We start from the raw sequence: 226,043 nt of genomic DNA, 5'->3' as shown, positions 1-226,043 counted from the left end.
TTCGCAATCGGGGTTGTCGATCGAGCAGAACTTGGCATCGGTCGCCGGCTCCGCCATGGCGGTGACCGCCGGGCTGATGCCGCCTGCAACCGGTACGGCATTGAGTTCGCCGCCGCGCCCGGTGGATTTCTCGCCGGACGACGCTGCCAGGGTGCGCAGGTAGTAGGTGGTCTTCAGACCGCGTACCCAGGCCAGGCGGTAGAGCTCATCCAGCTTCTTGCCGGAGGCGCCGGCCATGTACAGGTTGAGCGACTGCGCCTGGTCGATCCATTTCTGCCGGCGTGCCGCCGCCTCGACCAGCCACTTCGGGTCGATCTCGAACGCCGTGGCGTACAGTTCGCGCAGGGCGGCCGGCACACGATCGATGCGCCCCAGGCTGCCATCGAAGTACTTGAGGTCGGAGACCATGACCTCGTCCCACAGACCATGGGCCTTGAGGTCACGTACCAGGTACTCGTTGGTGACGGTGAACTCGCCCGACAGATTGGATTTGACGAACAGGTTCTGGTAGGTCGGTTCGATCGAGGCCGAAACACCGATGATGTTGGCGATGGTGGCCGTCGGCGCGATGGCCAGGCAGTTGGAATTGCGCATGCCGAACTGCCGGATGCGGCTGCGCAGCGGCGACCAGTCGAGGGTTTCGCGCTGGTCCATCTCCAGATAGCCGCCACGCTGCTCCGCCAGCAGGCGGATGCTGTCCTGCGGCAGGATGCCGCGATCCCACAGGCTGCCGGTATAGCTCGGGTAGCGGCCGCGCTCTTCGGCCAGTTCGGTGGATGCCCAGTAGGCGTGATAGGCCACCAGCTCCATGGTGCGATCGGCGAACTCGACGGCCTCCTGGGAGGCGTAGGGGACACGCTTGATATGCAGGCAGTCCTGGAAGCCCATGATGCCCAGCCCGACCGGGCGATGCTTCAGGTTGGAGTTGGCTGCCTTCTGCACCGGGTAGAAGTTGATGTCGATCACGTTGTCCAGCATGCGCATGGCGATCGACACGGTGCGCTTGATCTTGTCGGCGTCCAGCTCGCCATCCTTCATGTGGCGTGCCAGGTTGACCGAGCCCAGGTTGCAGACGGCGATTTCCTCGTCATTGGTGTTGAGGGTGATCTCGGTGCACAGGTTGGAGCTGTGAACCACGCCCATGTGCTGCTGCGGACTGCGGATGTTGCACGGGTCCTTGAAGGTGATCCACGGATGGCCGGTTTCGAACAGCATGGTCAGCATCTTGCGCCACAGGCTCAGGGCCGGTACGCGCTTGAAGACCCTGATCAGCCCCTGATCGGCCAGTGCCTCGTACTCGCGGTAGCGTTTCTCGAAGGCCGTGCCCACCAGATCGTGCAGGTCGCTGCACTCGGACGGCGAGAACAGCGTCCAGTCGCCACCCTCGTGCACCCGCTTCATGAACAGGTCCGGGATCCAGTTGGCGGTATTCATGTCGTGGGTGCGGCGTCGGTCGTCACCGGTGTTCTTGCGCAGCTCGAGGAATTCCTCGATATCGGCGTGCCAGGTCTCCAGATAGGCGCAGACGGCGCCCTTGCGCTTGCCGCCCTGGTTGACGGCCACGGCGGTGTCGTTGACCACTTTGAGGAAGGGTACGACCCCCTGCGATTTGCCGTTGGTGCCCTTGATGTGCGAGCCCATGGCGCGCACCGGTGTCCAGTCATTGCCCAGGCCGCCGGCAAACTTCGACAGCAGGGCGTTTTCCTTGATGCCTTCGTAGATGCCGTCCAGATCGTCTGCCACCGTGGTCAGATAGCAGCTGGAGAGCTGGCTGCGGCGGGTGCCGGCGTTGAACAGCGTCGGGGTCGAGGACATGAAGTCGAAGCTGGACAGCACCTGGTAGAAGTCGATGGCACGAGCCTCGCGGTCCTGCTCGTTGAGCGCCAGGCCCATGGCGACGCGCATGAAGAAGGCCTGCGGCATTTCGATGCGGCGACCGTCGATGTGCAGGAAGTAGCGGTCGAACAGGGTTTGCAGACCGAGGTAGCCGAATTGCAGGTCGCGCTCGGCGTCCAGGGCGGCACCCAGTTTCTTCAGGTCGTATTCGGCCAGGCGTGCATCCAGCAGTTCCGCCTGGATGCCCTGGACGATGAAGCGGGCGAAGTAGTCGGGGTACAGGGCGGCCATGTCCTCCTGGGCCACGGTCTCGCCGATGATTTCCTCGCGGATGGTGCCCAGCAGCAGACGGGCGGTCACCAGGTCGTAGCAGGGATCGCGCTCGATCAGCGAGCGGGCGGCCAGGATGGTCGACTTGGCCACCTCGTCCTCGCCGACGCCGTCATACAGGTTTTTCAGGGCTTCGCTCAGGATGGCCTCGGCATCGGCCTGCGGCTGTCCCTTGCAGGCGGCGCCGATGGTGGCGCGCAGGGCGGTCAGGTTGAGCGGCTGGCGCTGGCCGTGGCGGCCCACAACGCGAATTTCATGATGGTGCTCTTCGGGGCGGGCGGCGCGCTCGCGGGCGCGTTCCTCGCGGTACAGCACATAGGCGCGGGCCACGTCATGCTCGCCGGCGCGCATCAGCGACAGCTCGACCTGGTCCTGGATTTCCTCGATATGGATGGCGCCACCATCCGGCTTGCGGCGCATCAGCGCGCTGACCACGGCGTCGGTGTGCGCCGTGACCCGTTCGCGCAGGCTGGCGGAGCCGGCGGCATGTTGCCCGAGCACAGCCAGGAAGGCCTTGCTCATGGCCACGGAGATCTTGACGGGTTCGAACGGTACCACGGCGCCATTGCGGCGGATGGTTTGCCAGGCACTGTAGTCCTGGGGCGGGGCGGTCGGTGCGTGCGCCTCGGCGCCGGTGCCTTCATAGGGGGTCGATGACATGGTGTCCTCGTCGATTCAGATGGTTTCTGCTGTTGCGCTGATCCGAAGCGGCTTCGGGTCAGTGGCGCGGCTTGTTTGCAACACAAGATGTATTGTTATGTGCCTTGTGTGACGCAAATTCTAGTGGTCAGAAATGGCTGATTCAAGTCTTGACAGGCAGTATTTTTGAAAACTTTTCCCACAAGTCCTTGTGGCAAGGGTTTGCAGGGTGCCCAGATATGGTGGGGGTGAGGCGGGGTGTCGCAGGAATGAGACGAAAAGCGATACGGCCCCGCCGAGGCGGGGCCGCGTGAGGCATTACTTGCCGATGCGGGACTCGAAACTGTCGAGAATGTCGCCGACGCGGCTAGAGGCCTGTTCCATGGCGGCCAGGCCGCTGCGCACGGCCGGGAAGTCCTGGCGGGCAAAGGCCTCCACCACCGCGCGGCCATATTCATGCACCTGGGCGTGTGGTTGTTCCAGATCCTTGTAGCGCGGGTGGTTGCGGTATTCGCTGGCGCCGCGCCCCTGGGTGTACCACTGGCCGAGACGGCACTGAGTGTGATCGCCAACCTGATCGGCGGTCAGGTTGTGCAGGCCGAGCAGGGCCTTGTAGATGCCGAGCTTGAACACCAGGTGGTCGAATTTGACGGTTTCGATGAAGCTGCTGTGGGCGCTGTTGCCAATGGTGTTGGCCATTTCCTCGGCGTTGTCCGCCAGCTGGCGGATTTCCTGCGAGGTCTTCTGGGCCTCTGTCAGGAAGTGGGCGGCGTTTTCTGCCGAGGCGTTCACCTGATCCTTGGTGCTCTTGGAGGCGTTTTCAATGCCCTCGACCAGGGTGGCGATCTCGCCGGTAGCCTGGGCGGTGCGTTCGGCCAGCTTGCGCACTTCATCGGCCACGACGGCAAAGCCGCGGCCCTGTTCACCGGCGCGCGCGGCTTCAATGGCGGCGTTCAGCGCCAGCAGATTGGTCTGGTCGGCAATTTCGCGAATCAGTTTGACGAAGCCGACGATCTCGCCGCTCTTCTGTGCCAGCACATCCATGGAGCCGGCGGTGGTCTGCTGGTGCTGGGTCACCTGGCTGAAGGCCGAGAGCATGGCCTCAATGGCCTGGCGGACATGGCTCAGCTGCGTCAGGGACTCGCTGGCGATGTGATATTCGTTGTCGAGGGTGTTGGCCAGGTTGGCCACTGAATTGCGCAGCACCTCGGTGGCATGCAGCGACTGGTCGAAGGCGCCGACATAGCTGTCTCGGCGTGCGCTGAAGAAATTCAGGTCTTTTTGCAGGGCGGCGATCTCGGCGCTCTTGTCGCTGGCTGCCAGTTGTTGCTGCAGGGTGTGTTTCTCGTCTTCCAGTTCGCGGATACGCGCTTGCAATGCTTCGATTTGCCGTCCCTTGCCAAACATGCCGAATTCCTTTTTATGTTGTTGTCCGACGATATCGCGGGTCTCGCGGGGGCTTCATTATCTTGAAACACCCTGTCGATTGAAAGGACATTTTTAACAGCAAATCAATTTGAATATGCCTGTGTGTTAACATATTTTTTTGCCAGTGAGACGAACATGCAACAAATCATTGATTTCATTCTCGAGCTGGACAAACTCAAGGGGGTGACGCGCAAAACTCGCCCGCTGGGTCTGGCCCGCTATGAAAACTCTGCCGAACACAGCTGGCAGATCGCCCTGCTGGCCTGGTCGCTGGCCGATTACGCCCCGCAGCCAGTGAACATGGATCATGTGATCAAGCTGTTGCTGGTGCACGATATCGGCGAGATCGATACCGGCGACACCATTGTTTATGCCGAAGGGGGCTGGGAGGAGCGCAAGGCAGAGGAACTGAAGGCGGTGCGCCGCATTTTCGGCCTGCTGCCTGCCGGGCGCGGCGCGGAAATGCTGGCGCTGTGGCAGGAGTTCGAGGCGGCGCAAACCGCCGAGGCGCGTTTCGCCAATGCGGCCGACCGCGCCATGCCCTGTCTGCTCAATCTGGCCAACCATGGCCAGAGCTGGCGTGAAAACGGCATTCGCTACCAGCAAGTCATCGCGCGTTTGCAGCCGCCGATCAGTGAAGGTTGCCCGGCCCTGTGGCAGTACATGCAGCAGAAGCTCGAGGCTGCGCGCGAGCAGGGCTGGTTTGCGGATAGTCGCCAAGCGCTTTAGAAAACTTGCGGGGCGCTCATGTTGAGCTTGGCCTGATACATCGCACTGTCGGCGTCCTGCAGCAACTTTTCGGCTGACTCGGACTGGCTGTCAAACAGCCGGATGCCGATGCTGGCCGAGGCCCGATACTCAATTTCTCCCAGGCGGTAATCGCGATGGATCGTCTGGTGGATCACCCTGGCCATGTCGCGTGCGACGGCCAGCGCCTCGGCGGCGTCCTGCCCCAGGTCTTCCAGCATCACCACGAACTCATCTCCGCCCAGGCGGGCGACCGTGTCGCTCTTGCGTACCGTCTGGCTCAGGCTTTCCGCCAGCGCAATCAGCAGGCGGTCGCCTGCACCATGGCCGTGACGGTCATTTAATTGCTTGAATTTGTCCAGATCAATGAACAGCAGTGCGGCATGGTTGCCATTGCGTTCGCTGTTGCGTTGCGCCTGCTGGATACGGTCCATCAGCAGCCGGCGATTGGGCAGCATGGTCAGGGGGTCATGGAAGGCCATCTGGCGCAGCTGGTCTTCCAGTCGCTTGCGTTCGGTCAGATCGTTGAACTGTAGCAACAGGTGGTGGACACCCCGGATGCTCGAGGGGTGGATGCGGCAGTCAATCCAGATGTCGTGGCCGGAGGCGGTGACGCTGTGGACTTCGCAGCGGCTGCTTTCCCGATGGGTGAGGGCCTGGTTGCAGGCAGCAAACAGGCCGGACTCGCGCCAGCGGTGCAGGTGACGGAAGTTTTGCTGCAGCAGGGTTTCCCGCGGGGTTTCCAGCAACTGGCAGTAGGCATCGTTCACCAGGACGCACTGACCATCGGCGCGGTATACCGCCGTGGCCAGCGGGGAGTTGGCCAGGATTTCCCGATTGAAACCCAGGGTTTCGACCACCCGGTCATGCATGCGGGAGGTGATCACCAGAATGATGGTCAGCGACATCCAGATATTGAACAGCAGGGCATAAAAGCCCGGTGCGGCAATCGCCAGGCTGGAGGTGTGGGCATAGTCGGGCGAAACGTTGGCTGAGGGGGCACTCCAGGCGCGGATCAGGAACATGATGGCGCCGATCAGTTGCAACACGATGGTCAGGCGCAACCACCCCGACAGCTGATGGTCGTGATGCCGGCTGATGGTCCAGGCAAAGCTGACATACCAGATGGCCATTAACAGCGAGACCAGAACCAGCCGGATGGTGAGAGAGGGATCGACATTGGTATACCACCAGCAGGGCGCGGCAATCAGTGCCGCGGCCAGGGCCGGGAGCCAGGACTCCAGGGGGCGGCGCGGCCGGCCGATGAGGCGGCGCAGGGCCAGCAATATCCAGGCATAGCCTGCGGCGAATAGCCCATTGCCCAGTGGAATTGACCAGGGCGAAGTCGCTGGCGTCCGCATGGCCAGCTCGATGGCACCCAGACCGAGAAAGAGCACGGCCAGTCCCCAGTCACGCAAGCTGGGCTCTTCCGGGATTTGTCGCCAGGCGCCAAAGGCGCAGGCAGCAAAGGCGAAATGGGTAACAACGCCGATGACGGCGAGGGTGGGGATATCGAGAGCCAGCAAGGGTTGTCCGTCTGTGTTGAGCTAATGCCTGATGAATATTCTAGCTTCAAAGCATGACATAAGCTTTTCGATTATGTAATCACTGGGGCGGAATATCGTCATGATAAATGCACTTGTCAAATTTATACGTGTGTATAAAATGAAGGCATGAAAGTCAATCCACGTACCCAAACGACCCGGCAGCTGCTGCTGTCGACCGGAATGCAACTGGTGTGTGAAGGCGGGCTGCGTTCGCTGACCGTGCGTGGTCTGGCGCAGCGTGCCGGCGTCAATCCCGGTAGCTTTGTCTATCACTTCGGCAGCCGCGAAGCCTTTCTGTCCGAGTTGATCGAGTCCTGGTATCAGCCCTTGTTCGCCGGTTTGCAACTGCGCCAGGCCGAGGCGGCGTCCGCCCTGGTGCGATTGCGCAGCATGGTTTTGCAATTGCTGGATTTCCTGATCGCCCAGCGGGTGTTTGTCACGCATCTGCTGCAGGACGTGGCAGCCGGGGAGCCGGCCGCGGTGGCCTTTGTGCGTTCCATGGGGCAGCGTCATCCCTTGCTGTTGCTGGCCGCGGTGCGCGAGGCACAGGCGGACGGGGAGCTGGTGTCGGCTGATCCCTGGCAGCAGATGCTGTTCATCATGGCCTCGCTGGCCGCGCCGGTGATGCTGGCGCAGATGGTAAGCGGGCTGGCGGCACTGCCGGCCGACTGGGTCAGCATGGAACAACAGTTGGCGCTGGATCGCCAGGCGATTGTCCAGCGTCTGGATTGGGCGCTGAAAGGTTTGCGTCCGGAGGGGGAGCGATGAGCGTGATCAACAAGCGGGTCCTGGTGCTGGCGGGGGCGCTGCTGCTGGTGGGGCTGGGGTGGGCATGGTGGGCGGCCAGCCGTGCCCCGGCGCCGCTGGTGCTGTATGGCAATGTCGATATCCGCCAGGTCAGCCTGGGGTTCAGAGTGGGCGGGCGCTTGCAGTCGCTGGCCTTTGATGAGGGAGACCGGGTGCCGCCGGGGGCGGTGCTGGCCTATCTCGATCCGGAGCCCTATCAGCATGCCCTGAACCAGGCCGAGGCGGCGGTGGCGGCCCAGCAGGCGCGAGTGGATCAGATGAAGGCCGGGTATCGTCCGGAAGAGGTCGCGCAGGCCCAGGCGCAGGTGGTGCAGCGGCAGGCTGCACTGCAGGATGCGGAGGCGGCCCTGGTCCGCCAGAACGCGCTGCGCGGTACCGGGGCCACGGCGGCACACAGCTATGACGATGCGCTGGCCGCCCGCGATCAGGCGCGGGCCTTGCTGGCGGCGGCCGAGGCACAGGCGCAGCAGTATCGTCGCGGCTATCGCAAGGAGGATCGTGAGGCGGCGCTGGCCCAGCTGCAGCAGGCGCAGGCGGCGCTGGCCAGTGCCCGTCTGCAACTGAACGATACCCGGCTCAAGGCGCCTCAGGGTGGTGTGGTGCTCACCCGGGCGGCCGAGCCGGGTACGATCCTGGCGCCCGGGGCGATTTTGTTCACCCTGTCCTTGAACAGCCCGGTCTGGGTGCGTGCCTATGTGGCAGAACCGGATCTCGGTCGGGTGGCGCCCGGTACGGCGGTCTATGTCTATACCGATGGCCGGCCAGACAAGCCCTATCAGGGGGTGGTGGGGTCGGTGTCGCCCAGCGCCGAGTTTACGCCGAAGAATGTCGAAACCCCGGATTTGCGTACCGGTCTGGTGTATCGCCTGCGGGTGGTGGTGAGTGATGCCGATAGTGGCCTGCGCCAGGGCATGCCGGTCACGGTCCGTCTGGCCAGGGCGCCCTGAGATGACGGCCCTGATTGTCGCGGAGGGGCTGGAAAAGCGCTTTGCCGGGCAGGCAGAGCCGGCGGTGCAGGCGCTGACCACCCGGGTCCGTGCGGGCGTGATCACCGGGCTGGTGGGGCCGGATGGTGCCGGCAAGACGACGCTGATGCGCCTGTTTGCCGGCCTGCTGGCGGCCACGGCAGGTACCCTGCGGGTGGCGGGGCTGGACCCGCTGCATCAGGCGGCGGATTTACATCGCCTTGTGGGTTATATGCCGCAGAAATTCGGCCTGTATGAAGACCTGACGGTGCTGGAAAACCTGACCCTGTATGCCGATTTGCGCGATGTCACCGGGGTGGTGCGGGCGCAGACCTTCGAGCGTCTGCTGGCCTTTACCGATCTGGCGCGCTTTACCGATCGGCCTGCCGGCAAGTTGTCCGGCGGCATGAAGCAGAAACTGGGGCTGGCCTGTGCCTTGCTGGGGCAGCCGAAGATCCTGCTGCTGGATGAGCCCAGTGTCGGTGTTGACCCGATTTCGCGGCGGGAACTGTGGCGCATGGTCAATGCGCTGGCCGACGATGGCATGGCCGTGGTGTGGAGTACCTCCTATCTGGATGAGGCCGAGCTGTGTCATGAGGTGCGGCTGATGAACCGGGGTCGGGTCGCTTATGACGGTACGCCGGGTGAGCTGGCGCAGCGCATGGCCGGGCGCAGTCTGCAGGTGCGCGATATCACCGGCAACCGGCGGCAGGTGCTGGCGCGGGCCTTGCGTGACCCGGCGGTCATTGACGGGGTGATTCAGGGGCAGCAGGTGCGGCTGGTTCTGCGCACGGCCGGGGTGTTGCCGGACCTGGCGGTCATGCAGGCCGGGCCGGCGGCGCGGCTGGTCGAGGTGGCGCCGCGGCTGGAGGATGCCTTTATCGATTTGCTCGGCGGCGGGCCGGGCGGTGAGTCGGTGCTGGCGCGGGTGATGCCGGCATGTCGTCTGCCGTCCGGCGTGGCCGAAGACGCGGTGATCGAGGCGTGTGCGCTGACGCGACGCTTCGGTGATTTTATCGCGACCGACCAGGTCAGTTTCAAAGTGGCTCGGGGTGAGATTTTCGGTTTGCTTGGCCCCAATGGCGCCGGCAAGTCGACCACGTTCAAGATGATGTGTGGCCTGCTGACGCCCTCGGACGGCCTGGCTCGGGTCATGGGCATGGATTTGCAGCGCAGTGCCAGTCAGGCGCGGCAGCGTCTGGGCTATATGGCGCAGAAGTTTTCGCTCTACGGCAAATTGTCGGTAGCGGCCAATTTGCGTTTCTTCTCCGGTGTCTACGGTCTGCGCGGGGCGGAGCAGCGGCGCAAGATCGACGACATGGTGCAGGTATTCGCCCTGGGACCCTATCTGGACAGTGTGCCGAATGACCTGCCTCTGGGGTTTCGCCAGCGTCTGGCGCTGGCCTGTGCCCTGATGCATGAGCCGGCCATCCTGTTTCTCGACGAACCCACCTCCGGGGTCGATCCGGTGACGCGGCGCGAGTTCTGGACGCATATCAATGGCCTGGTGGACAAGGGGGTGACGGTGATGGTGACCACGCACTTCATGGATGAGGCCGAATACTGTGATCGCATCGGTCTGGTGTATCGCGGGCGGATGATTGCCGCCGGCTCGCCGGACGAACTGAAGGCGCAGGTGGTATCGCCGGCCATGCCGGAGCCGACCATGGAGGATGCCTTCATTCAGCTGGTGGCCGACAGCGATGCGGCGCGTGAGGCGGCGCCATGAGTGCTTTCTCCTGGCGTCGGCTGGCCGCCCTGTGCCGCAAGGAAAGCTTTCAGATCGTGCGCGATCCCAGCAGCGTGCTGATCGCCTTTATCCTGCCGGTTTTGTTGCTGTTCATCTTTGGCTTCGGGGTCAGTCTCGATGCCAGCCGGATGCGGATCGGGATTGTCAGCGAATCGCCCAGTGCCGAGGCGCAGGCTTTTGCCGATGCCCTGTACGGCTCGCCGTTCATTGAAGCGGTGCACGGGCATTCGCGTGTCGAGATGATCGAGTGGCTGCGGGCCGGCCGGGTACGTGGTGTGGTGGTGCTGGCGCCGGACTTTGCGCGTCGGCTGGTGGCTGGGCGCACGGCGCCGGTCGAGTTGCTGACCGACGGCGCCGAGCCGAATACCGCGCATTTCGTTGCCAGCTACGTACAGGGGGTGTGGCAGGTCTGGCAGCAGCAGCGGGCCGAAGCCCGCGGACAGCATGCCGCGCCGATGATCGAGCTGGTGCCACGCTACTGGTTCAATCCGTCTACCGTCAGCCGCAACTATCTGGTGCCGGGCTCGATTGCGGTGATCATGACCATCATCGGTGCCTTGCTGACCTCGCTGGTGGTGGCGCGCGAGTGGGAGCGCGGCACCATGGAAGCGCTGTTGTCCACGCCGGTCAGCAAGACCGAACTGCTGTTGTCGAAAATCCTGCCTTATTTCCTGCTCGGGCTGCTGTCCATGCTGATCTGTCTGGCCGTGACGGTCTGGGTGCTGGCAGTGCCGTTCAATGGTTCGCTGTGGGTGCTGCTGCTGGTGACCAGCCTGTTCCTCGGCAGTGCGCTGGGGTTGGGGCTGCTGATCTCGACCCTGACGCGCAATCAGTTCAATGCAGCGCAGGCAGCCCTGAATGCCGCGTTCCTGCCGGCGACCATGTTGTCCGGTTTTGCCTTCGAAATTGCCAGCATGCCGGCACCGGTGCGGGCGGTGACCTATCTGATTCCGGCTCGCTATTTTGTCAGCGCCTTGCAGACGCTGTTTCAGGCCGGTCAGGTCTGGCCGGTGCTGTGGCGCCAGATGGCTTTCCTGCTGGTGTCCGCCCTGTTCTGGCTCGGGCTGACCGCGTGGAAAACCGCGCGGCGGCTGGATTAGGAGCAATAATGGGCTATCGTCTGTGGACCTTGATTCTGAAAGAGTTGCAAAGCTTGTTGCGAGACCGGCAGGGCCGGTTGCTGCTGATTATGCCGGTGCTGGTGCAGGTGCTGGTGTTTCCGTTTTCTTCCACGCTGGAGGTCAGGAACAGCACGCTGGCGGTGTTCAATCAGGATTCTGGCGCGGCTTCGGTGGAGCTGTTGCAGCGTCTGGCCAGCACCGAGGCGTTCCCCCGTGTGCTGATGGTGCATGGTGAGGCAGAGTTGCAGCGGGCCATTGATGAGCAGCAGGCCTTGCTGGCGATTCGTTTCCCGCAAGATTTCTCGCGCCGGCTGGCACGAGGCCAGCCCGCCTCGCTGCAGGCCATCATCGACGGGCGGCGTTCCAATGCGGCGCAGATTGCCTTCGGTTATGCCCAGACGGTGGTGAATGGTTATGTGGCCGATCGCCTGGCCGAGCAGGGGCAGGAGGCGCCTTCGGCCGTGATGGTGCAGAACCTGTACAACCCCAATCTTGAGTACCGCTGGTTTGTGCTGCCCAGTCTGGTGGCGATCATCACCACCATCGGCGCGCTGATTGTCACGGCCTTGTCGCTGGCGCGCGAGCGCGAAGAGGGGACCTTCGAGCAATTGCTGGTTTCGCCGCTCACCCCGGGGCTGATCATGGTCGGCAAGGCGGTGCCGGCACTGATTGTCTCGACCTTGCAGGGCAGTATCATTGCCGCTGCGGCCGTGTGGGCCTATGGGGTGCCGTTTACCGGCGCGCTGTGGCTGTTTTTCTTTGCCATTGTCTGTTACGGCCTGTCCCTGGTGGGGTTCGGCCTGCTGATTTCTTCGGTGTGTGCCACACAGCAGCAAGCTTTCCTCGGGGTGTTCAGCTTCACCGTGCCTGCCGTGGTGTTGTCCGGCTATCTGGCACCGGTCGAAAACATGCCCTGGCCGCTGCGCTATCTCAGTTTCATTGATCCGTTGCGGCATTTCATCGTGATCGTCAAAGGTCTGTTCCTGAAGCAGTTCGAGTGGGCGCAGGTATGGCCGAGTCTTTGGCCATTGTGGTTGATTGCCGTGCTGACGCTGAGTGCCGCTTATGCGGTGTTCCGGCGCCGGGTGGCCTGACAGGGGGGCAAGCATGAGGTCGGGATGGCTGTGTGGGGTGGTCTGTCTGCTGGCAGGCTGTGCGGTCGGGCCGGATTATCAGGTACCGCGCAGCGAGGTGCCGGCGCACTTTGCCGTGGCGGGCACGGTGTTGAACGAGCATCTGCCTCAGGCGGACTGGTGGTTGGCCTTTGCGGATCCGGCACTGAATGCGCTGGTCGGGCAGGCCTTGCAGCAAAACCTGGATCTGCAGGCGGCCTGGGCGCGGGTGCGGCAGGCCGAGGCATTGCGCGGGGTGGCTGGCGGCGCTGCGTGGCCTCAGGTGAATGCCCAGGCGCAGCAGACGCGTGATCACCTCAGTACCCGCGGCGAGCAGTTTGCCAATATCCCTTTCCCCAATCCGCAAAATCAGTTTACGGATACGCGTGTCGGCCTGTCGGCCTCGTGGGAGCTGGACTTGTTCGGTTATCGCGCGCGTTCGCTGGAAGCCGCGACGGCGCGGGCCGGCAGCGCTGTCGAGGTGGCACGTGCCACGGCACTGGCAACGGCGGCCAGTGTCACGCGCAGTTATCTGGATTTGCGCGCTTTGCAGCAGCGGGTGCAGGTGGCGCAGCGCCGTCTCTGGCTGGCCGAGGAGAGTCTGCGTCTGGTGCGGCTGCAGCAGCAGGCCGGGCTGGTCGGCTTGCAGGAGGTCAATCAGGCTGAGGCGGCGGCGCGTCAGGCGGCGGCGGCCTTGCCGCCGTTACAGACCGGTGTGCGTACGGATCTGGATGCGCTGGCCGTGCTGTGCGGGCAGACGCCGCGTGCGCTGGACGAGCTGCTGGCGGACGCGGCACCGCTGCCGGCGCAGCCGGCGGTGGTGGGGGTTGGTCTGCCGTCGGACTTGCTGCAGCGCCGGCCGGATGTGCGGCGGGCCGAGCGTGATCTGGCGGCGGCCAGTGCCGAGGTCGGGGTGGCGACGGCCGCGCAGTATCCGCGTTTTTCGCTGGTGGGGTCGCTGGGCGTGGATGCCATCCATCAGGGGCAGTTGACGGATCAGGCCGCGCGTTATTGGAGCGTGGGACCGAGTCTTGCGCTGCCCTTGTTTGCCGGTGGGGCGCTGAGTCAGCAGCTCAGGGCGCAGCAGGCGGCCTATGAGGCCGCGCTGGCGAATTACCGGCAGGTGGTCCTGCAGGCGCTCGCGGATACGGAGAGTGCGCTGATGCGCTATGACCGCGAACTGGCGCGGTCGCAGCAACTCGATGCTGCGCGCCGGGCGGCGGCCGGCACGCTGGCGCTGACGCAGCGACGGGTGGCGGTGGGCGAGGCGGCCGAGCTGGAGGCGCTGCAGGCCGAGAGTGCCTGGCAGCAGGCCAGCGATGCCTGGTTGCAATCGCAGTCGGCCAGCCTGCAGGCACTGGTGGGCTTGTATCAATCGCTTGGCGGTGATGTGCGCTGAGGTGGCTGGCCGGCATGCTGGAGGGCTGCTGTCAGCGCACGCTGGCGGCTTGTCAGGATGCGGATTATGTCGGAGCGCTGGCCGGGCTACAGTGCCTGTGTCTGTTTTGCCCTGACAAGCCGAAGGTGTTGATGGTGCAGGGCCGTGTGTTGCAATCGTTGTCGGCGCCGGTGCCGCCGGGGCGGGAGCCTCAGGGGCCGACCAGTGGCAGTTGATCCCAGCGTGTGGTGTAGCAGGGCGAACGCTGGTTCTGGCGCATGTGCCAGTCGGTGCTCAGGCCTTCCGCTGCCAGCCGCAGGGTGCCGTGGCCGTGGCGGCGGTTGATCTGGTCGATGGTTTGCATCAGTTGTTGTCGGCGCGGGTCGGGGCTGGCGGCAAACAGATCGTATTGCAGCCGGGTGGCCGGGCGGATTTCCAGCAGCATGACGCCGGCTTTCTGGTAGGCATAGCCGGGCAGATAGATGGTTTGCAGTGCCTGCCGGGCGACGCTGGCCAGCAGCAGGGTGTCATCGCTGGCTTGCGGCAGGGGCAGGCAGCAATAGTTGTGGTATTGCGGCAGATCCTGGCGGTGCGGGTTGGTGCGCAGACTGACGCCGATCAGGGCGGCCACACTGCGCTGGGCTCGCAGTTTCTCGCTGGCGCGGCTGACATGGTGGGCAATACTGGCGCGCAGTGTGTCCAGGTCGCTGGTCAGTTGGGCAAAGGAGCGGCTGGAGAGGATCTGTTGCTTGTCGCTGATCTGTTCCAGTTCGAGCGAGGGGATGCCGGCCAGCTCCAGTGCGATGCGCTCGACGATGACGCCGAAGCGTTGTCGCAGCCAGTGTGGGTCGCGCTCGCGCAGGGCCTGCGGGTGAGGGATGCCGTGGCGGATGAGTTGCTCGGCCAGGCGGCGGCCGATGCCCCAGATATCCGACAGGGCCGTCTGGCTGAGCAGCCGGGCGGCGCCGCCCTCATCCAGCCAGCCCCAGTCGAAGACGCCACGGTAGCTGCGCTGTTGTTTGGCCAGGTGGTTGGCCAGCTTGGCCAGGGTCTTGCTCGGGCCGATACCGACGGCGCAGGGAATGCCGACGCGGCGCCAGACGGCCTGGCGGATGGCCTGGCCGTGTTGCTGGCTGTCGAGCTGGCCGGCAAAGCGCAGAAAGCACTCATCGATGCTGTAGATTTCCTGTTCGTCGCCGAATTCGCCAATGACCTGCATCATGCGGCGGCTCATGTCGCCATACAGGGCGTAGTTGGAGCTGAAAACCGCCACGCCATGGCGGCGCAGCAAGGGACGCAGCTGGTGGTAGGGGGCCGCCATCGGCAGGGCCAGCGCCTTGGCTTCGCGCGAGCGGGCGACGATGCAGCCATCGTTGTTCGACAGAACCACGATGGGCCGTCCGCGCAGGTCTGGACGGAATACCCGTTCGCAGCTGCAGTAGAAACTGTTGCCGTCAACCAGGGCAAAGCGCGGGCGCAGGGCAGGGTTCAGAATTTCTTCACGCATGCGGTGACAACGCCCCAGATGGTCAGGTCCTGGCCATCACGCAGGGTGATCGGCGCGTAGGCCGGGTTCTCCGGCAACAGGGCCACTTGTTCGTCGCGCCGGTGCAGGCGTTTGACCGTGAATTCGCCATCGATGACGGCCAGCACGATTTGGTCGTGCTGCGCGTGGCGCCCCTTTTCCACCACCAGGATGTCGCCTTCGGCAATGCCGGCGCCGATCATGGAGTCGCCCTTGACGCGCACCATGAAGGTCGCCGGCGCGTCCTGGATCAGGTATTGGTTGAGGTCGAGCGTGCTTTCCAGGTAGTCGTCAGCCGGGGAAGGGAAGCCGGCAGGGACGCGGCTGCCGTAGAGCGGCAGGGGGACGATTTCGGTTTGTGGCGCCGGGCGCCAGCTCTGGATGTGGCGCAGGGCGCGGCGCGTGGCCAGCAGGTCGAGCACGGCTTGTTTGTCGGCGCGTGGGATGCGCAGCTGGGTCTGTGCCTCGCCGGCGTCGCAGCGGCCGCTGCCGCGTGGCCGGCCAGCGCCGCGACGAGCGCCGCCGTGTGAGGGGTCGGCTGATTTCATCGGGGTGAATGCTTGCAAAATTGATATTTTGATTATTGCAGCAAAATTCAAGAATGGCCAATTTTTATGGGTAAAAATAGCCATCTGGTTATGGAGAATGCGTGTTCGGGTTGCAGGCTGCTTTCCTGCCGTCAGCCATGGTATACTGCGCGTTTTCGTGGTAGCTGCCGCAATCGCTTGTGGCTGGCGAGATTTGAGCGCAATGCCCGGCCCGGGGACGTGTCGATGCCGTCCGCGCCCGTGCGGGCTTGTGTCTCGGTTGACTAAACTCGTACACAGTTAGGATTTGACATGCAAGTACAGTTGGAAACGTTGGGCAGCCTCGAGCGCCGTATGAATATCGCGCTGCCGATGGATGCCATCGACGCGCAAGTGACCGAGCGCCTGAAGCGTGCGGCACGCAACGCCAAGATCCAGGGCTTCCGTCCGGGCAAGGCACCGATGAAGATCGTGGAAATGAACTACGGTCCGCAAATTCGTGAAGAAGTGCTGGGCGAACAGGTTCAGCAAGGCTTCTACCGCGCCGTGACCGAGCAGAAGCTGCGTGTTGCCGGCTATCCGCGTTTCGAGCCGCAGCTGGATCAGTCCGAAGCCGGCAGCTTCAAGTTTGCCGCTACCTTCGAAATCTATCCGGAAGTGACGCTGGGTGATCTGGCCGGCAAGGAAATCGAAAAGCCGGTCACCGAAGTGACCGAAGCCGAAATCGACAAGACCATCGACATTCTGCGCAAGCAGCGTACCCGCTACGTGCGTGTCGAGCGCGCCGCCCAGGATGGTGACCGCGTGATCATCGACTTCAAGGGTTCGATCGACGGCGTCCTGTTCGATGGCGGCTCGTCGGAAAACTTCCCGTTCGTGCTGGGTCAGGGCCAGATGCTGGCTGACTTCGAAAACGGCGTGCGCGGCATGAAGGAAGGCGAAGTCAAGACCGTTGAAGTGGTCTTCCCTGAGGACTATCACGGCAAGGATGTGGCCGGCAAGACCGCCTCGTTCGAACTGACCCTGAAGAATGTGGCTGCGGCCGAACTGCCGGAAGTGGATGGCGAGTTCGCCAAGCTGCTGGGTGTGGCAGACGGTGATGTGGCCAAAATGCGCGACGAGATCAAGAAGAACGTCGAACGCGAAGTGAAGCGCCGCCTGACCGCCCGCACCAAGGAAAACGTCATGCAGGCTCTGCTGGACGTGACCCCGGTCGAGCTGCCGAAGTCGCTGGTAGCCCTGGAAGTCGGCCGTCTGCAGGACAAGGCCCGCCAGGATCTGGAAGCCCGCGGCATGAAGGTCAAGGATCTGCCGTTCCCGGCCGAAATGTTCGAAGACCAGGCCAAGCGCCGTGTCTCGCTGGGTCTGATCATTTCCGAACTGGTGGAAGCCAACAAGCTGGAAGCCAAGCCGGAACAGGTCAAGGCGCTGGTGGCCGAATTTGCCGAGAGCTACGAAGATCCGGAAGAAGTGATCAACTGGTATTTCGCCAGCCCGGAACGTCTGGATGGCCCCACTTCGATGGTGATTGAAGACAATGTGGTTGAATTTGCCCTCGGTCGTGCCAATGTTGTGGAGAAGGCGCTGGCGTTCGATGAGCTGATGGGCAGCCAAGCCTGATAAACCAATAACCGGAGATGGCCGAATGATGTCGATGATGGAACCGAAGGGGTTGGGCCTGGTGCCCATGGTTGTTGAGCAGAGTGGTCGTGGCGAGCGTGCCTACGATATCTACTCGCGCCTGCTGAAGGAACGCATTGTGTTCCTGGTGGGTCCGGTTACCGACGAGTCGGCCAATCTGGTTGTGGCACAGATGCTGTTCCTCGAATCGGAAAACCCGGACAAGGACATCTTCCTGTATATCAACTCGCCGGGCGGCTCGATTACCGCCGGCATGTCGATTTACGACACGATGAATTTCATCAAGCCGGATGTTTCGACCCTGTGTATCGGCCAGGCGGCCAGCATGGGGGCGTTCCTGCTGGCGGCAGGGGCCAAGGACAAGCGCTTTGCCCTGCCCAACAGCCGGGTGATGATTCACCAGCCGCTGATCGGCGGCCTGAGCGGTCAGGCCACGGATATCGAGATCCATGCGCGCGAACTCATGAAAGTGAAGGCGCGGATGAACGAGCTGCTGGCCAAGCATTCCGGCCAGACAGTCGACAAGGTGCAACACGATACCGAGCGGGACAACTTCATGTCGGCCGATGAGGCCCAGGCCTATGGTCTGATCGACAAGGTGTTGTCGTCGCGTCGTGAGGCCAAGGTTTAACCGTACGGACACGCTTAGATGGCTGACAAGAATAGCAACGAAAAACTGCTGTATTGCTCTTTCTGCGGAAAGAGTCAGCATGAGGTCCAGCGGCTGATCGCCGGGCCGCAGGTTTTTATCTGCAATGAGTGCGTCGAGCTGTGCAACGACATCATCCGCGAAGAGCTGACCCAGGGCACCCATGAGGGTGCCGTGGCCGGCGAAGAGCGCAAGCTGCCGGTGCCACAGGAAATCCGCGAAAGCCTGGATCAGTACATCATCGGGCAGGACCTGGCCAAGAAGACGTTGTCGGTGGCGGTGTACAACCACTACAAGCGGCTCTACACCCAGACGGCCAACAGCGAGGATGTCGAGCTGTCCAAGAGCAATATCCTGCTGATCGGGCCGACCGGCTCGGGCAAGACCTTGCTGGCACAGTCGCTGGCACGCCTGCTGGATGTGCCGTTCGTGATTGCCGATGCGACCACGCTGACCGAAGCCGGTTATGTGGGCGAGGATGTCGAGCACATCATCCAGAAGTTGCTGCAGAAGTGCGACTATGATGTGGAGAAGGCGCAGCGCGGCATTGTCTACATCGACGAGATCGACAAGATTTCCCGCAAGTCGGAAAACCCGTCGATTACCCGTGATGTGTCCGGTGAGGGTGTGCAGCAGGCCCTGCTCAAGCTGATCGAGGGCACCGTGGCCTCGATTCCGCCGCAGGGTGGCCGCAAGCATCCGAACCAGGAGTTCATCCAGGTCGATACCACCAACATTCTGTTCATTTGCGGTGGCGCGTTCGATGGTCTGGAAAAGATCATCCGCCGTCGTTCGGAAAAGGGCGGGATTGGTTTTGGTGCCGAGCTGAAGTCGACCGACGACGAGCGCAATGTGTCGACCCTGTTCAAGGAAGTCGAGCCGGAAGACCTGATCAAGTTCGGTCTGATTCCCGAACTGATTGGTCGCCTGCCGGTGGCGGCCACGCTGGAAGAGCTGGATGAGGAAGCGCTGGTCACGATTCTGACCATGCCCAAGAACGCTCTGGTCAAGCAGTACCAGAAGCTGTTCTCGATGGAAGGTGTGGAGCTGGAGGTGCGTCCGTCGGCGTTGCGGGTGACCGCCAAGCAGGCGCTGGCGCGCAAGACCGGTGCCCGTGGTCTGCGCTCGATTCTGGAGCGCGCATTGCTCGATACCATGTATGACCTGCCTTCGATGACGGATGTCGAAAAGGTGGTGGTGGACGAGAAAGTCATCGAGAAGGGCGAGAAGCCGTTGTTCATCTATCGCGAAGCGGGTGATGACAAGGCGCAGTCGGCCTGATCGACCTGACCTCCGTAAAAACCGCCCCTCGGGCGGTTTTTTTATTTGAAGCGTCGGAAAACTGTTTTAGTATGGGGTGGTTGATATTTGGTTGCACTGCCCCATCTTTCCTGCAAGATAGTCAGAACAAGGTCTGGTGATATGTCACAAGCCACAGAATTACTGGAAGACACCGTATTGCCCCTGTTGCCATTGCGCGATGTGGTGGTCTCTCCGCATATGGTCATCCCCTTGTTTGTAGGTCGCAGCAAGTCGATCTGCGCCCTGGAAACCGCCATGGACGAAGGCAAGCAGATCCTGCTGGTCGCGCAGCGTTCTGCTTCCAAGGATGAGCCTTCGCCGGAAGATCTCTACAGCGTCGGCACGATTGCCACCGTGCTGCAGATGCTCAAGCTGCCGGATGGTACCGTCAAGGTGCTGGTCGAGGGGCGGCAGCGCGCCCGCATCAAGGATGTGCGCGAAGAGGGCGGCTGCTTCGTCTGCATGGTGATGCCGCTGCCGCTGGAGGATGACGACGGCACCGAAACCGAGGCCATGCGCCGTGCGCTGCTGGCCCAGTTCGAACAGTACGTCAAACTGAACAAAAAGATTCCGCCGGAGATTCTGTCTTCGCTGGCCGGTATCGAAAAGGCCGGTCGTCTGGCCGATACCATCGTGGCCCACCTGCCGCTCAAGCTGGAGCAGAAGCAGGAAGTGCTGGAGATGTTCGATGTCAAGGCGCGGCTCGAGCACCTGCTCGCCCAGCTGGAGAGCGAGATCGACATTCTGCAGGTCGAACGCCGCATCCGTGGCCGCGTCAAGCGCCAGATGGAGAAGAGCCAGCGTGAGTATTATCTGAATGAGCAGGTCAAGGCCATCCAGAAAGAGCTTGGCGAGATGGACGAGGCCGGCGACTTCGAGGAGCTGGAAAAGAAGATCCGTACCGCCGGCATGACCAAGGAAGCGCGCGAAAAGGCGATGTCCGAGCTGAAGAAGCTCAGCATGATGTCGCCGATGTCGGCCGAGGCGACCGTGGTGCGCAACTATATCGACACCCTGCTGGATCTGCCCTGGAAGAAAAAGAGCAAGATCAACAAGGATGTGGCCAATGCCGAGGCGGTGCTGGAAGAGGATCACTTCGGCCTGGACAAGGTCAAGGAGCGCATCCTGGAGTATCTGTCGGTGCAGCAGCGTGTCGACAAGCTCAAGGCGCCGATTCTGTGTCTGGTCGGACCGCCCGGGGTGGGCAAGACCTCGCTGGGGCAGTCGCTGGCGCGTGCGACCGGCCGCAAATTCGTGCGCATGGCGCTGGGCGGTGTGCATGACGAGTCGGAAATCCGCGGTCACCGCCGTACCTATATCGGCTCGATGCCGGGCAAGGTGCTGCAGAACATGACCAAGGTCGGCGTCAAAAACCCGTTGTTCCTGCTGGACGAAGTGGACAAGCTGGGTGCCGACTTCCGTGGTGATCCGGCCTCGGCGCTGCTCGAAGTGCTGGATCCGGAACAGAATCACTCGTTTGTCGACCACTACGCCGAGGTTGAGTACGACCTGTCCGATGTGATGTTCGTGGCGACGGCCAACTCGCTGAATATTCCGCCGGCGCTGCTGGACCGGATGGAAATCATTCGTCTGGCCGGCTACACCGAAGACGAGAAGGTCAATATTGCCCAGCGCTATCTGGTACCCAAGCAGGTGAAGGCCAATGGTGTGCAGGAAGGCGAGCTGGTGCTGCAGGAGTCGGCGCTGCGAGATATTGTGCGCTATTACACCCGCGAGGCGGGGGTGCGCAGCCTGGACCGCGAGGTGGCCCGCATTTGCCGCAAGGTGGTGACGGGGCATCTGCTGAAGAAGGGCGGCTCGGGCAAGGTGACGGTCAATGCCAAGAACCTCGAGAAGTATCTGGGGGTGCGGCGTTTCGACTTCGGTGTGGCCGAAGAGGAAAATCGCGTCGGTCAGGTCACCGGCCTGGCCTGGACCGAGGTGGGTGGCGAACTGTTGACCATCGAGGCGGTGGCCTTGCCGGGCAAGGGTAATATCATCCGCACCGGGCAGCTGGGCGAAGTGATGCAGGAGTCGATTACCGCCGCCATGAGCGTGGTGCGCAGCCGTGCCGCCAGCCTGGGCATCAAGCGTGACTTCTACGAAAAGCTGGACATGCACATTCACGTGCCCGAGGGGGCAACCCCCAAGGACGGTCCGAGTGCCGGCGGGGCCATGACCACCGCCATCGTCTCGGTGCTGACCGGTATTCCGGTCCGTTCGGATGTGGCCATGACCGGCGAGATCACCCTGCGTGGCGAAGTGTTGCCGATTGGTGGTCTGAAGGAGAAGCTGCTGGCTGCATTGCGGGGGGGGATCAAGCATGTGCTGATCCCGCAGGGAAACGTCAAGGACTTGGCCGAAATCCCTGCTAACATCAAAAGTAAGCTCGAAATCCATCCGGTCAAATGGATTGATGAAGTGCTGACGCTGGCGCTCGAACGGCAACCCGAGCCGCTGACGGAGGAGGAAAAGGCCGAAGAAGTGCTTTCTACGGGCGATTCCGGTAAAAGTGTGTCGGTTATGACGCATTAAAAAACAGGTGTTTAGCAAATCCTTGTGAAAGCATGTAGAAAAGGGCTTCCTTCGCGTTGTGCTAAATGGCAGAATGCTCCGAAAGCCGCTTGACACAAGGATTTGCGCCTTGTTATAAAGCAAACGGTTTTTATCCAACTACCTACGTAGACCGAGAATGACGAAAGGGGACTTACGTGAACAAGTCTGAATTGATTGATGCTATCGCCGCTCAAGCTGACATTTCGAAAGCTGCGGCTGCCAAGGCGCTCGACGGCATGATTGCTTCCGTGACCGACGCCCTGAAGAAGGGTGACACCGTAACGCTGGTTGGTTTCGGTACTTTCTATGTTGGCGAACGCGCTGCTCGCAGCGGTCGCAACCCGAAGACCGGCGAAACCATCAAGATCGCTGCTGCTCGCTCCCCGAAGTTCCGTGCTGGCAAGGCACTGAAAGACGCGCTATAATCTGACCCCTTACACAAGGGCGTTGTCTCGCCTTGACTGGCGAGACCGTTCGGGCGTTTAGCTCAGTTGGTAGAGCGTCTGCCTTACAAGCAGAATGTCGGCGGTTCGACTCCGTCAACGCCCACCAGGGTTTGGAGCGGTAGTTCAGTTGGTTAGAATACCGGCCTGTCACGCCGGGGGTCGCGGGTTCGAGTCCCGTCCGCTCCGCCAGAAGACACAAAAGGTGAACGCGCTCTAACGTTCACCTTTTTCTTTTTTACTACGAGTTAGGTCGCCATGTTCAAGTTCGTCGAGAACAACAAAATCGTCATCCAGGTCATTCTTGGCCTGGTGGCCCTGACGTTTGTCGGGTTCGGTGTCAGCAGCTATAGCTCTGTGGCCGAGGACCCGTATCTGGTCAAAGTCGGCAGTACCAAGATTGCCTTGCGCGACATCGATCGCGAACTGGATGGTCAGCCGATCAATGCCGATGCGCGCCAGCGTGCGCTCGAAGGGCTGATCCAGCGCAACCTGATTCTCAATGAGGCCGCCTCGACGCGTCTGCTGGTTGGCGACGCGCAGCTGCAGCAGGCCATTGCCTCGATTCCGGCTTTCCAGGACAACGGCAAGTTCAGCCTGGACAAGTACAAGGATTTTCTGGCCAAGCGCCAGATGACCGGCCCGCAATTCGAAGAGCGCATCAGCCGCGACCTGCTGATGCAGAACCAGATGTCGGCCTTTACCTCCGGCCAGATCACCTCGCAGGCACTGGCCGGCCGCATCGGCCAGATTCTGGGCGAGACCCGCACGGTCAGTGCCATGGTGCTGACCCCGCCGGCCTTTGCCTCGCAGGTCAAGCTGGATGATGCCACCATTGCCGCCTACTACAAGGCCAATACCGCCAAGTTCAAAGCACCGGAAGCCGTCAAGCTGAGCTATGTCGTGCTGTCGCAGGCGCAGCTGGCGCAATCCCTCAATGTCACGGATGAAGAACTGCACAAGTTCTATCAGCAGCATCTGGACCAGTTCGGCCAGGAGCAGCGCCGTGCCTCGCACATCCTGCTGACCGTTCCGCAGGGGGCGGCGCCGCAGGATGTCGCCAAGATCAAGGCTGAAGCGGATGCCATCCTCAAGCAGGTGCGGGCCAATCCGGCCAGCTTTGCCCAGGTGGCACGAGCCCGCTCGCAAGATCCGGGGTCGGCGGAAAAGGGCGGTGATCTGGGGTTCTTCCCGCGTGGCGCCATGGTCAAGGCCTTTGACAATGTGGTGTTCCAGATGAAGCCGGGCCAGATCAGCGAAGTGGTGCGCAGCGAGTATGGTTTCCACATCATTCGCCTGGATGCCATCCAGCAGCCGGATTTTAATGCTGTCAAGGAACAGGTGGCGCAGCAGCTCAAGCTGCAGAAGGCGGCTGCCGTCTTCCGCAGTCAGAGCGACACCCTGACCGAAGTGGCCTATCAACAGGGCGATTCGCTCAAGGGCGTGCAGGATGCGCTCAAACTTGTGCCGCAGCAAAGTGGCTGGATCACGCGTGACCCGTCCGGTCAGGATCCGCTGCAATCCAATCCCAAGGTGCTGGCAGCGGCATTCAGCAATGACGTGCTGGTCAAGAAGCACAACAGCGAACCGATCGACATGGGCAACAACACCCTGGTGGTGCTGCGTGTGACGGATCATCAGCCGGCGCACCAGCTGAAGCTGGATGAGGTTCGTGACGCCATCAAGATGCAGCTGATCGCCACCGAAGGTGCCAAGCTGGCAACTGCCAAGGGCCAGGCCGATCTGGCTGACCTGAAGGCCGGCAAGCCGGTGACGGCGCAGTGGACGCCGACCCATGACCTGTCGCGCCAGCAGGCACCGCAACTGCCGGTTGCCGATCTGCGTGCCATCTTTGGTGCCGATGTCAGCAAGTTGCCAGCCTATGTCGGGCTGAAGCACGATACCGGTGAATATGTGATCTACCGTATCTCTGCCCTCAAGCCGGCGCCGGCGCTGACTCCGGATCAGCTCACGCAGCTGACAGGCCTGGTGGGAACGATGAACACCAACGCCCAGGTGGCGGGCTATCTGAAGGCCCTGCGTACCAAGTACCCGGTGCTGGCAGGCAAGCAGAAGCTCAACAGCCAGTCGCAGGACGAATAAGTCTCACGGTCTGGTCGGCAAAAAGCCCCGCAAGGGGCTTTTTGCTTGTGGGCGACATGAAAAAAAGACCCCGAGTGAACTGACCCCAATAAGTTGGACAGTTTGCTACTAGCCTTGCCAGGCCTGAGTTCTGTACATCACAGGACTCAGGCCTTTTAGTTTGAGCTTGATACGCTCATGGTTGTCATAGTGGATGTACTTCCGAATGCCCGCCTGTAAAGCGTCGATACTCTCGAAGCGGTTCAGGTGGAAGAATTCCGCTTTCAGTGTGCCAAAGAAGCGCTCCATCGCGGCATTATCCAGGCAGTTTCCCTTGCGCGACATACTCTGGGTGAGACCATGAGACGCGAGTTGGCGCCGGTAGGCAGGCATCTTGTATTGCCATCCTTGATCAGAGTGCAGTACTGGCGCATCAGGGTTCGTCAGTTTGGCTAATGCCTTGCGGAGCATGTTGCCCACCAAGGGAAAGTGCGGTCGCGCTTGCATCTCGCAGGCGATGATCTCCCCATTGTAGAGATTCATCACCGGCGAAAGGTAAAGCTTGTCGCCTCGCACGTTGAACTCGGTCACATCGGTCACCCACTTTTGGTTTGGCCGGTCTGCCTGAAACTGCCGACTCAGTACGTTCGGCACTTCAACAGGGTAATCGCCCCGGTAGGAAAAGTGCTGCGCGACAACTGAGCCACCTTCAGCAAGGTGGGCAGCGCATGTTCCTGCCTTAGCTCGATCACGGCTTGCGCTTTTTGGGCGCAGCTTGCTGAGCGGCTCGAGCCAAGGCGTCCCATTTTTTTAGATACGCCACCTCCGCGCGCAGAAGCTCATTCGCTTCTTGAAGGGCATTCAACGCACGTGCTTCGTCAGACTTGGTGATCTGGGAATTGGGAGACTTGCTATGTTTCGTCATGAAAACACCCCAAAGTTTGGACGGGTGTCCAACCTTTGGGGTGCAGTTCAGAGGGGGCCTTTTTGCCGTGTCGGCAGAGAGATCAGCCGGCGAAGTTCTTGGCGGCGAAGTCCCAGTTGACCAGCTTCCAGAACGCGTCGAGGTAGTTCGGACGGCTGTTGCGATAGTCGATGTAGTAAGCGTGTTCCCAAACGTCACAGGTCAGGACCGGCTTCTTGTCGCTGGTCAGCGGGGTAGCGGCATTGCTGGTGGAAACCAGGTCCAGCGAGCCATCCGGGTTCTTGACCAGCCAGGCCCAGCCGGAGCCGAAAGTGCCGATGGCGGTCTGGGTAAAGGCCTTCTTGAACTCTTCGAAGGAGCCCCACTTGGCCTTGATGGCATCGGCCAGGGCGCCGGTCGGTTCACCGCCGCCGTTCGGCGACAGGCCGAACCAGTAGAAGGTGTGGTTCCAGACTTGGGCGGCGTTGTTGAAGATCCCGCCCGAAGACTTCTTGACGATGTCTTCCAGGGACGCCTGTTCGAACTCGGTGCCCTTGATCAGGTTGTTCAGATTGGTGATGTAGGTCTGATGATGCTTGCCATAATGGAATTCCAGGGTTTCCTTGGAAATGGCAGGGGCCAGGGCATCCAGCGCGTACGGCAGTTCCGGCAGTTTGTGTTCCATCTTGCTCTCCTATCTGTTGGGATTGGCCAACCTTTTTGCTTGTGCCACAAGTTTACTGTAAGCGGCGATGACATGCCAATAGTTGACTAATATCCTTGGGATTTGTTTCTTCTATGGATATTCCGTGCTAATGCCGGAGGGCGCTGCGGCAGGCAGGATAAAACTGGTAGAATTGTCGTTTAGTCCGAAAATGTCTCAAGCACAGATGAGTGATCAGAACGAAAACTATGAAGACGCGACGCTGAGTCTGCGTACGCCGCCGCACTCGATGGAGGCCGAGCAATCGGTACTGGGTGGCCTGCTGCTGGATAATGCCGCCTGGGACAAGATTGCCGACGTCCTGTCGGATGCGGACTTCTATCGCCACAATCACCGCCTGATTTACCAGCACATTGCCAAGCTGGTCGAACACTCCCGTCCGGCCGACGTGGTCACGGTATCCGAGAGCCTGGACAAGAGCGGCGAACTGGCCGAGATCGGTGGCCTGGCCTACATTGCCTCGCTGGCACAGAACACCCCGTCGGCGGCCAACATCCGGCGCTATGCCGAGATCGTGCGCGAGCGTTCCATCATGCGCCAGCTGGCTGCGGTCGGTGCCGAGATCGCCGAATCGGCCTATAACCCACAGGGCCGCGATGCGGCGCAGCTGCTGGACGAGGCCGAGGGCAAGGTATTCAAGATTGCCGAAAGCACGGCCAAATCCAAGCAGGGCTTCCTGGAGATGCCCAATCTGCTGAAGGAAGTGGTCGAGCGCATCGACATGCTCTACAGCCGAGAGAATCCGGACGAGGTGACCGGCATCCCGACCGGCTTCATCGATCTGGATGCCCGCACTTCCGGCCTGCAGCCGGGGGACCTGGTGATCGTCGCCGGTCGTCCCTCCATGGGCAAGACCGCCTTCTCGATGAATATTGCCGAGCACGTGGCGGTCGAGGAGCGCAAGCCGGTGGCGGTGTTCTCCATGGAAATGGGCGGCACCCAGCTGGTGATGCGTATGCTGGGTTCGGTCGGCCGGCTGGATCAGCACGTGCTGCGTACCGGTCGCCTGGGCGACGAGGACTGGCAGAAGCTGACCTTTGCCATCGGCAAGCTGTCCGAGGCCCCGATGTATATTGACGAAACCCCGGCGCTGACGGCACTGGAGGTGCGTGCGCGGGCTCGCCGGCTGGCGCGCCAGCATGGCGGGGAACTCGGCCTGATCGTGATCGACTACCTGCAGCTGATGAGTGGTTCCGGCCGCGGTGGCGAGAACCGTGCCGCCGAGCTGGGCGAAATTTCCCGCGGCATGAAGGGGCTGGCCAAGGAGCTGAAAGTGCCGCTGATCGCGTTGTCGCAGCTGTCGCGTAGTGTCGAGCAGCGACCCAACAAGCGTCCGATGATGTCCGACTTGCGTGAATCCGGTGCCATCGAGCAGGACGCCGACATCATCATCTTCATGTATCGTGACGAGTACTACAATCCGGATTCGCCGGACAAGGGGCTGGCCGAGGCCATTATCGGCAAGCACCGTAACGGCCCGACGGGTACCGTGCGACTGGCCTTCGTCGGTCAGTATGCCAAATTTGAAAATGCCGCCCTGCACGGCGCAACCGGCTGGGCGGACAGCGACGGTTAACAGGCGAACACCATGAGCTACTTCCAACATCACGTATTCATCTGCTGCAATCAGCGCGAAGGCGGCGAGACCTGCTGCAACAACCATGGCGCCAGCGACCTGCTGGCCTATATGAAAGATCAGGTCAAGGCGCGGGGCCTGAACGGCGAGGGCAAGGTTCGTATCAACAAGGCCAGTTGTCTCGGGCGTTGCGACCATGGCCCGGTCATGGTGGTCTACCCGCAGGAGACCTGGTACACCTTCGTCGATCAGCAGGATATCGACGAGGTCATCGAATCGCATCTGCTGGCCGGCAAGCCGGTGGAAAGGCTGAAGATCTGATGGCGCGCACCACGCAGGCGCTGACCGTAGACGGTCCGGTCGGCGACCTGGAAACCCTGTTTCTGGCGCCGGAAGGCGAGTGCACCGGGGTGGCGGTGATCTGCCATCCCAACCCGCTGCAGGGGGGGGCCAATACCAACAAGGTGGTGCAGACCGCAGCCAAGGCCCTGTCGCAACGAGGATATGCCTGCTATTGCCCGAATCTGCGCGGAGTCGGTGCCAGCCACGGTACCCACGATCACGGCGCGGGTGAGGTGGAAGATGTCCTGGCGGTCATCGGGCGGGCACAGGCGGATCACCCCGGTCTGCCACTGGCCCTGGCCGGCTTCTCCTTTGGCGGTTTTGTGGCGGCCAGGGTGCGTGAGCGCATCGAGGCCGACAAACTGCTGCTCATCGGCGTGGCGGTTGGCAAGTACGTTCTGCCGACGCCGGCGGTACCTGCCGGCACGCTGGTGATTCATGGCGAAGAGGATGAGGTGATTCCGCTGGCCGATGTGCTCAGCTGGGCACGGCCACAAAGTCTGCCTGTAACGGTCTTCCCCGGTGTGGGGCATTTTTTCCATGGCAAGCTGGTGGAGCTGGCGGCCTTCATTCGTCAGCGCTTTTGACGCAGAGCCTTCTCTACCCGAAAGAAAACGCCCGGTCGAAGCCGGGCGTTTTTTATGCATCACGCAGGCGTTCAGCGCAGCAAGGTGAGGGCGGCACTTTGCGAGATATTGGCTTGCGACAGGGTCGCGGCGTTGGCCTGCGACAGAATCCGGTTTTGTGCCAGAGAGGCGCTGGCGGCCGCAAAATCGGCATCGCTGATGCGGCTGCGCGCTTCCTGGGCGTTCAGATTGCTGTTGGACAGATTGTTGATGGTGGTGCTGAAGCGATTTTGCGCCGCGCCAACATTCGCCTGGCTGTTGCTCAGCGTGTTCAGATCCTGGCTTAACTGACCGGTCGCATTCAGGGCATTGGCCTGAGTGGTGATGTCGATGGTTTTGGTGGCCGACAGATTACTGTTATAGGTATTCAGCCCCCCGCTGGCCGGTGCATTGTCCAGACCGCTGGCATTGAGGGTGATCTGGTTGCTGCTGGTCCCGTTGGCACCCACCTGGAAGGTGGTGGCGTTATTGCCTGACAACAGGGGCTGGCCATTGAACTGGGTAGTCTGCACGATCCGTGAGTTTTCCTGCGTCAGCTGGTCCACCTGCTGCTGCAGTGCCTGGCGATCGGAACTGGACAGAATGCCATTGCTGGACTGTAGCGCCAGTTGTTGAATCTTCTGCGTGTTTTGTGCCAGCTGGCTCAGGGCGCCACTGGCGGTTTGCGTCAGTGAAATCCCGTCATTGGCATTGGTCAGCGCCTGCTGATCGCCATTGATCTGCGAGGTAAAACCTTGCGAGATGGCCAGTCCGGCGGGGTTGTCCGCGGCGCTGTTGATGCTTGAGCCCGATGACAGCTGGGCCAGCACCTGATTGACAGCCTGCTGGTTGCGCGTGTAGGTGCGTTGTGCATTCAGCGAGTTGGTATTGGTGTTGATGGTCAGGGCCATGGTGCCTCTCCCCTGGTTTCAGAAGGCAATTCGACAGTTCAGTCTAGATCCCGTCTGCTTGGCCAGCAAGTGTCATATTGTTATCAAGTGTCTGATCGGAAAAGAAAACATGGGCAAATCACCGCGGCAGGGTGATCGCCACGGCCAGCCCGCCGTCGTCGGGGAGGAAGGCGCGGATTTGCCCGCCATGGCCCTCAATGGCGCGGCGGGCAATCGCCAGCCCGAGACCATAGCCGTCACCATGCCCCTGAGTGCCGCGATAAAAGGGCGAGAAAATGGCCTCCAGTTCGGAGGGGGCCACGCCAGGGCCGTGATCGCGGACCAGAATCTGCAATCCTGTCGCGTCTTGTTCGGCACGCAGTTCAATCGTGCTGCCTGCCGGCGCAAAGCGCACGGCATTGCGCACCACATTTTCCAGGCTGCGGTGCAGCAGGGCCGCCTGAGCGGAACGGACAAAGCTGCCGGACGCCTGCAGCGAGACCCGGCAGTCGCGTGCCTGGCCCTCGAAGGCGGCATCTGCCGCGATCTCGCTCAGCAGATCCATCACATCCACCGTGGTTTCGCTGGTCGCCACGCCACTTTCCAGTCTCGCCAGCGTCAGCACTTCATCCACCAGGTTGTCCAGCCGCTCAATTTCACGCTCGATGCGCCTCAGCGCGCTATCCAGCTGTTGCGGGTGCTGCTGCAGCAGGCCGAGTACCGCCTGCAACCGTGCCAGCGGTGAACGCAACTCATGGGAGACATCATGCAGCAGGCGCTGCTGGGCCCCGATTTGTTGTTGCAGCTGCCAGGCCATCTGATCAAAGTCCTGCGCCAGTGCCGCCAGCTCGTCACGCCGATGCCCCATGCGTTCACTGATTCGCGTCTCCAGTTGGCCCGAGGCAATGTCACGCAAAGCCTGCCGCAGCAGACGGACAGGGCGCAACATGGTCCAGGCCAGACCGGCACTGAACCCCAGGCTGACCAGCATGGCGATGACAATCAGCAACCAGGGGGGTGGCGGCGGGCCGTGCGGTGGCGAGCTGCTTGGGGTCGCGGCCAGCCATTGCAGGGTATAGCGCTGGCCAGAGGGTGTGCTCACCTGCCACTGGCCTTCCACCACCTCGCCGCTGGCGCTGCCGGGCATGGCCTGGCCATCGGCACTCAGGATGCGCAGTGCCGGGTGATGTTGTCCCGACTGGTTTTGCAGCAGCAATCTCACGCTGTCGAGCTGGCCGGCTTGCAGCAGGGTGGCGAAGGTGTTGAGCGGTGGCGGTGGCGCGTGGTTGCCGGGAGGCGCCGACCAGGCCAGCCATTGCGGGTGATAGTGGCGAATCAGGCCGGCTGTGGCGCCGGCAGTCAGGGCAATGGCGATAAAGGCCAGCCAGAAGGCCAGAATGAATCGGCTGAACAGGCGCAGCATCTTAATCCACGACCAGCTGATAGCCCATGCCGCGGATGGTGCGAATGCTCGACTGGCCATCCTGCTGTAGCGGCAACTTGTGGCGAATGCTGCTGATATGGACATCGATGCTGCGATCGAATGGCTCCAGCGATCGCCCCAGTGCCCACTCGGACAAATTCTGCCGGCTGACGATTCGGCCGGCATGACGAACCAGCACTTCCAGCAGGTTATATTCGATACCGGTCAGTCTCAGTGGCTGATCGGCATACGAAGCCAGACGCTGAGCGGGCGTCAGACGGAGTGCGCCGACCGCCAGGATGGCTGTCGCGGTCTCGATCGCGGACTGACTGCGCCGCAGGATGGCTTTCAGTCTGGCCGACAGCTCGCGGGGTGAGCAGGGCTTGGTGACATAGTCATCGGCCCCCAGCTCCAGCCCTAAAATGCGGTCGATATCGTCGCCGCGAGCGGTGAGCATCAGCACAGGCAGGGTGACGCCCTCGGTGCGCAACTGGCGCAAGAGCTGGATGCCATTACTGTCAGGCAACATGACATCCAGCACCAGAATATCATGGCGGCCATAGCGGGCCTGCAGGAGGCCGGATTCACCATCGTGGCGACACGAGACCCGAAAGCCGTCCTGCTGCAGGTATTCGGCCAGCAGACTGGTCAGTTCGGTATCGTCATCAATCAGCAAGACGTGGGGTAGTGGGGGTGTCGCGATCTGCATGCAGACATTATCGGCGTGAATGAAGTGAATGGGAAATGCCTAATAGGGCGGGCTGTCGCCGACAGCCCGCCAGGGGGTCAGCTGGTCGTACCGACCAGGCTGCCGAGTGAGGATGTGGTATGACTGGCCAGATTGGATTGCAGGTTCTTCAGGAAGTTGACCAGGGTCTGGCTGCTGTTGTCACTGCTGCTGGTGCTGCTGCCTCCCTGGGACTGAATGGCACTGAGCAGATTGCTGAAATCCGTATTCAGTTGCGAACTGCTGCTTGAGCTGCCGCTGTCCAGCTGGCTGATCAGCGACTGCAAGTCGCTGGAAAAATCACCGTAAGACGAACTGCTGGCGCTGCTGCTGGTATTTGATGCCTGGCGAGTGGCATCGAACAGATCGTGCATCAGCTGCCCCAGCGCCTGCGGGACGCTGTTGCTCGACGAGCTGTCGCTGCTGCTCGTGTTGCCATCGTCACTTGGGGGCGGCGGCATGTCGCCCTGGCCGCCGGGTGCGGGCAGGTTGATGCCCATCTGGCTGAGTGCCTGGGCAACGCTTTGCATCAGGCCGCCATCATTGCCGCCTTGTTGCTGATCGGCTACCTGCTGGCCGCTGCGGTGGCTATGGTGGCTGCGGGTGCTGCTGATGCTCTGTGTGGTGCTACTGCTGGTAATACTGGTAATGGATGACATGACAACACTCCCTGATGATGAAAGAAGCAGAGCGTGGCCCAGATGCCAGCTCCGTCAGGCCATGGCTAGCAATTTATCGGCCAGTGACGGCGGTCGAGAAGGGTGTGAAGGGTAAAGAAAAGTAAAGATCCGTCAACAAGCATCAAGAAATGAGGTGTAACAGGCGCACCGGGCGGGGGAAGACCGGGGAAACGGGGCAAAAAAGGCAAAAAAAACGGGACGAAAGAGGCTGGCGGCAGTTTTTGCCGGGGCGGCAAGCGGAGTTGCCGCCCTGTGGCTGGCGCAGGGCGGCGGCAGGATTTACTTGAAAACCGGTTTCGGCGGGGCGCCGTCTGACAGGGTCAGCACTTCATAGCCGGTGTCAGTCACCAGTACCGTGTGCTCCCACTGTGCCGACAGGCTGCGGTCCTTGGTGACCACCGTCCAGCCATCGGCCAGCACGCGCAGATGGCGCTTGCCCTGATTAATCATCGGCTCGATGGTGAAAATCATGCCGGGGGCCAGTTCCAGCCCGGTTCCGGGGCGACCGTAGTGCAGAACCTGGGGTTCTTCGTGGAAATTCTTGCCGATGCCGTGGCCGCAGAACTCCTGAACCACGCTGTAACCACTGGCTTCGGCGTGGCGCTGGATGGCGTAGCCGATATCACCCAGACGGGCACCCGGACGAACCTTCTCGATGCCCAGCCACATGCATTCGTAGGTGATCTTCGCCAGGCGTCGTGCCTGCGGGCTGACCTCGCCGACATAGAACATGCGGCTGGTGTCGCCGTGATACCCATCCTTGATGACGGTAATGTCAATATTCATCACATCGCCGTTCTTCAGCGGCTTGTCATTGGGAATGCCGTGACAGATCACATGATTGATCGACGTGCAGATCGACTTGGGATAGGGCGTCATGCCTTCCGGGGTATAGTGCAGCGGTGCCGGGATGCAGCCCTGAGTGTTGACCATGTAGTCATGGCACAGGCGGTCGAGTTCTTCGGTGGTGACGCCGGGCTTGACGTGAGGCGCGATGAAATCGAGCACTTCGGCCGCCAGGCGGCAGGCGATGCGCATTTTTTCAATGTCTTCGGCGGTCTTGATGGTGACGGGCATGCTGAAATCTTTGTCGGTCTAAACCGCTATTCTAGCAAAGCTAAAGAAAACGGGCATCCCGTCGGGATGCCCGCAAATGTCTGACTTCTTGCGGCAGAGGCTTAGAAGCTGTACTTCATGCCCAGGCCGATGGCCTTCAGGGTGTTGCCGGCTGCCAGTGCGGCGGTGCTGCTGCCGACGCCGCTGGTGTAGATCGCGTTGTTGGCAAAGTTGACGTTCTGGTTGGCTTCGTTCTTCAGGCGGGTGGCATAAGCCAGAATCTGGGTTTGCTTGGACAGGTTGTAAGTGCCGCCCAGTACCCACTGATTGGCGCCCCAGTCACCCGAGTTGGTGCTGCTGACATTGCTCAGACCGCCCAGCTTGGTGTAGGACAGGGCAACGGTGGCATTGCCGAAGGTTTGCGAAACGGCCAGGGTCCAGTCCTTCTGGCTCAGGTTGGAGCTGCCGGCGCCGGCGATGTTGCCGTAGGAAGCCGACTCGTAGTTGGCTGCGACCATGGTGCCAAAGTCAAACTTGTAGCTGGAAGCCAGGCGCCAGAAGGTGGTGTTCACCCCTGCGGTACGGGTCGAGGCCGAGAAGCCGCTGGTGCTGGTCAGTGCCTTGGTCGAGGTGTCGGACTGGCGATCGTAAGCCGCGCCAACCTTCAGGCCGCCGTTGGTGTAGCTGGCGCCCAGGCTCCAGCGACCGGTGTTGGTGCTCGGGTTCTGGGTGGTGCTTTCATCGAAGCCGTAGGACAGACCAGCCTGGAAGCCGCTCCATACCGGGGTTTCGTAGTGGATGGAGTTCTTCAGGCGCGCTTCGCCGCGGCCAGCGATGCTGCTCGAGCCCATGATGTCGGCAGTGGTGTCGGCCATGATGTTGGCGCCGACGTTGGTGAAGCGCTTGTAGGCGGAGTCATAGTAACCCAGGCGAACCGTCCCCAGCGTGCTGTCGCTCAGGCCGACAAAGGTGTTGCGGGTCGCGAAGGTGGCTTGCTCGCCCTTGTCGTTGGTGCCGCCCTGGTCGAAGTTCTTCAGGCTGGATTCAACTTGCCAGATGGTCTTCAGGCCATTGCCCAGATCTTCCGTGCCCTTGAAACCGATGCGCGAGTTTTGATCCTGGACGCGGGCGCGACCCGGGTAGGTGGCGTTCGAATTGCTGTTGCTGGCAGATGCGCCTTCAACGGCAGCGCTGATGAAGCCATAAATCGTCACGTCGGCCATGGCCAGCGGGGTGATGAAGGCACCGGCAAGGGCGAGGGCAATGATTTTCTTCTGCATGAAAAGCTCCCGATTCACTAAGTCAGGTGGTAGGTAACTGTCTTGGGCTGTCAGCCCGGAATAGGCGAGAGTATTGTTAATGAATGTTACATGGGCATTACTGATTGATGACGTATGCAAAAAGATACACAAAGGGGGCTTCGGACGCGAAGTGTGTGGTGTGTCTGCGACGAAACGATGGGGTTGTTGCGTAACCGAGACGAGTTGGGGCGGGTACACGCCCGGGCTGTCGATCAGCGCGGGCGGTGGCGGTCAGGCGAGGAAGCGGTTAGGGTAGATTTCGTCGATCAGCGTGCGGCAATCGACGACGCGCAGATCGTTGTCACGGGCGAAGTCGGTCAGATACTGGAACACCTGCGGCTGAATTTTTTCCAGTTTCTTGTCGACCGCTACGCAGCGTACCCCCTCCAGCAGCATCGGGCGCACGTAGGCATGGTAGGAAAGTTTTTTGTCGTCAAACGAAGAGAGAATGCCGCACAGCCGTTCGGCCCAGTCGCTCGGGCGGAAGGTTCGGCCGTCGTGGGTCAGGCCCTGGATGACGATTTCATAGGGGTTGCAGATCATGGTTGCGTGTTCGCTTTGCGCAGCATTGTTATTGGTCTTGCATGATTTCGGGGGCCAACCCCCATTTGATTTTAACACAAACTATATGCGCTTGAAGGGTGGTAATGAGGCCAGCATTTTTTTGCCATAGCTTTGCCGCACCAGTCGATTATCCAGAATGGTGACGCGGCCGTAATCGCGTTCGCTCCGAATCAGTCGCCCGACCGCCTGTACCAGCTTGATCGAGGCTTCCGGTACGGTCAGTTCGGTAAACGGATTGCCGCCGCGCTTTTCAATCCAGCGCGACAGGGTGCGGCCTACCGGGTCGTCCGGCATGGCAAACGGCAATTTGGCAATAATGACATGCACGCAGCGTTCGCCGGGCAGGTCGAGCCCTTCGGAAAACGAATCCAGCCCGAAGATCACGCTGGCCTTGCCGGCCTCCAGGCGCTGCTGATGCTCGGCCAGCAGCACACTCTTGGGCAGCTCGCCCTGAACCAGCAGCAAGTCCCGCAGGGCAGTCGGCACCAGCGCGGCCACCTCCTGCATTTGCTTGCGCGAGGAGAACAGCACCAGTGAGCCGACCGGTTCGCCGGTCGCAATCAGTTTGGGCAGCCACTCGGCAATTTCCCGGGTATGCGCATTGGCATCCTTGGGGCTGGCCAACAGTGGCGGCAGGTACAGCTCCCCCTGTTCGCTGAAGTTGAACGGGGAGTCCAGGGCAATGCAGCTGACTTGTGGCAGCCATTTCAGACCGGTCTGCGCCAGCAGCAGGTCAAAGGCGCCCAGCGAACGCAGGGTGGCCGAGGTCAGCAGGGCCCCGGCGGCGCGACGCCACAGCGTGGCCGCCAGGCTGGCCGCAGCACTGACCGGCGAGGCACAGAACAGATAGTCGCCCTTGCCCTCGCTCTTGCGGGCGATCCACTTGGCGATCGGCGGCTCATTCTCGCCGGTCTGCTTCTCGAACAGATCCCACAGCGCCATCAGCTGCTCGGCCCGCGCCAGCAGAAAACCGAGCTCACTGCTGCTCTTGTCGATGGCCGCGGTGTCGCTGCCCTTGTCCTTGCGGGTTTCGCTCAGCGCATCGTTCAGCTGCGACAGATGTTTGAATACCATGCGTCCCGACATGGCCATATTCGCGGCCGGCGCCTGCAGATGTTCGGGCAGGATGCCGTCCTCGATCAGCCAGACCGGTTCCAGATTGTCGCTGTCCAGTGCCAGCGCTTTCTCGCCTTCCAGCAGCCACAGCCATTCGTTCAGTGTTTCGCTGCAGGCGGCAGCGGCTTCGCTGGCCTGGGCCGCCAGTTCGCCCTTGTTGGTCAGGGCGCCGACGCGGGCGGCGGTGAGGTCGACCTTGTCCAGCCAGGCCAGTGCCACCCCCAGCGAGTGCTCGGCGGCAAACTGATTGACGGCTTTCTTCGCCAGGTGGTGCGCCTCGTCGATGCAGTAAAAACTTTGCTCCGGCGGGGGCAGGATCACACCGCCGCCCATGCCGATATCGGCCAGCAGCAGGTCATGATTGGTGACCACCACATCGACGGTTTCCAGGGTTTCCCGCGCCAGGAAGAACGGACATTCCGGACGGTTGGGGCAGGCCGCCTTGAGGCAGCCGTGGCGGTCGGTGGTCACCCGCGACCACAGGGCATCTTCAATGACCTCCGGCCACTGGTCGCGGTCGCCGTTCCATTTGCGCGACTCGAAGGCATCGGCCAGTTCGCGCAGCTGCGTGATTTCGGCCTGCTCCGGCTTGCGGTCCCACAGGAAAGAAGGGTCGGGGGCCAGCAGCTCGCCCTGCGAGTAGTCGCCGGTCAGCTGGTAGACGCGGTAGGGGCAGAGGTAGCGGCTGCGGCCTTTGGCGATGGCATAGGTCAGCGGCAGGTCGCTGTTGGTGACCACGAACGGCAGGTCGCGATTGACCAGCTGTTCCTGCAGGGCCACGGTCGCACTGGAGATGACCAGCTTGCGATTGCGTGAGCGCGCCATGACGCCGCCGGCCAGCAGATAGGCCAGACTTTTGCCGACGCCCGTGGGGCCTTCGATCACGGCGATGCTTTCGCCTTCACGCTGCGGATTGTTTTCGCCGTCCATCTCCAGGGAGCGCGAGAAGGCGTTGGCAATTTCCGCCAGCATCTGACGCTGAGCCGGCCGCGGGCGGAAACCGGGCAGATTCTGCGTCATGGTGCGGTAGTGGTGGCGAATCGCCTCTTTTTCGACATCGGTGAGCATGCGGCGAATTTTACCTGAAGGTGCGTCCGACTGCTTGTCTGCGTATATCAGTTCCTATTGCTAATGTTGCGCTGCGAAATATTTTTGCCAGAGCGCTTGTCAGACGGTAAAAATTCCGATACATATAAAGACGTGTCGCAAATCTGTACGTTTCTGGCCTTGTCGGGAACCTTGCGACATGAATGACTTGAGACCAGCGTGTACTTGTGAGCCGTTGCGCGTATTACCCGATGCGCGTAATGGCATCTTTTTAGAGAGTAACCATGACGGAAACCATCAAATATCCATCGCACAGCAGCCAGCCCCATGAAGAGATCCGTGGTCTCTTCGTGCGACGACTGGTCCGCGAGCGACGATATGGCCGGCTTCTGTCCAATGTGGCGCGGCTGGGCCAGGTTCTCTCCAACGTCCAGTCCAATCTCGCCACCGGCGCTCTTGCCCAGACTTTGCGACGAAGCCGCTAACCAACCCTGCCCCTGATGCGCCCATGTGGCGCCAAGTGATGGATTGACTCACGGTGTTTCCGTGATGGTTGCGTACGACTTTTGCAAATGTGGGGAATGAATCATGTCGGATATCAATAAAGTAGTTCTGGCTTATTCTGGCGGTCTGGATACCTCGGTTATCCTCAAATGGCTGCAGGACACCTATCAATGCGAGGTGGTGACTTTTACCGCCGACATCGGCCAGGGCGAAGAAGTCGAACCGGCCCGGCGCAAGGCCATTTCGCTCGGCATCAAGCCGGAAAACATCTATATCGATGATCTGCGCGAAGAGTTCGTGCGCGACTTCGTGTTCCCGATGTTCCGCGCCAATGCCATCTACGAAGGTGAATACCTGCTCGGCACCTCCATCGCCCGGCCGCTGATCGCCAAGCGCCAGATCGAAATCGCCAACCGGGTCGGCGCCGATGCCGTCTCCCATGGTTGCACCGGCAAGGGTAACGATCAGGTGCGCTTCGAGCTGGGCTATTACGCCCTCAAGCCCGACGTCAAGGTGATTGCGCCGTGGCGTGAATGGGACCTGCTGTCGCGGGAGAAGCTGCTCAACTATGCCGAGGCCAATGGCATCGACATTTCCAATAAACGCAATGGCGGCAGCCCGTATTCGATGGATGCCAACCTGCTGCACATCTCTTATGAGGGCGCGATCCTGGAAGATCCGTCCAAAGAGCCGGAAGAGTCGATGTGGCTGTGGACCACCAGTCCGGAAAATGCACCCAACGAGGCAGAGTACGTCGAGCTGGAGTTCGCCGGCGGCGACATCGTGGCCATCAATGGCCACGCCATGAGCCCGGCCGCCGTGCTGACCGAGCTGAACCGGCTGGGCAACAAGCACGGTATCGGCCGGCTGGATCTGGTGGAAAACCGCTATGTCGGCATGAAGTCGCGCGGCTGCTATGAAACCCCGGGCGGCACCATCATGCTCAAGGCGCACCGGGCCATCGAGTCGATCACCCTGGATCGGGAAGTGGCGCACCTCAAGGACGAGCTGATGCCGAAGTACGCCAACCTCATCTACACCGGCTACTGGTGGTCGCCCGAGCGCAAGATGATGCAGCAGATGATCGATGCCTCGCAGGCCTCGGTGAATGGCTGGGTACGTCTCAAACTCTATAAGGGCGCTGTCTATGTCGTCGGCCGCGACTCCTCCGACTCGCTGTTCGATGCGCGCATTGCCACCTTCGATGAGGATGGCGGCGCCTACAATCATGCTGATGCTGCCGGCTTCATTCGTCTCAATGCCCTGCGCATGCGGATTGCCGCCCACCACCGGCACCTGAACAAGTAAGCAGGCCAGGAGCCACCGCAAGGTGGCTCTTTCTTTTTGGCAAGTCTTTGATTAATATTGCATTGCGTTTTTTAAATCACCCGGAGCAAGCATGTCGGAACAGGAATTCACCAATCTCAGCATGTATGGCTGCCTCACCGTTCTGATGGTCTTCATGGGCTTCATCATCTGGGATCTTGGCAAGAAGTCCGGTGCGGGCCGCTTCGGCACAGCCATGCTGTTTTTGGTGCTGGGTGTCGGTGTGTTCGGTTTTCTGATCAAGGATGTGATGATCGAAATCCTGGCGCGCTGAATCCTTTTTTTCCCACGGGGGCTCACTGAAACTGTAATTGGCTGCCCGTGCTGATGTCGCTCTGACCCGGCAGCCAGTGGCGTCCCCAGCCGCTGCAGTGACAGGCCCCCACCCGCGCCGCCCCCAGTTGGCGGAAATACCCCCGCACCTGCCACAAATCCCCGGGTCCGCTGCTGCGCAGATGAAAACCGCCCAGTACCGCCTGCACCGGCTGAGACACGCCGCCCACCTGGCGCGCCTGCTCGGTCAGGTTGCAGATGCCGGCATGCGCGCAGCCGCTCAACACCACCAGCCCGTCATCACCCTGCCAGACCAGCCCGGAATCGTCGGCGACCTCGTCGCGACGCCAGCCTTGCGCAGTCAGTTTGGCGCCGAGCGACTTGCCGCCGGGGATGCCGGTTCGGCGTGGTACCTGTCCCAGAAAGCACAGGCGACCGGGCAAGGGGAGCGGGGTATCGCTCAGGGTGAGGGTAAAGTGTTTGGCCAGCGCCGTCTGATCCATCGGGGACCCGAGTTGGCGCCAGGGCTGAGCACGGCGCCTCAGGGGCAGCAGGATGCCACGTGACAGGAAGGCGGCGGGATGTGCCACCAGTTGCGGGCGCAGGCTGCGCCGGGCAAACCAGGCAGCCAGCGCCGGCAGACCGCCACTATGGTCGTAATGGCCGTGTGACAGCACGATGGTACTGACCCGGCTCAGGTCGATGCCCAGTCGCTCGGCATTGGTAATCAGCCGTTCATCCGGACCCGTGTCGAACAGCACGCTGTGTTCGTCTGCCTGCAGGTGCAGCGAGAGACCGCGTCCGGCCAGCAGGTCGTCACGCAGTGACCGGTTTTCGACCAGCACCGTCACGGTCAGGGGCATGACTCAGTCCTTGCTCAGCATGATCCGGAGGATCTGCTGATCGGTTTCCACCATGCCCTGATTGACCAGCGATGCCAGATTGCGAATCGTCTGGTCGACATCTTCCGATACGATGCCGTCGCTGCCGCCGACACGGATGCCGTCCAGCGCCAGCAAGACCGCCTTGACCGCGGCGCCGACCGAAGAGGACACCTTCATGGCACAGCCATTGTTGGCACCATCGCAGATCATGCCGGCCACGTCACCAATCATGTTGCAAATGGCCCGGCCGACCGTTTCGACATCTCCGCCCAGCAGCCAGGCCATGCCGGCCGCCGAGCCCATGGCCGCGGTGGTGACCGCGCACAGGGCAGACAGCTTGTGCTGGTAGCTCTTGATATAGATGGCCATCAGGTTGGACAGCATCAGGGCGCGGATGCGCTGCTCCTCGCTGACCTCCAGGTGGTCGGCCACCACCACCACCGGCATGGAGGCGGCAATGCCCTGATTACCCGAGCCGGAGTTGCTCATCGCCGGCGCCATGGCACCGCCCATGCGGGCATCCGATGCGGCCGTGGTGCGCTTGAGTACCCTGGTCAGCAGATCGTCGGCCAGAATGCCGCGCTCGATATTGCGCTGCAGGGAGGCGCCGATGGCCAGGCCGTACTCACCCTTCAGTCCCTCATCTGACAGGGCGGTGTTCAGCTCGCCGGCCTGGGCGATGAAGCGGATGTCCTCCAGCGGGGCGAGGGTGGCAAACTCGAACACCGCACGCGCACTGGCCCCGGCGAGCGAGTAGCTGTCGCTCTTGCTGTTGGCCGGTGTCGGCGGCAGGGTGAACAGCGTCTGGCCATCCTTTTCAATCAGTACGACCCGGGTGTGCGCATCGGCGATCGCCACCCGCACCCAGTGATCGTCGGCCTGCAGGCGCGCCTCTGAATACAGCACATTGTCGACCGGTGCCACGCTGATGCGCACCAGCCCCTGATCCAGCATGGCGCGCGCTTGGGCGACATCCTGTGGCTGCAGGTTCTTCAGCACTTCCAGCCCGGCGTGCGGGTCTCCTGCCAGGGCGCCCACGGCCGCGGCAATCGGCATGCCGACCATGCCGGTGCCGGGGACAGTGACCCCCATGCCGTTCTTCATCAGGTTGGGTGAGACGGCCGCATCAATGCGTTGCGGGGGCGCGCCCAGATGCTCGCGCGCGATGGCTGCCGCCAGGGCCAGCGAGATGGGTTCAGTGCAGCCCAGTGCCGGAACCACTTCTTTGCGGACGGCCTTGATGAATTCTGGCCAGAGTTGAGTGTCTATTTGCATGGTCTAATGGGCCATAATGGAAAACGCTACGGGTTTGTCATGCTATAGAATGGTTGGTTCAATGCAAAGATCAATTCGTAATATTCACTGCGTCGGACGCCGGGTCCGGGTCGGCGCTTCAATGGATGTCATTTTGGGGTAGGCATGGTTCGTCATCGTTTCTTCTTGCTCGCATTCCTGATATTCCCTGCGCTGGCCATGGCCGCCGTGCCGCTGGCTCCGGCCGTCACCGAGGGCTATACGCCTTCGTATACGGTACTCAAGTCGGTCGCGGTATACGACGTCAAGGCTGACGGCAGCTACCGTGAAGACGTGACGGAGGAGTTGCGCGTCAATACCCAGGCGGGTGTGGATGTGCTCGGGCAGTACCCGATTCAGTTTAGTTCTTCCCTGCAATCGGTCCAGGTGATCAATGCCTATACCCTGACGCCTGAGGGTAAAAAAATCCGTGTCGGCAAGGAGGGCATCCTGCTGCAGCAGAGCAGCGAGAGTGCCGGTGCGCCGATGTTTGACGACTCCAAGGTGATGAATGTCGTTTTTCCCGCCTTGTCGCCCGGCGCCAGGGTACATGTCCAGTTCCGCCGCCTGGTGCGTCAGCCGCTGTTTCCCGGGGTATTTGCGCTGCAGGAGTATTACTCGCTCAACGAAGACCGCGAGTCCTCGGATCTGTATGTACACCTGCCGGCGAGCATGAAGCTGCAGGTGGAGGCCATTGGCGTGCAGGGAGGCGAGGTGGCGCCGATCCGTGCCGGCTACCGCAGCTGGCACTGGCAGGCCGGCCGCAACGCGGCACAGGCGCCGGAGAGTGATGCCATCAGTGAGGTCGATTACAGCCCGCGCGTCGCCCTGTCGACGCTTTCGGGCTACGAGGCGCTGGCGCGCGCCTATGCGCAGCGCGCCGACCCCAAGGCGGCCGTCACGCCCTATATCCGTCAACTGGCCGCAGACATTACGCGCGGCATCAGCGATCCGCGCGCCCAGGCCGAAGCGCTGTATCGCTGGGTCAGCAACAATATCCGCTATGTGGCGATCTATTTTGGCGCCGGCGGCGTGGTGCCGCACGATGCCGAAACGGTGGCGCGCGCACTCTACGGCGACTGCAAGGACCATGTCACCCTGTATCAGGCGCTGCTGACGGCTCGCGGCATCAAGAGCAGTGCCGTGCTGATCAATGCCGATCAAAGCTGGTGGTTGTCACGTGTGGCTGTGCCCACCGGGGCATTCAATCACGCCATCAACTACCTGCCGCAATGGGACCTGTTTGTCGATACCACGGCGCAACTGGCACCGTTCGGCACCTTGCCGGATACCGAGGCCGGCAAGACAGCGCTGGTCATGGATGACGGCAGCGGCCAGCCGCGGCTGATGACCCTGCCGATCCTGAATCCGGCGCATGACCGGGTGCTGGTCGATACGCAATTTGCCCTGCTGCCGGACGGCAGTCTCAAGGGCGCCAGCAAGATCCGCCACAGCGGGGTGTATGACTTCCTGGCCCGCTCGGCCTTGTCCGGCATCACCCCGGGCATGGAGGCCGAAGCCGCCGGTCACCTGCTGGCCAATCGCGGACTGCAAGGCAGTGGCACGCTGCGGCTCGATCCGCTGTATGCGCTGGACAAGCCGTTTGGCTATCAGTCCGAATTTACCCTGCCGGAGTATGTCGACCTGAGTGGCCCGACCGCCGTGGTTTTGCCCAGCGGGGCCGATAATGTGCTCGGCCTGTCTGCCTTCGTTGATTCCGGCGGTACCCAGCCCAGCCGTCGTACCCCCACCATGCTGGACAATGGCTATTTCCAGGAAACCCTGACGTTGCAATTGCCCCCTGGCGTGGGTGTGCTGGCTTTGCCGCGCCCGGTGCACATGACGTCTCCTCTGGGGGACTATCGTGCCGAGTATCTGCACGTCGGCCAGTCGGTCCAGGTGCGCCGGCTGCTGGTGCTGAAAGACAATCCGCCGGTTCTGGCACCAGAGCGTTATCCGCAGTTGCGCCAGCTGGTCCATGCCGTGGCGCGCGACCTGCGTGCCCAGATCCTGCTGCAGCCGCAGCACTGAGCGGAAAGGGTCAGATCCGCAGTCCGAGTTGTACCAGCTGAGCGGGAATCTGCTCGAACGCCAGTGTCTGGCCGAAGGCCAGGCGCTGGCGCACACCTTGCAAGCGCCGGTCCACACCGAAGCAATCAATGCCCAACACGTCGCTTTCTGCCGGCAGACTGGCCAGCAGTTGTGCTTCTTCTGCGGCCTGCAATGTCGGCATGTCGTCCCACTGTGCCTGTTCCAGCCAGCCCATGCGACCAAAACCAGCCACCAGCCGGGCCCGCTGCGGCTGGAAACGGAAGAAGGTAAAGTCTCCCAGCGTCAGATAATCCGCAGCCGCCGGCAAATAGCGCACATAGCGCGCGCGCCGTGCCGCGGTGTCGTCAACCGGTCTGACCTCGCCGATCAGTGTCAGACGAGCGGCTGTTTCCGGCCCCTCCGCGCTGGGGGTCTGGATCAGCAGGCTGGCGCGCGGGTCGGCCATCAGGTTGCGGGTGTGTTCCGCCAGCCGGCTGATGAGGAACAAGGGACAGTGGTCGACATCCGGCACATACGAGAGCGAGCTGGCATAAGGAAATCCGGGCAGGTTGGCTGCATGGGTGGCCAGCGCGGCAGCCGAGCACTCATGTAAGATTTGGATGACTGAATCTGAGTAGATTTTCATGGCTATTATCAGAATTTCCTATTATTCGATCATGTTTTGTCTGAAATCTTGACGGCATAATTGGACTATTATGCTGAAAAAAACAATCAGAATCAGGTTATCAACGATGGATGATCATCGTTCATCATGGGAAAGAAAATGCTGATAAACACTGTTATTTGTGATGATCATCCCCTGGTGTCGCTGGCGCTCAAAACCGTGCTTCGCAGCGACCCGGAGTTCAATATTCTGGGTGAGCCGGCTTCGGGCCCCGAGTTGATCAAGCTGTTGCGTGAGCAACGCTGCGATCTGGTGATTCTGGATTACTCCATGCCCGGAGAACTCGACGGCATCGGGCTGATTCAGTATTTGGCACGGGTTTTTCCCGAGACCCGTCTGCTGGTGTTCTCGGGTACGGCATCGGCGGCACTGGCCAGCCGCTGCATCGAAGCCGGGGCTCATGGCTTCATGCGCAAGACACAGTCCGGGGACCCTTTGCGTGAAGCGATTCGCAATGTGGCCAAGGGCGGTATCTACATCGATCCGGCATTGCAGGGCGAGGTGCGCCGGGCCTCCGGATTCGAGCAGGCATTTCTCAGCCTGTCGCCGCGCGAAATGGTGGTGGTACGTCTGCTGCTGGCCGGGCAGAGTGTCAGCGAAATATCGGCGCGGCTGAATCGCAGTATCAAGACCGTCAGCACGCAGAAGCAGACAGCGTTCCGCAAGTTGAATATTCAGAGCGACGCCGAGTTGTTCCGCCTGGCCGGTGAGCTGGGCGTCAATGATGCCGCGCCGCTGACTGATCTGCCGTCTCGATGAGCCAATCGGCTGATTTTGACCCCGGTTCGCTGGCACGCGCGGCGCGACTGCTGCGCCGCGGTGGTGCCGTCATGCTCGTGCTTGCTTCGCTGGCCGTGACCCTGGTGGTGTATGCCAGCTTCCAGGCCCGCGTGCAGATGGTGCATGGCGAAGCGCTGGATCGTCTGATGCCGGTTCAGGAAACGCTCGATTACGAGAGTGCCCTGATTGATGTCTATTTGCGGCGCATTGCCAGTCACCCGTTTTCCAATCCCCGCCTGGAGCCCGTGTCACGTTATGCCACCGAGGGCGGTATCGAGGCCATCGGCATGGCGCTGCCCGGGGGCAATCAAAGCGCTCTCGGCGTGGTGTGGCACAAGCCCGGCATGCCGCTGGATTTACCCCATGTCGGCAATGTGCTTTATCAGGCCTACGGCAAGATCAAAGTACTCACCTGGCAAGGATCTCTGACGCTGGTGGACCGTGCCGGGGGCTATGTCGCCACTTATCCCGCAGCGCAGGAGCATCGGTTTCTGCTCAGCATGCAGTCCTGGGTGCGTCAGTTGCCGCCCTTGCCGCCCGGCAAAACCCAGTGGACGGTCTTTCGTCGCGCAGACAACCAGGTCTGCGATTGTGTTGCGGCCTATATCGGCATCCAGGCCGAAGGCCGTTCCGAAGTGCTGGTGCAGACGATCCCGCTGGCCCATCTGGATTTGCTGTTTGCCGGCAAAGGCTGGTTTGCCCTGCAGTCAGGGCAGCAGACCTTGTATGCCTCCGAGGGGAGTGAGCTGGGGCGCTGGCAGGGGTTGACCGCGACCCATCAGTCTGGCCTGACCGAAACCGTGCGGCGGGATGGCAAGCTGTTGCTCAAGCACGCGCTCAGTCAGCTTCCCTGGGTGTTGCTCTATTCCCCGTCGCGCAAGGACGAACCGGGGGTCGAGTGGCGCGAGCTGGTGCCGCATGCGCTGGTCTGGCTGCTGGCCTTGCTGGCCTTGATCTGGTTTTACCTGACCTTGCGCCGGCTGATGCTGCGGCCGACGGAGGAGGCTCTGTCGGCGGTGTTGCACTACCAGCAAGCGCTGCGTGACAGCAATGCCTCGCTGCAGATCGCCAAGGAAGAAGCCGAGCAGGCGAGTCAGGCCCGTTCGCTGTTCCTGGCGGTCATGAGTCACGAGATCCGAACCCCGCTCAATGGGGTGATGGCCATGCTCGAATTGCTCGAGCATGAGCCGCTCAGTCCCTCCCAGCGTGAGTCGCTGTCCCTGATCAAGCGTTCCAGCAGTGTGTTGCTGCATGTGATCAGTGATGTGCTGGTGTTCACCCGCCTGCAGACCGGCAAAGTTGAATTTGTCCATGAACCGGTGTGCATTCGCGAACTGGTGGACGAACTGCTGGAGTCACAGCGGGCGGCCATCCAGGTGGCCGGCAAGCCGGTCCGGTGTCTGCGGCAGGGGCCGTCAGCGCCGGATCTGACGCTTTCACTCGATCCTTACCGCTTGCGGCAAATTCTCGGCAATCTGCTCAGTAATGCGGTCAAGTTCACTGCGGAGGGGGTGGTGAGCGTCCGGATCGATTATCAGCAGGGCTGGCTGCAGCTTGATGTCGAAGACAGCGGCATCGGCATGACCGACGAGCAGATCTCGCGCTTGTTCCAGCCCTTCTCCCAGGCGGATGCCTCGACCGTGCGACATTACGGCGGCAGTGGCCTGGGGCTGGCCATCATCAAACAATTGCTGGATCAGGCGGGAGGCTCGGTCACGGTTGACAGCCGTCCGGGCGAGGGCAGTCGCTTCAGCGTGCGTCTGCCCTGCGAGCAAGCGGCCGCAGCCGAATTTCCCCCGGTGCAGGATGGCGCCCGGGCCGCTGGCATTGAGCACTACCGCACGGGGGAAGTCTGGGTGGTCGAAGACCATCCCATCAATCAGGCCACGCTGCGCGCTCAGTTCCGCACGCTGGGGGTCGAGGCCCGCTTTGCCAGCTCGGGGCCCGAGGCGCTGGCACAACTGCGTCAGGCTGGTGATGTGGCCCTGGTGCTGACCGACATCTCCATGCCCGACATGGATGGTTTCGAACTCACCCGACGCATTCATGCCGAAGAGAAACTGGCCGATGTGCCGGTCATCGCCTTGTCTGCGCATGCCTTCCCCTCTGATTTCGAAGCAGGGCGACAGGCGGGCATGGCCGACTATTTGACCAAGCCAGTCAGCCTCGATACCCTGCGTGCCGCATTGCAACGCTTCGGTCTGGTGCCTGCAGCGACAGCCGATACTGCACCACCGACCGCCGATCCCGCAGAGCAGGCACAGCCGGTCATCGAGGTCGAGCAGTTGCTGAGCCTGTTCGAGGGGAATCTGGCGGATGTGCGCGCGCTGGTGGCGCGCTATCTGGATTGCGATGCGGAGGACATGGCCAGGCTGAAACAAGCCTGGCAGGCAGAAGACTATGAGGCACTCGGGCAGACTGCCCATCGCATGGGCAGTGCCGCCCTTTATCTCAATCCGCCCTATGCTGATCTGCTCTATGAGCTGGAAGAGCTGGCGGCCGCACAGGATGTCGCGGCGATGAGTGCCAGTCTGGCCACCGTCTTCCGGCTGTCCGATGCCCTGGCGGCAGCCTGTCGTGCCTGGCTGGCTCAGAACGCCGACGCCGGCCTGCAATGAGGGACATTCAGGTTGCCGGCTGTTTGAGCAGGCGCAGGGTCAGGGCAGTGACGATGCTGCCAATGGCCACATTCAGGCAAAACAGCCAGGGCTGAGACATCATCTGCCGGAAAGGCAGGATGAAAATGCCGCCGTGCGGCACACATTGCTCGATACCCTGCAGAATGGTCAGCGCCCCGGTGACGGCCGAGCCTATCATCAGCGCCGGAATGACCCGCAGCGGGTCGCGGGCCGCATAGGGAATGGCCCCCTCGGTCATGAATGCCATGCCGAGGATGGCCGTCGCCTTGCCCGCCTGTCTTTCCTGTTCGCTGAAGCGGCTGCCGAACCACCAGGTGGCCAGCGCCACCCCCAGCGGCGGTGTCATGCCGGCCGCCATGACCGCTGCCATCGGGCCGCAGACCTTGGCGCTCAGCAAGGCCGTGGCAAAGCCATAGGCTGCCTTGTTGACCGGTCCTCCCATGTCGAAAGCCATCATCAAACCGATCAGTGCCCCGAACAGCAGGGCGCTCGAGCCATGCAGTCCGCTCAGCCATGCCGACAGCTGTTGCATGATGAAGGCCATGGGCGAACCCACCACCAGTGTCATCAGCAATCCGGTCAGCAGGGTGCCCAGTAGTGGCAGCAGGATGATCGGCACCAGCCCGTTCAGATGGCGCGGCAAGCGCAGATGCCGCGTCAGCCAGGCCGTGCCATAACCGGCAATGAAGCCGGCCGCGATGCCGCCGAGAAAGCCGGCATTCATGTTGACGGCGACCATGCCCCCCACCAGCCCCGGTGCAATGCCGGGCCGATCGGCGATCGAGTAGGCGATATAGCCTGCCAGCACCGGCACCATCAAGGGGAAGGCCGCTTTGGCGCCAATCTGGAACAACGCCCAGGACAGGCTGCCCGGCGGGCTGGTGTCGCCGACGAAGATGCCGCCCAGGGCAAAGGCCAGCGCAATGATCAAGCCCCCCGCGACCACCAGCGGCAACATGAAAGACACCCCGGTCATCAGGTGCTCATAGGGGCCGGCATGACCGAGCCTGCCTCCCGTGACCGGCTGCGCCGAGCCGGTTGGTCCCTCTGGCAGTCGCGTTGCCTCGCGGATGGCCTTCTCGATCACGCTTTTGCCGTCGCGGATGGCCTGGCCGCTGGCGGTGCGGTACACCCGCTTGCCGACAAACCGGTGCAGCATCACCTGGGTGTCTGCAGCGATGATGACCAGATCGGCATCGGCGATCTCCTGTTCGGTCAAGGTGTTGCGCAAACCTACCTGCCCCTGGGTCTCCACCTTGATGCGGTGCCCCATCTGCTCTGCCGCCATCTCCAGCCCCTCGGCCGCCATGAACGTATGCGTCACCCCTCCCGTGCAGGACGTGATGGCCACGATGAACAGCGGCATCTGTGCCGGTGACAGCTTTGCCAGCAAGGTGCGCCAGGCACCATCCGGGTCAGCCTGTGCGGCTTGCAGACTCAACGGGTGGACGGGCGTCGAGGCGTATGGCAACGCAATGGGGTCGCCCACCAGCAGGATGCCGTCGAAATGGGCGTCCGGGAGAGGGGGGCGTGCGTCACCGGCATAGCATGTGGTCAGGCGGCAGGGAAAGGCGGTGGCAGCGCTTTGCAATGCCTTGGCGACCGTGGCGGTCTCAGGCATGGGGTCGGTTTGATGCAGAACGAGCAATAAATGGTACATGGACTCTCCAGAGTGGGTGGGGTGCGCTTCGGCGTGCTGCGCCGAAGTGCGCTTTTGTCCGACAGCGCAGACAATGCGTGGCGGATGGGGACTCAGCGGGTTTGGGCCTGTGCCGGTGTGCGAACGTTTTCACCAGGCCTTGGCCAGCGGCCTGTCAGGACACGATCGGTCATCGTGTCGGCCTGTCAGACGATGCTTTCTTTTTGTCGCTTGTGTCTTGGTATGGCGTGGGTTTGCAGCTGTTTATCCTTGTGTTGTGCATTGGCGGGGTGTCCTTGGTGGTCGGGGTGTACGCATTGAAAACGATTGCATTTAACCGGGGCAACGCCAGGTGGATGGCGTGGCCGTTTGTCATTGAATTTGAAAATTTGCTAGTGCGTAGCGGTGCAGAGAGCAGCAGCAGCGCCAGCGGGAGAGCGGATGAGTGTCAAGATCAAGGATGTGGCCGTCCTGGCCGGTGTCTCGGTCGCCACGGTGTCGCGGGCGCTGGGGAATGGTCCGGTCAGCCAGGCGTTGCGTCAGCGGGTGATGGATGCGGTCAGCGCGCTCGGCTACCACCCCAACCTGAGTGCCCGGCGCTTGCGATCAAGCCAGAGCGGCATCATCGGGCTGATCGTTGCCGACATTCTTAACCCCTTCTTCACCGCCGTGAGTCGAGCGGTAGAGGACGTCGCCTATCGCCATGGCCAGCGAGTCATTCTTTGTAATGCCGATGAGGACAGGGCAAGAGAGGCGATGTATTTGCGACTGATGGCTGAAGAAAGGGTGTCTGGCGTGATCTTTGCGCCAACGGGGGTGACGGCACGCAGCTTTCGGTCACAGCAGCATGATTTCCCGATTGTCATGATTGACCGTGAGGCGCCGGATGGGCTGGCGGATGTCGTGGTTCTGGATAATCACCGTGCAGCCGGTGACCTGACTGAGCATCTGATCGAACGGGGGTATCGCCGCATTCTCGGTCTGTTTGGCAGCCTCAGCGTCACGGGGGCCGAGCGCTGTGCCGGTTATGAGGCCGCCATGCGTCGTCATGGCTTGTCACCGATGGCCCATTTTGTACGTGGCGCGGGGTCGGCGCCTGTTCTGGCCGGCCTGATGCACTGCGAGGAGCGTCCCGAGGCAGTGCTGGCCAGCAATGGCCTGCTGCTGCTCGACACCTTGCGCAGTTTGCGTCAGATGGGGCTTGCCATTCCGGCCGATGTCGCGCTGGCAGGCTTCGATAACGATATCTGGACCGAGCTGGTCGGCGGCGGGCTGACGGTGATCGAACAGCCGGTACGCGAGATCGGCGCGACAGCAGTCGACATGCTGCTGGCGCGAATCGCTCAACCTGATCTGGTCAGACGCAAACTGGTCCTTGCCGGTCAACTGCGGATCCGCGGCTCAACGCCAGGTCCTTCCGGCAGGAGTGCGTAGGCACCTTGTGCAGAGGTTTGGCCGCTGGGGTGTGGGTCGCTGCGCATCAAGTGTGTACGCGGCGACAGGGCCTTTCTCCAAGGTTTTTGTTGATTATTGGTTTTGACTGACCTAACAATTTCTATATGCCTTTAGTATAAATTGTGCAGCGCCAAAAATTGACAGGGGGTGTCATGCGCGTCGGACTCAGTTTCAAAGGCATGATGCTGGTGTTCGCCAGCACCATGGCCTTGCTGTTGTGCGTCTTGCTGCTGGGGTGCCTGTGGTCATTGTCAACGCTGGATCGCGGGATCAGCCAATCCTTGCCCCAGGCCAATACCTTTGCCGATGCCTTGTCGATGGCGCGGTACAACACGGTGCAGATTCAGCAATTCCTCAACGATGCCAGCCTGACGGGTGACAGCGACAGCTTCAAAGAGGCTCAAACCAATCTGGATTTGTTGCAGCAGGCGCTGGACCAGGCCCGGCAAGCCAATCCCTCCTCGGCCGATCAGATTGCCCAGCTCAAGAGCAAGGCGAATGCCTTGCATGACAGCGGTGTGCAGATGGCCAATGCCTACCTCAAGCAGGGCAAGGCGGCTGGCGATGCCATGATGAAACAACCCGGCAGTGGTTTTGACGTTCGCATTGATGCCATGACCAGTCAGCTGGAAGCCTTGAACAAGCAGTCCATCCAGCAATACGCCTCGACACAGGACGAGATGATTCGGGTGGCGAACGAGGTCAAGGCCGGTGTCGTCATCGGCGTTGCCACCGTACTGGCGATCTTCCTTTTGATGATGGTCTGGCTGTATCGAGCCGCCGTGCTGCCGCTGGCGGCCATGCGCAAGACGGTCGTCGAAGTCATTGATCATCTGGACTTCTCGCGTCGCATTCAGCATGGACGTCAGGATGAAATCGGCCAGACCATCCAGGCCTTCAACCGTCTGCTCGAGATGCTGCAGCAGAGCATGAAAGCGCTGAATCACGATATTGGTGAAGTGGCTTGCATGGTGCAGGGGCTGAGCCAGGACTCCGGCAAGGTGTCTACCCGCTGTGCGGCGCAAAATGAAGCGGCTTCGGCCATGGCGACCAATGTCGAGCAGATGGCCAATGCCATCGCCTATGTCGCCGATCAGTCGCAGGAGGCGGCGACTGTGTCGGCCCGAAGCGGCGAGCTGGCGCAGCAGGGGCGGGTGGTGATCGAGAGCACGGTGAGTGACATTCACGAGATTTCGCGTTCGGTGAAAAGTGTCGCCGAATGCATCCATGGTCTGGTGGACAGCAGTCAGCAGATCGGCGGGGTGGCGCAGGTGATTAGTGAAATCGCCGAACAGACCAACCTGCTGGCCTTGAATGCGGCGATTGAGGCGGCGCGTGCCGGGGAGGCCGGGCGGGGGTTTGCCGTGGTGGCCGACGAGGTGCGCAAGCTGGCCGAGCGCACCACCTCCTCGACCAATCAGATTGCCCAGACCATCAAGGCCATGCAGGACAGTGCCAGCGAGGCGGTGACCAGCACCGACGAAGCCGTGACGCTGGTTGATCGCGGTGTCGAACGCGCCTCACAGGTAACCAGCACCATCGGCAATATCCAGCAGGGCAGCGAGGAGGCCGTGCGCATGGCGACCCATATCAGTGCCGCCATACGGGAACAGGGAGAAGTCAGCCTGGCCATCAAGCAACAGATCGAGCGCATCGCCGCCATGACCAGCGATAACAGCGTCGTGGCGCACGATACCCATCAAATGGCCACCACCCTGGACAAGCTGACGCTGCACATGCACGAGACCATCAGGCGCTTCAGGGTTTAGCGCAGCGTACGTCCGGTCAGCTTTTCCAGCATGGCCAGCGGTGCCTGCTGCGGGTCGGCCATGTGCTCCGGCTTGAGGAAGAAGGTCTGCTCCAGCATGAACTGGCCGGACATGACGGCATGCGAGGCATGATCCGAAAAGCAGATCCAGCCAGCCCCGGGCGCAAAGGCGATGGTTTCCTGCGGGCACTCGGCCTGATAGGCCAGGTCGGCCTTCATGGCATCGTGCAGGTTCAGCATGATGTGGTCGTAGCGTGTGCGATAACGCTTGGTAATGCCCAGGCGGTGCTGCAGCCAGGCAGAGCCAGGCCATTGCACGGGCAGGCGCGGCAGGAAGCGCTGCGCCATGGGCGTAAACGCTTCGCCCACACGCCAGACCCGCGGCTCGCCGTGCGGATTGATGTTCATGAAGACGCGCAGGATGCGTTCGCCGTGATTGGGTCTCGAGGGGAAGGCATCGACATGCAGCCGGCTGTCATCCTTGCGCCAGGAGGCGTGGCGGGTCTCGACACGGTGCAGGCGCAGACTGGTCGGTGCGGCAATCAGGTGGGCCGCATAGGCCGGAAACAGCAGATCAATCCACTGACGCGCCGAGCGGGCGTAACGCGCCACCAGGCCGTGCAGGATGTCATGGGCGGCACTGGCCGGGTCGACGCCGATCAGCTGTCCGGCCTGCGGGGGCAGGCTGATGTTCTTGCGGCCTTTGACTGCATGGACCGGATCCAGCATTTGTCGCTCTTCAGGCGTGGTCTCGAAAGGCATGCTGGGTACATGCAATACTTTGCCGGTCTCGAGCGCCGACAGTAAAAGGTCGCTATCCGCGGGTTGGCCTTCGGCCGGGTTGATCCGGGCGGTAACGATCTGGCTGTCTGACGACATGTGGCATCCTCTTTTCAGGGGCTAACGTTGAAATTGAATCCCTTGACCACTTCCAGCACGGCCTGGCGGAAGGCCTCGGTGATCTCGGAGCGCAGGCTGGCGCGCGGGTAGGCCAGTACATAGCCGTAGCTGGGGGCCGGTTCGAAGGGCCGGATGGTCACACCGTGGGCTTTCCAGACGCTATAGGCAAAGGGTTCGACAATCGAAACGCCCATCCCGTTGGCGACCATGGCGTAACGGGTATGAGAATTGTTGGTTTCGATGGTGTAATGCGGCTGCACGCCGGCATTTTCAAAAATCGAACGCTCGGCCCCGAAGGACAGCGAGCCTTTGGGCAGCCAGCCGATCACGTTCTGACCTTCGAGATCCTGCGGCGTAATCCGCGTCTTTTCTGCCAGCGGATGATTTTCCGGCATGGCGCACATCATGCGCGCCTCGAAAATCTGTTCAATCTCGATACCGGCAATCTCGGCAAACTCCAGCGACAGCGCGACATCGGTCTTCATGTCCTGCAGGCGCGCCATGATCTCACCCAGACTGCAGGGATCTACCTTGACCACCACCTCCGGATGGCTTTGCCGGAACAACTGCAGCACCAGTGGCAGCAGGGTGGTCGACAGGACCGGCAGGCAGGTAATGCTCAGGCTCTCCGAGGCCTCGCTGCGGATCGAGTCGGCCACCTGCTTGAGTCGCTCCAGTCCAAGAAAGTTCTCTTCCACTGCCCGATAAAAACGCAGCCCGGCCACCGTCGGCTCCAGCCGTCCCTTTTCGCGGCGGAACAGAGAGAAGCCCAGGTCTTCCTCCAGGTCGGAAATCAATCGGCTGATGGCCGGCTGGGTGATCTGCATGCGCTTGGCTGCAGCCGTTCCAGTGCCGGTGATGATCAGATGGCGAAAAGCTTCAATCTGGCGAAAACGGATCATGATGGTGTCGGGGTAGTCAGCGTTCGGAGGCCGGTCGGTCAGGCACGGCTTTATATGATATATCAATTGTCGTAAATTATTTACTCTTGTTAAAACCGAAAGCCAACATGACTGCCGTTCCCCTGAGCTGGTCAACCCTTTTGCTGATTGCCCTGGCGGGTTTGTATGCCGGAACCCAGAACGTTCTGGCAGGGGGCGGGTCATTCATCACCTTCCCGGCCCTGTTGCTGGCCGGCCTCAATCCCCTGGCCGCCAATATGACCTCCACCATCGCCCTGTTTCCCAGCCAGATCACCTCTGCCGTTGCCGGACGCAAGCTGGTTGAGGGGGTGGGGCCGCTGCGCTTTCGTACCCTGTTCTGGCTCAGCCTGGCCGGCGGGGTGTTTGGCGCCTGCCTGTTGCTGTCTACGCCGGTCAGTGTGTTTACACGTCTGGTGCCCTGGCTGGTGTTGTTTGCCACCGGCGTGTTTTTCTGGGGCAGCTTTCTGCGCAAGCCGGGCCCGGTCGGCGTGGCCCAGATTCCCTATGGGGCCTTGCTGGCCATCCAGGGCGGGATTGCGCTGTATGGCGGCTACTTCGGCGGCGGCATCGGTATTCTGATGCTGGCGGCCCTCACGGTGGCCGGACAGGCGGTCAGGACCGCCACTGCCACCAAGAACGCCCTGGCCATGACCATGAATGCTTCCGCCGTGGTCATTTTCGCCTTTTCCCCCCTGATCAACTGGCAAGCCGCGCTGGCGCTTGGCCTTGGCGGGATCGGCGGTGGCGTGCTGGGCTCCTGGCTGATGCACCGTTTACCGGAAAAGTGGCTGCGCGGCTTTGTCGTGCTGGTGGGGGGCTTGCTGACCCTGTGGTTGTTCCTGCGCTGATTGTTCCGCAATGATTTTCTTGTGTGACCCCATGCAAAATTCGCATGGGGCGGGGCCGCTGTTTGCCGGAAAATAGCGGCTATCCTCCCGAGAAAGAGTCAGCATGCGCGCTACCCACCAGTCCGACGATCGCATCCGCTACGCCGAACCACTCAGTATTGAAACCGATCTGCGGGAATTCGACGTCCTGTCCAACCCGCTGCTGAACAAGGGCACGGCCTTTACCGAGGCCGAACGTGACGAGCTGCATCTGCATGGTTTTCTGCCGCCCTCGATCCAGACGCTGGAAGAGCAGGTGGCCCGTCGCCTGCAGGCCTTGCGTGCGCTGGACAGCGACCTGGACCGCTATGTGATGCTGCGCGATTTGCAGGACAGCAACGAAACGCTGTTTTACGCCTTGCTGACGCAAAACATCGAAGAGATGCTGCCGCTGATCTATACCCCGACCGTCGGCGCCGGCTGCCAGCGCTTCAGTCATCTGTATCGCCGTCCGCGTGGCCTGTTTCTCAGCTATCCGCACAAGCATCTGATTCGCCAGATCCTGTCCCATCCGCATTTCGATGCCGTCGAGGCCATTGTGGTGACCGACGGCGAGCGCATCCTTGGTCTGGGCGATCAGGGGGCGGGCGGCATGGGCATCCCGATTGGCAAGCTGGCACTGTACGTCGCCTGCAGCGGACTGAATCCGCGCACGACCTTGCCGATCATGCTGGATGTCGGTACCGACAATGCGGATTGTCTGGCGGATCCGCTCTATGTCGGCTGGCGCCACCAGCGCGTACGCGGCGCCGAATACGATGCCTTCATCGAGGAGTTCGTCAGTGCCGTGCGCGAGCGCTGGCCCCATGTGCTGCTGCAGTGGGAAGACTTCGCCAAACACAATGCCAACCGTCTGCTCGGGCGCTATCGCGAGCAACTGTGTACCTTCAACGATGATATTCAGGGCACCGCAGCCGTCGCCACCGGCACACTGCTGGCCGCCATCAATGTCACTGGCGTGCCGCTGACCGAACAGCGCATTGCCGTACTGGGGGCCGGTTCCGCCGGCTGCGGCATTGCTGCGCTGATTCACCGTGCCCTGGTCGAGGCCGGCCTGACCCCGGAAGAGGCCGATCGCCGCTTCTGGCTGGTCGACCGCCATGGCCTGCTGGTCGAGGGCTTGCCCTCATCCAGTGGTCTGGAATCCTTCCAGCAGCGTTTCGTCCAGCCTGCGGCTGCCGTCGCTGACTGGGGGCCGGCAGAGCATGGCCAGTACAGCCTGCTCGATGTCATGCGGCATGCCCACCCGACGGTTCTGATCGGCGTTTCCGGGCAGCGCGGTGGTTTCAGCGAAGCCGTCGTCCGCGAGATGGCACGTCATGTCGCGCAGCCGGTGATCTTTCCTTTGTCCAACCCGACTGCCAACAGCGAAGCCCGGCCAGCTGATCTGCTGGCCTGGACAGCCGGTCACGCCATTATTGGCACCGGCAGTCCGTTCGAGCCGGTGGAGCGGGATGGCCGTGCCTTCAAGATCGACCAGACCAATAATTCCTACATCTTCCCCGGCGTCGGCCTGGCGGCCGTGGCGCTGAAAATCCAGACCATCCCCGACAGTCTGTTCATGGCCGCCGCCAAGGCGCTGGCTGCCATCTCGCCGGCACGCGCCAACCCGCGTGCCAACCTGCTGCCGCCGGTCAGCGACCTGCGCCGTGTTTCTTACTGTGTGGCACTGGCCGTCGGCCTGCGCGCCTTCCATGAGGGCCTGCTGGACGGTGACATGACACTGGATCGCATCGAGCCGACGATTCGTGCCCATATCTGGGAGCCGCGCTACCCGATCCTGCGTCATGTCACGCATCGTGATGACGTCATGACCTGGTAGCTGCCTGCAGCAGGGCGGCGACGCGATCTGCCAGCACCTGATGGGTATGTGCCGTCGGGTGCAGCGGGTCCCAGAACAGGTAGCGGTCGGCGTTGCGGCATGCCGGACTCGGGGTGTAATGCCCGAAATAGGGCAGCTTGCTGTCGGGCTGAATCGCCAGGCAGTTGTCACGGACATTCTCGACCTGGTACTGCTGTGGCCGGGCAATCACATCGTCGAACAGCGCATGCGCATCAAACAGATGTAACTGCAGTGAACTGCCGTGACGCTGGCGCAGTGTTTCCAGCAAGGCCGCCAACAAGCGGTTGAAGGTGTCGACCTGGCGTCCCAGTTGCTGACTCTGGTTGCCCGCCCGGGCCAGCGGAGTCTGCGCCAGATCCGGCAGATTCAGGACCAGCAAATGACGTGCGCCCTGGGCAATCAGCTGGCTCAGGGCGCTGTCCAGATCCCCAATCACCTGCTCGGGTGTCCGTCCGTAGTTGATCAGATCGTTGCCGCCAATCCACAAGGTAAACAGGCTGCGTTCCGGCCGGTAGGCCGGATCAGCCCGGGCGTACTCCTGCCAGGAGGCCACCTGCTGGCGCAAGCCGGGCAACACGACCTTGCGATCTCCCGCGGCACCGCCGATAGCCCAGTTGTAATGCGGTAAAGACAAGCGCTCCGCCAGCCGTTCCACCCAGACCCGGTCATTGCTGAACCGCCCGAGAAACCAGGTTTGGTTTTGCGGCAGCCGCCACTGAGACATGGCATACATGTTCTGCGTGTCCGACAGGCTGTCACCAAAGGCTATCAGCCTTTCCAGGCCGGCCGATGGGTCGATGCTGGCCAGCGACCAGATGGTGTGGTTGTAGGAGAGGGCATTATTGGCCGCCGAGACCATGACCGGTTCGCGGCCCCCTGCCTGGTCACGCAGGGTCTGCCGGCAGACTTCGCGCAGACTGGCTTGCGTGGCATCGCTGTAAAACATGCTGCGCCAGGGCAGAATGCCGCCGGCACGCCAGACGCCCTGCAGGCGGAAGTAGTCTCCCGAAGCCGGGTCGCGCGCCCACAGATAGGCACTTTCCGGGTGGTTGGGGTCATTGCTCTGGCGATAATGGCAGCGCAAATAGGTAAACGTGGGTTTGTCGAACGGCAAGGGGGTGATCCGGGGTTGCCGGTGCAATTCGCTTGCCGAGAGTGGGTGCTGAACGGACAGAACGCCGTCCAGACGATCGTCAGGCTGGGGGCTGGCCAGGGCGGCCGTCGTGAAAGCGCACCAACAGAGCGCCAGGAGACGGCAGCGGAATGATTTGCTCATAATGTGGTCGTCGCGGCTATGCCGTCAGAGTGATAACGACCGCATCGTGGCGTCGAACGCCAAAACTGGCGACTGGTCGGGTGATCAGGCCCCGACGGGGGGCCAGCCTCGCCCCATGGCAATCACGTCAATACCCAGCGTCTGGTACGCCTGCATGCGTTGCTGCAGCACCCCCGGCAAATCGGCCAGCGCCAGCCGCTGCAGGCCAATCTGGCCATAAAAACGTTCCAGATGCCGGAACGGCAGCGACAGACAGGGTTCGTCGCCGATCAGCGGCAGCAGATGCCCCAATAGTTGCGAGCCAATACCGAGGCGTCGGTAGTCCGGCAGGACCTGCATGCCGCGCAGACAGCAAAAACCTGCCTCCGGGCACAGCCGTACAATCCCTACCAGCTGATCACCGCGCCTGGCCAGCAGAACCCGGTCATGGGGGGCAATCTCGGTGCCGGCATAGCCGCAGAGATCATAAAACGCCTGGGCTTCCTGGCGCTGGGCTGGCGTCGCCAGCCGGAAAGACATCAGATTCTGGTTCATGGCTGACGTAACACCTGGCAATCGTGATCCTGGACATCGCCCTCCGACGAAGCAAAGTCGCCATGCAGCAGGTCTGCTTTGTCGGTCAGCAGATAAAACCCTTCCGAGCCATCGGCAAAGCGGGCGCCGACAGCCGCCAGCGTCTGCTCGGCCATGCTTTGCTGCGCACCGGGCAGCGACGCAGCCAGCACCTTGAAGGGATTGAGTGTGCTCAGTGTGGCGTCATGCAGTAGGCGGACCTGATAGGCATGACCATTCAGTCCGCCCGGCAGGGGTTGCCATGCCGTACCCAGCGAGGGTGCCAACTCCGCCAGACGATGCTTGAGGGCCAGGCTGACGCAGGAAATATGGATGTGCAGCTGATTCTGGCTGCGTCCCGGCCGGGAATTGACGGTGAGGGCGACGTCCGTGCGGTCGATGGCCTGGCCGCGACGGCGAGCCATGGCGCTGCGCGCCTGCCAGGCTGCGGCAAAGTAATTGGGGGCGCTGTCGTTCAGTAGCCAGGGGGACTCGATGCCGCTGACTCTGGCCGTGGGCAACAGCAGGTATTGCAGCCAGCCATGCCGGTCCTTCAGCAAGGCGGTGCCCTGTGCTTCGCCCCGGCTCAGGTCGACGTTGTCGCAGGGGGCCGGGGGTTGCTGACCCTGCTGCTGACTCGGCACACATTGCTCGTGAACGATGCGCCACAAGGCATCGGGATCGGCGCAGGCGGCCAGTGGCAGGCAGCAGAGAAGGCAAATCAGCAGAGGGCGCAGGCGCAACAAGGTCATGTCTGGCTCCGGCGATGCGATGGGGCTGATTATTCAATCTGCCTTAGCGCTCGTCCAGCAATATTTGATTGGCCTGTGGTGCCGCCGCCCTGTCGCCGCCCAGCCACATGCCTTGTTGCCGGGCAAATTGCAGGACATGGTGTGCCAGCAGTTTGTGTGTGCGCGTCGTGGGGTGCAGCGTATCCCAAAACACATAGCGATCGGCCTCGATACAGTCAGCGCGCAGGGTTTGGCGAATGTTGTAGGGCAGCAGCGGATGCGCCGGCAGGTCGAGGCAGGATTGTGCCGTATTGTCCATCTCGTAATACCAGGGGCGGTCCAGCAAGTCATTGAACATGGCTTCGGTATCGAACAGGGTGATGTCGAGTGCCAGATGCCCCTGACGCAGCGTCTGTACCAGACCGGCCAGCTGGTGATTGAAGTCGCGTACCTGTTGGCGCAGCAGCAGGCGGTCACGATGCGCGGCCGCCGGTGTGCGACTCAGGTCCGGCAGATTCAGCAGCAGGAGATGCCGGGCACCGGCATCCGCCAGCGTCTGCAGTGCCTGTCGAATGGCGGCGATGCTCTCCGAGGGGGTGCGGCCATAGTTGAACAGGTCATTCGCCCCGATCAGCACGCTGAACAAGGATTGCTCCGCGCGATAATCGGGATCGGCCTGCATGTAGCCGCGCCACGAATCTACCTGTTGCACCAGGCCGGGAACCACCAGATGACGCTCTCCGGCGGCCCCGCCGACTGCCCAGTTATACAGCGGTAGTCCCAGCATGCGGGCCAGGTGTTCCACCCACACCGGCCCATTGCTGAAGCGGCCGATGAACCAGCTGTGCCTGTCCGGCATGATCCACTGCGAACCACTGAACAGGTTCTGAGTGTCAGAAAGGCTGTCGCCGAAACTGATCAGACGGTTAAAGCGCTGACCCGCCGCGAGCGGCAGCGCGGCTTCCCGGGTCCAGATGGTGTAGTTGTAAGAGGCCCGCTTGTCCGCTGCGGCCAGCATGACCAGCGGTCCCGGCTTGTGCTGGCGCGACAGCGTTGCCTGGCACGCCGCCTCCAGTGCCCCCGGTGTGCTGTTGCTGTAAAACATGCTGACCCAGCTGGGCTTGCCCTGGCGTACCCAGTGACCGTAGACCCGGTAATCGTTACCCGCGGGGTCCTGTGCCCAGACATAGCCGGTCTCCGGGTTCTGATTGCCGGCGACCTGTTTGTAGTAGCAGCGCAGAAAGGTATGGGTCTCGCCGGCCGGCAGCCGGGCGGACAGCAGCAGGAGGGACAGCCCGCACAGCAGTCGGGTCAGGATGGGCATGGTGGGCCGTCGCATCGGCAAGCCTCCTCAATCACAGGTTCCCTCTGGTTCAAACCGATGGGGCTTAAGCCTTGATGATGAATGGAGATGCCTGAACTGCCTGCCGGAACTTAGTCCAGTTTGCGACTGCCTATGGGTATGTTGTTACCTTTTTTTCATCTTTGATGATAATTGCGTAAGGAGATGTCGATGCAGCGACAAGCATTTCGTACCCTGGTCGAGCAAACCCGCCTGTGCTGGCTGGCCTCGGTCGATGTGCAGGGTCGGCCGATGGTGAGCCCCAAGGCCGTGTTTGCCCCGTACGGGGAGGCCGACCTGGTGATTGCCAATATTGCCTCGGCACAAACGGTCAACAACGTCCGGCACAATCAGCAAGCCAGTGTCAGTCTGCTCGATCAGAGCGGCCTGAGCGGCTTGCGTCTTCAGGGGCGTGCGCAACTGGTCGGTCCGGAGGATGCACGTTTTGCCGATGTCAGACGCCCCTTGCTGGCCAGAACCGCAGGCCAGTGGCCGATCGACAGCGTGATCCTGCTGCAGGTCAGCGAGGTGGCGCCGCTGGTCAGCCAGCCGGAAGGAACGGTGGGCGCGGACGGGCAGACCCATCCGCTCTGGCTGGAGTAAGGCTCAGGGCCCTTTCAGCACCAGCGGCAGACCGGCCAGCAGCATCACCACCTGCTGGCACTGCCGTGCCACCGCCTGATTCAGCCGACCGGCCTCATCGGCAAAGGTGCGTGATACTGCGCCCCAGGGAACGATCCCCATGCCGACTTCATTGCTGACCAGCAAGACCTCGCCCGGCAGTGTCGGCAGGACCTGCAGCAGGGCCTGGCGTTGTTCGCCAAAGCGTGCCGGCAAGGCAATCGGACCGACCTCCGGGTATGGCTGGTCACGGTCGAACAGCAGATTGCTCAGCCACAGCGTCAGGCAATCGACCAGCAGCAGATTGTCCGGCCGACTGTGGCGCTGCAGGGTGTCGGCCAGGGCCAGTGGCTCTTCCACGGTCAGCCAGTGCGCCGGTCGTTGTGCCCGATGCCGGGCAATGCGATCCGCCATCTCGACATCCCCGCTCTGGGATGTGGCGATATAGATCACCTCCTTGCCACTGGCCTGTGCCAGCGACTCGGCATGGGCACTTTTACCGGAGCGCGCCCCGCCCATGATCAAGGTGCAAGACATGGTTTCTCCCGGCCCAGCCAGTCGGATGACAGGGTGAGCATGGTGCCGTAGCCGATCTGGTGCATGCCCTGAGCCGCCGTTTCGGGTGGCAGCCCCTGGCTGAGTGCCAGCAACAGCCGGATCACGCCGGCATGACACACCAGGACGGCATCCCGGATACCGGCGTCCGCCAGGGTCTGGCAAAAGGACTGCAGCCGGCCGGTCATCTGCCAGAGGCTTTCGCCCCCGCCAGGCCGGTAATGCCGCAGATCCTGTGTCCAGGCGTCGACCTCAGCCGGATTGATATCCTGCCAGAGGCGGTTTTCCCAGCAGCCAAAATCCATTTCCATCAGGCGATCATCGTACAGCACCTGCCCGGGGGCCAGGACTTCGGCCAGCCGGGCACAACGCTGCAGCGGACTGCTATACAGGGGCACGCCTGCGGGCAGCGCTGCCCGCAGAGCCTGCCCTGCCTCTGTCAGGGCCTGATCGCTGACCCCGAGGTCACTGCGGCCATAACAGCGGCCGTCCGCCTGCTCGGGGCGAGGATGTCGAATCAACCACAGTGCCATACGCTTACTGGCACTGCTGGCTGACAGCGGCAGACTGGAAGGTCGCCATCTCGCGCATGAAATTCACCGCGGCCTGTACGATAGGCAGGGCCAGTGCCGCACCGGTGCCTTCGCCGAGGCGCAGGTCGAGGTGCAGCAACGGCTTGGCACCCAGTCTGGCCAGCATGCGCGCGTGGCCGTTCTCCTGCGACGCATGGGCGAACACGCAGTAGTCAAGAATGGCTGGTTCCATCTGTGACGCCACCAGCAGGGCGCTGCTGGTGATAAAACCATCGATCAGCAGCAGTTTGCGCATGGCAGCCGATTGCAGCATGGCGCCGGCCATCATGGCGATTTCAAACCCCCCGAAGGTGGCCAGCACGCTTTGCGGGTCGCACAGCTTGCCATGCCTGGCCACGGCAGCCTCGATCACCTTCTGCTTGTGCAGAATGCCCTCGCTGCTCAGTCCGGTGCCGGCACCGACGCAGTCGGCCACCGGTGAACCAGTCAGTACGTGCATCAGTGCCGCGGCTGCCGTGGTATTGCCGATCCCCATCTCACCGAAACCGATGACGTTGCCCGGGATGTCACGGGCCAGCGACATGCCGCGTTCCAGTGCCAGGGCACACTGCTCGGGCGTCATGGCTGCTTGCCGGGCAAAGTTGGCCGTGCCGGGGGCGACCTTGCGGTCGATCAGGCCATCACGCACGCCAAAATCATGGTTCACCCCGGCATCCACCACATGCAGGGCGCAGCCGGTCTGGCGCGCAAACACGTTGATGGCGGCGCCATTGGCCAGGAAGTTTTCCACCATCTGCCAAGTGACGTCCTGAGGATAGGCCGACACGCCTTCGGCCACGACACCGTGGTCGCCGGCAAAGACCAGGATGGCCGGCTGGTTCAGTTCAATTTCCACGCGCTGCTGGATCAGACCGAGCTGGCTGGCCAGTTCTTCCAGACGTCCCAGGCTGCCGATCGGCTTGGTCTTGTTGTCGATGGCTGCTTTGAGTCTTTCAGCCAGTCCCAGATCGTGGGTTGGTTTGATATAGGGGATCTGCATGTCTGCTCCTGAAGTTGTTATAAGGATCAATGAGGTAGTGCGGCCAACAGGCCAAGATAGAGGGCGACTTCGCTGACCTGCTGCACGGCGCCCAGGCAGTCGCCGGTGTAGCCGCCGATGCGGCGCACGAACAGTCGGGCCAGCCAGAGCGTGCTCACGGCGGCCAGCAACACAGCCAGCATCAGGGCCCGTGCCGGCAGACCGAGCCAGTGCGCCAGCCACAAGGCGGGCAACAGGCCGCTGAGCAGGGCCAGGGCAAAATCGCCATGACTCATGTGCTGTGCCACCGCGCGTGCTTTGCTGTCACCGCTGCGGGCATAGTCGAGGCGCCAGATCAGCAGGGTGGCCATGAAGCGGGAAACCGGATGGGCCAGCAGCAGGGCGGCCGGCAGCCCGCCTGCGGGCAGCTGGCTCAGGCTGACAAATTTCAGTCCGCAGATCAGCAGCATGCCGACCAGGCCGAAACTGCCGACGCAGGAGTCCTTCATGATCGCCAGCACCCGTTCGCGCTCCCAGCCCCCGCCAAAGCCGTCACAGACGTCGGCAAAACCATCTTCGTGCATGGCGCGGGTCAGATAGGTGCTGAAGGCCATCGACAGCACAATGGCGACCGGCAGGGGCAGCCAGTGTTGTGCCAGCAACAGGATGGCGCTGGTGAGGGCGCCGACCAGCAGACCGACCAGCGGGAAAAAACCGGCCGCGTGGCTCAGCCAGTTGCTGTCGAATCCTACCCAGCGCGGGATCGGGATGCAGGTAAAGAACTGCAGGGCAATGAAAAATCGGCGCAAAGGGTTCATCACGGCGTGGCCTCGCTCACGGCCGCGGACTGGAAGGTGGCCATCTCGCGCAGAAAATTCACGGCGGCCCGCACATAGGGCAGGGCCAGCGCGCAGCCCGTGGCCTCGCCCAGGCGCAGGTTCAGATGCAGCAGCGGCTCAACGCCGAGGAAAGACAGCATGCGTGCGTGGCCATGCTCATCCGAGCAATGAGAGAACACACAGTAGTCCAGCAGCGCCGGCTGCAGGCGCAGTGCCACCAGCAGGGCACTGGTGGCGATGAAACCATCGATCAGCACCACCTTGCGCAGCGCGGCAGCCTGCAGCATGCCGGCGGCCATCATGGCAATCTCAATGCCACCATAGCAGGCCATGATGTCCAGCGGGTCTGGCGGCCGTCCATGACGCGCCAGGGCACGTTCGATGACCTGCTGCTTGTGCGAGATGCCGGCGGCAGACAGCCCGGTGCCTGCCCCGACGCACTGTGCCAGCGGGATGTCGGTCATCAGGTGCATCAGCGCCGCCGACGGCGTGGTATTGCCAATGCCTTTTTCACCAAAGGCCACCACATTGCCGCAGAGGCCGGCCACCACTGCCATGGCTCGCTGCATGGCCAGCTCGCATTCCGCACGCGTCATGGCCGGCTCATGAACAAAATTGCGGCTGCCATGCCGCACCTTGCAGTCGATCAGGTCGGGGCGCGGCGCAAAATCATGGTCGACGCCGCCGTCAACGATGTGCACTTCGAAGCCATGTTGCCGCGCCAGCACACTGCTGGCGGCACCACCGGCCAGGAAGTTCTCCACCATCTGCCGGGTGACACAGGCGGGGTAGAGCGAAATCTTTTCCGCTGTCACGCCATGATCGGCAGCGTAAATCACCATGGCGGGCCGGGTGATCTGCACGTCGGTGGTCTGCTGGATCAGGCCGATCTGCCGTGCCAGGGTTTCCAGTTTGCCCAGGCTGCCGAGCGGCTTGGTCTTGTTGTCGATGGCGGCCTGAAGCCGGTTCGCCAGCTCAGGGTTGGCAATCGGCTCAATGAATGGAATCTGCATCAGTCAGTCCTGGGGCCGCCAAACAACCGGCTGGCAGCCAATGGGTTGGAGGGGAACCAGGCGTGCAGATAGCTCGCCAGGATCGGGCCATGTGCATAAACGGCCTCGCCCGCTTGCGTGCCACTGGCCCGGCGGGCATGCGTCAGCGGTGTCAGTGCCGTGTGCAGGCTGGAGTAGTGAAAGGTGTGACCGCGCAAAATCTGACCATCCAGCTCGACCTGCTGCAGCCCGAGTGCGGCCAGCCTTTGTCCCATGGTGGCATGACCGGGCAGCAGACCGAGCAGCATGCCGGACTGGCCATGACGGTCAGTGAGCCGGTCCAGCAGGTAGAGCATGCCGCCGCATTCCGCGTACAGGGGTTTGCCGGCCGTGACATGCTGTGCCAGAGCGGCCGCTGTGACGCGGCAGTCCGACAGGCGGGCGAGATGCAGTTCCGGATAACCGCCCGGCAGCCAGACCGCATCGCAGTCCGGCAGCGGTTGATCCGCCAGCGGCGAGAAGAATGACAGTTCGGCCCCCAAGGCCCGCAGACATTGCAGATTGGCTGGATAGAGGAAGGAAAAAGCCGCATCCCGCGCAATGGCGATGCGGCACCCCGTCAGGTGCGGCCGGATGGCCGGTTGTTCGACGGGGGCGAATGTCACGGCCGGCGGCAGCGCGGCCAGGCCGGTGTTCGCCATCTGTGCTGCCGCACGTTGCAGCCGGGCCTCCAGATCGGCGATTTCCTGCGCCTGCACCAGACCGAGATGCCGTTCCGGCAGGCCCATCTCGCTTTGCCGGGCGACATATCCCATGTAAGGGATAAAGGACGGTATGCCCTGTTGCAGCATTTCTGCGTGGCGCGCGCCGGCGACATGGTTGGCCAGCACGCCGTGAAAGCGCAGCGCCGGGCGCAGGCTGCTGAGGCCCAGGGCGATGGCCCCAAAGGTCTGTGCCATGCCGGCCGCGTCAATCACCGCCACCAGCGGCAAGCCGAAACGCTCCGCCAGGTCGGCCGACGAGGGCGTGCCGTCAAACAGCCCCATGCTGCCTTCCACCAGAATCAGATCCGCCTCGGCTGCCGCCTGGTAGAGTCTGGCACGACAATCGGCCTCGCCGGTCATCCACAGATCCAGCGATTCGACCGGGGCACCGGAGGCCTGCTCCAGCACGTAGGGGTCAAGAAAATCCGGGCCGACCTTGAACACCCGCACACGCCGACCCTGATCGCGGTGGTAGCGGGCCAGACCGGCCGTCAGCGTGGTCTTGCCCTGGTGCGAAGCCGGGGCCGTCATCATCAGGGCGGGGCAATGGCGCAGCATGTCAGAACTCCACCCCGGCCTGGGCTTTGATGCCCTGCTCGCGATAGGGGTGCTTGACCAGCCGCATCTCGCTCACCAGATCGGCGGCCTCGATCAGCGCCTCGGGTGCATGGCGGCCGGTGATGACCACATGCAGGCTGGCCGGTCGCGCCGCCAGCGTAGCCAGGACCTCGTCCAGCGGCAGGTACTGGTATTTGAGAATGACGTTCAGTTCATCCAGGATCAGCATGTCGTACTCGCCACTGGCGATCATCTCGCAGGCCTGTTGCCAGCCCTGACGAGCGGTAGCGATATCGGCCTCGCGATTCTGGGTGTTCCAGGTATAGCCCTCGCCCATGGTGTAAAAGTCGCAGTTGTCGAAACTGCCCAGTACATCGCGTTCGGCGGTATACAGCGCCCCCTTGATGAATTGCACGACCCCCAGTCGCATGCCATGCCCCACCGTACGCAGCCCCATGCCGAAGGCAGCGCTGGACTTGCCCTTGCCGGTGCCGGTATGCACGATCAGCAGGCCCTTTTCCTTGGTGGCGGCGGCCTTCTTCTTCTCAAAGCCGGCCTTGCGCCGCTGGGCCATGCGCAGATGATCATTCGGATCGGTCTTCATGCCGTGTTTCTCCTGTTTGCCTTAACGCCACACTGTGCCAGTCAGTTCTCGCAGACGTTCCACAATCGCCGGGCGGCTGGGGTGGTAGCCGATGAACACCAGCTGCGCCTGTCTGGCCGGCGCGGCCTGAGGGGCATGACTCAACTCGATGCGGGTACGCACACCCTGGATCAGCAGGCGACCTTCGCCACTGGCCGGCATGGCAAACCCCTTGATGCGCAGCAGGGGTTGCTCGCGTGCAATGGCGGCCACGGCAGCACGCAGTCGTTCGCCATCCTGGGCCTCCGGGCTCTTGATCATGAAAGACTGCCAGCCCGGGTCCTGCTCATGAAAATGCTTGTGTGTATTCAGTCCGTGGCTGTGTGCCGCCCCCCCGCCATGGCTGTGGCCATCCAGCAGGCGCTGGTCGGCCAGCGGGCGGAAGCCCGGGCCCGGCAGGCTGGCGATCGGGCCGAAGTGGCGCTGGCGGTCGGCACTGGCCTCGTGCAGGTGCAGTCCAAGCGTCAGCCGGGTGTCCAGTTTGGCCTGATAAGCCAGCTCGATGAAGCGGATGGACGGGGCCAGAGCCCGCACCCGGGTCTCGGCGGTCAGCAGGGCGTCATCATCCAGCTGGTCAATCTTGTTCAACACCACGATGTCAGCAAAGGCCAACTGCTGTTCGAACATGGCGCCCACCGCCTGCTGGCTGAACGCATCGGCCAGCAGCAGCGGGGTGTCCACCACCGCCAGCGTGGCATCCAGCACGAAATAGGGCGCGAGCTCCGGGCTTTGCAGCCGTTCCATTACCGCGCTGGGCAGGGCCAGACCGGAGGTCTCGATCAGCACATGATCGATCAGCGCCCGGCGTTGCCACAGCGCCTGCATGGCCGGCAGGAAGTCCTGATCATCGTCATAGGCCACCAGACCATTGGCCAGATCATGAATCTCCACCGCGCTGTCCTGATGATCGCGCAGCAGCGTGCCATCAATGGAAATCTCGCCAAACTCATTGACCAGAATCGCCAGTCGGCGACCGCGCGTGTCACGGATCAGATTGGACAGCAAGGTGGTCTTGCCGGCACCCAGAAAGCCGGTCACGACGGTTACCGGGATGCGCGGCTGACTCATGATGCCACCTCGCTCAGCACGGCTTCGATGCTGTCGAGTCGTTGCGGATAGTCGAGCTGCGGGCGCTCTACCACGATAAACGGAATACCCAGGCGGGCCGCTGCCTCGGCCTTGGCGCGATACCCGCCGGCCTCGCCCGATTCCTTGCTGACCACGCAGTCGATGCCCCAGTCACGCCACAGCGTTTCGTTGGCTTCGCGCGAGAACGGACCCTGCATGGCGCAGAGATGGCCGCGCGGCATCCCCAGGTCCAGGACGCGTTGCAATTGCTGTGGGTCGGGTGCCATGCGCAGGAACCACTGTTTGTCGCTGGCGCCCGGCGCCTGCACAAAACGGCCCAGATCCTTCGACCCGGTGGCAAGGAAAATCCGCGAGCCCAGCTGCATGGCACGTTGAGCCGCCTGATCCATGTCGGCGACGCGTTCGGCCGGGTACTCGTCCGTCAGGCTGGGGCGTTCAAAACGTACATAGCGCAGCGACAGTTGTTGCGACAACTCGATCAGTTGTGTGGACATCTCGCTGGCATAGGGGTGGGTGGCGTCGATGATGGCACGGGCCTGGCTCTGGCTCAGCAACTCGCGACGACGCTCCAGGCCGAGTCGGCCGGCCACCGTGGTGACGTTCGGGCAGTGCAGGGCCGCCTGTTCGGCGCCATATTCGCTGGCACTGGAGACCACCACCTGATGGCCGGCCTCGGCCAGCTGCCGGGCCAGGGCATTGCCATCGCTGGTGCCGGAGAAGACCCACAGCGCGCCGGACGGCAGCTCGGCTGCCTTGATGGTTTCCGGAGAGTCCTGCCAGTTGCCGTAACCACGCGGGGTGAAGATCCAGTCACGCTTGCGCTGGGTGAAGCGGTTGCCGATCACCAGCGAGGTGAACATGTCGAACTGGCGTGTCCGCAGTTCGGCCAGGGTGACGATCTCGTGGCTCTGGTCTTCGCGGTACGCGTTGCGCACGATGCCGCACAGCGTTTCGGGACGCTTGTGTTGCAGCATGATGTCCAGAATGCGGTAGACGCCTTCCTGACGCTGACGGCTCTGCACGTTGTAGAACACGCAGGCCAGATCGGCCTGGGCAATGTGGCTGGCACGGGTTTCGATCCAGCTCCACGGGCAAAGCAGGTCGGACAGGCTCAGGGTGGCGAAGTCATGCGACAGCGGCGACCCCAGGACCGAGGCGCAGGCATTGGCAGCGGAAATGCCTGGCACGACCTGCACGTCGAAAGTGTCGCTTTCCAGCATGTCTTCAAAGGCCAGCGTGGCCATGGCATACACGCCGATATCGCCACTGGACAGCAAGGCTACCGTGCGGCCCGCACGTGCCTGCTCCAGGGCCAGTTGTGCGCGGGCACGCTCCTGGGTCATCGGTGGCGTATGGATCTCCTTGCCTTCCACCCACGGGCGCACCCAGGTCAGGTACAGCTCATAGGACACGATGACCTCGCTGGCCGCCAGGGCCTCGCGCACCATCGGCGGAATCAGTTGTGCCGTGCCCGGACCGACCGAGACCAGATAGAGTTTGCCGCTCATGCGTCAGCTTCCTTGTGAAAATAATCTTCAACGACTGCGACGGTGACACCGTCGCAGGCTGTTTTGGGGACAATGAGTTGCCCGCGCGGGCAGGCAATCAGGGCGCAGGGTTCGCAAACGCCATCGACACCGACGTTCTGCCGCACCCAGTCGGAGGCAATGCCGGTCCAGCCGCGAGCTGCCACATCAGCCCGTGCAATCACCCGCAGGGGCAGCTGGTGCTGCGCACAAAAGGCCAGCAGGCCGGGTTCATCGGCCTTGAGGTCGATGGTCGCGACTTCGCGTACTTCCGTCAGGGATCGCGGACCCAGCGCGTGCCGGACGGCAGCCTCAATCTCGTCCTGGCGTTTGCCGCGTCTGCAGCCGATGCCGAGCGTCAGCGGCTTCAGCGCCTCACTGGCGGTGGTGACCACCGGGGTGGCGCCGCACAGACGCGCCACGCGGTAGGCCAGCGCATTGGCACCGCCTTCATGGCCGCACAGCAGGGCAATGGCGAAGCGTGCCGCCTCGTCCAGCACCACCACGGCCGGATCGCTCAACTTGCTGGCCGGCAGACCGTCCAGATAGCGCACGGCAATGCCACTGGCCATCACCAGAATCCAGCGACGGTGCTGTGACCACGTGGCCTGGAACTGAACCTTGGCGGACAGCTCGCCCGGCGCCAGCCAGGGGCGGTACAACACCCCGTCGAGTGCCTGGGCCAGGTGCCGGCCGAGCGCCTCGCCTTCCGGCCGGACCAGCCAGATGCCCAGTTCGCTCACGCCGGGTTTTCCTCGGTTTTGGCGGCCTTTTTGGCCTTGCGTTCTTCGCTGTCGCGGAAGATATGCGTGTAGCCGGCAGAGTACAGGCAGGATTCGACCCCGCCTTCATTGGAGAGCGCCGGACCGACCAGCAGCAGGGTGGTCAGCAACCAGTCCTTTTGCTTGATCTCGCCCAGCAGTTTGCCCAGCGTACTGCGATGCAGGCGCTGATCGGGCCAGCTGGCCCGATGCACCAGAGCGACCGGGGTGTCGTCCGGGTAGTGCTTCTGCAGGTCGGCAATGGTGTCCTTCAGCCGCTGACCGGAGAGGAAAATGCACATGGTGGCGTGGTGGGCGGCAAAGCGATCGATCGACTCCAGTTCCGGCACCGCCGAGGCACGGCCGGAAACCCGGGTGAGAATGATCGACTGCGACACTTCCGGCTTGGTCAGCTCGCTGCCCAGGGCGGCGGCAGCGGCGGTAAACGAAGACACGCCCGGCACGATTTCATACTCGATGCCCAGCTTTTCCAGCCGGCGCATCTGTTCGGCGGTGGCGCCGTAAATCGCCGGATCACCCGAGTGCAGGCGGACGACGTCCAGATTGGCGTCGCGGGCACGTTCATAGCAGGCTTGCTGCTCGTCGAGCGACAGTTCTGCGGTGTCGAGCAGTTCGGCATCCGGCCGGCAGTGCTGCAGCATATCGCGCGGCACCAGCGAGCCGGCATACAGCACCATGGCAACCTGGCCCAGCAGGCGCGCGCCGCGCAGGGTGATCAGATCGGCAGCGCCGGGACCGGCGCCAATGAAATAGACTTTCATAGATGTCTCTTTTCTCGCGCCGTACGGCGGATCAACAGGGTAGACAGGTAACCGACGGCATCGCTGGCATCCAGCTGATCGACGCGCTCGCACAACACCTCATCGGCCAGACCGATGCGGCGTGCATAGGCGCAGTGCTCGGCAATGCCCATGCGTGTCAGCAAGGCCAGTACATCGTGCAGACGTTTGCCGATCTTCATCAGGATCACGATGTCGTGGCTCTCGATATCGGCCTGCAAGGCAGCCATATCGTCCGGGCAGGGCAGGATCAGCATGCGCTCCTTGCCCTCGCCCAGCGGCCAGGACAGCGCCGAAGCGGTGGCGGCAAAACTGGTAATGCCGGGCCAGGTGCGGTATTCAGCCTGCGGCAGCAGATCACGCACCGCCGCCAGCAGGTAGCCGTAGGTGGAATAGGTCATGGCATCGCCGATGGTCAGATAGGCCACGGTAAGGCCCCGGCGCAGATCTTCGGCGACCGTCTGCGCCAGTTCGCCATAGTGCCGGGCCAGTACGCTGCGGTCCGGATCCATGTTGAACTCGATCTCGCGGAAGCGGCTCGGGTCAATGTCCAGACCGGCCAGGCACTGGCGGGCAATGGAAATGTCGCTCGAGCGGGCGCGCGGCAGAATGATGATGTCGGCCTGTCTCAGGTCGTTGAGCGCGGCCACCGCCATCAGGCCGGGCGTGCCTGGGCCGACGCCGATGCCGATGAATCGTCCGGGTTTCTGGCTCATGCGGCTTCTCCCAGCGGGGTGCCATCCATGCTGAACAGCCGGACCTGCAATTGATCCACGCTGGGGACGCGTGGATGCATCAACCCGGCCAGATGGCCTTCCAGCGCCTGCCAGAAGGCCTGTGCACGCGGGTCGGGCTGCAAAATCTGAATCACATTTTCCACGGTATTGGCTTTCTCGATCTGTAAAACAATCTCGGGTTCGAAGCCGAAGCGGGCGGCGAACTGGGCCACGCCCTGCATGGCCATCGGGCTCTTGCTGGAGTGGGTATCCCAACTGCCGTCGAGCAGCTTGGCCAGCTTGCCGGGGTGGCCCAGCACCCACAGGGTGTCGAGGCGTGCCGACTGCTCTTGCAGGATGGCTTCGGTATGGTCGAGCGAATCGCCCATGAAATTGGCGATCTGCACCACCTGATGTTTGGCGAGCTGCAGGGTCTCGGCGGCAAAGCCGCGACCGATCTTGCCCGGTGTGAGGGCAATGGCCGGCGGGGGGCTGTCTCCCAGTGCCACCCGGATATACACCTCAATGGAGGCGATCCATGCGGCCAGCGACATCGGCTCGACAATGCCGCTGGTGCCGAGAATCGAAATGCCCCCGACAATGCCCAGCAGCGGATTGAAGGTGCGCCGGGCGATGCGTGCCCCGTCGATACAGCCGATGGCCAGATCGAAACCAGGGTCGGGGCGGCCGGCCAGGACTTCATCGACTGCCAGCCGCATCATCTGCCTCGGTACGGGGTTGATGGCTGCCTCGCCGGGCGGGATGCGCAGCCCCGGCGCCGTGACGGTGCCAACCCCCTCGGCGGCCAGATAGCGCAACTGACCGCTGTCGTTGCGTCGCACTTCGGCAAAAATGGTGGCGCCCTGCGTGGTGTCCGGGTCATCCCCGGCGTACTTGATCACTTCGGCGCGCGCCATGCCCCCCTTGACGGGCCAGACCTTGTCCACCGGCACGTCGAGATAGAAATCCGGATCGGGCAGGCTGATTTCGACCGATGACACCAGCCGGCCATCCAGCAATTGCAGCAGGGCCGCCTTGACGGCCGCCGTGGCGCAACTGCCGGTGGTGCGGCCGCGCATCAGCCCGTTGGGGGCCGGTACGCTCAGGTCGAAGGCGCGGCGTGCGGTCATTGCGCCTGCTTCTCCCGGTAGACATGCTCGATGCCGGCAATCATCAGGGCGTTGACCACGGTCGCGGCCCAGGGGGAGCCGCCACGGGTGCCGCTATTGGTAATGCGCGGGACCTGCATCAGCTTCTTCAGGGCGTCCTTGCATTCGCGCGTGCCGACAAAGCCGACCGGCAGACCGACCACCAGCTGCGGGCGCCAGCCCTGTTCGCGTACCAGGCGAACCACTTCCATGATGGCGGTCGGCGCATCACCGATGGCCACCACCACATCGTTGCCGAATTTTTGCCAGGCGCGGCGAATGCCGGCCGCCGAACGGGTCAGGCCATGTGCCTCGGCCAGCAGGCGGGTTTCTTCGTCATGCACACCGCACCAGGTTTCCACGCCCAGCTGCTTGAGTACGGCACGTTTCAGGCCGGTCTCCACCATGGTGACGTCGGTGACGATGCGCTGACAGCGCAGCAGGGCGCGCATGCCGATGTCGGCGGCGCCCGGAGAGAAGAACATCTCGTCGACGCAGCTGAAGTCGCCGGTGGTATGCACCAGACGCTTGAGCGCCAGGTGCTGATCTGGCGGAAATGCTGACCAGTCACGCCCTTCGGTGATGATGCGCATGCTCTCGGCTTCGATCGGGTGCGGCTGGTAGGCCGGCCACTCGCTTGCGGTGAGCACGGCATCAGCACGGACCTTGAGGTGGTGTGCCTGCTGCGGCAGGCCGACTTTGCTCTCGAAACCGACAATGCGGGTGCGGTACTGGCACAGCGAGCAATTCATGTTGGCTTCGCCGCGCAGCCCCTGTTCGGCCCGCTCCAGCAGCACGTCGGCGACCAGTGCATGGGCGCCGAGATAGCCGGCTTTCAATACCTCGATCTCGTCATGGCGTTGCGCCAGATCGTCCGCCGCACTGTAGATGCGCTTGACCAGCACACCGTCAAACAGGAAATAGGGCAGCACGATCAGGCGGCGGCAGCCCAGCCGGGCAGCACTTTGCAGGCCGTCGGCCACCAGCGGGCTGGCGGTGCCGGAGTAGCAGACAAAGGCGGCACCAAAGCCCATGCCTTCCTGCAGCATGCGTGCCAGCTTGTGCACATCCCCATTGGCATCCGGGTCCGAGGTGCCGCGGCCGACCACCACCAGGCAGGTATCAGCCCGTGCCACGGTGGCCGGACTGTCGCCTTCGGCACGAATAATCCGCTCGCGGCAGACCTCCAGCAGCTTAGGGTGCAGATTCATGGTGGCGGCAAACTGGAAGCTGACCTCCGGGTGCGTGTTTTGCAATGCCGCCAGCTCGGCCGGCAGGTCGTTCTTGGCATGCATGGCCGCCAGCAGTACCGCCGGTGTCATGACGATGCGGCGTGCGCCCTGGGCAATCAGGCGTTCGGCAGCCTGGCCGATGGTGGGCTCGGCAAACTCCAGGAAGCCATGGGCCAGGGCCGGATGGCGCTGCTGCATCAGGTGACTGAGCTGGTTGAACTCGTCGATGCCGTCCGGGTCACGGCTGCCGTGCCCGGCCAGCAGCACGGCAAAATCGTCTGCCGGGTTCATGCCACGACCTCCGGCGCCGGTTCGATCTGGCTGGCCATCGGGGTCTTGCAGCGAATCAGCATGATGCTCATGTCGGAGCAGCGGTGTTCGGCACATTCGGCCAGCGTGCCATGCCACTCGGCTTCATTGCGCGTCAGATTTTCCCAGACTTCGGTTTTGAGTGTCGGGTCGATGCCTTGTGCAATCAGATAAGCAGCGATGTGCCAGGGCATGAAGGAGCGCGCCTCGTCCCACGGGCAGGGGATCACGATGGCGTTGCGCTCGTCCTGCAGCACGTGAACCAGATGGCGCTTGAACGGTTCGAGGTCGCCGCGACGGTGCAGGGTGATGAAGCTGGTTTCGTCGAAGCAGACCTTGGCGCGCGAGGCCAGTACCTGGGCCGAGGTGATGCCCGGCATGGTTTCGACCGGGTGCCCGCAGGCGCGCTCGACTCGCTCGAGGTACTGGAAGCCGCTGAAATGGATATCACCCATAAACACCACGACGCAGCGCTTGCCGGCATGGTGCATGGCCGCGACCTTGTCCAGCTGTGCCACCTGATCGCGGTAGCCCATCTGCACCACTTCGGCGCTGGCCGGAATCAGCGGACGCACCACGTCGATGACCGCATTGAAGCCGGCCACGACGTCTGCGTTAGCCAGCAGTTCTGCGGAACGGCGGGGCAGGTAACCAATATCGCCGGGACCGGCGCCGATACAGATAATCATGTCAATTCCTCGAGTTGCTGCAATGACGTTGTGAATTCGCTGTGTGCCAGGCTGACGGTTCGACCAATAATCAGCAGCGCCGGGCTGCCGATGCCGCGCTGTTCGACGGCGCGGGCCAGCTGGCCGAGTGGCGCCAGCGCCTGGCGCTGCTCGGGGCGGGTGCCGTATTGAATGGCGGCGGCCGGCATGTCGGCCGTCATGCCGCCGGCGATCAGGCGCTGGCTGATGTGGGCCAGATTGTTCAATCCCATGTAGACCACCAGCGTCATGCCGCTTTGCGCCAGGACGGCCCAGTCCGGCTCGTCGCCGTCCTTGTGGCTGTGGCCCGAGACAAAGGTCACGCCATGGACAAAATGGCGGTGGGTCAGCGGTATGCCGAGCGTGGCCGGCACGGCGCTGCCCGAGGTGATGCCGCTGATGATCTCGACTTCAATGCCGGCGGCCAGCAGGGTCTGCATTTCTTCGCCGCCGCGCCCGAAGATGAACGGGTCGCCGCCCTTGACCCGGGCGACCTGCCGGCCGGCCTGCGCCGCCTGCAGCAGCAGGGCCTCGATCTCGTGCTGGGCAGCGGAGTGCGCACCACAGCGCTTGCCGACATGAATCACTTCCACATTCGGTGCGGCAAACTGCAAGACCTCCGGATTGGCCAGATCGTCGATCAGGATCAGGTCGGCCTGACCCAGCCGGCGGACCGCCTTGAGCGTCAACAGTTCCACGTCGCCGGGGCCGGCGCCGATCAAAAATACCTTGCCCTTCATCGGCCAAGCCTTTCGCGAATCGTTAATGTCAGGTGCTCGCCGGACAATTCGTCCAGCGCCAGATAGTCGGCCTGCAGGGCCTCGGCCAGTTGCCGGGCTTGTCCCAGCCGCACAAAGCCGCTTTCCGTGTCCAGCACCAGCGTGGCATGACCCTCATCGGCCAGTTGGCGGGCGAAGGTCAGGGCCTCGCGCCACGGATCCTGACCTTCGTTCAGCGCGACATTGGCGCGGCCGTCGGACAGGATGACCAGCAGCGGGGCGATCTGCTCACTGTGTCGGGCCAGAACGTCGCCGGCCAGCGCCAGTGCCTGTGGCAGGGGGGTGCGTCCGCCGGTCGGCAGGTTTTCCAGCGCTGCGTGTGCCTGCTCGACCTGGCGCGTCGGTGCCAGCACCAGTTCGGCCTGGCGACCGCGGAAGGCAATCACCCCGACCTGATCCCGGCGCTGATAGGCATCGGAGAGCAAGCTGAGCACGCAGCTCTTGACCGCGGCCATGCGCTGCTCGGCTGCCATGGAGCCGGAGGCGTCGACCACCAGCAGGATCAGGTTGCCCTGCTGGCCAACCCGTTCCTTGCGGTGCAGATCGGCGCGGGTGACGGAAAAATGCTGCGCGTCGCGCATCAGGGCGTGACGCAAGGTGGCATCCAGTGCCAGTTGGCTCGGCTGGCTGTCCGGCACGGCGCGCACATACTGACCGTGGCGGCTGTGCTCGGCCTGGCTGCGTCGCCCGGCCGCGCTGCTGCGTGTCTGGCTGTCGACCTGCAGGTGGCCGATTTCCCGTGGCGGGGCTGCGGCAATCAGCGTGGTGTCCTGGTCGTCGTTTGGCGATTCGCCGCTCTGGTCTTCTTGCGGTTTTTCGGCGGTCTGCTCGCCCTCGGGAGGTTGTCCCGCTGGTGGGGGTGACTGCTGTTGGCGCGTCAGTTGCTCCAGCTTGTCCTGATCCATGCCGGTCTGCTCAAACGGCTTGTGGCGGCGCCGGTGCGGCAAGACCAGCAAGGCGGCATCTCGCACGTCCTCCGCGCGTACTTCGTCGCGCCCGTCCAGTGCTGCCAGCGCACGGGAGGCCTTGTACAGCACGATATCGGCACGCAGGCTGGCCACTTCAAATTCGCAGCACAGCTGGCTGATAAAGCCGAGCAGGTTGTCAGACAGGCGGGTTTGGGGCAGCCGGTCCCGGGCGACGGCGATGGCCTGCTGCAGTTGCCGGCTTTCGGCCTGCCATTGCTGCTCGAAGGCCAGCGGATCGGCTTCAAAGGCCAGGCGGCGGCGTACCACCTCCGTGCGTTCGGCCGGATCTTTCGCTGCGCTGACATCCACCATCAGGCCGAAGCGATCGAGCAACTGCGGACGCAGATTGCCTTCTTCCGGGTTCATGGTGCCGATCAGGCTGATGCGGGCCGGGTGACTCAGCGACAGGCCTTCGCGCTCGACGGTGTTGCTGCCCATGGCGGCGACATCCAGCAGCACATCCACCAGGTGGTCGGCCAGCAGGTTGACTTCGTCGATATACAGGATGCCGCGGTGTGCCGCTGCCAGCAGCCCCGGCTTGAAGGCCTGACGGCCGTTCTGCAGGGCCGCTTCGAAATCCAGGCTGCCGAGCACCCGGTCTTCGGTGGCGCCCAGCGGCAGGTTGACGAAGGGGGCCGGGCTTTCCTGTGGCACATGGTCGGTGCCCTGGCACACCGGGCAGTGCGCCAGCGGGTGTTGCGGATCACAGTTGTAGCCACAGCCCGGGGTACGGGCGATATGCGGCAACAGGGCGGCCAGGCCGCGCGCAGCGGTACTCTTGGCGCTGCCTTTGTCGCCGCGGATCAGCACGCCACCCAGTGTCGGGTCGACGGCACACAGCAGCAGCGCCTGTTTCAGCTGCTGCTGACCGACGATGGCGGCAAAGGGGTAAATCTGCTTCATGATCGCGATTCTCCGCGTGCTTCCAGCCAGGCTTCGCTCTGCAGGTGCAGGGCGCGCAGGCGGGCCAGGGTGTCGGCATCCGGTTCGGCCCACAGCTGGCGTTCCGCCGCTTCCAGCAGACGCTCGGTGATGGCATTCATCGCCCAGGGATTGTTGTCGGCAAAGAACTGTTGCATGTCGGCGTCCAGCGCATAGCGTTCTGCCAGCGTCTGGTAGACCCAGTCGTCGACCACGTGGGCGGTGGCGTCGTAGCCGAACAGGTAGTCGACGGTCGCGGTCAGCTCCAGACCGCCTTTGTAGCCATGCTTCTGGATGCTGGCGATCCACTTGGGGTTGACCACCCGGCTGCGGAACACCCGCAGGACTTCCTGCTTCAGACCGCGCACCGCCGGGTTATCCGGGTTGTGACTGTCGCCGAACTCCTGCCGGGGCTGACGGCCGCTCAGGCTGCGGATGGTGGCGATCATGCCGCCGTGGTATTGCAGATAGTCGTCGCTATCGAAAATGTCGTGCTCGCGGTTGTCCTGGTTGTGCAGCGCCACTTCAGTGCCGGCCAGACGATGGCGCAAGGCATCGCGGGCATCGCAGCCATTGTGCTGGCGGCTGTAACCATAGCCGCCCCAGTTGATGTAGGCGCTGGCAAAGTCGTGCTCGTCCTGCCAGTTCTGCTGCTGGATCAGTGGCAGAATGCCGGCGCCATAGGTGCCGGGTTTGGAGCCGAAGACCCGCAGCAGGGCCTGGGCCTCGGTCTGCTGGCCGAGAATCTGCTGTGTCAGATCCTGCAGATAGTGCTTGCGCAGGAAATTCTGTTCGACCGGCTCGTCCAGCCTTGCCACGGTTTCCACCGCCTGATCCACCAGATGGATCAGGTGCGGGAAGGCGTCGCGGAAAAAGCCGCTGATACGCACGGTGACGTCGATGCGCGGGCGGCCCAGTTCGGTCAGCGGGATGACCTCAATACCCTGTACGCGACGGCTCTCGGCCTGCCAGACCGGGCGTACGCCGAGCAGGGCCAGGATTTCGGCAATGTCATCGCCGTGGGTGCGCATGGCGCTGGTGCCCCAGACGCTGATGCTGACGGATTCGGGCAGCTTGCCGGTCTCCTGCTGGTGGCGGGCAATGACTTCGCGTGCCAGCTCGGCGCCGATTTTCCATGAGGCCTGCGACGGCAGACTGCGCGGGTCGACCGAATAGAAATTGCGACCGGTCGGCAGGACATGAGCCATGCCGCGTGTTGGCGCGCCGCTGGGTCCGGCCGGCACGTAGCCGCCAGCCAGACCGTGCAGCAGGTTGTCGATTTCCTCGCGGGTGCGTGCCAGGTCCGGTACCAGTTGGCTGCACAGATAGTCCAGTACGCTGAGTAATGCAGGATCCGGTGCCATGCCGGGCAGCGCGGCGGCGATGCAGGCAGGGATGGCTTCGCGGGCAAAGTGATGGCTGGCCAGTCCGGCTACCAGCTGACGCGACAAGGCGGCAATCGCTTCCAGCGCATCGGCATGGGTGACCAGTGGTCGTGGACTCAGACTGGCGAGCCGGGCTGGTACCGTTTCCAGACGACGACCCTTGTCTTGTTCCAGGGCGGCCGGGTCCAGGCCGAGGGCGCGTGTCACGCTGCCGGGCAAGGAAGGAATCTGCAGATTGGCCAGTCGGGTCAGGGCGCACAGCATGTCGATCAGCGCTTCGCCCTGCGGGGCCTGGCCGAGAATGTGCAGACCGTCGCGAATCTGTGCCGCACCCAGTTCGCACAAATAGCCATCAATGTCTTCGATCAGGTGCGCGACATCGACTCCGTCCATGCCGGCCAGGGTCTTCGGGACGCCGTGCTCGTCCGGTGTGTCGTCCCAGTGGTGATCGTGATCATGGTGATGGTGGTCACCATGGTCATGGTCATGATCGTGGGGGTGCGGGTGGCCATGGTGATGGCCGTGAGCAGCGTGCGGTTTGCCCGCCGGACGGTAGTGGGCCGCCCCCTTGACCGGGGTGCGGTAGCCGCTGCTGGCTGCGGTGGCGGGCCTGAGCGGCGGGTGGGCATGGTCATGATCGTGGTCATGACCATGCGCCAGCATGGCGCCCAGGTCAGCATCCAGCTTGGCCTCCTTGATCAGATCCCAGATCTGCTGCTGCAGGATCGGCAGCTTGGATGGGTCCAGCATTTCCACCTGGTAGTACTCGTCGACCAGCTGAGTCAGCTGTGCCAGCGGTCCATAGGTGTCTGCCGTGGTCATCGGTGGCGTCAGATGGTCGATGATGACGGCGTGGGCGCGGCGCTTGGCCTGCGAGCCTTCGCCCGGATCATTCAGGATGAAGGGATAAAACAGCGGCATGTCACCCAGAACGGCATCGGGGAAGCAGTCTTGTGACAGACCTACGCCTTTGCCGGGCAGCCATTCCAGCGTGCCGTGCTTGCCGACATGCACGATGGCATCAGCCTGCCATTCGTCGCGCAGCCAGCAATACAGAGCGTAGTAGTGGTGGGTCGGCGGCAGGTCCGGGGTGTGATAGATGGCATCCGGATCCATGCCGTAGCCGCGCGGCGGTTGCAGGGCGACAAAGGCATTGCCGAACTGCATGCCCGAGAAGTAAAGCTGCTCCTGATGCACATAGGCCGTACCGGGGGCCTCACCCCAGCGCTGGTTCATGCGTTGTTGCAGCGAGGCGGGCAGTTCGGCGAACCATGCTGCGTAGCGTGCCGCCGGCACCCGCGCAATCGCCTGCATCATCTGGGTACTGGTCAGGTAGTCCTGGTCGTAGGCTCCCCGGTCAATCAGCTGGTGCATCAGGCTGGTGCTGTCTGCCGGCAGTCCCTCGACCTGATAGCCATGGGTCTGCATGGCTTGCAGGATGGCCCAGAGCGAGGCGGGGGAGTCCAGGCCGACGGCATTGCCGATCTGTGCCGCCTTGCTATTGGAGTTGGTGAAGATGAAGGCGATGCGTTTCTCGTGCGCCGGGGTGGTGCGCAGCCTGACCTGACGTGCCACGATGCCGGCCAGACGGCGGACCCGGTCGGGCACCGGGGCATAGCTGGTTTCGCTGCTGGCCTGATCGGCATGCGCCTCCTTGAAGGAAACCGGCACGCTGATCAGTCGGCCGTCAAACTCCGGCAGTGCCACGTTCATGGCGGTGTCCAGCGGGTTGAGGCCGCGGTCGGCTGCGAGCCACTGCGCCTCGGTCATATTGCTGGTGATGGCTTGCAATACCGGCACATCCAGTTGCTCAAATGCGCTCACCGACCAGCCTGCCTGGGTCGCACCGTCAGGGTTGACTTCGCCGATGGCAAAGGAGGTGGTGTTGACCAGCGCCTCGATCGGCTCGGCCAGCAGATCATTGAGCGCCGCCGGCAGTCCTTGCTCGCCCGGCGTGCGCAGCGAGGCGGTAAACAGTGGCAGGGTGTTCAGCTGGCGCTCGTGCAGGGCATCGATCAGGGCATCGACAAAGCGGGTATTGCCGGACAGCCAGTGGGCGCGATAGAACACCAGGCCGACGGTCGGCCATTGGGGGTTGCGGATGGCGCGCCAGTCATCCAGCGTTGCCAGGGCGCCCAGTTCCGGATGGTACAGGCCGTGGTCCGGCAACGTGAGCGGCTCGGCATAGCCATGACCGGTCATCAGCAGGCGGTCGGAGAGACAGCGCAGCATGTGAGCCAGATTGTCGCTGCCGCCAGCCTGCAGATAAGCGTTGATTTCCTGTTGCAGCCCGTGGCCGACATTGCACAGGGCGGTCAGGTCCGGGTCGGGCTCGCCGGTGCCGCTGATGATCACCAGATGGTGATGGTGCTGGCGGATATGGGTCAGCAACAGGTCGAAGCCGGCGATGGCTTCGGCGCGGCCCAGGACGCGTACCACGAAGACGCTGGTGTCGCGCAAAGGGCCGTTCAGCAACTGCTGCATGGCCTCAGCACTGTCGATGGCTTGCAGGTTGATGCCGTTGACGGCGACAAAGTCGGCGGGCAGCGGGGCGCGCAGCAGGGCGGACAGATCAGTGCCGGCGTGGCTCAGCAGGGCAATGCCGTGACTCATGCCACACCTTCGGCAGCATGGACGGACAGGAAATGGTAGCGGTGCATCGGCGCCCTCGGATGACGTTGTGTCGTCGAGAGCGAGGGCAGCAGTCTGGGGAGAATGGTCCGGTCTGCATGCTTGTCCACCAGTACACCCCGACTGGTTCTAGCTCACGTCGACAAGTCTGACGGCCGGTCTCCTGGCTCGCGCGTCATCGCCTTGAATCGCCTTCCCGGTCGGATGCCCGGTGGCAGTGGATTCAGACTCTTCGCTTACAGTTGCGGGGGCAGCTGCGGCATTGAACCGCATTCCCGTTTCACCCGTTGCAACACGGGCACCGTCATGTAAAGGGCGAATATTACGTGATGAATGGGTAACTTTGGTAAAAAAATGAACAAAGTTTGACTTAGGTCGGGATAGGAGGGGGGAGTATCCTCCGGCGGCACAGGCAATCGTTTGCCTGTGCCGCCGGCGTTAGCTTTTGACCAGGGTGAAGCTGGCCAGCGCCTGATCCAGTCGCGCCCAGTCACTTTCTTGCGCTGGCAGACCGAAACGCAGGCTTGGCGGCGCGTCGAATAAGCGGGTGAGGATGCCCTGGCTGGCCAATTGCCGATGCAGCATGGCCGCTTGCGGATGGCACACCCACTGGAATAGCGGCGTGGACCCGCCTGGCGCCAGGCCATGCCGGCGCAGCAGCGTGGCCAGCCGGTCACTTTCGGCCGGCAGGCGCTGGCGCATGGCCGCCTGCCAGGCCCGGTCCTGCAAGGCCATTCTGACGGCCTGGCGTGCCGGGCCGGCCAGGGTCCAGGGGCCGAGCTCGTCCTGCAGTGCCTCGATCAGCGCTGGCCAGGCAAAAACAAAGCCGGCGCGCGCGCCGGCCAGGCCAAAGAATTTGCCGATGGAGCGCAGGATGATCAGGCCGGGCTGTCCAGCCAGCGGCAGCAGGCTGCGTTCCGGTGTGACGTCGAGGAAGGTTTCATCCAGCACCAGCCAGCCGTCGCGTTGACGCAGGCGCGCATGCCATTCGCGCAGTTGGGCCGGCTCGGGCAGCCAGCCGGTCGGATTGTTGGGGGTGCACAGCTGCAGCACGTCCACTTGCGGCAGCGCGGCATCAATGTCTTCCGGTGCCAGGCGCAGAACATGGTGTCCCTGCTTTTGCCAGGCGTACGGGTGTTCTGCGTAGGTCAGTGTCAGCATGCCGACCCGGCAGGGCGGGCGCAGGCGCGGCAGGGTCTGGATGGCGGCTTGCGAGCCGGCCACGGCCAGTGGTTGTGGCGCCGCGTAGAAGTCACTGGCGGCTTGCTCCAGACCGTCGTCCAGCTCCGGCAGGCGCTGCCAGCTACTGGCCTCGATGGCCGGAACAGGCCAGCCATGCGGGTTGAGGCCGGTCGAGAGGTCGACCCAGTCTTCCAGGGCGATACCGTATTGTCGCGCGGCGGCGCGCAGTCCCCCTCCGTGCTTAAGCATGCCAGCCTCCCCAGCACAATGCGGCCAGCAGTCCCAGCAGTCCCCAGGCCCACATGCCGCGCCGGACCAGGGCGACGGCGCGGCGGATGTCGGCCATTTCTGGCTCGCGCCCGGCGCCGAGGGCGGGGCGCGCCTTGATCTTGCCGTGGTATACCGCCGCGCCGCCCAGCGAGAGATTCAGGGCGCCGGCGCCGGCGGCCATGACCGGCCCGGCATTCGGGCTGTACCAGGTCGAGGCCTGTGCCATCCAGCAGCGCCAGCCGACACGGGTGTTGCCCAGCAGGACATAGGTCAGCGCGGTCAGTCGCGCCGGAATCAGGTTCAGCAGGTCATCGAAGCGTGCCGCGGCCCAGCCGAAGTACTGGTAGCGCTGATTGCGATAGCCCCACATGGCGTCCAGCGTGTTGGCCAGCCGGTAGAGCACCACGCCGGGAGCGCCGGCCAGCAGAAACCAGAACAGTGCGGAAAACACGGCGTCACCGCCGTTTTCCAGGACGGATTCGACCGTGGCGCGCGCAATCTGGCTTTCTGTCAGCTCGTCGGTCTGGCGGCTGACGATCATGCCGACCCGCTGGCGTGCCAGCGGCAAATCGTGCTGCTCCAGCGCACTGGCCACCGCTTCGGCGTGCTGTGCCAGGCTTTGTGCGCCAATGGCCAGGTACAGCAACAGCACGGCGACGGCGTTGCCCAGCAGCGGCAGACGGGCGAGGGCCCAGGCCAGCAGTGTCAGGGGCAGCAACAGCAGGCTAATGCCGCAGAGCCCGCGCAGGCGCATGCGCCAGGCCGGTTCGGTGTCGGGGTGGCGCGGGTAGAACATGGCTTCTACGCCTTGCGTCAGGCGGCCGAATCCAACCAGCGGATGGTAGCGGCGCGGTTCGGCCAGCAGGCGGTCGAGCAGCAGGGCAAGCAAAAGAAAACTGGCGTTGATCACTTTGTCGGCCTATATAATTCGGCTCTTGCGACCCGAATGGGTCATGGAAAAAGTCGCCATTCTAGGACGAGTGCAAGAAAAATGCGCGTCCGGAGATCAAATCATGTCTGCAAAAACCCTGATGATCCAGGGCACCACCTCGGACGCCGGCAAGAGTACGCTGGCCGCCGGGCTGTGCCGTCTGCTGGCCCGGCGCGGTGTCCGCGTTGCGCCATTCAAGCCGCAAAATATGGCGCTCAATAGTGCCGTGACCGTGGATGGCGGCGAAATCGGACGCTCGCAGGCGGTGCAGGCCCTGGCGTGTGGCATTGAGCCGCATACCGATATGAACCCGGTCTTGCTCAAGCCGAACAGCAATATGGGATCACAGGTCATCATCCAGGGGCGTTCGATCGGCAATATGGATGCCGTGCCCTATCACGCCTACAAGCCCAAGGCCCGTGAGGCGGTGCTGGCGTCGTTTCACCGGCTGGCCGAACAGTATCAGTGCGTGGTGGTGGAAGGGGCCGGCAGCCCGGCAGAGATCAATCTGCGCGAGGGCGATATTGCCAATATGGGCTTTGCCGAGGCGGTCGATTGCCCGGTGTTGCTGGTGGCGGACATTGATCGCGGCGGGGTGTTTGCCCATCTGGTCGGTACGCTCGAATTGCTGTCGCCCAGCGAGCGCCAGCGGGTGGTGGGGTTTGTCATCAATCGCTTTCGCGGTGACATCGCTCTGCTGCAGCCGGGGCTGGACTGGCTGGTGCAGAAGACCGGCAAGCCGGTGCTCGGGGTCTTGCCCTATCTGATGGGCTTGCATATCGAGGCCGAGGACAGCATCAGCCAGAAAGGCTCGGCCGAAGCCGGTACCGGGCGTGCGGTCCTGCGCGTGGTGGCACCGGTCTATCCGCGCATCAGCAATCACACTGATTTTGACCCCTTGCGTCTGCATCCCCAGGTTGAACTGACCCTGGTGGGGCCGGGGCAGCCGGTGCCGCCGGCCGATCTGATGATCCTGCCGGGCAGCAAGAGCGTGCGCGATGATCTGGCCTGGCTGCACCAGCATGGCTGGGCGCCGGCGATCCGGCGTCATCTGCGCTATGGCGGTAAATTGATCGGCATTTGCGGCGGGTATCAGATGCTCGGCGGGCAGATTCATGATCCGCTCGGGCTGGAGGGGGCCCCGGGCAGTTGCCCGGGGCTGGGTTTGCTGGACATGGAAACCACGCTGGCAGCCGAGAAATGTCTGACCCGGGTGGAAGGGGTACTGGCGGGCAGCGGGGCCTCGGTCACCGGTTACGAGATTCACATGGGGGTGACGCAAGGTCCGGCACTGGACCGGCCTGCGGTGCTGCTGGCGGACAAATGCGACGGGGCGATGTCGCAAGACGGGCAGATCATGGCCACGTATTTGCATGGACTGTTCGATCACCCGCAGGCTTTGCAGTCCCTGCTGGATTGGGCGGGCCTGGCGAGGGCTGAAGTCATCGATTACCCGGCTCTGCGCCAGCAGCACATTGACCGGCTGGCAGATTCGCTGGAGGCACATCTCGATCTGGTGCGTCTGAGTGCCGTGCTGCCGGGGCTGGGCGCCTGACGCGTTCCAAGGTCCGGCGCCTTTTTGATGGTGGCTCGCGTATCATGGCGGGATTGTAGAGATTGCACAGACAGGAATGAACATGTCATCGGATATTCGGCTTGACGCCAAGGTTTACCAGGCCATCGAGCAACACTGTACCCAGGGTGATCATTTCACCGAAACGGATGAACTGGCGCTGGCGCTGGACGAGTATGCCAGGGCCTGGGCCTTGTTGCCCGATCCGCAGCGTGCCTGGGAGGCCGCGACCTGGATCAAGATTGCCATGGCCGACGTCCATTTCTTTGCCGGTCGTTTTGCCGAGGCGGAGGCCGAGCTGGACTATGCGCTGACCTGTCCGGGCGGTCTGGGCAATGCCTATATCGATTTGCGCATGGGACAGGTGCTATTCGAGCAGGGGCAACTGGAAGAAGCGCGCGAATGTTTGCGGGATGCCCTGGATGCGGCCGGTGAAGAGATCTTCGACGGCGAAGACGACAAGTATCTGGCGCTGCTGCGCAGCTGAGGCGGGGGTGGCATGCAGGATGTTCAGCTCATGACGCCTTATCAGTTGCTGGGGGGCGAGGGGGTGGTGCGCTGGTTGTGTGACCGCTTCTACGACATCATGGACCAGGAGCCTGCAGTGGCTGCCCTGCGGGCCATGCATCCGGCGGACTTGTCCGGTTCGCGCCAGAAACTGTTCATGTTTCTTTCCGGCTGGCTGGGCGGGCCGCAGCTGTATGTCGAGGCCTTCGGCCACCCGCGGCTGCGCATGCGCCACCTGCCCTTTGCCGTGGATGAAGCCGCGCGCGATCAGTGGATGTTCTGTATGCGCCAGGCAGTCAGTGAACTGATTGTGGAAGAGGCGCTGAAAGAAAAGTTGCTGGCCGCGTTTTATGACACGGCAGATTTCATGCGCAATCGTTGATGGAGAAATGCCATGGAAAAAGTCTGTCCCGTTGATCAGACCGAGTTGCTGCCGGAAGGGCGGCAGTGGCGCTGCCCGAGCTGTGCACAGGCTTTCCGCGTGCAGGGACGGTGCCTGGATTGTGGTGCCGAGCTGGAGCGGCTGCAGGCCTGTGGTGCCAGTAACTGGTTTTGTCCGCAGTGCAATGAGCTGAAGTCGCGTGCTCGTGTCCAGACGCGCCTGCAGGTGGTCGAAGCGGGGTGAGGCGCCTCTGCCGCATCGTGTTTTATCTGGCCGGGTGATTCCCGGCTTTTTATTTGCTCACGTGAGCATTAATTTGTTTTGTCGGTACGCAGCGGGTGCTGGGTGAGGGGTGTGGCAAATATGCGACGTTCATGGCATCAGGGTGATGGGCGCAAGGCCGGGGAATGGTGTTTAGAATTTCAAACATCATATAGTGATATCGACTATCATTTGGTCGAAAATGTAGTGATATAAACTGGCAAATTAAAAAAACGCCATGCAATTTTGCATGGCGTTTTGCGTTTTTGCAGCTAAATCACAGCTTGATCAATGTGCTCTTCAGCTCGGTGTATTTTTCCAGTGCGTGCAGCGACTTGTCGCGGCCGTTGCCGGATTGTTTGAAGCCGCCGAACGGGAAGTTCATGTCCCCGCCTTCGTCGTAGCAGTTGACCCAGACTGTGCCGGCGCGCAGGCGGCGCGACACCTGGTGGGCGGTGCTCAGATCGGCCGTCCACACGGCAGCAGCCAGACCATATTCAGTGTCATTGGCGATGTGGACAGCCTGGTCGATGGTGTCGAAGGTGATCACCGACAGCACTGGTCCGAAAATCTCTTCGCGGCAGATGGTCAGGTCAGGGCGCTCGCAGTCAAAAATGGTCGGCTCGATGAACAGGCCCTGGGGGTGCAGGTTGGCGGCGCGTCCGCCATTGAGCAGTTTGGCGCCCTCGCTCTGGCCCTTGTCGATGTAGGACAGCACTTTGTCGTACTGGATGCGGTCGACGATGGCGCCCATGCGGGTGTCAGGGTCGAGCGGGTCGCCCGGGGTGTAGCGTGCGGCGGCTTTTTTCAGCTCGGCGAGGAAGGTGTCACGGATCTCGCGTTGTACCAGTACCCGTGAGCCGGCGGTACACATTTCACCCATGTTGTAGAAGATGGCGCCGGCCGCGGCCCGGGCGGCGGCGCTGATGTCCTTGCAGTCCTTGAGGATGATGTTCGGACTCTTGCCGCCCAGTTCCAGCCAGACACGCTTGAGGTTGGATTGGGCGGCATAACCGGCAATCAGCTTGCCGACCGCGGTCGAGCCGGTAAAGGCGACGCAGTCAACGTCCAGGTGCAGGGCCAGCAGCTTGCCGACATCGCCCGCCCCCGGCAGTACCTGAAAGATGCCGTCGGGGATGCCGGCTTCCTTGGCCAGCTGGCCAAGACGAATGGCCGTCAACGGTGATTTTTCTGAAGGCTTGAGGATGACGGCGTTGCCGGCAGCCAGCGCCGGGCCGAATTTCCAGCTGGCCATCAGGATCGGGAAGTTCCATGGCACGATGGCTGCCACCACGCCAATCGCTTCACGGCTGACCAGGCCGACCAGGCTGGGGTCGACCGGTGCGAGCTCGCCGCCGACCTTGTCGATGGCCTCGGCAAACCACTCGGTGCAGTAGGCGGCGCCGGGGACGTCGACACTCAGGGTGTCGCCGATCGGCTTGCCGGCATCCAGGGTTTCCAGCAGGGCCAGCTCTTCCAGGTGCTGGCGCATCAGCCCGGCGAAGCGTTTGAGAATGCGCGCGCGCTCGCGTGGCGCCAGATGGGCCCAGTCGCCATGGTCAAAAGCCATGCGCGCTGCGGCAACGGCATTGTCGACCTCGGCCTGGCCGCACCAGGCGATGTCGCCCAGGCTGGCGCCGGTTGCCGGATTGATGGCGGGAAAGCGTTTGCCATCATGGGCGTCCTGATAGGCGCCATTGATGAATGCGCGGCCTTCGATCCGCAGGTTTGCGGCTCGGGCTTGCCAGTCTGCATGGGAAAGACCCATCTCCATCTCCTTTGTCGTTGTGTTGCCATTGCCGCTGGCGGGCCGGACACTGCCGGTCTCAGGGCGGTTTGGTCAGAATGTGGGGGGCGAGCTGGCGCTGACGACCTCGCAGATGCCTTCGCCCACATTGCGGAAGCGATGGGGCAGGCGGCTGTCGAAGTAGTAGGCATCTCCCGGTCCGAGGGTGCGGCTTTCGCCGTTGACCGTCACTTCAATTTGTCCGCTGATGACCACGCCACCCTCCTGGCCTTCGTGCATCAGCATATCCGGGCCGGTATCGGCGCCGGGTTCGTAATGTTCGCGCAGGATGGCGATGTCGCGATGATCATGCGCCGTGCCTACCAGCAGAAAGCGGATCTGATCGTTGCCCAGGTTGGGCAGTTCGTCGGCCTGGTAGAAGACTTTCGGGGTTTGGGGTTCGGCGTCGAAGGTAAAGAAGTCTGCCAGGGTCATCGGCAGTCCCTCCAGCACCTTTTTCAGCGAGCTGATCGAGGGGCTGACCCGGTTTTGCTCGATCAGGGAGATGGTGCCGTTGGTCACGCCTGCGCGTTTTGCCAGCTCCCGCTGCGAGAGTCCGTAGCGGTCTCGTACCATTCTCAGGCGTGCGCCTACATCCATTGTGCTTCCTCGTCTTGTGCCTGCCCGTGCTGGGGTTGTGTGGCTGAAGCCGGGCGGTTTTTCACTGGTGTGTTGATGTTAATAATTTTAGACGTTACCGTGATGTGCTGGTTGATGCAATCGTGGTAGCTTGCTGCAATGCAAAATCGATAGTCCTTTGCAATACGCAGATTTTATAGTCAAAATCAGTATCAGACAGCAAGTGGCATGTAAATTTTATTAAACGGCTGTCCCGTGGCCTGATTCATGCCCGGCAGGCCCTGCGCTCAATACCGAACCCAGACATCAATCACAGGAGAGAAGTATGTTAATCGGCGTTCCGAAGGAGATTAAGAATCACGAGTATCGCGTTGGTCTGACGCCGTCCGGTGCCCGTGAAATGATCGCCCACGGCCACAAGGTACTGGTCGAAACCCAGGCCGGCCTGGCGATCGGCTTTACCGATGAGCAATACATTGCCGCTGGTGCGTCGATTGCGCCGAGCGCCAAGGCTGTCTTCGATCAGGCTGAGATGATCATCAAGGTCAAGGAGCCGCAGCCGGTGGAATGCCGCATGCTGCGTCCGGGCCAGATTCTGTTTACCTACCTGCACCTGGCACCGGATCCCGAGCAGACCCGTCTGCTGATCGAGTCGGGCGCGATTGCCGTGGCCTATGAAACGGTGACCGATGACCGTGGCGGCCTGCCGCTGCTGGCGCCGATGTCCGAAGTGGCTGGTCGCATGGCGATCCAGGCCGGCGCGCATGCGCTGGAAAAGGCTCAGGGCGGCCGTGGTGTGCTGATGGGCGGTGTGCCGGGCGTGGCACCGGCCAAGGTGGTGGTCATCGGTGGTGGTGTCGTGGGCCTCAACGCGGCTCGCATGGCCATGGGCATGGGTGCCGATGTCACGATTCTGGACAAGTCGCTGAATCGTCTGAAAGAAATCGACATGATCTTCGAGGGTCGCATCAAGACCCTGGTATCCAATACCTCGAACATCGAAGAACAATGTGAAGCAGCTGATCTGGTGGTCGGTGCCGTGCTGGTGCCGGGCGCACTGGCGCCGAAGCTGGTGACCCGTCCGATGCTGAAGAAGATGTTGCCGGGTGCCGTGCTGGTGGATGTGGCGATTGACCAGGGTGGTTGCTTCGAGACCAGTCATGCCACGACGCATCAGGAGCCGATCTATGTGGTCGACGGTGTGGTTCACTACTGTGTGGCCAATATGCCGGGCGGTGTGGCGCGTACCTCGACGCTGGCGCTGTCCAATGCCACCTTGCCGTTTGCGCTGGAACTGGCCAACAAGGGCTGGGCGGGTGCCTTGCTCGACAACGTTCATCTGCGCAACGGTCTGAACATCTGCCGTGGCAAGGTGACTTACCAAGCGGTTGCCAAGGATCTGGGTTATCAGTACGTTGATCCGATCGAGGCCATCAAGGCGTCTTCCTGATAAAGAGGTAGGCATGCAGCAAGCGATTATCGGTATTCCTTGTGATAACAAGATGATCGGCCTGCTGCCGTTCCACGCGGTCGGCGATAAATATATCGCCGCCGCGGCGGGCGGTGCGGGGGGGGTCCCCATCCTGATTCCGGCGATGGGGGACCCTGCCCATCGCGAGGCGATTCTGGATCTGGTCGACGGCGTGCTGCTTCCCGGCTCGCCATCCAATATTGAACCCCATCACTACAACGGCGAACCCAGCCGTCCCGGCAATCCCACTGATCCGGCGCGTGACGCTACCACGCTGCCCCTGATTCCCCATCTGATCGAACGCGGCATTCCCGTACTGGGTATCTGCCGTGGCTTCCAGGAAATGAACGTCGCCCTGGGCGGCGAGCTGTTCCAGTATGTGCATGAGCAGCCCGGTTTTCGCGATCATCGCGAACCGGAGGTCGACGACATGGCGGTGAAGTATGCGCCGGCGCATGCCGTCCATTTCCCGCAGGACAGTCTGTTCCGGCAATGGCTGTCGGTGGCGGAGGCCCAGGTGAATTCCCTGCATGGTCAGGGGGTGCGTCGTCTCGGCCCGTCCCTGCGTGCCGAGGCCCTGTCCGATGATGGCCTGGTCGAGGCCTTCAGCGTGCCCGAAGCGCGGGCCTTTGCGATGGCCGTGCAGTGGCACCCCGAGTGGAAGTTTGCCGACAATCCGGTTTCCATGGCGATTTTCAAGGCGTTCGGCGATGCCTGCCGCGCCCGCCGTGCCCAACGCAGCCGCTGAGCGGCGCGTCTTCAGAGCCGTTTTAACGGCCGACAACTGAAATAGAGGGATTCTGTATGAACAACGAGATCATCGAGTGGATGCGCGAGCACCACATCACCGAAGTCGAGTGTATCTTGCCGGACATGACCGGCGTGGCGCGTGGCAAGATCGTGCCGCGTGACAAATTTATCAGCGATCCGGAAATGCGCTTGCCCGAGGCGGTACTGATTCAGACCGTGACGGGTGATTATCCCGATGACAGCTACCTGGATGTGACGGACCCGGACATGGTGCTGTATCCGGACGAGAGTTCGCTGCGCTTTGTGCCCTGGGCCGCCGATCCGACCGCCCAGATGATTTACGAATGCACCCGCTCCGACGGCACGCCGGTGGATGTCTCGCCGCGCAATGTGCTCAAGCGTGTGCTGTCACTCTACGACCAGCACGACTGGGAGCCGGTCGTGGCCCCGGAGATGGAGTTTTATCTGCTGTCGCCCAATCCGGATCCGGACATTCCGCTGGCGCCGCCGGTCGGGCGTACCGGCCGTGCCGAGTTCGGCCGGCGCTCTTACTCGATCGACGCCGTCAACGAGTTTGACCCGCTGTTCGAGGATATCTACGACTTCTGCCACGCACAGGGGCTGGAGGTGGATACGCTGATTCACGAGATCGGCACCGCCCAGATGGAAATCAACTTCCTGCACGGCAATGCCGTGGCGCTGGCCGATCAGGTGTTCCTGTTCAAGCGCACGGTACGCGAGGCGGCCTTCCGCCACAATATGTACGCCACCTTCATGGCCAAGCCGATGGAGAATGAACCCGGCAGTGCGATGCATATCCATCAGAGCATCATCAACCGGTCGACCGGCAAGAACATTTTCACCAATGAAGATGGCTCGCCGTCGGAGCACTTCTTCCACTTCATCGGTGGCCTGCAGACCTATCTGCCGCATGCCATGCCGCTGTTTGCGCCGTTTGTGAATTCCTTCCGCCGCCTGTCGCGCTATACCGCCGCACCGACCAATGTGCAGTGGGGCTATGACAACCGGACGGTAGCCTTCCGTGTGCCGCATTCTTCGCCGCAGGCGCGTCGCGTGGAGAACCGCGTGCCGGGCGTGGATGCCAATCCCTATATTGCCATGGCGGCCACGCTGGCCTGCGGCTATCTCGGCATGATCAACAAGATTCCGGCTTCAGAGCCTTGCCAGAGTGATGCCTACGAGCTGCCGTTCCAGTTCCCGCATGGCTCCGAGGAGGCGCTGGCCAAGCTGCGCGAGTGTCCGGAGCTGGCCGAGGTGCTGGGGCCGCGTTTTGTGCGCATGTACGTCGCCCTGAAAGAAAAGGAATTTTCGGAGTATTTCCGCGTGATCAGTCCGTGGGAGCGCAAGTTCCTGCTGTTGCACGTATAAGGCTGAAACGCAACGCCGTGAGCGCAGCCGGCCCGCGCCGGCTGCAGGGGAATCAACAGGAGAAACCAGATGAAGCAGCACAATACCGAAACCCTGCGTCAACAGGACGCCGCCCACCACCTGCATCCGTTTTCCGACATGCAGTCGCTCAATCAGCAGGGTGCGCGCGTCATCACCCACGCTGACGGTATTTATCTGTGGGATTCGGAAGGCAACAAAATCATGGACGGCATGGCCGGTCTGTGGTGTGTGAACATCGGTTATGGCCGCAAGGATCTGCCGGAAGTCGCCAAGAAGCAGATGGAAGAGCTGGCCTACTACAACACCTTTTTCAAGACCACTCATCCGGCTGTGGTGGAATTGTCCTCGCTGCTGAATGAGGTGACGCCGGCCGGTTACAGTCATGTGTTCTATACCAACTCCGGTTCGGAGTCGGTGGATACCATGATGCGCATGGTGCGTCATTACTGGGACACCCAGGGCAAGCCGCAGAAGAAGACCCTGATCGGTCGCTGGAACGGTTATCACGGCTCGACCATTGGCGGGGCCAGCCTGGGTGGCATGAGCTATATGCACGAGCAGGGCGATCTGCCGATTCCGGGCATTGCGCATGTCGAGCAACCCTGGTGGTACAAGCATGGCAAGGACATGACGCCGGAAGAGTTTGGTCTGCAGGCCGCCCGCTGGGTCGAGGACAAGATTCTGGAGATCGGTGCCGACAAGGTGGCCGCCTTTGTTGGTGAGCCGATTCAGGGGGCGGGCGGGGTGATCATTCCGCCGTCGACCTACTGGCCGGAAGTGGAGCGTATTTGCCGCAAGTACGATGTCCTGCTGGTGGCGGATGAGGTGATCTGTGGTTTTGGCCGTACTGGCGAATGGTTCGGTCACCAGTTGCTGGGTTTCCGTCCGGATATTTTCACCACGGCCAAGGGCTTGTCCTCGGGCTATCTGCCGATTGGTGCGGTGTTTGTCGGTGATCGCGTGGCCGAGGGGCTGCTGGCCGGTGGCGATTTCAATCACGGCTTTACTTACTCCGGTCATCCGGTCGCGGCGGCCGTGGCCCAGGCGAATGTGCGTGCCTTGCGCGACGAAGGCATCATCGAGCGCGTCAAGAATGAAACCGGTCCGTATATGCAGAAGCGCTGGCGCGAGACTTTCGGCAATTTCGAGCATGTTGACGATATCCGCGGTGTCGGGCTGATCCAGGCCTTTACGCTGGTCAAGGATCGCAGCAAGCGTGAACTGTTCCCGGACTGGGGCAACATGGGTATGAAGTGCCGCGACATTTTCTTCCGCAACAACCTGATCATGCGCGCATGCGGTGATCATATTGTGTCGGCGCCGCCACTGGTGATCACCAAGGAAGAAATCGACAAGATGCTGTCTGTGGCCGCGCGTTGCGTCGAGACTTTCGAAAAAGAGGTGCTTTTTTAATTGAATGACTTTGACTAAGGTATAGTTAGTTATATCTGATTTCTGCTTTGCGCCTTCAATAGCGGATTTGGTATAATCAAATCCGCTATTTTAGTTAAAAATAAAAATAGATAGTCATTAAAATGGCTTGACCGTCTACTAAAACTATGGGGCAGTGACGCATGTTTGTCGGTATCGGCTATGTGGTGATCCTTCTTTCCACGCTCGGTGGCTTTGTCATGGCTGGCGGGCATCTTGCGGCACTGATCCAGCCCATTGAACTCATGATGATCGGCGGTGCGGCCGGTGGTGCCTTTGTGGTGGCCAACGGCGGTCCGGCGATGAAGGCCACCCTCAAGGCCTTTCCTCAGGTCTTCAAGGGCTCACCCTACAACAAGGCCTTCTACATGGAGCTGTTTGCCATGCTCTATGAGATTCTTGCCAAGGTGCGCAAGGAAGGCCTGATGTCGATTGAAAACGATGTCGACAACCCCGAAGCCAGCCCGGTTTTCAGTAAATATCCAATCGTCGCAAAAGATCATCATGTCGTTGAATTTATTTGTGATTATCTGCGCCTGATGGTGGGCGGCAATCTGAATGCCTTTGAAATTGAAAACCTGATGGATGTGGAAATCGAAACCCATCACCACGAGGGCGAGATCCCGGTTTCGGCCGTCAAGGCCATTGCCGACGGGATGCCGGCCTTCGGTATTGTGGCCGCGGTGATGGGGGTGGTGCACACCATGGAATCGGTGGGGATTCCGCCGGCCGAGCTGGGTCTGCTGATTGCCCACGCGCTGGTGGGGACCTTCCTCGGGATTTTGCTTTCCTATGGCTTCGTCGGCCCGCTGGGGACGATTCTCGAACATCGTCTCGCCGACGGTACCCGGGTATTCCAGACCATCAAGGTCACCATTCTGGCCAGTCTGAACGGCTATGCGCCGCAGGTGGCGGTGGAGTTCGGTCGCAAGGCGCTGTCTTCGCATGATCGTCCGTCCTTCAAGGAACTGGAAGATCACGTCAAACAGGCCAAGAATCGCTAAAAGAGGTCCGTCATGGCAGATGAATCGCAACGGCCCATTATCGTCAAACGCATCAAGAAGGGTGGCCACGGCCATCACGGGGGTGCCTGGAAGATTGCCTATGCCGACTTTGTGACGGCCATGATGGCGTTCTTCCTGCTGATGTGGTTGTTGGGCTCCGTGTCGCAGGGCACGCTGGACGGGATTGCCGAGTACTTCAAGACCCCGCTCAAGGTGGCCTTGTCCGGCGGGCAGGGAACCGGCGATGCGACGGCGCTGGTCAAGGGTGGCGGTACCGATCTGACGCGCAAGTCCGGTCAGGTGAAGAAAAGCCCCCAGTCGGACCCGGCCAAGGAGAAGGCCCAGCTGACCCAGCTGCAGAAGAAAATCCAGCAAACCATCGAAGCCAGTGTGCAGCTCAAGGCCTACAAGAACCAGCTCAAGCTGGAGATGACGCCTGAGGGGCTGCGCATCCAGATTGTCGATGACCAGAACCGGCCGATGTTCGCCTCCGGCAGCTCAACCATGCTGCCAGCGACCAGTGCCTTGCTGCAGGCCCTGGCCAAGGATTTGAATCAATTGCCCAACCATCTGAGCATTTCCGGTCATACCGACTCGACGCCATATAGCGGTGGCCTCGGTGGCTACAGCAACTGGGAGCTGTCCGCCGACCGGGCCAATGCCGCCCGCCGTGAGCTGGTGGCCGGGGGCCTGGGGTCGGACAAGGTGCTGCGGGTGGTCGGACTGGCTGATGCGGACCCGCTGATTCACGGCAATGTGTTTGCCGCCGAGAACCGGCGTATCACCATCGTGGTACTGAATAAAGACGCCGAGCAGACCATCCTGAATGACGGGGTCAAACCGGCACTCAATAATGAGCCGATCGGTCCGATCGATGCGGCTTCGCAGCCGCAGGGAGAATTGCACTGATTGCTTCCGCCCTGTGGCGGCTGTTGCGCGCCCTGGCGATTCAGTTGCTGGCTGCCTTGCTGGCCTGGTATTTTGTGGCCCCCCTGGCGCATGTCTGGCGCTGGGCGTTGCTGGCCAGTGTGTTTGCCTGCCTGCTGGCGCGCGTTTGTCGCAGTCGGGGTGTGGCGGTGCTGTTGCAGGGCCTGCCGTTGCCGCTGGCGGTGCTGGTCAGTCAGTCTGGCCTGCCGGCCTGGCTGTTCATGCTGGCCTTTTTGTTGACCCTGGCCTTCGGTCGCAATGCCTGGCTGGCCAGGGTGCCGCTGTATCGGTCGAGCGAGGAAGTGGCACAGCAGCTGGCCGCGGTGTTGCCCGAGCAGGGCGTGGTGCTGGAAGCCGGGGCGGGCGATGCCCGGCTGGCCTTGCGTCTGGCCAGTCTGCGACCGGATCTGCAGGTGCATGCCCTGGAGAATGCCTGGGGCAGCTTCTGTCTGGCGAGGTTGCGCTGGCTGCGGGCCGGCCGTCCGGCCAATGTGCGTGTGGCGTTGTCGGATTTCTGGCGGGTCAACTGGCAAGACTACGATTCCGTCTATGTGTTTCTCTCGCCGGCACCGATGAAAAGGGTATGGGACAAATTTCAAATGCAAGCCAGACCGGGGGCCATGTTGATCAGCAATACCTTCGCCGTGCCAGGTGTCGAGCCGGAACAGCGCTTGCCGCTGTCCGGGCGTTTGCAACAGTCCTTGTTGTTGTGGCGGGCCGCGCATGGAACTGAATAGTTGGCTCAATTCGATTGCCGCCCGGCGCTGGCCGATCTTGCCGGGTACGATGGCGGACCTGCGCCAGGCATGTGCGCGCCATAGTGATCTGATCAATTTTTCTGATCTGGCCAACCTGACGCTTTCCGATCCCTTGCTGCTGTTCGACCTGATTCGTGTTGTCGGCGGCTCTCGCGCCCTGCAACGCAATGAAAGCATGCCCTCCATTGAACAGGCGATGATGCTGATCGGCCTGGAGCCGGTGGTCAGTCGTTTTAATTCGCTCACGGTGCTGGAGCCGGTGACCGGACGTCTGCATCCTGGCGTGGTGGAGGACATTGGTCTGTGGCTGGCGCATGGTCGGGTTGCTGCCATCATCGCCAAGGACTGGCTGTCGCTGGCCGGCGAGCACAAGGTGGAAGATTGCTACATCGGTGCGCTGATTTATAACCTGCCTGCCTGCTTCTATCTGCTTTACAGCAATCGCACGGCGGAGCGCCCGCTGTTGCAGGAAGTGTCTGAAGTGTTCGGCATGGATTACCCGAAAGTGCTCGAACAGTTCGTCAAGACCATTCCCTTGCCGATGGGGCTGCTGAATATCATCGCCACCGATGGCGGTGTGTCGCGGCGCAAGCAACTGTTGCGGCTGGCGGTCGCCACGGCCAATGGTCTGGTGCAGGGCGCCTGGCGTTCCCAGTGGTGGGCCGGGGTGGAGGCTGCGGCCCGGCTGATCGGTGTCAGTGCCAATGTGGCCTACAGCGTGGTGCCCTACGCCTGCCTGCATGTGGCCCGCTCGCCGCGAGCGCCGTCTTATAGCTATCCGCTGCGCGAATTCATGATGCTGCCCGGTGAGTTCCATCAGCCGGAAATGCATGCCATTGCGCCGCATGACGAGGAGGGCGAGCTGGATGTCGCCTTGCGCGATACCGTGCGTCATCTGGCGCAGGATCTGCGCTTGCGCCATGTGATGTTCCTGCGTTACGACAACGATGCGCATTGTCTGAAGCTGCGCTATCAGGTCGGCCTGGCGGCGGATCATCCCTTGCGTAACCATGCCGTGACACTGGAGCCGGGCTCGTTTTTTGCCGTGCTGAGCAGTAAGCCGCAGAGCTTTCATGCGCCCGAGGGGGCACGAGCCAAGCTGGCTGCCAGCTATCCGGACGAGTTTTTCCGCATGCATCCCGGCGGCGAGTTTGCCGCCATGACGGTGTTCTCCGGCCATCAGCTGGTCGGGGTGTTCTTCGTTGACTACGGTGACGAGCAGATTCATCTCGACGCCTCGGTCTATCAACGTTTCAAGGAGTTGGTGGCGGCGCTCACAGGCCGCCATGCCTGACATGCAGCCGTCCATCAAAGTCATTTCCTCTGCCCAGAACGATACCCTCAAACAGCTGGTGCGCCTGATTGAGCATGCCCGTGAGCGCCGCAAGCAAGGCTTGCTGGTGGCGGAGGGGATTCATCTGGTGCAGACCGCGCTGGCCGCCGGGGTGGTCTGCACGCAGTTGTTCGTCAATCGCCAGGCTTTGGGCAAGGCTGAGGTGCTGGCCTTGCTGCAGCGCCTGCCTGCCGGTGTTGCCGTTTTCGAGCTGGATGAGGGCTTGTTTGCGCGCGTGACTGCGCTGACCAGTGCGCCCGAGCTGCTGGCTATCTGCCAGCGACCGGTGCCACCCGTCATCACGGGCCGATCCTGCTTGTTGCTGGAAGATATCCAGGATCCGGGCAATATGGGCACCATCCTGCGCTCGGCCGCCGCAGCCGGCGTGACCGAGGTATTTCTCAGTGCCGGTTGTGTTGACGTGTATGCGCCCAAGGTCTTGCGTGCCGGCATGGGGGCGCACTTCTATCTGGCGCTGCATGAACAGGCGGATTTGCTGTCGGTGCTGCAGCAGTTCGACGGGGTGCGCCTGGTGACCAGTCTGGCCGGGGATCGTTCGCTGTATCAGCAGGACCTCTCCGGCAATGTGGCCTTCGTGTTCGGCAATGAAGGTGCAGGGGTGTCGGCGGACTTGCATGATGCGGCGGATGCCCGGGTGCGCATTCCGATGCCTGGGTATGCCGAGTCGCTGAATGTGGCCATGGCGGCCACGCTCTGTCTGTTTGAACGGGTTCGTCAGCTCTCGCCGGCCTGAGTCCGCCAGCACGCGGCATTCAGCCGGTAGAGTACATGGGGTGCCAGCGGGTGGTCTGCCGGTAACTGCGGATGGAGAAAATCGCCCGTGTCGTCCCGTTGCATCCCGATGGCCTGCATGACGGCCCTGGAACGCTGATTGGCCGGTACGGTGAAGGCGACGATCTCGGCGAGCTGCAACTGATCGAAGCCGTAGCGCAAGACCGCGCGGGCGGCTTCTCGTGCATAGCCTTTACCCCAGTGAGCCCGGGCCAGCCGCCAGCCGATCTCGACGCATGGTGTGAAGTGGGCTTGCCAGGCCGGCTGGTTCAGACCACAGAAGCCCAGACATTCGCCATCCCGCTTGCGCTCCAGCGCCCAGAATCCCCACCCCTGCTGAATCATCCGCTGCTGCAGTCTTGCGACGAGGGCATCGCTCTGCCTGGCGCTGAGCGGAGCCGGGAAGTGGGCCATGACGACCGGATCGGCATTCAGCTCGCGCAGGGCGGGCAGATCCTCCGCTTGCCATTCGCGCAGAATCAGTCGGGCGGTGTCGAGGACGCGGGGGATCATGACTCATGCCGGCAGGTGCTGTCGTCGCCATTGCTCGATGAGTTCGATTCGGGCCTCATCAATGCGCTGTGGCAGTTGGCTTTTATCGGTCAGCTGACTGGCCAGGGCACCGGCATTCAGTGACCGGGCGGCATCAAGCATGCCGGCCAGCCAGTCTGCCTGCGGATAGTCGCAAGTGTCGAAACCGGTACGACCGCGGGCGTCGGCCAGGCAGGCATCCAGCATCTGACGGAAGCGCTCGGGGCGGCGCAAGGCGTCACAAGCCTTGAACAGCTTGAGCACGGTGGCGGCGCGCAGTTCGCCGGCTCGGTGGGCGTTGGTGTGCTGCAGGACGGTGATGCGCGCCAGGTCACGGCACTCGGCCGGTATGCGCAGCCGCTCACACAAGTTCAGCAAGGGCTGTTCGCCACGTGACTCGTGGCCAATGTGGCGTGGCAGGATGTCCCGCGGGGTAAGCGCCTTGCCCAGATCATGGCAGAGGACGGCAAAGCGGGTGGCCAGCGGCATGTCGTGACGGGCCGCATAATCCAGCGCCTGCATCACATGAATGCCGGTGTCGACCTCCGGGTGGTGCTGCGGGGGTTGTGGCACGCCAAACAGCGCATCGACCTCCGGCATGATGCGTACCAGGGCGCCACACTGGCGCAGCAGGGCAAAGAAGCGCGAGGGCGTGTCGGTCATCAGTGCGCGAGACATCTCCTGCCAGACGCGTTCGGCCACCAGGGCATCGACTTCGCCATTGGCTGTCATGTCACGCATGAGCTGCAGGGTTTCGCCGGCCGGCTGGAAATTGAAGCGGGCGGCAAAGCGAGCAGCCCGCAATATTCGCACCGGATCTTCGGCGAAGGCCGGGCTGACATGGCGCAGCAGACCGGCGGCCAGGTCAGCCTGACCGTTGAACGGATCGATCAGCTCGCCTTGCGGGCTCATGGCCATGGCGTTAATGGTCAGGTCGCGCCGGGCCAGGTCCTGCTCCAGCGTGACATCGGGGGCGGCATGGAAGGTGAAGCCATGGTAGCCCGGTGCGGTCTTGCGCTCGGTGCGTGCCAAGGCATATTCCTCCTGCGTCTGCGGGTGCAGGAATACCGGGAAATCCTTGCCGACCGGGCGAAAGCCCTGCGAGAGCATCCACGCCGGCGTGGCGCCGACCACCACCCAGTCACGGTCGCCGGCAGGCAGGCCGAGCAGCTGATCGCGCACGGCACCACCGACGACATAGGCCTGAATCGGGGCCGGGAACCTCATGGCGTCAGTTCCGGGGACGGGCTGGCCTGAGCCGGGCTCTGGTCGGCGCTGCCGTTGCCGGACTGGCCGCGGGCCGGGATGGTGCCCATGCGGGTTTTCAGCGTGATGTTTGCATTGTTCATTGCGCTGCCGTAGTAAGCCGCGTTGGCCATGACTTTTTGCACATAGTCACGCGTTTCGCTGAAAGGAATGGTCTCGGCATAGATGGTGCCATCCATCGGCGTGCTGGCCTGCCAGGCGCGGGCGCGGTTCGGGCCGGCGTTATAGCCGGCGGTCGCCAGGACCGGATTGCCGGACAGTGAGGTCAGTACGTATTTCAGGTACCAGGTGCCAAGCTGGATATTGGTTTCAATATCGTTGATGGCCAGCTGGTTGGAAAGGCCCATTTTCTTGGCAACCCAGCGTGCCGTCGCCGGCATCAGCTGCATCAGCCCGGTGGCGCCGGGGCCGGATCGGGCCATGGTGATGAAGCGGCTTTCCTGGCGGATCAGACCGTAGACCCAGGCATCATCGATGCCGATCTGTTTGGCGTAGCGCTGGGTGATCTCCTTGAAGGGGGTCAGATAGCGCAGGGAAAAGTCATGCTGGGTCTGGGTCCGCTCCGCGCTGTAGATGGCCATGTCGTAAAAACCCACTTTGCGGGCAATTTCGGAGGCGGCCAGCAGCTGCATGTCGCTGCGGCCGCGCATGGCCCAGCGCCACTCGTTCTGGGCCTCGCTGCGCAGATCAGGGCGCCGGGCATTTTCGGCGATGTCGTACAGGGCCAGGGCGCGGATGATGGCCGGATCGCGGCGCATCAGGGCACTGTCCTGCTCGCCGGGGGTGCTGCGGTCGGGCAGCGCCTTCAGGCTGTTGCCAAGCTCTTCCTGAGCCAGCAGGCCGTAATAGCCGCGATCGTTGCTGGCACGGGCCAGCAGGGCGTTGGCCTCTCCTTGCTGATTGCGGGTGCGCAGGGCGCGGGCCAGCCAGTATTGCCAGGCTGGTTTGGCGCTCAGCGCGGGCGGCATCGACTGAATGACATTTTGCAGGAGATCCCACTGCCCCTGGCGCAGGGCGGCACGGGCCCACCACTCCCATTGGTCGTTGTTCAGTTGCTGCCTATCTGCGCGGGCATACCAGTTCAGGGCGTCGTCCATCTGCAGCTTGCGGGCTGCCAGCAGCGCCAGTTGGCCCCAGCCATAGCCGGCAGCCGATTTGCCGATGCTGTCCTCAACGGCGCTCAGCGCTCTGGCGGCATCCTGCGGGTTGTTGCGGGCCTTGTTTTCGATCGACAGCAGCATGATCTCCTGCCCCTGTCTGGTCGAGAGGTCAACCTTGCCCGGGCTGTTGATCAGGGTGGCATTGAAGGGCAGATTGTTGTTGTCGGCCAGCTGACGCGCCTGGGTAAGGTAATTGCCGGTCAACAGTCGGCGCAGGCGTTTCCACAGCCAGTCCTGGCTGAGCAGGCCGCGCTGTGCTGCGGCGTTGATCAGGGTCGTGCAGCCTTCCGGGGCGGGGCGGCCATCCAGGAAGCGGTCCAGATTGGCGGGGGCCGTGCCCTGGCGCAGCGTCAGCAAATCGCCATAACACTGGGTTTCCTCGTCACGTCCTTCGGGCGGCAGCTTGCTCCACTGGCTGGCAAACAACGCCCAGTTGCCGCGCTGGCCGAGTTTTTTCAACCACTCGCGGCGGACTTTTTCCGTCAGGATGCCCGGACCATTCTGGTCGAGAAAGCGCTTGATCTGATCGTCGTCGTCTTTGTCCAGTGCCTTGAGGGTGATCCAATAGGCTGGGTAAATGGCCAGAGGGTCGTTCCCCATGCTGGTGGCGTATTGTTGCAGGCGGCTCAGGTCGTTGGCCCGGTAGGCATCCAGCGCGCCGATCAGGTCGCTCTGTGTGGAGGCCTGGCTGAGGGCCGGCATGGTGAGGAGGGCGGCCAGCAAGGCCTGGCGCAAGGTACGAGAGATGACGGTCATGCGAATATCCATATGGGTGGCGCAGTCTGCCGGTTGTCATGTGGCCGGTCGCTCAGGGCAAATATCCCGCAGAAGGGATAAAACCGGATTTTGCCGATGGCGTCCTGAAGGACCGGTTTTTATGGCTAGACAGCCGGGTATCGAGCAAATTCCATAGGATTTTACTTGCTGCAGTGCAGCTTGGCAGCCGGAATGGGGTTGTTATTGAAAATTACTATGGCTTGGCGGGGGCGGACAGCGAGTCATGGCGGTCTTCCGCTGTGCGGTATGCCGCAGGGACATGACCGCACGCGGGAGGGGTCAGACGAATTCGACCGGGACGAAGAAGCTTTTTCCTGTGCGCGAAACCAGTACCTGCGGCTGGCCCGCGACCACGCTGCGGAAGGCGCGCGGCAGGCGACGCCAGTCCATGAATTTGATCTTGATGAGTTGATCGTTGACGTTCATGTTGCGCTCCAGTTCGGGTGAGCCGGGTGGCTCGGTCCGTTGACGATTAATCCACCTGGTGGATGACTCGGGTCACCACGCCCCAGATGAAAAAGCTGGCATCTTCGGGCACTTCAATGGGGGAAAAATCCGGGTTTTCCGGCATCAGGCGGATGCCCTGTGCGGTTTTTTCCAGTCTTTTGACCGTCAGCTCGCCATTGATGACGGCGACGACGATCTTGCCATGGCGCGGCTCGATCGAGCTGTCGACCAGTAGCATGTCACCATCCAGGATGGCGGCGTCACGCATGGACTCTCCCTTGACCGTGACCATGAAGGTCGTGTCCGGGCGCCGGACCAGCAGCGTATTGAGGTCGATGTCGGCCTCGCGCAGATCATCTGCGGGTACGGGGGCGCCGGCTGGCACGCGGCTGGCAAACATCGGCAGGGACAGTGCCGTCAGGCTTTGCCCGAGCGTGCGAAAATCTTCCGCCTGGCTACGTTGCAGCGTCCGCAGTGCGCGATAATCGCTCAGCCACTGGTCCAGCAGGGGCTTGAGGGGCTCAGGCACCCGCATGGCAACCGTCTTGTCCGCGCCAAAGCGGGGTTTGCGTCCTGCTCCCTCGCGTTTTCCGCCTTGTGTCATCTGACTGCTCCTTCAGCGTTTTTTTTGATTATGTACATAATCATCCGGTGAGGCAAGTTTGTTGGGCGGGGAGTGATGTGTTGCTGCAACAGAATGAAAAAACGAAACGATTACAATGGGTTGTCTTGACTGGCGTCAGCCTTTCCGTGTCGAGGCGGTTGACACGGTGCTGGTTCCGCCTAAAATCCGAATCGTTCCCCTTGCTGCTGAAAGCCTTCCATGTCCGACCCGGCTCCCTTGCTGATCTGTCCCAAATGTTGCTCTCTGGACATTGAGGGGCCCGAGTTCCCGCAAGATGAAGATATGATGCTTTGTCGTGGCTGCGGCCATGCGCTCAGCTATGCCGTCATGAGTGCCGAGGTGCGGGAGGCCATGGATGGTGCGGTGCGCCTGATTCACCTGCGCGTGGCGCGCAAGCTGATGGATCTGGAAAAGCCCAAGGCCTGATCCGGCGCACGTCCTCAGCGGCTCTGCGTCAGCGCCAGTTTGATTCCCAGCAGTACGAATACACTACCGGCCAGACGGTCCAGCCATTGGCCCGTCTGCGGCCGTCGCTTGAGCCATTGACCGACTGCGCCGGAAAAATACCCCAGCAAAGCAAACAGCAGCCCGCCCTGCAGCGTGAACAGTAGACCGAGCAGGGTGATCTGCAGGCTGACCTGTCCGTGGCGGGTGACGACGAACTGCGGCAGGAAGGCCAGGAAGAACAGCACAACTTTGGGGTTGATGGCAGAGGCCAGGATGCCGCGCAGCAGGTAGCGGCGCCAGGGCTGTGATGCCGTTGGCTGGCCGCTTTCAAAGCGCGTTCCGCCGCTTCTCAGCGCCTGGATGCCCAGGTAGATCAGGTAGGCGCCGCCGCTCAGGCGCAGCAGGGTGAAAGCTGTCGGGCTGGCGGCAATCAGGGCACTGACGCCCAGTGCGGCCAGGATGGTGTGATTGATGCAGCCCAGTGCGCATCCGAGCCCGAACAGCATGCCGGGCTTGCGACCATTGCTGATCCCGGTGCTCAGTACCATGAGATTGTCAGGGCCGGGAGCCAGCGTGATCAGGATGGCGGCAGCCAGAAACGTGGCGACTTGTTCGGGGGTCAGGGGCATGCGGGTCTCCTTTGTTCACGCAGCAGTGTACGTGTTGCCTCCGGCGTGTCCAGTGCGTGAGGGGGGAGATGCGCGATAAGTAATTGTTTTTTCATGCCATGATAAATGAGAATAATGTCAATACTTGGAAGGAATGAGATTCTTCCTAGCCATTTTTTGTAAAATGTATGGCATAAAATTCCGTAGTTTGATATTTCTATGCAAGCCTCATTGCAGGATGCTGATCCATATTCAAATTTCCACGGTCGCTCAAATCCTGGTTTTACGCCTCGTGAGTGTGTGTCAATCAAGAACATATAGGTGATATCTTGAGCCCTTCCCAACAGAGTCCGTCGCCTGCCGGAACCGCCAGCGGTGGTTCGGTCGCGCTGTTTTTCATCCAGATGTTTGCCACGCTGGGTTTTGCCGTGTTGTATTCGACCCTGGTGCTTTATGCCACCAAGCGGCTGGGTTTCAGCGAGGATAAAGCCAATGCCATGATGGGGGTCTTCGGGGCTTTCAATTACGGCTTGCACATGTTTGGCGGGTATCTTGGCGGTCGCTTTCTCAGTAACCGAAATTTGTTTGTTCTCGGCATGGTGTTGCAGGTCTTTGGCTGCTATCTGATTGCCGAAATGGGGGTGCCCGGCCTGTACTGGGGGCTGGCCATGTTCCTGACCGGCAGTGGTTTGAACGTGACCTGCCTGAACATGATGCTGACCCAGCGTTTTTCTCCCGATGACGAGCGCCGCGAAAGCGCGTTTCTGTGGAATTACGCTGGCATGAATCTGGGGTTTTTCCTTGGTTTTACCGTTGCGGGCTACTACCAGCTGTCGGGTGACTATCACTCGCTGTTCCTGTTTGCCACGATCGGCAATGTGCTGGCGATTGTGATTTCCCTGCTGTGCTGGCGCATCCTGGCGGATATCAGCACACCGCTGAAGCTGGCCAGCGGACGACCTTTCTTCCTGCGCATGGCCGCGGGCCTGGCGGTGCTGGTGCTGCTGGTGCCGGTCATCCGCATTCTGCTGACACATACCGAGCTGACCAACTCTTCGGTGATTGTCCTGGGCCTGGTGGTGCTGGCCTGGCTGTCGATGCTGACCCTGCGTCACCCGCATCGTGGTGAAAAGAAGCGCATGGCGGCCTATCTGATCCTGGCGCTGGGCTCTCTGGTGTTCTGGTCGCTGTATCAGTTGGCGCCCATGGGGTTGATGCTGTTCTCCGAACACAATATCAATCTCAATGTCTGGGGGATTCAGGTTGCACCGCAATGGATCCAGAACATCAATACGCTGGTGATTGTGGTCGGTGGCCCGCTGATGGCCTGGTTGTTCAATCGCATGCGCCAGCGTGGCAGCAAGATCGATATTCCGCTGCAGTTTGCCGCCTCGCTGTTCTGCATGGGGCTGGGTATGCTGGTGCTGCCGATCGGGATTTCGCTGGCCGGCGCAGATGGTCTGGTGGCCTTCAAGTGGATTGCCCTGAGCTATCTGCTGCAAAGCATCGGCGAACTGCTGATTTCGCCGATCGGCTACGCCATGATCGGCAAGCTGGCCCCGTCGCGCTATCAGGGGGTGATGATGGGCTGCTGGATGATGGTGACCGGGGTGGCTTCGGTTCTGGCCAGCTACATTTCCGGCATGATGCCGCAGAATATCGGCTCGACGCCGGTGGCGACCAATCCTGGCTTCAGTTCAGTGTTCAGCCAGCTGGGCTGGGGCTCGGTGGTGACCGGTGTGCTGCTGTTGCTGCTGATTCCTTTCCTGCGTCGTCTGATCAATGAAGCGCAGCCGGTCGCTGCGGCCGACGATGATGCGGCGCTGGCGGAGCAGCGTGCCTGACGTTCTTTGCCCGTATCAAATCCAATGCCCCTTTCTGAAGGGGCATTTTTTTTGTCTGTCATTTTAAGACTACGCCCGAAGAGCGCTCTGGGTGTGGTGCGATACATTCCGGGTTTTATCCGGATGATGTGTAATGCGTAAATGGTGGCTGGTTGCTTGTTTATTAGGTGGGGTGCTGAATCTGCAAGAGGTATGGGCAGCCCAGTGTGGTTCGGAGACGATGCCTGTGGACAGGGGCGCCTTGCGCTGTGCGCTGGATCTGGGCGTGGTGGCGAATGCGGATGAGGATCAGCGTGAAAAGATCATGGCCGCGCTCACCACAGCTGCCAGTCAGCATGAAGGCGTGTATTTCCCGAGCGGGGTATATCGCATTGAAGGCGATTTGGTCCTTGGGTCTTATATGAGCATGGTCGGCTCAGAAGCGGGATTGACCATTTTTCGCAGTGTCAGCACTGAACGCTCTCCCAAGGTAGGGGAGCAAAACTACTCCGTCCCCGTGACGGATCTGACGATCCGCGACATGGTCTTTGATAATGTCGTGGTGGATTTTTATGGTAACCGCAAGGCGCGGATTGCGATCAGCCATGACGCGTTCCTCAATACGGTCGGCGCCGAGCAGTTATCCGTTGCCCATGTGCCCTATCAGGTGATTGGCAACGTCTTTATGCGGGACAGTGCACACCCCGGCAGCGCCCTGAGTACTTATCGCAATGTGTCCACCCTGATCGAGGGTAATTATCTTGGCGATGCCGCCAATCAGGCGAAGGCTGCCGCTTATCTGGACAGCGAGACGGATGCCCTGATCACCCGGATACAGGCGTCGGCCCGAGCCGGCGGGCTGGTCATGCTGCCGGATCAAGGCAACTTCATCAATGGCTGGTATGCCACGGATGGTTTGAGCAATTCCACCTTCCGCCGCAACTTCTTTGCCGGCAATGATTTACCCTTGCTGCTCAATCCGCTTACTGGCAAGTACGAGCTTGGTCGTGACCATAACGTCTATATCAAGCAGTACAACAATGTAGATGTTTATCAGAATTACTTTGCCGGCTGGCCGGATGATGAGTCGGGCGGCTTGAAATTTCGCAATGCTCAGGGCCTGACTTTTGCCGCCAATTACCTCGATCACATTTCAGTGGTGGCGCGCAGTTACGACAATAGTGCCACCATGCTGATGGATGACAGCTATTTCTTTAATAATCAGATCGAGCGCGGTGGCATTGGTTACTGGCAGAATTTTACTGATACGGCAGACAAGCATATCGAGGTGAAGGATTTTCTGGTGTTTGACAACCTGTTTGATGCCATGGATGACCACCGTTGTCGGGTGAGCACCACCAATAGAAATATTGGCGGTGAGTTCTTGGCGAATTTTGCCAGCAACCATTTTGCTGACGGATTGGCGGTGCCGGAATGTGACTTTACCGATATGCCACTGGATCAGTTGGTGGCACGCTTGCCCGAGAGCAAGCGTGTGTACTTGACCATGCAGCCGATTCAGCCTGGTGCGTGAGCCGGGCCGGCAGGCGCCGAGCACTGCACGGCGTCTGCTTATTGCGCTTTATAGAAGCACTTGGCGCAGACAGAGCGGTAACGCGCCTCGCTGCCGATTTCGATTTGCGGCCCATCGACAATGCGTTTGCCCTGGCTGTCGACCCGCAGATGCATGGTGGCCTTGCGGCCGCACAGGCAGATGGTGCGGATTTCCTCCAGGTCCTCAGCGAGGGTCAGCAGGTGGGCCGAGCCGGGGAAGGGTTGGCCCTGAAAGTCCGAGCGCAGGCCGAAGCAGATCACCGGGATATTGCGCAGGTGGGCCAGACGGTGCAGTTGGGTGACTTGCTGCGGGGTCAGAAACTGCGCCTCGTCAATCAGCAGGCAGGCGGTTTGCGTCAGCGGCAGGGCAAAGAAGTCCAGTTGATCGTCGAAGGTCAGGGCGTCGCGCTGAATGTCGAGCCGCGAGGTGATCTTGCCGCTGCCATAGCGGTCATCGATGGCCGCTGTGTACAGGGTGACGCTCATCCCCAGACTTTCGTAATTATTGGCGATTTGCAGTAGCAGGGTGCTTTTGCCGCTGTTCATTGCCGCGTAGCGGAAAAAAAGCTTGGCCATGATGCGTGGGTCCGGGAAGTTCAGCTGGGGCGAGATATTATCAAATGAGATTGGTCTATTCCAATCGATTTTTATTGATGTGTCGGGTGACAGCAGGCCCCTTGGTCTCTAAAATTTGGCGGTTTAGTGCTAACTGACAAGTGAGTATCATGCCGTCATTCGATATCGTTTCTGAAGTCAATCAGGTGGAAGTGCGCAATGCGGTGGACCAGGCCAACAAGGAAGTCTCCACGCGTTATGATTTCAAAGGCAGCGATGCGCGTATCGAGGCCAGTGACAAGGTGCTGACCTTGTTTGCCGATGCCGAGTTTCAGCTGGATCAGGTCAAGGACATCCTGCTTGGCAAGCTGGCCAAGCGCGGGGTGGATGTGCGCTGCCTGGATCATGGCAAGCTGGAAAAGGTCAGTGGTAACAAGGTGAAGCAGGCGATCACGGTTCGCGAAGGGATCGAGACCGAGCTGTCGAAGAAGATCGTCCGCCTGATCAAGGACTCGAAGCTCAAGGTGCAGGCCAGTATCCAGGGTGAGGCCGTACGGGTCAGCGGCGCCAAGCGCGACATTCTGCAGGAATGCATTGCGCTGATGCGCAAGGAAATTACCGACTTCCCGATTCAGTTCAATAATTTCCGCGATTAAATCACCGGTCTGACCCCGGTGGTCATTGTCCAGGCAGGCGCGGCGTGGCGAACGGCAGGCCGTTGCCTTCGCCGCGCAGCTTGGGCAGGGCGTCGTCCAGCGTCTCCGCCAGCGCCTCCAGATGGCGTGCCAGGGTAAGGTTCAGCCAGGCTTGCTGCGGGCTGGGGGGGATGGCTGGCGGCGGAAAGTCGCCAGCCGGAATGTCAAATTGCTGTGCCAGCCGCTGCAGGGCGGCAACCACCCGGTCGTGCCCCGATTCTACCGAGCTGTCGGGCGTGCGCTGCGGGTCGCTGGCCTCGCTGGCGAGGAATTCGATCGTGATGCGCGCATGGTGCAGCTGACTGAGGATGGCTTTCAACGCCTTGTTGCCAAGCCGGGTTTCGCGAGCCACGGCGGCAATCAGCTCGCGCATCTTGGTGTGCCGGCTGGCCAGGCCCTCCGCCAGCGTGCTGTTGTATTCGCCGCTGGCATTCATTTCCCGATACAACCAGCTGATCCCCTCCAGGCTTTCTTCCAGCATGAAGCTCCAGTGGTCTCGTGCGCGCTCCGGGAAGAGCATGCCGAATGCGATGGCCAGCACTACACCGGCATAGACATTGACCATCCGCCACAGGCCGACGTCGAAGCTGCTGTTGGTCGAGACGATGGCCAGGGTGATACAGGTGAGCAGGGCGATGTAGCCACCGCCGCGCACCGCCCAGAAGCCGCCGTAGCCGATGATGGCCAGAATCGCCAGCGAGGCCAGCGGGGGGAAGTTGTGGGTCAGGAAGATCACCAGAAAGCCGCCCAGCGCTCCCAGCGTGGTGCCGATCAGTCTTTGTTTGCCTTTTTCCACGATGCTGCCGGTATGGGGCAGGCTGCCCATGACGACGGCGACCGTCACCGTCATCCAGACCGCGTGGGGCTCATTGAGGAGCTCGCCGATCAGTCTGGCGGTGAGGAAGGCCAGGGCCAGGCGCAGGCCATGAATCACCGCCAGCTGGTGGTAGCGGAAGCGCGGGTGTAGCCAGTGGTTGAGTTGGCGGCGAAGGTCCATGCGCGATCAGTCCGGTTGTGCCTGCTGTTGCCGGATTTCCCGGATGACGTGCTGCAGTAGCGACCAGGCGATGCTGGCGCGAAATGGCAGCGTCGGCAGCTGGTCGACGTCAAACCATTGCGCGTCTTCGATTTCGCCGGCCTGCGGCACGATGTCGCCGTCCAGGTAGTCGGCGACAAAGGCCAGCATCAGCGAGTGCGGGAAGGGCCAGGACTGTGAAGCGACGTAGCGCAGATTGTGAATGCGCACGCCGACCTCTTCGAAGGTCTCGCGGTGTACGCACTGCTCCAGCGTTTCGCCGGGCTCGACGAAGCCTGCCAGCGCACTGTAGACCCCTTCGGCAAAATGCGGGGCGCGCGCCAGCAGGATCTGGCGTCCCCGGGTGATCGCCACCATCATGGCCGGGGCCAGCCGGGGGTAGTAATGGGCATTGCAGGCAGGACAACGCTTGCCGCTGTCGTGGCTGTTTTGCAGCAGGGGGCCGGCGCAGTGGCCGCAGAAGCGGTGTTCGCGCTCGAAGGTCAGCAGCTGGCGCGCGCGCGCCAGCGCCTGACGCATTGGTTCGTCGGCTTCGGCCAGCAGGGGGCGCAGAGCGGTCCAGCGGCTGCCGGCGGGCGGCGGGCCGACCAGTTCGGCGCTGTAGCAGTCGTGGCCGTCTGCTGTGCCGATGTGGCGCCTGCCGGTCAGAGAGAGTCCGAGGTCGCTGTCGGGCAGGCGGTCCTGCAGCAGCAGGACCTGGCCTTCGTGCCAGATGAACCAGCGTGCCGGGTGGTTTTCTGCTTGTTGTTCTCCGTTGCTTGCGCTCACCAGACTATTCCCGATCTGTTTATCAAGCGCTGATTCTAACAAGCCCGGGTTGGCGGATCAAAAGCCGCCATGCTCAGGCGTCATACATCCAGCGCTCGCTTTGATGGCGCACCGTGTCGGACAGTGAGCCGCTGAGGTTGAAGCGGGTGCGCAGCCAGTCGCTGTCGCTCTGGCGCCGGGCGACGCGCTCGCGCAGTTGCAGGCGGCAGTCCTCCAGGCCGAGTGCCTGCGCACTGTCGCTCAGGCGATCGAAGGTGCCGAGCATGTCCTCCAGCAGACTCAGGCGCTGCTGCCCGCCGCCGGGGATGATGTCGCCGTCCAGACCGAAACGGCAGGCCTGGAAGCGGTTGTAGGTGTAAGGCAGGTACAGCGCACTGTCGATCGCATTCCAGTTGGTCTCCAGGCAGTGATGGGCCAGCATGCGGGCATAGCCGGCCAGCAGCGGGGCGAGCCCCAGCGTCAGCGGCGTGTCGCAGATGCGGATTTCCACGGTGCCGAATTCCGGCTTGGGACGAATATCCCAGTAAAAGTCTTTCATGCTGGCGACGATGCCCAGGCCATGCATTTGGCCGAAATAGTGATTGAAGCTGTCCCAGTTCTGTACCGGCGGCATGCAGCCGGACAATGGAAAGGCGTTGACGCTGGACAGGCGCGACGTCTGGAACAGGGTGTCTGCGCCCTGATAGAACGGCGAGGAGGCTGACAGGGCGATGAAGTGCGGGATGTAGCGCGACAAAAAGTGTGTCAGCCGCACGGCGCTGTCGCCATCCGGGCAGCCGACGTGGATGTGCTGGCCAAAGACGGTGAACTGCTTGGCCAGGTAGCCGTAGAGTTCGGATACCAGTTGGTAGCGTTCCTTGGGGTAGATGCGTTGCTCGCCCCAGCGCTGGAAGGGGTGGGCGCCGCCCCCGGCCAGGCCGAGGTTGAGCTTTTCGGCGCTCTGGTTGAGGAGCTCGCGGATGGCGTGCAGCTCTTGGCGCATGCTGCCCAGGTCTTCATGTACGCCGGTGGCGATTTCGATCATGCCCTGGGTGATTTCCGGCTTGATGTCGTAGCCATGGGCCTGGCGGTCCAGCAGTGTCAGCAGGTCGTCCGAGCCGCGCGTCAGATTGTAGTCGCGGCGGTTGACGATCATCAGTTCCAGTTCCACGCCGAGGGTGAGGGGCTGGCTGGGTTTGAATTCGAGCATGGGCGTCTCCTCAGGTTCAGTGGGTTTGGCTGGTTTCGCCGGCGAGGCGCAGGGCCAGCTGTGTCAGGGGCGGGCCGGCCAGTTCGGTGAAGCAGAGCATGGCGACGATGAGGGGCAGGATGGTGCCGACGCCGGGCGGCAGCAGGGTGCTGGCAGACAGCAGGGCCAGGTTGGCGGTGCCGGACATCGGCATCAGCGCCAGGCCCATCAGGGCGCCGCGACGGCGGCTCAGTCCGTTGGCGTGTGCCATCAGGCTGCCGACCGCGACCTGTACGCCGCTGCGCAGGGCGACCAGCAGCAGCGCCAGTGGCCATAGCTCGCTCAGTACGCGCAGATCGAGGCGGGTGCCGGCGATGACGAACAGTGCGGCAAAGAACACCACGCTGTGACGTACGACCCAGGGGCTGCCGACGGCATAGCCATGCGGCAGATTGCGCGTCGAGAGGCCGAAGATCAGCAGGGCCAGTGCCGGCAGCAGCTGCAGGGCGCTCGACAGGCCGACGGTCAGGGCGATGAGTGCAAACAGCAGCACCTCCTGGGCTTCGCGGAACTGGGCGCCGATCCAGCGGTTGAGGTGAATCGCCGCCAGGCCGCTGGCAAGGCCGATGGCGGCCGAGCCGAGTAACAGCCAGCCGGGCTGAAGCAACCATTGTTCGACAGCTTGTCCGCTGACCTGGCGTCCCCAGGCGAGTACCAGACCGTAGCCGGTGAGTGCCAGCAGATTGCCGATGCCGGCGCAGGCCACCAGGCGCTCGCTGACCTGGCCCTCGGCGCGGCTTTCGCGCAGGACTTCCAGCAGGATGGCCGGTGAGCAGGATAGTGCCAGGGCGGCCAGCAGTGCCGCGCCGCTGAGGCTCATGCCAAAGGCGGGGGTGACCAGCAGCAGGGTGGTGAAGCTGATGGCGGCGCTGCCCAGGGCAGTCAGCAGCAGAATGCGTTCGCGGCGCAGCCAGTGCAGGTCGATGCGCCGGCCGAGTTCGAACAGTGCAATGCCGAGGGCCAGCTGGGCGAACAGGTCGGAGGCATCGATCAGGGGCTGGCTGATCAGGCCCAGCCCGTGCGGGCCGATGATCAGTCCGGTGACAATGTAACCGGTGACGGTCGGGATGGTGCTGCTTTTGCGGGCGAGTTGTCCGCCCAGGATGCCGAGCGCCAGGATGATGCCCAGGGCGGTCAGCGGATTGAGCAGGGTGAGCGAGGCGACGTTGATGGTCATGCGTTCCTCTCGTTGTTGTGGCGTAAACTATAGGGACAGATATGCAGTCCGCTAAGTTCATGCAAATGTTTTATAGTTTCAGGCGGACGGGCTTTTTTCGGGGGTGAAATGGTCGTTGTTTTGTTGGCCTGGCTGTATGTGATCGTGATTTTCGCCGTTGCGCAAACCACGATGGTGGCGACGGTGTCGGTGTTGTTTTTTCTGGGGGTGCTGCCGGTGCTGGGCATGGGGTGGGTGTTGCGGCGTCGGCGCAGAATGCGTCTGGCCCGTCTGGAAAAACGGGTAAAAGCTTGAGTTTGTCTTATGCGGGGTGATAAAATCCCGCGTCCCCCATTTTTCGGGGGAAAATAACGCACATCCGCGCCAAAGGGTGCCTGCTGCATGATGCAGGGGTTGTCTGCGCGGATGGAGGCCTAACCCTTTAAGGAGTTTTTGTATGTCCACCAACGTTACCATGCGTCAAATGCTGGAAGCCGGCGTTCACTTCGGCCACCAGACCCGTTTCTGGAACCCGAAGATGTCGCAGTTCATCTTTGGCAGCCGCAACAAGATTCACATCATCAACCTGGAAAAGACCCTTCCGATGTTCGTGGAAGCCCAGGAATATGTGCGTCGTCTGGCCGGCAACAAGGGTACTGTCCTGTTCGTAGGCACCAAGCGTCAGGCGCGTGAGATCGTCCGTGAAGAAGCAACCCGTTGCGGTATGCCGTTCGTCGACCATCGCTGGCTCGGCGGCATGCTGACCAACTACAAGACCGTCAAGCAGTCCATCAAGCGACTGGAAGACAAGCGCGCCGTACTCGAAGGCGCTGGCGAAACCGGTTACAACAAGAAGGAACTGTTGGATCTGGAGCGCGAAGTGGCCAAGCTGGAGCGTTCGCTCGGCGGTATCAAGGACATGAAGGGCCTGCCGGACGCGATCTTCGTGATCGACACCGGTTATCAGAAGGGCGCCATCGTCGAAGCCAAGAAGCTGGGTATCCCGGTCATTGGCGTTGTTGATACCAACAACTCGCCGGAAGGCATCGACTATGTCGTGCCGGGTAACGATGACTCCAGTCGCGCTATCCGCCTGTACGCTCGTGGTATCGCTGACGCCGTGCTGGAAGGCCGTGCCCAGTCGATCCAGGAAATCGTTGCTGCCGAACCGGCAGCGGCCGAGTAAGGTCGAGGCATGAAAGGGGCGCCAGCCCCTTTTTTTGGCCTGAGCTTCACGTAACGGAAAATTTTAAGGAGTTTCTAGCATGGCGGAAATTACCGCAAAGATGGTCGCCGACCTCCGCGCCTCGACCGGCATGGGTATGATGGAATGCAAAAAGGCACTGGTTGAAGCCGAGGGCGACCTGAAGCGCGCCGAAGAAATCCTGCGCATCAAGTCCGGCGGCAAGGCTGCCAAGCTGGCTGGCCGTACTGCTGCCGAAGGTGTGATCTCCACCTTCACCGAAGGCACCGTTGGTGCCATGGTTGAAGTCAACTGCGAAACCGACTTCGTGGCCAAGGATGAAACCTTCCTGGCGTTTGCCAAGGCTGCTGCCGAAGCGGTCGTCAAGGCCAATCCGGCTGACGTCGAAGCGCTGGGCGCCGTGGTTGTCGGTGGCCAGTCGGTTGAAGAAATCCGCAAGGCGGCTATCGCCAAGCTGGGCGAGAACATGTCGGTTCGCCGTTTCGTTCGCTACGAAACCGCCGGCAAGATCGCTACCTACCTGCACGGCAGCAAGATCGGCGTGATCGTTGACTTCGTTGGTGAAGACCAGCTGGGTCGCGACATCGCCATGCATGTTGCTGCCTCCAAGCCGATCTGCGTTTCCAAGGATCAGGTTCCGGCCGAGACCCTGGAAACCGAACGTCGCATCTATACCGAGCAGGCAGCCCAAAGCGGCAAGCCGGCCGATATCGTGGCCAAGATGGTTGAAGGCCGTGTGACCAAGTATCTGGCTGAAGTGACCCTGCTGGGTCAGCCGTTCGTCAAGAACCCGGATCAGACCGTCGAGAAGCTGCTCGCTGAAAAGAGCGCCAGCGTCAAGGCGTTCGCCATGTTCGTGGTCGGCGAAGGCATCGAGAAGAAGGTTGTGGACTACGCTGCCGAAGTGGCCGCCGCTGCCAAGATCTGATTTTCGCATTTCGTAGTTGGCACAACGACGGCACCCTGCTTCAGGGTGCCGTTTTGTCAGGCGAAGCCTGTTTAACAAAAATCACTACCGAGGTCTCCGCAATGAGCCAAGTTCCCGCCTTCAAACGCATTCTGTTGAAATTATCCGGTGAAGCCCTGATGGGCGATGACAGCTATGGCATCAACCGGCCCACGATCGAGCAGATCGTGCAGCAAATCAAGGAGGTGGCCGAGCTGGGCGTGCAGATCGGCATTGTGATCGGTGGCGGCAATATCTTCCGTGGCGTGGCGCCGGCAGCCGCCGGCATGGATCGTGCCACGGCGGATTATATGGGCATGATGGCCACGGTCATGAATGCCCTGGCACTGAAGGATGCCATGACGCGCGTAGGTCTGGTGGCGCGCGTGCAGTCCGCGCTGACCATGCAGCAGATTGCCGAACCGTATGTGCGCGGCAAGGCGATGCAGTATCTGGAAGAGGGCAAGATCGTGATTTTTGCTGCCGGTACCGGTAATCCTTTCTTTACTACCGACACGGCGGCAGCACTGCGCGGCATGGAAATGAATGTCGACATCATGCTGAAGGCCACCAAGGTGGATGGTGTCTATACGGCCGACCCCAAGAAGGATCCGGCGGCGACCCGTTATGCCTCGCTGACCTTCGATGAAGCCATTTCGCGCAATCTGAAGGTCATGGACGCCACGGCGTTTGCGCTGTGCCGTGATCAGCACCTGGATATCAAGGTATTCAGCATCTTTAAGGATGGTGCGCTGAAGCGTGTCGTGCTTGGCGAAGATGAAGGCACGCTGGTACACTGCCAAGCTTGAATAATGATGATCGGGCGGAATCGGCGCTCTGCCGCTTCCGCTTTGTTTTTCCCAGTTTCACTGTTGGAGTCAGCATGATTAACGAAGTCAAGAAATCGGCCGAGCAGAAGATGCAGAAGTCTCTGGAAGCCTTCAAACACGATCTGGCCAAAGTGCGTACCGGCCGTGCGCATACCGGCATTCTTGATCACATCATGGTGGATTATTACGGTAACGACACCCCGATCAACCAGGTTGCCAGCGTCACCCTGATCGATGCCCGCACCATTGGCGTGCAGCCGTGGGAAAAGCCCATGCTGGCCAAGGTGGAGAAGGCCATCCGTGATTCCGATCTGGGCCTGAACCCGGCGGCCATGGGCGAGATCATCCGCGTGCCGATGCCGATGCTGACCGAAGAACGCCGCCGCGATCTGATCAAGGTCGTGCGCGCCGAGGCGGAGAATGCCCGCGTTGCCGTGCGCAACGTGCGTCGCGATGCCAATAACGAATTCAAGACCCTGCTCAAGGACAAGGACATCACCGAAGATGACGAGCGCCGTGGCCAGGATGACATCCAGAAGCTCACTGACAAGTATGTGGCCGAGATCGACAAGGCCCTGTCGGTCAAGGAATCCGAGCTGATGGCGGTATAAAGCGTGGCCCTGTTTGGAAGTTCGACCCAGGTGGTGCCGGATGCCCCGGTGGTGCCGCGTCACATTGCCATCATCATGGATGGCAATGGGCGCTGGGCCAAGAAGCGCCTGCTGCCGCGCGTGGCGGGCCACAAGCGAGGCCTGGATGCCGCACGCAACATCGTCACCGCCTGCCGCAAGCTGGGTGTCGAATACCTGACGCTGTTCGCGTTTTCCACCGAAAACTGGCGCCGGCCGCAAGATGAAGTGTCCTTCCTGATGGAGCTGTTTCTGCGGGCGCTGGAGAGCGAAGTCGAGCGGCTGCAGGACAACAACATACGTCTGCGGGTCGTCGGCAATCGCGAGCGCTTCGCGCCATCGCTGGTTGAACGCATTGCCGCCGCCGAGACGCGCACGGCGGCGAATACCGGGCTGGTGCTGACCATTGCGGCCGATTACGGCGGGCGCTGGGATGTACTGCAGGCAGCCAATGCCCTGGTGGCCGATGGCGTGACCCAGATTGACGAAGCGGCGCTGGCCTCGCGTCTGGCCATGTCTTACGCGCCGGAGCCCGACCTGTTCATCCGTACGGGCGGCGAGCAGCGGATCAGCAATTTCCTGATCTGGCAACTGGCCTATGCCGAACTGTACTTTACTGATGAACTCTGGCCTGACTTCGATGCAGGTGCTCTGGACCGGGCGATTGTGTCCTATCGTGAACGCGAGCGTCGCTTCGGTCAGACCAGTGAACAACTTCCCGAGGCCCGGCGTCGGGGCTGAACATGCTTAAAACCCGTATCCTCACAGCCCTGGTCCTGTTGCCGTTGATGCTCGCCGCGCTGTTTGGCTTTCCGACCCTGCAATGGCAGGGTTTTTCCGCCCTGGTCTGCGGGCTGGCCCTGTGGGAATTTGCCCGCATGGCCGGTTTCAGCCCGCGTGACAATGCCCTCTACCTGATCATTTCCGCCCTGCTGGCGGGGTTGATTGGCTGGCGTCACTGGGAGATGCCGGTCGCCATGCACGGACTGGTGCTGGTCTTCTGGCTGTTGCTGGTGCCGCTGTGGTTGCGCCGTCGCTGGGCCTTGCCCAAGGGACTGGCCGCTGGTGTGCTGGGCTGGCTGCTGATGTTCCCCGCCTGGTTTGCCATGGTGAACTGGCGTGCGGTCGCCGATCTGGCGCATGGCCGCCAGTTGCTGGCGATCATGGCCCTGGTCTGGGTGGCTGACGTGGCAGCCTACTTTGCCGGCAAGGCTTTCGGGCGCCACAAGCTGGCCCCGGCCATCAGTCCCGGCAAGAGCCGGGAAGGGGTGCTGGGTGCCCTGGTCGCTGTGGCGCTGTTTGCCGTCTGGGTCGGTCAGGCCGGCTGGATGTTGTTGCCGCTGTCGTCCCTCGGCCTGCTGCTGCTGGCCCTGCCGCTGACCCTGGTGAGCGTGTGTGGCGACCTGCTCGAGTCCTGGTTCAAGCGCGGGGCGGGGATGAAGGACAGCAGTGCGCTGTTGCCCGGCCACGGCGGGGTGTATGACCGGATTGACAGCCTGGTGGCCGTGCTGGCCGTCAGTAACGCCCTGCGGGTTCTGGCCGGGTGGTAAGGGTCGGCGGCCCTGCCGCCTGATCCGCTTCTTGCCGTACGCGTGGCGTGCGGTACTACGATGATTCCCGAGTTCGATAGATGAAACCTCAAGGTATTGCCGTACTTGGTGCAACGGGCAGTATTGGCGTCAATACGCTGGACGTGCTGGCTCGCCACCCTGAAACCTACCGGGTGGTGGTGCTGACCGGCAACCAGCAGGTTGAGCGTATGCTGCAGCAGTGCCGCCAGTTTCTGCCACGGCTGGCTATCATGGCCGATGAGGCCAGTGCCGTCCGGCTGCGCCAGTTGCTGCAGGAGCAGGGTATTCCGGGCATTGAGGTTGGCCATGGCGCCCAAGCGCTGGTCGATGCGGTTCAGCTGCCTGAGGTCGATGTCGTCATGGCGGCGATTGTCGGGGCAGCAGGGCTGCCCTCGGCGCTGGCTGCCGCACAGGCAGGCAAACGCGTGCTGCTGGCCAACAAGGAAGCCCTGGTGGTGGCCGGTCGCCTTTTCATGCAGGCGGTCACCTCGGGTGGCGCCACATTGCTGCCGGTCGATAGTGAGCACAGCGCCATTTTCCAGTCGTTGCCGGGGCATTGGTGCGGTGATCTGGATGCGGCCGGTGTCAGCAAGATCATTTTGACCGCCTCCGGCGGTCCCTTTCGCACCCGCGACGCGGCCACTTTCTCCGAGATCACCCCGCAGGACGCCTGCCGTCACCCCAACTGGGAGATGGGGCGCAAGATATCAGTGGACTCTGCCTCGCTGATGAACAAGGGGCTTGAGGTGATTGAGGCCCACTGGCTGTTTAATGCCCCGGTGGATCGCATCGAGGTGGTCATTCATCCGCAAAGCGTGATCCACTCGATGGTGCAGTATCGCGATGGCTCGGTGATGGCACAGCTCGGTTCGCCCGACATGCGTACCCCGATCGCCTGTGCCCTGGCCTGGCCTGGCCGGATGGATGCCGGGGTGCCGCCGCTGGATTTTCGTGCGCTCTCGGCGCTGACCTTCGAGCAGCCCGACCTGGCGCGTTTTCCCTGTCTGTCGCTGGCTTTTGCGGCCCTGCGAACCGGCGGTGACGCCCCGGCGGTGCTGAATGCCGCCAATGAGGTGGCCGTGGCCGCCTTCCTCGACGGGCGTGCCCGCTTCGTGGATATTCCGGCGCTGGTCGATGCCGCGCTGAGCCGTCTGGATCTTTCCGCCAGCCATACCCTTGCCGAGCTGCTCGACAAGGATCAGGCGACACGGGCATTTGTTTTGTCACAGATTGGGGTTTGATGATTACATTTATTGCCTTTCTGGTTGCCATCGGCGCCCTGGTGACCTTCCACGAATTTGGCCACTATCTCGTCGCCAAGCTGTTTGGCGTCAAGGTGCTGCGTTTCTCCATCGGTTTTGGCAAACCCCTGCTGTCCTGGCGCATGTTCGACACCGAGTGGACGATCTGCCCGATTCCGCTCGGCGGCTATGTGCGCATGCTGGACGAGCGGGAAATGGCGGTGACCGAGGCGGAGCGTCCGCACAGTTTCAATGCTCAGCATGTCCTGAAGCGAATGGCCATTGTGGTCGCGGGCCCGCTGGCCAACCTGCTGCTGGCTTTCCTGCTGTACTGGGCTGTCATGGTGCATGGCGTGGTACAGCTGCACCCCTGGGTGGGGACGGTGGTGAACGGCTCTCCCGCCGCCAGTGCCGGTTTCGTGCCGGGAGATCGCCTGCTGGCGGTGGGTAATCAGGCCGTCGATGACTGGCAGGGGGCTCGCCTGGCCCTGCTGGATCAACTGGCTGGTCGCAGTGCAGCGCTGGATGTCCGCGTGCAGACCGGGCAGGGCGAGGCGGTACGCCGGGTGGATGTACCCCGTTTTGCGGCACAGTTCGCTGCGGCGTTCGAGTCTGGCGATATCGGTATTCTGCCGGCGCGTTATCTGCCGGTGGTCGGCGCCCTCGTTGAAGGCGATGTGGCGCAGCGCGCCGGTTTCCGTGTCGGGGATGTCCTGCAAACGGTCGATGGTCGCGCGCTCACGGACTGGCAGTCGTGGGTGACGGTCATCCGCGATAATCCGGGCAAGGCACTGAATGTCGGTTTGCTGCGGGATGGCAAACCACTGACTCTGGTGTTGCGCCCTGCCTCTGTCGACAGCGGCGAAGGGTTTGTCGGCCATGCGGGACTGAGTCCGCGTGTCGATGCCGGCTGGGTCAGAAGCTTGCAGTTTACCCGGCATTTTGCCGGGGGGGAGGCTGTCGGCGCCGCACTGGCCAAAACGTTCGATACCAGCTGGATGAGCGTGAAATTCATGGGGCGCATGCTGGCGGGGACGGCTTCCGTGGATAACTTGAGCGGCCCGCTGGTCATCGCGCGTGCTGCCGGCCAGAGCGCCCGCGAAGGGCTGGTGGCCTATCTGGAGTTTCTGGCGCTGATCAGTGTCAGTATCGGGATACTTAATTTGCTTCCGATACCGGTTCTGGATGGCGGGCACTTAATGTATTATACGGCGGAGCTTGTCAGGGGGAGGCCATTGAGCGAGCGGGTGCAACTGCTCGGACAGCGTGTCGGGTTTGCGATGCTGTTTGCTCTGATGGCCTTTGCAATGCTAAACGATATCAGCCGCCTTTTTGGGGGTTAAAAAGATCCTATGAAATTGAAACTCGTCGCGGCGGCCGTGTTGGGCCTGTCCTCTGCTGCCTGGGCTGTCGATCCGTTTGTCATCAAGGATATCAAGGTCGAAGGTCTGCAACGTACTGAAGCCGGCACGGTCTTCAACTATCTGCCGCTGAAGGTGGGAGATACCTTTACGGACCAGAAGGCCAGCGAGGCCATCAAGGCGCTGTTCGCCACCGGCTTCTTCAATGATGTGCGCGTCGAGTCGTCGAACGGCATCGTGATGGTGGAAGTGGCCGAGCGCCCGGTGATTGCTCAGCTCACCATTACCGGCTCCAAGGAGTTCGACAAGGAGCAGCTGAAGAAGGCGCTGAAGGAAAACGGTCTGGCCGAGTCGCGCGTGTTTGATCAGGGGCTGCTGGATGGCGCCGTGCAGGAACTCAAGCGCCAGTACTACAGCCGCGGCAAGTATGCGGTCGAGATCAATCCGCATATCAGCAAGCTGGATCGTAACCGGGTATCGATTTCGCTCGACATCACCGAAGGCATTACCGCCAAGATTCGTGAAATTCGCCTGGTCGGCAACCAGGCATTCGACACCTCGACCCTGATGGATCAGTTCTCCCAGACAACGGGCAGCTGGACCTCCTGGATCAGTCACGACGACCAGTACTCGAAACAGAAACTGACCGGAGACCTGGAAAAGCTGCGTGCTTTCTATCAGAACCAGGGTTACCTCGAATTCAATATCGACTCGACGCAGGTGGCGATTGCCGCTGACAAGGAGTCGGTCTATCTGACGATCAATCTGACCGAAGGCAAGCGCTATACACTGGGTGAGCTTCGGCTGGGCGGCGACCTCAAGGTGCCGGAGGCCGAGCTGCGCTCGCTGCTGCAGGTCAAGACCGGGCAGATTTTCAATCGCGAAAAAGTCAATGAAACCGTCACCGCGCTGACCGACCGTCTGGGGCGCGATGGCTATGCCTTTGCCAACGTCAATGTGGTGCCTGAACTGGATCGCGAGCATGACATTGCCAATCTGACGTTCTTTGTCGATCCGGGTCGTCGCACTTACGTACGCCGTATCAATATTTCCGGCAATACCAAATCTCGTGACGAGGTGATTCGCCGTGAAATGCGTCAGCTGGAAGGTGCTTACTACAACAGCGCCAACATCAAGCGCAGCAAGGAGCGCGTTGATCTGCTCGGCTATTTCGAGGACATCAACATTGAAACCCCGGCGGTCGGTGATGTGCCCGATCAGGTTGATATGAACCTGAGTCTCAAAGAGCGCTCGACTGGCAGCATCAGTGCCGGTATCGGCTTTGTTCAGGGTGAGGGTCTGCAACTGTCGGCCGGGATTTCGCAGAGCAATGTCTTCGGTTCCGGCAAGACAGCGGCATTGAATATCTCGACCGGCAAGGTCAACAAGACGCTGTCGCTGTCGTTTACCGACCCGTACTACACCACTGATGGGGTGAGCCTGGGTTATAACGTGTACCGACGCCAGTACAACCCGGACACCATCAACCTGTCGGAATACAAGACCACCAGTTCGGGGGCCAGTGTGACGGCCGGGGTGCCGGTCACCGAACGCGACCGTGTTAATTTCACGCTGGGTTTTGATGTCACCAATATCACGACCTTCAGCAATAGTCCGCAGCAGTATATTGACTATGTCAACAAGCACGGCAGCAACAGTACTACCCTGTCAGGCGGGGTGAGCTGGGGCCGTGATACGCGGGACAGCGCGCTGTGGCCGACACGTGGTTACACGGCCAATGTGTCGTTCGATGCGGGCTTGCCTGGCGGCAACGTGAACTACTATCGCCTGGGACACAGTGAGTCGTGGTTCTTCCCGCTCAGCAAGACCTATACCCTGATGCTGGGTGGGGAAGTCGGCGCCATTAACGGCTATGGCAAGACCAGCACGGTTCCGTTCTTCGATAACTACTACCTGGGCGGTATCGGATCGGTGCGCGGCTTCGACAGCGGCAGCATGGGGCCGAAAGACAGCAATGGTTACGCCCTCGGTGGTACCCGCAAGATGGTGCTCAATACCGAGCTGCTGTTCCCGTTCCCGGGCATGCGTGACAACAAGTCGGTACGCATGAGCCTGTTCGGCGATGCCGGTACCCTGTGGGATGACAAGAACCCCAGCGTGTCTGCCAGCAGCGGCTTCCGCTACTCTGGCGGTCTGGCCCTGACCTGGCTGTCGCCTGTCGGTCCGATGAAATTCAGCTATGCCGTACCGATGCACAAGCAGCAGGGCGACAAGATCCAGCGCCTGCAATTCCAGCTGGGTACCGTGTTCTAAGCGGAGGAGTGTGTGTGAAACCGATCAAGTGGGTAGGACTCGTTGCAGCCATGATGCTGTCCTGGCAGTGTCAGGCTGATGATTTCAAGTTGGGTTATATCAACATCGATCGCGTTTATCGCGAAGCAGCGCCTGCGCAGGCCATCATGAAGCGTCTGGACCAGGAGTTCGGTTCCCGCCGGGAGGAACTGAAAGCCCTGCAGGCCAAGGGCAAGATGCTGGAGGCCCAGCTGGTCAAGCCGGATCTGCCGGACGCAGAGCGCAAGAATGATCAGCGCGAACTGGATTCGGTCATCCGGGAATACAATGCCAAATCGGCGTCGCTGAGCGAAGACTTCAATCAGCGTCGCGCCGAAGAGTTCGCTGCTTTCCTGCAGCGAGCCAACCAGGTGGTGCGCGATATCGCCGAAAAGGGGCATTACGACCTGATTCTGCAGGATTCGGTCTATGTCAGTCCGAAGTTTGATCTGACCGATACCTTGCTGAAGGCGCTGGATAAATAAACCACTTACCGTCGGGAGAAGCCGGCCCCGGGTCGGCTTTGTTTTTGATGTCCTATACCTTATCGCAAATCGTTGAGCGCCTCGGAGGCGAGCTGCGTGGCCAGGATCTGGCGGTGACGCGCGTTGCACCGCTGGAGGAGGCCGGTCCGGCAGAGCTGAGTTTCATCACGCATGCCAAGTACCGCAAGCAGCTGGAAAGCAGCGCAGCGGGGGCGATCATCATTTCGCCGCGTATTCTTGAAGCCGTGCCGGTCGATCGTCCGGTGATCGTGACGCCCGATCCTTACCTGTTTTTTGCCAAGGTGGCGACGCTGTTTCATCCGCCGAAGGCCGCGATGGCCGGTATCCACCCTTCCGCCGTCATCGGCGAGGCGTGCCGCATCGCCGCCAGCGCGGAAATCCGCGAGCAGGTCAGCATTGGCGCAAGAGTGACCATTGGCGAACGTTGTCGCCTGATGCCGGGCGTGGTCGTCGGGGACGACTGCGTGCTGGGGGATGACGTCGTTCTCTACCCCAATGTCACGGTTTACCACCAGTGCCTGATCGGTAACCGGGTCGCCATTCACTCCGGTACGGTGGTCGGTGGCGATGGCTTCGGCCTTGCCTGGACCGGACAGGACTGGTTCAAGATTCCCCAGACCGGCCGCGTGATCATCGAAGACGACGTTGAAGTCGGCGCCAATACCACCATTGACCGTGGCGCGCTGGCCGATACCGTGATCCGTCGCGGCGCCAAGATCGACAATCTGGTGCAGATCGCCCATAACGTTCAGATCGGCGAATACACGGCCATTGCCGGCTGCGTCGGCATTGCCGGCAGTACCCGTATCGGGGCCTATTGCACCGTCGGTGGTGCCGCCATGTTTGTCGGTCACATCGAGATTGCTGATCGTACCCATATTGGTGGCGGCACGCTGGTCTCCAAATCTATCCGCCAGGCGGACAACTATGCTTCATCGTACCCGTTGTCTACCATGAAAGACTGGCTGTCCAATGCCGTGCATCTGCGTCATCTCGATGAGCTGGTGCAACGGGTCAAGCAGCTGGAAAAAGAAATCAAAACCATCAAGAACAAGGACGTCCCGAATGACTGAACATGCCGTTTCGATCGATGTGCGCGAAATCATGCGCTACCTGCCACATCGCTATCCGTTTCTGCTGATCGATCGCGTGGTCGAGTTCGAGGCTGACAAGCGCATCCTCGGTCTGAAGAATGTCACGATCAACGAGCCGTTCTTTCAGGGGCATTTCGAGCATTATCCGGTGATGCCGGGGGTGCTGATCATCGAGGCCCTGGCGCAGGCGGCCGGGGTGCTGGCCATTCGCAGTGCCGGCCATGAGCGCAAGGAAAACGAACTCTACTTCTTTGTCGGTATCGACAAGGCACGCTTCCGCCGTCAGGTGGTGCCGGGCGATCAGCTGACCCTTGAAGCGGTACAGTTGCACAGCAAGCGCGGCATTGCCAAGTACAGCGCCATTGCGCGCGTCGGGCAGGAAATCGCCTGCGAGGCGGAAATCATGTGTGCCCAGCGGGAGGTGTGACATGAGCGCGTCCGCACGCATTCATCCGACGGCCCTGATTGATCCGGCCGCACGCCTGGCCGATGACGTCGAAGTCGGGGCCTACAGCATCATCGGGCCGAATGTCGAGATCGGCAGCGGCAGTCGCATTGGCCCGCACGTGGTGATCGAAGGGCACACGCGGATTGGCCGCAACAACCATATCTTCCAGTTTTGTTCGCTGGGCGCCCAGCCGCAGGACAAGAAATATGCCGGTGAACCCACCCGTCTGGAGATCGGTGACAACAACACCATTCGCGAATTCTGCACGCTGAATACCGGGACGGCCCAGGATGTCGGGGTGACCCGCATTGGCAACGACAACTGGATCATGGCCTATGTGCACATCGCCCATGACTGCCAGGTCGGCAATCACACCATCCTGGCCAACAATGCCACGCTGGCCGGCCATGTGCATCTGGGTGACTGGGTGATTCTGGGCGGCTTTACTGCGGTGCATCAATTTGTCATTATTGGCGAACACGCCATGACAGCGTTCTGCAGTGCGGTGGCTCAGGATGTGCCGCCGTTCGTCATGGCGCATGGCAATCGTGCCGTTCCCTCCGGCATCAATAGCGAAGGGCTGAAGCGACGCGGCTACTCGCCAGAGGCGATTCGCAGCGTCAAGAACGCCTACAAAACGCTGTACCGGCAGGGGTTGCCGTACGAGACGGCACGTGAGCAGATTCTATCCGAGGCGGCAGCCAGCGCAGAACTGGCACCGTTTACCCGTTTCTTTGCGCTTTCGGAGCGCGGCATTATTCGTTAAGCCATGCCAGAGATCACTCATAACTACGAAAAGACCCTGCGCGTCGCGATGGTTGCCGGCGAGGCATCCGGGGACCAGCTGGGCGCGCAGTTGATGGAGGCCATGATCCGCCGCTATCCGCGGATCGAATTTTTCGGGATTGGCGGTCCGCAGATGGAGGCAAGGGGGATGCGCTCCATGGTGCCGCAGGAAAGGCTGGCGGTGATGGGCTATGCCGATGTGCTCAAGCGGCTGCCCGAGCTGCTGCGCATCCGGCGCGATCTGCGCAATTTCCTGATCAAGTCGCGGCCGGATGTCTTCGTCGGCATTGATGCGCCGGACTTCAATCTGGCGCTGGAGACCAAGCTCAAGCAGGCCGGCATTCCGACCGTGCACTATGTGAGCCCTTCGGTCTGGGCCTGGCGCCCCGAGCGCATCCAGCGTATTGCGCGGGCGGTCAGCAAGGTGTTGTGCCTGTTCCCGATGGAGCCGCCGCTGTATAGCAAGGCTGGTGTGCCGGTCTCCTATGTCGGGCATCCGCTGGCCAGTGAAATTCCGCTGACCACCGACAAGGAAGCGATGCGTGAGCAGCTCGCCCTGCCGAAGAACGCACCGATTTTTGCCCTGTTGCCCGGCAGTCGCCTGAGCGAACTGGACTTCATGGCCCCGATCTACATCGAAACGGCCAGGTTGCTGCTGAAGAAGTTTCCCGAGGCGCAATTTGTCGTGCCGCTGGCCACACGCGCCACGCGGGACCGCTTCGATGCCATCCTGACCCGCATGAAAGCCTGGGAGCTGCCGATCCGCAAGTTGTTCGGTCATGCCCAGATGGCCGTGATTGCCAGCGATGTGGTGCTGGTCACCAGCGGAACCGCCACGCTCGAAGTCGCCTTGTGCAAGCGGCCGATGGTCATCAGCTACAAGCTCTCCACGCTGACCTACTGGATGGTCAAGCATAAATTGCGTCTGCCGTATGTCGGCTTGCCAAACATCCTGTGTGAACGGCTGGTCGTGCCGGAGCTGCTGCAGAAAAATGCCCGGCCGGAGAAGCTGGCGGCCGAGCTGGAACGCATCTATCAGGACAAGGACTATCAGGAAGAGCTGTCCGTGCTGTTCGACGAATTGCAGCTGCGCCTGCGTATGGATACTTCCGGGCAGGCAGCGCAAGACGTGCTGCAACTGGCGCTGTGAGCCTGATTTGTGGTGTGGATGAGGCCGGTCGTGGCCCGCTGGCCGGCGCAGTGTTTGCTGCCGCCGTGATCCTGGATCCGGCCAGACCGATCGACGGCCTGGCCGATTCCAAGGTGCTGAGTGAGGCGCGCCGCGAGGCGCTGGCCTTGCAGATCCGCCAGCAGGCGCTGTGCTGGAGTATTGCCAGCGCCTCGGTCGAAGAAATCGATCGTCTCAATATTCTGCAAGCCACCATGTTGGCGATGAGCAGGGCCGTGGCCGGGCTGACGCAGCAGCCGGACAAGGTGCTGATCGACGGCAACCGGGTGCCCAAGCAACTGACCCTGCCGGCCGAGGCCATCGTCAAGGGGGATGCCCTGGTGGCGGAAATCTCCGCGGCCTCCATCCTGGCCAAAACCGCCCGAGATGCCGAGTTGATCGAGCTGGACGTGCGCTGGCCGGACTACGGCTTTGCCCGCCACAAGGGCTATCCCACCCCCGAGCACCTCGCGGCCATCGCCGCGCATGGTGTACTGCCCGTCCATCGCAAGACATTTGGCCCCGTGCGCAAGATGCTCGGTCTGCAGCAGGGCGAACTGTTCTGAGGAAGACGTGTGGATCGCTGTTTTCCACCCCGGGTCAATGCTGATACGCGCGTGCTGCTGCTGGGGTCGCTGCCCGGCAAGGCCTCTCTGGCTGCCGGGCGCTATTATGCCCACCCGCGCAATCAGTTCTGGCGTCTGTTGGGCGATCTCCTCGAGCTGCCGCTGATCTCCCTGCCTTATGAAGCGCGTATCGACCAGCTGCTGGCTGCCGGCATCGGGTTGTGGGATGTGGTGGGGGCAGCGGTGCGCAAGGGCAGTCTGGATGCCGATCTGCGCCAGGTGCAGTACAACGATCTGACGAGTTTGCTGGATCAACTGCCTGCGCTGGTGGCCGTTGGTTTCAATGGCCAAACCGCGGCGCGGGCGATGCCCGTGCTGGCGGCCAGCGGCCTTGCCTTGCTGGCCTTGCCGTCTTCCAGTCCGGCCTACACGCTTTCCTATGACAAGAAACTTGCCCAATGGTGTGAAATTAGGCGATATTTGTAGTCAGAACTAATAGGGGCATGTGATGAATCGTTACTGCATCTGGTTTGTAACTCCCGACGACAGTGTGATGCGCCGGGCGGAAGTGGCTTTGAACGGGACCATTCACTGTCATCAGGCGCTGGAAGAAATCGAAGCGCAACTGGCGGTTGACTGCGGACTGAGCCAGGTGATGATTGTTGACTGGAAGCGATTCGAGGCTGAAGAGCCGGTGGCGTCGCCGCGAGCTGCCCGCGTCGCCTGATGGCATGCCGCAACTGAGTTTTCGCACCGAATCCGGTGAGATCTTGCTGGATATCTTTGCCCAACCGGGCACGCTGTTACTGGATGTGGCGCGCGCCAACGAAGTGCCGCTGCACTGGCGCTGCGGCCAGGGAACTTGTGGTACCTGCCGGGTGCGTGTCGTGCACGCTCATCAGCCCGGTATGGTGTCGATCACCCCCAAGGAAAGAAATGTACTGGTGCGCCATGGCTGTCTGCCCGCCAGTGCGCTGGCCTCGCTGAATGTGCCTGATCAGGCCGACAGCTGGCGCCTGGCCTGTCATCTGCCTCTGGATGACAGGGACTGGATCGTGATTGTTCCTTCGCCCGCCTGAAGGCGCTGCCACGATTGTTGCCATACCTGCAGGTCAGCCTGCACCGGCATGTCGCAAAACAAGTGAATGTTCCCTTCCTCGTCGATCAATCCCCGTATGCGCTCGTGACGCTGGCAGATCTCAAAGCCAGGATTGCCCCCCTGCTGATGCAGGCTGCGGTTGATGCGCAGGGCATAGCCGCCGAATGCTGTGCGCTGCCAGTCCTGATGGTGCAGTCGAATCTGCCATGTCTGCGGCCTGGTCAGCGAGCGCCACAGCACCAGCGCAATCAGCACCTGTCCGGCGAGCAGCAGCACATCGGCGACAGGCAGGTCAATTTGCCAGTACAGCGGAATCAGCAGCATTTCGGCGCCCATCAGGCACAGCGGACGCAGAATGCCGGGCCAGCAGGGTAGGCGGGACTTGCGGGATGACTTTAGCATTGACATGCGATCTGTTTAATATCGCGGCATTATTTTAAAGGCGCAATTATTCGCTTTAGTCAGCTGTCATGTCAAGAAGGATCAGGCTACCGCAGAGAAGCCGCTGCTGCCTAGCTGGCCAAGATAACCCACCAGCTGTGCCTGTACCGAGAAAGGCTGGCTGAGGGCCAGCACATTGGCGTATTGATTCAGCGCGGCAATCTGCGTGCCGGTCAGGCGTCCGGACTGGATGGAGGTACCCCGGTTCATCTGGTCGATCAGCGTGGCCAGGTTAAAGGTGTTGCCGCTGGCGTAGCCGATCAGGGTGTTGTTGCTGATGACCTGTTTTTGCAGGGCCGTCACACTGGCCGGCAAAATGCCGTGCCCGGCCCCGGCATAATTGCGCGACAGATCGATGAAGCTTTGCGAAGCCAGCGTCAGCAGGTTGGCTGCGCCGGTCTGGTCCAGATTGTAGGCAAAATTCAGGCTATTGCTGTTCACCGTCAACATGCCCACCTGGCCTGCCGATTGGGGCTGCTGAAACTGCAGCCCGATCTGATTCAGGGTGATCAGCGTTGAGCTGTTATTGCTATAGGTATCCAGTGCCGTTGCATTGAGCGAGTTGGCCAATTGTCCGGTGACGGCGTCATATTCCAGCGCACCGCCGGGGATCAGCAGATTGTTGATGTCGGCGCGCAAACTATTGAAAGCCGTAGCCAGGCTTTGCACATTGGTGGACAGGGTGTTCTGATCGACCCCGACCGAAATGGTGGTGGAGCCGGTGGACAGCAGCGAGGCGCTGACACTCGAGGCCAGTGTGATGCCGGTGTTGCTGCTGCTGGTGGCGCTGGTGCCGTTGACACTATAGGCGGCATCCGTGCCCGATTGTGCCAGCACCATGTTCTTGCCGGCGCCGCTGCTGCCGGTTGGGTCGTAGGCCAGTTGGGACAGGCCGGCGTTGTCCGTATTGTTGCCATCGCCATCGCTGCTGACGGTAATGCTGTAGTTGGCCGTGCTGCCGGTTTTGGTGCCGGTAAACAGCAGGCGGTAGCCGCCGCTGTCCTGTACCACGCTGGCATTGATCCCGGCGCCGGCGCTGTTGATGGCACTGGCGATGCTGCTTAGTGTGCCGTTGCTGATGCTGATCGAGGTGGGTGAAGAACCATCGGAGGCAAACGTATTGCTGCCCGAATTGTAGGTGCCGGTCTGGATGGACAGGGTACCGCTGCCAATCACTGTGCCGGCGCTGGCAAATGTCGTGCTCTTGACGGCCTGTGCCTGGGCCAGCGAACTCACGCTGACCTGATAAACCCCTTTTTGTGCGTAGGAATAAGCCGAAGCCGTCGCCACGGCGCTATTGCTGCTGACCGTATTCATGGTGCTGTCGCCATAGGCGAACTGCTGTAGCGCATACATGAAATTCGACAGGCTGGAGAGCAGTTGCCCATAGGAGGAAATGACCGTCTGGTCGTGATTGTTCTGACTGGTGGCATTGCCGATGGCGGTGGTGGTGGCCAGACTACTGCTGGCCGAGCTCAATGCTGAGTAGAGGCCAAGCGGTGAACTGAGCGAGGACAGGCTGTTCAGAGTGCTCATGATGTCATACCGGTAACATGCATCGCAGTTTAATCATAGATAAAATGATTAAAGTTTCTGCAGAGATTGCCGATATGGCGGATAAGGTCAGTTATATTTTTCTGCAACGACATAACGCGATTGCAAGGCGGGCGCTGCTGGCGCCCAGGAAAGTCAGCTGATCAGGCTGGCGGCCACATTGATTGACATGGCCAGAATGCTGGTGTTGAACACAAACGCCAGTATGGATTGGGCCAGCACCAGGCGCCGCGCACGGCGATTGAAAGGTGCGATGTCGGCGGTTTGCGAGGCCACGGCGATGGTGAAGGCAAAGTAGGCAAAATCCCAATAGTCCGGACTGGCCGGCCGATCCGGGAAAACCAGCGGTCGTGCATCCTCCCGTGCGCCGTAGTACAGATGGGCGTAGTGCATGGCAAACATGGTCGGCACCAGCAGCCAGGCGGCGAGCAGGGTACTGGCGGCCAGCACCAGATGGGTGCTGCGCGCCAGTCCGTGCAGGTCCTTGGCATTGGCCAGCTCCAGCACAATCGCCAACAGACTCATCACCACCCCGACACAGACACAGGTCAGCACCATGGCGGCACTTTCATCCTGGATGCGGGCGATATGGCGAATGCGTTCCGGTGTTGCACGCAACATCATGGTCAACAGCGACAGCAGATAAAACCAGCAGCCGCCGTTCCAGGCCAGCAAGACGCGCGTCAGCACCGGTCGGTCCGTTGGCAGCAAGCACATCAGCAGGGCCGCGAGCAGGATGGCCAGCAGTAATCGCGGACGGGCAGTCAGCAAGGATTTCGGGTTCATGGTGAAGGTCAGTTGCGCCGGGCTGCCAGCAGCTCGTGGATGCGCTGCATGTGGCAACGCTGGTTGTCGGGGTGGCCGATGTCGACCCGTGCCAGCAGCCGCTCGGTCTGCTGACGGTAGTGCAAGGCATGCTGATCGTGCTGGCGAATCGCGCTCAGCAGCGCCTGGGCACCGGCGTTCGCATCAAAGTCCGGGTAGTAGTAGCCGAAGTCGCGCAACCAGGGTGAGTTGTGAACCAACGGGTAGCCGCCATACAGCACGTCGTAATACAGGTAATTCAAACCGTTCTCCCATTGATGCGATACCACGACATCCGTATAGCGACCCAGGAACATCGGAATACGGTAACGGGCCTCGAAAGAGGCTACTTTGTCGCGGCAGACGCTCAGGGCGGCGGTCAGGTCACGAAAACTCGGATGCGACGTCAGGCCGCTGGTATTGGTGACGTAGACGGCCGACAGGGCCCCCGGATCCTTGCGATAGGCGGCTTCGCAGATCAGCAGGGGGGTCATGAAGGTTTTGATGACATTCAGGTTGGGCTCGAAGATCGCAACCCGTCTGGCGCCGTTGCCCGGCTGGTAGCCAAAATGGACGTCCGGGTCGGTGCGCGCCAGATTGTCCAGCTCCTGGCGGATAAAACGAGGGCTCCAGATATGCGGCATGATCCGCACCGGGGCGCGAAGCGCCAGCTCCCAAAAGTGCCGGCAAGTCTTTTCGTGCTGAGGCTGGGTCCAGATTTCGTCGAATACCGTGCCGTTGAAAGCCGATCCTGCCGGCAAATCGAAGCAGATCCGTTCGGCATCCATCACATAGTCATTGCCGCAGCGATAGGCCAGGACGATGCCGCCGCGACGGTGGACCTGCTCGGCCTGGGCGGGCTGAACCTGCGCCCCGCCTTCGATCAGAACGTCCAGCTGCTCGGCCACCTCCTCGAAACGGACCAGCGGCAGTGTCGGCTCAGCCAGGCGCAGGGCAGGCGGCAGCGTGTCGGCATCGCCGCCGTTGATCAGCCAGATCTGCCCGGCACCGGCCTGACGTAACAAATGAAACAGCAACAGCACATTCTGCAAGGTGCCGTTCGACCAGATCGAATAGCCTGGCTGATGCGTGGCAAACCAGGTGATACCAATATTGGGTGCGGGGGAGGTCATGTGGCGGCCGGCAGTCAGCGTGATTTGAACCAGTCCGACAGGGTGCGCCAGATGCCGAGCGAGCCGAACAACAGCCGCAGGATGCGCCACCAGCCGCGCCGGCGGCCACCCTGCCGGCCGCCCAGACCGATCAGCTGTGGCAACAATCGGCCCAGTAAACCGGTCAGGGAAAGGGTGTGCTGCAGTTGCTGCAGTTCCAGCCCAAGTTGCATGCGCAGGGCGTCGCCCTTGACCAGCAGCAGGGTCTTGCGCAATTCACGCTCTCGACGATTCATCGGTCAGTCCTGCAGCTTGAATAAGGTCTGGCAATCCTTGCGCACCTCTTGCAGCGTGGTCGCGAAGGCGGGCGGTTGATGCTGCAATGCGTGCATCAGACGCCAGAGCAGCAGCAGGCAGCTCAGTGCCGCCACCAGGGTCACGCCGGCCAGCACCCAGGCGCGCCAGGCCGCAGGGGTGAGCACCACCAGCAGCAGCAAGCCGGCCATCATGGTCAGCAGCAGGGCGCAGAATGCCGCGAAGGCCAGCAGCAATTGCGCCAGCAGCGCTTCTTTCTGCTCGCGCGCCTCAATGCTGAACAACTCGGCGCGGACCAGAAACAAAGAGACCGCCCGGTCCAGCAACGAACGAATCGTACCGGCTCGGGCGGGGCGTGGCGAGGAATCCGTCATGGCTTAGCGGCGGGAGATCAGCATGCCGAGCAGCAGGCCCACGCCTGCGGCGATGCCAATCGATTTCCAGGGATTCTCGTGAACGTACTGGTCGGTGGCCTTGGCTGCGGCCTTGGCTTTGCCGGCGATCAGTTGCTCGGCTTCGATCAGACGGGTTTTGGCCTGTTTCAGGTTGGCGCCGATGCGCTGACGTAATTCGCGCACCTTTTCACCCCCTTCGTCACCGGCACTGTTGAGCAGGTCTTCGGTATTGGACAGCACCTGACGGACATCCTGCAGCAGCTGTTCGTTATCGGCTGTCATGGCTTGGTGTGGCATCAAGAGGCTCCTTGTCGCAAGAAAAACCTTGTTCGGATGGCTGTCTGGCGCCGGTTTCATGACGAATTTCCTGAAACTCCGCGACAAACTATGCCATTTGTATGAGGCTGACTTCAATATAGTACGCTATCTCCGCCGGGGATGTGAGATGGATCAATTCCCCCCTTTGGCAGGGCGTGCCAGGCCGTGCGGCAGGCAGTATATGTGCATTTTGCAGACTATTATGATTTTTTATTCTTTTGAATTATATAAATGAGCGTATAAAGTAGGTTCCCATACGGATCGCCACTCAGGAGAACATGACATGGCCCAATGGTTTGCAGACAACTCCCAATCGATCGGCAATACGCCGCTGGTACGACTCAACCGCATCGCCGACGGCGCCCCCGCGACGATTCTGGCCAAGATCGAAGGCCGTAATCCGGCTTATTCGGTGAAGTGCCGCATTGGCGCCGCCATGATCTGGGATGCGGAAAAGCGCGGTCTGCTCGGCCCGGGCAAAGAGCTGATCGAGCCGACCAGCGGCAATACCGGGATTGCGCTGGCCTTTGTGGCTGCTGCCCGCGGCATTCCGCTGACCCTGACCATGCCGGAAACCATGAGCATCGAACGGCGCAAGCTGCTGCTGTCTTTTGGTGCCAAGCTGATTCTGACCGAAGGTGCCCGCGGAATGAGTGGCGCCGTCGCCAAGGCAGAAGAAATTGCCGCTTCTGATCCGGATCGCTACGTCCTGCTGCAACAGTTCAAGAACCCGGCCAATCCGGCCATTCACGAAGCCACCACCGGTCCGGAGCTGTGGAACGCCACCGATGGTCAGATTGATATCTTCGTGTCGGGTGTCGGGACCGGCGGTACCATCACCGGCGTCACCCGCTACCTGAAGCAAACCCGCGGCAAGGCCGTGCGCTCGGTGGCGGTCGAGCCGGCTGCCAGCCCGATTCTGACCCAGACCCGTGCCGGAGAGCCACTCAAGCCCGGCCCGCACAAAATCCAGGGGATTGGTGCCGGATTTGTCCCGGGGGTGCTGGATCTGTCGCTGATCGACGATATCGAGCAGGTGAGCAATGAAGAAGCGATCGAATTTGCTCGCCGCCTGGCGCGCGAGGAAGGTCTGCTGTCGGGTATCTCCTGCGGTGCCGCCGTGGCAGTGGCCGTGCGTCTGGCCAAGCGGCCGGAAAATGCCGGCAAGACGATCGTGGTGGTCCTGCCGGACTCCGGCGAACGCTACCTGAGCTCGGTCTTGTTCGAAGGTGTCTTCGATGCGGCCGGCCTGCCGGTCGAGACCGCCTGAGCGGCACGGCGCCGATGAGCACTGGTCTGGCTGGCAGTTTGCAGTCTGGCCAGTGCCTGAATCATGAGTACGGTACATTCACTCAGATTGACCTCCATGGCCGGCTGATAGCTGTCCGGCACCCGTTGTTGCTGCAAGATCTGCAGCGCCTGCTCAATATCCTGCCTTTGCCTTGCCGTCAGCCCCTGGGCCAGTTGCTGGCGAGCCAGGGGCGCACCGAGTGTCAGCAGCAAGTGGCCGAGCAATAGCAGATCCTGTGTATCCTGTTCGCCGAGATGTGTTTCCTCCGGTTCCAGCAGCATATTGTCCCGGGTCGTCGCCAACTGCATCAGTGCCGTCAGTGCATCACGCTGGGCTGCACGCCAGGCAATCAGTTGCTCCCCGTTCAGCGTCGCCAGCCCGCCCAGCCAGGCAATCAGTGCCGACATCAACCCTTCGCTGCGACGCCGGATCTGTGCGGACTCCCAGTCCGGACTCAGGTGACAGACCAGCAGGGCAATGACCGCGCCCAGCGCGGTATCCAGCAGCCGGGCCTCAATCACCCGCGCCTCCGGCACCAGCAGGTAGTACATCCACACCAGCATCATCGAGAAAAACGTCGCCGCCAGCAGATAGTCCAGCGCAGCCAGCCCCAGCCCGAGCATCAGGCTGAGGAAGGTCAGCCCGAGCAATAGCCAGGGATCATGACTGAGCGCCAGCACGCCGACGGCCAGGGCACAGCCCAGGACGGTGCCTTTGACGCGCTGGATGCTGCGCTGCCAGCTCTGACCGAAGCCGGGGCGCAGTGCAACCACGACGGTCAGGACGATCCAGTTGTCGTGGGTGCCGTGGCGCCAGGCCGCCAGCCAGAGTGCCAGCAACACGGCCAGGCTGAGTCTGGCTGCATAGGAAGTGGCCGGCCGGGCCAGCCAGTTGGCCGGCTTGCTCAGCAACGGGGCCGGCGCGCGATAGAAATGCATCACCTGGTGGATGTCAAAGCCGCTGGTGTTGCTGGTCGAACGCAGGTCACGCGCCAGTTTGGCGATCAGGCGGCGCATTTCGCGAATCCGTTGCACGCTTTCTTGCAGATTGGCGAGCACCGGTGACGGCAGCGTGGGCGCGACGGACTGCAGGTTTTGTTCCAGCTGCTGCAGTCGCGCCGGCTCCAGGCCAAAGCGGTGCAGTTGCCGGTGTGTCGACAATGCCATGGCGATTTCATCCAGCAAGCCCGCGCCATGATTCAACACATCGCGCAACTGACGCAGTAGCGGGTGGCTGGCCGGGGGCTGGCGCAACGCAGCAAAGTCGGTGTGTGCGGCGACCACCAGGTCAAACAGCGCGACACAATCGGCCATCAGATTGTAAAGCTGCCACTGCGCGGGGGAGAGCGATTCGGGGGGCTGCCGGCTCAGCTCGCCCAGAATCAACTCGCGTGTCAGCAAGTGACGCTGCTGCTGCCGATTCTGCGAAGCCAGCAAAGCCATGCTGCCTTGCCTTGGGGAGATGGCAGGGTCGTAGCACAAGGCGCGGGCGCGGAACTGCTCGGCCGTGGCAAACAACTCATCGGCCAGCGCACGGCGATGCATCTGATGCCGAAACAGCCGGCAGATCGTCAGGGCAAAGGCCACATACCAGAGCGCCCCGATGACGACGCCCTCCAGATAGGCCAGTTCGTAATCCAGTTGCTTGCCACGCAGGCTCAGGGCCACCGCCATCGTCATGACGGCATTCAGACCGATAATCCCGCTTTTGAGGCCAAACTGCATGGCGTAGGCCCCGGCGGCACTGATCAGCAACGCTGCCAGCCACAGCCCCGGCTCGCTGTGCATGGCCAGCGTGATCAGGCTGGCGCTGGCGATGACGGCCAGGGCGCACCACAGCATTTCCCTGCGCTTGCCGGATAACGGACCGGGCAGGTCGATCAGGCCGACATACAGGGCGCTGGTGGCGGCGGCGAGGCCGCTGACCGGTCGGTCCAGCCAGACAAGCAGCAGCAGGCAGGGCAGAAATGTACCAAGGGCGACACGCAGCGACCAGAACAGTGACTGGCCGTAAACAAATTTGCGGCTGGCATGCAGCAGGCGGGTGAAGCGGGGAGGCAACAAGGGGGTATCCGGCTGAGACATGGCTCACCGTGGTGAGCCATGTGACGATGGGCCGTCGGACATCAACGGTCGTTCGAGGTACGGATCAGCAGAGTGGGAATGGACGCGGCGCGCAGCACGCCTTCGGCCACGCTGCCCAGCAGCAGGCGCTTCAGTCCGGTCCAGCCATGGGTGTTCATGACGATCAGGTCGGCGTCCCAGGCCCTGGCATCTTCTGCCAGCACGTGCGGAATCTTGTCGACCCAGTTTTTCAGGACCTTGCACTCCGACGGCACATTGAACGACTGGGCCAGTTGCTTGGCCTGCAGCAGAATTTCACTCTGGCCATCTGCGACTTGTTGCATGTCGGCAGCCGGCACGAAGTCGGTATTGCCCCAGCCCGGTTCGCTCATATTGGCCACATGAACGATGCGCAGGGTGCCGCCGCTGACCTGGGCCAGCTTGCATGCCTCGGTCAGCGCCTGAAAAGAAGCTTCACTGTTGTCTACAGGAACAAAAATGCGTTGATACATTTGTCTCTCCCGAGAAATGAGCCCGCTGCCGCTGCCTCTGTTTGCGCGCACCGTCAGCCGACCATGGCCATAACATATCACTCCCCCGGAGGCGGGACAAATGTCCTGCCGGTCTTACTGCCCGCCGGCCTGACGGATCAGGTTGGCAAACTCGTGCTGCTTGTCCAGCTGGCGCAGCAGGTTGTCACAGACCAGGTCGCACAGGGCGTAGATATTCGGGTCGCTGATACCATAGTAGACACTGGTGCCGCGCCCCTGGCGCGATACCAGGCCATGCTTGGCCAGCAAGGACAGGTGTTTGGAAACGTTGGCCAGCGTGCATTGGCAGACCTGCGCCAGTTCGCCGACGTTGCGCTCGCCGTTGCGCAGTTCGTTGAGGATTTTCAGGCGGGTCGGTTCGGCCAGGGCCTGAAAGTACTGGGCGACCTGAACCAGTGCCTGATCGGGTAATTGCGCCATGCGATGCTCCGGACATGCCAAAGTAAACTTGAGTATTCAAATTATTGGTCAAATAATGAAATAGAGCAATGTCCCCTCGTCAAGGAGCAGCCATGCAAACCAATGTCGGCAGTATTGATCGTCTGTTACGTATCCTTCTGGGGGTGGTGCTGATCGCGCTGGTGCTGGCTGGCGTGATCGGCCCCTGGGGCTGGCTGGGCGTGGTACCGCTCGCGACCGGTCTGATTCGTTTCTGCCCGCTGTATCGCCTGATTGGCTGCCAGACCTGCCAAAAACAACCCTAGGCGTGCCGTTGCCAGCAGGATAGGCTCACTTTTTCTGTAATCTGGCTTAAAAAGAAGGAAGAACCCGCGGCCAGCCACGGGTTCTCGCCTCGTTCTGCGGAACGCTTCCCGCCCCATGGCGGATGATCAGCCAGGAAACGTCCATGCTCTATCCCGTGCGCCTCGCGATGCTGTATTGCGCCCTGACAGCACTGTTTGTGCTGTGCTTCACGCTGGGCTGGAATGAACAGACACGTGAAGGCATGTTGCTGTTTGGCTGGGGCTATGTGGTGTTGTCGTCTCTCGGCTGGTGGTGGCTGCTGCGGCGTGAGCATCGCTACTTCGAAGCTCACCAGGCCAGGCTGATCAACGATGCCATTCATGATGCCCTGACCCAGCTGACCAATCGTCGTGCCTTCCTCAGCAACCTTGAGTCGGCGATTCATCGCTCACGGCGCCATCACACCCGGCTTGGCCTGGCCTTCATTGATCTGGATGGCTTCAAGATGGTGAACGACATCTACGGGCATGGGGCCGGGGATGTGTTGCTGATTGCCGTTGCCCGGCGCCTGACCGAAACCGTGCGCAAGGGCGACCTGGTTGCCCGTGTCGGCGGAGACGAGTTTGTGGTGTTGGTCGAGCCCGACAAGCAGGAAGGTTGTGAAATCCTGGCCAAACGCCTGCTCAAGGCATTTCAGCAGCCCTTCGAACTGGCCGGCCAGCGCTTGAATATCTCGCTCAGTATCGGGGTGGCGTTTTTCCCTGATCATGGTGAAGAGGCGGCCCAATTGCTGACGGCGGCCGATCTGGCCATGTACCGGGTGAAAAAAGGCGGTCGTGATGGCTATGCCGTGGCCAATGAAGCCGAGTCGCGCGGCTTGCCCAGTTCAGACCATGACACCTTGCCCAGTTGAGAAGCATTTGCCTTTGCGTCTGCATACGGCAAAATGGTGGCCTATTCAAACAAGGGCGAGACGATGAAACTGCTGGAAGAATTCAAGGCGTTTGCAGTCAAGGGCAATGTCATCGACCTGGCGGTCGGCGTGGTCATCGGCGGGGCGTTCGGCACGATCGTCAAGTCACTGGTCGACGATGTCATCATGCCGCCCATCGGGCTGCTGATCGGCAACGTCGATTTCAGCAATCTGTTCATTGTTTTGCGCGAGGGTGGCAAGCAGGCCGGTCCCTATGTGTCGCTGGCGGCGGCAAAGAGTGCCGGGGCGGTCACGCTGAATATTGGCCTGTTCGTCAATGCGCTGGTCAGCTTTACCATCGTTGCCTTTGCCATTTTCATGCTGCTCAAGCTGATCAACCGTCTCAAACGGGAAGAGGCCGCCGGACAAGTGGCTGCCCCTGCCGGCAAAACCTGCCCGTTCTGCCGCAGCGAGGTCCATGCCGAAGCCAGTCGCTGCCCGCACTGCACCTCTCAGCTGGACTGAACCGGCGGCATCGGCCCGCTGTACTGCGCCCTTGGCCGGATCGGCTGCCGACTGGTGCGCTGCTCGTCGATATGGGCCAGCCACCCGACGCTGCGGCCGAGGGCAAACAGGCCGAAAGCCGCCCCCTCGGGCAGCGCCAGCGAGCGACACAGTGCGACCAGGGCAAAATCCAGCGAGGGCAGCAAGCCCGTGCTTTCGGCCATATGGCGCTGCAGCTGCTCGCTGACATGATCCAGCGTCAACCCTGACAGGATCTGTCGGGCGCGCGGATCGCCCTGCGGGTAGAGCGGGTGACCAAACCCCGGGATGTCTTCGCCGCGCAACTGGCGTGCCGTCACGGTGTGCGCCACATCGCCTGTCCCGATTTCCTTCAGCAGCGCCATGACGCGGGCGGTGGCACCTCCATGACGCCCGCCGGACAGCGTGGCCAGGGCGGCAATCAGTGCCGAGCGGGTGCTGGCACCGCTGGCAGTTGCACAGCGTGCGGCAAAGCTGGACGGGTTGAGCTCGTGATCGGCGCACAGCACCAGCGCCATGCGGACCCGCTCGGCGTCCCGCTTATCCAGTCCCCAGGCCTGTGCACACCATTGATGCAATGGCAGTCCCGGTAACCAGACATCACATAGCGCCGCTGCCAGCGTGGCCATCAACTGGACATGATTACCCGCCTGCCGGGCAGGCGTTGCCGTGCCGCAGTCTGCCGGCAGATCGGCACTCAGGGTAACAAAACGCGTCAGCAACCATTCCGGGTCGGCCAGTCTGGCTGAGGTACCGGCAGCTTGCCATGCCCGATCTGTCGGCAGTGGCAGGGAGGGGGTCTGCCACAGCAGGGCGGCCAGTTGTTCCAGCGTGACCTGTTGCGCCAGCAGGGCGGCATCGTGGCCACGGAAGAACAAACGTCCCTGATCGATCAGCGTGATGGCCGAGGGCAGTACCGGCAAACCCCAGTCCAGCGCGGTGCGCGCGACATCACGCGATTTGCGCCCGCGCCGACGCTGTTGCTGCAGGGTCTGGACTTCATGCAGCAGATACCGTCTGGCACGGGGCGTATCGCCAGGCAGCGTATGCAGCAAGCCACGGCTGACATAGGCATACAGGGTGGACAAAGTGATGCCGAGGCAGTCGGCGGCTTCGCGGGCCGTCAGGGTTTGCATGGTCATCGCCCTCATAGGTTGATCGAATCAATCAAGATTGACTATATATTGGCAGCCCTTACAGTGGTAGCTCTGACTCGTATGGAGCCTTGCCATGTCTACTCAGTTCTCTAATGCCCGCCACATGCTGCAACAGTTCTGGCTTGCGGCACAGGGCGATCCAGCCTGGTGCGACCAGGTCGATTTTGTCGCCGAAGGCCAGTTGCCTTCTTGTTACCCGGTCACCGATCTGGCTGCCGCCGCCGTCGCTTCGGCGACGCTGGCGCTGGCAGAGTGGCGCCAGCTGAGTCAGGGTCTGAGCGGTCGGGTAGAGGTCGATCGGCGGCTGGCCTCGCTGTGGTTTGCCAGCTCCATCCGGCCTCAGGGCTGGGCCTTGCCGCCCAGCTGGGATGCCTTGGCGGGGGATTATGCGACGCGCGATGGCTGGATCCGCTTGCATACCAATGCGCCACATCATCGTCAGGCTGCCTTGCAGGTACTGGCAGTGACTGCCGATCGTGCCGCCGTGGAGGCGGCGGTGTCCGGCTGGGCCGCCGAGTCGCTCGAGGCGGCAGTGGTCGCGGCCGGTGGCTGCGCCGCCGTAATGCGCAGTCAGCAAGACTGGGAACGCCATCCTCAGGGGCGGGCGCTGGCCCGTGAGCCCCTGTTGGCCATTGAGTCTTTTCACGCAGGCAGTGCGCGCGACTTGCCCGTCGATCCGCAGCGACCACTGGCCGGGGTGCGGGTGCTGGACCTGACCCGGGTGATCGCCGGGCCGGTGGCGACCCGGTTTCTGGCCGCCGCCGGGGCCGAGGTGCTGCGCATCGACCCGCCCGGCTGGCACGAACCCTGGGCGGAGCAGGAGCTGACGCCGGGTAAGCGCACTGCGCGACTGGATCTCAAGTCACGCGACGGGCTTGAGCAGCTCTGCGCCCTGTTGTCGGGGGCCGATATCCTGGTGCATGGCTACCGGGCCGATGCCCTGGCGGCACTGGGGCTGGATGCTGCGCGCCGTCGCGTACTGCAGCCCGGTCTGATCGAGGTGGCACTGGATGCTTATGGCTGGTCCGGACCGTGGGCGTTACGGCGAGGCTTTGACAGTCTGGTGCAGATGAGCTGCGGGATTGCCGAAGCCGGTATGCGTCTGGGGGGCAAGTCGCGCCCGACACCACTGCCGGTACAGGCACTGGACCATGCCACGGGCTATTTACTGGCCTGTGCGGCCCTGAGGGGGCTGAGCCAGCGCCGACTGGACGGGCAGGTATGGCGGGCGAACAGCTCGCTGGCCAGGGTGGCCTGCTGTCTGCAGCAGGCGGGGACCAGTGTGCAGGGAATGGGCGCGGCGGGATGGACAGAAACCGGGGCGGATTGGGCTGATTACACAGAACAAACGGCGTGGGGCGCCGCACGGCGCCTGAGAATGCCGGCGCAGATCGATGGTTTTGCCTGGCCGATCGTCAGCCCGGCTGGCGCGCTGGGCAGTGATACGCCCGTGTGGCACGCCCGGAACGGATGATGCTCAGGCGTGCTGGTGAATCTGCACGCCATCTTCCAGCTTGGCGCGCCACAGGCCCTGATTGAAAGCAGCAAGCAGGGTTCTGGCGCGACCCTCTCCCAGGTCCTCGAAGGCGCCATCGGCATTGAAGAACTCGCGCAGCTCGGGGATGGCGGACAATTCGTCGGCATCCATCATGGCAAAACCCATCGACCAGCGCCCGAAATCGCGCTTGCTGATCGGCTCGCAGATAATCTTCGACACCAGCATATGGCGCTGATCATGGCTGATTTTGTCATACAGGGCTTCGACTTCGCTCTCGTCACCTTCCAGAATCTGGAAGAAGGAGCCCTCGCGATACAACAGCAGGCCGGTGATGTCGTGCTGGCTGTTATTCTCGCGGCAGGTTTTCAGCAGCGACATCAACTCGGCAGGCTGCACCTTGGTCTTGGCCGCGCTGCAATAGATCATGTGCACCAGTTTCATGATGATCTCCCGGGGCATGGGGCCCTTGGTCTGAGTTTAGACTAATTAATCGAAAATGGATTAATTACATATCTCAATCAATGGGATAGCCGATGTCTTTGGCAAATAACCTGTGGTTCTCCAGCACCGTTTTCAGCCACTCGGCCAGCGCGGGCACCCCCGGGTTGACACCCGCATGTCGCGGATAGCTCATCCATACCGGCACGGGCGCCGGGCTCCATGCCGTCAGGACACTGACCAGTTGACCGCGTGCCAGCGGCTCAGCCACCTCGGCCAGCGGTGCCTGGATCAGGCCCATGCCGGCCAGGGCGCAGGCCAGCAGGTGATCGCGCCTGTCGACGCAGAGGCGTGCCGACCGTGGGATCGGCCAGTCTTGCCCCTGTCGTGGCCAGCGCCAAGGCACCGACTGACCGGTGGGGTGCTCGCGGCAGGGTACGAACTGATGTTGCACCAGATCCTGAGGGGTTTGCGGTGTGCCGAAGCGGGCCAGATAGTCCGGGCTGGCGCAATGGATCATGAGCAGTGCGCCCAGTGGTTCGTGCCTCCAGTCGGATGATGTCGTTGGCTCAAGCTCAATGCGGCCATCCAGTGCATCGGCCTGGCTGGCCGATGGCTGCTCGTTGCTGAGCAGGTTCAGGCTCAGGGCCGGATGACGGGCCAGGAAAGTCGGCAGGGCCGGCAGCAGCATGCTGCGGGCAAAGAGAGCGGGAGCCTCGATGCGCAACACACCTTGCAGGGGCGGTGGCTCGGTGTTCAGCTGGCCGGGCAGCGCCGCCAGCTCGGCCAGAATCTGCCGGCAATGGCGCAAGGCCCGGACCCCGTCACGCGACAAGGCGACCCGGCGGGGGGTACGGTGAAACAGACGGGTTGACCACTCTCTTTCCAGCTGCTGAATGGCGGCGGAAATGCTGGTTCGCGGCATGGCCAGTGTGTCGGCGGTGCGCGTAAAGCTGCCTGTTTCGGCCACCTGCACGAAGACCCTCATCGCATCGATACGATCCATGCTCATTCCTCGAATATGCTTTGGTGATAATTTATGTAAATTATTTGAAGCTTTTGGAATGAGTGGCGCGTGGAAGGTTCCCGAGCCAGTGGCCCGTGTGCGGCAATAGGCCTCGCGAGTGCGGCGTGACGGGCTACAGCGCGGCCAGCAGACCCTGTACCGTTGTCGACAAATGCCGTGCACAGCGCTCAATGCTGCCTTCTGCCGTTCCCTGGTCTTCACCGCGTTCATTGATCAGGTTGCTGATGGCGCGCAGCGTGAGCATGGGGGTCTGGCCAAAGCGGTGCAAGGCACGCGCAACGCCGGCACTTTCCATTTCAATGACCCCTGACCCCTCGGCCTGCATGCGCGGGAAGTGGGTCGCTGGTACCGGAAAACTATTGCTGCAGAAAATGGTGCCGGCATGGACTTCCGGCAGCTGGCAGGCCAGACGCAGCAGTACGGGATCGCACGGCCACTCGGTTTCCAGCTGACGCTGCGTGTTGTCATTGTGCAGGCAGTGTTCGAACGGTGTGCCCTGCAGGATGGCGGGCAAGGTCAGCAGATCCATGTTGAGGATGCGGGACCCGGCGACCACGTCCCCGACCCGCCAGCCAGGCCCGACACCGCCGGCGGTGCCGCACATCAGCACGCACTCGGGTTGCCAGGCACGCAGGGCCGCCGTGGTGGAGATGGCGGCTTCCTCGGTGCCGACACCTGTGCAGGCCAGGCAGATTTCATGGTCGAGGCAAGACATGGTGCGCGCCGATGCCAGGCCGGGGATGGCTGCGGTCTGCCATGCCCCTTGCTTCGCCAAATGCTGGTGCAGTGATGCCGCCTCGGCCGCAAAGGCGGCCATGATCAGAATTTTCATGGTCTTCCCCTGGTGTCCTGTCTCTGTATCGGGGGACATTGTAAAAGGAAAACCATGCCGGCGGCTTTCAGGCCAGGGCTTGCTGCCATGACTGCAGGCGAATGTCGCTGCGGGAGGTGAGCGCATTCAGCGCGATGGCATGCAGCATGGGGCTGACCGTCGTGCAGCAATCGGTCAGGATGCTGACCTCGTAGGGGGCGGCCGCCTGGGACAGTGCCGTATGGGTGACGCAGTTCTGCGTCATCATGCCGCAGACCAGTAGTTCCTTGACCTGCCATTGCTGCAGCAGCTCGCCGAGCCCGGTCTGGTGAAAGCTGTCGGCAAAGCGCTTGACCACGATCGCCGCATCCGGTGCTGCCGCCGTGATGCGCGGGTGCAGGGCCACGCCATGGGTATCCTGGTTGAAGAAGGGGGAAAGGCCCTTGGCCGGATCGGCAATATGCTGCACCAGAATGACCGGGATCTGCTGCGACCGCGCACTGGCGGCGGCCTGTTCGATCTGCTGCAGTGTCGCCTCGGCATTGGCCAGCTCGAAAGCACCGCCCGGGAAGTAGTCGTTCTGAATGTCGATGACCAGCAGGGCGCGTTGGCAGGTGGGCATGTTGTTTCCTTTCGATGAGGTGGTGGTGTGCTGATTGTGCCCGGCTTGCAATCGATCAGAGAGTGGCCCGAATGACAATAAACGATATAATCGGGCCAATTCACTGTCTGGTGTCTGGATGACGATGCGTATTGCCGTGCTGGCTTTCCCCGGGATCAGCCCGTTCCACCTTTCTGTGCCCTGCGTGGTGTTCGGTGACATGCGCACCCAGGCGGATGACTGGGTGCTGCAGGTGTGCGCCGAGAGCCCGGGCTTGCTTGATACTTCGGTCGGTCTGGCGCTGGGTGTCGAGCATGACCTGTCGGTGCTGGTGCAGGCCGACATGATCATTGTGCCCAGCTGGGACCCTGAGGTCCTGCCTTCGGCCAGCCTGCTGGCAGCCCTGCGCCAGGCGCACGGGCGTGGTGCACGACTGGTTGGCCTGTGCCTGGGGGCCTTTGTGCTGGCGCATGCCGGCGTGCTGGATGGTCTGCGCGCCAGTACGCACTGGGCCTGCGCCGAGGAGTTTGCCCGGCGATTTCCGCAAGTGGTACTGGATGAGCGGGTGTTGTATGTCGATGAAGGTCAGGTGGTGACCTCCGCCGGCACCGCCGCCGGGCTGGATTGCTGCCTGCATCTGCTGCGGCAAATGATCGGCGCCGAACGAGCCAATAGCGTTGCCCGGCGCCTGGTGTTATCCCCGCAGCGCCAGGGCGGGCAGGCGCAGTTCATCGAACAGCCCTTGCCGCGTGCCGAAGGGGATATGCGGCTCAGCGGGCTGATCGACTGGGTGCGGGCACACCTTGCCGAACCGCATACGCTCGACAGCCTGGCGTCGCGGGTGTTGATGAGCCGCCGTACCTTTACCCGTCATTTCCGTCGCCTGACGGGTACCACGGTCGGGGCGTGGTTGCTGAATGAGCGCCTGGGGCAGGCGCAACGCCTGCTTGAGCGGCGCACCCTCAGTGTTGAGGCCGTGGCCCTGCAGGTCGGCTTTGCCGGCGCGGCCTCACTGCGGCAGCACTTTCGCCAGCGATTTGGTGTGTCGCCACAGCAATGGCGTCAGGCATTCGCTGCTGTGCCGGGACAGAACGCCCCATGATGCATCCGCTGTGGCTAGAATGGATGGATCAAACGGAGGGCTTGTCATGCGTGGCTATCAACTGACGTTCTATACCCAACAAGACCGCTTGCAGCACGGTTTGCCTCTGGCGCAATGGCTGCTGCAGCAGGCGCGCCAGCTTGGGCTGAAAGGCGCCACCCTGCAAACCGCCAGCGAAGGCTTCGGTCGCAGTGGTCATATCCAGGCCAGTCACTTCTTTGAATTGTCCGGTCAGCCGCAGGAAATCACCATGGCGGTGACTCAGGCGGAGGTCGATGCCATGTTCGCCTTGCTGGCCAGCCATCAGGTCAATGTTTTTTATGTATTGACGCCGATCGAATACGGTCTGTCGGCAGACAGGGTGCCGGGCGAGTAATGGCGCTGCCAGCGCAACGCCACCACGCGTCCAGACTCAGGCACAGAGCAGTGCCCCGTGGCGAATGATGCGGGCAGCATGCTGCTGTGCCCAGCGCTGCAGGCTGTTCAGCTGTTGCGCCGCCCAGCGCTGGGGCTGAAGATGCACAAAACCGGCATGCAGATCCTGTGGCAGTTCACTGCCCCAGGTTTCACGCGCCAGACTGATGCCCACATGCAGCCCCTGGCGCTGAAAGCTGGCGGCTGGCTCGCATTGCGGTTCAATCACCACCGCCACATGACGCGCACTCAAGCCGAGCTGCTGCAGGGTGGTGGTGGCTTCCAGGGCCTGCTCGCCAGGCTGCAGAGGCAGGTGCAGCGGACCTTGCCGCTCTGCCAGCAAAAAGTAGTTGCAGGCATGCAGTTGCTGCCACAGCGCCTGAAGCGCGCGTTGTGCCGCGGCATCGTGACGCAGGATAAGGCGCAGCGTCTGTCCGTCCAGCGAGCGGCCATCGGGGGTGCCGATCCAGCTGCGGGCCAGGGTGCCGGCAGCGCGTCCCTGCATATCGCGCAAGGGAATCAGCCGGCTCTCGATGCGGTATTTGAGAAAGCGGGCCACCAGCCGGTCACGCTCCAGCGCCATCGGGTGGCTGCCCCGGCCGCTCTGCAACCAATGCGCCAGCTGTTGCCGGAGGCGTGCCTGCAAATGCGTATCACAAGGTGCCTGCGGTTGATTGGTCCACATGACACACTCCTTTCCTTGTCAGGGCCGGTCGAGTTCGGCTCGACCGGCCGTTTGCGACCTCAGCCACCCATGGCGACTTCAAACACTTTGTAGATCACCATCAGCACGGCCAGCACCAGATAACCGCGCAGCACGGCCATCCACAGCTTGTTGCTTCTGGACAGGCGCATGGCCGGCAATTTGTGCAGCGGCGGCATGCGCCAGTTGCCGGAGTCTTGCCGGCCGGCTGCCGTGAGGCGGCCGGCGCCATGCTCGGCCTCCTTGCGCAGGCGCAGCACCTGTGACGCCACGACGACCAGCAGGGCCATGACCCCGCCGCCAACCAGAATCTCGGTGATGGTTTCGCCGCTGATCGTCGGCCACAGGACCGAGGCTGTCAGGATGATGGACAGAATGACCAGCGCCGCAACGATCAGGGCGGTAAAGAGGTTGGTCCGGTTGCTGTTGACCCACGGGCCGAGTACATCCTTGTCGTTACACAGAATCAGCAGGAATACGGTTGCCGAAGGCAGCAGGACGCCGGCCAGCGTCTGTACCGCATTGGTCAGCAGGCCCAGCGGGACGCCGGGGATCAGTACCAGGGCGGCCGCCGCGGCAATCAGCAGGAAGTACACGGCATAGAAGGCCTTGGCATCACCGGGTTTGCGGTGCAGCGAGTGTTTCATGCTCATCACGTCTGCCAGGGCGTAGGCGGTTGACAGTGACACGGCACTGGCCCCGATCAGGCTGGCGTCAATCAGGGCGATGGCGAACAGGATGCCTGCCAGCGGGCTGTGGTAGTGGGCAAGGCCGGCAGCGACGGCCCCCGTGTCCTGGAAGTTGCCGAACTCCGGCTTGCCGGCAAAGATACCGGCGGTAAAGCTGATAATGGCGATGGCGCCGATGAGGACCAGGATGATGCCGAGCCACAGGTCGGCACGCTCATATTTGATGAAACGCGGGGTGATGCGCTTGTCGATGACGTAGCTTTGCTGGAAAAACAGCTGCCAGGGAGCGATGGTGGTGCCGACGATGGCAATGATCAGCAGCATCACGTCCGACAGCTTGCCGCCGGCGGGCAGGCCGGGAACGAACAGGTCGCGGGCGATCTGGCCCATGGGCGGGTGAATCATGAAGAACAGCGGCACCAGCAACAGGCTGAGCAGCACCAGTACCATGGAGAAACGTTCAAAGCGGCGGAAGTCGCCGGTACTGACCGCCATCATGATCAGCACCGCCGAGGCGATCACCCCCCATTCCTTGGGCAGCCCGAGGAATTGCATGGCCAGCGTGATGCCGATGAATTCAGTGACGATGGTCAGGGCGTTGAGCAGGAACAGGTCAATGGCGCTGAAAGCGCCCCAGAATTTGCCGAACCGCTCCAGAATCAGTCTGGCGTGGCCGACGCCAGTGACGGCTCCCAGACGCAGCACCATTTCCTGATTGACGTACAGGACCGGGATCAGCAGTGCCAGCGTCCACAACAGGCTGGTGCCGTAGTTCTGTCCGGCCTGGGCGTAGGTGCTGAAGCCGCCGGCATCGTTATCGCCGACCATGACGATCAGGCCCGGACCGAGAATGGCCAGCAGGGTGCGCAGGCGATGCCACCAGCCGGTGCGCTTGGCGTGATCGCCCTGCCGGATGGTGCCGAATGCGCCGCGGATGTCACCGAGGTGGGCGCTGTCCAGGACGGCGCTTTGTGTGTTTTTTTCGCTCATTGTCTACTTCTCTTCGATTCGAATGCGTGGGGATACCCGACATGTCGACCGGACAAGGCGTCTTGATGTTTGCTGACCGTCGCGTACTGCGGCGGCAACATCAAGCCGTCCTGAAAGTCTGGACAAACAGTGGGGGGAACTGTGCGCCGGTGGCGCGGGATCGGGTCACGCTGAAGGGGGGGGGGCAGGCGGGGCAGGGTCAGATACTGCACTTGCCTGGCGGTCCGTTGCCGGTCAGCGTGACCGATCGACTACAACTGGGTTCTTCCATGGCTGGCTCCCGGGTTCAGTGACTCGCCAGGCCGGCAAGGCGACGAATCAGTTGTTGAAAGAAATGGGTGAGGCCGACACGCGAGGCTTGCCGGTCGCGGCGAATGTCTGCCGCCAGAAGGGATCCGTAGTTCATGATGCGCTCCAGTAAAATGCCAATGTCAAAGCCATGGCGCCGCAGATGGCGGTGCCATGGTCGTTCACGGCCAGTGCCGATCCGCCACGACAGGGTGAGCGGACGTGCCAGGGGCCGTGATGGGTTGTCTGCCTCGCCAGCGGCGCTGCAGAACGATCATTTCAGTGTGGGATGCGCGAAAAACGAAGGCGCACCGCCTTGCCTGCGACAAGACGGTGGCTGATGAACAGCGGTGGTCTTGCCGGGCTTAGATGTGGTCGATGCAAGATCGACTAGGACTGCTTTCCAAGGCCGGAGCCCCCTATATCATTGAGGAGCGTGAAATATACGCTTCGGGATTTAAAGGTGTCAACAGGGTATGACCAATCAATTTTGCGATGCAGCAACGGCGTGGTGGTGCGCCAGGCGGATCAGCCGCTGGTTGGCGGAACCGCGCCAAGGCAGGGTGGTGGGCTGGGCCTGCAGGTAGCGTCCGTCGATCAGCACGTCGACCCATTGCAGTAAAGGCAGCTCGGCAATTTCTTCATGACGGTAGCCGGTCCACAGCCAGATGTCCTTGTCCGGATAGCGTTGCTTGAAGCGCTGGCACAGATCCTGGATGGCCTCGCGGTTGGCCGGGTGCAGGGGGTCGCCGCCGGACAGGCTGAGGCCGTCATGGCGCGCCGCCAGCTGCAGCAGACGGTCGCGCACCTCGGCGGTGAAGGGGTGGCCGGCCTTGCGATCCCAGGTGCTCTGGTTGTAGCAGCCCGGGCAGGCATGCTGGCAGCCGGTGACGAACAGCGTCAGCCGGATGCCTTCGCCGTTCACCAGGTCGTCAGTGTAAAAACGATCATAGTTCATGGGCTTGTGCACTTCCCAGATGCTTGACGCGCCGCATGACTTCTTTTTGTTTGCCGGCATTGAATGGTCGCGCATTGGGGCTGCCCAGATAGCCGCAGACACGGCGGGTGACGGACAGCGAGGCGCTGTCGCGATTGCCGCACTGCGGGCAGGTGAAGCCCTCTGATGTTGCCAGGGCTTCGCCCATGAAGCCGCAGGCACCGCAGGAGTCGACCGGGGTGTTGGTGCCGAAATAGGGCACATGTTCGACAGCATGGTCCCAGATGCGCTCCAGGGCCTTCAGGTTGTGCTGCATATTGGGCAGTTCGACATAGCTGATGTGTCCGCCGCTGGCCAGCTCGGCATAGCCGCTTTCAAAGGCGATTTTCTCGAACGGACTGACCTTGCGCTGCACGTCGAGGTGGAAGGAATTGGTGTAATAGCCCTTGTCGGTAATGTCCGGCAGGTCGCCAAAGCGCTGCTGGTCGAGTTTGCAGAAGCGATGGCACAGCGACTCGCTGGGGGTGGAGTAGAGCGAGAAGCCAATGCCTGTCTCTTCGCGCCATTGCTTGGTGGCCTGGCTCATGTGTCGCACGATGCCATGCAGGAAATCCTGCGCCGCCGTACTGTCCGCCGGATGAACGCCAAACAGCAGCCGGCCCACTTCGTGCAGGCCGATATAGCCCAGCGAGATCGAGGCACGGCCATCGCGGAACAGCGTCATGATGTCGTCGTCCGGTGCCAGACGCGTACCAAACGCCCCTTCGGTGTAGAGGATGGGCGCGATGTTGGCCTTGACGCCTTCCAGGCGGTGAATGCGTGTCATCAGGGCGCGGCGGCAGATCTCGAGACGCTCGTCGAGCAGGCTGGTGAAGCGGCTGCGGTCTCCTTTGGCCTCCAGGGCGATCCGGGGCAGGTTCAGGCTGACAACCCCCAGGTTGTTGCGGCCATCGAGCACTTCCTTGCCCTCGGCATCGTGCCAGACCGACAGGAAGCTGCGGCAGCCCATCGGCGAGACCGGCACGCTGGAGCCGGTAATCTGCCGGTTGAGTCTGGCCGAGATGATGTCTGGGTACATGCGTTTGGAGGCGCACTCCAGTGCCAGTTGTTTCAGATCGTAATTCGGGTCTTGCGGACGCAGGTTGATGCCTTCATCGAGGAACATGACCAGTTTGGGAAAGACTGGTGTCACGCCTTCCTTGCCGAGTCCGCGGATGCGCACGCGCAGGATGGCTTGCTGAATGGCGCGTGCCTGCCAGCTGGTACCCATGCCGAAAGAGAAGGTGACGAAGGGTTGTTGGCCATTGGAGCTGAACAGTGTGTTGATTTCATACTCGCAGGCCTGAATGCCGTCGTAGGTTTCTTTCTCGGTGCGCTCGCGGGCATACCGCTCCGGCTCGCTGATGCCGTATTCACGGGCAATGAGCAGGTTTTTCTCGTAACTTTTCTCGACGTAGGGGGCCAGTGTCAGGTCGATATTCGGAATGGTGGTGCCACCATACTGGTGGCTGGCGACCTGGGCGATGATCTGCGCCGTGACCGCGCAGGCCACGCCGACCGATTTCGGGCTCTCGATCTTGGCGTTGCCGAGGCGGAAGCCGTTTTTCAGCATGCCCTGCAGGTCCACCAGGCAGCAGTTGGTGAATGGCAGGAAGGGCGAGTAATCCAGGTCGTGATAGTGAATATCGCCCTGCTGGTGTGCCTGCAGGATGTCCTTGGGCAGGAAGGTGCTGGCGAACTGGCGCGAAACGATGCCGGCCATCAGGTCACGCATTACCGGAAAGACGTTGGCATCCTTGTTGGCGTTCTCGGTGGTGGCCTCTTCATCGGTCTTGTGCACCAGCCCCATCAGCTTGGCATGCAGGGCCGAGCCCTGGGCGCGAATGGTGTCGCGCTCATGGCGGTATTCGATGTACACCCGGGCCACATCCGGATAGTGGTGCATCAGGGCGTCTTCGACGCTTTGCTGCAGGGTGGGAATGTCGATCAGATCCTGTGGCTGTGCTCGGCATGCCTGCTCGATTTCATCGGCAATATGACCGGCCAGGGCGCGCGGTGCCGGATAGCCGGCGGCTTGTGCGGCACGCAGGCAGGCATCGGCAATTTTGCTGGCATCGTAGGGCACAATCGCGCCATCGCGTTTTTTGACCTGAAGCATGGGTAATTCTCTCGTCTGTACGGAAGGGGGCTGCTGACAGGCGGTACTCTAGGGGAATTTTCCGGCAGGCGGGAAAGAGAATTTGCAAAATGTAGCGACTGAATTTGAGTTTCATCAAGATATTGTGTTTTGCGCTGCCTGAGCCGGGCTTTTGTCTTTATGTGAAGCAATAAGCTCCGGCGGCCAGCAGTGGATTTGGGTATCATAGCCAACCAGATTATTCGCCCGCCGTGAGTGCGGGTGTTGCGACAGGAGCGGGTATGTTTACCGGGATTGTGCAGGGCATGGGCGAGCTGGTCGCCGTGGAACAAAAACAGGATTTTCGTCGTCATGTCGTCCGTCTGCCGCAGGACATGCTGGCGGGACTGACGCCGGGGGCGTCGGTGGCGCATAACGGCTGTTGCCTGACCGTCAGTGCCATTGACGGCGATCAGGTGGCTTTCGATCTGATGCAGGAAACCTTGCGGGTGACCAATCTGGGGGGCTTGCATCCCGGAGATCGCGTCAATGTCGAGCGCGCTGCGCGTTTTGGCGACGAGATCGGCGGTCATGCCATGTCGGGGCATATCTATTGCCAGGCACGTGTCAGCGAGGTGATTCGCACCCCGGACAACCGTACGCTGTGGTTCGACATGCCCGCCGGTGCCATGAAGTATGTGCTGACCAAAGGCTATATCGGCGTGGATGGGGCCAGTCTGACCATCGGCGCCGTGCAGGAACACCGTTTCTGCGTACACCTGATTCCTGAAACCTTGCAGCGCACCATTCTGGGCGTGCGCGAGGTCGGGGATCTGGTCAATATCGAGATTGATCCCCAGACCCAGGCGATCGTGGATACGGTCGAGCGGGTACTGGCCAAGCAGTGATCAGACAGAACAACGATAAAGGATAGTGAGCATGGCGATTTCTCCGGTGCAGGACATCGTGGCCGATATCAAGGCGGGCAAGATGGTGATTCTGGTCGATGCAGAAGACCGGGAGAACGAGGGTGATCTGGTGATGGCGGCTGAGTTCGTGACGCCGGAAGCCATCAACTTCATGGCCAAATTCGGTCGCGGCCTGATTTGCCTGACCCTGAGCGAGGATCGTTGCCATCAGTTGAACCTGCCGCTGATGGTGAGTCGCAACGGGACTTCGCATGGCACCAATTTCACGGTCTCGATCGAGGCGGCCAGTGGCGTAACCACCGGCATTTCCGCTGCCGATCGCGCCAGAACCATTCTGGCTGCCGTCGCGCCTCAGGCCCGGCCGGAGGATCTGGTTCAGCCGGGGCATATTTTCCCGCTGATGGCCCAGCCGGGCGGTGTACTGGTGCGTGCCGGCCATACGGAAGCCGGCTGTGATCTGGCGCAGCTGGCCGGTCTGACGCCTGCCTCGGTGATCTGTGAAATCATGAACGACGACGGCACCATGGCCCGCCTGCCGGAGTTGCTGAAGTTTGCCGACGAGCACGGCATCCGCATCGGCACGATTGCCGATCTGATTCATTACCGCAGCCGTACCGAAAGCGTGGTGGAGCGCGTCGGCCAGCGTCCGGTGGATACGCCGTTCGGTAGTTTCGATCTGCATGTTTTCCGTGATGTGCTGACCCGTGCCACGCATCTGGCGCTGGTCAAGGGTACCCCGGTTTGCGAGCGGGAAACCCCGGTGCGGGTGCATGAGCCGCTGTCGGTGATGGACTTGCTGGACCCGGTCTCCGGGCCGCATTCCTGGACCGTGCCCAATGCACTGGAGTACATCGAAGAGCAGGGCTGTGGCGTGGTGATTCTGCTGCACCGCCCGGAAAACGGCGACGATCTGCTGGCCCGTGCGCTGCCGTCCAGCGAGCCGGTACAGGCGGTGTGGGACAACAAGACCTTCGGTATCGGGGCCCAGATCCTCAAGACGCTCGGGGTGGGCAAGATGCGCCTGATGTCCTCGCCGCGAACGCTGCCGAGCATGGCCGGCTTCAGCCTCGAAGTCAGCGGATTTTGCCAGCCGCAACACGGCGGCGTGGAAATGGATTAAAATAAACAGTTCTGCGCTAATTGCAAAAGAGATTGAACATGCTGGATAGCATCCATCGTATCGCCCCGAATCTGGATGGCCATGGCCTGAAATTCGGTATCGTCATGAGCCGCTTCAACGAGAATGTCTGCCACGGGCTGCGCGATGCCTGCCTGGACGAACTGGCCCGTCTCGGGGTGGCGGCCGCGGATGTCACCCTGGCCACGGTGCCGGGCGCGCTGGAAATCCCGCTGACCATGCAAACCATGGCGAAGAGCGGCCGTTTTGATGCCCTGATTGCCCTGGGCGCGGTCATTCGTGGTGAAACCTATCATTTCGAGCTGGTTTCCAATGAGTCGGGCAGCGGCCTGACCCGCATCGGTCTGGATGCGGGCATCCCGGTGGCCAATGCCGTACTGACCACCGAAAACGATGAGCAGGCGGAAGTCCGCATGCTGGAAAAAGGCCGCGATGCAGCACGTGTCGCGGTGGAAATGGTTCGGTTGCAGCAGGCGCTGCGCTGAGCTGGTAGTGTTGACAGGCCGCCTGTGCCTTGCCGGGCGGCTTCGTTCTTTACAAGGAATTGCTTCAATGAAAACTGCCCGTCGTCGTGCGCGCGAGTTTGTGGTTCAGGGTCTGTATGAATGGACGCTGAATCCGGATCGAACCGCTACCACCATCGAGAAACACCTGCGCGAGAACGAGTATTTTGCCAAGGCCGACGAAACGTTGTTTCGTACGTTGCTGTTCGGCGTGCTGAAGGATGCCGCCCAGCTGTCTGCGCTGGTTGCCCGTTACTACGAACGTTCGGCGGAGGATGTCAGCCCGATCGAGCGTGCCGTTCTGCTGATGGCGGCACTGGAGCTGACCCAGCACCCGGAGACGCCGTACCCGGTCATCATCAACGAGGCGATCGAGATCACCAAGACGTTTGGTGGTACCGACGGTCACAAATTCGTCAATGGCGTGCTGGACAAGCTGGCCGCCCAGGTGCGCGAAGAAGAAGTCGCCCGCCGGCCGCAATAAGCGGTTGATGCCCTGTCACACCCGCCCGCAGTTGTCGGCGGGTGTTTTCACATCCGGATCCATGAACGAATTCGAACTGATTCAGCACTTTTTTGCGCCGAGCGCCACCGGCAGCCAGACGACGCTGGGGATTGGCGACGACGCCGCCATCATCCGGCCGAGTCCGGGGTGTGATCTGCATATCTCGGTCGACACCCTGGTCAGTGGCCGGCATTTCTTTCCGGATGTCGATGCCGCTGCACTGGGGCACAAGACGCTGGCGGTCAATCTGTCCGACATGGCGGCGATGGGGGCACGGCCGCGCTGGGCCCTGCTGTCGCTGGCCTTGCCCGAGGTGACGCCGGACTGGCTGGCGGGTTTTGCCGCCGGCTTGCTGGATCTGGCCCGGGCGCATGATGTGGCACTGATCGGCGGCGACACCACGCGCGGCCCGTTGACACTGTCAGTGACTATTCTCGGTGAAACGCCGCATGGGCAGGCACTGTGTCGCCATGCAGCCCGTGAAGGGGATGATATCTGGGTCAGTGGCGAGCTGGGCATGGCGGCACTGGCCTTGCACCACCATGTGCCGGGCAGCGATGCGCCGCCGGATGACGTGCTGGCCGCCTGTCGTCTCAAGCTGGAGCGTCCGACCCCCAGGCTGGCGCTCGGGCAGGCACTGCTGCCGCTGGCCCATGCCTGCATTGATGTGTCTGATGGCTTGATGGCCGACCTTGGTCATATTCTGCAGCGCTCGGGAGTGACGGCCGAAGTCTGGCTGGATGCCTTGCCCAGCCACCCCTGGCTGCTCGAGCGCCGCCAGTCGCTGGCTTGGGCGCTGGCCGCAGGCGGCGATGACTATGAATTGTGTTTCACGGCGCCGGTATCGGCCCGTGCAGCGATCAGCGCACTCGCTGGCAAGGGCGCCGTGAGTCGCATCGGTCGTGTTCTGGCTGGCGCGGGGCCGGCACGTCTGATCGATGGCAACGGCCAATTGCTTGTCCTGGAGAGAGAAGGTTATGACCACTTTCAAAATCAAGCCTGACCTGAAGCTTGTTTTCAGTCATCCGATTTTTTTCATTGCTTTTGGCTTTGGCAGCGGTCTGGCGCCCTGGGCGCCGGGCACCTTTGGTACCCTGGCGGCGTTCCCGTGCTACTGGCTGCTTCGGCTGGCCGGTGTCGACGGTCTCTGGCTGGCCCTGCTGTGCCTGCCACTGTTTTTCCTTGGCGTGTATGTCAGTGAAAAAACGGATCAGGCACTGGGCGTGCACGATCATGGCGGTGCCAACTTCGACGAAGTCGTGGCCATGCTGCTGATTCTGTCCATGACGCCAGCGCATTGGCTGGCCTGGCTGGTGGCCTTCGCCCTGTTCAGACTGTTCGATATTCTCAAGCCCTGGCCGATTCGCTGGTTTGACGAGCACGTCCACGGTGGTCTGGGCGTGATGCTGGATGATATTGTGGCTGCCGTGCCTTGCATGGCGATATTGTGGGGCCTGCAACTGACGCATCTGATCTAGCGATGCCTTCAAAACCAGTGACAAACACGCCCATTTGAATTAATACTGAGACTGAAACGTAAGCTGCATACCAAGAGACTGGCGTGAAAAAAACCGACTACAGCAGCATTGCCGATTGGGCGCTGCATTATGGCCGCTCGAAAGATGCCTGGTTGACGCTGTCTGTGGACGGCCAGATTCAGCAATTCAATGCCATGGTCCCGCGGGTGCTGGGCCTGTCCCAGACCGAGCTGATCGGCAAGAAGCTGTCCGGCATGCTCAGGCGGGTCGACGCCATGATCTCGCGCAGCAATGCCATTTTTCGCGGCACCCTGTTCTCCCTGCTGCCGGGCACACGCAGTGGTGCCATTCTGGCGGTTGAAGAAATTCCCTGTCCCTTGCCTGACTGGCGTGGTCGTCTGTTGCGCCTGACCGATGTCAGTGAACTGATCGAGGTCGAGAGCAATCGCATCCGCAAGCTGGATCGCCTGACCGCGCTGGCCGACATCATGACGCTGGCCGAATCGGACCGGCAGCGCTGGCTGGACGAGTCCATGGAGCTAGGCGCCCGCACGCTGGGCCTCGAGCTGGGTATGGTCAGCCACATTCAGGACGGCGTGTTCCATCTGCTGGCGCACAATGCGCCGGGTATCTTGCAGCATGGCCAGACCTGGCCGCTGGCGCAGACCTACTGCAGCATCACGGCCGCGTCGCACGAGGTGCAGGCGCTGTCGCCCTTCCTGGACTCTCCCTGGGCCGATCATCCCTGCTTCTCCCACTTCGGCTATCAGTCATACATCGGTGCCCCGCTGTGGGTGCATGGGCAGATGTATGGCACGGTGTCCTTCTGTTCGCGGGTGTTGCGCCCGGGTGGTTTTGATCACAATGACCGCATTTTCGTCAAACTGCTCGCCCGCTGGGTGGGCGGGGTGATCGAACGCATGAATGTCGAGGGTCGTCTGCGCGAATCGCATGGCGAACTGGAAGAGCAGGTCGAACTGCTGGCCATGGCCGAAAAAGTGGCCCGACTGGGCCACTGGCGGCTCGATATGCAGCTGAGGACCATGCTGCTCTCCGATGAGGCGCAGAGTTTCCTGGGCCTGCCATCGCGGCCGGAGTGGGGGCTGGGCGAATTCGAGGCCCTGATTGCTGCCGATGACCGCGGCAGCTGGCGCGATCAGATCAACGCCTGTCTGGAGGAGGGCGCTCAGATCGGTCTCGAGCTGCGCATGATCAATGCCGATGGCTATACCCGCTGGCTCTCGCTGCGCGGCATGCGGCTGGAGCAGCAGCAACAGCATCAGTTGTTCGGTGTGATGCTGGACATTACCGATACCCGGCAGGCGCAGGAAACCATTTTGTTCCAGGCCAGCCACGACTCTCTGACCGGCCTGATCAATCGCGTGCTGCTGTTTGACCGGCTGGGGCAGGAAATCCGGCGCTGTCAGCGTAACGACGGGCATTTTGCCGTACTGTTCATCGATCTGGACTACTTCAAGCAGATTAATGACCGCTATGGCCATGAGGCGGGGGATCGCGTGCTGGTGCAGGTAGCCAAGCGCCTGGCCTCCGCGCTGCGCAAATCGGATACGGTCGGGCGTTTTGGCGGTGACGAATTCATTGCCATCATCCCGGGACTGAATACCCGCGAGGCGGCAGCGCTGCTGAAAAAGAAGATCCTGCGCCGGCTGGAGACTCCCATCCTGTTTGGCCGTGACGAACTGTTCATTTCGGCCAGCATCGGCGTCAGTTTCTATCCGGCGGAGGCAACGCTGCCACAGGATCTGATCCGCAAGGCAGACAACGATATGTATATCGTGAAGGAGTCGCGTCGCAGTCTGCCTAACCCCCTGCAACAGGGCGGGCGGCGCGGTCGTTCAACCTAGTCAGTCAAACCGGGCTTTCAGCCCGGTTTTCATATGACGGAAACCGCGGTCTATGCTATGCTTGCGCCCCTTTCCGTCGACCTGATTTCGTGTATGAAAGATCCCTGCGACCACTACACTTTTGATCTGATCGGCGGCGTGCGCAAGAAACCCGGGCGCAAGCCGCTGGGTGCGCGCGCCATGACCGTGGCGGAGCGCAAGCGGCGCAGTCGCGAACTGCGGCGCAATCGCCTGCAGGAGCTCTCCGTGACGGTAGAGCTGACGCGTGACGCCCAGCGCGCGCTGGAGAAAATGATCGAGTGGTGGGGGGTAAGCAAGAAAGAGGCGATCAACCGTGCCCTGCAGATCGCCTGTCAGTCACAGACCGGCCGTACCGGCCGGCTGTTCGATGAGTGGGACTGATTCAGCCCCCTTGTGCGGCCGGCAGCGGGCAGCGGGTCGACTGGCCGTTCAGTTCCTGCTGTAGCTGCCGGTAGGCGACCTTCACCTGCTTGCCGTCGCGCGTCAGCGTCAGGACCGCAATACGGTCAAAATCCTTGCCCGACCATTTGCTGATCCCAAGGTCGTCCGCCTTGTAGCGCTTGGCGACGGTATGCAGCAGTTTCTCGATCATGTTGTGCTCCCAGGCAATCCACACCATCGACCCGGCGTAACGCGGCTGATCCAGCTCCTTGAGCAGGCCGTCGATATCATCGTAGCCAAAGTGCGTGTTGACCGGCATCGCCAGCTGGATGGCCGTCGGCTCCAGGGTAGCCAGGGGGCGCACGTAACTGAAGCCGTGATTCAGGACCGCGGGATCGGGGGCAAACAGGTAGTCCGGCTTGCCGAACAGGCTCTTGAGCCGCGTAGGCAGGGCCAGCGCCCGATTGAGACCCTGGCAGGTCAGCTGCCCAAGATCGTCGGGTTGCTTTTCGGCGTGACGGATAAAAACCAGCGTTTCGGTCTGGCTCTCGGCCAGCGTGACCGTACTCAGGCAGCACAGCATCAGGGCGGAAAACAAATGGGACAGGCGCATGGTCATATCCTCAGGGCGTTGAACAGTTCACTCTCCAGGGCCACGACCGTCTTGTCGTCGTTAAGTCCCGGGCCGGTGATCAGGAAGGAGTCCTCGGCACGACTGCCAAGTGTCATGATTTTAGCAGAGTGAACGGCGAGATCATGATCAGTCAGGACGGCGGCAATGCGTGCCAGCAGGCCGGGACGATCTCCGGCAACGATCGACAGCACGAAGTAATTGGCCTTGTCATCCGGGCGAATCAGCACCTGCGGGGTAATCGGGAAGTGCTTCAGCATCCGGCTGATCCGGCCGTCCCCCGGCAGGGTCAACGGATCCTGGCGCCGCAGGCTGCCCGCCAGCTCGAATTCGATGAAGTTGATCATGTCCCGATAGTCGTCCTCATGATGCTCGGGGATGAAGACGTGGAACGTATCGAGTGCATAGCCATGTGCGGTGGTGTAAACCTTGGCGTCGGCAATGCTGTAATGCGTGCGTCCAAAGAAAGCGCAGATGCGGGCAAAAAGCGCCGACTGGTCAGGGGTATAGACCAGCACCTGAATGCCTTCCTTGTCATCGGACAACCGGGCACGGACGATGGGTTCGCCGCTGTCGGTAAAGCGGTTCAAGACCCGTGCATGCCAGGCGATTTCGCGCGCCTCGTGTCGCAGGAAGTAAACGATGTCCAGCTGTGACCACAACTTTTCTTCGGCTCCATCCGGCACGGCATACAGTCGCAGCAGGGCGCGGGCCTGCTGCTTGCGCGCCTCCAGCTCGGAATGCATGTCGACGGCCCCGCCACGGGTCAGATGCCGCAGGGTGGCCAGATACAGGTCTTCCAGCAGCTTGGCCTTCCAGGCATTCCACACTTTGGGGCTGGTGCCGCGAATGTCGGCCACCGTCAGCAGATAGAGGGCACACAGGCGTCGCGGTGTTTCTACCAGTTCGGCGAAGCGCTGCACCGTCTCCGGATCGTAGATGTCCTGCTTCTGCGCAATGTGCGACATGGTCAAATGTTGGCCGGTGAGCCATGCCACCAGCTCGGTGTCCTCGGCGCTCAGTCCGTGCTTGTCGCAGAAGTCGCGCGCATCGGCCATGCCCAGTTGCGAGTGATCGCCGCCCCGGCCCTTGGCGATGTCGTGAAACAGGCCGGCAATATACAGCACATGCGGGCGTTCAAAGTCGTTGATCAGCCGGGACAGGAAGGGGTATTCGTGATTGAAGGCGCTGATGGCAAAGCGGCGCAGGTTGCGCACCACCATCAGGATGTGTTCATCGACGGTATAGACGTGAAACAGATCATGCTGCATCTGGCCGACGATCTTGCCAAATGCCGGCAGGTATTTGCCGAGCACGCCGTACAGGTTCATGCGGCGCAGGCTGCGCGTCAGGCCCGGTGTGCTGAGAATCTGCAGGAATAGTTGCCGGTTGACCGGATCCTGGCGGAAGCGTTCGTTGATCTTGGAACGTGCGTGCCACAGGGCCCGCAGCATGCGCGGGGCAAAGCCGGTGAGCTCGGGGTGCTGCTGCAGCATCAGGAAGGCCTGCAGGATGGCCGACGGGTCGCGGGTGAAGACTTCCGGATGGCGGATGCCCAGCATGCCGTTCACCGAGTAGAAGTGCTCATTCAGCACCTCGGTGATGCGAGGAACCTGGGAATAGATGCGGCCACGCAGATTGGGCAGCAGGATGCCGTTGAGCTGCGAGACGGTACGCGCTGCCCGGTAGTAGAGCTGCATGACTTGCTCGCTGGCGCGCAGGATGCTGCTGTCGGGCAGGCCGAGCGCCAGCCCGAGCTGTTGCTGCAGGTCAAAGATCAGCCGGTCTTCGCGACGACGCGCCAGCAGGTGCAGGAAAATGCGCAAGCGCTCCAGCTGTCGTTCGCCATGCTTGATCAGCCGGGCCTCTGCCGGCGTGAGAATGCCGCGCTTCACCAGATCATCCCAGTGGCTGCCCAGTCCGGTGGCCTTGCTGATCCAGATCAGCGTTTGCAGGTCGCGCAGCCCGCCAGGACTTTCCTTGAGGTTGGGCTCCAGATTGTTGGTGACGCCAAAGAAACGATTGTGGCGCTGCTGTTGCTCCAGTGTCTTGCCTTCGTAGAAGGCCAGCGGGTCGCGCTGGTTTTCCAGTGCCAGGCTCAGTGCGTCGAAAGCCTGCCGGTTACCGGCGATCAGGCGTTGCTCCAGCAGATTGGTTTCGATGGTGATGTCGGCGGCAGATTCGCGCAGGCATTCGGCATGGGTGCGAACACTGTGCCCCACCTCCAGGCCGATGTCCCACATCAGACCGATCAGCCTGGTGACCGTCTCGGTCAGTTCAGGCCGGGCATCGTCCGGCAGCAGGATCAGGACATCGATATCGGAACAGGGGAAGAGCTGGCCCCGGCCATAACCCCCGACGGCGATCAGGGCGGCCTCTTCACCCAGCGAGAGACTGTGCCAGAGTTGGCGGATGGCCGCGTCGACCTCGTCGGCATGGCGCGACAGATAGATCTGCGGATCATGGTGTTGGCAGTACTCGTCCGCCAGTACCTGGCGGCGCGCTTTCAGGTCATTGCGCCATTGGCGCGCCAGGGCCAGGTCATCACTCATGTCAGCGGGTTTCCTGTCGGTAAATCATCGTCAGACCTGCCATCAGGAACAACAAGGTGGGCAGGGTGGCGGAAAGCGCCGGATTCCAGTCGTGCAGCAGGCCGAGATAGCCAAACAGACGGTTGGTGAAGTGGAAGGCAACCCCGATGCAGATACCGGCAAACAGGCGCAGACCGAGCTGGCCGTGCCGGCGCTGCTTGGGGGTGAACGCCAGGGCCACCAGCGCCATCGATACGCAGGCCAGCGGATAGAACAGCTTGCCCCACATGGCGATCTCGTAACGCTGGGTTTTCTGGTTGTTGTCACGCAAATGGCGGATGTAGGTCAGCAGGTTGCTGGCCGACATCTGCTCGGGGACCACCAGCAGCACGTTGAGGATGCCCGGCTCGATGACCGATTGCCATGCCGTGTGGTCGAGATGCTCGGTGCTGATGTGGTCCGCGGCAAAGCGGGTGATCTTGATATTGCTCAGTCGCCAGGACTTGCTGGCTGCATCATAGACGCCGCGCTCCGCCTCGCTGGTGCTCTCCAGCCGGTAGTTGCCGTTGTAGGTGTAGACGTGAATGCCCAGCAGGGTCTGATCCGGCAGCATTTCGCGGATGTTGATGAAATTGGTGTTGTCCTTGACCCAGAGGCCGGAGTGAAACTCCTGCGCTACCAGTGAGCGCGTGGCCGAGAGTTTGAGCTGTTCGGCCTTCTGCTGTGCCAGCGGGGCACCCAGCTCGCCGAGAAACAGGGTCAGGATGGCGCAGGCCAGACCAAAGCCGAACAGCAGTCGGCCGATCTGCAGCAGCGTGATGCCACTGGTGCGAATGACCGTGTATTCGCTGTGGGTCACCAGCTGGGTCATGCCGACCAGCACGCCGATCAGGACCGCCAGCGGCAGCAGCTCATAGGCATGTCCCGGAACCAGCAAGGCCACATAGGTCAGCATGGTCTGCATGCCATAACTGTTCTGGCCGACACGCGGCATCTCCTGGATGATGTCGAAGAAGGCGTACAGCGCCAGCAGGGCCGTCAGGGTGTAGATCGTCGAGCTGATCAGCTGCGACAGGATGTAGCGGGAAATCAGTCGCATCGGTCAGGCTTTCATTCCGAACAGGGATTTCATGGTCTTGTAAACCGATTGAACGGGCCGGTCGCGGTAATACAGACCGAACAGCCCCAGCAACAGGAAGCCGAGATGGACAAAGGCGATGCTCCAGATCGGCAGGGTGTCGTGCAGGATGCTGTTGCGCACCACGGTCAGGCCGTTCTGATAGGCAAAATAACAAAGCAGGGCGGCAATCAGGTTGAATGCCTGACCGCCGGAACGCGGATTGGTGTAAGCCAGCGGAATGGCAAGAATGGCCAGGATCAGGCAGCTGAACGGCAGGGACAGACGCCAGGCGAGCTCGGCGCGCGCTGCCGGGTCGTCGTACTGTGACAACAGCAAGGCCGTCGGCAGCGATTGCCGCGAGCGCGGCGCCGTGACCAGATCGTGATCCTTGCCGATGGCGACCGAATAGCGGCTGAAAGAGGTGACATCGAAGTCGGCCCGGCCCGGGGTGCCGACATAACGAATGCCATCTTCCAGCGTGACCAGACGCTGGCGCGTGTCATCGGTGGTCAAATGCCCGCTCTTGGCAAAAATGGTGGATATTTTTCCGTCCGTCAGGTCCTGGAAAAATATGTTTTTTGCGTTACCGTTTTCGCCGCCATAGCTCTCAATGAAATAAACGCGGTTTGCGTCGGAAGATTCTTTGAATACCCCCGGGGAGATTGCCGAGATATCTTCGCGCTGTTTCAGCTGATCGGCATACACCTGGCTGCGCTGATCCGCCCAGGGGGCGATTCCGAGCGCCACAATGGCCACCATGGCCGACAGGGGTACGGCAAAGCGCAGCACCGGACCCAGCAGACTTTTTTGCGACAGGCCCGCGGCCAGCCATACCTGCATTTCCTGGTCGCGCCACAGCCGGGTCAGGACGACCAGCGTGCTGATGAAGACCGTTAAAATCAGCGGCACCGGAAACAGCCCGATGGCCCAGAAGCCAATCAGGGCGGCCACTGCGTCGTTGGCGATCTGCCCTTCGGCTGCGCGGCCGAGCAGATTGATTGCCTGCGTGGAAACCAGAATCGCCAACAGGACGACAAAAACCCCGACTGCGTTCAAAGTCAGTTCGCGAGTCAGGCTTTTGAAAAAAACCATGGATGTTGTGCCTTTTTTGACTTTTTGTGACTTGCGTAGTGATAATTCAAATCGAAAATACTGATATGCATTTTTTGGGCATATCGGGAAACCGAAATACCCGCCTTCACTCGAGATGGCCGACGTTATCGACGCGGCCGCGCAGAGTGGCTGACACGCGATAACAACGGGAGTACACAATGGAATTTAACATAAAAAGCGGAAGCCCGGAAAAACAGCGCGTGGCCTGCGTGATCGTCGGTGTTTACGAATCTCGCAAGTTGACGCTGGCGGCCGACCTGCTCGACCGCATTTCCAATGGCTTTGTCAGCGACGTCATCCGTCGCGGCGACATGGAGGGCAAGCTGGGCAGTACCCTGGTGCTGCACTCTGTGCCACATGCCCTGTGCGACCGGGTCATGCTCGTTGGCCTGGGCAAGGAGCGTGAATTCCGCGCCAAGGAATACCGCGAGGCCATCCGCGCATCCATTCGTGCCCTGGCGCAGACGTCCGCCAACGAGGCGGTCAGCTATCTGACCGAGCTGCCGGTCAAGAAACATGACGTCGAATGGATGGTCGAGCAGGCCACCGTCGTGACGCTGGATACGCTCTATCGCTTCGACCGCTTCAAGAGCAAGGTTGACGATCCGCTGCGCGGTCCGCGCAAACTCACCCTCGCCGTACCGCGCCGCAGCGACCTCGCCGATGGCGAAAAAGGTCTGGCGCGCGGTCTGGCCATTGGCGCCGGCATGACGCTGGCCAAGGACCTCGGCAACCTGCCGGGCAATGTCTGCACGCCCAGCTATCTGGCTGAAGAGGCCCGCAACATGGCCCAGGCCGTCGGCGCCGAAGCCGAGATTCTGGATCGTGACGCCATCGAGGCGCTGGGCATGGGCTCCTTCCTGTCCGTGGCCAAGGGCAGCGTGCAGGATCCTCGCCTGATCGTGCTCAAGCACTGGGGAGCCAAGGATCGCAATGATGCGCCGGTTGTCCTGGTGGGCAAGGGCATCACCTTCGATTCCGGCGGCATCTCGCTCAAGCCCGGCGAGGCCATGGACGAGATGAAGTTCGACATGTGCGGTGCCGCTTCGGTCCTGGGGGCCTTCAAGGCGGCTGTCGACATGAAACTGCCGATCAATCTGATCACGGTGGTACCGACTTGCGAAAACATGCCGTCGGGCGATGCCGTCAAGCCGGGTGACATCGTGACCTCGATGTCCGGTCAGACCATCGAAATCCTGAATACCGACGCCGAAGGCCGGCTGATTCTCTGCGATGCCCTGACCTATGTCGAACGCTTCAACCCGGCATGCGTCGTCGATGTTGCCACCCTGACCGGTGCCTGCGTGGTGGCGCTGGGCTATATCGCCACCGGCCTGTACAGCAATCAGGATGCGCTGGCGCGCGAACTGTGCGCGGCAGGCGAAGAAGTGGGCGACCGTGCATGGCACATGCCGCTGTGGGATGAATACCAGGAAATGCTCAAGAGCCCGTTTGCCGACATGGCCAATATCGGTGGCCGACCGGGTGGCAGCATCACTGCCGCCTGCTTCCTGTCGCGCTTTGCCAAGAGTTATGACTGGGCGCACCTGGATATCGCCGGTACCGCCTCGCGCAGCGGCAAGGACAAGGGCGCCACCGGTCGTCCGGTTCCCCTGCTGGTGCAATTCCTGCAGGATCGTGCCGATATCGCCCTGGGCAATGTCGTTCGCCGTGGACGTCCGCGTCGTGAAGTCACCGAAACGGTTGAAGATGACGCGGATTGATTTTTACACCCGGGTCAGCGAGCCGGCACAATTTGCTTGCCGTTTGACCCAGACGGTGTACAACAGGGGGGAACGGCTGCTGGTCCGGCTGGAGGATGACGACATGCTCGGCGCCTTCAGCACCCGCCTGTGGAGTTTCGACGACGTGGCGTTCGTGCCTCATTGCCGTCATGATGCGGCCGAGGCCGGCGTCACGCCGATCTGGTTGACTGCAGGGGCGCCCATGGGCGAGCATCACCCTGCCGTATTGCTCAACCTGTCCGATGGGCTGCCCGAAGCGCCGACACGCTTTGCCCGCATTCTGGAAATCGTCGGCAACGACGAAGACTCGCTGGCCAGAGCGCGACAACGGTTCAAGTTTTACCGCGAGCACGGGTTTACCATCGAACATCACGACATGAGCGCCCGATAAGCATGACAGAGCCCAAGAAGCCGGATCCGAATAACCTTGCCGGGATCGACTTGCCGATCCTGACCGAGGTCGATGATGGTCAGGTCGACATACCTGACTTCGATTTCTCGAGCGAACTGGACCAGATGTCCAGTTCGCTGTCCACCCCCGAAATGCCGCTGGAGTTCCCGCCCGAGCTGCTGGAAGAAGACCGCGCAGCCCAGCCGGGAGATGCCCCGATCAATCTGCAGGACCTGCCTTCGCTCGACCTGGGCGAAGAGGCGGCGCCGGACGCGACAAAGCAGACCGACCACGAGTTCGAGTTCGAACTGGAGCCTCTGCAGGCCGCAGCGCCGGCAGACAGCGGACTGGATGCCCTGATGGCGCGCGCCCAGTTCGATGAGCCCGGTCAGCCCGCAGCCGTTCAGCCCGCCGACGATCTGGGTGTACAAATTCCCGAACTTACACTGGACGATGTCCTGCCAGAACCCTCCTCCAGCGACGCGCTGGGCACGTCGCCAACCGTCGGTGCGCCGACGCTGGTCGACGCCATGTTCGATCAGACTGAAATGGCGGAGGACGACGGCGCCATCCCCGAATTGACGCTGGACGAAGTGCTGGAAGCCCCGTCCGCCGCACCACAGACCGCAGCAGCGGACATCCCCGAACTGACGCTCGAAGCGGCGCTGGCCGAGGGGTCGGATCCGGCACCCGTCCCGGAAGTCGACGACATCCCCGAACTCACGCTGGACGACGTTCTGGCCGAGGAGCCCGTCCTGCGCGAGCCCCCGGCGCCGGACGCATCGGCCATTCCTGAGCTGACACTGGAGGCCGCGCTGACCGGGGAGCAGAACGAGGCCGCAGCGCCAGTCGATGCCGCAGCGATTCCAGACCTGTCGCTGGACGATGTGCTGGCCGTCGAGGCGACGCAGGCCGCACCAGCGGAATCGGATGTGGACGCGATTCCCGAACTGTCCATCGACGATGTGTTACCGGCTTCCGACCCGGTCGCGACGGGCGAGGACAATGTGACGGAGCCCGTTGCCGAGGCGGTCATGGCAGAGGCAACCGTTGCGGCACCGGCGCTCGATTTGCCCGCAGCCGACATGCCGGAGGTGGCGTCTGCGGACGCCATGCCTGAACCTGAAGTCGTTGCCGACGTCGTCGACACGCCTTCGCCGGACATCGCGGGCGCTGACGAGGTCACCGAGTCCGTCACGGAAGACGTGATGGCACCGCAGCGGGTTGAAGAGGGCGAGACCGGGGCAGAACCGGCCCTGCTGTCGCCCGACGAGCAGTCCGGCGCTGATGAACCCCTGGCTGAAGACACCCCCGGTCCGGCGGCCGAGGATCAGGCGGTGGATGCGCTGGTCGCTGCCGCCTTGCCGATGGATATGGCGGCAGAGGCTGAACAGGCCGAAGCGGTTCAGGAGGCATTGAGCGAGGCTCAAGACGAACTGACGCAAGATGCGACTGCCATCGACAGTGCGACCGGCGAGCCGGCTGCCTTCCGTTCCATCCCGCTGGACAGTCTGCCGCATGGCGTACTGGGTGGCGGCAAGGGACCTTCTGCAGAGCCTGAAACCACGGAAGCGGAGAGCGAACTCAGTCTGCAGGACAAAATTCGTGCCGCGGAGCGGACGCTGGCGCAGGAGCGCCTGCGCCAGGCCATGGCCCAGGCACGAGAAGAGGCCATGCAAAGCTGGCAGCCGGCTGTGGCCGAGCCAGAAGCAGAGCCCGCTCCGCGCGTTGCGGCCACTGACTATGTTCCGCAACTGGCCGACACCGGTCGTCCGGTCGAAATCATCAATGTGGCCGGGCTGGCCTCGTCGCCCACGCCGCAGCCATTCAACCTGCCGCCGGTGCGCAAGTCCTATGTGACCCTGGTGGACGAAGCCATGCTGATCGACTCGCTTTACGACAAGATCATGCCGCGCATGAAGGTTGAACTGTCCTTGTGGCTGCAGGATGCGCTCGACCACCAGGCCAAGCAGATGCTGTCCGGCGTCATGCATCAATTGAAAGAGGATTACGAGATGCTGTTCAGTGAAACCTTGCGCGAGAGTCTGCGACAAGCCATCGCCGAGATGGGGCGCGAAGATCGCGGGGAGCGCTACTGATGGGGCACCGCCTGTCACGCATCGTGACCCGAACCGGAGACGGGGGCACTACGGGCCTGGGGGATGGCAGTCGCGTCGCCAAAGATGCCCTGCGCATTCATGCGCTGGGCGAGGTGGATGAGCTCAACTGCCTGATTGGCGTGCTGATGACCGAGCCGTTGCCTGCCGATGAGGCGGGCTGGCTGACAGAAATCCAGCACGATCTGTTTGATCTGGGCTCCGAGATCGCCGTGCCCGGATTTTCCGCCCTGGCCGAGAAGCGGGTGCTGGCACTGGAAACCTGGGTGGAGGACATGAACCGTGCCTTGCCGATGCTCAAGGAGTTCATCCTGCCGGGCGGCTGCCGTGCCGCCGCCCTGGCGCATCAGGCGCGCGCCGTCTGCCGCCGGGCCGAGCGTACCCTGGTGAGCCTGTCGCAAGAGTCGGACGTCTCCGTGCCGGCCCGGCAATATCTCAACCGGCTGTCCGACCTGTTGTTTGTGCTGGCCCGTCACCTCAACCGTCTGGCCGAACAGCCGGACATTCTCTGGCGTCCGCGCCGCAGCGACTGAGGCCCTTGCGCCGGAAGGAGGCAGGATGACAGACGCCAGCATGACCGTCGAAACCCTGACCGAGATCCGGCGCTGGACACCCAAGCTGTTCAGCTTCCGCCTGACCCGTGCGCCGGGCTTTCGCTTCCGTGCCGGACAATTTGCCCGCCTTGGTTTGCAAAGTGGCGAGGAACTCATCGCCCGCGCTTACACCATGGTGTCGGCCCCGCACGATGACTTTCTGGAATTCTTCTCCATTCAGGTGCCCGACGGGGCGTTTACCTCGCGCCTGGCCAGACTGCAGGCTGGCGACACCCTTCAGGTCGGCCGCGCGGCGTTTGGTTACCTGACACTGGATCGCTTTGTCGATGGTCGCGATTTGTGGTTGCTGGCAACCGGTACCGGTGTGGCGCCGTTCCTTTCCATGCTGGCCGAGGCAGAGATCTGGCAGCGATTCGAACGCATCCTTCTGGTCTACAGTGTGCGGGAGGCTGCCGAGCTGGCCTACCGCACCCAAATCGAAGCCTGGCTGAATCAGCCTCCGCCCGTGGTGGACGGGCCAGTGGCCCGGCTGTCATGGCTGCCTATCGTGACAAGAGAGCAGGTGCCCGGGATGTTGTCGCAGCGCATGACCGATCTGCTGCGCCATGGCGGACTGGAAGCGGCTGCCGGGCTCGATATCGACCCCGGGCGGTCGCGCGTGATGGTTTGCGGCAATCCGCAGATGACGCTGGAAATGCGTCAGATTCTGCAGTCGCGCGGTCTGGCGCTGTCCCGTCTCAGTGCGCCGGCACAGCTGGCGCTGGAACAGTTCTGGTAAGGCCGTCGCCGGCTCAGTGCAGCTCGCCCGTGTGGCAGTTGGCCAGTATCGGGGCCGCATTCGGCCCGCGCATATCGTCAAAGAGATTGCCCTGTACGCCCTTGCTCCACCAGACATAGTGATCTGCCTGATATTTCACGCCTGATGCGGCCAGGGTCTGCACAAACAGCAGTGGCTTGCCGGCCACGGGCAACAAGGCAAAGCTCTGCCCGTTATGGCCGTTGAGATAGCGTACCTTCAGGGTCTTGTTGCCGTCGCACTGGTAATGGACGGTCTGGGTTTCGGTAATGGCAATGTCCGGCACCAGGGCGCGGGCACCAGCGACGCCGGCGCTCAGCGCCAGCAGCAGGGACAGCAGGATTTTCATCGGATGGATCTCGTCATGCGGATTGGCGTTCAGTCTAGTCGCTGCTGCCGACCTTGCCTAGATGCCAAATGAAAAGCGACGACGGCACTCATGCCGGCGTCGCTTTCCGCTTGCTGCGAGATGGTTTTATCGGCGCGGGAAACGGGCAGGGCGTTTCTCGACAAAGGCACGCACGCCTTCGCGCCCTTCGTCGGTCTGGCTTTGTGCAATGATGGTGCGTGCTTCCTGGGCCAGCTGTGCCTCCAGCGCGTTGGTGCTGGAAGACAGCATCAGGCGCTTGACACCGCCAAAGCTGCCAGTCGGGCCATTCGCCAGCTGTGTCACCAGCTGTTCGATGGTTTCATCCAGTTGCCCGTTCGCCACGACCCGGTTGATCAGCCCCCACTCCAGCGCCTCGGCGGCCGATAAGGTCCGACCGGTCAGGTACAGTTCCATGGTCCGCCGCTGGCCAATCAGGCGCGGCAGCAGCCAGCTGGAGCCACCATCCGGCGTGTAACCAATCTGGGTGTAGGCCGTATTGAAGCGCGCCGAGTCGACGGCGATCGCCAGATCGGCAGCAGCCACCAGGCTCAGCCCGACACCCGCCGCCACGCCATTCACCGCCGCAATCACCGGGGCATCCAGTTGCATCAGCCGCGCCACCGCCTGGTGCAGCGGGTCGGTCATCTCCTGCAGCAAACGCCCAACCTGTTCGCTCTGCTCGACAAAGGTCGTGACATCACCTCCGGCACAGAACGCCTTGTCGCCGGCACCGCGAATCACCACCACCCGCAAGTGAGGGTCCTGTGCCAGCTGACTGGCAATCTCTGCCAGGCGGACAATGCCCTCGGTATTGAGTGCATTGAATGCGGCAGGGCGATGCAGGGTGAGACGGGCAATGCCGTCCTGGCAAGAAAAGTCGATCATCGATTCGGTCATGACGTCACTCGCAGTGGAAAGCGAAAGTATATCCCAAATGGGTAGAGGCGTAAGCGCCGTGATTGCCGCGCCTGCGCAAAGCGGGTCTAATGAAGCTTTTTCAGCAGGAGTTTGCCATGAGCGCCCCCGTCAAGCCGGTGATCAGTTTTGAGGATCTGGACAAGATCGATATTCGTTGCGGCACCATCCGCCAGGTCAATGATGTCCCGCGTTCCGACAAGGTGGTGCAGTTGATGGTCGATTTTGGCGATTTCGAACGCTCCATCCTGTGCGGCATCAAGCAGGAGCGCAGCGACCTGGCGGGGCTGGTTGGCAAACAGGCGTTGTTTGTCGTCAATCTGGCGCCAAAGAAGATTTCGGGTGTCGTCTCGGAGGGAATGCTGTTTGATATCGGCTACGCCGACGGGATTATCCCGTCGGCACTGGCGCAGCCGGAGTTTGCCGTTCCCAGCGGGGTCCGGGCGGGTTAACTCAGTCCAGCTGTAGCAACTGGCGGGTGGCCTTGAGGGCCACCTGCAGCGGGCTGCCGTCGCGGCGGATTTTCGACAGCAGCATGGCGCCCAGCCACATCTGGTAGAGCGATTCGGCCGCCGCGTGCGCGTCACCAATCCCGGCCATCGAGCCGTCCGCTCGTCCTTCCTCGATGCAGGCGCCCAGGCGGCGGATCACCTCATCGGTGCCGCGGTTCAGGGTTTCGCGCATCGCTTCGGACAGGTCGGACACCTCGCCACCCAGCTTGACCACCAGGCACTTGCTTTCCGGGCCGTCACAGGCATGACGATCGCACCAGCCTTGCCAGTAACGCATCAGACGCTGAGCTGCCGGCGAGCCGTCCGCGGCCAGCAGCGCATCCAGCCGCGCCAGATAATCCTCGAAATAATGCGTCAGCATGGCTTCGCCAAACGCATCCTTCGACTTGAAATAGTGATAAAACGAGCCCTTGGGCACCTCGGCCGCAGCCAGGATCTCGCTCAGACCGACAGCCGCATAACCCTTGCCGAGAATAATGGGCTTGGCGGTGTCGATGATGTGCTGACGCACGCTGGGGGATTCAGTAGTCATAACAATATGATAGCGCTAATTAGACCGGTCGTCTAGTTATGTCTGTCAGCGTCCGTGCCCGGCTTGAGGCAAAAAAGCCTGACATCGTTTACCTGCAGTAACCACAGGTGCTGGCCGACCGGCACTGCGGCAAATCGCAGCCGGTCACCGGCGGCCAGCAAATGCAGCCTTTTGTCCGCCGACAGCCAGGGCAGGTCGGTGTAGCCGTAGTGCAGACTGCGGATCAGCAAGGCATCCATCCTCCCCAGCCAGTCATACTCAGGCTGAACCTGCAGGCTGCGAATCAATTTCCCCTGACCCTCCCTGGTCAGGGACAACATCATCGTGCTGTCCGGCAGATCGAGCCGCAGTTTGCCGGAAAAGGCCAGTGACTCTCCACCCTGGGTCACCAGCAGGCGATCAATGGGGGCCTCGCACTCGATGGCACGGTCCCGCTGCAGGAAGTAGCACACACTGCCGGCGTACAGCCCCGCCAGTGCAATCAATGCCCCGGCGATAACCAGACCGTGCCGTGGCAGTCTTGCGGTAAGGCTTGTGAATCGCTTTGCTTGCATGCGAGATAACTTTCCGAGCTTTTGCTGGCACTGAAATACAGAAATTGACCCGCCGGCGCACTGGCGGGCAGAGAGGGCGAGCGAGCGCCGAGTTGCACCCTCGGCGCATCGCCCATTCGTCCGATAGCCAGGCGCTCATCCAGCGTGGCACTGGCGGCATAGCCCAACAGGGCGGCCAGCAGAAATACACTGAGCCCCCTGGCGACCCGTCCCTGCTGCCAGCGTTGCGCACGCCGGACTGCGGAGGGGGGTGCAGGCCGTGGCGGAGCCGGTGCCAAGGCTTCCTGCCGTGCAGATTCAGGCGGCAATGCCTGAGCCGGGCTCTGGCCACGCCTGGCTGCCAGGGCTGCCGGCAATGTCGGGTATTCGGCCTGCGTCCCCAGGTAGCGGCAGCCGCGCCGCGGAATGGTCTTGATATTCTCTGGCGCCAGCCCCTGCTGGGAAAACTGCTTGCGCAAATCATGGATCAGCTTGTGGTAGCTGCTGTCTGTCACGACCGAGCCAGGCCAGACCGTCTCTATGATCTGACGCTTGTCATGCTGGGCCGTCAACAGACAGCGCAACAATAGCCCCTCCGGGTGCGACAGTCGGTGCTGGCGCCCATCCGCGAAGATCAGACAGTCTTCCCTGGCGTCAAAAATCACCTGTCCGTCTTCAATGAGGAAATACATGCAAATCGGGCTTCCCGGGAAAGGCGCGGATTGCGCCGTGATGAATGCGAGGATTTTATTCCGTTATCAAGATTATACCTAATGTGATTGACATGGTCATTGCCGGCCTGCGCGAGAAAGGCCGTGGCCCGCATGGCTATCACCCTCGCAACCCATCACGAAACCGGGTCTATGCTGTATTAATGGCCAAACTGGCGTGGCGGGAGAGAACCGAAAGTGAAAACAAAAAAGCCCTGAATATTCAGGGCCTTTTTGTTTGAATTTGGCGGAAGCGGTGAGATTCGAACTCACGGAGGGCGTGAACCCTCGTCGGTTTTCAAGACCGGTGCATTAAACCACTCTGCCACGCTTCCGAAGAGGTCGTCATATTACCGGCTCAATGGTCATTTGACTAGGGGGAGGGCGGCAAAAAACCGGCCGCCAGGGCCCGTCTAGGCGACCGTCTCCCGTCCGGCGTTCAGCGCCAGCATTTCCGCAGCATGCTGTCGCGTGGCCTCGGTAATGGCCACACCACCCAGCATGCGGGCGATCTCCTGCACACGCTCGGTCTCGTCCAGCACGCGAATGCGCGACAGGGTCTGGCCCTTGCGGGTCTCCTTGCTGACTTGCCAGTGCTGGTCGCCGCAGGAGGCGACTTGCGGTAGGTGGGTGACACTGAGTACCTGATAGTGCTGCCCGAGTGCCTTGAGCTTGCGCCCGACCACTTCGGCCACCCGGCCGCCGATGCCGACGTCCACTTCGTCGAAGATCAGCGTCGGCACACGCGCCACCTGACTGATGGCCACCTGCAGCGCCAGACTGATGCGCGACAATTCGCCGCCCGAAGCGATCTTGCCCAGCGGCTGCAGACGTGTGCCGGCGTTGGTGGCCACCTGATATTCGACGTCTTCCTGCCCATGCGCGCCCGGCGTTTCCAGGGGCAGCAGGGCAATCTCGAAGCGGGCGCCACTCATGGCCAGTGTCTGCATTTCATCGGCCACACGGCGTCCCAGCTGGCCCGCCGCCTTCCGGCGCGCCAGGGTCAACTTGTCGGCCAGTGCGCGATACGCCAGCTCGGCCTCATGTTCCGCTGCGCTCAGGGCTTCCAGGTCGGCGGCGGCATCCAGTTCGCTCAGTTGCCGCTGCCACTGTGCCAGCCGTTCCGGCAGCTCTTGCGGCTGGCAGCGATATTTGCGTGCCATGCTCATCAGGGCGTCCAGGCGACGCGTCATGTTTTCCAGCTGCTGCGGATCCTCATCGATGCGTCCGGCGTAGTCACGCAGGCCATGCACCGCTTCATGCAGTTCGGCATCGACCGACTCCAGCAGAGACAGCACCTCAGCCAGGCGCGTATCCAGGTGCGCCAGCTTGCCAAGGCGATTTTGCACGCCGGCCAGCACTGACAGGCAATTGCCGTCCATCTCCGACAGGGCATCGATGGCCAGCTGGCTGCTTTGCAGCAGCTCGCTGGCGTTGGCCAGACGGTCGTGTTGCTGGTTGAGCGTTTCCCATTCTTCTGGTCGGGTATCCAGCGAGGCGACTTCGCCGATTTGCCAGTCGAGACGTTCGCGTTCGCTTTGGGTCTGCTGGGCATTTTTCTCGGCGGACAACCGGGCGCGACGCGCTTGTTGCCACTCCTGCCAGGCAGACTCAACCTCGCGCGCCAGTGTGTCGGCCTTGGCATAAGCATCCAGCAGCGTGCGCTGGGTCTCGCCGCGCGCCAGCGACTGATGGGCATGCTGGCCATGGATATCCAGCAGGGCATCGCCCAGCAGCTTGAGCTGCGCCAGCGTGGCCTGCTGACCGTTAATCAGGCTCTTGGAGCGGCCATTTTTGTCGACAATGCGGCGCAGCAGCAGCTCGCCGTCATCGCCGCTCAGCTCATTGTCGCTGAGCCACTGCACCAGCTCCGGTCGTTGCCCGATGGCGAACCGGGCGCTGATATCCGCACGGTCACAGCCTTCGCGCACGACCTGGGCGCCTTCCGAGCGATCCCCCAGCGCCAGGCCGAGGGCGTCAAGAATGATGGATTTCCCCGCGCCGGTCTCGCCGGTCAGGACGGTGAAGCCACTGGCGAAATCAAGCGCCAGCTCGTCAACGATGACAAAGTCTTTGATGCTAAGCGATAACAGCATGGCAGTCGGCATCCGGTGTCAGAGTAGTCGTTCGCCCCAATGCAGCTTGTGGCGCAGCATGTCGTAGTAGTTGTAACCCAGCGGGTGCAGGATGCGCAGCGGGTTGCGGTAGCGGCGAATCAGGACGCGATCCATTTCCATCAGGTCGCAGTTGGACTGGCCATCGAAATGCACCCGGGCATCGAGTCCGCGCGTCAGCATGAACTCGACTTCGCACGAGTCATTGACGGCAATCGGTCGGTTATTGAGCGACTGCGGACAAATCGGCACCAGGGCGATGGCCTGGAGTGTCGGTTGCAGGATCGGGCCGCCGGATGCCAGGGCATAGGCGGTCGAGCCGGTTGGTGTGGAAACGATCAGACCATCCGAACGCAGGCTGTAGACAAACTGATTGTCGATAAAGACTTCAAATTCGATCATGGTGCCTACCGCGCCGCGGTTGAACACCACATCATTGAAGGCCAGGGCATTGGCCACTTCGGCATCTTCGCGCAGCACCGAAGTCTGCAACAGAATGCGATCTTCCGGGATGAACTCGCCGCGCAGGATGGCATCGACCGAGTCGAGCATCTCGTGCAGCGGAATATCGGTCATGAAGCCAAGCCGCCCCTGGTTGATGCCCACCATCGGCACGCGATAGGGCGCCAGCAGGCGCGCCACCGACAGCATGGTGCCATCCCCGCCGAGCACAATGGCCAGATCCACCGCTTTGCCCATGTCCATCCGGTCGATCAGCGGGTGCGGGCCGGCCTCCAGGTCGGTCGCGCTTTCGCTGTCGATATGGACCTGGAACCCTTGCTGGACCAGATGATCGGCCAACTGGCGCAACGAGGCGACAATGTTGGGTTTGCTGTGGCGGGCAACCAGGCCGATATGTTTGAACAGACTTTGCATTCGGGTAGTTTACCGGTTGTTGCTCATGTCGTCTGCATCATGCTTCATGCCGGTGGCCTCGAGCGCTTTCAGGTAGAAGCGAATCAGATCTGCCAGCGAGGTGACATCCAGCTTGCTGAACAGATTGGCGCGGTGCACTTCGACCGTGCGCGGCGACAGGTCTAGCTCGCGGGCGATTTCCTTGCTGGACAACCCGGCCGCCACCCCCTCCAGCACCTCACGTTCGCGACCACTGATGCGCGACAGGCGAGCCAGCACTTCCTGCGTTTCCACCTCCTGGCTGTGCTGACGAATGCTCAGGCGAATCGCGCGGCGCAAACTGTCGACCAGGCGCATCTGATCCACCGGCTTGGTCAGAAAATCAATGGCGCCATTCTTGAAGGCGCGTCGACATTGCTCGACATCACCGTGCCCGGTAATAAAAACCAGAGGAATGTGAAGGTTGCGCTCCGCCATCATGTCCTGCAGCGCCAGGCCGGTAATGTGAGGCATGCGAATATCGAGGATGGCGCAGCCGATTTCGCCCGGCGCGCAATGATCGAGAAAGGCCTGGGCACTGCCGAAGGTCAGGGTGCGCATGCCCTGGGCGGTAATCAGCAAGGCCAGGGCATCAAGGACGGCCGGGTCGTCGTCCACGATATAGACGGTAGGCGTCATGGTGTGCATTTCATGCTCTCGTATCGGTGTAAGGGACGGTACTGCTATCCAGCGGCGGCAGCTCGACAGTAAATTCGGCGCCGCCGGTAGTGCGATTATGCGCGCTGATCTGCCCGCCAAAGCTTTCGATAATCGTCTGGCAGATGGTCAGGCCCAGCCCCATGCCCGTGCTCTTGGTGCTGAAGAATGGCGCAAAGACGCTGTCGATCTTATCTTCGCTGATGCCGGGGCCGTTGTCGCCCACCTTGATGCAGACACGTTTGGCACTGTAGCTGGTTTCGACAAACAGGCAGCCGGGCTGTGCCTGTCCCTGCATGGCATCCAGCGCATTGCGCACCAGATTCAGCACCACTTGTTCCAGCTGAATGGTGTCGGCATAAACCAGTGGCAGCCGGTTGCCCGGATGGTAGTCCACGGTAATGCCGGCCTGGCGCAGATCGTAATCCGCCAGGGTCAGCACATTGTTGATGGCGTGATTGACGTCCACCGGGGTGTGCTGACGCGATTTCTTGGAGACGAACTCACGCAGCCGGCGCACGATCTTGCCGGCGCGATCTGCCTGATTAACTGCAGATTGAATGGCCTGAACGATGAGCGCCAGATCCGGTTCATCTTCCTCCAGCAGGCTCAGACTGGCCTGGCAGTAGCTCATGATGGCCGACAAGGGTTGATTGATCTCGTGTGCAATCCCGGAGGCCATCTCCCCCATGGAGGTAATGCGGGTGACGCGCGCCAGCTCGTATTCGTGTTGTTTCAGGCGGGTTTCGCTATTTTCCAGTGCCTCCAGCATGCGCCGGCGCAGCGGTGCCGTGTCACGGAAAGTCACCACAGCGCCGATCAGCCCGCCGGCACGGTCGAACAGCGGTGAAACGACGCCTTCAATCAATAATTTCTCGCCATTCGGGCGCAGGAGGTAACTATTCTCCTCCAGTTCACGCATCTGCTGCGTGTCCAGGCAGGCCATGAACGGGTCGGCCACGGCCCGGCGGGCAAACTCATAGCGCAATTTGAACACTTCGGTCAGTGGCCGGCCGATGGCGTATTTTTCCGTCGTATCCAGGTGGCGCAGTGCAGCTGGATTGAGGTACTGCACCATGCGCTGATTATCAATGGTAATCACCGCGTCGCTGATGGCCTGCAGGGTGACACTGGCATGCTCACGGGTGCGATACAGACTGTCATCGGCATATTCCCGGTCTTTGCGCGCATGGTGCCGGATGGCCACGATCAGCAAGACCAGATAACCCGGCAGTGCTGCGGCCAGCGCGGCCAGCAGCAAGCTGATGCCCGGAATCATGCGCAGCCGCAACTGCATCGAGACTTTCAGCTCGTAAGGGAAGTAGGGGGTGGAAACCTGCTCGCGGTGCTCCAGTACCGGCAGCAGGCGGTCCAAGCGGGTGGCTGCCTCCTTCGCCTGACTGCGAAATACGGCACTGTCGTACTGGCTGGCGGCCCCCTCCTGGCGTGACAACGTCACATCCAGCAGTTCCTGTTGCTCGTCACGCAGATTGATCAGGGAGTCCGTATGCACCAGCAGGGTGATGATGCCGATGCTTTCTTCCGGCCGCATGATCGGACTGCTGGAAGGCGGCGAGGGCGAATACAAGGCATGGATATACGCAATGGCCGACTGGCTGGGCCCCAGACGCAACATCGGCGTCACCTCGATTTCGGCGCTGCGCAAGGCGCGCTCCACCGTCGGCCCCACCACCGAATCGGCCATCAGATCCAGCCCCATGGCCGGCCGCGCCGCCTGTCCCAGCGGCGGCTCGGTCATGATGAGCGGAATGTAGGACTCACGCCGTGGCGCGACTCGCCAGCCGGAGGCTTTGCGCCAGGCCGGTCCGGCACCATGCCGGTAATCGCGGATGGCAAAATCCGGGCCAAACACCAGGCGCTGCTGATGCTCAAACTCGGCTCGGCGATAGTGTTCGATCCGTTGCTGAAAGCCCAGCGTGTAAATGAATCCATAGCGACGGGCGGCCATTTGGGCGTAATGGCGCAATTCACTTTCGTGAATATCGGGATCCGTGTTGATCAGGTCCTCAAAGCCGTACAGCACCAGCTCGCAGCTTTTCAGTCGTGACTCAAGGCCGCGTGTCATGTAATAGGACACGCGCTCAAAGTGCTGTTTCTGTCGCTGCAGGTCGACGGCCACCATGCTGCAGCCAATCAGGACAAACAGCAGCAGCCAGGTCAGGGCGAAGGCCAGCCAGGCCTTGCGCGGGGCTTCGGCCAGCAGATTGCGCTGCACCTGCCAGAAGCCGCCATGAAAAGCCAGCTGGGGATCTCGTTTTGGCATATCAGCGGTTGCGGATGACCATGATGGCCGTGTCAGTCTTGAGCAAGGTATCCGGACTCGGGCCAAACTGCACTTCTTCGCCCGGGTGCTCCAGCGCGACGACCAGCAGGCGGCTGTCCTGTGCCGCCATATAATCATGCAACGGCTGATCGTCCCACTGCGGGCCGGCCGTCACGATTTCTGCGCTGAACGTATCCGGGTAGCGGTGGTGCAGGGTCTCGAAGAAGCGCTGCGTCTCCGGCCGCAATACGCTGTTGGCCATACTGAGCCCGCCCAGCATCGAGGGCACCACCACCTTGTCGGCACCGATGGAAATCAGTTTCTTGCGGGTGCTCTCGTTTTCCGCCTTGGAAATCGTCACGATGCCGGGGTTGAGACTCTTGGCCGTCACAATCACAAAGGCGTTCTCGGCATCGGAGGTCAGGCAGGTGATCAGGCCATGCGCCTGACCGACCCCGGCTGCCAGCAAATTGGCATCCTGAGTGGCGTCGCCGACGATATAGGGAATGCCGCGCGCCTCCAGCTGGGCCGCCGTCGCATCACTGCGCTCGATGACCACCACCTGCTGGCCGCTGCGAACCATTTCTTCCAGGGTATACAGGCCCGTACGGCTCAAACCGCACAGGATGACGTGTCCCGAAAACCGGGCAATGACCTTTTCCATTTTCTTGCGCTTGAAATAGAGGGGAAGATCACCCTGAAACAGCAACAGGGTCAGAGACGACAAGCCATAACCGAGTACGCCGGTACCCAGCACGATCAGGGCAATGGTAAACACACGCCCGGCCGTATCCAGCGGATGTGATTCACCATACCCGATGGTCGACAGGGTAATGACCGTCATGAACAGGCTGTCCAGCCATGGCCAGCCTTCGATGTACACATAGCCAAGGGTGCCGGCCAGCAGGGTGGCCAGGATGAGCCCGAGCAGAAACAGTAACTTGCGGGTAAATATTTTTCTCATACCAAGCAACAGTGCAACAGGCATCCCGTCCGGTTCAGCAAGATCGCCCGTCCCTTTGCTCAGTCATCGAACAGTGACGGGTGTTGGCGGCGAAACGCTGCAATTTTTGGTGCAATGACGACCTGACAGTAGGGCGCCTGGCGATTTTGCCAATAATATCGCTGATGATGATCTTCTGCCGAATAAAATGTTCCGGCGGGGGAGAGCTCGGTCACGACAGGCGAATCGTAAATTCGCTCATCGTTGAGGGCGCGAATGATCTGCTCGGCGGTTTCCCGTTGTGCATCAGACAGATAGAAGATGGCCGAGCGGTACTGCGTACCGATGTCATGCCCCTGGCGATTCAGGGTTGTCGGGTCGTGAATACTGAAAAACACCTGCAGCAGCGTGGCATAAGACACGACGGCGGGATCAAATTCGATGCGCACGGCCTCCGCATGGCCACTGTCGCCACGACACACCGCGCGATAATCCGGGTTGGGCAAGGTCCCGCCGCAATAGCCGCTGGTCACCTGACGTACACCGTTGATGCTGGCAAATATCGCCTCCAGGCACCAGAAACACCCACCCGCCAGCAGCGCCTCTTCCATGAAATCTCCTCAGAAGGCCCGGATGAGGGCAAAGCGCGGCAGCTGCCCCTCGGGGACATCCACGCGTTCATTGAACATGGCCAGCGGGCGCGCCCACAGGCCGTAGTCGCCGTACAGGGCACGGTACATGACCAGCGCCTCTTCGGTTTCAGAATGACAGGCAATGCCAATGACCTCGTACAACTGACCCTTGTAATGCCGATAAATGCCGGGAACCGGATGCATACCGTCTCAACTCCAGTACTGGGTGAACAGGGGCAGGTGGCGTGCGTCAATTCGCATGCTCACGCTGGATTTCACATGATAACCCGGTAATGAAGTATCGATCGACTCATTGGGGGACTTGATCGGCACCGCCAGCGGCGTGGCCGCGCTACGCCCGCTCTTGACCACCAGGGCGCGATCGCCATTTTCCAGCTCGACAAAACTGCCCGGAGGGTAGATACCGAGAATCTTGACCAGCTGCGCAATATAGGTGGGTTCAAACGCATCCATGCTGCCACTGTAAAGGCTGGCCAGTGCCGCTTTGGGCGCAATGCTGCCACGATAGGCCCGCGGCATCATCTTGGCGGTCACCACGTCGATCAGGTGCAGCAAATGCGCCAGCGGCGGAATCTCTTCCTCGTCAGCACCAAAAGCATAACCGCGGCCATCCTTGCGTTCATGATGCATGATGACCGTGCTGTGCCAGAGCATGTCGCTGATGCCGGCTTCGCGCAGCATGGCCGAGCTGATCAGGGGATGAATATCCAGGATTTGCCGCTGCATGGTACTTGGCGGGCCATCCTGGCTGGCCAGCTGATTCTGGACTTCCGCTGACCCGAGATTCATGGTCAGGGTCGCGCTGATCAGCGCCGTTTTTTCTTCCTCCGGCAAGGAAAGATTGTCCGCCATCCGGCTGGCGAGCATGGCGCAATTGATGGCGTGGTGCGCCGTGTAGTGGGTGTAGGGACTCAGCAGAATGGCCGCCACACAGCCATCCGGTGAGTTGGCGGCCATGCGGCTGATATAGCCTGCCAGACTGGCGGTCAGCCGGGGGGAGTCATCCAGGCGGATGAAATGACCTTGCAGCCCGGTGAGGTAGCGCGCCAGCATGGCGGTCGCCTGAATGGGGGAGATCTTTTCCTCGGGCAGATTGGTCGGCAACGGCGCGTCACTGCCTGCCAATAGCGCGGCACGGTAGCGATCATTCAGGCGGTAGGTGAACTCCGCCTCTTCGATCAACCGGTGTGAGGTGAAAAGATTGGATGGCAAGGTAAAGCCCAATTGCCTCTCCCCTGAATGGTGGCTGCTTTGTATATAGCCCAGATGGATGACGGAATGCACCCCGCAATGGGAATCAGATATTTGTTTCTGCCAATACGAGGGATGCAGGTACAATCCACGTCCTGTCAATGCGTGGGAAGTGATGGTCATGGAAGTGGTTTTGGCGCCGATGGAAGGGCTGGTGGACGAGGTCATGCGCGATGTGCTGACCCGCATCGGCGGCATCGACCTGTGCGTGACCGAATTTGTCCGCGTCACCAGTGCCTTGCTGCCCGAACGCACCTGGTTGCGCCTGGCCCCGGAACTGGCACGCCAGGCACGCACCCGGGCCGGTACGCCGGTACACGTTCAGCTACTGGGGAGCGACCCGGCCTGCCTGGCCGAGAATGCGGCCCGTGCCGCCGAGCTCGGCGCCCCGGCAATCGACCTGAACTTCGGCTGCCCGGCCAAAAGCGTCAATCGGCATCGTGGTGGCGCCGTGTTGCTGGATGAACCGGCGCTGCTCCATGACATTGTGTGTGCCGTCCGCGCCGCACTGCCGCCGGTCATCCCGCTCAGCGCCAAAATGCGCCTGGGGTTTGCCGACAAGTCTCGGGCACTGGACTGTGCCCTGGCCCTGCAGGCGGGCGGCGCCAGCCGGCTGACTGTTCATGCCCGCACCAAGGTCGAGGGCTATCGTCCGCCTGCGCACTGGGACTGGATCGCCCGCATTCGCGAAGCGGTCAGCATTGAGGTGGTGGCCAATGGCGAAGTCTGGAGCGTGGAGGATTACAACGCCATCCGTCGCGTCAGTGGCTGTGATCGCGTCATGATCGGTCGCGGCCTGATCGCTCGCCCGGATCTGGCCCTGCAGATCGCCGCGCAGGCTCGCGGCGAGTCTGTCGTGCCGATGAGCTGGCAGGCGTTTTTGCCCTGGCTGCAGGACTTCCTGCAGCAATGCCGAGAACGCGGCGAGGGCTCGACCTATCCGGCTGCGCGGCTCAAACAGTGGCTGGGGCAGCTCAAGCGCGGCTTCCCCGAAGCAGAAGGGCTGTTTGAGCAGTTGCGCCCCCTGCGTGAGGGGCGTGAACTGGCCGAGGTATTGCAGCAAGCGGCCGGCAGTTAGGATAAAAAAAGCCGCCCCGATGGGCGGCTGGAATGAACTGACGACTAAAACGCTCTGAGTCGTCATCATCGGATACATTGCCTGTCAGACATATAAGACGATTCTCAAACAGGCCCTCAACGCCCCAGCCAGGCCAGGCGAGTCCGCCAGATCACCGGTGCGCCACGCACCAGCAAGCCGATGGCCAGCAAGTTGGCCAGCGAAACCAGCAGGAACAGCAGAGCGATACTGTGCAGCCAGCCCAGGATCAGCGCACTGGCCAATGCCGCCGCCACCATGTAAAACCCGTTGATGATGTTGTTGGCGGCAATGGCTTGTGAACGAAAAGCCTCGGGGCTGGCCGTCTGCAGCCAGGTGTACAGCGGTACGGTAAAGAAGCCGCCAAAAAAGCCCAGAAGGGCCAGGTCGATCATGTGGCGCCAATGCCCGGCTTGCTGCAGAAAGCCGGCAATATCCAGCAAGGCGCCCTGATAACGTGGCAGGGCATTGAGTGCCAGGTCACATCCAGCCACCGACATGCCGAGACTGCCCACCAGCACCAGCCCCAGCTGCAGCTTGCCGTGCGACAGTTTGGCGCACAGCAGCGAGCCGGCGCCGATGCCAAGGGAAAAAATCGCCAGCATCAGGGTGTAGACGTCGGCATTGCCGCCGAGGTGCAGGCGGGTAAAGGTCGGCAGCTGGGTGGTATAGACCGCGCCCATGAGCCAGAACCAGGAAATGCCCAGAATCGCCGAGCGCACCTCGCGCATTTGCCAGGCTTGTCCGACCAGGTGCGTGCTGTCAGCCAGCACATTGAACGACAGTTTGAGATGTTGCGCGGTCGGCGGCGCCGAAGGCATGGCCCGGCTGAAGGCGTAGCCGCACAGCGCTGTGGCCAGAATGACCGAAGAGGCCACCAGCGGTCCGTGGTGCATCATCAGGCTGCCAATGATCTGGCCAAACAGAATGGCCAGGAAGGTGCCCATCTCGATCAGGCCATTGCCGGCCACCAGCTCGTGCCCTTGCAGATATTGCGGCAGCACCGAATACTTCAGCGGGCCAAAAAATGTCGAATGCGTCCCCATCAGAAACAGGGCGGTCATCAGCAGACCGGCAGAGTGCAGGAACAAACCGGCCCCGGTCAGCAGCATGATGCCGATCTCGGCCAGTTTGACGACGCGGGCAATGGCGGCTTTGTCGAAGCTCTCGGCCAGCTTGCCGGCGGTGGCGGAAAACAGGAAAAACGGCAGGATGAACACCCCGGCGGCCAGATTGACCAGTTGCTCTGCCGGCAGGCCCGCCGTCGACAGTCCGTAGTAGCTGATCAGCACCACCACCGCGGTGCGCAGCAAATTGTCATTGAATGCCCCCATGAACTGCGTGCCGAACAGGGGCAAAAAGCGTCGGGTGGCAAAGAAACTGAAACCGGATGTCACGTGAGCGGGCTCCTGGGAGGGGGTCGCGGGATTAATGATCTTCGTCCTTGCTGGCCTCGGTGCGGTCATCATCCATCAGGATGCGGTGCGCCGGGCCTTCCATATCGTCAAACTGTCCGCTGCGCGTCGCCCACCAGAACACCACGCCGATGACGAAGGTCAGGACGATACTCAGCGGAATCAGCAGATACAGACTTTCCATCAGGTCTTCCTTTTGATCAGACGCAGGGCGTTGGATACCACCAGCAGCGAGCTGCTTGCCATGCCGAGACTGGCCAGCCAGGGCGTGACATGCCCGCTGACGGCCAGGGGCAGGGCGATCAGATTATAACCCGCCGCCCACCACAGATTCTGACTGATAATGCGCCGCGTTCTGGCGGCAATGTCCAGCGCCTCCGGAATCAGCGACAGGCTGTCATCAATCAGGACCATGTCGCCACTGGCGCGGGCGACATCCGTTCCGCCGCCCATGGCAATCGACACATCGGCACGGGCCAGCACCGGCGCATCATTGATGCCATCGCCCACCATCAGCACATGCCGCCCCTGGGCCTGCAGGTCACTGACATAGTCCAGCTTGTCCCGCGGCGTCGCCGTGGCGCGCCAGGCGTCAATCGCCAGCTTGTCTGCCAGTCTTGCCACCGTGGCCTCGCCATCGCCACTAAGCAGATGAACCCGCAGGCCTCGCTGCCGCAGCGAGGCGATGCTGGCCGCGGCTTCTTCGCGCGGCTGGTCGCCAATGGCCAGTCGAGCCACGACCTGCTCGCTGTTGCCCAGCCAGATCAGGCTGTTGCCCGCCTGCCAGTCATCTTCCTGCAGGTGCTGACCGGACAACTCGGCGACAAAGGCGGCGTTGCCCAGCCGCCAGGTGCGGCCTGCAATCTGGCCTTCGACCCCCCGCCCGGGGTGGTTTTGCAGCGCCTGGGCCGCCGGACAGTCCGGCGCATCGGCCAGAATGGCCCGGGCCAGCGGGTGCTCACTGCCGGACTCCATCTGACGGGCCAGGGACAGCACGGTGAGCTCGTCGAACGACGGTGACAAAGACTGCCAGGCCAGCAGGCGCATCTTGCCGTCGGTCAGGGTGCCGGTCTTGTCGAATACCACGTCGGTGGTGCTGACCAGTGTCTCCAGCGCATGCCCCTGTGTCACCAGCACACCTGTACGCGCCAGACGCCCGCCGGCCGCCGTCAGTGCCGTCGGCGTGGCCAGGGACAGGGCGCAAGGGCAGGAAATGACCAGCACCGCCACCATGATCCACAATGACCGCGAGGGATCGATGAACTCCCAGGCGATAAAGCTGCCCAACGCCGTCAATAACAGCAGGGCGACAAACAGACTGGCAAAGCGGTCGGCCAGCACTGCCATGCGCGGTTTCTGTGCCAGCGCCTGATCCAGCAGGCGCGTAATGGCTGCCAGACGGGTGTTTTGTCCGGCCTCGGCTACCTCGACAACCAGCGGGCTGGTCAGGTTGACGCTGCCGGCAATCACCGGACTGCCCGGCGCCTTGTCGATCGGACGGCTCTCACCGGTCAGCAGCGACTCATTGCTGCTGCTGTGACCCTCCAGAACGCAGCCATCCACCGGAATGGTCTCGCCCGGCCGGACCAGCAGACGGGCGCCGGGGTTGAGCATGCTGACCGCCACCTCCACCGTCTGGCGCGAGCCCGGCCAGTCGATCAGTTGGTGGGCAAAGGCGGGGATCAGCTTGACCAGACTTTCCAGCGCCTCGCCGGCCTTGCGGCGCGCCATGCCTTCCAGATAACGCCCGCCCAGCAGCAGGAAGACGAACATGGATACCGAGTCGAAATAGACCCCCTGGGCAATATGTTCGATCAGGGCCCAGGTACTGGCGCCGAATGCCGTCAGAATGCCAATGGTGACCGGCGTGTCCATGCCGACCCGGCGCGCCTGGAGGTCGCGCCAGGCGCCGCGATAGAACGGCAGGGCGGAGTAGAGCATCACAGGCAGGGTCAGCAGGAAGCTGGCCCAGTGCAAAATCCACAGAAAGCGGGGTTCGATCTCGTTGCTCTGGGCGACATAGATCGGCACGGCGTACATCATGACCTGCATCATCGACAGACCGGCCACCCACAGCCGGTTGATCGCCTGTTTGCGCTCCTTCTGCATCAGGGCTTCCTGGCGGGCGCTGTCGTAGGGATGGGCCCGGTATCCGATGCGACCGATGGCTTCAAGCAGGCGGGACAATGGCAGACGGCCACGGTCCCAGCGTACCCGGGCCCGGTGACTGGTGTAATTGATGTCAACCGACATCACGCCGTCCAGGCGCAGCAATTGCTGCTCGATCAGCCAGACACAGGCGGCACAGGTCACGCCCTCCAGCATCAGCGCCGCCTCGTGAACGTCGTTGCCTTCATCGCGGACGAAAGCGCGCTGCAGATCAGTCTGATCGTAGAGGGCAATCTGCTGCAGCAACTCGGCCGGCAGGGCTTCGGCTGGCTGACCACTGGCTTCACGATGGCGATAATACTCATCCAGCCCGGCATCGATAATGGTTTGCGCCACGGCCTGGCAGCCGGCACAACAGGCCGGCCGTTCTTGCTTACCTTGATGGATGCGGAAATGGCTGTCGGGCGGCACGGGCAGGCCGCAGTGGAAACATTGCTCTGTCATAGCGTGCTATTGTAATGGAATATGCGATGTAAAGCAGGTCTGCGCATCGCCAGTCACTCTTCGGGAATCTCATGTCTATGAAAGCCATCGTCCAGTCCGCCCCTGGCGGCGTGGGCACACTGACGCTATCCACCATTGAACGCCCCATTCCGCAAGAAGGCCAGCTGTTGATCCGCGTGCATGCCGCCGGGGTCAACCGGGCCGACATCGTCCAGCGCGAAGGGCATTATCCGGCGCCGCCCGGCGCTTCGGCGATCATGGGGCTGGAGGTTGCCGGCGAGGTGGTCGAGGTGCGTGGTCCCTCGGCATTCAAGGTGGGGGATGCGGTCTTTGGGCTGGTGCCCGGCGGCGGTTATGCCGAATATGCGGTACTCGACAGCGCGCTGGCCATTGCCAAGCCGGAGCGGCTGAGTTGGGTGGAGGCAGCCAGTTTGCCGGAGGCCTGGATGACCGCCTGGTTCAACCTGGTCGAAATCGGCCATCTGGCAGAGGGTGAGCGCGCCTTGATTCATGCCGGCGCCAGTGGTGTCGGCGCCGCAGCCATCCAACTGGCGCGCATGCTGGGCGCCTCTGTGCTGGCAAGCGCCGGATCGGCAGACAAAATGGCCTTCTGCAGCCGTCTCGGGGCCGAGCATGTTTACAACTGGCGTGATCTGGAACACTTTGCGCCGATGGTCAGGCAATGGGGGGGCGCCGATCTGGTTCTGGATCCGGTGGGCGGCTCCTACCTGGCAGAAAACATCGCCTGCATGAACCCTGACGGCCGGCTGATTTTTATCGGGGTCATGGGAGGGGCTCAGGCCTCGCTGAATCTGGCTCAGGTGCTGGTTAAACGTCTGAGCCTGCGGGGTTCGACGCTCCGGCCGCAACCCCTTGCCGTCAAGGCGCGCCTGGCATCGGCGCTGGCACAACATGTCCTGCCGGCCCAGGCTGCCGGCCGGGTGCAAATGACGGTTGATGCGGTTTATCCGCTTTCCGAGGTGGCAGAAGCCCATTTACACATGGAAAGTAATCGCAACCTCGGCAAAATAATGCTTCACGTAGAATGACCTGCAACAACTGATGACATTGTATTCGCTTTGCGGTACATTCCCATGCAGAGGGTCGTCGAGACCCTCTGAATGACCTGGTTCGGATGAGATGGGGCGGCTGGCTGACAGTCGCCCGTTTTTTATTGCAGCCACTCGATCAGGGCAATTTCCGCGGCAAAATCCAGCGATCGCAGCGTGTCCAGCAGCGGGCGCCAATCCTGTTCCGCCGCCTGACTGACCCAGTAATGCTCGACGATGAGCCACAGCCCCCGACAGTCTTGTGGCTGATCGAAGTGATGGCCGGCCAGAGCCAGACGCAAACGGTCGCAGGCCTGCTGGTCGAAGCGATGCTTCATGCGCGCCTGTTCGACCTGCAGCAGGGCGCGGTAGCGTGCCAGCTGACGCGCTTCCAGATCGGCCTGCGGGCGCCAGTTGCCAATCTCTTGCTGCAGGCGCGGCAAAGCCTGCTGCCATGCGTTGTAGAGCAGGTCGCGGAATCGGGCGTTGTCGGTAAACGACAGCGCATCAAATGGCATGGCCGGCATGCTGCCTTCGGACAGCAGGCGCTTGCCGAGCCAGATCTGGCCGTCAGCTTCGCGGCGCACCTCGGTGCGCCAGCTGTCTTCCTCGCCGGTTGCCTGGTTGCGCACATAGACCTCGACGCAGGGGGCGGGTGCCAGGTCGGGCACGAAACGGACCTGAATGTCGAACAGTGCATGTTTCGCCAGGTGCAGCAATTGCAGCCCCTGCTCATGTCCGACCAGCAAAAACTGCTCGCCCTGATCATAAACGGCCACATCGCCGGGGTGGCTGGCCGGTTTGACCAGCTGGGCGCCCAATTCGGCGGCCAGTTGATTGATGTCTTGCTGCGGGCTGTCGTAGCCGGTGCGGTAGCCTTGATGGCAGTGCCAGAGAGCATTCCAGTCGTACATCGTCAACTCCTGATATAGATCGCGCGCAGTTTATCCGCATTTCACATGGAAGTCATAGTGCGGTTGCAACATTCCATGTGCTAAAATATTACGTTTTCCCCGCTCTTATTATTTTCGGCAGAGTTCAATGATCCGTCAGATTCGCAACATCGCAATTATCGCGCACGTTGACCATGGTAAAACCACCCTGGTCGACAAGCTTCTTCACCAGGCCGGCACCTTCCGCGAAAACCAGCATGTCGCCGAACGCGTCATGGACAGCAACGATCTCGAAAAAGAACGGGGCATTACCATTCTGGCAAAGAACACCTCCATCGAGTACGAAGGTGTTCACATCAATATCGTCGACACCCCCGGACACGCTGACTTCGGCGGCGAAGTCGAACGCGTACTGGGCATGGTGGATGGCGTGCTGCTGCTGGTCGACGCCGTCGAAGGCCCGATGCCGCAGACCCGTTTCGTCACCAAGAAAGCGCTGGCCCTGGGCCTGCGCCCGATCGTGGTCGTCAACAAGGTAGACCGCCCCGGCGCCCGTCCGGACTGGGTAGTCGACCAGACGTTCGACCTGTTCGACAAGCTCGGCGCCACCGATGAGCAACTGGATTTCCCGGTCGTGTACGCCTCGGCCCTGAACGGCTTTGCCACCCTGGATTTGGCCAACGAATCGCCGGACATGCGCCCGCTGTTCGATGTTGTGCTGAAGAACGTGCCGCTGCCGTCCGGCGACATCAATGCCCCGTTGCAACTGCAGATTTCCGCGCTGGACTATTCCACCTACACCGGTCGCCTGGGTGTGGGTCGCGTGCTTAACGGCAAGATCCGTCCGGGCCAGGTGGTTGCCGTCATGAACCACGAAACCCAGGTGGGCCAGGGCCGCATCAACCAGGTGCTGGGCTTCAAGGGTCTGGAACGCGTACCGGTCGACGAAGCCGGCGCCGGTGACATCGTCATCATCTCCGGTCTGGAAGATATCGGTATCGGCGTGACCATTGCCGACCGCGACAATCCCATCGGCCTGCCGATGCTGACGGTCGATGAACCGACCCTGACCATGGACCTGATGGTCAACACCTCGCCGCTGGCCGGTACCGAAGGCAAGTTCGTCACCAGCCGCCAGATCCGCGATCGTCTGACCAAGGAGCTGCTGACCAACGTGGCACTGCGTGTCGAGGACACCGAAGACGCCGATGTATTCCGCGTTTCCGGCCGTGGTGAACTGCACCTGACCATCCTGCTGGAAAACATGCGTCGCGAAGGCTTTGAAATGGCCGTCGGCAAGCCGCGCGTGGTCTTCAAGGACATCAACGGCGAAAAGTGTGAGCCGTACGAAAACCTGACCATCGACCTGGAAGATTCGCACCAGGGCAGCGTGATGGAAGAACTGGGCCGTCGCCGTGGCGAACTGCAGAACATGGAGTCTGACGGCAAGGGCCGCACCCGACTGGAGTACCACATTCCGGCCCGCGGCCTGATCGGTTTCCAGGGCGACTTCCTCACCATGACCCGTGGCACCGGCCTGATGTCGCACGTCTTTGATGACTACGCACCGGTCAAGCCGGACATGCCCGGCCGTCATAACGGCGTACTGATCTCGCAGGATACCGGCGATGCCGTGGCCTACGCCCTGTGGAACCTGGAAGACCGCGGCCGCATGTTCGTCAGCCCGGGCGACAAGCTCTATGAAGGCATGATCATCGGCATCCACTCGCGTGACAACGACCTGGTCGTCAACCCCCTCAAGGGCAAGAAGCTGACCAACGTGCGCGCCTCCGGCACCGACGAAGCCGTTCGTCTGACCACGCCGATCAAGCTGACGCTGGAATCGGCCGTTGAATTCATCGACGATGACGAACTGGTGGAAATCACCCCGCAAAACATCCGTCTGCGCAAGCGCTACCTGCAGGAACACGAACGTCGCAAGGCCTACAAGAGCGACAACAGCAACGGCTGATGGCGAGAAAGAACAAGAGCGGCTCCGGTGGGGCCGCTTTTTTTATTTCCCGGTCTGCTGCGCAAACCATTGGCGCAGATAGTCGATCAGCACCCGCACCCTGGCTGGCATCGGCCGCAGCGGCGGATGTACCAGATAAATGGGGGCTCGGGGCAAGGCATAATCTGCCAGCACCCTGACGAGCGCCCCGGCGGCCACCTCCTCACGCACCAGATAATCCGGCAATTTGACATAGCCGGCTCCCGACAGGGCCAGTTGGCGCAAAGCCATATAGCTGTTGACGCTATAGCGGCTATGCATCTGGATCCGGTAGGACTGCGAGCGATGACTGAACAACCACTCGCCGGCGGCACGGTAATGGCTATTCAGCACACAAGGGGCGTCCAGCAGATCATTCGGCGTCTGCGGCAAACCGCACTGTGCCAGCCGTGACGGGGCAATCACCACCCACTCTTCCAGCAGCCCGAGCGAATGCGCCACCAGACGCTCATCCACCACCGGTCCCACCCGGATGGCCAGATCAAACCCGTCACCCAGCAAATCACGCGCTTGCTGACTCAGATCCAGCTCGATTTCCAGCCGGGGGTATTGTTGGCTGAATTGCCGCATCAGTTCCGCCACGAATACCACGCCCAGACTGGTGGGCACGCTGAGCCGCACCAGCCCTGACAGATCACTCTGCAGGTCACCAACGGCACGCTGAGCCTCGTCAAAGGTATCTCGCAGCTGCTGACAATAGGACAGATAGCGCTGCCCCGCCTGCGTCAGCGTCACGCGGCGGGTCGTGCGATGCAACAGCAACACCCCCAGCGCCTGCTCAAGCAGGCTGACCTGCTTGCTGACATAGGCCTTGGACTGTCCCAGACGCGCAGCCGCCGCGCTGAAACCGCCATACTGCGCCACGGCCAGAAAGGTCATGGACCACTCGAATTTTGGGGTTATTGTTTCCATATAGATGACATTATATCCGCTCGCAGGCGATTTATCCGGGCCAGAGTGGCCAGTACACTGCAAACACGTCGACACATTGTCAATCAGGAGATGCAAATGAAGGTACTGGTTTTTGGTGCAAACGGCACGATCGGCAAAGCGGTGAGTGCCGAGCTTTCGCAACGTCACGAGGTGATTGCCATTGGCCGGCAGCATGGTGATCTGCAGGTCGATTTTCGCGACCCGCAGGCATTGGCAGCGCTGTTTCGCCAGGTTGGCAAAGTGGATGCGATTGTCTCTGCGGCGGGCGGGGTCCCCTTTGCGCCACTGGGCGAGCTGGATGCCGCCACGACAAAGCAGGGCCTGGACGACAAGCTGATGGGGCAGGTCAACCTGGTACTGCAGGGGCAGCACTGGCTCAATGATGGCGGCTCGATCACCCTGATCAGCGGCATTCTGTCGATTGACCCGATCGTAGCCGGTTCGGTGGCCTCCCTGGTCAACGGCGCCGTGGAGTCCTTTGTTCGTGCGGCCGCCATCGAGCTGCCGCGCGGTCTGCGCATCAATGCCATCAGCCCGACGGTTCTGGAGGAGTCCATGGACAGCTACGGTCCGTTCTTCCGCGGCTTTGTCCCGGTACCCGCTGCCAGGGTGGCGCAGGCCTACAGCAAAAGCGTCGAAGGCGCCCAGACCGGGCAGATCTACCCGGTACGCTGAACCGTCGTTGACAGATAGCGCTGCAACTGCGCATCGAGACGCGCCCCGAGCAGGGCGCGCCATTGCCGCAGCAGATCCGGCGGCAATGGCGCGTCATCATCCGTCGGTACCTGCAACAAGGACGGCAAATCCTGGTCCAGACCATGTTTTCCGGCAGAGGCCTGCATCAGCAGCCGGTCCAGAGCGCTCCAGAAAGTCGCCCCCTGGGTATAAAACCAGGGATAGGCGGCCGGGTCGCCTGCCTGATACGCCTGCTGCCATTGCAACAACCCCCGCTCAACGGGTCGGTTTTCATCCACGAAGCGCGCACTCAGCGCTGTCGTCAATGCAGTGGGCAGGGCACTGTGTTGCAGGGTTTTCAAGGCGTAATACTGCGCCAGACTCTCGTCATACCAGGCCGGATGCGCCGCCAGTCCCTTTTGCGCTGCCAGCAAATGAAACTGCTCGTGCGCGACGGTCATCAGACTTTGTGCCTGACGTCGCACCAGCATCTCTCCCTCAGGAACCAGATAACCGGCCAGCAGGCTGGCCTTGCCGGCGGCGCCGGCCACACGCCCCTGTGACACGGCCATCTGCAGCCAGACCAGCAGCAACGGCTCAGTCACGGGAAGTTGCAGCAAGGACTGCTGATAGGACAAGGCCTGCTGCTGTAACGACGTCAGGCCCAGCGCGGCGAAGCGGGCCGGCTGGTCGGCCAGCACCGTCAGCGACGAAGAGGAGGAGAGCACCGGCCAGCTGCCCAGGGCAAAAAAGGCCGGGGCTTGCCCGGTCTCCGGCAAGGGCCAGCGATCACCCTGCACCTGCCCGCCGCCAAACACCTGCGCTGCCGGCACACCCGCAATGCGCAGACCGGCATCCGGGTCGCGCTCGGGCCGCAACAGACTGACACTTTCGGAAAACAGCCAGCGAGCCTCGCCCGGAAAATACAGACTCTGCTGGCGTGAAGGATCCAGCTCGCCAGCCTGAGCACGCGCAAAATGCACCTCCCACCGGATCGTCCGGCAGCCTGCAGGCTTGCGCCAGCGGTCTCCCTGCCGACGCAGGGGACGCGCGCCACAGCGCACCTGGGCAATCTGTGGCGTCAGACCCCAGCGCTGACCTCGCAGCGACAACCAGCCGGCGGCTGACTGATCCGCTCCCAGCGTCAATACGGCATGCGCCCGCTCCGGGTGAGCGGGCTCGAGTGAGATTTGATAGTCGCTGGCGGCAGCGGCCAGCGCGGGAAACAGCAGAACCATCAGGCGAATCGTCAGGGACATGGCATTCAGGGGAGCAGCATCGGAACACCATCAGGCAATGCGCGCCGTACTTGGTTCCTAGTCTGCCTTGAATCCACCTCGTGCCATGCAGCGCTCATAGCGTCCGTTGACGCGCGTAGCAAACCATTCTGTACTCAGCTGACGGGTAAATTTCGGGCTGATCAGCACGATTTGCGGAATGATCTCGCGCGCGACCTTGCGGCCGGCCTGACGATCTGCCGCGGCAAAGACCCGCTGATAAAGCGTGGTCTGCTCGAAACTGGACAATTTCTCCTGTTTCAGGTCGCGTACCACGTCGGCAACACTCATCTGCAGACGATCGGCCATGCCGGAAAGCACTTTTTGCGTGGCACTGGCCTGGCCGGAGAATACCCGGTTCATCTTGTTGCTGTAGAGCATCAAATCGCCATCCAGAGCCAGTTTCTGCCCGGACAGGCGCGCCACCGCAGCCTGAAAGGCGGCATTGCGGCTGCTGTAACGACCGGCATTGTAATCAGCAAAACGGTAAATCATCCGGTCGTACGGCGCAGCGTACTGCAACAGAATCGCCGTGCCGAAATACACACTGCCACGCAGGCTGAACACTTCATCACGCAGATTGGCGTAACTGTAGGGATAGGGCCATGCCTTGATCTGGGTCTGAGCAAACGCCACGCTGACCTGCATCGGCCCACCGTCACGGATCGGATTCTTGGCCAGCAGCAAGTCCTGGCCATAAGGCATTTCCCGCACCATATCCTCGTATAGCTGATTCATCTGCCGCTTGGTGCGCAATGCGTTCACCCGCTCCTTGTAGCTGCGACCATCCGGTGAGGTCTTGAGCATGGCGGCATCAATAACGAGCTGCGGAATCATGTACTTCTTGCGATGCTCGTCGATTTGCTTCCAGACAATCGCCGACAGATTGGGCACCTCCGGATCCGGACTGAAACCGGACTCTTGCTCGGCGACGGCCAGCACTGCACAGAAATACTGAGGCGCGTACGGAATTTTCAGCTGCGTGAAGGCTGCAAAAATATTCTCCGACCAGGCCTGTCTGGCTGGGATGCCGCGCGGCAGCAATCGGTCGAGCAGGGCACGCCCGGCCTGGGGATTGTTGTAATTGGGCGCCGGCACCGGCTTGGCCGGCACGGCGGCGGGCGGCGCCGGTACAACGGGGGTGGGCAAGGGGGGCGAGACCACTGGCGCAGAGGCCGTTTCCGGCAGCGGTGACGAGGCCGGGGAAACCGGCGCGGGCGGCTGTGTCGCCGCACAGGCAGTCAGCAGCAGGGGCAAGAACAGAGGGCGCAGGCGTCGCAGCAGCATGATCAACTCATCATTTTTGAGACAAAGTGATCATTTTACGTTGGCACGATGATTCCTGCAGAGTGTTTGAGGTGCTCCTTGAGCAAGAACAAGGGCTGGCGGCCTTCTCCACGCCTTTTCTTCTCATGTCTGAAGCTGTACTGCAATGTCGTTGTCATTATTGCGCAGTAAAATGCATGGTCATTTTCTTACCCAATTCTGACCCGACTATTGACGTGTGAAATTTTCCCACATAAACTCCATCTCAACATCAATCATCTCGTCAATGAGCCGCGCCATGCACAGCACAGATGCCGCTTCATCCACCGGTTGCCAGACATTGCATTCCGAAGACTTCATTCATCTTGAAGGCGGGCGTCATGCCATTCTCATGCTGCACGGCCTGTCGGGCTCGGCCACCGAGGTGATGTACGTCGCCAAACAGCTGAACCGGCGCGGCTACACCGTTCGTATCCCGATCCTGCCCGGCCATCAGACCTCAGTGCGAGATCTGGCCAACACCACCTGGCAAGCGTGGTACCAGACCGCGGAGAACCATTTCGAGGCACTGGCCGAGAACTACGCCCGGGTGTCGGTTTCCGGTCTGTGCATGGGTTCGGTCCTGGCGTTGTATCTGGCTTCCCAGAAGCGCGAGCGCGTCACCTCGGTGATCGCCATGTCGACCACGCTGGCTTATGACGGCTACTCGATGCCCTGGTACAGCTTTTTGCTGCCCCTGGTGCTCTACACGCCGCTCAAGCACGTCTGGTCGTACAAAGAGGGCGGCAATTATGGCGTCAAGAATCCGACCATTCGCAAGCGGGTAGCCAGCACCATGGCCAAAACGTCCACCACCTTTTACGACCGGACTCCGGCCACCAGCGTGCTGGAAATGCGACGCATGATCCGCGCCACCAAGCAGCGACTGGGCAAGGTCACGGCACCGGCACTGATCCTGCACGCACAGGAAGACGAAGTCGCCAGCGTACGCAATGCCGACTATCTCGAACGCCACCTGGGCTCGTCCTATACGCGCAAGGTCATCCTGGATGACTGCTACCATCTGATCACCGTCGACAATCAGCGCGCGCTGGTGGCGGAAGAGGCCGCCAGGTTCCTCAGTCAGCAAGACGAACGCGCAAAATGCGAGTCGCTCGTCCTGCAGGCCCGCCAGTCCCTGTCACTGGACAACCGCCTGTCGCAACGAGGTCAGGCCTGCGGCATGGCCGCCTGAGCCCGCACCTCGCTCACCCCACCCTAAACATGGCCACGGGAGGCGTCTCCCGCGGCCATCGATCGCCATCATGTCACCACAAACCCGAGCCATCGCGGAAACCCCGCCTGGCGTACATGTCGACAGTACGCAACTGGGCAAAACCATTCACTTCATTCAGCTCGATGGCGGACCGCACGCCGTACTGTTGATCCACGGCCTGGCCGGGAATGTTTTCGAAGTCATGCACGTCGCCAGATCGCTCCACCAGCAGGGTTACACCGTTCGTATTCCGGTCTTGCCGGGGCACGGCCAAAGCGTCGCCGAACTCGCCCAAACCCGCTGGCAAGACTGGTACCAGGCCGCCGAGCATCATTTCGAGGCATTGTGTGCCGGCCATGCGCACGTTTCAGTCGCCGGCCTGTGCCTCGGTGCCCTGTTGTCGCTGCAACTGGCGGCACGCCAGAGTACGCGCGTGGCATCGGTGGTCGCCATGTCCACCACACTGGCCTATGACGGTCCCGCCATCCCCTGGTACAGCTTTTTGCTGCCCCTGGTGCTCTACACACCGCTGAGACGCTTCTGGTCATACAAGGAAGGGGGCAACTATGGCATCAAAAATCAGGGCATGCGCAAGCGGATGTCCGAAAAAATGGGGGAACGATCCCGTGTCGCCTATAGCCGGACGCCGGCAGAAAGCATTCGGGAAATGCGCAGCCTGATGCGGTCAACCAAACGACGGCTGCGCGACATCAGCGCACCCACCCTGATCCTGCACGCCCGCGAAGACAACGTCGCCAGTCCGCGCAATGCGCACTATCTCGCTCGCCGGCTGGGCTCATCACATGTCGAAAAACTGATTCTGGAGGATTGCTACCATGTCATCACGGTCGACAATCAAAAGGGACTGGTGGCAAGCGAAGCAGGGCGCTTCATCGGCGAGCGGGCGGCAGCATCGCCGGTTCCACCCTGCCCGGGCAGCGGGCAACCGCCTCGGCAAACGGTCAATCACGCCGGCCTCATGTTGCCACTCGGCACACAAATCGGCGCATTCTGACAGCACGAAGCCCCCCCCGGGGGGGGCATCAGGACAGGTGCCGCTGCATCAGCACCGGGATCGACTTGGAGGTCGGGGTATTGCTTTGTATGCCGACACTATCCAGGGGGACCAGCGGATTGGCCTCCGGGAAATAGGCCGCAAGACAGCCGGGCGGAATGTCATAAGCCACCAGCAGAAAGCCGGACAGCATGCGCGACACACCGTCATCCCATACAGTGGATAAATCGACGCGATCCCCGTCACGCAACCCGAGGCGCTCGATATCCTGTGAATTGGCAAACACCACGTCGCGCTGGCCATAAACACCCCGATAACGATCGTCCAGCGCGTAGATCGTGGTGTTGTACTGATCATGCGAACGGGTCGTCATCAGCACCAGCAGTCGATCGCCATGCTGACGACGTGCCCGGTGAATCGGCGTATCCCGATCCAGCGCATGCACCTGAAACTGCGCTTTGCCCGACTCGGTACGCCAGACCCGGTCCCGCGAGGCGACGCCGAGATGAAAGCCCCCCGGCGCCAGGATACGCTGATTGTAATCCGCGAAATCCTCAAACACCCTGGCAATTTCGTCACGAATCAGGCTGTAGTCACCACACAAGCGAGCCCAGTCCAGCGGCGCCTTGCCCAGGGTGGCCTGCGCCACGCCGCACAGAATGGCCACTTCGGAGCGCAGCGCCGCCGACGCCGGCTCTTTGAAGCCGCGTGATGCATGCACCATGCTCATCGAATCCTCCACCGTCACGCACTGCGCCACCCCTTGCTGCCGATCGATCTCGCTGCGGCCAAGCGTCGGCAGAATCAGCGCCGCCTTGCCATGCACCAGATGGCTGCGATTGAGTTTGGTGGTGATCTGTACGGTCAGCTCGCACTGGCGCAGGGCAGCAAAAGTACGCGGGGTGTCTGGTGCCGCCATGGCAAAATTGCCCCCCAGCGCCAAGAACACCTTCAGATCGCCGGCCAGCATGGCCTGAATCGTCGCCACAACATCCAGTCCGTGATGACGCGGCGGCTCAAAACCATACACAGCGGCCAGCCGGTCCAGAAAAGCCGGGGCAGGGCGCTCCTCAATCCCGACGGTACGATTGCCCTGCACATTGGAGTGACCCCGCACAGGACACAGCCCGGCACCCGGTCGGCCGATCATGCCGCGCATCATCATCAGATTGGACAGCATCTGAATGGTCGGCACGGAGCGCTGGTGCTGGGTCAGGCCCATGCCCCAGGTGCTGATCACCGCCTGGCCACGCACGAAAATTGCGCTCAGTTGTTCGATCTCTTCACGACAGACCCCGGACTCCTCGACCAGGGCCGCCCAGTCTTCGCCGCGCAAGTCAGCGGCAAACTCGGCGAAGCCGACGGTATGCCCGGCAATGAAGGCCTCATCCAGCACACGCGGAGCGCCGTGGCGCTGCGCATCATCATCCAGCTCGACCACCCGCTTGGCCAGCGCCTTGATCAAGGCAAAATCGCCGCCCAGGCGGGGACGAATAAACAGCGAGCACAATGGGGTACTGCCGCCGGCCAGCATTTCCGCGCTGTGCTGCGGACTGGTGAAGCGCTCCAGGCCGCGTTCGCGCAACGGATTAATCGAGACAAGGGTGGCCCCGCGCCGGGCGGCTTCCCGCAGTTCGCCCAACATGCGCGGATGATTGGTCCCGGGATTCTGACCGAAAATCAGGATGGTGTCGGCCAGTTCAAAATCCTCCAGCGTCACCGTCCCCTTGCCGATGCCGACCGTGCCCGGCAAGCCACGGCTGGTGGCCTCATGGCACATATTCGAACAATCCGGGAAATTATTGGTACCGTAACGGCGGGCAAACAGCTGCAACAGGAAGGCGGCTTCATTGCTGGTCCGGCCAGAGGCATAAAAAGCCGCCTGATCCGGACTCGGCAAGGCCTGCAAATGGCGGGCAATCAACGCAAACGCCTGATCCCAGCTGATCGGCAGATATTTGTCGCTCTGCGGGTCATAGCACATCGGCTCGGCCAGCCTGCCATGCTGCTCCAGCTCATAGTCGGACTGCTGCATCAGCTCGCTGACCGTATGACGGGCAAAAAAGTCGGCCGTCACCAGCTTGCTGGTGATTTCCGCTGCCACCGCCTTGACGCCGTTCTCACAGAACTCCAGCCGATTGGTGTGCTTGCGCTCCGGCCAGGCGCAACCCGGGCAATCAAAGCCGCTCGGCTGATTTTGCTTGAAAAACGCTTTGAGGTTGCTCAGGTCAACCTTTTCCTGGCGCAGGCTGAGGGCGGAAAAGCGGATGGCATCCCAACCGCCGGCGGCTTTGGGATAAGGAAGAATCTTGCCCGGTTTGTTATGCTCGCTCACGCCTTGCTCCATCTGGAAAGAATCAATGGGTAGCTGGCGACTATAGTCCCGTACGACGCATTTGCCTACAGAAGAAAAGGAATCCGCATGAGCCTGCACTGGCATACCCTGGCATATGCCGACACCGATCCGCAGCAGCGCCAGCGGATCCATCAATTACTCGACCTGGTCTGGCCGGCCGAGCCGGCCATCCCGTCTGTTGAGCAGCCCGCCCATGATCTCTCACTGGCTCCACGGTGCATCCTGGGCTGTCAGGACGAGAACTATATCGCCTATGCCGCCATCCTGAGCAAACCGGTTCACGATCAGCAACATCGCTGGCTGGCCAGCGGACTGAGTTGTGTTTGCGTCCACCCGGCACACCGACAATCCGGCATCGGGCAGCAACTGCTGCAGCAGGCCTGGCAATCACTGCGGCGATCTTCCGCCGATTTCTGTGTTTTTACCTGTGACCCGCCACTAAAACGCTTTTACGAACAAGCCGGCTGGCAAGCAATGCCGGGGCTGATTTTGCGGGGAGGGCGGCAGACTGGCGCCCTGGACAGCCTGAGCAGCGGCAAGACGGTCTTGCTGCGCCCCATCTCGGACAAGGCTCATCAGTCCATGGCGCGGTTTGCAAGCGGAGAGCTGGATCTGGATCTGCCACTCGGACAATTTTGGTGAAGGAGAAGTATAACGGCGGGGGTTGATAGAAAACGTACGTTTTCAAATTACGCAAAATAAAAGTGGAGGCATAAAAACCTCCACTTTCTTGTGCTTGCTGTAACCTTGTTTCTGTCGCTTCTTGCGATCGGTGAAGGGCTTGCAGCGTTGCAGCTCCCGGGCGAACTTGGCGACCGGATTGATTCTTGCCGTTTTCTGTCGCATGACAACTCCTGTGAGTGAGAAGCGGCATGCTACGTCAGACCAGGCGGCCAGTCCAGTCATTGCCCGGGGGGTGGCCAGGAGATGATCTCATCGCGCATTGGGGCGAACTGGCAAAGGCCCGACCTTGCGCCAGACAGGATCAACCGTATTTGACATAATATGTATTATACGAACCATGACATGCTGGTTGAGATCCGCCTCAGGTTCTCTGCGTTCCGAGCCTGATGCAGGACTGAATGCCCCGTCCGGTCAGTCATTCTGGCATCGCGTGCCAGACACGGCTGCCCACTCGCGGTGAAATACCCTTTGCGTCTGTCGGGACTGGCCGGCCATCCGGGTGCCTCCTTGCATGATGGCCGCGCCGCTACAGTCTTTCCACCGCCAACAACCGCGCCAACCACCGCGCCAGAAATGGCTTAAATCGTCGTGGCCCTTTGCTTATTTCCGGCCCCTAACCACTTTGACAAAAAATCCGCGCAGATTTTAGATTTTGCTTGCAACGGCAGCTTAATAAAAAGCCAGTCGGACTTAAACCAAATCACACAAGGAGTAAATGGCAATGCGCGACATGAGCAATTCTGAAATCATGTTAGTCAATGGTGCCTGGGGTCCGTCTGGCGCCGTGGTGGGCGGCGTCTCTGGCGCAGCGGGCTATCTCGGATCGGTGGTAACCAGCGGGCAGTTCAGTTGGGCACAACTCGGCGTATATACCGCAGGGGGCGCTGTTCAGGGTGCCATTGCCGGTCCGGTGGGCGCTCGTGCCGCCTACTATGCTCCCAGAATTGCGGCGGCAACCGGCGCGATTGCCGGCAGTCTGTAACCCGCAATAGCACAGGGCTGATGCAAAATAATGACCTGCAGTCATATCATTCGGCATTTCCCGGCAATCATCTGATTGCCGGGAAATCATTTCGAGAGCGCTTTATGCAGCAAAATAACGGGTATCGCCATGCGTGCAGGAAATCGCACCGAATAAAATTCATCTATTTCTATATATTGATGCTGCTTGTCGCGATGGCCGCCTATCAATCCGGCATGCCATGGTTTGCTTTATCCATGGCCGTCGGCGCCATCACGCTGATGGCCTGCGGGGCATCGCCATGCAAATCCGTCGGGGACGTAAGATCTGCACTCGGCGCCCCCGATCATCGGCTGAAAAGATTTTTCTTCGAAAACAGTGTTCTGCTATTCGTCATTATTCTGCCATTTATCCTCAAGTGGCTGTTTTACTGACGTCAGCCCCCTCCCCCGTCTGTGGGCAGCAACATGGCCAGCAGTTGCCGCTCCAGCGCCTGTTGAAAGGCGGGATGGTCCGCCCATTCAGAATGTTCCAATACACCGGCACGTAGCGTGCCGATCAAACTGCGGGATGCCACATAGGCTTCGGCTTCGCTCAGCAGACGCATGTCTGGAGCCTGCCGATCGAGCAGGCATTGCGCCACATGGCTCTCGACGGCGGCGATAACCGGATACAGGTTGAGCAATACCTGTCGCTGGAAAATGGCACAGGCAATCTGTCGGCGGATGGCGCGCCGATGATAAAAGGTCTGCATCAGAAATCCGACCAGGGCACCGGCTAATCCCGTCGTCGCGGCACCGGCATATTCGTCGAACAAGGCATCGATTTCACCAATCATGTGCTCGGTCTCATGCCTGGCCATGGCCAGCAGAATGGCCTCCTTGTTGCGGAAGTACTGATACAAAGTCCCGACACTAAAACCCGCTACTTCGGCGATGCGGTTGGTGGTCAGTTTGTCGACACCTTCGCGCAAAATAATCTGAGCTGTGGACTCGAAAATCAGCTTCACCGTCAGCCTGGCACGCGCCTGCTTCGGTTTTTTTGTCATTAAATCAATGGGTTGATCTTTGTTTTCCGACATATCCAACGCCTTGGTAAATGCGAGTATGAAAACTGAATGGAATTCATAATAATGAAACGCAATAAAAACACCATATGCTCGAAGCATCTTTGACCTGGATGGTCTATATAGACAAGAAACATCAAGGGCCGTTATGACAACGATATATAACAATGTCGCCGCCCGGTTCGAGCGACTCCCTGCACCTTTCGCCAAGCGCTGTCTGTCCGCCCTGATCTGTCTGACACTGTCGGCCTGCGCCGTCGGCCCGGACTATCAGCGCCCGGACGTCTCGGTGCAATCCAGTTGGCAAAGCCCGACCGATCAAGCCGATGAAGCCCAGCTTGCCGTCTGGTGGCAGCAGTTTGCCGACCCCAGACTAAGCCAGCTGCTGCAACTCGGTCGCGACAACAGTCCAACCCTGCAAAGTGCGGCCGTTCGTATCGCCCAGGCGCGAGCGCAACTGGGCATCTCGCAAGGTGCCGAATGGCCGGTTGTTCAACTGTCATTCAGCCGCAGCTACAGCAAGCCGGACCTGGCCAACCAGCTACAGGGCAAAACCGGCGGCGGCACCACGCAGCAACTCAGCCTGCAAGCCTCCTGGGAACCAGACCTGTGGGGCGCTGCCCGTCGCGAAGTTGAGGGCAATGAAGCCAGCTGGCTGTCGACCGTCGCCGCCTACCAGGCGGCCATGGTAGCGCTGGAAGCCAATATCGCCACCACCTACTTCAATTTGCGCACGCTGGAGCAACGCCTGCAGGTCGCGCAGGACAACCTGAAGCAACAAGCGGAAAACCTGCGCATTGCCAATGCCCGCTTCCGTGCCGGCGCCTCCAGCGAGCAGGATCTGCGCCAGGCTCAGGTCCTGTACGAGCAAACCGGCGCCAATTTGCCGACACTGCGTGCCGCCCTGCAGCAAGCGCAACACGCGCTGAGCGTGCTGGTTGGCCAGACCCCGGACTACTATCAGCGACAGTTTGCTGCCGCAGCCCCCATGCCCAGTGTGCCGACCGGCGTCCCCTCGGGGATTCCGCGCGACTTGCTGCAGCGGCGGCCGGATGTGCTGCAGGCCGAGTATGCAGCAATCGCCCAGTCGGCGCGCATCGGTCAGGCCAAGGCCGCCCTGTTCCCGAGCTTCTCCCTCGGCGGCAGCTTCGGTTTTCAGTCCTCGGACAGCGGCAGCAATCATCTGGATGACCTGTTCAAATGGCATAACCCGGTCAGCAGCGCCACGGCCGGCCTGTTGATGCCGATTTTCAATCATGGCCAGCTGGTCAATCAGGTGCGGGTACAGGATGCTGCCTTCGAACAGGCGATCCTGAATTATCAGAACCAGGTGCTCGGTGCCCAGCAGGAGGTGGAAGACGCGCTGTCTGCCATCGCCGGCAACCGCGAATCGCGCCAGCGCCTGAATGCCGCGGCTGAAGCCGCCCGACGCAGCACCGTACTGGCACTCGAACGCTACAAATCCGGCGAATCGGACTTCACCACCGTGACCACCGCCTATCAGGCCCAGCTACAGGTCGAGGACGGCCTGGCCCAGGCACAAGGCAATCTGCTGCAGTCCTTTGTCGCGGTTTACCGCGCACTGGGCGGCGGCTGGGACGGCAAGCTGACGGCATCCCTGCCGGACAACATCACCAAAACCATGCGGGCGCGCACCAACTGGGGTGACGCGCTTGATCTTCCGAATAGCCAGAGACCCGCACAATGAATACGAGCCCTCGTTCTGTCTTTCTGATGACCTTCACCGCCCTGCTCTGCCTGGCGTGCAGCGACAAGAAACCGGTCGCCGAACCGCCGCTGCCGCAGGTGGTGTTTCAGCAACCGATTCAGCGTGAAGTGACCGACACCATCCAGCTGGATGGCACCGTGGCACCTTCCGAATCCGTCAATCTGGTGGCGCGCGTCAGCGGCTATCTGCAATCCGCACCGTTTGCCGAAGGGGCCCAGGTCAAACAGGGGCAACTGCTGTTTGTCATCGAACCGGATCCCTATCAGCAGCAAGTCAAGCTCAACCAGGCCAAGCTGGATCAGGCGCGATCTGAGTACCAGCGCCAGCAGGTGCTGATGAAGGAAAACGCCACGGCGCAATCCAGCGTCGAATCGGCACTGTCAAACCTGCAACAGGCCGAAGCCAATTTGCGTCTGGCACAGATCAATCTTGATTACACCGCCGTACGCGCCCCCTTTGATGGGGTGATCGGCAAACGGACCGTGGATGTCGGCAACTATGTCGGCGCCGGGGCCGGGGGGACCGTGCTGGCCACCCTGACGCGCCTGCGGCCCGCCTATGTCAACTTCTCGGTCAATGAACGTGATCTGCTGCGCCTGCGCAAGGCGGGCGTTGACAAGGAAGGAACCGCCAAAGCCGGCGTCGGCAAGATCAAGGTCGGCGCGGCCCTCCAGGGCGAGGCCACGCCATCCGAAACCGGCGAACTGGATTTCATCGACAATACGCTGGCCGCCGCCACCGGCAGCCTGCAGCTGCGCGCCAAATTCGACAACAAGGATTTGCACCTGATTCCGGGCCTGTACAGCAAGGTATTCATTGGCATCAGCAAGCCCCATCAGGCGCTGCTGGTCCCGTCATCCGTGGTCCTGAATGACCAGTTGGGCAACTACGTCTATGTGGTGGATGCCGACTCGAAGGTCGTACGGCGCAACGTCAAAACCGGTGCAGACTTCGACCAGTTGCGTGAAATCACCGACGGTATTTCGGCATCTGACCGTGTTATCACCCAGGGCCTGAGCAATGTGGGCGTCGGCCAGAAGGTGGCTGCGCAGGCTGATTCCGGCAAACCCGCCCAGTAAATGCGGCAACGAGAAAGCACAATCTGATGATTGCCAAGTTTTTTATTGAACGACCGATTCTGGCCAACGTGATCGCCTGGATCACCGTGCTGATCGGTGCGGTGTCGGTGTTTGGCCTGTCGGTATCGCAATACCCGCAGCTGACCCCGCCGACCATCTCGGTGACGACCACCTACCCCGGGGCCAGCGCCCTGACCGTACAGCAACTGGTGGCGCGCACCATTGAACAGCAGGTCAATGGCGTTGAAGGCATGATTTACATGCAGTCGACCTCCTCCAACGACGGGCGCTACACCCTGACGGTGAGTTTTGCCGTCGGGACTGACGCCGACCAGGCCCAGGTGGCGGTACAGAACCGGGTCAATGCCGCCGTGCCGCTGCTGCCGAATGCCGTGCAGCAACAGGGGGTGGTGACCAAGAAGAAATCCACCAGCATCCTGCAGATCATCACCCTGTCCTCCGACAAGCCGGAAATGGACGGCTTGTTCCTCAGCAACTTTGCCAGCCTGCAACTCAAGGACCGCCTGAGCCGTCTGCCGGGCGTGGCCGATGTCACCGTTTTCGGTGTCGGCCAGTACAGCATGCGGATCTGGCTGGACCCGCAACAGATGAAACAGCGCGGCCTGGTGCCGGCTAATGTCATTGCCCAGGTCAACAAGCAAAGCCAGCCTATCAGTGTCGGCCAGATCGGCGCACCGCCGGCCAGACCCGGCCAGGCGCAGCAATTGACCGTCAACCTGGCGGGGGCGCCGAATTCCGCCGCCGACTTCGGCGACATCATCCTCAAGACGGACAGCAGCGGTGCTGTCACGCGACTGCGTGACGTGGCGCGCATCGAACTGGGCAGCCAGAGCTATGGCCAGTCGTTCACGCTGGACGGCAAGCCGGCGGGGGGCGTTGCCATCTATCAGTTGCCGGATGCCAATGCACTGGCCACCGCCGAAGCGGTGAAAAATGAAATGACCCGCCTGAGCAAGAGCTTCCCGCCCGGCATTCAGTACGATGTGCCGTTTGACACCACGGTGTTCGTCAAGGCTTCGATCGACGAGGTGTACAAGACCCTCTACGAGGCCGGCATTCTGGTCTTGCTGGTGATCATCATTTTCCTGCAGGACTGGCGCGCCACCCTGGTACCGGCCACGACCGTGCCGATCACCATCATCGGCGCTTTCGCCGCCATGGCCGCCATGGGCTTTTCCATCAATCTGCTGACGCTGTTCGCCCTGGTGCTTTGTATCGGGATTGTGGTGGACGATGCCATCGTGGTGGTGGAAGGCGTGGCCAAGCATGTCGAGGCCGGCAAAACGCCTCATGACGCTGCCATCACCGCCATGAAGGAACTGATGGGGCCGATCATCGGCATTACGCTGGTGCTGATGTCGGTCTTCCTGCCGGCGGCCTTCATTCCCGGCATTACCGGTCAGATGTATCGCCAGTTCGCCCTGGTCATCGCGGCCACCGCCCTGATCAGCGGCATTAACGCCATTACGCTCAAACCGACCCAGTCGGCCAAGTATGTGCGCGTGCATGACCACAGCAAGCCAAAGAATGCTTTCTTCCGCGCCTTTGACCGCGTCTATAACCCGCTGGAGGTCAAATACGCCCGTCTGATCGAGCGGCTGGTCGGCGCGCGCAAGACCAGTACCCTGGTGGCGCTGGGGCTGATCGTGGTGGCCATCGTCGGGCTGGCCAAGCTGCCGACCGGCTTTATCCCGACCGAAGATCAGGGCTATATGCTGGTGGCGGTGCAGTTGCCGGATGCCGCCTCGATACAGCGCACCGACAAGGCCCTGAGCCAGGTGTCAGAGATCGCGCGCGCCATTCCGGGCGTCAAGCACGCCATCACCATCGGTGGCGTGTCGCCGCTGGACGGCAACGCCTCACTGGCCAATGCCGGTCTGGTCTATCTGACCCTGACCGACTGGGCTGAGCGCGGCAAGGACAAGCAACAGAGTCTGAAGAACATTTACCTCACACTGAACGAACGTTTGCATGCCCTGCCGGACATCCGTCCGCTGGTCATGGTGCCGCCGCCCATTCCCGGGCTGGGCATGTCCGGAGGCTTCCAGATGCAACTGGAGCTGACCGACGGCAGCGGCGACCTGAACAAGCTGTCGGATGCTGCCGATCGACTGATCGCTGCCGCCAAGCAGCGTCCGGAAATCCAGCAGGCCTTCACGCCGCTGCGCACCCAGGTGCCGCAGCTGTCGCTGACCATTAACCGAGCCCGGGCCGAAATGCTTGGCGTGGCGGTCAACGATGTGTATGACGTGCTGCAAAGCTATCTGGGTTCGTCCTATGTTGGTCAGTTCTCCAAATTTGGCCAGAACTACACCATTTATGTGCAGGCTGATCAGGACTTCCGCATGCGCAGCGAGCAGATCTCGGCGCTCACCGTACGCAACAGCAGTGGCAATATGGTACCGCTCGGCGCCTTCCTGTCGGTGAAACAGGTCAGCGGCCCGGCACTGATTTCGCAGTACCAGATGTACCCGACGGCAACCATCAACGGCGCGGCCGCCAACGGCTACAGCTCGGGTCAGGCACTGACGGCCATGGAAGAAGTGGCGGCCGAAGTCCTGCCACAGGGCGTCAGCTATGAGTGGACCGCCCTGTCCTACCAGGAGAAGCTGGTGGGCAGCTCGGTGGTACTGGTCTTCGGTCTGGCTATTCTGCTGGTCTATCTGGTGCTGGCGGGCCAGTACGAAAGCTGGTGGCTGCCGGTGCCGGTGATTCTGGCCGTACCGATGTCACTGGTCGGCACGGTCACTGTGCTGTGGGCGGTAGGGCTGGCCAATAACATCTACGTTCAGATTGGTCTGGTGTTGCTGATCGCCCTATCGGCCAAGAATGCCATTCTGATCGTGGAGGTGGCGCAGGAGATGCGGCATGAGGGCCATGATCTGGTGCATGCGGCACTGGAAGGTTCGCGCCGCCGCTTCCGCCCGATTTTGATGACCTCGTTTGCCTTCATTCTCGGCGTCGTGCCGCTGATCCTGTCCAGTGGCGCGGGTGCCGCCGCACGCGTCTCCATCGGCCTGACCGTTTTCAGCGGCATGCTGGCTTCGACCGTGCTGGCCGTTGCCTTCGTGCCGGTGCTGTATGTGGTGATCGTCTCCTGGCGCGAACGCCGCACCGGCAGCAAGGCCGTCTGACCCTCCCCGACCTCGGCAAGGACTCCCGCTGCTTCAGCGGCGGGAGTGCTGTTTTCCTGTTACTGAAACCAACGCTGGAATTCCTTTATGACTTTGAAACAACTCAAACTGATCCTGCTCGCCGTCCTGGCGGCTTCTGCCACCTCACAGGCGCTGGCCGACAGTCATCCGCTGGTCGAGCGTCGCTTCAAGGCGGCAGATGCCAACCATGATGGCCATCTGACCAAAAACGAGGCCCAGGCGGGCATGCCCAAGGTGGCGACTGTTTTTGATCAGATCGATACCGACAAGAAAGGCTACATCACGCTGAAGCAGCTGGAAGCCTATGTCGAGATGCACCAGCAAGACCAATAAACCATCCGGATGACAGGCGCAGTGACCTGAATTATATTGATCACGTGATCATTTAACGGGCTGAGCGCATGTCATCCGACCTCCCTCCCGCCGACGGCAAGAAACCGCGCGGCCGTCCTGCCAAGTATCGCAGCCAGGAAGAGCGCCAGGCAGCCAGGCGCGCCCAGGTCAGACAGGCCACCCGGGTATGGCGCGACAATCAGCGTGCCGAAAGCAAAGTAGCCCAGCACTCACTGCGCGATGCCGGCAAAATTATTGATCGCGTGATCAATAACATGCTGCAACTGGCGCAACGTGTCAGCCAGCATCCCGAACGCTATCCGCAAGGTTTTGATGAGTTGCTGCAACTTTATGCCAGCGATGCGCGCAGCGCGGCTGCTCACCTGGACTTTGTCCTGCAGCAACTGGACTCACAGCGCAAGGTACCCCATGAGCCTTCGTGAGCCACGCCATGGCGCACACCAGCGGCAACCGTACAGCGGTTCCGGTCGCCCCCCGGCTCTGCTACACTCTCGCGTTCTCTGTTCGGAACGATGAGCATGGCTAGGGAAAGTACCGGTCGACACGCCTTACTGGTGGGCATTGGCATTCTGTTGAGTCGCATCATGGGGCTGGTGCGGCAACGGGTGTTCTCCCACTATTTCGGCCTGTCCGACACCGCCGACGCCTTCAGTTCCGCCCTGCGCGTCCCCAATTTTCTGCAAAACCTGTTTGGCGAAGGTGTCCTGTCGGCTTCGTTCATCCCGGTCTACGCGCGCCTGCTGGCCGAAGGCAAGGAAGAAGAAGCCGATCACGTTGCCGGTGCCATCGGTGCCCTGCTCGGTCTGGTGATCTCGGTCATCGTGCTGATCGGCATTCTGGTCACCCCCTGGCTGCTGTGGGCCATTGCGCCCGGCTATAGCGGCGCCAAGCGCGAGTTGACCATCCTGCTGGTGCGCATCCTGTTCCCCGGCACGGGTCTGCTGGTCTGTTCCGCCTGGTGCCTGGGCATCCTCAACAGCCACCGCAAGTTCTTTCTGTCGTATTCGGCACCGGTGCTGTGGAATGCCGCCATGATTGCCTCGCTGCTGATTTTCCGCCGTGCCGGACAGGAGCAGCTGGCCGTATATCTGGCCTGGGGCACCGTTGCCGGCTGTGCGCTGCAGTTCCTGATCCAGATTCCGCCGGTCTTGCGCTTTACTAGCCATCTGCGGCTCAACCTGGACACCACCTCGCACCATGTGCGTGAAGTGGTGCGCAATTTCGGCTCTGTGGCGATCAGCCGGGGGGTGGTACAGATCAGTGCCTATGTCGACCAGGCGCTGTCCTCTTTGCTGGGCCAGGGCGCCATGGCGGCCATGACCACCGCGGCATCCATCAACATGCTGCCGGTCAGCCTGTTCGGCATGGCTGTCTCGGCGGCAGAATTACCGGCCATGGCCAGTGCTGTCGGCATGCAGCATGACAGCGAGACCTATGCAGCCCTGGTCAAGCGCGTCAATGCCGGCCTGCGTCAGATCGCCTTTTTCATCGTGCCTTCGGCCATGGCCTTTTTCGCCCTCGGGGACGTGATTACCGCGGCGCTTTACCAGACAGGTCATTTCACGCATGCCCACACTCTTTACGTCTGGGGCATCATCGCAGGCTCCGGGGTCGGCCTGCTGGCCACCACGCTGGGACGACTGTACTCGTCCACCTACTATGCCTTGCGTGACACGCGCTCTCCCTTGCGATTCGCCCTGGTCCGCCTCGTCCTGACCACCCTGTTTGGTGTGGCATGCGTGCTGGTTGCCACGCCGGTGCTCGGCCTGGCGCCGCGCTGGGGGGCTGCCGGCCTGACCGCTTCCGCCGGCATCGCCGGCTGGGTCGAGTTCATGCTGTTGCGTCGCAAGTTGAATGCCCGCATCGGCCATACCGGCCTGCCCTTTTCCCTGATGGTCAACCTCTGGGGCGCAGCCCTGGCCAGCGCGGCTTTTGCCTGGGTGGTCAAGCTGCAATTCCACCACGACAAACCCATCCTGCTGGCGCTGCTGGTGCTGGGCACTTATGGCGTACTGTATTTCCTGCTGACCTGGCTACTGGGCATCGAAGAATGCCGCAAAGTGCTTGACCGGCTGCTGCGCCGCTTCAAACGCTAAGCCCCGCCACCCGATTTCCCTGACAGCAAGCCTGCCCCTTCGGGCAGGGCTTGCCTGCGCCCCTGCTCACCGCTGACCGTCCAGGCCCCGGCCATTGATCTGCCACAAGCCAAGCACTGCGAATTTTCCTTGGTTTATCCCTTGTAATGACTATGATGAAGATATCCTTTATGAGGGGTATGTCATGCCGCAAAACATTCATTCACCCCAAAATCTGGGGGCCGAACTGCGCAACTGGCGCCGTGCCCGTGCCTTGACGCAGGCCATGGCCGCTCGGCGCATCGGCATTGCCCAGAAAGCCATTTCCGCGCTGGAAAACCACACGGCCCAATCCAGCGTCGAACGTCTGCTGCAAGTCTTGTCAGCACTGGATCTGGAGCTGGTGCTGCGTGACAAGCAGGACGGCAGCCTGCATCGCACTCAGGACTGGTGACATGCCACGCCGCGGTCAGAGCTGTCTGCACGTCTGGATGAATGGCGTACTGGTCGGACGCTGGCATTTCACCGAGGCCAGTGGTCACCGCTTTCAGTACGACCAGAGCTGGCTGGATTCGCCGCTCTGCCGCCCGCTGTCGCTTTCCTTGCCGCTAAGACCGGCACGTGATGCCTGGCAAGGCCCGGTGGTCAGTCGCTTTTTCGACAGCCTTCTGCCGGACAGTCCCTTGCAGCGGCAGCGCCTGCGCCTGTATTTCGCCGCCGACTCGGCATCCGCCTTTGATTTGCTGCCCCACGTGGGACAGGACTGCCCAGGGGCTATCCAGCTCACCCGCCAGGAAGCGGCACCGACCCCCCTCTCTCCGGCACAGGCGCGCGTCCTGACGCCGCGCGAGATCGAAGGTTTGTTATCCGCTTTGCGCTTCAGCCCGATGCAGACGGGCGAAGCCGGCCCCCTGGCACCGGTGACCCTGCCAGGCTCGCATGACAAAACCGCCCTGCTGTGGCATCAGGGCCAATGGCACATGCCACAGCCCGGACTGCTGAGTACCCACATCCTGAAACTGCCGCTGGACCGCCACGAGGACTGTGGCTTGCTACTGTCTGGCTCACTGGAAAATGCCTGGCTTTGCCAGCGGGTCGCCACAGCGTTCGGCGTCCCGGTACCCGCCTGCGAGCTGGTGCATTTCGGCGCCCGTCGCGCCCTGGTCATCGAACGTGCAGATCGCCGCTGGCATGCGGATCAAGGCGTCTGGCTGGGGGTGCCACGCAATGATTTGTGTCAGGCACAAGGCATGAGTGCCGAGATGAAATATCAGATCCATGGCGGGCCCAGCGCCTCGGCCATGGCACGCCTCATGCTGGGCAGCAGCGACGCATCGGCCGACCGGCTGGCACTGGTACGCAGTTTGCTGGTCTTCTGGATGCTGTGCGCCTTCGACGGCCATGCCCGCCGCTTTGCGGTCGACCTGCTGCCGGAAGGCCGCTTCCGCCTGGCGCCTCCGCTGGGAGTCCTTTCGGCACACCCCCTGCTCGGACACGGCCCGGGAAAATTGAGTGCTGAACAGATCCGCCCTGCACTGGGCTTGTCCGACCAAAGCCCCCCGCCGAGCTGGCGTACACTTGACGGCGAACAATGGCTGACCCACGCCCGCGCCTGCGCTTTGCCGCGTGAAGAAATCGAGCAGCTGATCCTGTCCCTGACGGCGCAGGCCCTGCCCGTGTCCGCCCGCTTGCGCAAACAGCTGCCGCCGGGGTTCCCGGTAGCGGTGGCCGAACCGATTCTGCAAGGGGTGGTTCATGCGGCAAGACGCTTGCGTGAATCACTGCCGACTGCCTCTGCCTGCTGACCCTCTGTACGCCCCGGAGGCCACGTAACGCTGTCTGCTGACCTTTTTGCCACTCACCGCCGTGTCCTGCCTCAATTGGGTGATGCCACCCAGCTTTCGTCAATCAAACACCTAGTTGATTGGCATAAACATTTTCCATGTTCTATTTTTAACCTGCCTGATCAGCGCTTGTTGGCACGGGGTCGTGCGTGATCAGTTGTTTCATCCACAACGGGGATGTCCATGAGTGCGTTTCATAACCGCACGATTCGCATCTTGCTCCTGGAAGATGTGGTCGAAGATGCGGAGGAAACCTGCCGGGTGCTGCGCCAGGCCGGGCTGACTATTGACGTCAGTCTGGTGAAGGATGAGTCGTCATTCCGCGAGCACCTCAGCCGGCCGGATTCGCTGGATATCATCCTGTCGGATTTTTCACTGCCCGATTTTGACGGCCTCTCGGCGCTGATTCTGCGCGCCATGCTGGCGCCCGACCTGCCCTTCATCTTTGTCACTGGCTCGCTCGGCGAAGAGCGAGCGGTCGAAATGCTGCATGTCGGGGCTTCTGACTATGTCCTCAAAGGCAATCTGCAACGTCTGCCGATTGCGGTCCTGCGCGCCCTGGCCGAGGCCGATGACGCCCGGATCCGTGCGTCGATGCAGCAACAGCTCCATACCGAGCGGCAACTACTCAGCGCCGTCCTCGACACCTCGGGCGCCCTGATCGTTCTGGTCGATGAGCAGGGCGCCATCGTGCGTACCAACCCCGCAGCCTGCCTGCCGCTGGCGGGCGAGTTTCAGGTCGAGGGCCAGGCGTTTGCCGCGGTCTTTGCCCGCGAGGATGAACGCCAGCATGTCCACACCTTGCTCCAGCAGGTCTGCCAGGCCGAGCAAGCCCAGCCGCTCTCCTGGCGTGCCACCGTCAATGGCCGGGTAGTGCTGTGGTCGGCGGCCCGCCTGACCGTGCAGACAGACAGTGCAGGCGTTGCTGTCGTGTCCGGTCTGGATGTCACTGCCCAGGAAGAAGCCGAGCAACAGGCCTACTACCTGCGTCACTTCGACAGCGCCAGCGGCCTGCCCAATCGGGAATTATTGCTGCTGCGCATGCGCAGCCTGGCCAGCGGCACCAACGGTCGCACGGCACTGGTCATGGTCGGACTGACGCGTCTGCAAGATGTACGCGACAGCCTAGGCAATGAAGCCGCCAATCGCCTGTTGCGCGAAGTCTCGCGCCGTCTGCTGACCTGGCAACTCGGCGGTGATTGCCTGGCGCGGGTCGGCGATGACGGCTTTGCCCTGCTGTGTGCCGCCAATTCGGAAGAAAACCTCGACCTGTCGCTGCAGGAAATGCTGACCCGGCTACATCAGCCTTATGTACTCAACGAGCGCAGTTTTTACCTCACGGCCCATTTGGGGGTCGCCTTCTGCGAGACCGAAACCGATCCGGAAGAGACCCTGCAGGCCGCGACCATGGCACTGCATCGCGCCATTCAGCAGCAGGCCGAAAGCTACCATATTTATCAGCCCCTGCTCTCCGATGAGGCCCGGATGCGGCTGGAGCTGGAGGGCGAGCTGCATGAGGCCCTGTCCGCTGACAATCAGCTTTACCTCGACTATCAACCCCAGGCCGAGATACGTAGCGGGCGCATTGTCGGCCTGGAGGCACTGATGCGCTGGCAACACCCGCGACTGGGGCTGCTCGGCCCCATGCGCTTCATTCCGCTGGCCGAATCTTGCGGTCTGATTGCCGCGCTGGGCGACAAGGCACTCGACCTGGCCTGCAGTCAGGCCGTGCGCTGGCAAAAAAGCGGGTTGCCGCCGGTTCCGGTGGCGGTCAATCTGTCTGCTTTACAGTGGTCGCAGCCGGGGCTGGCAGACACCATCCGGCAGGCTCTGGCGCAAAGCGGGCTGGACCCGCAGTGGCTCGAGCTGGAGCTGACCGAATCGGCCTCCATGCATAACCCCGTTGCGACGCTGGCCACCATGGAGGCCTTGCGCGAAATGGGGGTGCAGATGTCCATTGATGACTTTGGTACCGGCTTTTGCAATCTGAGCTATCTGAAGCGTTTCCCGGTCGACAAGCTGAAGATCGACCAGAGTTTTGTTCGTGAAATCACCTCGCTGCCGGATGATCTGGTGATTTCACAGCTGGTGGTGGCGATGGGACACCTGCTGCACCTGTCGGTCGTGGCGGAAGGCGTGGAAACCGAGGGGCAGCTGACGCTGCTGGCCGAGGCGGGTTGCGACATCATCCAGGGCTACTATTTCAGCCGTCCGGTCTCTGCGGCAGCCTGCGGGGATCTGCTGGCCAGCGGCAAACGTCTGCCGCCGACCAGCAGACGCTATCACCCGCATTATCTGCTGTGGTATGACCCGACAGGCGACAGTCTGCAACAGGCCCGCCCCTGGCTGGCCACGGCGGATTACCAGATTCTGGCCGCCGAAACGGCCCAGCAGGCTTTCGAGCTGATGGCAACGCATGAAATCGGCGTGGTGGTGGTCGGCAAGGGATTGCCGGAAATGCGCGGCAGTGCCTTTCTGACACGCATCACCAGCATGTACCCCTCGACCAGCGGCATTTTGCTGGGAACGCCCGACCACGAGGATCACTTGCCGGAGACCGTGGCGACCATCGCACAACCGATTGAGGAAACGAGCTTGCTTAACGCATTGACGCGGGGCTATGCGCGCCATGGCGGCGCGCATCATGTGAGGTGATCAGTGCGTTTTCAGAATGTCGACATAGCGGCGAACGGTTTCGGCGAAGCCAAACTGCAGGGCTTCCACGGTCAGTGCATGACCGATCGACACCTCAGCCACTTCAGGGACCGCCGCCACAAAGGCCGCGAGATTATCGAGATTCAGGTCATGACCGGCATTGACGCCCAGCCCCAGCGCTGCCGCCTGGCGTGCACTGGCGGCATAGGGTGCCAGGCTCTCGCTGCCCGGCGCATGGGCATAGCCCTCGGTATACAGCTCGATACGATCCGCGCCGGTCGCCGGCGCCAGGGCGATCTGGGCCGCGTCCGGATCCATGAAAATACTGCTGCGAATGCCGGCTGCGCGCAGGCGTGACACGACATCGCGGACGAAATCCAGATGGCGGGTCAGGTCCCAGCCATGGTCTGAGGTCAGTTGGCCCGGCGCATCCGGCACCAGCGTGCACTGATCCGGCCGTACCGCAATGACCTGCTCCAGAAAGGTTTCATCCGGATAGCCCTCGACATTCAGCTCTGTGCCCGGGAAGGCTCGAGTCACCTGCTGCAGCAGGGCAATATCGGCATAGCGCGCATGGCGCTGATCCGGACGCGGATGAATGGTGACGCCATGCGCACCGCATTGCAGGGCCAGGCGGGCAAAGTGTTCGACGGAGGGGAAATCACGTCCGCGTGCGTTGCGGATCAGGGCAATCTTGTTCAGGTTGACGCTCAGTTTGCAAGTCATGGCAGGGCTCCTGGAGTTTTTCGCCATTCTACCCTGCCCGCGCAGCCTGCACACCCGGTTTGCCGCTCAAACTGACAGAGCGGACCTGGCGGACGTAGCCTGATCCATCATGCCCTTCTGCATCAGGGTCTCGAAGCGCGCACGCTGCACCGGCGTCAAAACCGTCCAGAGTGCGCGCGCACTTTGTCCGGACAAATCAAGGCGCAGCTGCATCTTGCGCGCGCAGTCAATGCGATATTGCTGCAGCACCGCCGGGCTGGCACCGGCTACCGGGGCGTCAAGTGGCTGAGCCACGGTCAGGGCATCTGCGGCAAAACGACGCCAGGGCTGATGTTGCCAGGGCTGCAGGGCCAGATCGGTCTCGATCTGATCCAGTTGCCGTGACATGTCGCGACTGACTTGTTCCATCGCCGCCAGGCACGGACTGCGATTGAGGCCAAGCGACGGGTCGGCATAGGCCGCGGCGGACAAGGTCAGGGCCAGTGCCCCCAGCTGGATGAGGCGAAGCGGTGTGGCAAACAGGGTTCGCATATCAGTGATCTCCTTGCAACGGAAGAGCAGAAAAGCCGGGCCGGCAGCGCTTCCGGCCCGCATTCGGGTTATTGCGGCATCGGGCCGGGTTCGCCATGCGGATGATCCATCATGCCGTGGCGCGGCATGTGCTGACGGGCCAGCTTGTCGAAGGTCTGGCGTTGTTCTGGGGTCAGTTGCTGCCACAGTGCCGACAAGGCCTTGCTGGAGGCAGCAAAGTGCTCGGCCATCAGACGGGCATGCTCGGCCCGGGCACGGGCCATGTCAGGCGCAGTAGGCGCTGCGCTCGGGCAGGCCGGTGCGGGCGGCAGTGCCAGCTCGGCCTGTGTATAGGCCTGCCATGCCGCCTGCTGGGCGGGGCGCAACTTCAGGGCCTGGGCCAGTTGATCGAGGCGCTTCTGCTGGTGCTGCTGCATGGCTTGCCGCATGTCGCTGTGACGCGGAGGGCAAGCCGGCACGGGGGCACTGGCAGGCAGATCGGCCGCCTGGGCGGCCAGACCGGCCATCAACAAGACGGAAGCAAACGTGACACGCAGCGTATGAGCGGTTTTCATCGGAACATCCTTTTGTGAGAGAGGAGCCCCTATTGAAAACTAGTTATGTAAATAGATTTTTTAATGAGGATGTCCCATTGTAAATGAGTTGTAATCTTCTGCTATCGGGCATTAATCCCGGCCACAAAAGGAGTGAGAGTCGTTATGCTAACGCCCCATGACTACACGGAACGACACCATGCCCCGGCGCATTCTGCTGGTCGATGACGACCCCGAACTGACGCGACTGCTGGGCGATTACCTGAAGCAACAAGGTTATCTGGTCAGCATTGCGGCCGATGGCGAGCAGATGCGTGCGCAATGTGCCGAGCAAAAGCCCGACATGATCATTCTGGACCTGATGCTGCCGGGAGAAGACGGCTTGTCGCTGTGCCGCTCGCTGCGCGCCGAATCCACCCTGCCCATCCTGATGCTCACTGCCCGTGGCGATGATATTGACCGTATCATCGGCCTGGAAATGGGCGCCGATGACTATCTGCCCAAACCGTTCAACCCGCGCGAGCTGCTGGCGCGCGTCAAGAGCATTCTGCGACGCAGCCAGAGCGGCGAGCTGGCCAGCAAGGCAAGGCAACTGCTGTTTGCCGGACGAACACTGGACCTGGGGGCACGCCACCTGATTGGTGCCGACGGCGTAGTCGTTCCGCTCACTGGCGCAGAATTTACCTTGCTGTGTCTGCTGGCCGAGCACCCCAATCATGTCTTGTCCCGGGATCAACTGCTCGACGGGCTGGCCGGTCGCGAAGCCTCGCCCTTTGACCGTACGGTTGATGTGCTGATCTCGCGCATTCGTCGCCGTCTGGGTGACGACGCCCGAGATCCGCAACTGATCAAGACGGTTCGCAACGGCGGCTACATGCTGGCCACCACGGTGGAGCGGCTGACTTGAAGCGGCTGCCGCGAACCCTGACCGGTCAGTTATTGCTTGCAGTGGTGATCAGCCTGATCCTGGCTCAAGGTTTCGGTGCCTGGCTGCTGCTGGAAGACCGTGACCATTTTGGCGCGCAGCTGCGAGGTGAAAGTGCAGCCGAACGACTGGCCGGCATTGCCAACATGCTGGCGCGCACGCCGGCCGGCGAACGCGAGCGCCTGCTGCTGATCCTGAACGAACCCGGCAACTTCTTTACCCTGGCAGAGCCTTGGGGCAAAGCACGCGAAGCGTCCACCGGCGACCATCTGCTGGTAGAAACCTTTCGTGATGCCGCCAGCGGCAAGCTGGACATCCAGGTGTTGCCGATCGAGCTGCGCCCCATGGCACCACCGGGTACGCCGCTATCACAGGCACCGGAACATGGCCCGATGCTGACGCCTTTCCTGGTGGTGCAGGCACGGCTGCAGGATGGCACTGTCCTGAGCTGGCGCCATGCCATTCCGCCGACGCCACGCAACTGGCCCGCCCGCACCCTGCTGCTCCTCTGGGTGCTGGCATTGACGGTGGCCATCCTGGCCAGCTGGCTGGTCCGCCGTCTGACCCGGCCGCTGGCCGCACTGGCGGATGCGGCATCCGGCCTGGCCAGCAACCTGGATCAGCCCCCGCTGCCAGAAACCGGTCCGCGCGAAGTGGTGCGAGCCGCCGCCGCCTTCAATCGCATGCAACGTGAGCTGAAGAGCTACCTGGAAACCCGGTCGCAGGCGCTGGCCGGCGTCTCGCACGACCTGCGCCTGCCCATCACCCGATTGCGACTGCGCCTTGAGCAGATTGCCGACCCGACACTGCGGGAACGTATCGAAATGGATCTGTCCGAAATGGACAGCATGATCGGCCACACGCTCGACTTCCTGCGTGCGGGCCAGAGCAGCGAACCGGTCGTCAAGCTGAACCTCGACATCCTGCTCGAAAGCCTGGTGGAGGATTTTGAAGCACTGGGCGCCCGCATTGCCCTGCATGGGCAAGCGGGCCGTCCGGTGCTGGCACAGCCTCAGGCCCTGCGCCGCTGCCTTGGCAACCTGCTAGAAAACGCCCGGCGCTACGCCGGGGAAGACATCGACCTGACGGTGGAAAGCACCCGTCAGACGGTGACACTGATGATTGAAGACCGCGGCCCGGGCATCCCGCCCGAGCTGCGTGACCAGGTGTTTGAACCTTACTTCAGACTGGAATCCTCGCGGGCGCGCAGCACCGGCGGCAGCGGGCTGGGACTGGCCATTGCCCGTGCCATTGCCCGCGCCCAGCATGGCGATGTCCGGCTGGAAGACCGCCCGGGCGGCGGACTGAGGGTGGTGCTGACATTGAAGGCGGCGGACTAAGCCATCATCCCAAATAAACATCAGGAAACACTCGTGCGCCTGTCGGCAACTTTCCGACAAAGCAAATGCACGGTCTTCTTGGGCTCGATGGCCAGTATGCAGTTCCTCAACACATCCATCCCAATGCTGCCTTGATGGGGAAAGTAGGCAAAATTGCCATAAGTGACATAGTAATGGGCAAATGAACTCGCAGGCTCCACCCGCACAGCTGTCTTGGCAATTTCCGTCTGATTGACACGAATGGAAACCGGCTCAGTTTCATGCACGGTCATCCGGGCATCTTTCATTCTGATTAACGACTTGCCGGCCATCCTGACCTGATTCGGTATTGCGACTTTCAAGAAAGTCGTATAGTTCGATCCGGTATCTAGCAGAACGGACGTCACCCCGGCCCCAAGGCTGACACTGCTCATATAGAGCGCAGCATTATTTTCTAGAACATGCATCTCGGCAGAAGCCCGGACCAGTTTCCCATACGGCTCGCTCAGCGCCTGCTCGACCGCTTTGATGTCCGTGCTATTCGCCAACGCAAACACCCGGCCAATATAATCAAGAACAATCAGGCAGTGTTGACAGTTGATTGCATTCGGATTTAAGACTAATCCTGCATTTTTTATGTCATAGCGACCCTGGTCTGACAAAACCATCACCTCTTGCAGTCGGAACTCATGTTTGCCGAGAACAACAGGGATGTCTTTCCCTGCGGACAGAAAGAGGCCGCCATCCTCCGGGGTGCGCCCTGGCATCAAGAGTCCTTTTTTTTTGGCAAACCCCTCCAGAAGGACAGCCTCGGATGCGGAAGTATCCAGCACAACACCTACAGTCTCACCAGCCACCTGTGCGATCACCACCGGCCTGCCAGACGTCATGTCCAGATCCCCTATCTTGTCGAAACCAAGCTCAGTCGCCAAAGCCACTTTAGTCAATGCTAACCAAATCAATATCGAATTGACCGATCTCATCTCACCCTCGTCACGTAACCGAACCATTTCACAAAGAAAAGGGCCATTGACAAGCCCTCCGTCAATAGCCCCTCATGCCAATCAATCGCTAGTCATATTGGCTAGAAACCAATCTTGAAACCTACCCCGCCACCGGTAATGCCCGTTCGGGTGTTGGCGGAGAGGGACGCCTGCAAGGATAGGTTTTTGTTCTCATAAACCGTGACGGTGCAACTGGCACCGGCGTAACCGGCATTGCCACCTCCTGTGCACTGCCCGCCGAAAACACTTTCCAGATCTTGGTTGGTCAGTTCTTTCATTCCTATTTCCTCATGGAGATCACAAAAAACACTCATCCAGTCGCCTCAGAAATGTCGAACTCAAGCGACCGCATGGGTGGCGTTGGCAATACTCCCATGTATGGTCATGGCAATATGTAGGAAACCGCCAACAACAAACGGTAACTCCATCTGTTGGCGTAATCGACTAACAGGCGGTATGAGATCGGAAAAATGGCATTTGGTTGCCTGATACTGGCCTATTTGACGGGTGCTCGATCAAGAAGCACGGTCAGTTGTCCCTCCTCATCAATCACGCGACCCTGCCAGCCCTTTAGACGATAGAACTGTTCTGCCAGCGTGCTTCGGTATGCTGGCACCAGCGCATCGACAACATCGCTGCTGGTGGATGCGACGTGAGCTCATGGGGCGAACCTGGATAGTCGTGGAAGGCAGTTCGACCTGATGACATTTGACTGGTTCATTAGCTCAGTTTTAGGCATGCCACCTAAAACACGACTAACCCACTGTTCGGTTCGGGTCAGGTCTTTCGCAATGACGGGGTATGCATCCATGTCAATGACATTAGAGTAAATATTCTGTTAAGATAGATTGCTTCACACAAAACAACTAACAGGATAAACCATGCACCCTCGTACCCTCGCGCTCGTGTTGTCTGCCTTTACCCTGCCCGCTCTGGCGGCCACTAGTCCGGATTTGCTGGCCCAGATCGCCGGCAAGTACTATGTATTGCCCGCGGCCAAGGCCAGGGGCTTTCATTGCCAGTTGCAGCTCGATCCGAAGACCACCGCACAGATGCTGAACATCAGCCTGGCCGAGTATCAGCAGGACCCCTTTGCACAGACGATGGCCAAAATGCCGATCTCCCTGCGTTTCACCCTGCCTGATCAGGTCAGGGTAACGGTGGGGGTCATCCCGAAACAGGCAAGCGCAGACAGCATCAAGGATGTCCGCGAAGTGGTCAGCGGCATCCAGCAATCAAGCGAAACGGCACTGATGCTATGGGGACGTTTTACCAGTGGGGCCATTATTCCGTCGGCCGCCAACAAGGCCGAGATTCGCAGCAATGCCGATGGCTTCCAGGCCCGCATTGGCAGCGGCAAGACCCGAGACGAGCTGCAGCTGGATCCGCAGGGGCGGATTACACGCTATACACCCAATGCCGGTCTGCAGAAGGATTACGCCATCCTGCCGAGTTTCCGGGAATCGCCGGACGGCTGGATGCTGAGCCGGATGGTCTACTGGCCAGCACGCGCTGGCAAAGGGGCTGCCAGGCAGTCACTCGATACGACCTTGCAGTATCAGCAAATTGGCGGCTGGCAGATTCCTGCCCTGCTGGGCATGAAAAGCCCGGATGATGGCGAATTGAATGTCGCGCTGACGCAGTGTGCACTGAACTGAGCAAGCGTCAGGCGGGTGGGCAGGTGCCAGCAGCCGGCGACGGTCGCTGGCGCCAAGTCAGGCATCCTCTTCCGGCGTCGCATCCAGCAGCGCCGTCGGCAGCTGCTTGTTAGCCTTGATGCCCAGCTTGCGCAGTTTTTCGGCACTGGTCACCAGATTGCCGCGCCCGCTGCTAAGCTTCTTCATGGCATCCTGCCAGGTGTCACGAGAGGTCTCCAGCTGTTTGCCCAGCTTCTCCAGGCTGTCGACAAAACCGACAAACTTGTCGAACATCGCGCCGCTCTGGCGGGCAATCTCCTGAGCGTTCTGGTTCTGGTATTCGTAGCGCCAGATGCTGGCCACGGTACGCAGGGTCGCCAGCAGGGTACTGGGCCCGACAATCATGATGCGTTTCTCGAACGCTTCGTTGAACAGGCCCATATCCTGCTGCACCGCCAGCAGATAGGCCGGCTCGACCGGCACGAACATAAAGACGAAATCAAGGGTGTTCAGGCTATAGAGGTCCTGATACCGCTTTTCCGACAGCGTCTTGATATGGGTTTTCAGGGCCAGGATGTGGGCCTTGAGCTCCGCCTCGCGCGTGGCCTCGTCCTCGGCCCGGGTGTAGCGGGTGTACGCATTGAGCGACACCTTGGAGTCCACCACCAGCTGCTTGTTTTCCGGCAAGTCGATAATCACGTCCGGCTGGAAGCGGCTGCTGCCCTCTTCGCCGACGACCACATCGGAGACCTGCACGCGATATTCGCGCCCCTTTTGCAGTCCCGACGTCTCCAGCACCCGCTCCAGCACCATCTCGCCCCAGTTCCCCTGCGCCTTGCTGCTGGCGCCGGTCAGGGCGTTGGTCAGGGCCACCGCGTCCTGATTCAGCCGGGTATTGAGCGCCTGCAGGTTCTTCAGCTCGACTTCCAGGGTCAGGCGCTCTTTAGAATCCTTGTCATAGGTATCCTGCACCTGTTTGCTGAAGGCCTGAATCCGTTCAGCCAGCGGCGTCAGCAGATTGCCGATATTTTCCTTGTTCTGCTCGGTAAAGCGCCGGGTTTTTTCTTCCAGAATATCGTTGGCCAGTGTTTTGAACTGCAGGCTCAGCGTGTCTTTCGCTTCATTCAGCAGCGCCAGTTTCTCTTCGTGCTGACGACGCTCCTGTTGCAAGGCAGTCTGCAGACTGGCCAGATCCTGTTCGCGCTGGCCAAGCTGAGTGCGCAACTGTGTCAACAGCGTGTCACATTCCGTCAGACGTTGACGCAGATCGGCCTCGCGAGCCTGCAGGGCATGTTTTTCCCCCTGCAAGGTCGCGAACTCGACCGCCATTTCACCACGCCCCTGCTGATAGGCCGTCTGCGCACGTGCCCGCAGCACCAGAACACAGGCACCACCACCCAGCAATACGCCGGACAACAGACTCAGTAGCAGTTCCATTCAAGCCTCGTGAGGTTCAGTGACCACGGCACGCCAATGGTCGATATAGACTTGCAATTCCTTGCGCCCCTGCCATTCATTCGCCACCAGCTGATAGACCGCATCGATCTCGTCGGGCAGCCAGTCGGCATGATTGAACAGCATGGCGTCGAACTCGCAACCGCGACTACCCAGCCGCAGCTT

General features: G+C 61.8%; 217 protein-coding genes, 3 tRNA genes, 2 pseudogenes and 1 riboswitch (2 of these 223 cut by a window edge). Of the genes and pseudogenes, 109 read left to right on the top strand and 113 right to left on the bottom strand.

Annotation, left to right across the window (positions count from 1 at the left end):
• Both JNO51_RS09010 and JNO51_RS17460 read right to left on the bottom strand, forming a co-directional pair.
• Window positions 1-2,826: the 5' portion of a ribonucleoside-diphosphate reductase subunit alpha gene (locus tag JNO51_RS09010; RefSeq protein ID WP_215776233.1), read on the bottom strand. The gene continues 12 nt to the left of window position 1, outside the view; only the first 2,826 of its 2,838 coding nucleotides appear in the window; the start codon lies at window positions 2,824-2,826; its stop codon lies beyond the left edge, outside the window.
• A gap of 297 nt (window positions 2,827-3,123) precedes the next feature.
• Window positions 3,124-4,212 carry a methyl-accepting chemotaxis protein gene (locus JNO51_RS17460; RefSeq protein ID WP_215776230.1) on the bottom strand — a complete coding sequence of 363 codons (1,089 nt, stop codon included), beginning with the start codon at window positions 4,210-4,212 and terminating at the stop codon, window positions 3,124-3,126.
• Window positions 4,213-4,368: 156 nt separating this feature from the next.
• Here JNO51_RS17460 and JNO51_RS09000 point away from each other — a divergent pair, with 156 nt between their 5' ends.
• Window positions 4,369-4,962, top strand: coding sequence for an HD family hydrolase (locus JNO51_RS09000; protein WP_215776228.1), 594 nt, complete (start codon window positions 4,369-4,371; stop codon window positions 4,960-4,962).
• Here the strand turns inward: JNO51_RS09000 and JNO51_RS08995 are convergent.
• Window positions 4,959-6,506 (bottom strand): sensor domain-containing diguanylate cyclase, encoded by a 1,548-nt coding sequence (locus JNO51_RS08995; RefSeq protein ID WP_215776225.1) that lies wholly within the window; start codon window positions 6,504-6,506, stop codon window positions 4,959-4,961. The two genes, JNO51_RS09000 and JNO51_RS08995, sit on opposite strands and share 4 nt — an antisense overlap.
• 147 nt (window positions 6,507-6,653) lie before the next feature.
• On the opposite strand from JNO51_RS08995, the gene JNO51_RS08990 reads away from it, so the two are divergent.
• From JNO51_RS08990 to JNO51_RS08960, 7 genes are read left to right on the top strand one after another with little or no spacing between them, the layout of a single operon-like run.
• A complete protein-coding gene (locus JNO51_RS08990; RefSeq protein WP_215776223.1) occupies window positions 6,654-7,295 on the top strand; it encodes a TetR/AcrR family transcriptional regulator in 642 nt (213 codons plus the stop codon).
• Window positions 7,292-8,281, top strand: a complete 990-nt coding sequence (hlyD, locus tag JNO51_RS08985) for a secretion protein HlyD (RefSeq protein WP_215776221.1) — start codon at window positions 7,292-7,294, stop codon at window positions 8,279-8,281. Before JNO51_RS08990 ends, hlyD begins: the two co-directional genes overlap by 4 nt.
• A gap of 1 nt (window position 8,282) precedes the next feature.
• The gene (locus tag JNO51_RS08980) at window positions 8,283-10,028 is read left to right on the top strand and encodes an ATP-binding cassette domain-containing protein (RefSeq protein WP_215776218.1); all 1,746 of its coding nucleotides are present in this window, start codon (window positions 8,283-8,285) and stop codon (window positions 10,026-10,028) included.
• Window positions 10,025-11,149, top strand: coding sequence for an ABC transporter permease (locus tag JNO51_RS08975; RefSeq protein ID WP_215776215.1), 1,125 nt, complete (start codon window positions 10,025-10,027; stop codon window positions 11,147-11,149). The genes JNO51_RS08980 and JNO51_RS08975 overlap by 4 nt, the downstream gene beginning before the upstream one ends.
• A gap of 8 nt (window positions 11,150-11,157) precedes the next feature.
• A complete protein-coding gene (locus tag JNO51_RS08970) occupies window positions 11,158-12,264 on the top strand; it encodes an ABC transporter permease (protein ID WP_215776213.1) in 1,107 nt (368 codons plus the stop codon).
• Between the two features lie 13 nt (window positions 12,265-12,277).
• Window positions 12,278-13,681 carry an efflux transporter outer membrane subunit gene (locus JNO51_RS08965; RefSeq protein WP_215776210.1) on the top strand — a complete coding sequence of 468 codons (1,404 nt, stop codon included), beginning with the start codon at window positions 12,278-12,280 and terminating at the stop codon, window positions 13,679-13,681.
• A 14-nt stretch (window positions 13,682-13,695) separates the two neighbouring features.
• Window positions 13,696-13,896, top strand: a complete 201-nt coding sequence (locus JNO51_RS08960; protein WP_215776208.1) for a hypothetical protein — start codon at window positions 13,696-13,698, stop codon at window positions 13,894-13,896.
• Here JNO51_RS08960 and JNO51_RS08955 read toward each other — a convergent pair.
• Together JNO51_RS08955 and JNO51_RS08950 are read right to left on the bottom strand one after the other, a co-directional pair.
• On the bottom strand, window positions 13,872-15,167 hold the full coding sequence (locus tag JNO51_RS08955) for a Y-family DNA polymerase (protein ID WP_215776205.1): 1,296 nt from the start codon (window positions 15,165-15,167) through the stop codon (window positions 13,872-13,874). The genes JNO51_RS08960 and JNO51_RS08955 overlap by 25 nt on opposite strands.
• Window positions 15,149-15,733: a LexA family transcriptional regulator gene (locus tag JNO51_RS08950; RefSeq protein WP_215776203.1), complete on the bottom strand. Its 585-nt coding sequence runs from the start codon at window positions 15,731-15,733 to the stop codon at window positions 15,149-15,151. The genes JNO51_RS08955 and JNO51_RS08950 overlap by 19 nt, the downstream gene beginning before the upstream one ends.
• A gap of 291 nt (window positions 15,734-16,024) precedes the next feature.
• On the opposite strand from JNO51_RS08950, the gene tig reads away from it, so the two are divergent.
• The 8 genes from tig to JNO51_RS08910 all read left to right on the top strand — a co-directional run bounded on the left by tig (window position 16,025) and on the right by JNO51_RS08910 (window position 24,406).
• Complete coding sequence (gene tig, locus JNO51_RS08945) at window positions 16,025-17,332, top strand: trigger factor (RefSeq protein WP_215776199.1); 1,308 nt, start codon at window positions 16,025-16,027, stop codon at window positions 17,330-17,332.
• Window positions 17,333-17,357: 25 nt separating this feature from the next.
• Complete coding sequence (gene clpP, locus JNO51_RS08940; protein WP_215776197.1) at window positions 17,358-17,984, top strand: ATP-dependent Clp endopeptidase proteolytic subunit ClpP; 627 nt, start codon at window positions 17,358-17,360, stop codon at window positions 17,982-17,984.
• Between the two features lie 18 nt (window positions 17,985-18,002).
• Complete coding sequence (clpX, locus tag JNO51_RS08935; protein ID WP_215776195.1) at window positions 18,003-19,283, top strand: ATP-dependent Clp protease ATP-binding subunit ClpX; 1,281 nt, start codon at window positions 18,003-18,005, stop codon at window positions 19,281-19,283.
• Window positions 19,284-19,424: 141 nt separating this feature from the next.
• On the top strand, window positions 19,425-21,839 hold the full coding sequence (gene lon, locus JNO51_RS08930) for an endopeptidase La (RefSeq protein ID WP_215776193.1): 2,415 nt from the start codon (window positions 19,425-19,427) through the stop codon (window positions 21,837-21,839).
• Between the two features lie 176 nt (window positions 21,840-22,015).
• Window positions 22,016-22,285, top strand: a complete 270-nt coding sequence (locus tag JNO51_RS08925; RefSeq protein ID WP_215776190.1) for an HU family DNA-binding protein — start codon at window positions 22,016-22,018, stop codon at window positions 22,283-22,285.
• Between the two features lie 51 nt (window positions 22,286-22,336).
• Window positions 22,337-22,412: transfer RNA gene (locus JNO51_RS08920), tRNA-Val, on the top strand.
• A gap of 6 nt (window positions 22,413-22,418) precedes the next feature.
• Window positions 22,419-22,495, top strand: a tRNA-Asp gene (locus JNO51_RS08915).
• A 66-nt stretch (window positions 22,496-22,561) separates the two neighbouring features.
• The gene (locus JNO51_RS08910) at window positions 22,562-24,406 is read left to right on the top strand and encodes a SurA N-terminal domain-containing protein (protein WP_215776188.1); all 1,845 of its coding nucleotides are present in this window, start codon (window positions 22,562-22,564) and stop codon (window positions 24,404-24,406) included.
• 108 nt (window positions 24,407-24,514) lie between these two features.
• On the opposite strand, the pseudogene JNO51_RS08905 reads toward JNO51_RS08910, so the two are convergent.
• The 3 genes and pseudogenes from JNO51_RS08905 to JNO51_RS08900 form a co-directional block, all read right to left on the bottom strand.
• A pseudogene (locus tag JNO51_RS08905) lies at window positions 24,515-25,066 on the bottom strand (IS3 family transposase); the annotation flags it as partial.
• Between the two features lie 67 nt (window positions 25,067-25,133).
• Window positions 25,134-25,310, bottom strand: a complete 177-nt coding sequence (locus tag JNO51_RS17540) for a hypothetical protein (protein ID WP_371822822.1) — start codon at window positions 25,308-25,310, stop codon at window positions 25,134-25,136.
• Between the two features lie 82 nt (window positions 25,311-25,392).
• Entirely contained in the window at window positions 25,393-25,974 is a 582-nt protein-coding gene (locus JNO51_RS08900) for a superoxide dismutase (RefSeq protein ID WP_215776185.1), read from the bottom strand.
• Window positions 25,975-26,179: 205 nt separating this feature from the next.
• On the opposite strand from JNO51_RS08900, the gene dnaB reads away from it, so the two are divergent.
• From dnaB to JNO51_RS08885, 3 genes are read left to right on the top strand one after another with little or no spacing between them, the layout of a single operon-like run.
• Complete coding sequence (dnaB, locus tag JNO51_RS08895; protein ID WP_215776183.1) at window positions 26,180-27,589, top strand: replicative DNA helicase; 1,410 nt, start codon at window positions 26,180-26,182, stop codon at window positions 27,587-27,589.
• A 12-nt stretch (window positions 27,590-27,601) separates the two neighbouring features.
• A complete protein-coding gene (locus tag JNO51_RS08890) occupies window positions 27,602-27,910 on the top strand; it encodes a ferredoxin (protein WP_215776181.1) in 309 nt (102 codons plus the stop codon).
• Complete coding sequence (locus tag JNO51_RS08885; protein ID WP_215776179.1) at window positions 27,910-28,518, top strand: alpha/beta hydrolase; 609 nt, start codon at window positions 27,910-27,912, stop codon at window positions 28,516-28,518. The genes JNO51_RS08890 and JNO51_RS08885 overlap by 1 nt, the downstream gene beginning before the upstream one ends.
• A gap of 71 nt (window positions 28,519-28,589) precedes the next feature.
• On the opposite strand, the gene JNO51_RS08880 is transcribed toward JNO51_RS08885, so the two are convergent.
• The 8 genes and pseudogenes from JNO51_RS08880 to dinG form a co-directional block, all read right to left on the bottom strand.
• On the bottom strand, window positions 28,590-29,447 hold the full coding sequence (locus JNO51_RS08880; RefSeq protein WP_215776177.1) for a flagellin: 858 nt from the start codon (window positions 29,445-29,447) through the stop codon (window positions 28,590-28,592).
• Between the two features lie 118 nt (window positions 29,448-29,565).
• A complete protein-coding gene (locus JNO51_RS08875; RefSeq protein ID WP_215776175.1) occupies window positions 29,566-30,849 on the bottom strand; it encodes an ATP-binding protein in 1,284 nt (427 codons plus the stop codon).
• A gap of 1 nt (window position 30,850) precedes the next feature.
• On the bottom strand, window positions 30,851-31,558 hold the full coding sequence (locus tag JNO51_RS08870; RefSeq protein WP_215776173.1) for a response regulator transcription factor: 708 nt from the start codon (window positions 31,556-31,558) through the stop codon (window positions 30,851-30,853).
• Between the two features lie 77 nt (window positions 31,559-31,635).
• Window positions 31,636-32,235 carry a hypothetical protein gene (locus JNO51_RS08865; RefSeq protein ID WP_215776171.1) on the bottom strand — a complete coding sequence of 200 codons (600 nt, stop codon included), beginning with the start codon at window positions 32,233-32,235 and terminating at the stop codon, window positions 31,636-31,638.
• Between the two features lie 300 nt (window positions 32,236-32,535).
• Window positions 32,536-33,333, bottom strand: a complete 798-nt coding sequence (gene map, locus JNO51_RS08860) for a type I methionyl aminopeptidase (RefSeq protein WP_215776169.1) — start codon at window positions 33,331-33,333, stop codon at window positions 32,536-32,538.
• Between the two features lie 101 nt (window positions 33,334-33,434).
• Window positions 33,435-34,592 (bottom strand): porin, encoded by a 1,158-nt coding sequence (locus JNO51_RS08855; protein ID WP_215776167.1) that lies wholly within the window; start codon window positions 34,590-34,592, stop codon window positions 33,435-33,437.
• A 279-nt stretch (window positions 34,593-34,871) separates the two neighbouring features.
• Window positions 34,872-35,156 (bottom strand): annotated as a pseudogene (locus tag JNO51_RS08850) (DUF3579 domain-containing protein); the annotation flags it as partial.
• Window positions 35,157-35,237: 81 nt separating this feature from the next.
• Window positions 35,238-37,361: an ATP-dependent DNA helicase DinG gene (gene dinG / locus JNO51_RS08845; RefSeq protein WP_215776162.1), complete on the bottom strand. Its 2,124-nt coding sequence runs from the start codon at window positions 37,359-37,361 to the stop codon at window positions 35,238-35,240.
• A gap of 263 nt (window positions 37,362-37,624) precedes the next feature.
• Between dinG and JNO51_RS08840 the strand changes: the two genes are divergently transcribed.
• The 3 genes from JNO51_RS08840 (at window position 37,625) to JNO51_RS08830 (ending at window position 39,444) form a co-directional block, all read left to right on the top strand.
• Window positions 37,625-37,825: a hypothetical protein gene (locus JNO51_RS08840; protein ID WP_215776159.1), complete on the top strand. Its 201-nt coding sequence runs from the start codon at window positions 37,625-37,627 to the stop codon at window positions 37,823-37,825.
• 103 nt (window positions 37,826-37,928) lie between these two features.
• Complete coding sequence (locus tag JNO51_RS08835) at window positions 37,929-39,152, top strand: argininosuccinate synthase (protein WP_215776156.1); 1,224 nt, start codon at window positions 37,929-37,931, stop codon at window positions 39,150-39,152.
• Window positions 39,153-39,243: 91 nt separating this feature from the next.
• Window positions 39,244-39,444 (top strand): DUF2788 domain-containing protein, encoded by a 201-nt coding sequence (locus JNO51_RS08830; RefSeq protein ID WP_215776152.1) that lies wholly within the window; start codon window positions 39,244-39,246, stop codon window positions 39,442-39,444.
• Window positions 39,445-39,466: 22 nt separating this feature from the next.
• Here the strand turns inward: JNO51_RS08830 and JNO51_RS08825 are convergent, their stop codons facing one another.
• Window positions 39,467-40,306, bottom strand: a complete 840-nt coding sequence (locus JNO51_RS08825) for an MBL fold metallo-hydrolase (protein ID WP_215776148.1) — start codon at window positions 40,304-40,306, stop codon at window positions 39,467-39,469.
• A gap of 3 nt (window positions 40,307-40,309) precedes the next feature.
• Complete coding sequence (locus tag JNO51_RS08820; RefSeq protein ID WP_215776145.1) at window positions 40,310-41,602, bottom strand: serine dehydratase subunit alpha family protein; 1,293 nt, start codon at window positions 41,600-41,602, stop codon at window positions 40,310-40,312.
• 144 nt (window positions 41,603-41,746) lie between these two features.
• Here JNO51_RS08820 and JNO51_RS08815 point away from each other — a divergent pair, with 144 nt between their 5' ends.
• Complete coding sequence (locus JNO51_RS08815; protein WP_215776143.1) at window positions 41,747-43,651, top strand: DUF3857 domain-containing protein; 1,905 nt, start codon at window positions 41,747-41,749, stop codon at window positions 43,649-43,651.
• 10 nt (window positions 43,652-43,661) lie between these two features.
• Here the strand turns inward: JNO51_RS08815 and JNO51_RS08810 are convergent, their stop codons facing one another.
• Entirely contained in the window at window positions 43,662-44,297 is a 636-nt protein-coding gene (locus JNO51_RS08810; RefSeq protein ID WP_215776140.1) for a HugZ family protein, read from the bottom strand.
• Window positions 44,298-44,435: 138 nt separating this feature from the next.
• Between JNO51_RS08810 and JNO51_RS08805 the strand changes: the two genes are divergently transcribed.
• Both JNO51_RS08805 and JNO51_RS08800 read left to right on the top strand, forming a co-directional pair.
• Window positions 44,436-45,095: a response regulator transcription factor gene (locus tag JNO51_RS08805; RefSeq protein WP_215776139.1), complete on the top strand. Its 660-nt coding sequence runs from the start codon at window positions 44,436-44,438 to the stop codon at window positions 45,093-45,095.
• Window positions 45,092-47,734 (top strand): ATP-binding protein, encoded by a 2,643-nt coding sequence (locus JNO51_RS08800; protein WP_215776138.1) that lies wholly within the window; start codon window positions 45,092-45,094, stop codon window positions 47,732-47,734. The genes JNO51_RS08805 and JNO51_RS08800 overlap by 4 nt, the downstream gene beginning before the upstream one ends.
• A 7-nt stretch (window positions 47,735-47,741) precedes the next feature.
• On the opposite strand, the gene JNO51_RS08795 is transcribed toward JNO51_RS08800, so the two are convergent.
• Window positions 47,742-49,415 carry a PTS fructose transporter subunit IIC gene (locus JNO51_RS08795; protein WP_252346034.1) on the bottom strand — a complete coding sequence of 558 codons (1,674 nt, stop codon included), beginning with the start codon at window positions 49,413-49,415 and terminating at the stop codon, window positions 47,742-47,744.
• Window positions 49,416-49,835: 420 nt separating this feature from the next.
• Between JNO51_RS08795 and JNO51_RS08790 the strand changes: the two genes are divergently transcribed.
• Both JNO51_RS08790 and JNO51_RS08785 read left to right on the top strand, forming a co-directional pair.
• Window positions 49,836-50,828: a LacI family DNA-binding transcriptional regulator gene (locus tag JNO51_RS08790; RefSeq protein ID WP_215776136.1), complete on the top strand. Its 993-nt coding sequence runs from the start codon at window positions 49,836-49,838 to the stop codon at window positions 50,826-50,828.
• A 173-nt stretch (window positions 50,829-51,001) separates the two neighbouring features.
• Window positions 51,002-52,618 (top strand): methyl-accepting chemotaxis protein, encoded by a 1,617-nt coding sequence (locus JNO51_RS08785; RefSeq protein WP_215776135.1) that lies wholly within the window; start codon window positions 51,002-51,004, stop codon window positions 52,616-52,618.
• Here JNO51_RS08785 and JNO51_RS08780 read toward each other — a convergent pair.
• Together JNO51_RS08780 and JNO51_RS08775 are read right to left on the bottom strand one after the other, a co-directional pair.
• Window positions 52,615-53,496 (bottom strand): Kdo hydroxylase family protein, encoded by an 882-nt coding sequence (locus JNO51_RS08780; RefSeq protein ID WP_215776133.1) that lies wholly within the window; start codon window positions 53,494-53,496, stop codon window positions 52,615-52,617. The genes JNO51_RS08785 and JNO51_RS08780 overlap by 4 nt on opposite strands.
• Before the next feature lie 14 nt (window positions 53,497-53,510).
• Complete coding sequence (locus JNO51_RS08775; protein WP_215776131.1) at window positions 53,511-54,419, bottom strand: LysR substrate-binding domain-containing protein; 909 nt, start codon at window positions 54,417-54,419, stop codon at window positions 53,511-53,513.
• 107 nt (window positions 54,420-54,526) lie between these two features.
• On the opposite strand from JNO51_RS08775, the gene JNO51_RS08770 reads away from it, so the two are divergent.
• Both JNO51_RS08770 and JNO51_RS08765 read left to right on the top strand, forming a co-directional pair.
• Window positions 54,527-55,288, top strand: a complete 762-nt coding sequence (locus JNO51_RS08770; protein WP_215776129.1) for a sulfite exporter TauE/SafE family protein — start codon at window positions 54,527-54,529, stop codon at window positions 55,286-55,288.
• 103 nt (window positions 55,289-55,391) lie between these two features.
• Window positions 55,392-57,149: an NAD-dependent malic enzyme gene (locus JNO51_RS08765; RefSeq protein WP_215776127.1), complete on the top strand. Its 1,758-nt coding sequence runs from the start codon at window positions 55,392-55,394 to the stop codon at window positions 57,147-57,149.
• Here the strand turns inward: JNO51_RS08765 and JNO51_RS08760 are convergent.
• The 4 genes from JNO51_RS08760 to JNO51_RS08745 form a co-directional block, all read right to left on the bottom strand.
• Window positions 57,136-58,446 carry an SGNH/GDSL hydrolase family protein gene (locus JNO51_RS08760; RefSeq protein ID WP_215776124.1) on the bottom strand — a complete coding sequence of 437 codons (1,311 nt, stop codon included), beginning with the start codon at window positions 58,444-58,446 and terminating at the stop codon, window positions 57,136-57,138. The two genes, JNO51_RS08765 and JNO51_RS08760, sit on opposite strands and share 14 nt — an antisense overlap.
• Window positions 58,447-58,530: 84 nt before the next feature.
• Window positions 58,531-58,980, bottom strand: coding sequence for a GNAT family N-acetyltransferase (locus tag JNO51_RS08755; protein ID WP_215776121.1), 450 nt, complete (start codon window positions 58,978-58,980; stop codon window positions 58,531-58,533).
• The gene (locus tag JNO51_RS08750) at window positions 58,977-59,750 is read right to left on the bottom strand and encodes a CDP-diacylglycerol diphosphatase (protein WP_215776118.1); all 774 of its coding nucleotides are present in this window, start codon (window positions 59,748-59,750) and stop codon (window positions 58,977-58,979) included. Before JNO51_RS08750 ends, JNO51_RS08755 begins: the two co-directional genes overlap by 4 nt.
• Before the next feature lie 43 nt (window positions 59,751-59,793).
• Entirely contained in the window at window positions 59,794-61,068 is a 1,275-nt protein-coding gene (locus JNO51_RS08745; RefSeq protein ID WP_215776116.1) for an SGNH/GDSL hydrolase family protein, read from the bottom strand.
• 174 nt (window positions 61,069-61,242) lie between these two features.
• Here JNO51_RS08745 and JNO51_RS08740 point away from each other — a divergent pair, with 174 nt between their 5' ends.
• Entirely contained in the window at window positions 61,243-61,674 is a 432-nt protein-coding gene (locus JNO51_RS08740; RefSeq protein WP_215776113.1) for a pyridoxamine 5'-phosphate oxidase family protein, read from the top strand.
• 3 nt (window positions 61,675-61,677) lie between these two features.
• On the opposite strand, the gene cobU is transcribed toward JNO51_RS08740, so the two are convergent.
• From cobU to cbiB, 20 genes are all read right to left on the bottom strand, one after another.
• Window positions 61,678-62,229 carry a bifunctional adenosylcobinamide kinase/adenosylcobinamide-phosphate guanylyltransferase gene (gene cobU, locus JNO51_RS08735; RefSeq protein ID WP_215776111.1) on the bottom strand — a complete coding sequence of 184 codons (552 nt, stop codon included), beginning with the start codon at window positions 62,227-62,229 and terminating at the stop codon, window positions 61,678-61,680.
• Window positions 62,214-62,780, bottom strand: coding sequence for a histidine phosphatase family protein (locus JNO51_RS08730; RefSeq protein ID WP_215776107.1), 567 nt, complete (start codon window positions 62,778-62,780; stop codon window positions 62,214-62,216). Before JNO51_RS08730 ends, cobU begins: the two co-directional genes overlap by 16 nt.
• Window positions 62,781-62,784: 4 nt before the next feature.
• Entirely contained in the window at window positions 62,785-63,819 is a 1,035-nt protein-coding gene (gene cobT, locus JNO51_RS08725) for a nicotinate-nucleotide--dimethylbenzimidazole phosphoribosyltransferase (protein WP_215776104.1), read from the bottom strand.
• A gap of 26 nt (window positions 63,820-63,845) precedes the next feature.
• On the bottom strand, window positions 63,846-64,616 hold the full coding sequence (locus JNO51_RS08720) for an adenosylcobinamide-GDP ribazoletransferase (RefSeq protein WP_215776101.1): 771 nt from the start codon (window positions 64,614-64,616) through the stop codon (window positions 63,846-63,848).
• Window positions 64,616-65,650: a nicotinate-nucleotide--dimethylbenzimidazole phosphoribosyltransferase gene (cobT, locus tag JNO51_RS08715; protein WP_215776100.1), complete on the bottom strand. Its 1,035-nt coding sequence runs from the start codon at window positions 65,648-65,650 to the stop codon at window positions 64,616-64,618. The genes JNO51_RS08720 and cobT (JNO51_RS08715) overlap by 1 nt, the downstream gene beginning before the upstream one ends.
• Window positions 65,650-66,951: a cobyrinate a,c-diamide synthase gene (locus tag JNO51_RS08710; RefSeq protein ID WP_215776098.1), complete on the bottom strand. Its 1,302-nt coding sequence runs from the start codon at window positions 66,949-66,951 to the stop codon at window positions 65,650-65,652. The genes cobT (JNO51_RS08715) and JNO51_RS08710 overlap by 1 nt, the downstream gene beginning before the upstream one ends.
• 1 nt (window position 66,952) lies before the next feature.
• Window positions 66,953-67,555: a cob(I)yrinic acid a,c-diamide adenosyltransferase gene (gene cobO / locus JNO51_RS08705; RefSeq protein WP_215776096.1), complete on the bottom strand. Its 603-nt coding sequence runs from the start codon at window positions 67,553-67,555 to the stop codon at window positions 66,953-66,955.
• A gap of 21 nt (window positions 67,556-67,576) precedes the next feature.
• Complete coding sequence (locus tag JNO51_RS08700; RefSeq protein ID WP_215776093.1) at window positions 67,577-68,662, bottom strand: GTP-binding protein; 1,086 nt, start codon at window positions 68,660-68,662, stop codon at window positions 67,577-67,579.
• Entirely contained in the window at window positions 68,659-70,191 is a 1,533-nt protein-coding gene (gene cobJ / locus JNO51_RS08695) for a precorrin-3B C(17)-methyltransferase (protein ID WP_215776091.1), read from the bottom strand. Before cobJ ends, JNO51_RS08700 begins: the two co-directional genes overlap by 4 nt.
• On the bottom strand, window positions 70,188-70,952 hold the full coding sequence (locus JNO51_RS08690; protein WP_215776088.1) for a cobalamin biosynthesis protein: 765 nt from the start codon (window positions 70,950-70,952) through the stop codon (window positions 70,188-70,190). Before JNO51_RS08690 ends, cobJ begins: the two co-directional genes overlap by 4 nt.
• The gene (gene cobM / locus JNO51_RS08685) at window positions 70,949-71,752 is read right to left on the bottom strand and encodes a precorrin-4 C(11)-methyltransferase (RefSeq protein WP_215782613.1); all 804 of its coding nucleotides are present in this window, start codon (window positions 71,750-71,752) and stop codon (window positions 70,949-70,951) included. Before cobM ends, JNO51_RS08690 begins: the two co-directional genes overlap by 4 nt.
• Window positions 71,749-72,486: a precorrin-2 C(20)-methyltransferase gene (cobI, locus tag JNO51_RS08680; protein WP_215782612.1), complete on the bottom strand. Its 738-nt coding sequence runs from the start codon at window positions 72,484-72,486 to the stop codon at window positions 71,749-71,751. The genes cobM and cobI overlap by 4 nt, the downstream gene beginning before the upstream one ends.
• On the bottom strand, window positions 72,483-73,616 hold the full coding sequence (cbiD, locus tag JNO51_RS08675) for a cobalt-precorrin-5B (C(1))-methyltransferase CbiD (RefSeq protein WP_215782611.1): 1,134 nt from the start codon (window positions 73,614-73,616) through the stop codon (window positions 72,483-72,485). The genes cobI and cbiD overlap by 4 nt, the downstream gene beginning before the upstream one ends.
• The gene (locus tag JNO51_RS08670; protein WP_215782610.1) at window positions 73,613-75,157 is read right to left on the bottom strand and encodes a precorrin-8X methylmutase; all 1,545 of its coding nucleotides are present in this window, start codon (window positions 75,155-75,157) and stop codon (window positions 73,613-73,615) included. The genes cbiD and JNO51_RS08670 overlap by 4 nt, the downstream gene beginning before the upstream one ends.
• On the bottom strand, window positions 75,154-75,864 hold the full coding sequence (locus tag JNO51_RS08665) for a cobalt-precorrin-7 (C(5))-methyltransferase (protein WP_215782609.1): 711 nt from the start codon (window positions 75,862-75,864) through the stop codon (window positions 75,154-75,156). The genes JNO51_RS08670 and JNO51_RS08665 overlap by 4 nt, the downstream gene beginning before the upstream one ends.
• Window positions 75,861-76,622, bottom strand: coding sequence for a uroporphyrinogen-III C-methyltransferase (gene cobA, locus JNO51_RS08660; protein WP_215782608.1), 762 nt, complete (start codon window positions 76,620-76,622; stop codon window positions 75,861-75,863). The genes JNO51_RS08665 and cobA overlap by 4 nt, the downstream gene beginning before the upstream one ends.
• A complete protein-coding gene (locus JNO51_RS08655; RefSeq protein WP_215782607.1) occupies window positions 76,619-78,532 on the bottom strand; it encodes a putative cobaltochelatase in 1,914 nt (637 codons plus the stop codon). Before JNO51_RS08655 ends, cobA begins: the two co-directional genes overlap by 4 nt.
• Window positions 78,529-82,548: a cobaltochelatase subunit CobN gene (locus tag JNO51_RS08650; protein WP_215782606.1), complete on the bottom strand. Its 4,020-nt coding sequence runs from the start codon at window positions 82,546-82,548 to the stop codon at window positions 78,529-78,531. Before JNO51_RS08650 ends, JNO51_RS08655 begins: the two co-directional genes overlap by 4 nt.
• A gap of 153 nt (window positions 82,549-82,701) precedes the next feature.
• Window positions 82,702-82,887, bottom strand: a riboswitch (cobalamin riboswitch).
• A 117-nt stretch (window positions 82,888-83,004) separates the two neighbouring features.
• Window positions 83,005-83,997, bottom strand: coding sequence for a threonine-phosphate decarboxylase CobD (gene cobD, locus JNO51_RS08645; RefSeq protein ID WP_215782605.1), 993 nt, complete (start codon window positions 83,995-83,997; stop codon window positions 83,005-83,007).
• Window positions 83,990-84,928 (bottom strand): adenosylcobinamide-phosphate synthase CbiB, encoded by a 939-nt coding sequence (gene cbiB / locus JNO51_RS08640; RefSeq protein WP_215782604.1) that lies wholly within the window; start codon window positions 84,926-84,928, stop codon window positions 83,990-83,992. The genes cobD and cbiB overlap by 8 nt, the downstream gene beginning before the upstream one ends.
• Window positions 84,929-85,031: 103 nt before the next feature.
• On the opposite strand from cbiB, the gene JNO51_RS08635 reads away from it, so the two are divergent.
• The 4 genes from JNO51_RS08635 to JNO51_RS08620 all read left to right on the top strand — a co-directional run bounded on the left by JNO51_RS08635 (window position 85,032) and on the right by JNO51_RS08620 (window position 87,654).
• Entirely contained in the window at window positions 85,032-86,504 is a 1,473-nt protein-coding gene (locus JNO51_RS08635; RefSeq protein ID WP_215782603.1) for a cobyric acid synthase, read from the top strand.
• An 82-nt stretch (window positions 86,505-86,586) separates the two neighbouring features.
• The gene (locus JNO51_RS08630; protein WP_215782602.1) at window positions 86,587-87,009 is read left to right on the top strand and encodes a tetratricopeptide repeat protein; all 423 of its coding nucleotides are present in this window, start codon (window positions 86,587-86,589) and stop codon (window positions 87,007-87,009) included.
• Window positions 87,010-87,039: 30 nt separating this feature from the next.
• A complete protein-coding gene (locus JNO51_RS08625) occupies window positions 87,040-87,411 on the top strand; it encodes a group II truncated hemoglobin (protein WP_252346218.1) in 372 nt (123 codons plus the stop codon).
• A gap of 12 nt (window positions 87,412-87,423) precedes the next feature.
• Window positions 87,424-87,654: a zinc ribbon domain-containing protein gene (locus tag JNO51_RS08620; protein ID WP_215782600.1), complete on the top strand. Its 231-nt coding sequence runs from the start codon at window positions 87,424-87,426 to the stop codon at window positions 87,652-87,654.
• A gap of 295 nt (window positions 87,655-87,949) precedes the next feature.
• Here JNO51_RS08620 and JNO51_RS08615 read toward each other — a convergent pair whose 3' ends face one another.
• A complete protein-coding gene (locus JNO51_RS08615; RefSeq protein WP_215782599.1) occupies window positions 87,950-89,440 on the bottom strand; it encodes an aldehyde dehydrogenase in 1,491 nt (496 codons plus the stop codon).
• Window positions 89,441-89,512: 72 nt separating this feature from the next.
• Window positions 89,513-90,058, bottom strand: coding sequence for a cupin domain-containing protein (locus tag JNO51_RS08610; RefSeq protein ID WP_215782598.1), 546 nt, complete (start codon window positions 90,056-90,058; stop codon window positions 89,513-89,515).
• Window positions 90,059-90,362: 304 nt separating this feature from the next.
• Between JNO51_RS08610 and ald the strand changes: the two genes are divergently transcribed.
• From ald to JNO51_RS08565, 9 genes are all read left to right on the top strand, one after another.
• Complete coding sequence (gene ald / locus JNO51_RS08605; RefSeq protein ID WP_215782597.1) at window positions 90,363-91,487, top strand: alanine dehydrogenase; 1,125 nt, start codon at window positions 90,363-90,365, stop codon at window positions 91,485-91,487.
• A gap of 13 nt (window positions 91,488-91,500) precedes the next feature.
• On the top strand, window positions 91,501-92,256 hold the full coding sequence (locus JNO51_RS08600; protein WP_215782596.1) for a gamma-glutamyl-gamma-aminobutyrate hydrolase family protein: 756 nt from the start codon (window positions 91,501-91,503) through the stop codon (window positions 92,254-92,256).
• Window positions 92,257-92,312: 56 nt separating this feature from the next.
• Window positions 92,313-93,647 carry a glutamine synthetase family protein gene (locus tag JNO51_RS08595; RefSeq protein ID WP_215782595.1) on the top strand — a complete coding sequence of 445 codons (1,335 nt, stop codon included), beginning with the start codon at window positions 92,313-92,315 and terminating at the stop codon, window positions 93,645-93,647.
• 69 nt (window positions 93,648-93,716) lie between these two features.
• Window positions 93,717-95,081, top strand: coding sequence for an aspartate aminotransferase family protein (locus tag JNO51_RS08590; protein ID WP_215782594.1), 1,365 nt, complete (start codon window positions 93,717-93,719; stop codon window positions 95,079-95,081).
• A 161-nt stretch (window positions 95,082-95,242) separates the two neighbouring features.
• A complete protein-coding gene (gene motA / locus JNO51_RS08585; protein ID WP_215782593.1) occupies window positions 95,243-96,103 on the top strand; it encodes a flagellar motor stator protein MotA in 861 nt (286 codons plus the stop codon).
• A gap of 12 nt (window positions 96,104-96,115) precedes the next feature.
• Window positions 96,116-97,012: a flagellar motor protein MotB gene (gene motB, locus JNO51_RS08580; RefSeq protein WP_215782592.1), complete on the top strand. Its 897-nt coding sequence runs from the start codon at window positions 96,116-96,118 to the stop codon at window positions 97,010-97,012.
• Between the two features lie 23 nt (window positions 97,013-97,035).
• Window positions 97,036-97,767 (top strand): class I SAM-dependent methyltransferase, encoded by a 732-nt coding sequence (locus JNO51_RS08575; protein WP_252346217.1) that lies wholly within the window; start codon window positions 97,036-97,038, stop codon window positions 97,765-97,767.
• Entirely contained in the window at window positions 97,754-99,082 is a 1,329-nt protein-coding gene (locus JNO51_RS08570) for an HDOD domain-containing protein (protein WP_215782591.1), read from the top strand. Before JNO51_RS08575 ends, JNO51_RS08570 begins: the two co-directional genes overlap by 14 nt.
• A complete protein-coding gene (locus JNO51_RS08565; RefSeq protein ID WP_252346216.1) occupies window positions 99,075-99,875 on the top strand; it encodes an RNA methyltransferase in 801 nt (266 codons plus the stop codon). Before JNO51_RS08570 ends, JNO51_RS08565 begins: the two co-directional genes overlap by 8 nt.
• On the opposite strand, the gene JNO51_RS08560 is transcribed toward JNO51_RS08565, so the two are convergent.
• The 5 genes from JNO51_RS08560 to JNO51_RS08540 all read right to left on the bottom strand — a co-directional run bounded on the left by JNO51_RS08560 (window position 99,857) and on the right by JNO51_RS08540 (window position 104,698).
• The gene (locus JNO51_RS08560) at window positions 99,857-100,426 is read right to left on the bottom strand and encodes a GNAT family N-acetyltransferase (protein ID WP_215782590.1); all 570 of its coding nucleotides are present in this window, start codon (window positions 100,424-100,426) and stop codon (window positions 99,857-99,859) included. The two genes, JNO51_RS08565 and JNO51_RS08560, sit on opposite strands and share 19 nt — an antisense overlap.
• A 3-nt stretch (window positions 100,427-100,429) precedes the next feature.
• Window positions 100,430-101,653, bottom strand: coding sequence for a multifunctional CCA addition/repair protein (locus JNO51_RS08555; RefSeq protein ID WP_215782684.1), 1,224 nt, complete (start codon window positions 101,651-101,653; stop codon window positions 100,430-100,432).
• A 14-nt stretch (window positions 101,654-101,667) separates the two neighbouring features.
• Window positions 101,668-103,626, bottom strand: a complete 1,959-nt coding sequence (locus JNO51_RS08550) for a lytic transglycosylase domain-containing protein (RefSeq protein WP_215782589.1) — start codon at window positions 103,624-103,626, stop codon at window positions 101,668-101,670.
• 300 nt (window positions 103,627-103,926) lie between these two features.
• Window positions 103,927-104,073, bottom strand: a complete 147-nt coding sequence (locus JNO51_RS08545) for a hypothetical protein (RefSeq protein WP_215782588.1) — start codon at window positions 104,071-104,073, stop codon at window positions 103,927-103,929.
• Between the two features lie 46 nt (window positions 104,074-104,119).
• Window positions 104,120-104,698 carry a LexA family transcriptional regulator gene (locus JNO51_RS08540; protein WP_215782587.1) on the bottom strand — a complete coding sequence of 193 codons (579 nt, stop codon included), beginning with the start codon at window positions 104,696-104,698 and terminating at the stop codon, window positions 104,120-104,122.
• A 303-nt stretch (window positions 104,699-105,001) separates the two neighbouring features.
• Here JNO51_RS08540 and JNO51_RS08535 point away from each other — a divergent pair, with 303 nt between their 5' ends.
• The gene (locus JNO51_RS08535; protein ID WP_215782586.1) at window positions 105,002-105,145 is read left to right on the top strand and encodes a hypothetical protein; all 144 of its coding nucleotides are present in this window, start codon (window positions 105,002-105,004) and stop codon (window positions 105,143-105,145) included.
• A gap of 14 nt (window positions 105,146-105,159) precedes the next feature.
• Here the strand turns inward: JNO51_RS08535 and JNO51_RS08530 are convergent, their stop codons facing one another.
• On the bottom strand, window positions 105,160-105,795 hold the full coding sequence (locus tag JNO51_RS08530; RefSeq protein WP_215782585.1) for a LysE family translocator: 636 nt from the start codon (window positions 105,793-105,795) through the stop codon (window positions 105,160-105,162).
• A 308-nt stretch (window positions 105,796-106,103) separates the two neighbouring features.
• Here JNO51_RS08530 and JNO51_RS08525 point away from each other — a divergent pair, with 308 nt between their 5' ends.
• The gene (locus JNO51_RS08525; protein ID WP_215782584.1) at window positions 106,104-107,618 is read left to right on the top strand and encodes a peptide MFS transporter; all 1,515 of its coding nucleotides are present in this window, start codon (window positions 106,104-106,106) and stop codon (window positions 107,616-107,618) included.
• Between the two features lie 133 nt (window positions 107,619-107,751).
• Window positions 107,752-109,131 carry a glycoside hydrolase family 55 protein gene (locus JNO51_RS08520; RefSeq protein ID WP_215782583.1) on the top strand — a complete coding sequence of 460 codons (1,380 nt, stop codon included), beginning with the start codon at window positions 107,752-107,754 and terminating at the stop codon, window positions 109,129-109,131.
• A gap of 38 nt (window positions 109,132-109,169) precedes the next feature.
• On the opposite strand, the gene JNO51_RS08515 is transcribed toward JNO51_RS08520, so the two are convergent.
• Window positions 109,170-109,727: a thymidine kinase gene (locus JNO51_RS08515; protein ID WP_215782582.1), complete on the bottom strand. Its 558-nt coding sequence runs from the start codon at window positions 109,725-109,727 to the stop codon at window positions 109,170-109,172.
• A 149-nt stretch (window positions 109,728-109,876) separates the two neighbouring features.
• On the opposite strand from JNO51_RS08515, the gene JNO51_RS08510 reads away from it, so the two are divergent.
• Window positions 109,877-110,362 (top strand): YajQ family cyclic di-GMP-binding protein, encoded by a 486-nt coding sequence (locus tag JNO51_RS08510; RefSeq protein WP_215782581.1) that lies wholly within the window; start codon window positions 109,877-109,879, stop codon window positions 110,360-110,362.
• Window positions 110,363-110,384: 22 nt separating this feature from the next.
• On the opposite strand, the gene JNO51_RS08505 is transcribed toward JNO51_RS08510, so the two are convergent.
• The 4 genes from JNO51_RS08505 to JNO51_RS08490 form a co-directional block, all read right to left on the bottom strand.
• Window positions 110,385-111,398 carry an FUSC family protein gene (locus JNO51_RS08505; RefSeq protein ID WP_215782580.1) on the bottom strand — a complete coding sequence of 338 codons (1,014 nt, stop codon included), beginning with the start codon at window positions 111,396-111,398 and terminating at the stop codon, window positions 110,385-110,387.
• A gap of 6 nt (window positions 111,399-111,404) precedes the next feature.
• Window positions 111,405-112,205: an NAD(+) diphosphatase gene (gene nudC / locus JNO51_RS08500; protein ID WP_215782579.1), complete on the bottom strand. Its 801-nt coding sequence runs from the start codon at window positions 112,203-112,205 to the stop codon at window positions 111,405-111,407.
• Window positions 112,206-112,278: 73 nt separating this feature from the next.
• Window positions 112,279-113,394 (bottom strand): YbdK family carboxylate-amine ligase, encoded by a 1,116-nt coding sequence (locus tag JNO51_RS08495; protein ID WP_215782578.1) that lies wholly within the window; start codon window positions 113,392-113,394, stop codon window positions 112,279-112,281.
• Between the two features lie 16 nt (window positions 113,395-113,410).
• Complete coding sequence (locus JNO51_RS08490) at window positions 113,411-114,610, bottom strand: cation:proton antiporter (protein WP_215782577.1); 1,200 nt, start codon at window positions 114,608-114,610, stop codon at window positions 113,411-113,413.
• 108 nt (window positions 114,611-114,718) lie between these two features.
• On the opposite strand from JNO51_RS08490, the gene JNO51_RS08485 reads away from it, so the two are divergent.
• The 19 genes from JNO51_RS08485 (at window position 114,719) to JNO51_RS08395 (ending at window position 130,310) form a co-directional block, all read left to right on the top strand.
• Window positions 114,719-114,904 carry a hypothetical protein gene (locus JNO51_RS08485; protein WP_215782576.1) on the top strand — a complete coding sequence of 62 codons (186 nt, stop codon included), beginning with the start codon at window positions 114,719-114,721 and terminating at the stop codon, window positions 114,902-114,904.
• Between the two features lie 142 nt (window positions 114,905-115,046).
• Window positions 115,047-115,775, top strand: coding sequence for a 30S ribosomal protein S2 (gene rpsB / locus JNO51_RS08480; protein ID WP_215782575.1), 729 nt, complete (start codon window positions 115,047-115,049; stop codon window positions 115,773-115,775).
• A 79-nt stretch (window positions 115,776-115,854) separates the two neighbouring features.
• Entirely contained in the window at window positions 115,855-116,721 is an 867-nt protein-coding gene (gene tsf, locus JNO51_RS08475; RefSeq protein WP_215782574.1) for a translation elongation factor Ts, read from the top strand.
• A 101-nt stretch (window positions 116,722-116,822) separates the two neighbouring features.
• Window positions 116,823-117,548 (top strand): UMP kinase, encoded by a 726-nt coding sequence (gene pyrH, locus JNO51_RS08470; RefSeq protein ID WP_215782573.1) that lies wholly within the window; start codon window positions 116,823-116,825, stop codon window positions 117,546-117,548.
• Between the two features lie 74 nt (window positions 117,549-117,622).
• On the top strand, window positions 117,623-118,180 hold the full coding sequence (gene frr, locus JNO51_RS08465) for a ribosome recycling factor (RefSeq protein ID WP_215782572.1): 558 nt from the start codon (window positions 117,623-117,625) through the stop codon (window positions 118,178-118,180).
• Window positions 118,181-118,255: 75 nt separating this feature from the next.
• Entirely contained in the window at window positions 118,256-118,939 is a 684-nt protein-coding gene (gene uppS / locus JNO51_RS08460; protein ID WP_252346231.1) for a polyprenyl diphosphate synthase, read from the top strand.
• Window positions 118,940-118,941: 2 nt separating this feature from the next.
• Window positions 118,942-119,748, top strand: coding sequence for a phosphatidate cytidylyltransferase (locus tag JNO51_RS08455; RefSeq protein WP_215782571.1), 807 nt, complete (start codon window positions 118,942-118,944; stop codon window positions 119,746-119,748).
• An 80-nt stretch (window positions 119,749-119,828) separates the two neighbouring features.
• Window positions 119,829-121,010, top strand: a complete 1,182-nt coding sequence (gene ispC, locus JNO51_RS08450) for a 1-deoxy-D-xylulose-5-phosphate reductoisomerase (protein ID WP_215782570.1) — start codon at window positions 119,829-119,831, stop codon at window positions 121,008-121,010.
• Window positions 121,010-122,353, top strand: coding sequence for an RIP metalloprotease RseP (gene rseP, locus JNO51_RS08445; protein ID WP_215782569.1), 1,344 nt, complete (start codon window positions 121,010-121,012; stop codon window positions 122,351-122,353). The genes ispC and rseP overlap by 1 nt, the downstream gene beginning before the upstream one ends.
• A gap of 9 nt (window positions 122,354-122,362) precedes the next feature.
• Window positions 122,363-124,645: an outer membrane protein assembly factor BamA gene (gene bamA / locus JNO51_RS08440; protein ID WP_215782568.1), complete on the top strand. Its 2,283-nt coding sequence runs from the start codon at window positions 122,363-122,365 to the stop codon at window positions 124,643-124,645.
• 14 nt (window positions 124,646-124,659) lie between these two features.
• On the top strand, window positions 124,660-125,148 hold the full coding sequence (locus tag JNO51_RS08435; RefSeq protein ID WP_252346215.1) for an OmpH family outer membrane protein: 489 nt from the start codon (window positions 124,660-124,662) through the stop codon (window positions 125,146-125,148).
• 47 nt (window positions 125,149-125,195) lie between these two features.
• A complete protein-coding gene (gene lpxD / locus JNO51_RS08430; protein WP_215782567.1) occupies window positions 125,196-126,242 on the top strand; it encodes a UDP-3-O-(3-hydroxymyristoyl)glucosamine N-acyltransferase in 1,047 nt (348 codons plus the stop codon).
• The gene (gene fabZ, locus JNO51_RS08425) at window positions 126,235-126,690 is read left to right on the top strand and encodes a 3-hydroxyacyl-ACP dehydratase FabZ (RefSeq protein ID WP_215782566.1); all 456 of its coding nucleotides are present in this window, start codon (window positions 126,235-126,237) and stop codon (window positions 126,688-126,690) included. Before lpxD ends, fabZ begins: the two co-directional genes overlap by 8 nt.
• Window position 126,691: 1 nt before the next feature.
• On the top strand, window positions 126,692-127,477 hold the full coding sequence (gene lpxA, locus JNO51_RS08420) for an acyl-ACP--UDP-N-acetylglucosamine O-acyltransferase (protein WP_215782565.1): 786 nt from the start codon (window positions 126,692-126,694) through the stop codon (window positions 127,475-127,477).
• Between the two features lie 3 nt (window positions 127,478-127,480).
• On the top strand, window positions 127,481-128,647 hold the full coding sequence (lpxB, locus tag JNO51_RS08415) for a lipid-A-disaccharide synthase (protein WP_215782564.1): 1,167 nt from the start codon (window positions 127,481-127,483) through the stop codon (window positions 128,645-128,647).
• Between the two features lie 2 nt (window positions 128,648-128,649).
• The gene (gene rnhB / locus JNO51_RS08410; protein WP_215782681.1) at window positions 128,650-129,231 is read left to right on the top strand and encodes a ribonuclease HII; all 582 of its coding nucleotides are present in this window, start codon (window positions 128,650-128,652) and stop codon (window positions 129,229-129,231) included.
• A gap of 9 nt (window positions 129,232-129,240) precedes the next feature.
• Entirely contained in the window at window positions 129,241-129,717 is a 477-nt protein-coding gene (locus JNO51_RS08405; RefSeq protein ID WP_215782563.1) for a DNA-deoxyinosine glycosylase, read from the top strand.
• 22 nt (window positions 129,718-129,739) lie between these two features.
• Entirely contained in the window at window positions 129,740-129,958 is a 219-nt protein-coding gene (locus JNO51_RS08400; RefSeq protein ID WP_215782562.1) for a hypothetical protein, read from the top strand.
• Between the two features lie 4 nt (window positions 129,959-129,962).
• Entirely contained in the window at window positions 129,963-130,310 is a 348-nt protein-coding gene (locus JNO51_RS08395; protein WP_215782561.1) for a 2Fe-2S iron-sulfur cluster-binding protein, read from the top strand.
• Here JNO51_RS08395 and JNO51_RS08390 read toward each other — a convergent pair.
• The 7 genes from JNO51_RS08390 to JNO51_RS08360 form a co-directional block, all read right to left on the bottom strand.
• The gene (locus JNO51_RS08390; RefSeq protein WP_215782560.1) at window positions 130,256-130,732 is read right to left on the bottom strand and encodes a hypothetical protein; all 477 of its coding nucleotides are present in this window, start codon (window positions 130,730-130,732) and stop codon (window positions 130,256-130,258) included. The genes JNO51_RS08395 and JNO51_RS08390 overlap by 55 nt on opposite strands.
• Before the next feature lie 81 nt (window positions 130,733-130,813).
• On the bottom strand, window positions 130,814-132,307 hold the full coding sequence (gene fliD / locus JNO51_RS08385; protein ID WP_215782559.1) for a flagellar filament capping protein FliD: 1,494 nt from the start codon (window positions 132,305-132,307) through the stop codon (window positions 130,814-130,816).
• Window positions 132,308-132,460: 153 nt separating this feature from the next.
• Window positions 132,461-133,111, bottom strand: a complete 651-nt coding sequence (locus tag JNO51_RS08380) for a DUF1345 domain-containing protein (RefSeq protein ID WP_215782558.1) — start codon at window positions 133,109-133,111, stop codon at window positions 132,461-132,463.
• Between the two features lie 8 nt (window positions 133,112-133,119).
• Window positions 133,120-134,262 carry a DUF2827 family protein gene (locus JNO51_RS08375; RefSeq protein ID WP_215782557.1) on the bottom strand — a complete coding sequence of 381 codons (1,143 nt, stop codon included), beginning with the start codon at window positions 134,260-134,262 and terminating at the stop codon, window positions 133,120-133,122.
• Between the two features lie 14 nt (window positions 134,263-134,276).
• A complete protein-coding gene (locus tag JNO51_RS08370) occupies window positions 134,277-134,537 on the bottom strand; it encodes a hypothetical protein (protein ID WP_215782556.1) in 261 nt (86 codons plus the stop codon).
• A gap of 3 nt (window positions 134,538-134,540) precedes the next feature.
• Window positions 134,541-134,930, bottom strand: coding sequence for a phage holin family protein (locus JNO51_RS08365; RefSeq protein WP_215782555.1), 390 nt, complete (start codon window positions 134,928-134,930; stop codon window positions 134,541-134,543).
• A gap of 3 nt (window positions 134,931-134,933) precedes the next feature.
• Complete coding sequence (locus JNO51_RS08360) at window positions 134,934-135,248, bottom strand: YqjD family protein (protein ID WP_215782554.1); 315 nt, start codon at window positions 135,246-135,248, stop codon at window positions 134,934-134,936.
• 304 nt (window positions 135,249-135,552) lie between these two features.
• Between JNO51_RS08360 and cysK the strand changes: the two genes are divergently transcribed.
• The gene (gene cysK / locus JNO51_RS08355) at window positions 135,553-136,539 is read left to right on the top strand and encodes a cysteine synthase A (protein ID WP_215782553.1); all 987 of its coding nucleotides are present in this window, start codon (window positions 135,553-135,555) and stop codon (window positions 136,537-136,539) included.
• Here cysK and JNO51_RS08350 read toward each other — a convergent pair.
• The 3 genes from JNO51_RS08350 to JNO51_RS08340 all read right to left on the bottom strand — a co-directional run bounded on the left by JNO51_RS08350 (window position 136,473) and on the right by JNO51_RS08340 (window position 139,594).
• Entirely contained in the window at window positions 136,473-138,644 is a 2,172-nt protein-coding gene (locus JNO51_RS08350) for an FUSC family protein (protein WP_215782552.1), read from the bottom strand. The two genes, cysK and JNO51_RS08350, sit on opposite strands and share 67 nt — an antisense overlap.
• A 41-nt stretch (window positions 138,645-138,685) precedes the next feature.
• The gene (locus JNO51_RS08345) at window positions 138,686-139,135 is read right to left on the bottom strand and encodes a universal stress protein (protein WP_215782551.1); all 450 of its coding nucleotides are present in this window, start codon (window positions 139,133-139,135) and stop codon (window positions 138,686-138,688) included.
• Window positions 139,136-139,249: 114 nt separating this feature from the next.
• Complete coding sequence (locus JNO51_RS08340; RefSeq protein ID WP_215782550.1) at window positions 139,250-139,594, bottom strand: helix-turn-helix transcriptional regulator; 345 nt, start codon at window positions 139,592-139,594, stop codon at window positions 139,250-139,252.
• Window positions 139,595-139,686: 92 nt separating this feature from the next.
• Here JNO51_RS08340 and JNO51_RS08335 point away from each other — a divergent pair, with 92 nt between their 5' ends.
• From JNO51_RS08335 to mscL, 3 genes are all read left to right on the top strand, one after another.
• On the top strand, window positions 139,687-139,878 hold the full coding sequence (locus tag JNO51_RS08335; RefSeq protein ID WP_215782549.1) for a DUF2892 domain-containing protein: 192 nt from the start codon (window positions 139,687-139,689) through the stop codon (window positions 139,876-139,878).
• 143 nt (window positions 139,879-140,021) lie between these two features.
• The gene (locus JNO51_RS08330; RefSeq protein WP_215782548.1) at window positions 140,022-140,771 is read left to right on the top strand and encodes a GGDEF domain-containing protein; all 750 of its coding nucleotides are present in this window, start codon (window positions 140,022-140,024) and stop codon (window positions 140,769-140,771) included.
• A 63-nt stretch (window positions 140,772-140,834) separates the two neighbouring features.
• Window positions 140,835-141,296 (top strand): large-conductance mechanosensitive channel protein MscL, encoded by a 462-nt coding sequence (gene mscL, locus JNO51_RS08325; RefSeq protein ID WP_215782547.1) that lies wholly within the window; start codon window positions 140,835-140,837, stop codon window positions 141,294-141,296.
• Here mscL and JNO51_RS08320 read toward each other — a convergent pair.
• Window positions 141,284-142,450 carry a citrate synthase family protein gene (locus tag JNO51_RS08320; RefSeq protein WP_215782546.1) on the bottom strand — a complete coding sequence of 389 codons (1,167 nt, stop codon included), beginning with the start codon at window positions 142,448-142,450 and terminating at the stop codon, window positions 141,284-141,286. The two genes, mscL and JNO51_RS08320, sit on opposite strands and share 13 nt — an antisense overlap.
• 94 nt (window positions 142,451-142,544) lie before the next feature.
• On the opposite strand from JNO51_RS08320, the gene JNO51_RS08315 reads away from it, so the two are divergent.
• A complete protein-coding gene (locus JNO51_RS08315) occupies window positions 142,545-143,945 on the top strand; it encodes a CoA transferase (RefSeq protein ID WP_215782545.1) in 1,401 nt (466 codons plus the stop codon).
• 3 nt (window positions 143,946-143,948) lie between these two features.
• Here the strand turns inward: JNO51_RS08315 and JNO51_RS08310 are convergent, their stop codons facing one another.
• The 4 genes from JNO51_RS08310 to JNO51_RS08295 all read right to left on the bottom strand — a co-directional run bounded on the left by JNO51_RS08310 (window position 143,949) and on the right by JNO51_RS08295 (window position 146,867).
• Entirely contained in the window at window positions 143,949-144,410 is a 462-nt protein-coding gene (locus JNO51_RS08310; RefSeq protein ID WP_215782544.1) for a BLUF domain-containing protein, read from the bottom strand.
• Window positions 144,411-144,483: 73 nt separating this feature from the next.
• Entirely contained in the window at window positions 144,484-145,413 is a 930-nt protein-coding gene (locus JNO51_RS08305; protein ID WP_215782543.1) for a LysR family transcriptional regulator, read from the bottom strand.
• 133 nt (window positions 145,414-145,546) lie between these two features.
• Window positions 145,547-146,266 carry a 5'-methylthioadenosine/S-adenosylhomocysteine nucleosidase gene (locus JNO51_RS08300; RefSeq protein ID WP_215782542.1) on the bottom strand — a complete coding sequence of 240 codons (720 nt, stop codon included), beginning with the start codon at window positions 146,264-146,266 and terminating at the stop codon, window positions 145,547-145,549.
• A gap of 67 nt (window positions 146,267-146,333) precedes the next feature.
• The gene (locus JNO51_RS08295; protein ID WP_215782541.1) at window positions 146,334-146,867 is read right to left on the bottom strand and encodes a cysteine hydrolase family protein; all 534 of its coding nucleotides are present in this window, start codon (window positions 146,865-146,867) and stop codon (window positions 146,334-146,336) included.
• A 118-nt stretch (window positions 146,868-146,985) separates the two neighbouring features.
• Here JNO51_RS08295 and JNO51_RS08290 point away from each other — a divergent pair, with 118 nt between their 5' ends.
• Both JNO51_RS08290 and JNO51_RS08285 read left to right on the top strand, forming a co-directional pair.
• Window positions 146,986-147,948 carry a helix-turn-helix domain-containing protein gene (locus JNO51_RS08290; RefSeq protein WP_215782540.1) on the top strand — a complete coding sequence of 321 codons (963 nt, stop codon included), beginning with the start codon at window positions 146,986-146,988 and terminating at the stop codon, window positions 147,946-147,948.
• Window positions 147,949-147,994: 46 nt separating this feature from the next.
• Window positions 147,995-148,324 carry a DUF190 domain-containing protein gene (locus JNO51_RS08285; RefSeq protein ID WP_215782539.1) on the top strand — a complete coding sequence of 110 codons (330 nt, stop codon included), beginning with the start codon at window positions 147,995-147,997 and terminating at the stop codon, window positions 148,322-148,324.
• A 36-nt stretch (window positions 148,325-148,360) separates the two neighbouring features.
• Here JNO51_RS08285 and JNO51_RS08280 read toward each other — a convergent pair whose 3' ends face one another.
• The 4 genes from JNO51_RS08280 to nrdD form a co-directional block, all read right to left on the bottom strand.
• Entirely contained in the window at window positions 148,361-149,047 is a 687-nt protein-coding gene (locus JNO51_RS08280) for a hypothetical protein (protein ID WP_215782538.1), read from the bottom strand.
• A 59-nt stretch (window positions 149,048-149,106) separates the two neighbouring features.
• Window positions 149,107-150,744 carry an Nramp family divalent metal transporter gene (locus JNO51_RS08275; protein WP_215782537.1) on the bottom strand — a complete coding sequence of 546 codons (1,638 nt, stop codon included), beginning with the start codon at window positions 150,742-150,744 and terminating at the stop codon, window positions 149,107-149,109.
• Window positions 150,745-151,516: 772 nt separating this feature from the next.
• Window positions 151,517-151,990 (bottom strand): anaerobic ribonucleoside-triphosphate reductase activating protein, encoded by a 474-nt coding sequence (nrdG, locus tag JNO51_RS08270; protein ID WP_215782536.1) that lies wholly within the window; start codon window positions 151,988-151,990, stop codon window positions 151,517-151,519.
• Complete coding sequence (nrdD, locus tag JNO51_RS08265) at window positions 151,980-154,127, bottom strand: anaerobic ribonucleoside-triphosphate reductase (RefSeq protein ID WP_215782535.1); 2,148 nt, start codon at window positions 154,125-154,127, stop codon at window positions 151,980-151,982. Before nrdD ends, nrdG begins: the two co-directional genes overlap by 11 nt.
• 260 nt (window positions 154,128-154,387) lie before the next feature.
• Here nrdD and JNO51_RS08260 point away from each other — a divergent pair, with 260 nt between their 5' ends.
• The 8 genes from JNO51_RS08260 to JNO51_RS08225 all read left to right on the top strand — a co-directional run bounded on the left by JNO51_RS08260 (window position 154,388) and on the right by JNO51_RS08225 (window position 160,905).
• On the top strand, window positions 154,388-154,993 hold the full coding sequence (locus JNO51_RS08260; protein WP_215782534.1) for a riboflavin synthase subunit alpha: 606 nt from the start codon (window positions 154,388-154,390) through the stop codon (window positions 154,991-154,993).
• A gap of 31 nt (window positions 154,994-155,024) precedes the next feature.
• On the top strand, window positions 155,025-156,134 hold the full coding sequence (gene ribBA, locus JNO51_RS08255) for a bifunctional 3,4-dihydroxy-2-butanone-4-phosphate synthase/GTP cyclohydrolase II (RefSeq protein ID WP_215782533.1): 1,110 nt from the start codon (window positions 155,025-155,027) through the stop codon (window positions 156,132-156,134).
• 38 nt (window positions 156,135-156,172) lie between these two features.
• A complete protein-coding gene (gene ribH / locus JNO51_RS08250; RefSeq protein ID WP_215782532.1) occupies window positions 156,173-156,637 on the top strand; it encodes a 6,7-dimethyl-8-ribityllumazine synthase in 465 nt (154 codons plus the stop codon).
• 67 nt (window positions 156,638-156,704) lie between these two features.
• Window positions 156,705-157,139 carry a transcription antitermination factor NusB gene (gene nusB / locus JNO51_RS08245; RefSeq protein WP_215782531.1) on the top strand — a complete coding sequence of 145 codons (435 nt, stop codon included), beginning with the start codon at window positions 156,705-156,707 and terminating at the stop codon, window positions 157,137-157,139.
• A 61-nt stretch (window positions 157,140-157,200) separates the two neighbouring features.
• The gene (thiL, locus tag JNO51_RS08240) at window positions 157,201-158,163 is read left to right on the top strand and encodes a thiamine-phosphate kinase (RefSeq protein ID WP_215782530.1); all 963 of its coding nucleotides are present in this window, start codon (window positions 157,201-157,203) and stop codon (window positions 158,161-158,163) included.
• Window positions 158,138-158,638, top strand: a complete 501-nt coding sequence (locus tag JNO51_RS08235; protein ID WP_215782529.1) for a phosphatidylglycerophosphatase A — start codon at window positions 158,138-158,140, stop codon at window positions 158,636-158,638. Before thiL ends, JNO51_RS08235 begins: the two co-directional genes overlap by 26 nt.
• Before the next feature lie 83 nt (window positions 158,639-158,721).
• The gene (locus JNO51_RS08230) at window positions 158,722-160,503 is read left to right on the top strand and encodes a GGDEF domain-containing protein (protein WP_215782528.1); all 1,782 of its coding nucleotides are present in this window, start codon (window positions 158,722-158,724) and stop codon (window positions 160,501-160,503) included.
• Between the two features lie 93 nt (window positions 160,504-160,596).
• On the top strand, window positions 160,597-160,905 hold the full coding sequence (locus JNO51_RS08225; protein ID WP_215782527.1) for a hypothetical protein: 309 nt from the start codon (window positions 160,597-160,599) through the stop codon (window positions 160,903-160,905).
• A 1-nt stretch (window position 160,906) separates the two neighbouring features.
• Here the strand turns inward: JNO51_RS08225 and JNO51_RS08220 are convergent, their stop codons facing one another.
• The 4 genes from JNO51_RS08220 to lptF are packed head-to-tail and all read right to left on the bottom strand — an operon-like array spanning window position 160,907 to window position 166,279.
• On the bottom strand, window positions 160,907-161,518 hold the full coding sequence (locus JNO51_RS08220; protein WP_215782526.1) for a histidine phosphatase family protein: 612 nt from the start codon (window positions 161,516-161,518) through the stop codon (window positions 160,907-160,909).
• Window positions 161,519-161,520: 2 nt separating this feature from the next.
• The gene (locus JNO51_RS08215) at window positions 161,521-164,088 is read right to left on the bottom strand and encodes a [protein-PII] uridylyltransferase (RefSeq protein ID WP_215782525.1); all 2,568 of its coding nucleotides are present in this window, start codon (window positions 164,086-164,088) and stop codon (window positions 161,521-161,523) included.
• 1 nt (window position 164,089) lies between these two features.
• The gene (gene lptG, locus JNO51_RS08210) at window positions 164,090-165,166 is read right to left on the bottom strand and encodes an LPS export ABC transporter permease LptG (protein WP_215782524.1); all 1,077 of its coding nucleotides are present in this window, start codon (window positions 165,164-165,166) and stop codon (window positions 164,090-164,092) included.
• 3 nt (window positions 165,167-165,169) lie between these two features.
• Window positions 165,170-166,279: an LPS export ABC transporter permease LptF gene (gene lptF / locus JNO51_RS08205; RefSeq protein ID WP_215782523.1), complete on the bottom strand. Its 1,110-nt coding sequence runs from the start codon at window positions 166,277-166,279 to the stop codon at window positions 165,170-165,172.
• Window positions 166,280-166,458: 179 nt separating this feature from the next.
• Between lptF and JNO51_RS08200 the strand changes: the two genes are divergently transcribed.
• Genes JNO51_RS08200 through JNO51_RS08180 form a run of 5 tightly spaced genes read left to right on the top strand, consistent with a single transcriptional unit; the run spans window position 166,459 to window position 171,885 of the window.
• Window positions 166,459-168,024, top strand: coding sequence for a leucyl aminopeptidase (locus tag JNO51_RS08200; RefSeq protein WP_215782522.1), 1,566 nt, complete (start codon window positions 166,459-166,461; stop codon window positions 168,022-168,024).
• Window positions 168,011-168,436, top strand: a complete 426-nt coding sequence (locus JNO51_RS08195) for a DNA polymerase III subunit chi (RefSeq protein ID WP_215782521.1) — start codon at window positions 168,011-168,013, stop codon at window positions 168,434-168,436. Before JNO51_RS08200 ends, JNO51_RS08195 begins: the two co-directional genes overlap by 14 nt.
• 2 nt (window positions 168,437-168,438) lie before the next feature.
• Window positions 168,439-170,535 carry a hypothetical protein gene (locus tag JNO51_RS08190; RefSeq protein ID WP_215782520.1) on the top strand — a complete coding sequence of 699 codons (2,097 nt, stop codon included), beginning with the start codon at window positions 168,439-168,441 and terminating at the stop codon, window positions 170,533-170,535.
• Complete coding sequence (locus tag JNO51_RS08185; RefSeq protein ID WP_215782519.1) at window positions 170,535-171,086, top strand: cob(I)yrinic acid a,c-diamide adenosyltransferase; 552 nt, start codon at window positions 170,535-170,537, stop codon at window positions 171,084-171,086. The genes JNO51_RS08190 and JNO51_RS08185 overlap by 1 nt, the downstream gene beginning before the upstream one ends.
• Before the next feature lie 25 nt (window positions 171,087-171,111).
• Entirely contained in the window at window positions 171,112-171,885 is a 774-nt protein-coding gene (locus JNO51_RS08180; RefSeq protein ID WP_215782518.1) for a ferredoxin--NADP reductase, read from the top strand.
• 13 nt (window positions 171,886-171,898) lie between these two features.
• On the opposite strand, the gene JNO51_RS08175 is transcribed toward JNO51_RS08180, so the two are convergent.
• A complete protein-coding gene (locus JNO51_RS08175; RefSeq protein ID WP_215782517.1) occupies window positions 171,899-172,252 on the bottom strand; it encodes an MliC family protein in 354 nt (117 codons plus the stop codon).
• 126 nt (window positions 172,253-172,378) lie between these two features.
• A complete protein-coding gene (locus JNO51_RS08170; RefSeq protein WP_215782516.1) occupies window positions 172,379-173,170 on the bottom strand; it encodes an enoyl-CoA hydratase/isomerase family protein in 792 nt (263 codons plus the stop codon).
• 116 nt (window positions 173,171-173,286) lie between these two features.
• Here JNO51_RS08170 and JNO51_RS08165 point away from each other — a divergent pair, with 116 nt between their 5' ends.
• On the top strand, window positions 173,287-173,640 hold the full coding sequence (locus JNO51_RS08165) for a tRNA-binding protein (protein WP_215782515.1): 354 nt from the start codon (window positions 173,287-173,289) through the stop codon (window positions 173,638-173,640).
• Between the two features lies 1 nt (window position 173,641).
• On the opposite strand, the gene JNO51_RS08160 is transcribed toward JNO51_RS08165, so the two are convergent.
• Genes JNO51_RS08160 through JNO51_RS08150 form a run of 3 tightly spaced genes read right to left on the bottom strand, consistent with a single transcriptional unit; the run spans window position 173,642 to window position 175,457 of the window.
• A complete protein-coding gene (locus JNO51_RS08160; RefSeq protein ID WP_215782514.1) occupies window positions 173,642-174,232 on the bottom strand; it encodes a TetR/AcrR family transcriptional regulator in 591 nt (196 codons plus the stop codon).
• Between the two features lie 32 nt (window positions 174,233-174,264).
• Entirely contained in the window at window positions 174,265-174,717 is a 453-nt protein-coding gene (locus tag JNO51_RS08155) for a hypothetical protein (protein WP_215782513.1), read from the bottom strand.
• Window positions 174,714-175,457, bottom strand: coding sequence for a hypothetical protein (locus tag JNO51_RS08150; protein WP_215782512.1), 744 nt, complete (start codon window positions 175,455-175,457; stop codon window positions 174,714-174,716). The genes JNO51_RS08155 and JNO51_RS08150 overlap by 4 nt, the downstream gene beginning before the upstream one ends.
• A gap of 92 nt (window positions 175,458-175,549) precedes the next feature.
• Here JNO51_RS08150 and JNO51_RS08145 point away from each other — a divergent pair, with 92 nt between their 5' ends.
• Entirely contained in the window at window positions 175,550-175,717 is a 168-nt protein-coding gene (locus JNO51_RS08145; protein ID WP_215782511.1) for a hypothetical protein, read from the top strand.
• A gap of 3 nt (window positions 175,718-175,720) precedes the next feature.
• Here JNO51_RS08145 and JNO51_RS08140 read toward each other — a convergent pair.
• The 9 genes from JNO51_RS08140 to JNO51_RS08100 form a co-directional block, all read right to left on the bottom strand.
• Window positions 175,721-175,810 (bottom strand) — tRNA-Ser (locus tag JNO51_RS08140).
• A gap of 78 nt (window positions 175,811-175,888) precedes the next feature.
• The gene (recN, locus tag JNO51_RS08135; RefSeq protein WP_215782510.1) at window positions 175,889-177,571 is read right to left on the bottom strand and encodes a DNA repair protein RecN; all 1,683 of its coding nucleotides are present in this window, start codon (window positions 177,569-177,571) and stop codon (window positions 175,889-175,891) included.
• 18 nt (window positions 177,572-177,589) lie between these two features.
• Window positions 177,590-178,465 (bottom strand): NAD kinase, encoded by an 876-nt coding sequence (locus JNO51_RS08130; protein ID WP_215782509.1) that lies wholly within the window; start codon window positions 178,463-178,465, stop codon window positions 177,590-177,592.
• Window positions 178,466-178,474: 9 nt separating this feature from the next.
• Window positions 178,475-179,122: a response regulator transcription factor gene (locus JNO51_RS08125; protein WP_252346214.1), complete on the bottom strand. Its 648-nt coding sequence runs from the start codon at window positions 179,120-179,122 to the stop codon at window positions 178,475-178,477.
• A 10-nt stretch (window positions 179,123-179,132) separates the two neighbouring features.
• Complete coding sequence (locus JNO51_RS08120) at window positions 179,133-181,424, bottom strand: ATP-binding protein (RefSeq protein WP_215782507.1); 2,292 nt, start codon at window positions 181,422-181,424, stop codon at window positions 179,133-179,135.
• Window position 181,425: 1 nt separating this feature from the next.
• Complete coding sequence (locus JNO51_RS08115; protein ID WP_215782506.1) at window positions 181,426-182,388, bottom strand: TrkA family potassium uptake protein; 963 nt, start codon at window positions 182,386-182,388, stop codon at window positions 181,426-181,428.
• A 59-nt stretch (window positions 182,389-182,447) separates the two neighbouring features.
• Window positions 182,448-182,978: a peptide-methionine (S)-S-oxide reductase MsrA gene (gene msrA, locus JNO51_RS08110; protein ID WP_215782505.1), complete on the bottom strand. Its 531-nt coding sequence runs from the start codon at window positions 182,976-182,978 to the stop codon at window positions 182,448-182,450.
• 9 nt (window positions 182,979-182,987) lie between these two features.
• On the bottom strand, window positions 182,988-183,203 hold the full coding sequence (locus JNO51_RS08105) for a DUF1653 domain-containing protein (RefSeq protein ID WP_215782504.1): 216 nt from the start codon (window positions 183,201-183,203) through the stop codon (window positions 182,988-182,990).
• Between the two features lie 6 nt (window positions 183,204-183,209).
• Window positions 183,210-184,232 (bottom strand): HD-GYP domain-containing protein, encoded by a 1,023-nt coding sequence (locus JNO51_RS08100; protein WP_215782503.1) that lies wholly within the window; start codon window positions 184,230-184,232, stop codon window positions 183,210-183,212.
• A 160-nt stretch (window positions 184,233-184,392) separates the two neighbouring features.
• Between JNO51_RS08100 and JNO51_RS08095 the strand changes: the two genes are divergently transcribed.
• Complete coding sequence (locus JNO51_RS08095) at window positions 184,393-185,349, top strand: tRNA-dihydrouridine synthase (protein ID WP_215782502.1); 957 nt, start codon at window positions 184,393-184,395, stop codon at window positions 185,347-185,349.
• 116 nt (window positions 185,350-185,465) lie between these two features.
• Here JNO51_RS08095 and JNO51_RS08090 read toward each other — a convergent pair whose 3' ends face one another.
• The 3 genes from JNO51_RS08090 to JNO51_RS08080 are packed head-to-tail and all read right to left on the bottom strand — an operon-like array spanning window position 185,466 to window position 189,395.
• Entirely contained in the window at window positions 185,466-186,764 is a 1,299-nt protein-coding gene (locus JNO51_RS08090; RefSeq protein WP_252346213.1) for an MFS transporter, read from the bottom strand.
• Window positions 186,765-186,795: 31 nt separating this feature from the next.
• Window positions 186,796-186,966, bottom strand: coding sequence for a cbb3-type cytochrome oxidase assembly protein CcoS (gene ccoS, locus JNO51_RS08085; RefSeq protein WP_215782501.1), 171 nt, complete (start codon window positions 186,964-186,966; stop codon window positions 186,796-186,798).
• The gene (locus tag JNO51_RS08080; protein ID WP_215782500.1) at window positions 186,966-189,395 is read right to left on the bottom strand and encodes a heavy metal translocating P-type ATPase; all 2,430 of its coding nucleotides are present in this window, start codon (window positions 189,393-189,395) and stop codon (window positions 186,966-186,968) included. The genes ccoS and JNO51_RS08080 overlap by 1 nt, the downstream gene beginning before the upstream one ends.
• 71 nt (window positions 189,396-189,466) lie before the next feature.
• On the opposite strand from JNO51_RS08080, the gene JNO51_RS08075 reads away from it, so the two are divergent.
• Window positions 189,467-190,444: an NAD(P)H-quinone oxidoreductase gene (locus JNO51_RS08075; protein WP_215782499.1), complete on the top strand. Its 978-nt coding sequence runs from the start codon at window positions 189,467-189,469 to the stop codon at window positions 190,442-190,444.
• 122 nt (window positions 190,445-190,566) lie between these two features.
• Here JNO51_RS08075 and JNO51_RS08070 read toward each other — a convergent pair whose 3' ends face one another.
• Window positions 190,567-191,358, bottom strand: a complete 792-nt coding sequence (locus JNO51_RS08070) for a hypothetical protein (protein ID WP_215782498.1) — start codon at window positions 191,356-191,358, stop codon at window positions 190,567-190,569.
• Window positions 191,359-191,488: 130 nt separating this feature from the next.
• Here JNO51_RS08070 and typA point away from each other — a divergent pair, with 130 nt between their 5' ends.
• Window positions 191,489-193,309, top strand: a complete 1,821-nt coding sequence (gene typA, locus JNO51_RS08065) for a translational GTPase TypA (protein WP_215782679.1) — start codon at window positions 191,489-191,491, stop codon at window positions 193,307-193,309.
• A gap of 42 nt (window positions 193,310-193,351) precedes the next feature.
• Here typA and JNO51_RS08060 read toward each other — a convergent pair whose 3' ends face one another.
• On the bottom strand, window positions 193,352-194,227 hold the full coding sequence (locus JNO51_RS08060) for a LysR family transcriptional regulator (RefSeq protein WP_215782497.1): 876 nt from the start codon (window positions 194,225-194,227) through the stop codon (window positions 193,352-193,354).
• A gap of 129 nt (window positions 194,228-194,356) precedes the next feature.
• Here JNO51_RS08060 and JNO51_RS08055 point away from each other — a divergent pair, with 129 nt between their 5' ends.
• Window positions 194,357-194,956: a short chain dehydrogenase gene (locus tag JNO51_RS08055; protein ID WP_215782496.1), complete on the top strand. Its 600-nt coding sequence runs from the start codon at window positions 194,357-194,359 to the stop codon at window positions 194,954-194,956.
• Here JNO51_RS08055 and JNO51_RS08050 read toward each other — a convergent pair.
• Window positions 194,941-196,215, bottom strand: a complete 1,275-nt coding sequence (locus JNO51_RS08050) for a hypothetical protein (RefSeq protein ID WP_215782495.1) — start codon at window positions 196,213-196,215, stop codon at window positions 194,941-194,943. The genes JNO51_RS08055 and JNO51_RS08050 overlap by 16 nt on opposite strands.
• Window positions 196,216-196,272: 57 nt before the next feature.
• On the bottom strand, window positions 196,273-197,520 hold the full coding sequence (locus JNO51_RS08045; protein ID WP_215782494.1) for a DUF1615 domain-containing protein: 1,248 nt from the start codon (window positions 197,518-197,520) through the stop codon (window positions 196,273-196,275).
• Between the two features lie 277 nt (window positions 197,521-197,797).
• Between JNO51_RS08045 and JNO51_RS08040 the strand changes: the two genes are divergently transcribed.
• Both JNO51_RS08040 and JNO51_RS08035 read left to right on the top strand, forming a co-directional pair.
• Entirely contained in the window at window positions 197,798-198,733 is a 936-nt protein-coding gene (locus tag JNO51_RS08040) for a carboxylesterase (protein ID WP_215782493.1), read from the top strand.
• 70 nt (window positions 198,734-198,803) lie between these two features.
• Window positions 198,804-199,769, top strand: coding sequence for a carboxylesterase (locus JNO51_RS08035; RefSeq protein ID WP_215782492.1), 966 nt, complete (start codon window positions 198,804-198,806; stop codon window positions 199,767-199,769).
• Window positions 199,770-199,797: 28 nt separating this feature from the next.
• On the opposite strand, the gene JNO51_RS08030 is transcribed toward JNO51_RS08035, so the two are convergent.
• Window positions 199,798-202,104, bottom strand: coding sequence for an FdhF/YdeP family oxidoreductase (locus JNO51_RS08030; protein WP_252346212.1), 2,307 nt, complete (start codon window positions 202,102-202,104; stop codon window positions 199,798-199,800).
• 87 nt (window positions 202,105-202,191) lie between these two features.
• Here JNO51_RS08030 and JNO51_RS08025 point away from each other — a divergent pair, with 87 nt between their 5' ends.
• A complete protein-coding gene (locus tag JNO51_RS08025) occupies window positions 202,192-202,767 on the top strand; it encodes a GNAT family N-acetyltransferase (protein ID WP_215782490.1) in 576 nt (191 codons plus the stop codon).
• 42 nt (window positions 202,768-202,809) lie between these two features.
• Here JNO51_RS08025 and JNO51_RS08020 read toward each other — a convergent pair whose 3' ends face one another.
• Window positions 202,810-202,971 (bottom strand): hypothetical protein, encoded by a 162-nt coding sequence (locus JNO51_RS08020; RefSeq protein WP_215782489.1) that lies wholly within the window; start codon window positions 202,969-202,971, stop codon window positions 202,810-202,812.
• A 568-nt stretch (window positions 202,972-203,539) separates the two neighbouring features.
• Here JNO51_RS08020 and JNO51_RS08015 point away from each other — a divergent pair.
• The gene (locus JNO51_RS08015) at window positions 203,540-203,791 is read left to right on the top strand and encodes a hypothetical protein (protein ID WP_215782488.1); all 252 of its coding nucleotides are present in this window, start codon (window positions 203,540-203,542) and stop codon (window positions 203,789-203,791) included.
• A gap of 20 nt (window positions 203,792-203,811) precedes the next feature.
• Window positions 203,812-204,204: a hypothetical protein gene (locus JNO51_RS08010; protein WP_215782487.1), complete on the top strand. Its 393-nt coding sequence runs from the start codon at window positions 203,812-203,814 to the stop codon at window positions 204,202-204,204.
• Between the two features lie 2 nt (window positions 204,205-204,206).
• Here JNO51_RS08010 and JNO51_RS08005 read toward each other — a convergent pair whose 3' ends face one another.
• A complete protein-coding gene (locus JNO51_RS08005) occupies window positions 204,207-204,938 on the bottom strand; it encodes a TetR/AcrR family transcriptional regulator (protein WP_215782486.1) in 732 nt (243 codons plus the stop codon).
• Window positions 204,939-204,984: 46 nt separating this feature from the next.
• Between JNO51_RS08005 and JNO51_RS08000 the strand changes: the two genes are divergently transcribed.
• From JNO51_RS08000 to JNO51_RS07960, 9 genes are all read left to right on the top strand, one after another.
• Window positions 204,985-206,544 carry an efflux transporter outer membrane subunit gene (locus tag JNO51_RS08000; RefSeq protein ID WP_215782485.1) on the top strand — a complete coding sequence of 520 codons (1,560 nt, stop codon included), beginning with the start codon at window positions 204,985-204,987 and terminating at the stop codon, window positions 206,542-206,544.
• Entirely contained in the window at window positions 206,541-207,644 is a 1,104-nt protein-coding gene (locus tag JNO51_RS07995; protein WP_215782484.1) for an efflux RND transporter periplasmic adaptor subunit, read from the top strand. Before JNO51_RS08000 ends, JNO51_RS07995 begins: the two co-directional genes overlap by 4 nt.
• 26 nt (window positions 207,645-207,670) lie before the next feature.
• Window positions 207,671-210,799, top strand: a complete 3,129-nt coding sequence (locus JNO51_RS07990) for an efflux RND transporter permease subunit (protein WP_215782483.1) — start codon at window positions 207,671-207,673, stop codon at window positions 210,797-210,799.
• Between the two features lie 87 nt (window positions 210,800-210,886).
• Window positions 210,887-211,153: a hypothetical protein gene (locus JNO51_RS07985; RefSeq protein WP_215782482.1), complete on the top strand. Its 267-nt coding sequence runs from the start codon at window positions 210,887-210,889 to the stop codon at window positions 211,151-211,153.
• 68 nt (window positions 211,154-211,221) lie between these two features.
• Entirely contained in the window at window positions 211,222-211,596 is a 375-nt protein-coding gene (locus JNO51_RS07980; protein ID WP_215782481.1) for a hypothetical protein, read from the top strand.
• 96 nt (window positions 211,597-211,692) lie between these two features.
• Entirely contained in the window at window positions 211,693-213,270 is a 1,578-nt protein-coding gene (gene murJ, locus JNO51_RS07975) for a murein biosynthesis integral membrane protein MurJ (protein ID WP_215782480.1), read from the top strand.
• A 184-nt stretch (window positions 213,271-213,454) separates the two neighbouring features.
• On the top strand, window positions 213,455-213,703 hold the full coding sequence (locus JNO51_RS07970; protein ID WP_215782479.1) for a helix-turn-helix domain-containing protein: 249 nt from the start codon (window positions 213,455-213,457) through the stop codon (window positions 213,701-213,703).
• Window position 213,704: 1 nt separating this feature from the next.
• Window positions 213,705-215,054, top strand: a complete 1,350-nt coding sequence (locus tag JNO51_RS07965; protein WP_215782478.1) for a HipA domain-containing protein — start codon at window positions 213,705-213,707, stop codon at window positions 215,052-215,054.
• 222 nt (window positions 215,055-215,276) lie between these two features.
• Window positions 215,277-217,748, top strand: a complete 2,472-nt coding sequence (locus JNO51_RS07960) for an EAL domain-containing protein (RefSeq protein WP_215782477.1) — start codon at window positions 215,277-215,279, stop codon at window positions 217,746-217,748.
• Here JNO51_RS07960 and JNO51_RS07955 read toward each other — a convergent pair whose 3' ends face one another.
• The 3 genes from JNO51_RS07955 to JNO51_RS07945 all read right to left on the bottom strand — a co-directional run bounded on the left by JNO51_RS07955 (window position 217,749) and on the right by JNO51_RS07945 (window position 219,559).
• On the bottom strand, window positions 217,749-218,474 hold the full coding sequence (locus JNO51_RS07955; protein WP_215782476.1) for a pyridoxine 5'-phosphate synthase: 726 nt from the start codon (window positions 218,472-218,474) through the stop codon (window positions 217,749-217,751).
• A 66-nt stretch (window positions 218,475-218,540) separates the two neighbouring features.
• Entirely contained in the window at window positions 218,541-219,005 is a 465-nt protein-coding gene (locus JNO51_RS07950) for a hypothetical protein (protein ID WP_215782475.1), read from the bottom strand.
• A 68-nt stretch (window positions 219,006-219,073) separates the two neighbouring features.
• Window positions 219,074-219,559 carry a Spy/CpxP family protein refolding chaperone gene (locus JNO51_RS07945; RefSeq protein WP_215782474.1) on the bottom strand — a complete coding sequence of 162 codons (486 nt, stop codon included), beginning with the start codon at window positions 219,557-219,559 and terminating at the stop codon, window positions 219,074-219,076.
• 178 nt (window positions 219,560-219,737) lie between these two features.
• Between JNO51_RS07945 and JNO51_RS07940 the strand changes: the two genes are divergently transcribed.
• Entirely contained in the window at window positions 219,738-220,445 is a 708-nt protein-coding gene (locus JNO51_RS07940) for a response regulator (RefSeq protein ID WP_215782473.1), read from the top strand.
• Complete coding sequence (locus tag JNO51_RS07935) at window positions 220,442-221,803, top strand: ATP-binding protein (RefSeq protein ID WP_215782472.1); 1,362 nt, start codon at window positions 220,442-220,444, stop codon at window positions 221,801-221,803. Before JNO51_RS07940 ends, JNO51_RS07935 begins: the two co-directional genes overlap by 4 nt.
• Before the next feature lie 20 nt (window positions 221,804-221,823).
• On the opposite strand, the gene JNO51_RS07930 is transcribed toward JNO51_RS07935, so the two are convergent.
• Both JNO51_RS07930 and JNO51_RS07925 read right to left on the bottom strand, forming a co-directional pair.
• Window positions 221,824-222,765, bottom strand: a complete 942-nt coding sequence (locus JNO51_RS07930) for a hypothetical protein (RefSeq protein ID WP_215782471.1) — start codon at window positions 222,763-222,765, stop codon at window positions 221,824-221,826.
• A 101-nt stretch (window positions 222,766-222,866) separates the two neighbouring features.
• Window positions 222,867-223,064: a hypothetical protein gene (locus tag JNO51_RS07925; protein WP_215782470.1), complete on the bottom strand. Its 198-nt coding sequence runs from the start codon at window positions 223,062-223,064 to the stop codon at window positions 222,867-222,869.
• Window positions 223,065-223,667: 603 nt separating this feature from the next.
• Here JNO51_RS07925 and JNO51_RS07920 point away from each other — a divergent pair.
• Complete coding sequence (locus tag JNO51_RS07920) at window positions 223,668-224,444, top strand: hypothetical protein (RefSeq protein WP_215782469.1); 777 nt, start codon at window positions 223,668-223,670, stop codon at window positions 224,442-224,444.
• A gap of 57 nt (window positions 224,445-224,501) precedes the next feature.
• Here the strand turns inward: JNO51_RS07920 and rmuC are convergent, their stop codons facing one another.
• Together rmuC and recJ are read right to left on the bottom strand one after the other, a co-directional pair.
• Entirely contained in the window at window positions 224,502-225,860 is a 1,359-nt protein-coding gene (rmuC, locus tag JNO51_RS07915) for a DNA recombination protein RmuC (protein ID WP_215782468.1), read from the bottom strand.
• Window positions 225,861-226,043, bottom strand: the final stretch of a protein-coding gene (recJ, locus tag JNO51_RS07910; protein ID WP_215782467.1) for a single-stranded-DNA-specific exonuclease RecJ. Its footprint extends 1,527 nt past the window's final position; 183 of the gene's 1,710 nt are visible here — the last part of the coding sequence; its start codon lies off the right edge, out of view; the stop codon is at window positions 225,861-225,863.

The organism is Paludibacterium sp. B53371, assembly GCF_018802765.1.
Classification (GTDB): Bacteria; Pseudomonadota; Gammaproteobacteria; order Burkholderiales; family Chromobacteriaceae; genus Paludibacterium.
This window is presented reverse-complemented; position numbering and strand designations above follow the sequence as displayed.

Coding starts and splice junctions, on each gene's coding strand:
- JNO51_RS08560 (WP_215782590.1), bottom strand. CDS start 100,426: ATGATCCCCCGCGTCCTCGACACCGCCCGACTGATTCTGCGCGAATGG.
- JNO51_RS08830 (WP_215776152.1), top strand. CDS start 39,244: ATGTCGGAACAGGAATTCACCAATCTCAGCATGTATGGCTGCCTCACC.
- JNO51_RS08785 (WP_215776135.1), top strand. CDS start 51,002: ATGCGCGTCGGACTCAGTTTCAAAGGCATGATGCTGGTGTTCGCCAGC.
- JNO51_RS08875 (WP_215776175.1), bottom strand. CDS start 30,849: ATGCTGCGCCTGTTCAGCCGATTCATTCTGGCCTTCTGGCTGGCCTTT.
- JNO51_RS08870 (WP_215776173.1), bottom strand. CDS start 31,558: ATGCAGATCGCGACACCCCCACTACCCCACGTCTTGCTGATTGATGAC.
- JNO51_RS08370 (WP_215782556.1), bottom strand. CDS start 134,537: ATGAATCGTCGAGAGCGTGAATTGCGCAAGACCCTGCTGCTGGTCAAG.
- cobJ (WP_215776091.1), bottom strand. CDS start 70,191: ATGAGCGGCAAACTCTATCTGGTCTCGGTCGGTCCGGGCACGGCACAA.
- JNO51_RS08520 (WP_215782583.1), top strand. CDS start 107,752: ATGCGTAAATGGTGGCTGGTTGCTTGTTTATTAGGTGGGGTGCTGAAT.
- JNO51_RS08510 (WP_215782581.1), top strand. CDS start 109,877: ATGCCGTCATTCGATATCGTTTCTGAAGTCAATCAGGTGGAAGTGCGC.
- JNO51_RS08890 (WP_215776181.1), top strand. CDS start 27,602: ATGAGCTACTTCCAACATCACGTATTCATCTGCTGCAATCAGCGCGAA.
- JNO51_RS08295 (WP_215782541.1), bottom strand. CDS start 146,867: ATGCCCACCTGCCAACGCGCCCTGCTGGTCATCGACATTCAGAACGAC.
- JNO51_RS08050 (WP_215782495.1), bottom strand. CDS start 196,215: ATGTCCCTGACGATTCGCCTGATGGTTCTGCTGTTTCCCGCGCTGGCC.
- JNO51_RS08315 (WP_215782545.1), top strand. CDS start 142,545: ATGTCTACTCAGTTCTCTAATGCCCGCCACATGCTGCAACAGTTCTGG.
- JNO51_RS08390 (WP_215782560.1), bottom strand. CDS start 130,732: ATGCTAAAGTCATCCCGCAAGTCCCGCCTACCCTGCTGGCCCGGCATT.
- JNO51_RS17460 (WP_215776230.1), bottom strand. CDS start 4,212: ATGTTTGGCAAGGGACGGCAAATCGAAGCATTGCAAGCGCGTATCCGC.
- JNO51_RS08880 (WP_215776177.1), bottom strand. CDS start 29,447: ATGGCCCTGACCATCAACACCAATACCAACTCGCTGAATGCACAACGC.
- JNO51_RS08185 (WP_215782519.1), top strand. CDS start 170,535: ATGGGGCACCGCCTGTCACGCATCGTGACCCGAACCGGAGACGGGGGC.
- JNO51_RS08195 (WP_215782521.1), top strand. CDS start 168,011: ATGACGCGGATTGATTTTTACACCCGGGTCAGCGAGCCGGCACAATTT.
- tsf (WP_215782574.1), top strand. CDS start 115,855: ATGGCGGAAATTACCGCAAAGATGGTCGCCGACCTCCGCGCCTCGACC.
- JNO51_RS08285 (WP_215782539.1), top strand. CDS start 147,995: ATGCGTGGCTATCAACTGACGTTCTATACCCAACAAGACCGCTTGCAG.
- lon (WP_215776193.1), top strand. CDS start 19,425: ATGTCACAAGCCACAGAATTACTGGAAGACACCGTATTGCCCCTGTTG.
- lpxD (WP_215782567.1), top strand. CDS start 125,196: ATGTCCTATACCTTATCGCAAATCGTTGAGCGCCTCGGAGGCGAGCTG.
- motA (WP_215782593.1), top strand. CDS start 95,243: ATGTTTGTCGGTATCGGCTATGTGGTGATCCTTCTTTCCACGCTCGGT.
- JNO51_RS08665 (WP_215782609.1), bottom strand. CDS start 75,864: ATGATTATCTGTATCGGCGCCGGTCCCGGCGATATTGGTTACCTGCCC.
- JNO51_RS08900 (WP_215776185.1), bottom strand. CDS start 25,974: ATGGAACACAAACTGCCGGAACTGCCGTACGCGCTGGATGCCCTGGCC.
- JNO51_RS08650 (WP_215782606.1), bottom strand. CDS start 82,548: ATGAGTCACGGCATTGCCCTGCTGAGCCACGCCGGCACTGATCTGTCC.
- bamA (WP_215782568.1), top strand. CDS start 122,363: ATGAAATTGAAACTCGTCGCGGCGGCCGTGTTGGGCCTGTCCTCTGCT.
- JNO51_RS08975 (WP_215776215.1), top strand. CDS start 10,025: ATGAGTGCTTTCTCCTGGCGTCGGCTGGCCGCCCTGTGCCGCAAGGAA.
- JNO51_RS08190 (WP_215782520.1), top strand. CDS start 168,439: ATGACAGAGCCCAAGAAGCCGGATCCGAATAACCTTGCCGGGATCGAC.
- JNO51_RS07955 (WP_215782476.1), bottom strand. CDS start 218,474: ATGACTTGCAAACTGAGCGTCAACCTGAACAAGATTGCCCTGATCCGC.
- cobD (WP_215782605.1), bottom strand. CDS start 83,997: ATGCTTAAGCACGGAGGGGGACTGCGCGCCGCCGCGCGACAATACGGT.
- JNO51_RS08980 (WP_215776218.1), top strand. CDS start 8,283: ATGACGGCCCTGATTGTCGCGGAGGGGCTGGAAAAGCGCTTTGCCGGG.
- JNO51_RS08125 (WP_252346214.1), bottom strand. CDS start 179,122: ATGACGCCTACCGTCTATATCGTGGACGACGACCCGGCCGTCCTTGAT.
- JNO51_RS08800 (WP_215776138.1), top strand. CDS start 45,092: ATGAGCCAATCGGCTGATTTTGACCCCGGTTCGCTGGCACGCGCGGCG.
- JNO51_RS08825 (WP_215776148.1), bottom strand. CDS start 40,306: ATGCCCCTGACCGTGACGGTGCTGGTCGAAAACCGGTCACTGCGTGAC.
- JNO51_RS08075 (WP_215782499.1), top strand. CDS start 189,467: ATGTCTATGAAAGCCATCGTCCAGTCCGCCCCTGGCGGCGTGGGCACA.
- JNO51_RS08060 (WP_215782497.1), bottom strand. CDS start 194,227: ATGACCTTTCTGGCCGTGGCGCAGTATGGCGGTTTCAGCGCGGCGGCT.
- JNO51_RS08015 (WP_215782488.1), top strand. CDS start 203,540: ATGAGCAATTCTGAAATCATGTTAGTCAATGGTGCCTGGGGTCCGTCT.
- JNO51_RS08535 (WP_215782586.1), top strand. CDS start 105,002: ATGATGCTTTGTCGTGGCTGCGGCCATGCGCTCAGCTATGCCGTCATG.
- JNO51_RS07945 (WP_215782474.1), bottom strand. CDS start 219,559: ATGAAAACCGCTCATACGCTGCGTGTCACGTTTGCTTCCGTCTTGTTG.
- JNO51_RS08215 (WP_215782525.1), bottom strand. CDS start 164,088: ATGAGTGATGACCTGGCCCTGGCGCGCCAATGGCGCAATGACCTGAAA.
- JNO51_RS08280 (WP_215782538.1), bottom strand. CDS start 149,047: ATGTGGACCAATCAACCGCAGGCACCTTGTGATACGCATTTGCAGGCA.
- JNO51_RS08545 (WP_215782588.1), bottom strand. CDS start 104,073: ATGAACGTCAACGATCAACTCATCAAGATCAAATTCATGGACTGGCGT.
- nrdD (WP_215782535.1), bottom strand. CDS start 154,127: ATGCTTCAGGTCAAAAAACGCGATGGCGCGATTGTGCCCTACGATGCC.
- JNO51_RS08990 (WP_215776223.1), top strand. CDS start 6,654: ATGAAAGTCAATCCACGTACCCAAACGACCCGGCAGCTGCTGCTGTCG.
- msrA (WP_215782505.1), bottom strand. CDS start 182,978: ATGGAAGAGGCGCTGCTGGCGGGTGGGTGTTTCTGGTGCCTGGAGGCG.
- JNO51_RS08730 (WP_215776107.1), bottom strand. CDS start 62,780: ATGGCACTGTGGTTGATTCGACATCCTCGCCCCGAGCAGGCGGACGGC.
- JNO51_RS08910 (WP_215776188.1), top strand. CDS start 22,562: ATGTTCAAGTTCGTCGAGAACAACAAAATCGTCATCCAGGTCATTCTT.
- JNO51_RS08760 (WP_215776124.1), bottom strand. CDS start 58,446: ATGAGCAAATCATTCCGCTGCCGTCTCCTGGCGCTCTGTTGGTGCGCT.
- JNO51_RS08455 (WP_215782571.1), top strand. CDS start 118,942: ATGCTTAAAACCCGTATCCTCACAGCCCTGGTCCTGTTGCCGTTGATG.
- JNO51_RS07970 (WP_215782479.1), top strand. CDS start 213,455: ATGCCGCAAAACATTCATTCACCCCAAAATCTGGGGGCCGAACTGCGC.
- JNO51_RS08020 (WP_215782489.1), bottom strand. CDS start 202,971: ATGCGACAGAAAACGGCAAGAATCAATCCGGTCGCCAAGTTCGCCCGG.
- JNO51_RS08625 (WP_252346218.1), top strand. CDS start 87,040: ATGACGCCTTATCAGTTGCTGGGGGGCGAGGGGGTGGTGCGCTGGTTG.
- JNO51_RS08400 (WP_215782562.1), top strand. CDS start 129,740: ATGAATCGTTACTGCATCTGGTTTGTAACTCCCGACGACAGTGTGATG.
- JNO51_RS08160 (WP_215782514.1), bottom strand. CDS start 174,232: ATGACTACTGAATCCCCCAGCGTGCGTCAGCACATCATCGACACCGCC.
- cbiD (WP_215782611.1), bottom strand. CDS start 73,616: ATGACCGCACGCCGCGCCTTCGACCTGAGCGTACCGGCCCCCAACGGG.
- JNO51_RS08005 (WP_215782486.1), bottom strand. CDS start 204,938: ATGCTTCGAGCATATGGTGTTTTTATTGCGTTTCATTATTATGAATTC.
- fliD (WP_215782559.1), bottom strand. CDS start 132,307: ATGAGCACTCTGAACAGCCTGTCCTCGCTCAGTTCACCGCTTGGCCTC.
- JNO51_RS07980 (WP_215782481.1), top strand. CDS start 211,222: ATGTCATCCGACCTCCCTCCCGCCGACGGCAAGAAACCGCGCGGCCGT.
- JNO51_RS08970 (WP_215776213.1), top strand. CDS start 11,158: ATGGGCTATCGTCTGTGGACCTTGATTCTGAAAGAGTTGCAAAGCTTG.
- cobA (WP_215782608.1), bottom strand. CDS start 76,622: ATGAAGGGCAAGGTATTTTTGATCGGCGCCGGCCCCGGCGACGTGGAA.
- JNO51_RS08805 (WP_215776139.1), top strand. CDS start 44,436: ATGCTGATAAACACTGTTATTTGTGATGATCATCCCCTGGTGTCGCTG.
- cobU (WP_215776111.1), bottom strand. CDS start 62,229: ATGTCTTGCACCTTGATCATGGGCGGGGCGCGCTCCGGTAAAAGTGCC.
- JNO51_RS08395 (WP_215782561.1), top strand. CDS start 129,963: ATGCCGCAACTGAGTTTTCGCACCGAATCCGGTGAGATCTTGCTGGAT.
- motB (WP_215782592.1), top strand. CDS start 96,116: ATGGCAGATGAATCGCAACGGCCCATTATCGTCAAACGCATCAAGAAG.
- JNO51_RS08765 (WP_215776127.1), top strand. CDS start 55,392: ATGCGCGCTACCCACCAGTCCGACGATCGCATCCGCTACGCCGAACCA.
- JNO51_RS08835 (WP_215776156.1), top strand. CDS start 37,929: ATGTCGGATATCAATAAAGTAGTTCTGGCTTATTCTGGCGGTCTGGAT.
- JNO51_RS08630 (WP_215782602.1), top strand. CDS start 86,587: ATGTCATCGGATATTCGGCTTGACGCCAAGGTTTACCAGGCCATCGAG.
- JNO51_RS08115 (WP_215782506.1), bottom strand. CDS start 182,388: ATGAGAAAAATATTTACCCGCAAGTTACTGTTTCTGCTCGGGCTCATC.
- JNO51_RS08360 (WP_215782554.1), bottom strand. CDS start 135,248: ATGCCACACCAAGCCATGACAGCCGATAACGAACAGCTGCTGCAGGAT.
- rpsB (WP_215782575.1), top strand. CDS start 115,047: ATGTCCACCAACGTTACCATGCGTCAAATGCTGGAAGCCGGCGTTCAC.
- tig (WP_215776199.1), top strand. CDS start 16,025: ATGCAAGTACAGTTGGAAACGTTGGGCAGCCTCGAGCGCCGTATGAAT.
- JNO51_RS07930 (WP_215782471.1), bottom strand. CDS start 222,765: ATGAGATCGGTCAATTCGATATTGATTTGGTTAGCATTGACTAAAGTG.
- JNO51_RS08495 (WP_215782578.1), bottom strand. CDS start 113,394: ATGCTCGAATTCAAACCCAGCCAGCCCCTCACCCTCGGCGTGGAACTG.
- JNO51_RS07950 (WP_215782475.1), bottom strand. CDS start 219,005: ATGCGAACCCTGTTTGCCACACCGCTTCGCCTCATCCAGCTGGGGGCA.
- JNO51_RS07920 (WP_215782469.1), top strand. CDS start 223,668: ATGCACCCTCGTACCCTCGCGCTCGTGTTGTCTGCCTTTACCCTGCCC.
- JNO51_RS08105 (WP_215782504.1), bottom strand. CDS start 183,203: ATGCATCCGGTTCCCGGCATTTATCGGCATTACAAGGGTCAGTTGTAC.
- JNO51_RS08700 (WP_215776093.1), bottom strand. CDS start 68,662: ATGAGTCAGCCGCGCATCCCGGTAACCGTCGTGACCGGCTTTCTGGGT.
- JNO51_RS08080 (WP_215782500.1), bottom strand. CDS start 189,395: ATGACAGAGCAATGTTTCCACTGCGGCCTGCCCGTGCCGCCCGACAGC.
- JNO51_RS08095 (WP_215782502.1), top strand. CDS start 184,393: ATGGAAGTGGTTTTGGCGCCGATGGAAGGGCTGGTGGACGAGGTCATG.
- JNO51_RS08260 (WP_215782534.1), top strand. CDS start 154,388: ATGTTTACCGGGATTGTGCAGGGCATGGGCGAGCTGGTCGCCGTGGAA.
- lptF (WP_215782523.1), bottom strand. CDS start 166,279: ATGGTTTTTTTCAAAAGCCTGACTCGCGAACTGACTTTGAACGCAGTC.
- lpxA (WP_215782565.1), top strand. CDS start 126,692: ATGAGCGCGTCCGCACGCATTCATCCGACGGCCCTGATTGATCCGGCC.
- dnaB (WP_215776183.1), top strand. CDS start 26,180: ATGAGTGATCAGAACGAAAACTATGAAGACGCGACGCTGAGTCTGCGT.
- JNO51_RS08950 (WP_215776203.1), bottom strand. CDS start 15,733: ATGAAATCAGCCGACCCCTCACACGGCGGCGCTCGTCGCGGCGCTGGC.
- cobM (WP_215782613.1), bottom strand. CDS start 71,752: ATGAAAGTCTATTTCATTGGCGCCGGTCCCGGCGCTGCCGATCTGATC.
- dinG (WP_215776162.1), bottom strand. CDS start 37,361: ATGCTCACCGATGTCGAAAAAGAGGCGATTCGCCACCACTACCGCACC.
- JNO51_RS08755 (WP_215776121.1), bottom strand. CDS start 58,980: ATGAACCAGAATCTGATGTCTTTCCGGCTGGCGACGCCAGCCCAGCGC.
- clpX (WP_215776195.1), top strand. CDS start 18,003: ATGGCTGACAAGAATAGCAACGAAAAACTGCTGTATTGCTCTTTCTGC.
- JNO51_RS08165 (WP_215782515.1), top strand. CDS start 173,287: ATGAGCGCCCCCGTCAAGCCGGTGATCAGTTTTGAGGATCTGGACAAG.
- hlyD (WP_215776221.1), top strand. CDS start 7,292: ATGAGCGTGATCAACAAGCGGGTCCTGGTGCTGGCGGGGGCGCTGCTG.
- JNO51_RS08965 (WP_215776210.1), top strand. CDS start 12,278: ATGAGGTCGGGATGGCTGTGTGGGGTGGTCTGTCTGCTGGCAGGCTGT.
- cobT (WP_215776104.1), bottom strand. CDS start 63,819: ATGCAGATCCCCTATATCAAACCAACCCACGATCTGGGACTGGCTGAA.
- rseP (WP_215782569.1), top strand. CDS start 121,010: ATGATTACATTTATTGCCTTTCTGGTTGCCATCGGCGCCCTGGTGACC.
- JNO51_RS08745 (WP_215776116.1), bottom strand. CDS start 61,068: ATGCGACGGCCCACCATGCCCATCCTGACCCGACTGCTGTGCGGGCTG.
- JNO51_RS08620 (WP_215782600.1), top strand. CDS start 87,424: ATGGAAAAAGTCTGTCCCGTTGATCAGACCGAGTTGCTGCCGGAAGGG.
- JNO51_RS08000 (WP_215782485.1), top strand. CDS start 204,985: ATGACAACGATATATAACAATGTCGCCGCCCGGTTCGAGCGACTCCCT.
- JNO51_RS08180 (WP_215782518.1), top strand. CDS start 171,112: ATGACAGACGCCAGCATGACCGTCGAAACCCTGACCGAGATCCGGCGC.
- ribBA (WP_215782533.1), top strand. CDS start 155,025: ATGGCGATTTCTCCGGTGCAGGACATCGTGGCCGATATCAAGGCGGGC.
- JNO51_RS08505 (WP_215782580.1), bottom strand. CDS start 111,398: ATGGACCTTCGCCGCCAACTCAACCACTGGCTACACCCGCGCTTCCGC.
- ribH (WP_215782532.1), top strand. CDS start 156,173: ATGCTGGATAGCATCCATCGTATCGCCCCGAATCTGGATGGCCATGGC.
- JNO51_RS08740 (WP_215776113.1), top strand. CDS start 61,243: ATGCAGCGACAAGCATTTCGTACCCTGGTCGAGCAAACCCGCCTGTGC.
- JNO51_RS08590 (WP_215782594.1), top strand. CDS start 93,717: ATGAAGCAGCACAATACCGAAACCCTGCGTCAACAGGACGCCGCCCAC.
- JNO51_RS08775 (WP_215776131.1), bottom strand. CDS start 54,419: ATGATCCGTTTTCGCCAGATTGAAGCTTTTCGCCATCTGATCATCACC.
- JNO51_RS08275 (WP_215782537.1), bottom strand. CDS start 150,744: ATGAGCGAAAAAAACACACAAAGCGCCGTCCTGGACAGCGCCCACCTC.
- JNO51_RS08795 (WP_252346034.1), bottom strand. CDS start 49,415: ATGTACCATTTATTGCTCGTTCTGCATCAAACCGACCCCATGCCTGAG.
- ald (WP_215782597.1), top strand. CDS start 90,363: ATGTTAATCGGCGTTCCGAAGGAGATTAAGAATCACGAGTATCGCGTT.
- JNO51_RS17540 (WP_371822822.1), bottom strand. CDS start 25,310: ATGACGAAACATAGCAAGTCTCCCAATTCCCAGATCACCAAGTCTGAC.
- JNO51_RS08365 (WP_215782555.1), bottom strand. CDS start 134,930: ATGACGGATTCCTCGCCACGCCCCGCCCGAGCCGGTACGATTCGTTCG.
- JNO51_RS08070 (WP_215782498.1), bottom strand. CDS start 191,358: ATGTACGACTGGAATGCTCTCTGGCACTGCCATCAAGGCTACCGCACC.
- murJ (WP_215782480.1), top strand. CDS start 211,693: ATGGCTAGGGAAAGTACCGGTCGACACGCCTTACTGGTGGGCATTGGC.
- JNO51_RS08335 (WP_215782549.1), top strand. CDS start 139,687: ATGCAAACCAATGTCGGCAGTATTGATCGTCTGTTACGTATCCTTCTG.
- fabZ (WP_215782566.1), top strand. CDS start 126,235: ATGACTGAACATGCCGTTTCGATCGATGTGCGCGAAATCATGCGCTAC.
- JNO51_RS08350 (WP_215782552.1), bottom strand. CDS start 138,644: ATGTCTCAGCCGGATACCCCCTTGTTGCCTCCCCGCTTCACCCGCCTG.
- JNO51_RS08595 (WP_215782595.1), top strand. CDS start 92,313: ATGAACAACGAGATCATCGAGTGGATGCGCGAGCACCACATCACCGAA.
- JNO51_RS08025 (WP_215782490.1), top strand. CDS start 202,192: ATGAGCCTGCACTGGCATACCCTGGCATATGCCGACACCGATCCGCAG.
- JNO51_RS08565 (WP_252346216.1), top strand. CDS start 99,075: ATGCCTGACATGCAGCCGTCCATCAAAGTCATTTCCTCTGCCCAGAAC.
- JNO51_RS08290 (WP_215782540.1), top strand. CDS start 146,986: ATGACGATGCGTATTGCCGTGCTGGCTTTCCCCGGGATCAGCCCGTTC.
- JNO51_RS08865 (WP_215776171.1), bottom strand. CDS start 32,235: ATGTCATCCATTACCAGTATTACCAGCAGTAGCACCACACAGAGCATC.
- JNO51_RS08170 (WP_215782516.1), bottom strand. CDS start 173,170: ATGACCGAATCGATGATCGACTTTTCTTGCCAGGACGGCATTGCCCGT.
- JNO51_RS08655 (WP_215782607.1), bottom strand. CDS start 78,532: ATGAAGCAGATTTACCCCTTTGCCGCCATCGTCGGTCAGCAGCAGCTG.
- cysK (WP_215782553.1), top strand. CDS start 135,553: ATGGCCCAATGGTTTGCAGACAACTCCCAATCGATCGGCAATACGCCG.
- JNO51_RS08150 (WP_215782512.1), bottom strand. CDS start 175,457: ATGTATTTCCTCATTGAAGACGGACAGGTGATTTTTGACGCCAGGGAA.
- cobT (WP_215776100.1), bottom strand. CDS start 65,650: ATGCAGATTCCATTCATTGAGCCGATTGCCAACCCTGAGCTGGCGAAC.
- JNO51_RS08200 (WP_215782522.1), top strand. CDS start 166,459: ATGGAATTTAACATAAAAAGCGGAAGCCCGGAAAAACAGCGCGTGGCC.
- clpP (WP_215776197.1), top strand. CDS start 17,358: ATGATGTCGATGATGGAACCGAAGGGGTTGGGCCTGGTGCCCATGGTT.
- JNO51_RS08960 (WP_215776208.1), top strand. CDS start 13,696: ATGCTGGAGGGCTGCTGTCAGCGCACGCTGGCGGCTTGTCAGGATGCG.
- cobI (WP_215782612.1), bottom strand. CDS start 72,486: ATGAGCCAGAAACCCGGACGATTCATCGGCATCGGCGTCGGCCCAGGC.
- JNO51_RS08305 (WP_215782543.1), bottom strand. CDS start 145,413: ATGGATCGTATCGATGCGATGAGGGTCTTCGTGCAGGTGGCCGAAACA.
- JNO51_RS08780 (WP_215776133.1), bottom strand. CDS start 53,496: ATGTCGTCAGACAGCCAGATCGTTACCGCCCGGATCAACCCGGCCGAA.
- recN (WP_215782510.1), bottom strand. CDS start 177,571: ATGCTGTTATCGCTTAGCATCAAAGACTTTGTCATCGTTGACGAGCTG.
- JNO51_RS08055 (WP_215782496.1), top strand. CDS start 194,357: ATGAAGGTACTGGTTTTTGGTGCAAACGGCACGATCGGCAAAGCGGTG.
- JNO51_RS08380 (WP_215782558.1), bottom strand. CDS start 133,111: ATGAACCCGAAATCCTTGCTGACTGCCCGTCCGCGATTACTGCTGGCC.
- pyrH (WP_215782573.1), top strand. CDS start 116,823: ATGAGCCAAGTTCCCGCCTTCAAACGCATTCTGTTGAAATTATCCGGT.
- JNO51_RS08035 (WP_215782492.1), top strand. CDS start 198,804: ATGTCACCACAAACCCGAGCCATCGCGGAAACCCCGCCTGGCGTACAT.
- JNO51_RS08670 (WP_215782610.1), bottom strand. CDS start 75,157: ATGAACCCGGCAGACGATTTTGCCGTGCTGCTGGCCGGGCACGGCAGC.
- JNO51_RS08340 (WP_215782550.1), bottom strand. CDS start 139,594: ATGGCGCAATTACCCGATCAGGCACTGGTTCAGGTCGCCCAGTACTTT.
- JNO51_RS07985 (WP_215782482.1), top strand. CDS start 210,887: ATGACTTTGAAACAACTCAAACTGATCCTGCTCGCCGTCCTGGCGGCT.
- JNO51_RS08120 (WP_215782507.1), bottom strand. CDS start 181,424: ATGCCAAAACGAGATCCCCAGCTGGCTTTTCATGGCGGCTTCTGGCAG.
- JNO51_RS08720 (WP_215776101.1), bottom strand. CDS start 64,616: ATGAACCCTTTGCGCCGATTTTTCATTGCCCTGCAGTTCTTTACCTGC.
- JNO51_RS09000 (WP_215776228.1), top strand. CDS start 4,369: ATGCAACAAATCATTGATTTCATTCTCGAGCTGGACAAACTCAAGGGG.
- JNO51_RS08710 (WP_215776098.1), bottom strand. CDS start 66,951: ATGCTGCGCCATTGCCCCGCCCTGATGATGACGGCCCCGGCTTCGCAC.
- JNO51_RS07925 (WP_215782470.1), bottom strand. CDS start 223,064: ATGAAAGAACTGACCAACCAAGATCTGGAAAGTGTTTTCGGCGGGCAG.
- JNO51_RS08345 (WP_215782551.1), bottom strand. CDS start 139,135: ATGTATCAACGCATTTTTGTTCCTGTAGACAACAGTGAAGCTTCTTTT.
- lpxB (WP_215782564.1), top strand. CDS start 127,481: ATGCCAGAGATCACTCATAACTACGAAAAGACCCTGCGCGTCGCGATG.
- nrdG (WP_215782536.1), bottom strand. CDS start 151,990: ATGAACTATGATCGTTTTTACACTGACGACCTGGTGAACGGCGAAGGC.
- nusB (WP_215782531.1), top strand. CDS start 156,705: ATGAAAACTGCCCGTCGTCGTGCGCGCGAGTTTGTGGTTCAGGGTCTG.
- uppS (WP_252346231.1), top strand. CDS start 118,256: ATGGATGGCAATGGGCGCTGGGCCAAGAAGCGCCTGCTGCCGCGCGTG.
- JNO51_RS08145 (WP_215782511.1), top strand. CDS start 175,550: ATGGTCATTGCCGGCCTGCGCGAGAAAGGCCGTGGCCCGCATGGCTAT.
- JNO51_RS08130 (WP_215782509.1), bottom strand. CDS start 178,465: ATGCAAAGTCTGTTCAAACATATCGGCCTGGTTGCCCGCCACAGCAAA.
- JNO51_RS08610 (WP_215782598.1), bottom strand. CDS start 90,058: ATGGATGTAGGCGCACGCCTGAGAATGGTACGAGACCGCTACGGACTC.
- JNO51_RS08570 (WP_215782591.1), top strand. CDS start 97,754: ATGGAACTGAATAGTTGGCTCAATTCGATTGCCGCCCGGCGCTGGCCG.
- JNO51_RS08310 (WP_215782544.1), bottom strand. CDS start 144,410: ATGAAACTGGTGCACATGATCTATTGCAGCGCGGCCAAGACCAAGGTG.
- JNO51_RS08820 (WP_215776145.1), bottom strand. CDS start 41,602: ATGCAAATAGACACTCAACTCTGGCCAGAATTCATCAAGGCCGTCCGC.
- JNO51_RS07965 (WP_215782478.1), top strand. CDS start 213,705: ATGCCACGCCGCGGTCAGAGCTGTCTGCACGTCTGGATGAATGGCGTA.
- JNO51_RS08485 (WP_215782576.1), top strand. CDS start 114,719: ATGGTCGTTGTTTTGTTGGCCTGGCTGTATGTGATCGTGATTTTCGCC.
- ccoS (WP_215782501.1), bottom strand. CDS start 186,966: ATGGAAAGTCTGTATCTGCTGATTCCGCTGAGTATCGTCCTGACCTTC.
- JNO51_RS08330 (WP_215782548.1), top strand. CDS start 140,022: ATGCTCTATCCCGTGCGCCTCGCGATGCTGTATTGCGCCCTGACAGCA.
- JNO51_RS08810 (WP_215776140.1), bottom strand. CDS start 44,297: ATGAAAATCTACTCAGATTCAGTCATCCAAATCTTACATGAGTGCTCG.
- map (WP_215776169.1), bottom strand. CDS start 33,333: ATGCCCGTCACCATCAAGACCGCCGAAGACATTGAAAAAATGCGCATC.
- JNO51_RS08540 (WP_215782587.1), bottom strand. CDS start 104,698: ATGACACAAGGCGGAAAACGCGAGGGAGCAGGACGCAAACCCCGCTTT.
- JNO51_RS08770 (WP_215776129.1), top strand. CDS start 54,527: ATGACTGCCGTTCCCCTGAGCTGGTCAACCCTTTTGCTGATTGCCCTG.
- JNO51_RS08220 (WP_215782526.1), bottom strand. CDS start 161,518: ATGCGCCTGTCCCATTTGTTTTCCGCCCTGATGCTGTGCTGCCTGAGT.
- lptG (WP_215782524.1), bottom strand. CDS start 165,166: ATGCGACTGATTTCCCGCTACATCCTGTCGCAGCTGATCAGCTCGACG.
- JNO51_RS08855 (WP_215776167.1), bottom strand. CDS start 34,592: ATGCAGAAGAAAATCATTGCCCTCGCCCTTGCCGGTGCCTTCATCACC.
- JNO51_RS08530 (WP_215782585.1), bottom strand. CDS start 105,795: ATGCCCCTGACCCCCGAACAAGTCGCCACGTTTCTGGCTGCCGCCATC.
- JNO51_RS07960 (WP_215782477.1), top strand. CDS start 215,277: ATGAGTGCGTTTCATAACCGCACGATTCGCATCTTGCTCCTGGAAGAT.
- JNO51_RS08790 (WP_215776136.1), top strand. CDS start 49,836: ATGAGTGTCAAGATCAAGGATGTGGCCGTCCTGGCCGGTGTCTCGGTC.
- JNO51_RS08885 (WP_215776179.1), top strand. CDS start 27,910: ATGGCGCGCACCACGCAGGCGCTGACCGTAGACGGTCCGGTCGGCGAC.
- JNO51_RS08010 (WP_215782487.1), top strand. CDS start 203,812: ATGCAAAATAATGACCTGCAGTCATATCATTCGGCATTTCCCGGCAAT.
- JNO51_RS08175 (WP_215782517.1), bottom strand. CDS start 172,252: ATGAAAATCCTGCTGTCCCTGCTGCTGGCGCTGAGCGCCGGCGTCGCT.
- thiL (WP_215782530.1), top strand. CDS start 157,201: ATGAACGAATTCGAACTGATTCAGCACTTTTTTGCGCCGAGCGCCACC.
- JNO51_RS08045 (WP_215782494.1), bottom strand. CDS start 197,520: ATGCTGCTGCGACGCCTGCGCCCTCTGTTCTTGCCCCTGCTGCTGACT.
- JNO51_RS08490 (WP_215782577.1), bottom strand. CDS start 114,610: ATGACCATCAACGTCGCCTCGCTCACCCTGCTCAATCCGCTGACCGCC.
- JNO51_RS08300 (WP_215782542.1), bottom strand. CDS start 146,266: ATGAAAATTCTGATCATGGCCGCCTTTGCGGCCGAGGCGGCATCACTG.
- JNO51_RS08320 (WP_215782546.1), bottom strand. CDS start 142,450: ATGCAAACCCTGACGGCCCGCGAAGCCGCCGACTGCCTCGGCATCACT.
- rmuC (WP_215782468.1), bottom strand. CDS start 225,860: ATGGAACTGCTACTGAGTCTGTTGTCCGGCGTATTGCTGGGTGGTGGT.
- JNO51_RS07990 (WP_215782483.1), top strand. CDS start 207,671: ATGATTGCCAAGTTTTTTATTGAACGACCGATTCTGGCCAACGTGATC.
- JNO51_RS08600 (WP_215782596.1), top strand. CDS start 91,501: ATGCAGCAAGCGATTATCGGTATTCCTTGTGATAACAAGATGATCGGC.
- JNO51_RS08615 (WP_215782599.1), bottom strand. CDS start 89,440: ATGGGTCTTTCCCATGCAGACTGGCAAGCCCGAGCCGCAAACCTGCGG.
- JNO51_RS08225 (WP_215782527.1), top strand. CDS start 160,597: ATGAAAGATCCCTGCGACCACTACACTTTTGATCTGATCGGCGGCGTG.
- cobO (WP_215776096.1), bottom strand. CDS start 67,555: ATGAAGACCGATCCGAATGATCATCTGCGCATGGCCCAGCGGCGCAAG.
- JNO51_RS07995 (WP_215782484.1), top strand. CDS start 206,541: ATGAATACGAGCCCTCGTTCTGTCTTTCTGATGACCTTCACCGCCCTG.
- JNO51_RS08040 (WP_215782493.1), top strand. CDS start 197,798: ATGCACAGCACAGATGCCGCTTCATCCACCGGTTGCCAGACATTGCAT.
- JNO51_RS08515 (WP_215782582.1), bottom strand. CDS start 109,727: ATGGCCAAGCTTTTTTTCCGCTACGCGGCAATGAACAGCGGCAAAAGC.
- ispC (WP_215782570.1), top strand. CDS start 119,829: ATGAAACCTCAAGGTATTGCCGTACTTGGTGCAACGGGCAGTATTGGC.
- JNO51_RS08750 (WP_215776118.1), bottom strand. CDS start 59,750: ATGACCTTGTTGCGCCTGCGCCCTCTGCTGATTTGCCTTCTCTGCTGC.
- JNO51_RS08840 (WP_215776159.1), top strand. CDS start 37,625: ATGACGGAAACCATCAAATATCCATCGCACAGCAGCCAGCCCCATGAA.
- mscL (WP_215782547.1), top strand. CDS start 140,835: ATGAAACTGCTGGAAGAATTCAAGGCGTTTGCAGTCAAGGGCAATGTC.
- frr (WP_215782572.1), top strand. CDS start 117,623: ATGATTAACGAAGTCAAGAAATCGGCCGAGCAGAAGATGCAGAAGTCT.
- JNO51_RS08815 (WP_215776143.1), top strand. CDS start 41,747: ATGGTTCGTCATCGTTTCTTCTTGCTCGCATTCCTGATATTCCCTGCG.
- JNO51_RS08375 (WP_215782557.1), bottom strand. CDS start 134,262: ATGACCTCCCCCGCACCCAATATTGGTATCACCTGGTTTGCCACGCAT.
- JNO51_RS08955 (WP_215776205.1), bottom strand. CDS start 15,167: ATGCGTGAAGAAATTCTGAACCCTGCCCTGCGCCCGCGCTTTGCCCTG.
- JNO51_RS08235 (WP_215782529.1), top strand. CDS start 158,138: ATGACCACTTTCAAAATCAAGCCTGACCTGAAGCTTGTTTTCAGTCAT.
- JNO51_RS08635 (WP_215782603.1), top strand. CDS start 85,032: ATGTCTGCAAAAACCCTGATGATCCAGGGCACCACCTCGGACGCCGGC.
- JNO51_RS08550 (WP_215782589.1), bottom strand. CDS start 103,626: ATGACCGTCATCTCTCGTACCTTGCGCCAGGCCTTGCTGGCCGCCCTC.
- JNO51_RS07940 (WP_215782473.1), top strand. CDS start 219,738: ATGCCCCGGCGCATTCTGCTGGTCGATGACGACCCCGAACTGACGCGA.